General features: G+C 67.7%; 192 protein-coding genes, 5 tRNA genes, 1 other RNA gene and 2 pseudogenes. 81 read left to right on the top strand and 119 right to left on the bottom strand.

Annotated elements, in window-relative coordinates; translation table 11 throughout:
- Positions 1 to 68 precede the first annotated feature (68 nt).
- The 6 genes and pseudogenes from AXE84_RS03925 to AXE84_RS03950 all read right to left on the bottom strand — a co-directional run bounded on the left by AXE84_RS03925 (position 69) and on the right by AXE84_RS03950 (position 5,930).
- The gene (locus AXE84_RS03925) at positions 69 to 773 is read right to left on the bottom strand and encodes a hypothetical protein (RefSeq protein WP_060956920.1); all 705 of its coding nucleotides are present in this window, start codon (positions 771 to 773) and stop codon (positions 69 to 71) included.
- Between the two features lie 544 nt (positions 774 to 1,317).
- Entirely contained in the window at positions 1,318 to 1,710 is a 393-nt protein-coding gene (locus AXE84_RS03930; protein WP_060956921.1) for a type II toxin-antitoxin system VapC family toxin, read from the bottom strand.
- Positions 1,707 to 1,928: a type II toxin-antitoxin system Phd/YefM family antitoxin gene (locus AXE84_RS03935; protein WP_060958138.1), complete on the bottom strand. Its 222-nt coding sequence runs from the start codon at positions 1,926 to 1,928 to the stop codon at positions 1,707 to 1,709. The genes AXE84_RS03930 and AXE84_RS03935 overlap by 4 nt, the downstream gene beginning before the upstream one ends.
- A gap of 224 nt (positions 1,929 to 2,152) precedes the next feature.
- A pseudogene (gene hemQ / locus AXE84_RS13040) lies at positions 2,153 to 2,961 on the bottom strand (hydrogen peroxide-dependent heme synthase).
- A 40-nt stretch (positions 2,962 to 3,001) separates the two neighbouring features.
- On the bottom strand, positions 3,002 to 4,441 hold the full coding sequence (locus AXE84_RS13045; protein ID WP_208854573.1) for a ferrochelatase: 1,440 nt from the start codon (positions 4,439 to 4,441) through the stop codon (positions 3,002 to 3,004).
- On the bottom strand, positions 4,434 to 5,930 hold the full coding sequence (locus AXE84_RS03950; RefSeq protein WP_060956923.1) for a glutamyl-tRNA reductase: 1,497 nt from the start codon (positions 5,928 to 5,930) through the stop codon (positions 4,434 to 4,436). The genes AXE84_RS13045 and AXE84_RS03950 overlap by 8 nt, the downstream gene beginning before the upstream one ends.
- Before the next feature lie 292 nt (positions 5,931 to 6,222).
- On the opposite strand from AXE84_RS03950, the gene AXE84_RS03955 reads away from it, so the two are divergent.
- From AXE84_RS03955 to hemL, 6 genes are all read left to right on the top strand, one after another.
- Positions 6,223 to 7,488, top strand: coding sequence for a uroporphyrinogen decarboxylase (locus AXE84_RS03955; RefSeq protein ID WP_420480485.1), 1,266 nt, complete (start codon positions 6,223 to 6,225; stop codon positions 7,486 to 7,488).
- Positions 7,485 to 9,170, top strand: a complete 1,686-nt coding sequence (locus tag AXE84_RS03960; protein ID WP_060956924.1) for a protoporphyrinogen/coproporphyrinogen oxidase — start codon at positions 7,485 to 7,487, stop codon at positions 9,168 to 9,170. Before AXE84_RS03955 ends, AXE84_RS03960 begins: the two co-directional genes overlap by 4 nt.
- Positions 9,171 to 9,299: 129 nt before the next feature.
- On the top strand, positions 9,300 to 10,595 hold the full coding sequence (locus tag AXE84_RS03965; protein ID WP_060956925.1) for a hydroxymethylbilane synthase: 1,296 nt from the start codon (positions 9,300 to 9,302) through the stop codon (positions 10,593 to 10,595).
- A 4-nt stretch (positions 10,596 to 10,599) separates the two neighbouring features.
- Complete coding sequence (locus AXE84_RS03970) at positions 10,600 to 11,781, top strand: uroporphyrinogen-III synthase (protein WP_060956926.1); 1,182 nt, start codon at positions 10,600 to 10,602, stop codon at positions 11,779 to 11,781.
- A gap of 285 nt (positions 11,782 to 12,066) precedes the next feature.
- Positions 12,067 to 13,116 carry a porphobilinogen synthase gene (hemB, locus tag AXE84_RS03975; RefSeq protein WP_060956927.1) on the top strand — a complete coding sequence of 350 codons (1,050 nt, stop codon included), beginning with the start codon at positions 12,067 to 12,069 and terminating at the stop codon, positions 13,114 to 13,116.
- 171 nt (positions 13,117 to 13,287) lie between these two features.
- Positions 13,288 to 14,691: a glutamate-1-semialdehyde 2,1-aminomutase gene (gene hemL, locus AXE84_RS03980; RefSeq protein WP_420480492.1), complete on the top strand. Its 1,404-nt coding sequence runs from the start codon at positions 13,288 to 13,290 to the stop codon at positions 14,689 to 14,691.
- Between the two features lie 209 nt (positions 14,692 to 14,900).
- Here hemL and AXE84_RS03985 read toward each other — a convergent pair whose 3' ends face one another.
- Both AXE84_RS03985 and AXE84_RS03990 read right to left on the bottom strand, forming a co-directional pair.
- Positions 14,901 to 15,842, bottom strand: coding sequence for a macro domain-containing protein (locus AXE84_RS03985; protein WP_060956928.1), 942 nt, complete (start codon positions 15,840 to 15,842; stop codon positions 14,901 to 14,903).
- A 138-nt stretch (positions 15,843 to 15,980) separates the two neighbouring features.
- The gene (locus AXE84_RS03990) at positions 15,981 to 16,361 is read right to left on the bottom strand and encodes a thioredoxin family protein (RefSeq protein ID WP_060956929.1); all 381 of its coding nucleotides are present in this window, start codon (positions 16,359 to 16,361) and stop codon (positions 15,981 to 15,983) included.
- A gap of 451 nt (positions 16,362 to 16,812) precedes the next feature.
- Between AXE84_RS03990 and AXE84_RS03995 the strand changes: the two genes are divergently transcribed.
- The 8 genes from AXE84_RS03995 (at position 16,813) to AXE84_RS04025 (ending at position 26,299) form a co-directional block, all read left to right on the top strand.
- Entirely contained in the window at positions 16,813 to 17,799 is a 987-nt protein-coding gene (locus AXE84_RS03995; protein WP_060956930.1) for a hypothetical protein, read from the top strand.
- Positions 17,800 to 18,217: 418 nt separating this feature from the next.
- Positions 18,218 to 19,408: a Fic family protein gene (locus tag AXE84_RS04000; protein ID WP_081093053.1), complete on the top strand. Its 1,191-nt coding sequence runs from the start codon at positions 18,218 to 18,220 to the stop codon at positions 19,406 to 19,408.
- A 217-nt stretch (positions 19,409 to 19,625) separates the two neighbouring features.
- Positions 19,626 to 20,603: a hypothetical protein gene (locus AXE84_RS04005; RefSeq protein ID WP_060956931.1), complete on the top strand. Its 978-nt coding sequence runs from the start codon at positions 19,626 to 19,628 to the stop codon at positions 20,601 to 20,603.
- 385 nt (positions 20,604 to 20,988) lie between these two features.
- Positions 20,989 to 21,960 carry a hypothetical protein gene (locus tag AXE84_RS04010; RefSeq protein ID WP_060956932.1) on the top strand — a complete coding sequence of 324 codons (972 nt, stop codon included), beginning with the start codon at positions 20,989 to 20,991 and terminating at the stop codon, positions 21,958 to 21,960.
- Positions 21,961 to 22,405: 445 nt separating this feature from the next.
- Positions 22,406 to 23,329, top strand: a complete 924-nt coding sequence (locus AXE84_RS12800; RefSeq protein WP_150116243.1) for a hypothetical protein — start codon at positions 22,406 to 22,408, stop codon at positions 23,327 to 23,329.
- A gap of 106 nt (positions 23,330 to 23,435) precedes the next feature.
- Complete coding sequence (locus AXE84_RS04015; RefSeq protein ID WP_060956933.1) at positions 23,436 to 24,239, top strand: hypothetical protein; 804 nt, start codon at positions 23,436 to 23,438, stop codon at positions 24,237 to 24,239.
- 151 nt (positions 24,240 to 24,390) lie between these two features.
- Positions 24,391 to 25,146, top strand: a complete 756-nt coding sequence (locus tag AXE84_RS04020; protein WP_060956934.1) for a potassium channel family protein — start codon at positions 24,391 to 24,393, stop codon at positions 25,144 to 25,146.
- 400 nt (positions 25,147 to 25,546) lie between these two features.
- Positions 25,547 to 26,299, top strand: a complete 753-nt coding sequence (locus tag AXE84_RS04025) for a hypothetical protein (protein WP_060956935.1) — start codon at positions 25,547 to 25,549, stop codon at positions 26,297 to 26,299.
- Between the two features lie 116 nt (positions 26,300 to 26,415).
- Here AXE84_RS04025 and AXE84_RS04030 read toward each other — a convergent pair whose 3' ends face one another.
- From AXE84_RS04030 to AXE84_RS13395, 4 genes are all read right to left on the bottom strand, one after another.
- On the bottom strand, positions 26,416 to 27,495 hold the full coding sequence (locus tag AXE84_RS04030) for an aspartate-semialdehyde dehydrogenase (protein ID WP_060956936.1): 1,080 nt from the start codon (positions 27,493 to 27,495) through the stop codon (positions 26,416 to 26,418).
- The gene (locus AXE84_RS04035) at positions 27,492 to 28,994 is read right to left on the bottom strand and encodes an aspartate kinase (RefSeq protein WP_060956937.1); all 1,503 of its coding nucleotides are present in this window, start codon (positions 28,992 to 28,994) and stop codon (positions 27,492 to 27,494) included. The genes AXE84_RS04030 and AXE84_RS04035 overlap by 4 nt, the downstream gene beginning before the upstream one ends.
- A gap of 334 nt (positions 28,995 to 29,328) precedes the next feature.
- Positions 29,329 to 29,937, bottom strand: a complete 609-nt coding sequence (recR, locus tag AXE84_RS04040) for a recombination mediator RecR (protein ID WP_003788101.1) — start codon at positions 29,935 to 29,937, stop codon at positions 29,329 to 29,331.
- A gap of 1 nt (position 29,938) precedes the next feature.
- On the bottom strand, positions 29,939 to 33,715 hold the full coding sequence (locus AXE84_RS13395) for a DNA polymerase III subunit gamma and tau (RefSeq protein ID WP_060956938.1): 3,777 nt from the start codon (positions 33,713 to 33,715) through the stop codon (positions 29,939 to 29,941).
- 111 nt (positions 33,716 to 33,826) lie between these two features.
- Between AXE84_RS13395 and AXE84_RS04050 the strand changes: the two genes are divergently transcribed.
- Entirely contained in the window at positions 33,827 to 34,333 is a 507-nt protein-coding gene (locus AXE84_RS04050) for a beta-class carbonic anhydrase (protein WP_060956939.1), read from the top strand.
- Between the two features lie 18 nt (positions 34,334 to 34,351).
- Here the strand turns inward: AXE84_RS04050 and ffs are convergent.
- Positions 34,352 to 34,446: signal recognition particle sRNA small type (gene ffs, locus AXE84_RS04055), an RNA gene on the bottom strand.
- Between the two features lie 147 nt (positions 34,447 to 34,593).
- Between ffs and AXE84_RS04060 the strand changes: the two genes are divergently transcribed.
- The 4 genes from AXE84_RS04060 (at position 34,594) to AXE84_RS04075 (ending at position 37,060) form a co-directional block, all read left to right on the top strand.
- Positions 34,594 to 34,681, top strand: a tRNA-Ser gene (locus tag AXE84_RS04060).
- Between the two features lie 118 nt (positions 34,682 to 34,799).
- Positions 34,800 to 35,411, top strand: a complete 612-nt coding sequence (locus AXE84_RS04065) for a septum formation family protein (RefSeq protein WP_060956940.1) — start codon at positions 34,800 to 34,802, stop codon at positions 35,409 to 35,411.
- Between the two features lie 248 nt (positions 35,412 to 35,659).
- Positions 35,660 to 36,133: a septum formation family protein gene (locus tag AXE84_RS04070; protein WP_060956941.1), complete on the top strand. Its 474-nt coding sequence runs from the start codon at positions 35,660 to 35,662 to the stop codon at positions 36,131 to 36,133.
- Positions 36,134 to 36,352: 219 nt separating this feature from the next.
- A complete protein-coding gene (locus tag AXE84_RS04075; protein ID WP_060956942.1) occupies positions 36,353 to 37,060 on the top strand; it encodes a TetR/AcrR family transcriptional regulator in 708 nt (235 codons plus the stop codon).
- A 68-nt stretch (positions 37,061 to 37,128) separates the two neighbouring features.
- Here AXE84_RS04075 and AXE84_RS13205 read toward each other — a convergent pair whose 3' ends face one another.
- Positions 37,129 to 37,485, bottom strand: a complete 357-nt coding sequence (locus tag AXE84_RS13205; RefSeq protein ID WP_236750136.1) for a hypothetical protein — start codon at positions 37,483 to 37,485, stop codon at positions 37,129 to 37,131.
- A 1,158-nt stretch (positions 37,486 to 38,643) separates the two neighbouring features.
- On the opposite strand from AXE84_RS13205, the gene AXE84_RS04085 reads away from it, so the two are divergent.
- Both AXE84_RS04085 and AXE84_RS04090 read left to right on the top strand, forming a co-directional pair.
- Positions 38,644 to 38,982, top strand: coding sequence for a hypothetical protein (locus tag AXE84_RS04085; protein ID WP_003788121.1), 339 nt, complete (start codon positions 38,644 to 38,646; stop codon positions 38,980 to 38,982).
- Positions 38,983 to 39,150: 168 nt separating this feature from the next.
- On the top strand, positions 39,151 to 39,726 hold the full coding sequence (locus AXE84_RS04090) for a LytR C-terminal domain-containing protein (RefSeq protein WP_010613167.1): 576 nt from the start codon (positions 39,151 to 39,153) through the stop codon (positions 39,724 to 39,726).
- Between the two features lie 441 nt (positions 39,727 to 40,167).
- Here the strand turns inward: AXE84_RS04090 and AXE84_RS04095 are convergent, their stop codons facing one another.
- Positions 40,168 to 41,625, bottom strand: a complete 1,458-nt coding sequence (locus AXE84_RS04095) for a uracil-xanthine permease family protein (RefSeq protein WP_060956943.1) — start codon at positions 41,623 to 41,625, stop codon at positions 40,168 to 40,170.
- 274 nt (positions 41,626 to 41,899) lie between these two features.
- Between AXE84_RS04095 and AXE84_RS04100 the strand changes: the two genes are divergently transcribed.
- From AXE84_RS04100 to AXE84_RS04115, 5 genes are all read left to right on the top strand, one after another.
- Positions 41,900 to 42,283, top strand: a complete 384-nt coding sequence (locus AXE84_RS04100) for a DUF4190 domain-containing protein (protein WP_060956944.1) — start codon at positions 41,900 to 41,902, stop codon at positions 42,281 to 42,283.
- A gap of 46 nt (positions 42,284 to 42,329) precedes the next feature.
- The gene (locus AXE84_RS04105; protein WP_060956945.1) at positions 42,330 to 43,067 is read left to right on the top strand and encodes a glutamine amidotransferase-related protein; all 738 of its coding nucleotides are present in this window, start codon (positions 42,330 to 42,332) and stop codon (positions 43,065 to 43,067) included.
- 342 nt (positions 43,068 to 43,409) lie between these two features.
- Positions 43,410 to 44,597, top strand: coding sequence for a hypothetical protein (locus AXE84_RS04110; RefSeq protein WP_060956946.1), 1,188 nt, complete (start codon positions 43,410 to 43,412; stop codon positions 44,595 to 44,597).
- 586 nt (positions 44,598 to 45,183) lie between these two features.
- Positions 45,184 to 46,170 (top strand): hypothetical protein, encoded by a 987-nt coding sequence (locus AXE84_RS12810; protein ID WP_150116244.1) that lies wholly within the window; start codon positions 45,184 to 45,186, stop codon positions 46,168 to 46,170.
- A gap of 74 nt (positions 46,171 to 46,244) precedes the next feature.
- Entirely contained in the window at positions 46,245 to 46,547 is a 303-nt protein-coding gene (locus AXE84_RS04115; protein ID WP_060956947.1) for a hypothetical protein, read from the top strand.
- 91 nt (positions 46,548 to 46,638) lie between these two features.
- Here AXE84_RS04115 and AXE84_RS04120 read toward each other — a convergent pair whose 3' ends face one another.
- The 6 genes from AXE84_RS04120 to AXE84_RS04145 all read right to left on the bottom strand — a co-directional run bounded on the left by AXE84_RS04120 (position 46,639) and on the right by AXE84_RS04145 (position 50,491).
- Positions 46,639 to 47,325 carry an SDR family oxidoreductase gene (locus AXE84_RS04120; protein WP_060956948.1) on the bottom strand — a complete coding sequence of 229 codons (687 nt, stop codon included), beginning with the start codon at positions 47,323 to 47,325 and terminating at the stop codon, positions 46,639 to 46,641.
- 148 nt (positions 47,326 to 47,473) lie between these two features.
- Entirely contained in the window at positions 47,474 to 48,208 is a 735-nt protein-coding gene (locus tag AXE84_RS04125; RefSeq protein WP_060956949.1) for a glutamine amidotransferase, read from the bottom strand.
- Positions 48,209 to 48,275: 67 nt separating this feature from the next.
- Complete coding sequence (locus AXE84_RS04130) at positions 48,276 to 49,097, bottom strand: hypothetical protein (protein WP_060956950.1); 822 nt, start codon at positions 49,095 to 49,097, stop codon at positions 48,276 to 48,278.
- Between the two features lie 259 nt (positions 49,098 to 49,356).
- A complete protein-coding gene (locus tag AXE84_RS04135) occupies positions 49,357 to 49,869 on the bottom strand; it encodes a hypothetical protein (RefSeq protein ID WP_236750137.1) in 513 nt (170 codons plus the stop codon).
- On the bottom strand, positions 49,862 to 50,050 hold the full coding sequence (locus AXE84_RS04140; protein ID WP_060958143.1) for a helix-turn-helix transcriptional regulator: 189 nt from the start codon (positions 50,048 to 50,050) through the stop codon (positions 49,862 to 49,864). Before AXE84_RS04140 ends, AXE84_RS04135 begins: the two co-directional genes overlap by 8 nt.
- Positions 50,051 to 50,086: 36 nt before the next feature.
- Positions 50,087 to 50,491, bottom strand: coding sequence for a hypothetical protein (locus AXE84_RS04145; protein ID WP_060956952.1), 405 nt, complete (start codon positions 50,489 to 50,491; stop codon positions 50,087 to 50,089).
- Positions 50,492 to 50,833: 342 nt separating this feature from the next.
- Between AXE84_RS04145 and AXE84_RS04150 the strand changes: the two genes are divergently transcribed.
- Positions 50,834 to 51,202 (top strand): hypothetical protein, encoded by a 369-nt coding sequence (locus tag AXE84_RS04150; RefSeq protein ID WP_060956953.1) that lies wholly within the window; start codon positions 50,834 to 50,836, stop codon positions 51,200 to 51,202.
- Between the two features lie 143 nt (positions 51,203 to 51,345).
- Positions 51,346 to 54,270: an ATP-dependent RNA helicase gene (locus AXE84_RS04155; protein ID WP_081093055.1), complete on the top strand. Its 2,925-nt coding sequence runs from the start codon at positions 51,346 to 51,348 to the stop codon at positions 54,268 to 54,270.
- A 49-nt stretch (positions 54,271 to 54,319) separates the two neighbouring features.
- Here AXE84_RS04155 and AXE84_RS04160 read toward each other — a convergent pair whose 3' ends face one another.
- The 3 genes from AXE84_RS04160 to AXE84_RS04165 all read right to left on the bottom strand — a co-directional run bounded on the left by AXE84_RS04160 (position 54,320) and on the right by AXE84_RS04165 (position 55,910).
- A complete protein-coding gene (locus tag AXE84_RS04160) occupies positions 54,320 to 54,781 on the bottom strand; it encodes a nuclear transport factor 2 family protein (protein WP_060956954.1) in 462 nt (153 codons plus the stop codon).
- A 329-nt stretch (positions 54,782 to 55,110) separates the two neighbouring features.
- Positions 55,111 to 55,199, bottom strand: a tRNA-Ser gene (locus tag AXE84_RS12815).
- A 117-nt stretch (positions 55,200 to 55,316) separates the two neighbouring features.
- Positions 55,317 to 55,910, bottom strand: a complete 594-nt coding sequence (locus tag AXE84_RS04165; RefSeq protein ID WP_208854574.1) for a nucleoside deaminase — start codon at positions 55,908 to 55,910, stop codon at positions 55,317 to 55,319.
- A gap of 168 nt (positions 55,911 to 56,078) precedes the next feature.
- On the opposite strand from AXE84_RS04165, the gene betT reads away from it, so the two are divergent.
- Positions 56,079 to 58,301, top strand: a complete 2,223-nt coding sequence (gene betT, locus AXE84_RS04170; protein ID WP_060956955.1) for a choline BCCT transporter BetT — start codon at positions 56,079 to 56,081, stop codon at positions 58,299 to 58,301.
- Between the two features lie 385 nt (positions 58,302 to 58,686).
- On the opposite strand, the gene AXE84_RS04175 is transcribed toward betT, so the two are convergent.
- Positions 58,687 to 59,550, bottom strand: a complete 864-nt coding sequence (locus tag AXE84_RS04175) for an aldo/keto reductase (RefSeq protein ID WP_060956956.1) — start codon at positions 59,548 to 59,550, stop codon at positions 58,687 to 58,689.
- Positions 59,551 to 60,233: 683 nt separating this feature from the next.
- On the opposite strand from AXE84_RS04175, the gene upp reads away from it, so the two are divergent.
- Together upp and AXE84_RS04185 are read left to right on the top strand one after the other, a co-directional pair.
- On the top strand, positions 60,234 to 60,872 hold the full coding sequence (upp, locus tag AXE84_RS04180; RefSeq protein WP_003788190.1) for a uracil phosphoribosyltransferase: 639 nt from the start codon (positions 60,234 to 60,236) through the stop codon (positions 60,870 to 60,872).
- 100 nt (positions 60,873 to 60,972) lie between these two features.
- On the top strand, positions 60,973 to 63,015 hold the full coding sequence (locus AXE84_RS04185) for a hypothetical protein (protein WP_060956957.1): 2,043 nt from the start codon (positions 60,973 to 60,975) through the stop codon (positions 63,013 to 63,015).
- Between the two features lie 130 nt (positions 63,016 to 63,145).
- Here AXE84_RS04185 and AXE84_RS04190 read toward each other — a convergent pair whose 3' ends face one another.
- On the bottom strand, positions 63,146 to 63,916 hold the full coding sequence (locus AXE84_RS04190; protein WP_236750138.1) for an MT-A70 family methyltransferase: 771 nt from the start codon (positions 63,914 to 63,916) through the stop codon (positions 63,146 to 63,148).
- Between the two features lie 696 nt (positions 63,917 to 64,612).
- Here AXE84_RS04190 and AXE84_RS04195 point away from each other — a divergent pair.
- From AXE84_RS04195 to AXE84_RS12825, 6 genes are all read left to right on the top strand, one after another.
- Positions 64,613 to 66,172 carry a type I restriction-modification system subunit M gene (locus tag AXE84_RS04195; protein ID WP_060956959.1) on the top strand — a complete coding sequence of 520 codons (1,560 nt, stop codon included), beginning with the start codon at positions 64,613 to 64,615 and terminating at the stop codon, positions 66,170 to 66,172.
- Entirely contained in the window at positions 66,169 to 67,371 is a 1,203-nt protein-coding gene (locus AXE84_RS12480; RefSeq protein WP_081093056.1) for a restriction endonuclease subunit S, read from the top strand. The genes AXE84_RS04195 and AXE84_RS12480 overlap by 4 nt, the downstream gene beginning before the upstream one ends.
- A 4-nt stretch (positions 67,372 to 67,375) precedes the next feature.
- The gene (locus AXE84_RS04200) at positions 67,376 to 68,272 is read left to right on the top strand and encodes a GIY-YIG nuclease family protein (protein WP_060956960.1); all 897 of its coding nucleotides are present in this window, start codon (positions 67,376 to 67,378) and stop codon (positions 68,270 to 68,272) included.
- A gap of 56 nt (positions 68,273 to 68,328) precedes the next feature.
- Positions 68,329 to 71,382 (top strand): type I restriction endonuclease subunit R, encoded by a 3,054-nt coding sequence (locus AXE84_RS04205; RefSeq protein ID WP_060956961.1) that lies wholly within the window; start codon positions 68,329 to 68,331, stop codon positions 71,380 to 71,382.
- 397 nt (positions 71,383 to 71,779) lie between these two features.
- The gene (locus tag AXE84_RS12820; RefSeq protein WP_335339262.1) at positions 71,780 to 72,685 is read left to right on the top strand and encodes a DUF6731 family protein; all 906 of its coding nucleotides are present in this window, start codon (positions 71,780 to 71,782) and stop codon (positions 72,683 to 72,685) included.
- Positions 72,686 to 72,707: 22 nt separating this feature from the next.
- Positions 72,708 to 73,220, top strand: a complete 513-nt coding sequence (locus tag AXE84_RS12825; protein ID WP_144020829.1) for a hypothetical protein — start codon at positions 72,708 to 72,710, stop codon at positions 73,218 to 73,220.
- 192 nt (positions 73,221 to 73,412) lie between these two features.
- Here the strand turns inward: AXE84_RS12825 and AXE84_RS04210 are convergent, their stop codons facing one another.
- The 9 genes from AXE84_RS04210 to AXE84_RS04250 form a co-directional block, all read right to left on the bottom strand.
- Positions 73,413 to 74,105: a response regulator transcription factor gene (locus AXE84_RS04210; RefSeq protein WP_081093057.1), complete on the bottom strand. Its 693-nt coding sequence runs from the start codon at positions 74,103 to 74,105 to the stop codon at positions 73,413 to 73,415.
- Between the two features lie 3 nt (positions 74,106 to 74,108).
- Positions 74,109 to 75,413, bottom strand: coding sequence for a sensor histidine kinase (locus AXE84_RS04215; RefSeq protein WP_236750139.1), 1,305 nt, complete (start codon positions 75,411 to 75,413; stop codon positions 74,109 to 74,111).
- A 124-nt stretch (positions 75,414 to 75,537) separates the two neighbouring features.
- Complete coding sequence (locus AXE84_RS04220) at positions 75,538 to 76,125, bottom strand: PIN domain-containing protein (protein WP_060956962.1); 588 nt, start codon at positions 76,123 to 76,125, stop codon at positions 75,538 to 75,540.
- A gap of 3 nt (positions 76,126 to 76,128) precedes the next feature.
- The gene (locus AXE84_RS04225) at positions 76,129 to 76,614 is read right to left on the bottom strand and encodes a helix-turn-helix domain-containing protein (RefSeq protein WP_060956963.1); all 486 of its coding nucleotides are present in this window, start codon (positions 76,612 to 76,614) and stop codon (positions 76,129 to 76,131) included.
- A 168-nt stretch (positions 76,615 to 76,782) separates the two neighbouring features.
- Positions 76,783 to 78,174, bottom strand: coding sequence for an FtsX-like permease family protein (locus AXE84_RS04230; protein ID WP_060956964.1), 1,392 nt, complete (start codon positions 78,172 to 78,174; stop codon positions 76,783 to 76,785).
- Complete coding sequence (locus AXE84_RS04235) at positions 78,171 to 78,890, bottom strand: ABC transporter ATP-binding protein (protein ID WP_060956965.1); 720 nt, start codon at positions 78,888 to 78,890, stop codon at positions 78,171 to 78,173. The genes AXE84_RS04230 and AXE84_RS04235 overlap by 4 nt, the downstream gene beginning before the upstream one ends.
- A gap of 635 nt (positions 78,891 to 79,525) precedes the next feature.
- The gene (locus tag AXE84_RS04240; protein WP_060956966.1) at positions 79,526 to 80,386 is read right to left on the bottom strand and encodes a MetQ/NlpA family ABC transporter substrate-binding protein; all 861 of its coding nucleotides are present in this window, start codon (positions 80,384 to 80,386) and stop codon (positions 79,526 to 79,528) included.
- 127 nt (positions 80,387 to 80,513) lie between these two features.
- Positions 80,514 to 81,230: a methionine ABC transporter permease gene (locus AXE84_RS04245; protein WP_060956967.1), complete on the bottom strand. Its 717-nt coding sequence runs from the start codon at positions 81,228 to 81,230 to the stop codon at positions 80,514 to 80,516.
- Positions 81,227 to 82,390, bottom strand: coding sequence for a methionine ABC transporter ATP-binding protein (locus tag AXE84_RS04250; RefSeq protein WP_060956968.1), 1,164 nt, complete (start codon positions 82,388 to 82,390; stop codon positions 81,227 to 81,229). The genes AXE84_RS04245 and AXE84_RS04250 overlap by 4 nt, the downstream gene beginning before the upstream one ends.
- A gap of 210 nt (positions 82,391 to 82,600) precedes the next feature.
- Here AXE84_RS04250 and AXE84_RS04255 point away from each other — a divergent pair, with 210 nt between their 5' ends.
- The gene (locus AXE84_RS04255) at positions 82,601 to 83,596 is read left to right on the top strand and encodes an alpha/beta hydrolase (protein WP_060956969.1); all 996 of its coding nucleotides are present in this window, start codon (positions 82,601 to 82,603) and stop codon (positions 83,594 to 83,596) included.
- A 38-nt stretch (positions 83,597 to 83,634) separates the two neighbouring features.
- Here AXE84_RS04255 and AXE84_RS04260 read toward each other — a convergent pair whose 3' ends face one another.
- Complete coding sequence (locus AXE84_RS04260) at positions 83,635 to 84,192, bottom strand: low molecular weight protein-tyrosine-phosphatase (RefSeq protein ID WP_208854588.1); 558 nt, start codon at positions 84,190 to 84,192, stop codon at positions 83,635 to 83,637.
- Between the two features lie 562 nt (positions 84,193 to 84,754).
- Positions 84,755 to 85,699 (bottom strand): prephenate dehydratase, encoded by a 945-nt coding sequence (pheA, locus tag AXE84_RS04265; protein WP_060956970.1) that lies wholly within the window; start codon positions 85,697 to 85,699, stop codon positions 84,755 to 84,757.
- 209 nt (positions 85,700 to 85,908) lie between these two features.
- Here pheA and AXE84_RS04270 point away from each other — a divergent pair, with 209 nt between their 5' ends.
- Positions 85,909 to 86,829, top strand: coding sequence for a fructosamine kinase family protein (locus tag AXE84_RS04270; RefSeq protein ID WP_060956971.1), 921 nt, complete (start codon positions 85,909 to 85,911; stop codon positions 86,827 to 86,829).
- Between the two features lie 43 nt (positions 86,830 to 86,872).
- Here AXE84_RS04270 and AXE84_RS13210 read toward each other — a convergent pair whose 3' ends face one another.
- Positions 86,873 to 87,427, bottom strand: a complete 555-nt coding sequence (locus AXE84_RS13210; RefSeq protein ID WP_236750140.1) for a hypothetical protein — start codon at positions 87,425 to 87,427, stop codon at positions 86,873 to 86,875.
- 36 nt (positions 87,428 to 87,463) lie between these two features.
- Here AXE84_RS13210 and AXE84_RS04280 point away from each other — a divergent pair, with 36 nt between their 5' ends.
- Complete coding sequence (locus tag AXE84_RS04280; protein WP_060956973.1) at positions 87,464 to 89,188, top strand: hypothetical protein; 1,725 nt, start codon at positions 87,464 to 87,466, stop codon at positions 89,186 to 89,188.
- Positions 89,185 to 89,334: a hypothetical protein gene (locus tag AXE84_RS13215; RefSeq protein ID WP_236750141.1), complete on the top strand. Its 150-nt coding sequence runs from the start codon at positions 89,185 to 89,187 to the stop codon at positions 89,332 to 89,334. Before AXE84_RS04280 ends, AXE84_RS13215 begins: the two co-directional genes overlap by 4 nt.
- Here AXE84_RS13215 and AXE84_RS04285 read toward each other — a convergent pair.
- Positions 89,331 to 90,212 carry a glycosyltransferase family 2 protein gene (locus AXE84_RS04285; RefSeq protein ID WP_060956974.1) on the bottom strand — a complete coding sequence of 294 codons (882 nt, stop codon included), beginning with the start codon at positions 90,210 to 90,212 and terminating at the stop codon, positions 89,331 to 89,333. The two genes, AXE84_RS13215 and AXE84_RS04285, sit on opposite strands and share 4 nt — an antisense overlap.
- Before the next feature lie 483 nt (positions 90,213 to 90,695).
- Positions 90,696 to 92,720 carry a DUF885 domain-containing protein gene (locus AXE84_RS04290; RefSeq protein WP_060956975.1) on the bottom strand — a complete coding sequence of 675 codons (2,025 nt, stop codon included), beginning with the start codon at positions 92,718 to 92,720 and terminating at the stop codon, positions 90,696 to 90,698.
- 1,206 nt (positions 92,721 to 93,926) lie between these two features.
- On the opposite strand from AXE84_RS04290, the gene AXE84_RS04300 reads away from it, so the two are divergent.
- Positions 93,927 to 94,538: an NAD(P)H-dependent oxidoreductase gene (locus AXE84_RS04300; RefSeq protein ID WP_009406677.1), complete on the top strand. Its 612-nt coding sequence runs from the start codon at positions 93,927 to 93,929 to the stop codon at positions 94,536 to 94,538.
- Between the two features lie 3 nt (positions 94,539 to 94,541).
- Positions 94,542 to 95,288, top strand: coding sequence for a DNA alkylation repair protein (locus tag AXE84_RS04305; protein WP_029316034.1), 747 nt, complete (start codon positions 94,542 to 94,544; stop codon positions 95,286 to 95,288).
- 336 nt (positions 95,289 to 95,624) lie between these two features.
- On the opposite strand, the gene AXE84_RS04310 is transcribed toward AXE84_RS04305, so the two are convergent.
- Positions 95,625 to 96,515 carry a DUF5926 family protein gene (locus tag AXE84_RS04310; RefSeq protein ID WP_060956977.1) on the bottom strand — a complete coding sequence of 297 codons (891 nt, stop codon included), beginning with the start codon at positions 96,513 to 96,515 and terminating at the stop codon, positions 95,625 to 95,627.
- Positions 96,516 to 96,671: 156 nt separating this feature from the next.
- Between AXE84_RS04310 and AXE84_RS04315 the strand changes: the two genes are divergently transcribed.
- On the top strand, positions 96,672 to 98,066 hold the full coding sequence (locus AXE84_RS04315; RefSeq protein WP_060956978.1) for a hypothetical protein: 1,395 nt from the start codon (positions 96,672 to 96,674) through the stop codon (positions 98,064 to 98,066).
- An 8-nt stretch (positions 98,067 to 98,074) separates the two neighbouring features.
- Here AXE84_RS04315 and AXE84_RS04320 read toward each other — a convergent pair whose 3' ends face one another.
- The 7 genes from AXE84_RS04320 to AXE84_RS04350 form a co-directional block, all read right to left on the bottom strand.
- A complete protein-coding gene (locus AXE84_RS04320; RefSeq protein ID WP_236750142.1) occupies positions 98,075 to 99,271 on the bottom strand; it encodes a DUF5129 domain-containing protein in 1,197 nt (398 codons plus the stop codon).
- 80 nt (positions 99,272 to 99,351) lie between these two features.
- Positions 99,352 to 100,932 carry a DUF5129 domain-containing protein gene (locus AXE84_RS04325; RefSeq protein WP_236750143.1) on the bottom strand — a complete coding sequence of 527 codons (1,581 nt, stop codon included), beginning with the start codon at positions 100,930 to 100,932 and terminating at the stop codon, positions 99,352 to 99,354.
- Between the two features lie 74 nt (positions 100,933 to 101,006).
- Positions 101,007 to 101,987, bottom strand: a complete 981-nt coding sequence (locus AXE84_RS04330) for a DUF5129 domain-containing protein (RefSeq protein WP_060956980.1) — start codon at positions 101,985 to 101,987, stop codon at positions 101,007 to 101,009.
- 149 nt (positions 101,988 to 102,136) lie between these two features.
- Positions 102,137 to 103,732 (bottom strand): DUF5129 domain-containing protein, encoded by a 1,596-nt coding sequence (locus tag AXE84_RS04335; protein ID WP_060956981.1) that lies wholly within the window; start codon positions 103,730 to 103,732, stop codon positions 102,137 to 102,139.
- 122 nt (positions 103,733 to 103,854) lie between these two features.
- A complete protein-coding gene (locus tag AXE84_RS04340) occupies positions 103,855 to 105,498 on the bottom strand; it encodes a DUF5129 domain-containing protein (protein ID WP_060956982.1) in 1,644 nt (547 codons plus the stop codon).
- A 49-nt stretch (positions 105,499 to 105,547) separates the two neighbouring features.
- A complete protein-coding gene (locus AXE84_RS04345; RefSeq protein WP_060956983.1) occupies positions 105,548 to 106,516 on the bottom strand; it encodes a DUF5129 domain-containing protein in 969 nt (322 codons plus the stop codon).
- A gap of 338 nt (positions 106,517 to 106,854) precedes the next feature.
- On the bottom strand, positions 106,855 to 107,253 hold the full coding sequence (locus tag AXE84_RS04350; RefSeq protein ID WP_003788269.1) for a RidA family protein: 399 nt from the start codon (positions 107,251 to 107,253) through the stop codon (positions 106,855 to 106,857).
- A 401-nt stretch (positions 107,254 to 107,654) separates the two neighbouring features.
- Here AXE84_RS04350 and pgm point away from each other — a divergent pair, with 401 nt between their 5' ends.
- The 4 genes from pgm to AXE84_RS04375 all read left to right on the top strand — a co-directional run bounded on the left by pgm (position 107,655) and on the right by AXE84_RS04375 (position 112,937).
- Complete coding sequence (gene pgm, locus AXE84_RS04355) at positions 107,655 to 109,337, top strand: phosphoglucomutase (alpha-D-glucose-1,6-bisphosphate-dependent) (RefSeq protein WP_060956984.1); 1,683 nt, start codon at positions 107,655 to 107,657, stop codon at positions 109,335 to 109,337.
- 250 nt (positions 109,338 to 109,587) lie between these two features.
- Positions 109,588 to 110,118, top strand: a complete 531-nt coding sequence (locus AXE84_RS04360; RefSeq protein ID WP_236750144.1) for a GNAT family N-acetyltransferase — start codon at positions 109,588 to 109,590, stop codon at positions 110,116 to 110,118.
- Between the two features lie 467 nt (positions 110,119 to 110,585).
- Positions 110,586 to 111,545 carry an endonuclease domain-containing protein gene (locus AXE84_RS04365; RefSeq protein ID WP_236750145.1) on the top strand — a complete coding sequence of 320 codons (960 nt, stop codon included), beginning with the start codon at positions 110,586 to 110,588 and terminating at the stop codon, positions 111,543 to 111,545.
- 207 nt (positions 111,546 to 111,752) lie between these two features.
- The gene (locus AXE84_RS04375) at positions 111,753 to 112,937 is read left to right on the top strand and encodes a YwiC-like family protein (RefSeq protein WP_208854575.1); all 1,185 of its coding nucleotides are present in this window, start codon (positions 111,753 to 111,755) and stop codon (positions 112,935 to 112,937) included.
- A gap of 63 nt (positions 112,938 to 113,000) precedes the next feature.
- Here the strand turns inward: AXE84_RS04375 and hisC are convergent, their stop codons facing one another.
- On the bottom strand, positions 113,001 to 114,158 hold the full coding sequence (hisC, locus tag AXE84_RS04380; protein ID WP_060956988.1) for a histidinol-phosphate transaminase: 1,158 nt from the start codon (positions 114,156 to 114,158) through the stop codon (positions 113,001 to 113,003).
- Between the two features lie 47 nt (positions 114,159 to 114,205).
- Here hisC and AXE84_RS04385 point away from each other — a divergent pair, with 47 nt between their 5' ends.
- Positions 114,206 to 114,613, top strand: coding sequence for a phage holin family protein (locus AXE84_RS04385; RefSeq protein WP_060958151.1), 408 nt, complete (start codon positions 114,206 to 114,208; stop codon positions 114,611 to 114,613).
- Positions 114,614 to 114,768: 155 nt separating this feature from the next.
- Here the strand turns inward: AXE84_RS04385 and AXE84_RS04390 are convergent, their stop codons facing one another.
- The 3 genes from AXE84_RS04390 to AXE84_RS04400 form a co-directional block, all read right to left on the bottom strand.
- Positions 114,769 to 116,577 carry a hypothetical protein gene (locus tag AXE84_RS04390; protein WP_060956989.1) on the bottom strand — a complete coding sequence of 603 codons (1,809 nt, stop codon included), beginning with the start codon at positions 116,575 to 116,577 and terminating at the stop codon, positions 114,769 to 114,771.
- Positions 116,578 to 116,726: 149 nt separating this feature from the next.
- The gene (locus AXE84_RS04395) at positions 116,727 to 116,951 is read right to left on the bottom strand and encodes a hypothetical protein (RefSeq protein WP_060956990.1); all 225 of its coding nucleotides are present in this window, start codon (positions 116,949 to 116,951) and stop codon (positions 116,727 to 116,729) included.
- Positions 116,952 to 117,492: 541 nt separating this feature from the next.
- The gene (locus AXE84_RS04400) at positions 117,493 to 118,164 is read right to left on the bottom strand and encodes a class I SAM-dependent methyltransferase (RefSeq protein WP_060956991.1); all 672 of its coding nucleotides are present in this window, start codon (positions 118,162 to 118,164) and stop codon (positions 117,493 to 117,495) included.
- A gap of 102 nt (positions 118,165 to 118,266) precedes the next feature.
- On the opposite strand from AXE84_RS04400, the gene AXE84_RS04405 reads away from it, so the two are divergent.
- From AXE84_RS04405 to AXE84_RS04415, 3 genes are all read left to right on the top strand, one after another.
- Positions 118,267 to 119,571, top strand: a complete 1,305-nt coding sequence (locus tag AXE84_RS04405) for an aminopeptidase C (protein WP_060958152.1) — start codon at positions 118,267 to 118,269, stop codon at positions 119,569 to 119,571.
- Between the two features lie 239 nt (positions 119,572 to 119,810).
- Positions 119,811 to 120,569: a siderophore-interacting protein gene (locus AXE84_RS04410; protein ID WP_060956992.1), complete on the top strand. Its 759-nt coding sequence runs from the start codon at positions 119,811 to 119,813 to the stop codon at positions 120,567 to 120,569.
- Between the two features lie 147 nt (positions 120,570 to 120,716).
- Complete coding sequence (locus AXE84_RS04415; RefSeq protein ID WP_060956993.1) at positions 120,717 to 121,088, top strand: hypothetical protein; 372 nt, start codon at positions 120,717 to 120,719, stop codon at positions 121,086 to 121,088.
- Between the two features lie 6 nt (positions 121,089 to 121,094).
- Here AXE84_RS04415 and AXE84_RS13220 read toward each other — a convergent pair whose 3' ends face one another.
- From AXE84_RS13220 to AXE84_RS12485, 3 genes are all read right to left on the bottom strand, one after another.
- The gene (locus AXE84_RS13220; protein WP_060956994.1) at positions 121,095 to 121,484 is read right to left on the bottom strand and encodes a hypothetical protein; all 390 of its coding nucleotides are present in this window, start codon (positions 121,482 to 121,484) and stop codon (positions 121,095 to 121,097) included.
- Positions 121,481 to 121,855 (bottom strand): nucleotidyltransferase family protein, encoded by a 375-nt coding sequence (locus tag AXE84_RS04425; protein WP_236750147.1) that lies wholly within the window; start codon positions 121,853 to 121,855, stop codon positions 121,481 to 121,483. The genes AXE84_RS13220 and AXE84_RS04425 overlap by 4 nt, the downstream gene beginning before the upstream one ends.
- Positions 121,856 to 122,126: 271 nt before the next feature.
- Positions 122,127 to 122,345 carry a hypothetical protein gene (locus tag AXE84_RS12485; protein ID WP_081093059.1) on the bottom strand — a complete coding sequence of 73 codons (219 nt, stop codon included), beginning with the start codon at positions 122,343 to 122,345 and terminating at the stop codon, positions 122,127 to 122,129.
- 236 nt (positions 122,346 to 122,581) lie between these two features.
- On the opposite strand from AXE84_RS12485, the gene AXE84_RS04430 reads away from it, so the two are divergent.
- The 3 genes from AXE84_RS04430 (at position 122,582) to AXE84_RS04440 (ending at position 126,353) form a co-directional block, all read left to right on the top strand.
- Positions 122,582 to 122,992, top strand: coding sequence for a hypothetical protein (locus AXE84_RS04430; RefSeq protein ID WP_060956996.1), 411 nt, complete (start codon positions 122,582 to 122,584; stop codon positions 122,990 to 122,992).
- Between the two features lie 5 nt (positions 122,993 to 122,997).
- Positions 122,998 to 124,443 (top strand): adenylosuccinate lyase, encoded by a 1,446-nt coding sequence (gene purB, locus AXE84_RS04435; protein WP_060956997.1) that lies wholly within the window; start codon positions 122,998 to 123,000, stop codon positions 124,441 to 124,443.
- A 209-nt stretch (positions 124,444 to 124,652) separates the two neighbouring features.
- Positions 124,653 to 126,353, top strand: a complete 1,701-nt coding sequence (locus tag AXE84_RS04440) for an ATP-binding protein (protein ID WP_060956998.1) — start codon at positions 124,653 to 124,655, stop codon at positions 126,351 to 126,353.
- Between the two features lie 324 nt (positions 126,354 to 126,677).
- Here the strand turns inward: AXE84_RS04440 and AXE84_RS04445 are convergent, their stop codons facing one another.
- The 8 genes from AXE84_RS04445 to AXE84_RS13440 all read right to left on the bottom strand — a co-directional run bounded on the left by AXE84_RS04445 (position 126,678) and on the right by AXE84_RS13440 (position 136,630).
- Positions 126,678 to 126,959 (bottom strand): hypothetical protein, encoded by a 282-nt coding sequence (locus AXE84_RS04445; RefSeq protein WP_150116246.1) that lies wholly within the window; start codon positions 126,957 to 126,959, stop codon positions 126,678 to 126,680.
- A gap of 1,206 nt (positions 126,960 to 128,165) precedes the next feature.
- Positions 128,166 to 129,437 carry a thiopeptide-type bacteriocin biosynthesis protein gene (locus AXE84_RS04450; RefSeq protein WP_060957000.1) on the bottom strand — a complete coding sequence of 424 codons (1,272 nt, stop codon included), beginning with the start codon at positions 129,435 to 129,437 and terminating at the stop codon, positions 128,166 to 128,168.
- Positions 129,434 to 132,070, bottom strand: a complete 2,637-nt coding sequence (locus tag AXE84_RS04455; RefSeq protein ID WP_081093061.1) for a lantibiotic dehydratase — start codon at positions 132,068 to 132,070, stop codon at positions 129,434 to 129,436. Before AXE84_RS04455 ends, AXE84_RS04450 begins: the two co-directional genes overlap by 4 nt.
- The gene (locus AXE84_RS04460) at positions 132,067 to 133,293 is read right to left on the bottom strand and encodes a PqqD family protein (protein WP_060957001.1); all 1,227 of its coding nucleotides are present in this window, start codon (positions 133,291 to 133,293) and stop codon (positions 132,067 to 132,069) included. Before AXE84_RS04460 ends, AXE84_RS04455 begins: the two co-directional genes overlap by 4 nt.
- Positions 133,294 to 133,391: 98 nt before the next feature.
- Complete coding sequence (locus AXE84_RS04465; protein WP_020992058.1) at positions 133,392 to 133,595, bottom strand: thiocillin family RiPP; 204 nt, start codon at positions 133,593 to 133,595, stop codon at positions 133,392 to 133,394.
- 207 nt (positions 133,596 to 133,802) lie between these two features.
- Complete coding sequence (locus tag AXE84_RS04470; protein ID WP_060957002.1) at positions 133,803 to 134,540, bottom strand: hypothetical protein; 738 nt, start codon at positions 134,538 to 134,540, stop codon at positions 133,803 to 133,805.
- Entirely contained in the window at positions 134,530 to 136,362 is a 1,833-nt protein-coding gene (locus AXE84_RS04475; RefSeq protein ID WP_060957003.1) for a hypothetical protein, read from the bottom strand. The genes AXE84_RS04470 and AXE84_RS04475 overlap by 11 nt, the downstream gene beginning before the upstream one ends.
- 1 nt (position 136,363) lies before the next feature.
- A complete protein-coding gene (locus AXE84_RS13440) occupies positions 136,364 to 136,630 on the bottom strand; it encodes a hypothetical protein (protein WP_335339259.1) in 267 nt (88 codons plus the stop codon).
- A gap of 71 nt (positions 136,631 to 136,701) precedes the next feature.
- On the opposite strand from AXE84_RS13440, the gene AXE84_RS13445 reads away from it, so the two are divergent.
- Positions 136,702 to 137,115, top strand: a complete 414-nt coding sequence (locus tag AXE84_RS13445) for a hypothetical protein (protein WP_335339260.1) — start codon at positions 136,702 to 136,704, stop codon at positions 137,113 to 137,115.
- A gap of 26 nt (positions 137,116 to 137,141) precedes the next feature.
- Here AXE84_RS13445 and AXE84_RS04485 read toward each other — a convergent pair whose 3' ends face one another.
- Positions 137,142 to 138,542 carry a YcaO-like family protein gene (locus tag AXE84_RS04485; protein WP_060957004.1) on the bottom strand — a complete coding sequence of 467 codons (1,401 nt, stop codon included), beginning with the start codon at positions 138,540 to 138,542 and terminating at the stop codon, positions 137,142 to 137,144.
- Positions 138,543 to 138,806: 264 nt separating this feature from the next.
- On the opposite strand from AXE84_RS04485, the gene AXE84_RS04490 reads away from it, so the two are divergent.
- Positions 138,807 to 139,532: a response regulator transcription factor gene (locus AXE84_RS04490; RefSeq protein WP_060957005.1), complete on the top strand. Its 726-nt coding sequence runs from the start codon at positions 138,807 to 138,809 to the stop codon at positions 139,530 to 139,532.
- A 44-nt stretch (positions 139,533 to 139,576) separates the two neighbouring features.
- Here the strand turns inward: AXE84_RS04490 and AXE84_RS12830 are convergent, their stop codons facing one another.
- Positions 139,577 to 140,578, bottom strand: coding sequence for a hypothetical protein (locus AXE84_RS12830; protein ID WP_060957006.1), 1,002 nt, complete (start codon positions 140,576 to 140,578; stop codon positions 139,577 to 139,579).
- Between the two features lie 145 nt (positions 140,579 to 140,723).
- Between AXE84_RS12830 and AXE84_RS04500 the strand changes: the two genes are divergently transcribed.
- The 3 genes from AXE84_RS04500 to AXE84_RS04510 all read left to right on the top strand — a co-directional run bounded on the left by AXE84_RS04500 (position 140,724) and on the right by AXE84_RS04510 (position 144,194).
- Positions 140,724 to 141,005: a metal-sensitive transcriptional regulator gene (locus tag AXE84_RS04500; RefSeq protein ID WP_010612815.1), complete on the top strand. Its 282-nt coding sequence runs from the start codon at positions 140,724 to 140,726 to the stop codon at positions 141,003 to 141,005.
- Positions 141,006 to 141,089: 84 nt separating this feature from the next.
- Positions 141,090 to 141,359: a heavy-metal-associated domain-containing protein gene (locus AXE84_RS04505; protein WP_003788344.1), complete on the top strand. Its 270-nt coding sequence runs from the start codon at positions 141,090 to 141,092 to the stop codon at positions 141,357 to 141,359.
- A 99-nt stretch (positions 141,360 to 141,458) separates the two neighbouring features.
- Positions 141,459 to 144,194, top strand: a complete 2,736-nt coding sequence (locus AXE84_RS04510) for a heavy metal translocating P-type ATPase (RefSeq protein WP_060957007.1) — start codon at positions 141,459 to 141,461, stop codon at positions 144,192 to 144,194.
- Positions 144,195 to 144,357: 163 nt separating this feature from the next.
- Here AXE84_RS04510 and AXE84_RS04515 read toward each other — a convergent pair whose 3' ends face one another.
- The 11 genes from AXE84_RS04515 to AXE84_RS04550 form a co-directional block, all read right to left on the bottom strand.
- A complete protein-coding gene (locus AXE84_RS04515; RefSeq protein ID WP_236750148.1) occupies positions 144,358 to 146,274 on the bottom strand; it encodes a VirD4-like conjugal transfer protein, CD1115 family in 1,917 nt (638 codons plus the stop codon).
- 73 nt (positions 146,275 to 146,347) lie between these two features.
- The gene (locus tag AXE84_RS12835; RefSeq protein WP_167542037.1) at positions 146,348 to 146,947 is read right to left on the bottom strand and encodes a hypothetical protein; all 600 of its coding nucleotides are present in this window, start codon (positions 146,945 to 146,947) and stop codon (positions 146,348 to 146,350) included.
- Positions 146,948 to 147,155: 208 nt separating this feature from the next.
- Positions 147,156 to 149,339 carry a polymorphic toxin type 15 domain-containing protein gene (locus tag AXE84_RS13500; RefSeq protein ID WP_081093064.1) on the bottom strand — a complete coding sequence of 728 codons (2,184 nt, stop codon included), beginning with the start codon at positions 149,337 to 149,339 and terminating at the stop codon, positions 147,156 to 147,158.
- Between the two features lie 89 nt (positions 149,340 to 149,428).
- A complete protein-coding gene (locus AXE84_RS04520) occupies positions 149,429 to 150,316 on the bottom strand; it encodes a GAD-like domain-containing protein (protein WP_060957008.1) in 888 nt (295 codons plus the stop codon).
- A 72-nt stretch (positions 150,317 to 150,388) separates the two neighbouring features.
- Complete coding sequence (locus AXE84_RS04525) at positions 150,389 to 153,910, bottom strand: GAD-like domain-containing protein (protein WP_081093065.1); 3,522 nt, start codon at positions 153,908 to 153,910, stop codon at positions 150,389 to 150,391.
- 421 nt (positions 153,911 to 154,331) lie between these two features.
- Positions 154,332 to 155,129 (bottom strand): type IV secretion system protein, encoded by a 798-nt coding sequence (locus tag AXE84_RS04530; protein ID WP_167542039.1) that lies wholly within the window; start codon positions 155,127 to 155,129, stop codon positions 154,332 to 154,334.
- 1,363 nt (positions 155,130 to 156,492) lie between these two features.
- Positions 156,493 to 156,843 (bottom strand): hypothetical protein, encoded by a 351-nt coding sequence (locus AXE84_RS12840; RefSeq protein WP_150116248.1) that lies wholly within the window; start codon positions 156,841 to 156,843, stop codon positions 156,493 to 156,495.
- A gap of 266 nt (positions 156,844 to 157,109) precedes the next feature.
- Positions 157,110 to 158,843 (bottom strand): CHAP domain-containing protein, encoded by a 1,734-nt coding sequence (locus AXE84_RS13450; protein WP_081093066.1) that lies wholly within the window; start codon positions 158,841 to 158,843, stop codon positions 157,110 to 157,112.
- A 3-nt stretch (positions 158,844 to 158,846) separates the two neighbouring features.
- A complete protein-coding gene (locus tag AXE84_RS04545; protein ID WP_236750149.1) occupies positions 158,847 to 161,285 on the bottom strand; it encodes a VirB4-like conjugal transfer ATPase, CD1110 family in 2,439 nt (812 codons plus the stop codon).
- On the bottom strand, positions 161,215 to 161,622 hold the full coding sequence (locus AXE84_RS13505; protein WP_081093067.1) for a PrgI family protein: 408 nt from the start codon (positions 161,620 to 161,622) through the stop codon (positions 161,215 to 161,217). The genes AXE84_RS04545 and AXE84_RS13505 overlap by 71 nt, the downstream gene beginning before the upstream one ends.
- Positions 161,623 to 161,634: 12 nt before the next feature.
- Entirely contained in the window at positions 161,635 to 161,838 is a 204-nt protein-coding gene (locus tag AXE84_RS04550; RefSeq protein WP_060957013.1) for a hypothetical protein, read from the bottom strand.
- Between the two features lie 603 nt (positions 161,839 to 162,441).
- Between AXE84_RS04550 and AXE84_RS04555 the strand changes: the two genes are divergently transcribed.
- From AXE84_RS04555 to AXE84_RS04565, 3 genes are all read left to right on the top strand, one after another.
- A complete protein-coding gene (locus AXE84_RS04555; protein WP_060957014.1) occupies positions 162,442 to 163,809 on the top strand; it encodes a MalY/PatB family protein in 1,368 nt (455 codons plus the stop codon).
- A 129-nt stretch (positions 163,810 to 163,938) separates the two neighbouring features.
- On the top strand, positions 163,939 to 165,147 hold the full coding sequence (locus tag AXE84_RS04560; RefSeq protein ID WP_060957015.1) for a PLP-dependent transferase: 1,209 nt from the start codon (positions 163,939 to 163,941) through the stop codon (positions 165,145 to 165,147).
- 114 nt (positions 165,148 to 165,261) lie between these two features.
- The gene (locus AXE84_RS04565) at positions 165,262 to 167,106 is read left to right on the top strand and encodes an alpha/beta hydrolase (RefSeq protein WP_060957016.1); all 1,845 of its coding nucleotides are present in this window, start codon (positions 165,262 to 165,264) and stop codon (positions 167,104 to 167,106) included.
- A 103-nt stretch (positions 167,107 to 167,209) separates the two neighbouring features.
- Here the strand turns inward: AXE84_RS04565 and AXE84_RS04570 are convergent.
- The 3 genes from AXE84_RS04570 to AXE84_RS04580 all read right to left on the bottom strand — a co-directional run bounded on the left by AXE84_RS04570 (position 167,210) and on the right by AXE84_RS04580 (position 169,009).
- Positions 167,210 to 167,285: transfer RNA gene (locus tag AXE84_RS04570), tRNA-Arg, on the bottom strand.
- A 152-nt stretch (positions 167,286 to 167,437) separates the two neighbouring features.
- Complete coding sequence (locus AXE84_RS04575) at positions 167,438 to 168,709, bottom strand: hypothetical protein (RefSeq protein ID WP_236750151.1); 1,272 nt, start codon at positions 168,707 to 168,709, stop codon at positions 167,438 to 167,440.
- A gap of 210 nt (positions 168,710 to 168,919) precedes the next feature.
- Positions 168,920 to 169,009: transfer RNA gene (locus AXE84_RS04580), tRNA-Ser, on the bottom strand.
- A 253-nt stretch (positions 169,010 to 169,262) separates the two neighbouring features.
- Between AXE84_RS04580 and AXE84_RS04585 the strand changes: the two genes are divergently transcribed.
- Positions 169,263 to 169,973 (top strand): DNA alkylation repair protein, encoded by a 711-nt coding sequence (locus tag AXE84_RS04585; RefSeq protein ID WP_060957018.1) that lies wholly within the window; start codon positions 169,263 to 169,265, stop codon positions 169,971 to 169,973.
- Positions 169,974 to 170,074: 101 nt separating this feature from the next.
- Here the strand turns inward: AXE84_RS04585 and AXE84_RS04590 are convergent, their stop codons facing one another.
- Complete coding sequence (locus AXE84_RS04590) at positions 170,075 to 171,058, bottom strand: helix-turn-helix transcriptional regulator (protein WP_060957019.1); 984 nt, start codon at positions 171,056 to 171,058, stop codon at positions 170,075 to 170,077.
- Between the two features lie 104 nt (positions 171,059 to 171,162).
- On the opposite strand from AXE84_RS04590, the gene AXE84_RS04595 reads away from it, so the two are divergent.
- On the top strand, positions 171,163 to 171,549 hold the full coding sequence (locus AXE84_RS04595) for a VOC family protein (RefSeq protein ID WP_060957020.1): 387 nt from the start codon (positions 171,163 to 171,165) through the stop codon (positions 171,547 to 171,549).
- A 144-nt stretch (positions 171,550 to 171,693) separates the two neighbouring features.
- Here the strand turns inward: AXE84_RS04595 and AXE84_RS13235 are convergent, their stop codons facing one another.
- The 8 genes from AXE84_RS13235 to serS all read right to left on the bottom strand — a co-directional run bounded on the left by AXE84_RS13235 (position 171,694) and on the right by serS (position 179,990).
- Complete coding sequence (locus AXE84_RS13235; protein WP_236750154.1) at positions 171,694 to 171,903, bottom strand: hypothetical protein; 210 nt, start codon at positions 171,901 to 171,903, stop codon at positions 171,694 to 171,696.
- A 6-nt stretch (positions 171,904 to 171,909) separates the two neighbouring features.
- Entirely contained in the window at positions 171,910 to 172,128 is a 219-nt protein-coding gene (locus AXE84_RS13240) for a hypothetical protein (RefSeq protein ID WP_236750155.1), read from the bottom strand.
- 144 nt (positions 172,129 to 172,272) lie between these two features.
- Positions 172,273 to 173,688, bottom strand: a complete 1,416-nt coding sequence (locus tag AXE84_RS04605) for a DHA2 family efflux MFS transporter permease subunit (protein WP_060957021.1) — start codon at positions 173,686 to 173,688, stop codon at positions 172,273 to 172,275.
- 289 nt (positions 173,689 to 173,977) lie between these two features.
- Positions 173,978 to 174,063: transfer RNA gene (locus AXE84_RS04615), tRNA-Ser, on the bottom strand.
- Between the two features lie 228 nt (positions 174,064 to 174,291).
- The gene (locus AXE84_RS04620) at positions 174,292 to 175,641 is read right to left on the bottom strand and encodes an AGE family epimerase/isomerase (RefSeq protein ID WP_060957023.1); all 1,350 of its coding nucleotides are present in this window, start codon (positions 175,639 to 175,641) and stop codon (positions 174,292 to 174,294) included.
- A 287-nt stretch (positions 175,642 to 175,928) separates the two neighbouring features.
- Complete coding sequence (locus AXE84_RS04625; protein WP_060957024.1) at positions 175,929 to 177,566, bottom strand: ABC transporter substrate-binding protein; 1,638 nt, start codon at positions 177,564 to 177,566, stop codon at positions 175,929 to 175,931.
- On the bottom strand, positions 177,566 to 178,699 hold the full coding sequence (locus AXE84_RS04630; protein ID WP_060957025.1) for an HAD family hydrolase: 1,134 nt from the start codon (positions 178,697 to 178,699) through the stop codon (positions 177,566 to 177,568). Before AXE84_RS04630 ends, AXE84_RS04625 begins: the two co-directional genes overlap by 1 nt.
- A gap of 10 nt (positions 178,700 to 178,709) precedes the next feature.
- Positions 178,710 to 179,990: a serine--tRNA ligase gene (serS, locus tag AXE84_RS04635; RefSeq protein WP_060957026.1), complete on the bottom strand. Its 1,281-nt coding sequence runs from the start codon at positions 179,988 to 179,990 to the stop codon at positions 178,710 to 178,712.
- 559 nt (positions 179,991 to 180,549) lie between these two features.
- On the opposite strand from serS, the gene AXE84_RS04640 reads away from it, so the two are divergent.
- Together AXE84_RS04640 and AXE84_RS04645 are read left to right on the top strand one after the other, a co-directional pair.
- A complete protein-coding gene (locus AXE84_RS04640) occupies positions 180,550 to 181,494 on the top strand; it encodes a LysR substrate-binding domain-containing protein (protein ID WP_010612834.1) in 945 nt (314 codons plus the stop codon).
- A gap of 122 nt (positions 181,495 to 181,616) precedes the next feature.
- Positions 181,617 to 182,855: a diacylglycerol/lipid kinase family protein gene (locus AXE84_RS04645; RefSeq protein ID WP_060957027.1), complete on the top strand. Its 1,239-nt coding sequence runs from the start codon at positions 181,617 to 181,619 to the stop codon at positions 182,853 to 182,855.
- Positions 182,856 to 182,862: 7 nt separating this feature from the next.
- On the opposite strand, the gene AXE84_RS04650 is transcribed toward AXE84_RS04645, so the two are convergent.
- On the bottom strand, positions 182,863 to 184,266 hold the full coding sequence (locus AXE84_RS04650; RefSeq protein WP_060957028.1) for an amidohydrolase: 1,404 nt from the start codon (positions 184,264 to 184,266) through the stop codon (positions 182,863 to 182,865).
- Between the two features lie 33 nt (positions 184,267 to 184,299).
- Complete coding sequence (locus AXE84_RS04655; RefSeq protein ID WP_060957029.1) at positions 184,300 to 184,893, bottom strand: TetR family transcriptional regulator; 594 nt, start codon at positions 184,891 to 184,893, stop codon at positions 184,300 to 184,302.
- A 115-nt stretch (positions 184,894 to 185,008) separates the two neighbouring features.
- Here AXE84_RS04655 and AXE84_RS04660 point away from each other — a divergent pair, with 115 nt between their 5' ends.
- On the top strand, positions 185,009 to 186,259 hold the full coding sequence (locus tag AXE84_RS04660) for an MFS transporter (protein WP_060957030.1): 1,251 nt from the start codon (positions 185,009 to 185,011) through the stop codon (positions 186,257 to 186,259).
- Positions 186,260 to 186,448: 189 nt separating this feature from the next.
- Here the strand turns inward: AXE84_RS04660 and efeB are convergent, their stop codons facing one another.
- The 12 genes from efeB to nrdF form a co-directional block, all read right to left on the bottom strand.
- Positions 186,449 to 187,996 carry an iron uptake transporter deferrochelatase/peroxidase subunit gene (efeB, locus tag AXE84_RS04665; protein ID WP_081093069.1) on the bottom strand — a complete coding sequence of 516 codons (1,548 nt, stop codon included), beginning with the start codon at positions 187,994 to 187,996 and terminating at the stop codon, positions 186,449 to 186,451.
- Between the two features lie 45 nt (positions 187,997 to 188,041).
- On the bottom strand, positions 188,042 to 189,370 hold the full coding sequence (gene efeO, locus AXE84_RS04670; RefSeq protein WP_060957031.1) for an iron uptake system protein EfeO: 1,329 nt from the start codon (positions 189,368 to 189,370) through the stop codon (positions 188,042 to 188,044).
- Between the two features lie 47 nt (positions 189,371 to 189,417).
- Complete coding sequence (gene efeU, locus AXE84_RS04675) at positions 189,418 to 190,344, bottom strand: iron uptake transporter permease EfeU (RefSeq protein ID WP_060957032.1); 927 nt, start codon at positions 190,342 to 190,344, stop codon at positions 189,418 to 189,420.
- 124 nt (positions 190,345 to 190,468) lie between these two features.
- Positions 190,469 to 190,639: a hypothetical protein gene (locus tag AXE84_RS12980; protein WP_167542040.1), complete on the bottom strand. Its 171-nt coding sequence runs from the start codon at positions 190,637 to 190,639 to the stop codon at positions 190,469 to 190,471.
- Positions 190,640 to 190,965: 326 nt separating this feature from the next.
- Entirely contained in the window at positions 190,966 to 191,832 is an 867-nt protein-coding gene (locus AXE84_RS04680; RefSeq protein WP_236750156.1) for a hypothetical protein, read from the bottom strand.
- On the bottom strand, positions 191,829 to 193,244 hold the full coding sequence (locus AXE84_RS04685; RefSeq protein ID WP_236750157.1) for an LssY C-terminal domain-containing protein: 1,416 nt from the start codon (positions 193,242 to 193,244) through the stop codon (positions 191,829 to 191,831). The genes AXE84_RS04680 and AXE84_RS04685 overlap by 4 nt, the downstream gene beginning before the upstream one ends.
- Before the next feature lie 129 nt (positions 193,245 to 193,373).
- Complete coding sequence (locus AXE84_RS04690) at positions 193,374 to 194,153, bottom strand: hypothetical protein (RefSeq protein WP_060957033.1); 780 nt, start codon at positions 194,151 to 194,153, stop codon at positions 193,374 to 193,376.
- A gap of 149 nt (positions 194,154 to 194,302) precedes the next feature.
- Positions 194,303 to 195,043, bottom strand: coding sequence for a hypothetical protein (locus AXE84_RS04695; RefSeq protein ID WP_060957034.1), 741 nt, complete (start codon positions 195,041 to 195,043; stop codon positions 194,303 to 194,305).
- 229 nt (positions 195,044 to 195,272) lie between these two features.
- Positions 195,273 to 195,665: a hypothetical protein gene (locus AXE84_RS04700; RefSeq protein WP_060957035.1), complete on the bottom strand. Its 393-nt coding sequence runs from the start codon at positions 195,663 to 195,665 to the stop codon at positions 195,273 to 195,275.
- Positions 195,666 to 195,724: 59 nt separating this feature from the next.
- Positions 195,725 to 196,153, bottom strand: coding sequence for a helix-turn-helix domain-containing protein (locus AXE84_RS04705; RefSeq protein ID WP_060957036.1), 429 nt, complete (start codon positions 196,151 to 196,153; stop codon positions 195,725 to 195,727).
- A gap of 13 nt (positions 196,154 to 196,166) precedes the next feature.
- A complete protein-coding gene (locus tag AXE84_RS04710) occupies positions 196,167 to 196,694 on the bottom strand; it encodes a hypothetical protein (protein WP_150116249.1) in 528 nt (175 codons plus the stop codon).
- A 51-nt stretch (positions 196,695 to 196,745) separates the two neighbouring features.
- Positions 196,746 to 197,720 (bottom strand): class 1b ribonucleoside-diphosphate reductase subunit beta, encoded by a 975-nt coding sequence (gene nrdF / locus AXE84_RS04715; RefSeq protein ID WP_010612846.1) that lies wholly within the window; start codon positions 197,718 to 197,720, stop codon positions 196,746 to 196,748.
- Between the two features lie 271 nt (positions 197,721 to 197,991).
- Between nrdF and AXE84_RS04720 the strand changes: the two are divergent.
- Positions 197,992 to 199,308 (top strand): annotated as a pseudogene (locus AXE84_RS04720) (ISL3 family transposase).
- Positions 199,309 to 199,399: 91 nt separating this feature from the next.
- On the top strand, positions 199,400 to 200,002 hold the full coding sequence (locus tag AXE84_RS04725) for a DUF1269 domain-containing protein (RefSeq protein ID WP_060957038.1): 603 nt from the start codon (positions 199,400 to 199,402) through the stop codon (positions 200,000 to 200,002).
- 121 nt (positions 200,003 to 200,123) lie between these two features.
- On the opposite strand, the gene AXE84_RS04730 is transcribed toward AXE84_RS04725, so the two are convergent.
- The 4 genes from AXE84_RS04730 to AXE84_RS04740 form a co-directional block, all read right to left on the bottom strand.
- A complete protein-coding gene (locus tag AXE84_RS04730) occupies positions 200,124 to 200,960 on the bottom strand; it encodes a hypothetical protein (RefSeq protein ID WP_311372649.1) in 837 nt (278 codons plus the stop codon).
- A gap of 182 nt (positions 200,961 to 201,142) precedes the next feature.
- On the bottom strand, positions 201,143 to 202,009 hold the full coding sequence (locus AXE84_RS04735) for a hypothetical protein (protein WP_396136784.1): 867 nt from the start codon (positions 202,007 to 202,009) through the stop codon (positions 201,143 to 201,145).
- A gap of 162 nt (positions 202,010 to 202,171) precedes the next feature.
- Positions 202,172 to 202,972: a hypothetical protein gene (locus AXE84_RS12525; protein ID WP_236750159.1), complete on the bottom strand. Its 801-nt coding sequence runs from the start codon at positions 202,970 to 202,972 to the stop codon at positions 202,172 to 202,174.
- 383 nt (positions 202,973 to 203,355) lie between these two features.
- Positions 203,356 to 206,193: a DUF5979 domain-containing protein gene (locus AXE84_RS04740; protein ID WP_060957040.1), complete on the bottom strand. Its 2,838-nt coding sequence runs from the start codon at positions 206,191 to 206,193 to the stop codon at positions 203,356 to 203,358.
- 363 nt (positions 206,194 to 206,556) lie between these two features.
- Between AXE84_RS04740 and AXE84_RS04745 the strand changes: the two genes are divergently transcribed.
- Both AXE84_RS04745 and AXE84_RS04750 read left to right on the top strand, forming a co-directional pair.
- Complete coding sequence (locus AXE84_RS04745; protein WP_060957041.1) at positions 206,557 to 207,279, top strand: NB-ARC domain-containing protein; 723 nt, start codon at positions 206,557 to 206,559, stop codon at positions 207,277 to 207,279.
- Between the two features lie 196 nt (positions 207,280 to 207,475).
- Entirely contained in the window at positions 207,476 to 208,519 is a 1,044-nt protein-coding gene (locus AXE84_RS04750; protein ID WP_060957042.1) for a bile acid:sodium symporter family protein, read from the top strand.
- Positions 208,520 to 208,529: 10 nt separating this feature from the next.
- Here AXE84_RS04750 and AXE84_RS04755 read toward each other — a convergent pair whose 3' ends face one another.
- From AXE84_RS04755 to AXE84_RS12850, 4 genes are all read right to left on the bottom strand, one after another.
- The gene (locus AXE84_RS04755) at positions 208,530 to 208,910 is read right to left on the bottom strand and encodes a hypothetical protein (protein ID WP_003788402.1); all 381 of its coding nucleotides are present in this window, start codon (positions 208,908 to 208,910) and stop codon (positions 208,530 to 208,532) included.
- Positions 208,907 to 209,122: a type II toxin-antitoxin system HicA family toxin gene (locus AXE84_RS12530; RefSeq protein ID WP_003788403.1), complete on the bottom strand. Its 216-nt coding sequence runs from the start codon at positions 209,120 to 209,122 to the stop codon at positions 208,907 to 208,909. The genes AXE84_RS04755 and AXE84_RS12530 overlap by 4 nt, the downstream gene beginning before the upstream one ends.
- 250 nt (positions 209,123 to 209,372) lie before the next feature.
- A complete protein-coding gene (locus AXE84_RS13050; protein ID WP_081093073.1) occupies positions 209,373 to 209,630 on the bottom strand; it encodes a helix-turn-helix domain-containing protein in 258 nt (85 codons plus the stop codon).
- A gap of 168 nt (positions 209,631 to 209,798) precedes the next feature.
- The gene (locus tag AXE84_RS12850) at positions 209,799 to 210,188 is read right to left on the bottom strand and encodes a hypothetical protein (protein WP_150116250.1); all 390 of its coding nucleotides are present in this window, start codon (positions 210,186 to 210,188) and stop codon (positions 209,799 to 209,801) included.
- Positions 210,189 to 210,910: 722 nt separating this feature from the next.
- On the opposite strand from AXE84_RS12850, the gene AXE84_RS12855 reads away from it, so the two are divergent.
- Positions 210,911 to 211,054, top strand: coding sequence for a hypothetical protein (locus tag AXE84_RS12855; RefSeq protein WP_236750160.1), 144 nt, complete (start codon positions 210,911 to 210,913; stop codon positions 211,052 to 211,054).
- 384 nt (positions 211,055 to 211,438) lie between these two features.
- Here the strand turns inward: AXE84_RS12855 and nrdE are convergent, their stop codons facing one another.
- Genes nrdE through nrdH form a run of 3 tightly spaced genes read right to left on the bottom strand, consistent with a single transcriptional unit; the run spans position 211,439 to position 214,253 of the window.
- A complete protein-coding gene (gene nrdE / locus AXE84_RS04760; protein WP_060957043.1) occupies positions 211,439 to 213,595 on the bottom strand; it encodes a class 1b ribonucleoside-diphosphate reductase subunit alpha in 2,157 nt (718 codons plus the stop codon).
- A complete protein-coding gene (gene nrdI / locus AXE84_RS04765; RefSeq protein WP_003783687.1) occupies positions 213,580 to 213,990 on the bottom strand; it encodes a class Ib ribonucleoside-diphosphate reductase assembly flavoprotein NrdI in 411 nt (136 codons plus the stop codon). The genes nrdE and nrdI overlap by 16 nt, the downstream gene beginning before the upstream one ends.
- 17 nt (positions 213,991 to 214,007) lie before the next feature.
- A complete protein-coding gene (gene nrdH, locus AXE84_RS04770) occupies positions 214,008 to 214,253 on the bottom strand; it encodes a glutaredoxin-like protein NrdH (RefSeq protein WP_003788409.1) in 246 nt (81 codons plus the stop codon).
- A gap of 678 nt (positions 214,254 to 214,931) precedes the next feature.
- On the opposite strand from nrdH, the gene AXE84_RS04775 reads away from it, so the two are divergent.
- The 5 genes from AXE84_RS04775 to AXE84_RS04795 all read left to right on the top strand — a co-directional run bounded on the left by AXE84_RS04775 (position 214,932) and on the right by AXE84_RS04795 (position 220,848).
- Positions 214,932 to 215,819 (top strand): DUF4956 domain-containing protein, encoded by an 888-nt coding sequence (locus AXE84_RS04775; RefSeq protein ID WP_060957044.1) that lies wholly within the window; start codon positions 214,932 to 214,934, stop codon positions 215,817 to 215,819.
- A 186-nt stretch (positions 215,820 to 216,005) separates the two neighbouring features.
- Positions 216,006 to 216,827 carry a polyphosphate polymerase domain-containing protein gene (locus AXE84_RS04780; protein WP_060957045.1) on the top strand — a complete coding sequence of 274 codons (822 nt, stop codon included), beginning with the start codon at positions 216,006 to 216,008 and terminating at the stop codon, positions 216,825 to 216,827.
- A 277-nt stretch (positions 216,828 to 217,104) separates the two neighbouring features.
- Complete coding sequence (locus AXE84_RS04785) at positions 217,105 to 217,914, top strand: DUF4956 domain-containing protein (protein WP_060957046.1); 810 nt, start codon at positions 217,105 to 217,107, stop codon at positions 217,912 to 217,914.
- Positions 217,915 to 217,966: 52 nt separating this feature from the next.
- A complete protein-coding gene (locus AXE84_RS04790) occupies positions 217,967 to 218,983 on the top strand; it encodes a polyphosphate polymerase domain-containing protein (RefSeq protein WP_081093074.1) in 1,017 nt (338 codons plus the stop codon).
- A 71-nt stretch (positions 218,984 to 219,054) separates the two neighbouring features.
- Complete coding sequence (locus AXE84_RS04795) at positions 219,055 to 220,848, top strand: carbohydrate-binding domain-containing protein (RefSeq protein WP_060957047.1); 1,794 nt, start codon at positions 219,055 to 219,057, stop codon at positions 220,846 to 220,848.
- Positions 220,849 to 220,954: 106 nt separating this feature from the next.
- Here the strand turns inward: AXE84_RS04795 and AXE84_RS04800 are convergent, their stop codons facing one another.
- The gene (locus AXE84_RS04800; RefSeq protein WP_081093075.1) at positions 220,955 to 221,746 is read right to left on the bottom strand and encodes an MBL fold metallo-hydrolase; all 792 of its coding nucleotides are present in this window, start codon (positions 221,744 to 221,746) and stop codon (positions 220,955 to 220,957) included.
- Between AXE84_RS04800 and AXE84_RS12540 the strand changes: the two genes are divergently transcribed.
- A complete protein-coding gene (locus AXE84_RS12540; protein WP_167542041.1) occupies positions 221,735 to 222,127 on the top strand; it encodes a MerR family transcriptional regulator in 393 nt (130 codons plus the stop codon). The genes AXE84_RS04800 and AXE84_RS12540 overlap by 12 nt on opposite strands.
- 64 nt (positions 222,128 to 222,191) lie before the next feature.
- On the opposite strand, the gene AXE84_RS04810 is transcribed toward AXE84_RS12540, so the two are convergent.
- The 4 genes from AXE84_RS04810 to AXE84_RS04825 form a co-directional block, all read right to left on the bottom strand.
- A complete protein-coding gene (locus AXE84_RS04810; protein WP_150116251.1) occupies positions 222,192 to 222,761 on the bottom strand; it encodes a hypothetical protein in 570 nt (189 codons plus the stop codon).
- Positions 222,762 to 223,024: 263 nt separating this feature from the next.
- On the bottom strand, positions 223,025 to 224,686 hold the full coding sequence (locus AXE84_RS04815) for an L-serine ammonia-lyase (protein WP_081093077.1): 1,662 nt from the start codon (positions 224,684 to 224,686) through the stop codon (positions 223,025 to 223,027).
- Positions 224,687 to 224,747: 61 nt separating this feature from the next.
- Positions 224,748 to 226,751: an alpha-amylase family protein gene (locus AXE84_RS04820; RefSeq protein ID WP_060957052.1), complete on the bottom strand. Its 2,004-nt coding sequence runs from the start codon at positions 226,749 to 226,751 to the stop codon at positions 224,748 to 224,750.
- Between the two features lie 510 nt (positions 226,752 to 227,261).
- Positions 227,262 to 227,834: a winged helix-turn-helix transcriptional regulator gene (locus AXE84_RS04825; RefSeq protein ID WP_236750161.1), complete on the bottom strand. Its 573-nt coding sequence runs from the start codon at positions 227,832 to 227,834 to the stop codon at positions 227,262 to 227,264.
- 122 nt (positions 227,835 to 227,956) lie between these two features.
- On the opposite strand from AXE84_RS04825, the gene AXE84_RS04830 reads away from it, so the two are divergent.
- Positions 227,957 to 228,568, top strand: a complete 612-nt coding sequence (locus AXE84_RS04830) for an NAD(P)-dependent oxidoreductase (protein ID WP_060957053.1) — start codon at positions 227,957 to 227,959, stop codon at positions 228,566 to 228,568.
- 129 nt (positions 228,569 to 228,697) lie between these two features.
- On the opposite strand, the gene AXE84_RS04835 is transcribed toward AXE84_RS04830, so the two are convergent.
- Entirely contained in the window at positions 228,698 to 229,297 is a 600-nt protein-coding gene (locus AXE84_RS04835) for a DUF1269 domain-containing protein (RefSeq protein WP_060957054.1), read from the bottom strand.
- A gap of 330 nt (positions 229,298 to 229,627) precedes the next feature.
- On the opposite strand from AXE84_RS04835, the gene thiD reads away from it, so the two are divergent.
- Positions 229,628 to 230,446 (top strand): bifunctional hydroxymethylpyrimidine kinase/phosphomethylpyrimidine kinase, encoded by an 819-nt coding sequence (thiD, locus tag AXE84_RS04840; RefSeq protein ID WP_060957055.1) that lies wholly within the window; start codon positions 229,628 to 229,630, stop codon positions 230,444 to 230,446.
- Positions 230,447 to 230,686: the final 240 nt, after the last annotated feature.

The following is a 230,686-nucleotide window of genomic DNA, read 5'->3' on the forward strand; positions in this document are numbered from 1 at the left end:
CACAGGCAAGCCATGCCTCACCTGGAACCAAGGCTCACCTGCCCCGACGGGCTTCTTTGGTGATCCACTCAGCCGACCTTGCAGGTGTTCGGCTCGCCGGTCTCCTCCTCCTCGGAGGCGAGCCAGTGTCCGTTACTACCGGGCACCATGGTGTTCTTCGCCGGGATGCGCGCCTTGTTGGTGGGTTCGGTGACGTCCTTGCCCTGCGCGTCGACGTAGGTCACCTGCGTCATGTCCACACAGTAGGTGACGGTGGCGCTCTGGCCGTCGGAGCTCATGGCGACCTCGGAGATCGCCACCTTGACGGGGGTCTTGGCCTTCTGCCCCGCGTTTTTCAAGGTGGCGGCGTCATTGAGGAGCTGCTGCTGGAGGTTGCCGGTGGTGACAGTGGGTACCTTGCTCGTGTCCTGCCCGCCGCCGACCCACAGCTTCCAGGACATCTGATCGTAGGCCACGAAGTCCTGGAGGATCGCGACCCGCTTGACGTCGAGGCCGGCGGGGATCGCGGTGACGGCGTACCCGAGCTGGGCGTCGGACAGGGAGGCCGCCGTGACGGTGCCAGCAGTGCCCGACGCCGTAGCGGAAGCCGAGGGGGCCGACGTCGGCCTCCCCGTGGAACCAGCCCTGCTGGCGGGCGCCTTGGCGTCGGGCTTGGAGTCCTTGGAGGAGCAGCCGGTCAGGGCCAGTGAGCCGGCGAGCAGCAGGCAGCCCAGTGCGGCAGCTCGACGACGACCCCCAGCTCGACTCGCGGGGCGGTTCTCGGCATGTGCCACAGGGGCTCCTCACTGTCGGCCGGAATCAACCCGGCGGAAACCAACCCGTTGACAGTACCTCGAAGGTCACGAACATGTCTCGACCTTCGTCGACCTCCTTGCTACACCCCTGTTCTGGCGAGGGTACGTGCTGCCAACAGTCCTCAGAAGGAGGAACCAGACCTACTGCACAGGCTTGCCGGTCAGGCCATCCAGGATGATGGCCGATGTCAAGGGCTCGTCATCGACAGGGACACCCTGCGCACTGGGGACAGGATTTCCGTCCCCCGACGCACAAACAGCCCCTGCCTGGAACGGAGTGCCCCCAGCCACGGTGAAGCGTCCCAGACAGCGTCGAAGATCCCCGTGAGGGAGCGAGCCGACCGAGGTCTCCCCGCCCACCGCGACGAGACCGGACCAACTGACCAACAGCCCGGGACACCCGGCCCAGGCGTCGCGGTCACCTTGGCAACAGCTGGAGTCTCACCAGTGGCCCACACCCCGCCACCCGCACCCCGACACAGGTCGCCAACGTCATGAACTCATACATCTAGGCAAAGACCACTCACCACAGGATCGTCACACCGGACAGTTCCTCGAAGGCCGGATCGCGCGTCACCAACGCAAGCGACTCGCACATCGCTTGCGCCGCCAGCATCCGATCAAAGGGATCGCGATGCGACCACTCAAGCTGCCCGCTCAAACGCGCGTGCGACCACTCGATGGGCAAGAACTCCGCTCCGAGCCGTCGCACGTGCCCCTCGAGAGCATCCAGCCACGGCCCCGCACCAGGCAGTTTCCCAATGCGGTTCTTGGTATGCAGCTCCCATGCACTGGCGACGGAGACCACCACGAGATTCCCTCGGTCTCGCAGCACCTCGACAGCCCTCCCGCCCAGACGCGAGGGCTCATTGATCGCCCACATGAGCGCATGCGTATCGAGCAGGTAGCCCTTCATGCACCCTCCCAGGCACTCAGCTCCTCCTCCGGCAGCTCGTCGAAGAACGTGTCCGGCAGCCGGTATCCGCCGAAGCCCAGCTCCCGCTCGCCCCCGACCGGAACCAAGCGCGCCACTGTCTGACGCCCTCGGGCGATGTTGATGGTCGCCCCCTGCTCGACCTCCACCAACAGTGCCGACAGATGCGTCTTCGCCTCCTGAACCTTCACCGTCTTCATGCATTGATGGTCCCAGGAGAAAGCGACCTGGTCAACCAGGTTGGTCAGGTTGCGCCGCCGCCCACCCTCATGGCCGGGGACATTTCGCACCGACGGGGACTGTTTGCGCGTCCGGGGACAGGAATGCTGTCCCCGGGCGCGCAGGATGCCCCCGTCTGGAGTGGAGTGTCCCCGGCCGGAAGAGAGTGTCCCCGACGGCGTCGAATGTCCCCGCAGGCGGGGAGTCAGGCCCAGGGCTGGCGCTGAGCCCACTCCTGCGGGCTGACGCGGCGCCCGGTGTAGAAGGGCGTGTCCACGCGCACGTGCATGCGCGCGTCCGTGTAGCGCTGGTGGTGCAGGACCCCCTCGAGGCGGTCGAGGCTGTCGGCCTCGAAGCCGAGGATCCACTCGTAGTCGCTCAGGCCGAAGGTGGACAGGGTCGAGCCCTTGACGTCGGGGTACTTGGAGAAGCCGTGGCGCCCGTGCTGGGCCATCATGCGCGAGCGCTCCTCGGGCTCGAGCAGGTACCACTCGTAGGAGCGCACGAAGGGGTAGACCATGACCCAGTCGCGCGGTGCCACCCCGGCCAGGCAGGCCGGCACGTGACGGGGATTGAACTCGGCGGGCGTGTGCAGCCCCATGCAGGACCACACCGGCTCCAGATAGCGACCCAGCGCACTGCCGCGCAGACGGTGGTAGGCGTCCTGCAGGACCTCGGGGTCGTCGTCGAGCCACCACACGAGCAGGTCGGCGTCGGCGCGCAGGCCCCCGACGTCGTACCAGCCGCGCGTCGTCACGCCGCCGGCCTCGACGAAGTTGGCGCTCTCCCCCAGGAGCTGCTCGCGCTCGGGCTGGGAGGCGGGCAGCGGGCGAGCCAGGCGGAAGACGGCGTAGAGCGTGTAGTGGTACTGGTTGTTGATGGCCTCCAGGTCGACGTCGGTGGCGTCGCGTGGGTCGCGGTGGGGGCGGCGCTCCTCGTCCTCGAAGCGGTGCAGGCCCCCTCACCGGGGTGACCGCCGGGGTGTCCGTGCTGGCCGTGGGTGTCGGTGCTCATTCTCTTCTCCTGGTTCTTATCGGAGCTACTGGGATGGGGACTATCGAGAACCGTCGCCGTCGGTCCCGTGGTGAGCGGGCCGGCCGGGGTGGCTGGCCCCGTTCCGGCAGCACGAGTCCGGGCAGACCGTGTGGAAGGGGCCGACGCCGGTGGTCGAGTCGGGCCGGACGTCCTCACCGCGGGCGGCGGCGGCCCGCTCGAAGAGGATGTCGACGAGGGAGTCGATGAAGGCCGGGTGGGTGCCGACGGTGGCAGCGCGCGCATACGGCATCCCCAGGTCGCGGGCGGTCTGGGCGGCCTCGGTGTCGAGGTCGAAGACGACCTCCATGTGGTCGGAGATGAAGCCGAAGGGGGCCACGACGACGCCCTCGGGCCTGCTCACGGGGTGGCCGTCGGTCAGGTGCCCGGCGGCCAGTGCCTCGAGGTGGTCGTTGACGTCCGGTTCGAGCCAGCGGGCCTGCGGCGGGCCGGAGCGCGAGCAGTAGACGAGGTCGGCCTCCACCGTCTCCAGGCCGAGACGGCGGGCGACCTCGGGCACGAGGACGGCGGCCAGCGCCTCGTGCTGGGCGACGTAGGAGACCTCCGTGGACAGGTCGGCGGCCACGCCCGGCTCTCGCCTTCCGGTCTCAGTCGGGCCGGCGACGTCGGAGAGGCCGTGCTCGTCGTGGGTGCTCTCGGGGCCCGACTCCGGGGCGGAGCCGGCCTCCATGCCCAGGGGGATGGAGTGGGTGACGAGCACGAGTCGCGCGTCCGCGGCCGCCACTCCCTGCTCGGCCAGGGCGCCGTAGGCCTCGACGATGGCGTCAATGTTGGCCTGCAGCAGGCCGGGGGTGTTGTAGTAGGGGCGCGTCTTGTCCGCGGTGAGCTCCACGGGACCGCCCCCGTCCCCACCGACCCGGGCGGCGGCGTCGGCCTCGAATCCCTCACCGGTGGAGCCGTCCGCGCCGTCGGCGAGCAGGGCGACGGCGCCGGCCAGGTCCTCGCGGTACTGGCGGCACCCGGAGTAGGAGCCGAAGGCCGCGGTGGGCAGGGCCAGAACGCGGCGGGCCCCGGCGTCGGCCAGCTCGCGCAGGGCCTGGCTGACGAAGGGGTGCCAGTTGCGGTTGCCGACGATGATCGGCAGCGTTGAGCCGCGCTCGGCCAGGCGGGCCTGGAGGGCGTCGCGCAGCTCGGCGTTGCACGCGTTGATCGGGGAGGCGCCGCCGACGCTCTGGTAGTGGCCGGAGACCTCCACGAGGCGAGAGTCGGGCACGCCGCGGCCGGCGGTGGCGTTGCGCATGAAGGGCAGGACGTCCTCGGGGCGGCGGGGCCCGCCGTAGGACTGCAGAAGGATGGCGTCGTAGGGGGCCAGCGGGTCGAGGGCCGGGACAGTGGCCGGAGCTCCGGCGAGGTCAGCGCCCGGGAGGGCATCCGGGCGTGCGTCCAGGCACGCGGGAGCCTCCTGGGTGGGCCCGGGCACGGGCGCGGCGGTGTCAGTCATGGTTCTCTCCTGTACTTTCCAGGCCCCAGACGAGCTCGAGGGCCTGACGGTAGGCCTCCTCGCGGCCCTCCTGGCCGGCGCGGCGGGCCATGACGGTGGGCTGGTGGAGGAGGCGGGCGGCCAGGTGGTGCAGGGCCCGCTCGGCCTGCGCCAGGGGCACCATGGGCTCGCCGTCGATCTCGCTGGTGGCCTCGAAGCCGGGCTCGGCAGCGAGGTGATGGTGGGGGCAGGCCCCTGCGGCAGCGTCGGCGCTGTTGACACCGCTGACGCCGGTTCCGGCGCGCCCGTCGACGGCGGGAACGGCCAGGGCGAGCCGGCGGGCGGGCTGGGGACGCAGGCGAGCGGCCTCCTCGGCGACGACGCGACCCACCTGGGCGCGCAGGGCGGTGATGAGGGGGTCCATGGCCCGGCCGGCCAGGGTGCGCTCGAAGTCAGCGGCCTCGGCCTCGACGATGGCGCGAGCGGCGGTCACCTGCTGGGCCTCGGCCTCGGGAACGGCGTCGCGCACGCGGGCCAGGTCGAGGTGGACGACGCCGGGTAGGGCACCGACGGCCTCATCGACGTCGCGGGTCAGGGCCAGGTCGAGGATGACGAGCGGCCGGCCGGCTCCCCCGGCCGAGCCGGCTCGCTCGGCGGCGACGGGGGCGACGATGTCGGCGGTGAGGATCGGCCCACCGGTGCCGCGGCAGGTGACCACGAGGTCGGCACGGCTCATGGCCCCACTCAGGGCGCCGGTGGGGACGGCGCGCAGGCCGTGGCCGATGGCGAAGGCCTCGGCGCGGTTGGAGGCGGAGTAGACGGCAATGTCGCTCAGGCCTCGGGCGCGCAGGTCGGCGACGGTGGCGCCGGCGTAGGAGCCGGTGCCGACGATGAGGGCGCGGCAGTCCTCCAGCGGCGGCAGGTGCGCTGCGGCCTGATCCACGCCGACGGCGACGACGCTGCGCCCCTGACCGGACAGCTCGGTCTCGTGGGCCACCCGGCGGGCGGTGGCCGAGGCGCGCTCGACGACCCGCACGAGCTCGGGGCTGAGCGTGCCCTCGGCGGCGGCGGTCTCGGCGGCGCGGCGGACCTGGCCGACGATCTGGGCCTCGCCGACCACCATCGAGCTCAGGCCCGCGGCGATGGCGAGCATCTCCCTGCGGGCGGCCGCCCCGACCAGGTGGGTCAGCAGGAGTCCGCTCGCGGGGAGCCCGGCGCGCTCGGCCAGGAAGGCGGTGATGGTCTCCCCCAGGTCCGACGCCGCGGCCGACTGGCTCGCGTCCGCCGGAGAGAGGTCCGGGTGCAGGGCCGCCGGGCAGCCGGTGTCGGCCCAGGAGTCGGCATCGATGAGCAGGGTCAGGCGGTTGCAGGTAGACAGCACCAGGACCCCGCGTAGCGCGGGGACCGCTTCCAGGAGGTCCGGCCCCAGCCCCGGGGCGACCGCACCGAGCCGGGCAACGACGTCGAGGCCCGGCAGTCGATGGTCTGCGGAGAGAAGATGAGTAGTCACAACGTGGGCTATTGAAACATCACCGTGGGGAGCGGGCACAATAGCGGCGTGGCGACACACACCCGACGTCATGACAATGCGTCATCACCATATTTCTGACACCCTGTCAGGACCCGACGGACGTCTGGAACGCCGCACCATTACGCGCAATAAACCCCCTCTGACCACTGCTGACAGGAGGCAGTCGGATATGTCTCACATTCAGTTCCCTTATCGCAGGGAAAGCACGCGGCGTCAGCATTCTTCGCCCGATAACGGCGATTTCGTCACCGGCAGTTCACACAATGATTCAATGACTTCCGAGCCGGCGGCGCAGGCTGCCGAGGCGGCGGGGCCTGCCGGGACCAGGACGGGACCGGCTCCGTCGCCGGCGCTCCTGGAGGCGCTGGCGGGGCGGAGGCCCGCGCGCACACCGGTGTGGTTCATGCGTCAGGCGGGACGGTCGCTGCCGGAGTACCGGGCGCTGCGGGCGCGCGCCGGCGTGCCGATGCTGGATGCCTGCCTGGATCCTGCGCTGGCGGCGGAGGTGACGCTGCAGCCGGTGCGGCGCCACGGCGTCGACGCCGCCGTCTTCTTCTCCGACATCATGGTGCCGCTGCGCCTGGTGGGTGTCGGGGTGCGGATCGAGGAGGGCGTCGGGCCGGTCCTCGACGCCCCGGTGCGCAGCGGTCGCGAGGTGGGCGAGCTGGTGGCCCGCCGCTTCGGTGACGGTCCCGACGCCGAGGGGGTCGGGGCGATCGAGGAGGCGGTGCGGCGCGTCGTCGTCGAGCTGGGCAGTCCGCAGGCGCCGGGCGTGCGCGAGGGGCTGAGCGAGCGGGCGCGCGCCGGGCTGGAGCACAGTGCCGGGTCGGCGGGGTGGACGCCGGTGCTCGCCTTCGGCGGGGCGCCCTTCACGCTGGCGGCCTACCTGGTGGAGGGCCGGCCCAGTCGCGACCACCTGGCGGCGCGCACGCTCATGCGCGCCGACCCCGACTCCTGGGACCGGCTCATGACCTGGTGCGCGCGCCTGACCGGCGAGTTCATCGCCACCCAGGTGCGTGCCGGGGCGGCCGCGGCCCAGCTCTTCGACTCCTGGGCGGGCTCGCTGTCCCCGCGCGCCTACCGCGAGCGCGTGGCCCCCTACTCGGCGCTCGCGCTGGATGTCGCCCGCCAGGCCGTCTCCCCCACCACCGGTGAGAGCGCGCCGCTCATCCACTTCGGGACCGGGACCGCCCGACTGTTGGGGCTCATGCGGCAGGCGGGGGCCGACGCCGTCGGCGTAGACGAGCGCATCGAGCTGGGCGAGGCCATTGAGGCGCTGGCCGAGGCCGACCCGCAGGCGGGGGCCTGCCCGGTCCAGGGCAACCTCGACCCGGCGCTGCTGGCGGCGCCATGGCCGATCCTGGCTGAGGAGCTCGACGCGGTGCTGGCCGCCGGGCGCGCGGCGCCGGGGCACGTGGTCAACCTGGGGCACGGGGTCCCGCCGGCCACCGACGCGAATGTCCTCTCCCGGATCGTGGCGCGGGTGCACGGCTCGGCCGACTGGGAGTCCGTGGCCCTGGCCGGGTGGGAGGCATGAGCGGGGAGGCCGTCGAGGAGCGACGGTGGGATGCGCTCGTCATCGGCGGCGGGATCGCGGGACTGACAGCCGCCTGGGACCTGGTGCGGGCCGGGCTGCGGCCGCTGCTCATTGAGGCGCGCGGCTACACCGGCGGGCTCGTCGCGGCCGGGCCGATCGGCGGAGCGCGGATGGACCTGGGTGCCGAGGGCTTCGTCGTGCGCGGCCAGGCGGCCACCTCCATGCTCGCCGAGTTGGGGCTGCGCACCGCCGCCCCGCACGGCCGGCCCCGCCTCTTCCTGCCGCCCCTCGCGCCGGGCACCGGCGGCGAGCCGCCCCGGTGGGGGCTGCACCGATTTCCTGACCACGCCTACCTGGGGATCCCGGCGGACCCACTGGCTCCCGACGTCGTCGCCATCATCGGGCAGGAGGCCGCGCGCCGGGCCGCGCAGGACGCCGACCTGCCCGGCACCGTGGGCACCGGCCCTGAGGATCCGGCCGACCTGGCCTCCTTCATCACCGCGCGGATGGGGGCCGGAGTCCTGGAGCGCCTCGTGCGGCCCATCGTCGCGGGCATCCACTCGGCCGACCCGGCGGACCTGGCAGCCGATGTCGTCATGCCCGGGCTGCGGCGGGCCACGACGGAGCTGGGGTCGCTCAGTGCCGCTGTGGCGGCGGTGCTGGAGCGGCGTCGGGCCCGTCAGGACGGGGCTGGCGGACGGAGCGTGGACGCGGCCGTCGAGGGTGGGCTGTTCCAGCTCACCGACGCGCTGCGCGAGGCCATCGAGGCCGGCGGAGGGAGCGTGCGCACCCGCACCGGTGCCCAGTGGCTGCGGCCCGGCGGCGGCCAGGACTGCGCGGACGGGGAGGCGCCGGCCGCCTGGCGGGTGGGGATCGCCCCGACGCGCCGGGGCCCGACGCCGTCGGACGAGCCGGTGCCCGATGGTGCGCAGGAGGTCGTGGCCACCGACCACGTCATCCTGGCCTGCTCGGCGGGGGCCGCGCTGCGGCTGCTGCGGGGGATTCCCGGCCTGCCCGCGAGCGCGACAGAGCTGACCGTGCCGGTGGGGGCGCCGATCGCCCGCTTCACGCTGGTGGCCCGGGCTCCGGAGCTCAGTGATGAGCCGGTGGGCTCGGGGCTGCTCGTGGCTCCCGCCGGCGTTGCTGAACCCGCTGAACTCACCGGCCCGGCTGGGCCCGACGCTGCGGCGTCGTCGGCCGGCACCGGGGCCTCTGACCTGGTCTCTGACGGGATGGTTCCCAGTGGAGGGTCTGCGAGCCCGACGGCCTGCCCGGTGCAGGCCAAGGCGTTGTCGCACCTGAGTGCCAAGTGGCCGTGGGTCGGTGCCGAGCTGCGGGCGCTGCACGGCCCGGACGTCCACGCGCTGCGACTGTCGTACGGTCGGCCCGGGCAGCCGCGCCCGCAGGTAGATCTGCAGGTGGCGCTCGATGACGTGGCGGCCCTGACGGGGGTGCGGATCGAGCAGGAGGCGGTCATCGACCACATGCTGGTGCGCTGGGATGGGACGCTGCCGCCGGTGACGCCCGTCTACCGGGAGCGCACGAGGCGCCTGGAGGAGCAGCTGGCGCCGGTGACGGGACTGGAAGTCACCGGGGCATGGGTGGCGGGGACCGGGATCGCGGCCGTCGTCGAGCACGCCCGCGACGCGGTCGGGCGCCTGGCGGGCTCCCATGGCGGGTGAAGCGCCGCGCCAGGACGGGGGCGGGCGGCGCGTTCGTATATTAGGTCGCGAGTTCGTACTTCCAAGGTACGAAGGCGAGCCCTACGGTACGAACGCGACGATTGAGAACTGCGCACGAGGAGGGGATGCATGACCACGACGGGGACGGGCTCCCAGCGGCTTCGCCTGGGCACGCGCGGCTCGCGCCTGGCGCTGACCCAGTCCGGGCAGGTCGCTGAGGCACTGATGGCGGCCGGCGGGGGCGGTGCGGCCGCCGCGGCCGGCAAGGCCAGCGAGGGTTCCGGCGGCCTGGGCATCGACCTGGTCACCGTGCGCACGGATGGCGACGGCGACCGCACTCCCCTGCGGCAGCTCGGCGGGGTGGGGGTCTTCGCGGCCCGGCTGCGTCACGCGCTCCTGGACGGTGAGGTGGACCTGGTGGTCCACTCCTTCAAGGACCTGCCCACGCAGCCGGTCGAGGGTCTGGAAGTCATCTGCGTGCCGCCGCGCGAGGACCCGCGCGACGCCCTGTGCGCCCGCGACAGCCTGACCCTGGCCGACCTGCCCGAGGGGGCCCGCGTGGGCACCGGCTCACCCCGCAGGGCCGCCCAGCTGCTGGCGGCCCGCCCCGACCTGGAGGTGGTGGACCTGCGCGGCAACGTGCCCACGCGCCTGGCACGGGTGCGGGGGCTGGAGGTGGTCGGCGTCGGCACCGATGAGCCGGTGGCGCCGAGCCGAGCCGATGCCGCCGGCGACCTGGACGCGGTGGTCCTGGCCCTGTCGGGGCTACGGCGTCTGGGGCTGGAGCACTGTGCGAGCGAGGTGCTGGACCTGGAGACGATGCTGCCCGCACCGGCACAAGGGGCCCTGGCCGTGGAGGCGCGAACCGGCGAGGACTCCGTGGAGCTGGCCCGGGCGGTGGCGGCGCTCGACGACGAGCCCACGCGCCTGGCGGTGACGGCCGAGCGGGCGCTCATGGCCCGGCTCGGGGCCGGCTGCGCGGCGCCGGTGGGGGCCTGGGCGCACCTGCGGGGCGGCGATCAAGAGCAGCGGGAGGAGCACTCCGAACACGGAACCGGGTGGAACGAGGGCTTCCGCGACGATGACACCGCCGTGACCGGGGGTAAGCAAGGGGCTGGGGCCGCGAACGGCGATCCGCGGCCAGTCGGGGTCTCCGAGGTAGGACCGCACGATTCAGCGGCCTCGCGCCGCTCGCCGCGAGTGCTCGTGCTGCGAGCAGTGGTCACCTCGCTCGATGGCGGCCAGGAGGTCGGCTGCGAGCTAAGTACTGAGCTGCCCGAGGCCTCTGGGGTGCCAGGGGCCCCCGGGGACACGGCGGCGGTTCGGGCGGCCGAGGCACTGGGGGTCAGGGCGGCCGAGGTCCTTCTGGAGGACGGCGCCGACCAGATCGTCGACCTGCACGCCAACAAGCCCCGGCGGGACTGAGGCCATGGCGCAGTCCACCTCACGCAACGACTCGGCCGGGGGCCAGCCGGGCCTGCCCCGGGAGGGCAGCGAGGCGCCCCTGTCGGGGCGGGCGGTTCTGCTGCCGCGCCTCAAGGAGCGCGACCGTATCGCCTCGGCGCTGGAGCGGGCCGGGGCGAGGGTGCTGCGCGCCGCCGTGACACGGACGGTTCCGGGTGAGGCGGCGGCGCTGGAGGCGACGGCGCGCAGGATCGTGGCGGGCGAAGCGGCCTGGCTGGTGCTCACCTCGGCCCGAACCGTGGAGGCGCTGGCGCCGTACCTGCTTGCGGAAGCCGCCTCGGCGACCGGAGACCAGGCCTTCCATCAGGAAGCCGGCACGTCCGGCCCCCACGACGGCTCCGTGCCTCCCCACACCCCAATCACCCCACCGGGACAGCACCAACCACGCTCAAGCATCCCGCCGATGCGGGTGGCTGTCGTCGGTCCGGCAACAGCACATGCGTGGACCAAGTTCACCGGGACCGCCCCCGACCTGGTGGCCCGAGGATCGGCCGCCGCCCTCCTGAAGGAGCCCGCGTTCGCCGGAAGCCCAGCAACCGGAGACCACGCGCCCTACCAGGAACCCGACATTCCCAACACCCACCACGGCACCCCGCCACCCCACGCCCCAGCACGAATCCCGGAATCGAAGACGGCCCCTCGAGGCCTTCCCGGGGGTGTCACCGGCCCGCATGACTCCAGCTGGAGGGCTCATGCCTCGGACGATTCTCCCGCTCGGCTTCGAACCGCTCCGGAGGCGGCACGGCGCGTGCTGCTGCCGGCCTCGGCTCTGGCCGACCCGGCACTGGCGGACGGCCTGCGTCGAGCGGGCTGGGAGGTGGAGCAGGTGGCCGCCTACACGACCGTCACGGCTGACGCCTGCAACCTGCCCCCGGACCTGGAGCACAGGTGGGCCACTGGCGGTGTGGACGCGGTCGTGCTCACCGCCCCGTCCACGACGCGGGCCGTCCTGGAGCTGCTCGGCCCACCGCCGCAGGGAACCGGGCTGGTGGCCATTGGCGCCACCACGGCGGCGGCCACCCGCAAACTCGGTCTGACGGTTGCTGCCGTCGCCCCCTCCCCCACGCCCGAGGGGGTCCTCCAGGCCACCATCGACGCCATCCGGGCCACCGCGGGCCCCACCCCTCCCCCTCAGGAGCCACCGTGATGGCCTCGCACCGGCAAAAGTGTCACGATTGGCGACTTTTCATCGCCGCCACTGCCCCCAGCGCACCTACCTCTCAGGTATTCGCCCAGGTCAGAGCCGGATACTCCGATGAGTTCAGCAGCCGCCACCCCCGCTCGGCACACTAAAAGTCGCCAACCGTGACACAAAACCACCCCGCAGCCTCTGAACCCAACACGAGCGTCCCCCGTGTAAACCTCCTCAGACCCACCCGATCCACACAATCCCAGTCATTCCACCACTTTGGACGACCACCAGGAGCACCTCATGACTGACGCCCTCCGACCGGCCGCCGACTTCCTGTCGCGCCGCTCCGTCCCCGACCCACAGGCCCCCACGGTCCGCCCCCGGCGCCTGCGCACTACCCCGGCGATGCGGCGCCTGGCGCGCGAGCATGTCGTGGACCCGGCTGCCCTCATCCTGCCGGTGTTCGTACGCGAGGACATCGACACCCCCCGCCCCGTGGAGGCGATGCCGGGCGTCGTCCAGCACACGCTGGACTCACTGCGTCGCGAGGCCGCCGCCTGCGCCGAGGCCGGCATCGGCGCCATCGACCTGTTCGGTGTTCCCGCCACCCGCGACGAGGCCGGCACGGCGGCCTGGGCCGAGGACGGCATCCTCAACCGCGGGATCGCGGCCGTGCGCGCGGAGGTCGGGGACGAGGTCGTCGTGTGCGCGGACACCTGCCTGGACGAGTTCACCAGCCACGGCCACTGCGGCCTCATCCGCCCCGACGGCCCGCGCGCCGGCGAGGTCGACAACGACGCCACCCTGGCCACCTACCAAGCCATGGCCGTCTCCCAGGCGGAGGCCGGGGCGCACATGGTCTCACCCTCGGGAATGATGGACGGGCAGGTCGCCGCGATCCGCGCCGCCCTGGACGCCACCGGCCACGATGACGTCGCGATCCTGGCCTACTCGGCGAAGTACGCCTCGGCCTACTTCGGGCCGTTCCGGGAGGCCGTGGGCTCCACGCTCACCGGGGACCGGCGCGCCTACCAGCAGGATCCGGCCAACCGCCGCGAGGGCATGCGCGAGGTGATGCTCGACGTCGCCGAGGGGGCGGACATCGTTATGGTCAAGCCGGCCGGCCCCTACCTGGACGTGCTGGCCGACGTCGCCGCCGCCTCCCCGGTGCCGGTGGCCGCCTACCAGGTCAGCGGCGAGTACGCGATGGTGGAGGCGGCCGCGCAGCGCGGGTGGATCGACCGCGAGCGCGTCATCGCCGAGTCGGTGCTGGGCATCGTGCGGGCGGGCGCCGACATGGTTCTGACCTACTGGGCCCGGGAGATCGCCGAGAACTCGGCCCTGCACTGATACAAGAGCCACGGAGGGCAGGATCGTTCCGGTAGGTTGGGAATCAGTTCCGCCCGGTACGGCTCACCGGCCCGAACCGGCCCTGACCAGTTCATCGACAGGATCACCGTGACTCAGCAACCGCAGCCCGCCGGCCGGCCCTCCAGTGCCACCGCCTCCACCAACACCTCCCTGTTCGAGGCGGCTCGCGCCGTCATCCCCGGGGGCGTCGACTCCCCCGTGCGCGCCTTCGGCTCGGTGGGTGGCACGCCGCGGTTCATCGCCTCGACGAGCGGTGCCCACGTCACCGACGCCGAGGGCCGCAGCTACGTGGACCTGGTGGGCTCGTGGGGCCCGGCACTCCTGGGCCACGCCCATCCGGAGGTCGTCGCCACGGTCCAGGCCGCCGCCGCCCGCGGCCTGTCATTCGGTGCCCCCACCGCCACAGAGACGCTCCTGGCCGAGGAGGTGCGCCGCCGGGTGCCGGCCGCACAGAAGGTGCGCTTCGTGTCCACCGGCACCGAGGCGACGATGACGGCCGTGCGCCTGGCCCGCGGCGCCACGGGCCGCGACCTGGTGGTGAAGTTCGCCGGCTGCTACCACGGGCACAGTGACGGCCTGCTCGCGGCGGCCGGCTCGGGCCTGGCCACCGGCGGCCTGCCGGGCAGCGCCGGCGTACCCGCGGCGGTGGCCGCCCAGACCATCGTCCTGCCCTATAACGACGTCGCCGCCCTGGAGGCCTGCTTCGCCGAGCGCGGCGCCGAGATCGCCGCAGTCATCACCGAGGGCGCCCCGGCCAACATGGGGATCGTGCCACCGGCGCCCGGCTTCAACGCCGCGATCCGCCGCATCACCGCCGAGCACGGCGCGCTCATGATCCTCGATGAGGTCCTCACTGGCTTCCGCGTGGGCCCGGCCGGCTGGTGGGGCCTGGAGGCCGTCGACGGCTGGACCTCGGACCTGCCGGTCTTCGCCACCGCCGGCGCCGCTGCTTCTGAGCGCGCCGACGTCGCAGCCCCCTCCTGGCCGGGCGCCGAATGGCGCGAGCGCGCCACCTGGGTGCCGGACCTGGTGACCTTCGGGAAGGTCGTGGGCGGCGGGATGCCGCTGGCCGCCGTCGGCGGGCGCATGGAGGTCATGGACCTGCTGGCGCCGGACGGCCCCGTCTACCAGGCGGGCACGCTCTCGGGGAACCCGCTGGCCACGGCGGCCGGCCTGGCCACGCTCCAGCGGGCCGACGACGCCGTCTACGCCTCGGTGGCCGAGCATGCCCGGACCATCGGAGAGGTGGTCTCGGCGGCCCTGAACGAGCAGGGCGTGCCCCACCGCGTGCAGCGGGCGGGCTCGCTGTTCTCCTTCATGTTCGGGCAGCGGGCCGCCGAGCAGGGCGTGAGCGACTACGAGGCCGCTCGCGCCCAGGAGACCTGGCGCTACGGGCCCTTCTTCCACGCCTTCCTCGAGGCGGGGGTGGGCCTGCCGCCGTCGGTCTTCGAGGCCTGGTTCGTCTCGGCCGCGCACAGCGAGGCGGAGCTGGAGGCGATTGCGGCCGCGGCCCCGGCGGCCGCCCGCGCCGCCGCCCAGGCCCAGGCGAGCTGATCGCCCTCCGTGGATCTGGTCCGACGTCGGAGCCCAGAACTGCCCACACTGCACGAGGTTGGGGACCTACTGGCCAGGGGTTGTGCATACTGCACGAACCCCCGCACCGCGTGGAGTACACCCACCTGTCGGCCAGTGGAGCCCGACCCTCGTGCAGTGCGCCGCCTCAGGCGCACTGCGGACGGCGAGGCACGGCGGACCCCAGTCCCCTACGGCCGCCAGGGCGGCGGGGCGAGGGCGGCCTCGTAGGCGGCGACGTCGACGTCGGCGTTGAGGCTGATGACGATGCGCATCCGGGAGTCGGGGTGGGCCGCCAGCCAGCGGCCGATCGTCTCCAACGTCACCAGCGCGGCCTGCCGCTTGGGGTAGCCGAAGACGCCCGTGGACAGCGAGCACAGGCCGACGCTGCCCAGCCCCGCGGCGTGCGCGACGTTGAGGACGCTCGTGTAGCACGAGGACAGCAGGCGCCGATCATGCAGGGTCGGTTTGCGCCCGTCCTCGATGACGGGCCCCACCGAGTGGATGACGTGCTGGGCCGGCAGGTGGTAGCCGCCGGTGAAGACGGCTCGGCCGGCGGGCTCCCCGCCCTGGCGACGGGTGGGGTCGAAGGTCTCCGCCCAGGTCATGTAGCGGGCGCACTCGGCGCGCAGGGCCGGCCCGGCGACGGCGTGGATGATGTTGTCGATGCAGCGGTGCCCGGGGGCGAAGCAGCCGAGCATCCCGGAGTTCGCGGCATTGAGGACGGCGCCAGCGCGCAGCCGGGTGAGGTCGCCGCGCCAGAAGGCCACGTTGCGGCCCAGCAGGCCGGGAACGTGATCGGTGATGGCCAGGGGCGGGATCTCGGTGGCGTCGACCATGCCGCGCTCGGCGGCCTCGGCCTCCAGGAGGGTGTCGAGGTCGGCGGCAATGTCCTCGGGCAGGGGGGCCGGGGGGCGGGCAGTGAGGAGGAAGTCGAGCATGGTGCGCAGCTCGTCGGGGTCGGTGGGGACCGTCGAGTCGATCCAGTCCGTGGCCCCCTCGGGGTCGGAGCGCAGGAAGGCGTAGACGAGGTGGCGCACCAACGCGTCGCGGCCCGAGGCACCGACGGGGACTGCCCATCGGGCTCTGACAGCGTGGCTGACGTGGGACTCCAACTTCACGCGGGCCATCATAGGATATCAAAACGTAATGTTCTGCCCTTGGGCGGGCGAGCCGGGTAACAGACGACGACGTCGCCCGGAAACGGCAGGTTCCCGGGCGACGTCGACAAGCCTCAGGGGCCGGCAGGCGGCCCCGCGGTACCTGACAGATCAGGCCTGAGCGCCGGAGGCGGCCTCCTCCTCGGCGATCTTGGCCTTGAGCTCGTCCATGTCGAGCTCGCGCACCTGCGTGATGAGGGAGTCCAGCGCGGGGGCGGGCAGGGCGCCGGCCTCACGGTAGACCAGAACATTGTCACGGAAGACCATGAGCGTGGGGATCGAGGAGATGCCCAGGGCCCCGGCGAGGTCCTGCTCGGCCTCGGTGTCGACCTTGGCGAAGGTGATGTCCGGGTTGGCCTCGGAGGCCTTCTCGTAGATGGGGGCGAAGCGCATGCACGGACCGCACCAGGAGGCCCAGAAGTCGACGATGGTGATGCCCTCGCCGTGGATGGTGTCCTTGAACTCGGGGCCGGTGATGTTCTTGGTGGCCATGAGTGTTCCTTTCAAGACTGGAGACAGATGGGTTCCACTGCGGCCAACACAGCCCGGGCCCAACCTATTCCTGGGGCCGGCGATCCTTGTGTCGGGGCGCCCGGCCTCGCAGCTGCCTGCACCGCCGCCCACCTACCAGCACCACCCGCGCCATCACCTCCGGCCGATGCAGCACCCCTTCTGCCGATGCCAGTCGACCTCCTACCTCCTGCGGCCGGGGACATTCCACGCGACCGGGTGCGCGCCATCCCGGCCGGGGACACCCCACGCGTCCGGGGACAGGATTCCGGTCCCCGACGGCGTCGAACGCCCCCGACCGCACAGAAATGTCCCCGACGGCATCAAATGCCACCCGGGGAGAACGGTCCCCATGGGCGTGAGGCACCCGCCACCCCCAGACTTAACTCGCCAGCCACTACCGACCTGCCGACAGTTTTCAGGAGGGCACCCCATGGCGATCTACCTCCGCACCTGCCCCACTACGAAGACCAGGGTGCTCGGGTACCTGGGCGCCCTGGCCGCCGCCGGCATCGCACTCCTCTACCCGCTGATCCTGCTCATAACCGCCTTCGCCCTGGGCTCTCTGGACGAGGCCGTCGCCTACCCGGAGGACAACGAATCGATAGCCAATGCCGCAACTGCGGTAGGCGCGACACCACTCATTTTCAGCTTCGTGCTGACGGCCATCATCTTCGGTGCGACCTCCTGCTTCACAGGTACCGACCGGTGGCTCGCCAAAGATGCGATGGTCACCCATCGCGATATCGCATCGGCACGGTTCCTTCATATCGCCCGGGACCCCAACAGCCGCGCCGTGGGCATGCTGTGGGCGATGCTCGCGGGCATGCTGGTGACGGCCTCCCCCTTCACCATGATGTCTATCCCGCACTCCCTGATCTACAGCGATTCCACTCAAGATCTGGCCGTGGGGGCCACCTGGATTCTCGGACTGGCCCACATCGGGTTGTTCATGGCACTGAAACGCGCTGCCGCACACCGGCGGGCAAGCGCGGTACGCCTGAGAACGTACGGCATGGCGGTCGCGGACCCGAAGTCCTTCTCCCTCCCCCTACCTGCTGGGCGCAACAACTTCAGCATCCAGGAGGTCCCGGCGCGCTGGGGGCGCGTGAAAGTACAGGCCGTCTACGCCCCACCTACCGGAGGTGCCGAGTCGGGCAGACCGGTCATCATCCCACGACTCAGTCTGACAGTGAGACCCTCACGGCTCGACGACGCCCGCTCCCGGGTCGAGGCCCGGCTCGACGAGATCTGGCGGGCCACCCAGCTGGTGCGCACCCCACCCGAGCAGGAGGAGACAACCACCGCCCCGACGTCGGAGCATGAGCCGAATCCGACTCACCAGTCATCACCCGCACCACGGCACCACGATGCAGCCCCTGAGCACATCCAGTCCCAGGCAGGGAACCCCCTCCCATGAGTGGCGCATCCATCGCTTGATCCCACCGTCGACGCCCGACACAGACACTGACCACGACCAGCCCCGACAGACAACACCCCTCCCACGAATGGCGCCTCCACCACCTCACCCAGCCCTGCACAGTGCGGCCGGGGACATTCCACGCGGCCGGGTGCGCACCACTCCGGGCGGGGACAAGCTGCGCGTCCGGGGACAGGATTCCGGTCCCCGACGGCGTCGAACGCCCCCGACCGCGCAGAAATGTCCCCGCCGGCGTCAAATGCCACCCTGGGTGAACCGTCCCCCACGGCAGTGGCTCTCTGCATCCGTACACACATGGCGGTTTCCAGACACACACCCACCCGCGATACCCAACAATCCGACATTGTGTGCAATCCACCCTCTTTAGATGTCACACAACTACCCCTAAACTGACATCATGGACGTGAGCATGTTCGTTGACGACACCATGGGGGAACTGGTCGACATCACCGGCTCCGACCCGGTGACCGGCAGCTGGCAGCACAAGGCCTTCATCCCCACCCCACTCGGCTCCGATGAGCCATCCATCAGCGGAGGCACCTACCGGATGGTGGCAGCAGCCGGGCGCGCACTGGCCGCCCTCGACGCCACGGCCCAGCAGCTGCCGAACCCCTACCTGCTGCGAACCCCCTCTCTACGGCGCGAGGCTCAGTCGACGTCGGCCCTGGAGGGCACATACGCCCCCCTTCGCGAGGTGCTCACCGCCGACGACGACGCCCCCGCGACCGCCGAGATGACAGAGATCCTCAACTACGTCCGCATGGCCAACAGCGGTTTCCTGTGGGCGCAGGAGGGGCGTCCTATCACCCTGTCGCTGATCGAGGATCTTCAAGGCGAGCTCATGCGGGGCACTCCCCTTGAGTCCGCTTCAGGTCGCCTGCGCGACACCCAGGTCATGATCGGCCGCCGCACCGGTGCGCACAGCACGAACCCGATCCATGCGTCCCAGTTCGTTCCCGTACCGCCCGGGGATCCTCTTCGCGCCGGCATGCGAGCCCTCGTCGACTGGCTGCATCAGGACCACACGGGAGACATCGACCCGGTCATCGCCGCAGGCATGGCCCACTACCAGTTCGAGACGCTTCACCCCTTCCGGGACGGCAACGGGCGCCTGGGGCGGTTCCTCGTCGTGCTCACTCTCCTGAGCTCGGGTGTTCTCAGCGAACCCACGCTGACGGTCTCGCCGTGGTTCGAGGAGCGTCGCGCCGAGTACTACGACGCGTTGCTGCGAGTCAGCACCCACGGCGACTGGGACACCTTCCTGGCCTTCTTCTCGCAGGGACTGGCCGCGGCGGCCACCAGCACACGTCATCAGATGCTCGCCCTGTCCGCGGCGCACCAGAGCCTCAAGGAGACGGTGCGCGCCTCCAGCCTGCGGTCCGCGCACGCTCTTGACCTTGTCGACTTCGCGGTCGCGAATCCGAGCTTCACGGTGCGTAAGGTTGAGGCGGCCCTCGGCATCTCGTACGGGCGAGCCAATGGCCTGGTTGCCCAGCTGACTGACATCGGGGTGCTCGACGTCGTCGAGACCGGCTCGCAGCCTCGCCGCTTCGCCGCCCCTGCCGTCCTGAAGGTCCTGCTCGCCTGAGCCCGCCCGCCCCGCCTCTTGCGGCCGGGGACATTCCACGCGGCCGGATGCACGCCGCCCCGGGCGGGGACACCTTGCGCGTCCGGGGACAGGATTGCTGTCCCCGACGGCGTCGAACGCCCCCGGCCGTCCAGAAACGTCCCCAACGGCGTCGAACGCCCCCACCGATCCAACTATGCTGCAACTGACCTGCTATCAATTTTCAGGAGGGTGACTCGTGGCGATCTACATCCGCACCCGCCCCACCACCAAGACCAAGGTACTCGGGGGCCTGTGTGCCCTGGCCACCATCGGGGCTATATGCCTCTACATACTCGCCGCGTTTCCGCTCGGCTCTTCCCTGACCTCTCTTGAGACGGCTATCGCCAACAACGATAGGGATCTGGAACTGCAGTCATTATTCGTCCTCATCGGCATCCCGACCGTCTTCGGCGTCGCACTGACCGGTTTCTACTTCGGGATGAACTCCTGCCTCAAAGGCACGGACCGGCGGCTGCCCAAGGACACGACAGCGATCCACCGCGATATCACGTCGGCACAGTTCCTCCATATCGCCCAGAGTCCAAGCAGGCGCACCATGGGCATGCTGCAGTGGACACTCGCAAGCATACTGCTAGCGACCTCCCCAGTTGACGTACCATTCATCCCACTCCTCCTGACCCCCAACAATTCCACCCCGGAACTGGAGAAGAGCACCTTTTTGGGTGTGGCTGCCCTTGTCATGGTTCTAATCGTGGCATTGACATTGGCATGGGCTGGCACGCGCCGGCGGTTGGGTTCGGTGTGTATGACGCCACGGGGCATGGCGGTCGTCAAACCGTTTCCATCCGGCCTCCCCCTGCCTTCCAGCCGTAGCAACCTCAGCATCCAGGAGGTTCCAGCACTCTGGGGTCGCGTGACAGTCCGAGCCGTCTACGCCCCACCCGCCGGAAACGCCGAGCAAAGGTGGCCAGTCATCATCCCGCGGCTCGGCCTGACGGTAAAGCCCTCGCGGCTCGACGACGCCCGCTCCCAGGTCGAGGCCCGGCTCGACGAGGTCTGGCGGGCCGCCCAGCTGGTGCGCACCCCACCCGAGCAGGAGGAGACAACCACCGCCCCGACGTCGGAACCCGCACCAAATCCGACTCACCAGCCACCACATCAGGACGCGGACCCCGGTCACGACCAGCGTCAGGCAAAGACCTCTCTCCCATGAGTGGCGCATCCATCACTTGACCCTACCGTCGCCGCCCGACGCAGACGCCGACCACGACCAGCCCCGACAGACAACACCCTTCCCACGAACGGCGCATCCGCCACCCCACCCAGCCCTGCACAGTGCGGCCGGGGGCATTCCACGCGGCCGGGTGCACGCTGCCCCGGGCGGGGACATCCTGCGCGTCCGGGGACAGGATTTCGGTCCCCGACGGCGTCGAACGCCCCCGGCCGGAAGGACACGCCCCCGGCCGCGCAGAAATGCCCCCGACGGCGTCAAATGCCACCCGGGGAGAACGGTCCCCATGGGCGTGAGGCGCCCACCACCCCCAGACTGGACTCGCCAGCCACAACCGACCCGCCATCAGTTCTCAGGAAGGCACCCCATGGAGATCTACATCCGTTCACACCCGACCACTAAATCTAAGGCGCTCGGGAGCCTGTGTGCTCTCACTACCGTCGGTATGATATTCCTCTACCCGGCCGCCCTGCTCCTGACCCCCTCCATCCCGAACCCTCTGACCGAACTCGTCGCCAACGAAAACGGGAATCTGGAGTTGCAGTCCTTATCCGTTCTGATCGGCGTCATGACCGTCTACAATTTCATACTGTTCGCCACGATCTTCGGTGCACTCTCCGGATTCAGGGGCACGGACCAGCGCTTACCCAAGGACTCGACGGTCACCCATCGCGATATCGCATCGGCACGGTTCCTTCACATCTCCCAGAGCCCAAGCAGGCGCGTCGTGGGCATGCTGTTGGCGGTGCTTGCGGTCATGCTGGCCGAGGTATACCCAGCTATCGCAATAACCATCCCACACCTCCTGATCCCCGACGATTCAACCCCAGCGCTGGAGCAGGCTGCCGTCATAGGCACGGTCTGCCTTACCATCGGACTGTTTGCGGCATTGGTGTCGGCCTCCTCGCGTCGGGAGAAGATCGCGGTGTGCCTGACGCCGCAGTGCATGGCGGTTGTCAAATCATTTCCTCTCTTCCTCCCCCTGCCTTCCGGCCGCAACGACCTCAGCATCCAGGAGGTCCCGGCATACTGGGGTCGCGTGAAGGTCCAAGCCGTCTATGCCCCACCCACCGGCGCCGCCCAGCCGGCCAGACCAGTTCTCCTCTCGCAGCTCGGCCTGACGGTGAAGTCCTCACAGCTCAACGACGCCCGTTCCCGGGTCGAGGCCCGGATCGACGACGTCTGGCGGGCCGCACAGCTGATACGAGCCTCAGTCGAGCAGGAAGAGACGGCCGACGCCCCGACATCGGAGGCTGAGACGAATCCGACTCACCAACCACCACATCACGACACGGACCCCGGTCACGAGCAGTCCCAGACAGGGACCCCTCTCCCATGAGTGGCGCATCCACCACTTGGCCCCACCGTCGACGCCCGACGCAGACGCTGACCACGACCAGCCCCGGGAAGAGAACCCCCTCCCATGAGATGTACACCCATCACTTAACGCTGACGCCCGCATTTCTGCCGGCGCTGTCCGACCTCCCGCCCCTTGCGGCCAGGGACATTCCGCGCGGCCGGGTGCGCGCCGCTCCGGACGGGGACACCCGGCGCGTCCGGGGACAGGATTCCGGTCCCCGACCGCGTCGAACACCCCCGACCACAACGAAATGTCCCCGACGGCGTCGAAGGCCCCCAGTCGGGACGAGCAGCCCCCACGAGAGGGTGATATCCGCCGCCCCTGAGACGCCTGCCTCCGCATCACAGGCCCCTGCCCCTCGCGCGGCAACGGCAGTTGTCCCGACATCATCGCTTTCCATTATTCGGTAGACGCACACTCCGACGTGAAGGAGTTTCTTCACTACACTTTTCGACGACATCCCAGGGCGGTTGAACGCAACCGCACATGCGCTCCGATCCCCCACGGCCAGCACCTGCGCACCTTCATAAAAAAAGAGAGATACGACATGGGCGATAGCAATCCTCTTCAGTCACTTCGGGCGCCGATCACGGTAGTCCTCAGTATTTTTATCGTATTCGCCGTCACCAACTTACATGAGGCTGACGCCGACCCCAATAGGACAAACTTTAAGTTCTATGTTTTCTCCATCATTTTCTGGGCGCTATGCATCAGCGTCGCAGCCTGGAAATCTCCACAAGCTCAAGCAGCCTCAAGCATGACATTTACATTGACGGCTTTCCTAGCAACTAAACTGCAATCAGAACTCGCTTTAACGGCCTTCGAAGCAAGACGGATGCAACGAGAATCTGGATTTACTCCCGACATCGAGTACGGCGATTTCGGTTCGATCGGACCAACATTGTGGACTCTTTCTAGGATTATGTGCGGGGCAACATTTGCCACCGCTTGGACCTTATCCCATCACGCCGATCGAACCCCAGACGAGATCGACAGCATCTTCCACCTCGATAGAATCATCGGCGCCACACTGGCCTGCATCTTCCCACTCATAGGGATAATAGCTTCTAGCTCCTACTACTCAGGCGCCCACACAATCAATGCGGGAACTGTGATATTAATGTTCCTCTCGGGCTTCTCCCTGACTGCGCTCGCAGTCATCTCACCCATAGGCCCAGCCGCCTTCCTGGCAATCACACTGACATGGATTCACATCACACACAGCTCGGAGCAAAATCGAGATGTCAGCGTTGAAGTAATCTCTTTCCCGCTGATCGCGATAGCGGCTACCGTCGGCCTCTTCACCATGTACAGCCTCAGAAATCCATGGTCACGCAAGTCGAGCTGAGTCGCAGATCCTCACACTCGCCAGGCCATAAGGGCGCGGCGAGCAGTGAGGAATCTTTCAGACAGCACGCCAACCTCTCAAACTCTAGGAAGAGCAGCATCGCCACATGAATGAGATCCAACCGTTCCGGCCACTGCAGGCGCCGGTCGCAGTTGCGCTCAGCGCCTTCGCCATCATCGCACTCACGGAACTGCATAGCCTCGACCCCGACTCCACATCATTTTCAATCGACTCATTCAACGCATTGTCCGCCGTTGTTTTCTGGATAGTCTCCGCAGGGGTGGTCACCTACAATTCCCCGCAAGCACAAGGGGCGACAAGCGCAGTATTCACTGTCGCCGCCCTCGTGGGTGAGATCATGCCAGCAGACAGTGAACATAGACGGAGCACCCTCTCGGAGATCTCTCCCATCCTGTGGATCCTGGCTGGAATCATGTGCGGATCGGCCGCGGCAACATGCACCACCATCAGCCGCACGAGCAAGCATCACTCAACTCTCAGCATCACGGACCAGCTCCTTGGGAGAATCGCGGTCGCAGTACTTGCCAGCCTCCTGGCGTCCGCACCACTCGTGAGCACCTCACCCTCTCGCTTATGGGCGACACCCGGACAGACCAGCATGTCTATTATCACATTCCTCTGCGGTTTCGCAATGACCTCGCTTGCCGGCATGGTGCCCTTCATCTCGTGGATCTATCTGGCTATCACCCTCGGCCGCTACTACACCTTCGACAACGCAGAGGCGGCGGGTACCTACCTGGCCGACATTCTCCCCATCCCACTTCTCGCCATCTCCGCCACAGCCGGGCTGCTCACCATGTACCACTACAAGAAGCCACGACCGATCACGTCGAGCCAAGCCACAGGCTCTCAGATCTCCCCACAGGGAAAGGACACCCATGAAGAATGACATCTCTTTTCAGCATCTACGCACCACACATGAAGCCGAGGATTCCGCCACCGGGGCCGACAACGCCGGCGTCGACGGCCCGGGCCGCGCAAAAATGCCCCACCGGTGAGGCCTACACAGTTTTAACCGAGGCGCCGTCTACCATCGAAACATGCCGACTGACATCAGCCCGGACGCTCGGCTGCGGGCGTGGGAGCGGGCCGCGGAGTGGCCGCTGGCCGGCGCCGCCGTCGTCTTCCTGGGCGCCTACGCCTGGGAGGTACTCACCAACGCACAGGGCGGCGCCAAGGAGACGGCCGAGTTCGTGATCGGCGCCGTGTGGGCACTGTTCGGCCTCGACTATCTTGTCCGCCTGGTCCTGGCGCCGAGCCGGGGCCGCTGGTTCCTCCGCCACCTGCCCGACCTGGCGATCATTGTCCTGCCGATCCTGCGGCCGCTTAGGCTCCTGCGCCTGGTGACGCTCGTGAGCATCATGCAGCGCAGCGCCGGCACCGCGCTGCGGGGGCGCATCACCCTGTATACGGCCGGCAGCGCCGCCCTGCTCATCTTCACCTCGGCACTGGCCGTGCTGGATGCGGAGCGTCATGAGCCGGGCTCCTCGATCCAGTCCTTCGGCCAGGCCCTGTGGTGGGCGCTGACGACGATCACCACCGTCGGCTACGGCGACACCTTCCCGCTCTCCACGCAGGGTCGTTTCATCGCGGCGCTGCTCATGATCGGTGGGGTGGCACTCGCCGGCGTCGTCACGGCGACCCTGGCCTCGTGGATCGTCTCGCTGGTCGAGGAGGAGAACGCCGAGCAGGAGGCCGCCACGCAGGCGCAGGTGGCAGCCCTGCAGCAGCAGGTCAGCGAGCTGAGTGAGCGTATCGACCGTCTTCTGGCGGAACGCGACTCGGACCGTGGATAGCAGTCGACACTTCCGGTCCGACGTCGGTCTATCTCCTCGAGTCGGTGTCCAACCCGCTGAAAGGCCATAACCATCACCCTGGACGGTTTACGCTACTCATCGAGGAACCGACCGCGCCTGCACTGACGGCGGTACCTTGCAGACTGGACACATCCTCCGCAGCCGTCTGAGAAGAACGGCATCGCCATACGAACAACGAGGAAAAGCGCTCCACGCACTTCGCATACCAGCAGCCATCGTGGGCACTGTCATCACAGCCACCGTCTGACTCCTCACCGCATTCAGCCACAAGAAACTCAGGTCTGTCACACAGAAATTCCCCGAAGAACGCGAGCACATTCATGGCTCAGGCGCCACCGCACCGTCAACCACACCTCGAGGTAACGACGAAAGGAGATTCATGAAGAGCAACGAGTCACTTCAACAGGTGCGACCCCCATTCGCTATGGCGCTCACAGCAGTTTTCGCGTCGCTACTCGCCTCCACGACAAGCGCGGATCACCCCGGAAACCCATTGATCCTCATCCCTCTTCTGATGCTTCTCCCATGGGTCACCTGGAATCACCCACCCAGCCTGGCAACCTCTGGGGCGATGCTGTTGACAGTGAGCATCCTGGCACCCTATAGCAGCGACGGGCCGAGCGACCTTTATCTCGCTTACAGGACTCTATGGTTCTTCGCCGGCCTGCTCCTGGGAGCGGCGCTCGCTCTCATTATGGGAGAGCGCATACGCTCGTGGCACCCGCGCATACGTGGGTGGCGATACACTCTCCATCCTGCACGGATCGCCGCAGCCGCAACCGGAATCATCGTCGTTCTCGCCCTCTTTAAACCATCACCCCAGTCATCGCAGATCGAACAGACTCAGGCAGCCACGAACAACGACACAGTAATATTTTGGCTCGCAGCCGGCCTGTTCATCACTTTACTGGCGTCCATCTCCCCCACAGCGACCATGATCTGCTTGATCGCCTTCATCTCCATCCACGGTGTCACTACCCATGCACCTTTTCCGAACGCAAGCGCCGTCTTCGTTCTCATTCTCTTCACGCCAGCGATCATCGGCCCCCTATTCCTTCCTCGGGACCTCACCGCGCATGAGGCCGAGGAATCCGACACCAGCTCCGAGACCTCACCAAAGGAGGCATCGTGAACTTCAGATCGGACGCCTAGTCCGCAGGCACCGAGCCGGGCACGTCTCGCGCAGCCCGACCGTAGAACGGTCGCCTCACGCGAAAAGTGCCCGGCTCGGCGAAAGAGAGGACCCAGTCAGCCCCGCAGCTCGGCGGCCACCAGCTCAGCCAGCTCGACGGCGTTGAGGGCCGCGCCCTTGCGCAGGTTGTCCCCCACGGCGAAGAACTGCAGGCCGTGCCCCGGCGCGAAGGCCTGGTCGGCGCGCAGGCGCCCCACGAAGGTGCCGTCGCGGCCGGCGCCCTTGAGGGGGCTGGGCACGTCCTCGTAGGTGACGCCGGGAGCCGCTTCCAGCAGTTCGCGGGCACGCTCGACGCTGATCTCGCGCTCGAACTCGGCGTTGATGCTGAGCCCGTGGCCGGAGAACACCGGGATGCGCACGCAGGTGCCGGAGACCAGCAGGTCCGGGATCCCCAGGATCTTGCGGGACTCGTTGCGCAGCTTCTGCTCCTCGTCGGTCTCACCGGAGCCGTCACCGGCGTCATTCCCGGCCCAGGCCACGGCGTTGAAGGCGATGGTGTCGACGTAGACCTCCGGCGCGGGGAACTCGACGGCCCGCCCGTCCAGGGCCAGGCCCTCCATGTCCTCGTTCACGACGGCGCGCACCTGCCCGGCCAGCTCGGCCACCCCGGCCCGACCCGATCCGGAGACAGCCTGGTAGGTGGAGACGATGAGGCGGATGAGCCCGGCCTCCTCGTGCAGCACCTTGAGGGCCGGCATGGCCGCCATGGTGGTGCAGTTGGGGTTGGCGATGATGCCCTTGGGGCGCTCGCGCAGCGCGTGCGGGTTGACCTCGCTGACCACGAGCGGCACCTCGGGGTCCTTGCGCCAGGCCGAGGAGTTGTCGACGACGACGGCCCCCGCCTCGGCGAAACGCGGGGCGTGCTCGCGCGAGGCCGCGCCCCCGGCGGAGAAGATGGCGACGTCGATGCCGCTCAGGTCCGCGGTGGCGACGTCCTCGACCTCGACCTGGGCGCCGCGGAAGTCCACGACCGTCCCGGCGCTGCGGGCCGAGGAGAAGAAGCGCACCGAGCGGGCGGGGAAGTCGCGCTCGGCCAGCATGGCGCGCATGACGCGGCCGACCTGGCCGGTGGCCCCCACGACGGCGACGCAGACGCCGTCGGCCACTCCGGTGTAGGTGTTCACGGGATTGCTCATCGTCCGGTCCCTCCGTAGACGACCGCCTCGGCGGCCTGGGCGTCGAGGCCGAAGGCGGAGTGGACGGCGCGCACGGCCTCGTCGAGTACGGCGTCGTCGACCACCACCGAGATGCGGATCTCGGAGGTGGAGATCATGTGGATGTTGACCCCGGCCTCGCTCAGCGAGCCGAACAGGCGCGCCGAGACCCCCGGGTTGGAGCGCATGCCGGCCCCCACCAGGGACAGGATGCCGATGTCGGGGTTGAAGTGCAGGCTTCGGAAGCCCAGCTCCTCGCGGGCGGCCTCGAGGGCGTCGCGGGCGGCGGCGGAGTCGCCGTCGGGGCAGGTGAAGGAGATGTTGGTCAGGCCCGTCCCCTCGGCGGAGACGTCCTGGACGATCATGTCGATGTTGGCGTCGGTGCCGGCCACGATCGCGAAGATGCGGGCGGCGGCGCCGGGGACGTCGGGCACGCCCACGAGCGTGATCTTGTCCTGGCTGCGGTCGTGGGCGATTCCGGAGATGACGGGGGCTTCCACGTGGTCCTCCTTGGCGGACGGGCGGGGGCGGGCCTGGGCCCGCGCGGCGATGGCATTGCGGTGCGCGGTGTCAACGACGGAGGCCGAGGGCCCCTCGTCGAGCCCGGCGGGGTCTGAGGGTGAGGCGGAGGCGGCTCCCTCGGTCTGCGAGGCGGCCGGGCTCGCGGCGCTGGGCGCGCTGTCGGTGTCGGCGGCGACGACGTCGTCGAGCTGGGCGGCCACGACCGAGGGCACGAAGGCGCCCTCGCGGCGGCCGTCGTAGATCCAGGTCCCGGTCTTGTCGGAGAAGGAGGAGCGCACGTGCAGGGGCACCCCGAAGCGGCGGGCGTACTCCACGGCGCGCAGGTGGAGGATCTTGGCGCCGTGGGCGGCCAGCTCCAGGGTCTCCTCGCTGGAGAGGGACTCGATGCGCTTGGCGGTGGGGACGATGCGGGGGTCGGCGGTGAACAGGCCGTCGACGTCGGTGTAGATCTCGCAGACGTCGGCGTTGAGGGCGGCGGCCAGGGCGACGGCGGTCGTGTCGGAGCCGCCGCGGCCCAGGGTGGTGGTGTCCTCGACCTCGTTGATGCCCTGGAAGCCGGCGACGATGGCGACCGAGCCGGTCTGGATGGAGCGGGCCACGCGCTCGGGCAGCACGCCGACGATGGAGGCCTTGCCGTACTTGGAGTCGGTGAGGACGCCGGCCTGGGCGCCGGTGTAGGCGCGCGCCGGGACGCCGAGCTCGGAGACGGCCATGGCGAGCAGGGCCACGGAGATGCGCTCACCGGCGGACAGCAGGATGTCCATCTCGCGGGCGGGGGCGTCCGTGGTCAGGGCGGCGGCCTGGTCGAGGAGCTCGTCGGTCGTGTCCCCCATCGCGGAGACGACGACGACGACCGTGTTACCGGCCTGGCGGGTGGCGACGATGCGCCGGGCGACGCGCCGCATCGCGTCGACGTCGCTGACGGACGAGCCGCCGTACTTCTGGACGACCAGTGCCATGTGGCGCTCCTCGGGTCCTGGAATCAGTGCGTGTCTAGCATCAGGTGCTCCGCGCCGGTGCGGGCGTCCTGGCAGGGGCTTCCGGGGATGGAGCCGTCGCAGCGCGGCGCCCACGACGACGTGGCTGGGGCAATCATACGGCGTGCCGTGTTGCCTGCACATCACGCGGCACGCAGCGCCCAGTCCACGGACCGCCGCGCTGCCCCACACCCCACGACTCACACCCCGCGACTCACACTTCGACAGAATCTTCAAAATCGACCCGGAGCCGCGTCGTTTCTGAAGTTTTGGTCGAAGTGTGCCGGGCCTGGCCCTCCCGCCCTGACCGGGGCGGTCAGTCCTCGACGCGGCGTCGGCCCTCGAAGGCCCGCCCGAGGGTGACCTCGTCGGCGTACTCCAGGTCGGCGCCCACGGGCAGGCCGGAGGCGAGCCGGGAGACGGGCACGGCCATGGTGCGCAGCATGCGTGTGAGGTAGGCGGCGGTCGCCTCGCCGACGACGTCGGGGTCGGTGGCCAGGATGACCTCCTCGACCTCGCCGTCCCCCAGACGGCTGAAGAGCTCGCGCACGCGCAGGTCGTCGGGGCCGACGCCGTTGATGGGGTCGATGGCGCCGCCGAGCACGTGGTAAAGCCCCCGGTACTCGCGGGTGCGCTCGATGGCGACGACGTCCTTGGGCTCCTCGACGACGCAGATGACGCGCTGGTCGCGGCGGGGGTCGCGGCAGATGGCGCACTGGGGGGCCTCGGCGATGTTGCCGCAGGTCTCGCAGAAACGGACCTTGGCCTTGACGGCGCGCAGGGCCTCGATGAGGCGCTCGACGGCGGCCGCGTCGGCGGCAAGCACGTGGAAGGCCATGCGCTGGGCGGACTTGGGGCCGATACCGGGCAGCTCGCCGAACTCGTCGATGAGGTCCTGGACGGCGCCTTCGTAGACGGCGGGCATGTCAGCGTCCTTCCTGAGTCACGGTGACCTCTTCGATGATCTGGGCGCCGAGGATCCGTTTGACGACCTCGAGCCCGACGACGCCGGCGTCCTCGGCGTCGGGGTCGTCCTCACTGGGGGTGTCGTCGGCCAGGGAGTCGGTGTCGGCCTCCTGGGCGGCGGCGCGGGCGGCGGCCATGGCGGCGGCCAGTCGCGAGCCGGCGATACCCGACGGCGCCCAGGTGGACTCGTCCTCGGGTGGGGCGCTCGAGGCGCTGGGCTCCTCGGGAGGCGGGCCCGGGCTGAAGGGGCTCGACGCCGTCCCCTCCCAGGTGACGGGGGCCAGGCCGGGGGATCCGGCAGTGGTCTCCGAGGAGCCGGGGGCGCGTGGTGCGCTGCCGGCTCCGGGCGCCTGCGGGGACGGGGAGGAGGGCGTCTGCTGGAAGGACTGGGGGGCCGCCGGAGCGGACGCGGCCCCGCCGGGAATCTCCGGCAGGGCGCGCAGACGGTGGACGGTGGCCAGGGGCGCCTCGTCGGGCGCCTGCGCGGCGGGGGCGGAGCGGGACTGGGCGGGTGAGGCTGAGGCCGCCGGGGCCGAGGTGGGGGCCGGAGCGGACTGGGGGTCGGTGGGGGCGGGGGACGCAGGCAATCCTGAGCCTGCGCCTGAGGAGGGCCCGGGCGGCGGGGACGAGGGCGCGGAGGCGGATGCCGACTGGGCGGGCACGGTTCCGCCGCCGGGGACGGCGACCGGGCCCCAGCCGTCGTCCAGGTCGGCACCGCCCGCGGCGGCGGCGGGCGCGGAGACCGGGGCCGGGGCCGACCCGCCGCCGGGGATGGCGACGGGCCCCCAACCGTCGTCGGGATCGGTGGGGTTCGCGTGAGCGGGGGATGCCGGCGACGCCATGGGAGCAGCGGCGGGCGCCGGGGACTTGGAGGCGGTCGAGGATGCTGGGGAGACCGCCTGGAACTCGGTGGGGGCGGCGGGATCGACGCCGACCTGGGCCGGCTGCAACTCGGGCGAGGTCGCGGCCTCCTGGGCGACGACGGCCGGGGCTGGAGCGGCGGAGTACCCAGCAGAGCCGCTGGGCTCATCAACACTGAGAGCCCCACTGACGTACCCGAAGTCCTCGGCGTAGGGATCGGCACCCCAGTCGTCCTCGGGCGGGGGCGCGGGGATCGGGGAGCCGTCGTCCCAGGTGGTGGAGACGGGCCGGTGCGCGCCGGGGCGGTCGGCCGGCTCGACGTCGGTTGGCCGCGAAGGTGCTGCAGCGGGCGACTGCGCGGCCGGGCCCTGGGCGGGGCGGCCGGCGTCATGGACAGCGCTACTGGGGTCGTGGGTGGCAAGCGCCTGGGGGTCGGGAGCGGATGCGGCGACCGGCTCACCGGTGGAGCTGCGCGGCACCGCACCTGCCGCGCCGGAGCTGTCAGCGCCACTGCCGACGACCGGAGCCGCCACGTCGGCTTCGGCCGGGCCTTGGCCGCCGGAATGCGTCCCGGCGCCGTTGACGTCCTGCGCCACGCTGCTGGCGGCCGAGCCCGCCGAGTCGAAAGCGCCGGCCTGTGGTCCCGGTCCGCTCGGGCCTGCGCCCGGGGCGCCGCCACCGTCGAAGCCCTGCGGCCCGCCGTGACCGGCGTCGTGGCCGACGGCGGAGCTGACGCTGGGGCCGGGGTTGTGCGCCGCCTCCGCTCCGGAGGGGGCAGCGCCGGGGCCACCCATGCCTTGCGGTCCACGCGGGCCGCCTGAGCCGCCCGGGCCGCCAGGGCCTCCGGAACCGCCCGGCCCGTCGTCGCCGGCAACGATGGCATGCACCTCGAGACGCAGGCCGAGGGCCTGGTGGAGGGCCGCGGAGAAGATGGGGCCGTGTCCGCCGTTCTCGAAGGCGCCCACGAGGCCGGGGGCGGCGAACAGGAGCGTGAAGACGCCCCCGGAGACGGTGCCCGGTCGGGAGTTGGGGCCGACCAGCGCCCAGGTGGCGCGCCGCGAGCGCTTGGCCGCCTCGAGGACTTCCTCCCAGCGGGTGCGGATCATCTCCGCGTCAGCCGCCTCGCCCCCGCCCGAGCTGCCAGCAGCGGCGCCTCCCTGGGCGACGGGTGCTGAGGCCGCAGCAGAGGCTGCCCCCCAACCGGCGCCTGCCTGGGCAGCGGGTGCTGAGGGAGCGACGGGCGCGCTCGGGGCGGCTGGGGCGCTGGCCGGCTCGGCTGCGCGTGGCGGCTGCTCGACCGGTCGTGAGGCCGCCGCGGCCGAGGGTGCGGAGGGCCCCGGCGAGGCGACGGCGCCGTCAAGCGGGCCGTCCCAGCTGACGGCGGGGCCGGCCTGTGAGGCCGGTGCGGTCGACGTCGGGCCCACGGCGGGCGCTGAGGGCGCGGGAGGGGCCTCCCCCCAGCCGGCGTGGGACTGAGGCGCCTGAGGGGCGGTGGGCACCGCGCTCCCGACTCCCTCTGGTCCTCCAGCGTTCTCGGGCCGCTGGCCTCCACGCCGTCCGGCGGCCTCTGCGGAGGCCTGGCGGGCGATCCGGGCGGCCATCTCGCGTCCGGACCCGGCGGGCACGGCACCGGCGGTGCTGCCGGCCGCTCCCATGCCCGCGCCGGCGCCCGCACCACCGGGGGCGGGCGAGGCCATCGGTCCGGCGCTCCCGGCTGCTCCAGCCGGGCCTCCCACCGCAGCTGCGCCGACAGCACCCCCCGCTCTGGCGGCGCCGCCGGCGGGGATGAGCAGGCGGGCCACGAGCAGCTCGAGCTGGAGGCGCGGGGAGGTGGCGCCAACCATGGCGGTCAGGGCCTGAGCGGTGGTGTCGGCGGCCCGCGAGAGGGCGGCGGCCCCCATGGTGCGGGCCTGAAGGTCCATGCGCTCGAGCTCGTCGACCGGCAGGGAGCCGAGCGCCGCGCCGGCCTCGGATCCGGCCAGGGCGATGACGAGCAGGTCGCGCAGCCGAGCCAGCAGATCCTCCACGAAGCGGCGCGGGTCGTGCCCGGAGGAGACGACCCGGTCCACCACCCGGAAGACGCCGGCGCCGTCGCCCGCCGCGATGGCGTCAACGCACTGGTCGAGCATGGTGGTGTCGGTGTAGCCCAGCAGGGCGACGGCCCGCTGGTAGTCGACGCCGCCGTCGTGAGCCCCACCGATGAGCTGGTCCATGACCGAGAGGGTGTCGCGCACAGAGCCGCCGCCGGCGCGCACCACGAGGGGGAAGACGCCAGGGCCGATCTCGACGCCCTCGGCCTGGCACAGGTGGGCGAGGTAGCCCTCGAGGACGTCGGGCGGGACGAGACGGAAGGGGTAGTGGTGGGTGCGCGAGCGGATGGTGCCGATGACCTTCTCCGGCTCAGTGGTGGCGAAGATGAACTTCACGTGCGCCGGCGGCTCCTCGACGAGCTTGAGCAGCGCGTTGAAGCCCTGCGCGGTGACCATGTGGGCCTCGTCTAGGATGAAGATCTTGTAGCGGTCGCGGGCCGGGGCGAAGGCGGCGCGCTCACGCAGGTCGCGGGCGTCGTCGACACCGTTGTGGCTGGCGGCGTCGATCTCGACGACGTCGAGGCTGCCGGGGCCGCCGGTGGCGAGGTCCCGGCAGGAGGGGCAGGTGCCGCAGGGGGTGTCGGTGGGGGCCTGGGCGCAGTTGAGGCAGCGGGCCAGGATGCGCGCCGACGTCGTCTTGCCGCAGCCGCGCGGGCCGGAGAAGAGGTAGGCGTGGGTGACGCGGTCGGCCCGCAGCGCCGCCATGAGCGGAGCGGTGACATGGTCCTGCCCGATGACCTCCTGGAAGGTGTCGGGGCGGTAGCGGCGGTACAGAGCGGTGGTCACGACCCGAGCCTAATCGGCCGGGCCGACACCGTGCGAGGGACCGGGCGGGTCGGGTTCCGTCTGGCACGATGGGAGGGCCGGCGCGTCGCCGCCTGAAGGAACGGAGGAACCATGACCATCACCGAGGCTCTTGTCTCCCGCAACGCCGCCTACTCCGCCGACGTCCTCTCCCGCGGTGGCCTGGCGGCCAAGGGCACGCAGAAGGTCGCGGTCGTGGCCTGCATGGACTCGCGCGTGGACGTCTTCGCGGCGCTGGGACTCGCCCCGGGCGAGGCGCATGTCATCCGCAACGCCGGCGGCCTGGTCACCGAGGACACGATCCGCTCCCTGGCGATCAGCCAGCACCTGATGGGCACCGAGGAGATCCTCGTCATCCACCACACCGGCTGCGGCATGCTCTCCTTCACCGACGAGGAGCTGTGCTCCGTCCTGGAGGCTCAGACCGGCGCGCGGCCGACCTGGGCGCCGGGGGCCTTCACCGACCTGGCCGACAGCGTGCGCCAGTCGATCGCCCGCATCACGGCCTCGCCCTTCATCCCCCGCACCGACGCCGTGCGTGGCTTCGTCCTGGACCTGGCCACCGGCCGCCTGGCGGAGGTCGACGCCGCCCGAGCCTGACCCTCCGCCGCCCGGGCACGTGAGGACCCCTCGCGCACCCGCCAGAGCCTGCTTACCCTTGCTACCTTCCGGTCCTGGGGGATTCGCTGGATGACGCCGCACGAGGGGCCGAGCGAGAGACTACCCGATCCGGCCCCCGGTTGCGAACCGTCCCGACCGGCTTTGCGTGACAGATCCCACCGCCCCGGGCTGGCCCCGGGGATGGACGGTCCGATATATTCCTTTCTCGTTGCACGTGGCTGTCGCCGCGTGGAGCGCCTGGAGGATTCGCCTAGTGGCCTATGGCGCACGCTTGGAAAGCGTGTTGGGTGCAAGCCCTCGGGGGTTCGAATCCCCCATCCTCCGCCACCACCCCGGAATCCTTGTGATTCCGGGGTTTTTCAGTCGCCCCTCCGCAGCCCGCAGCAGGCACCTGGTCAGGCCTCTCCCCATCGACGCCACCTCCCGCCCCTGCCACGATGGCCCCATGCGCACGAAAGCCTCACCCCTCATCGCCCTGCCGACCGCGCTCCTTCTCGCCGTGAGCCTCAGCGCCTGCGACGAGGAGGCGGCAAGCGCCCCCTCCGCCCACCCCTCCTCCTCAGTCAAGGCCACTCCCACAGAATCCCCACAGGGCAAGGACGCCCGGGGCTCCGACGGCGATTCCTCAGCCACCCCTCGGGCCGACGCCTCCACCTCCTCCAGCGCCACAGCGAAAGGCGGGGCCACGACCGTGGACATCCAGGACCTCAAGACCGGCAACTGCATCTCCGAGATGGTCAACGGGACCGAGCAGGGCGGAACGCAGGCCACGGGCGCGAAGCTCGTAGACTGCGCTACTCCCCATCAGTACGAGGTGACTGGAACAGGGCAGTCCACAGCCTCCACCTACGCTGAGGCGACGACCTCCGATGAGGTCACCACCGTCTGCGCCCCGGTGCTGGAGAGCTACGTCGGCTCCCCCTCCAAGGCCAAGAAGTACCAGGCGGCGGCCCTGACCCCCTCGCAGTCCTCCTGGGACCAGGGGGACCACTCGTTGACCTGCTTCGCCCAGAACCGGGATAACACACCATTGAATAATTCCATCAAGAACTCCTAGTCTGTCCCCATCGAGCGGGACAGCCGCGTACGGGCGTGCCACCACTGGAGAAGGCCCACTTCTCCCTTCCAGCGCCTCGCGAATACCGTCCTGCCTCCCACTCCGGCCGGGTGGCGACTCTCCGTTTCTCCGTCTCATGTCGCCACCCGGTCCTTATCCCGGATTTTTTCAGAATCCTCTCCGGCCGTGGCCAGAATCCTGCAGAAAACCGGCACAATCCAGCCATTCCGGCTGTTACGGTTCGATCCATGCGCACCCGGACCACGCTCCTCACCCTTCCCGTCGCCGCCGCTGTCGCCCTGGGGCTGAGCTCCTGCAGCCTGTTCTCCTCAGGCACCACCACCGCCACCAAGGACCTCGAGGTCGGGCAGTGCTACAACACCGTGAGCAAGGACTCCGGCGGGGAGAACGCGATCGGCGAGGTCACCGTCGTCGACTGCTCCAAGGCGCACACCTACGAGGTCATCGCCCAGACCACCTTCGGCGACGACATCAAGAAGCTTCCCGAAGAGGGAGCACTCGCCTCCCTGGGCCAGGGATTCTGCCTGGGTGAGGACTTCACCAAGTACGTCGGGATCGAGTCCGGCAAGACCAGCTATCAGGTCGAGTACCTCACGCCGGGCGACGGCACCTGGGCCCAGGGCGACCGCAAGATCACCTGCGTCGTCACCCAGGGTGACAAGTCGCAGGTCAAGGGATCGGCCAAGAACTCCAAGAAGTAGCCCCACCCCCTCAGGAACCGCCACCCCGGGCGCCCGTGGCGCACTCCGGATTCCGTCACGATATTGAATATCGCGTCGATAGCCTTCCCTAAAATGAGGGCGGCCGTCACCCTCTCCCGGGACCACCGACCCCGCCCAAGCGCCACGTTCTTCCGGAACTACTCGAGTCGGTCCGGCAGCGGCCGTCACGTGCAGCCGAGGCGCCCGTAACCTCCTGGAGTGACCAGTGATGTTCTTCGTGCACCGCAGCCCGGCGCCCCGCTCGACGACGAGCCCCCTGAGCCCCGCCCTGGCCGTGCGCGCCGTCGAGGCCCTAGACGTCGCCCCGGCGACGGCGGTGGCCGACCGACCTCCACCCAGGAAGCGATTCTGACCGCCGCGCGCGAGTCCTTCCTGACCCGGGGCTATGAGGGCACCACCATTCGGGCGGTGGCCCGTACAGCCGGCGTGGACCCGGCACTCGTGTCCTATTACTTCGGCTCCAAGGGGGACCTGTTCGGCGCCGCGGTCAATCTGCGCACGCGGGCGAGCCAGGAGATCGCCACCGCCATCAACGGGGATCTCCTCTCAGCCGGCCCCCGCCTGGTACGTCTGTCTCTGACGGCCTGGGACGATGCCGACGACGGCGCGACCTTCCGCACCCTGTTGCAGTGGATGGCCGCCGATATCCGCAGTCCCGAGGCGATCCAGAACTACGCCACCGAGCAGATCGCAACCCCAATGGCCGAGGCCCTCGAGCAGTCGGGCCTGCCCATCGCCTCGGCACGCGAACGGGCCGCCCTGATCGGTTCCCAGCTGGTGGGGTTGGCCATGACCCGCTATGTACTGCGCCTGGAGCCCATCGCCGGCGCAAGCATCGACCACCTCGAGGAGGTCGTCGGACCGACGATCCAGCACTACCTCACCGGTCCGCTGCAGCCCGCATGAACCAGGTTCGCCCCGGCGACAGGTCACCGGGGCGAACGCAGGTGTTCCGAGGATGTCTCGGGTTCGACTCAGAAGGTCTCGTAGCGCCCAGAGCTGAGGAAGACGCCGTGACCGGTCTCGGTGTTGCGGCAGGTCATGCCGGTCTCCTCGGAGCTGCACACCCAGGCACCGAAGGTGACGGACTGGCCGTACTCCACCACCTGGGGCGAGGAGCCGCCACCGCGGAAGGCCTCGTCGAGCGAGAAGGCGCCCTCGCTACGGCCGGCGAGCTGCGGAGTCCCACCGGAGCTGAGGTCGAACCACCACTTGGGCGAGCCCGCCTCATCCTTGCCGTAGGTGCCGTTGGAGCGGTAGGACAGCACGCCACAGCCTGCGTGGTGGGCCGACAGGTCACAGCCGATGTTGCCCGACGGCGACACAATCATGGCGGTCTTCTCCGAGACGAGGTTGTCCGGGACGAAGGACGTGGCCTGGCCGGGCTGCTCGTCAGCGGGGGCAGCCGGCTCAGCGGGCGCCTGGGCATCGGCGGGCTTGTCTGCCGGCTTGTCAGCCTGGGCGTCAGCGGGCTTGTCAGCCCCCTTGTCGGCCTGCTTGTCAGCAGGCTTGTCGGCCTGGGCATCAGCGGGCTTGTCTGCCGGCTTGTCGGCCTGGGTGTCGGCCGGCTTCTTGGCCTGCTTCTCAGCCTGCGTCTGATCCGAGGGCTTCTGCTGAGCCTCAGGGGTCGCGGACCGCGGCGCCTGAGTGGCTCCGGCGTAGTTCTTGCCGCCGTCGTCGGCCTTCCCCTGACTCTGGGGGCCTTGGAGGCACCACCGTTCTGCCGGCCCGGAGCGTCCGTATTGCCGGAGGCCAACGCCTTGGGGGCGCCGTTTCCGCTGGCGGCGGGACGAGGCTCACTGGCCCGCGGGCTGGCGGGACGGGACTGGGAGCCGGAGGGCTGCGACGCGGAGGAGTCGGCGGGACCCTTACCGGTGGGACTGGGAATGCGAGGAGAGGCGTGCCCCGACTTCTGGCCGGAGGTCGCCTTGGCACTGGCCGTCGACTGCGCCTTCGCAGATGACGATGAACCCGTGGTGCCCTGCTGATTGGCATTGGAGGCACCACCGGACTGACAACCGGCCAGAAGCATGGCGGTCGAGGTGAGAACGACAAGGGACAGGGGAATGGTGAAGCCGCTTCGGCGGACCGCGATGGTCATGGCTGCGGCATCCTTTCGGTCGAGGTCGGTGCAGCGAACACGGTACTAGAGCCCGGAAGACGAGGGGAACAGTCTGAAGGTCAGGCATCCCGCCGATTTCCGGCATCAGACATCCCACCTTCCCAGTAAACCACCAGATATCACAGCGATAACGCCAATCACGGAGAGATGACGGAATCACCGTCCTGTTGGTTACATTCCAACTAGTGAGACAGATAACGGAAGGGTCTCCCCATTCCCGAGGGCCTGGACAGGGCGACCTCAGCAGTCCGGCACCCCGGCGGAGTCGGCACCGTCGACGCCGTCGACGCTGATCGATACCGTCGATGTTGGACGACCCGCGGCTCCCCCACGCACTTGTGGCCGCTTCATTCACTAGGATGTTGCCGTGATCTTCAAGGCAGTACGCGAGAGGCCCCCCTACCCCGACCACGGGGTCACCACTCAGCGCGATTGGGCCGTCATCGCACCTCGACAGATCCGCCTGGCCGATCTCACCACCACCCGCGCGACCCTCGATCTGCGCAGCCTCCTGGATGACGACTCCACCTTCTACGGCGACCTGTTCGCTCATGTCGTCTCCTTCAAGGGGGACCTCTACCTGGAGACCGGGCTGCACCGGGCACTGCGCGCCGCCCTGCAGGGGCGCACCGCGATCCACGCCCGCATCCTGGAGGTCACCGAGGAAGGAGTGCCGCGGCTCGCCCCGGCACCGCCGAGCGCCTGATCCTCACCGGAAGCACCCGGCAACCCGCTCGATAACCCACCTTGCACCCCGATCCACGGCTCGGTCCCATGTCACATCGAGCCCAGCACCACCCGATGAGCGCCGTCGTCCATTACCCTGGATCGCGTGAGTAGTCCCGCAGATCCGCGTGCCGAGTACCGGCGGCACATGCAGCACCGTCAGGCCACCGTCATCGGCGCCATCCTGGCCGTCATGGTGGTCGCGGTCGCCGTGAGCCTCCTGGTATCGCTGGGCATCCTGCCCGCCTACAACCCGGGCTTCTCGCAGCCCAAGAGCACGGCGACCTACGTGCCCCAGACCTGCCCGCCGAGCGGCGCCAAGACCGTCGACGTCACCACGATCGAGAAGATCAACGTCTACAACGGCTCGGAGACAGTGGGTCTGGCCGCCACGGTGCAGCAGGAGCTGGAGGAGGCGGGCCTGACCGTCACCTCGGCGAATGACTGGCCAGGGGGCATCTACAACGGCGAGGTCCAGATCATGGCCTCCAAGGGCGGCCTGACCAATGCCTACTCCCTGGCCCAGATCTTCCCCAAGTCCACAGTGCAGCTCGATAAAAGCCTGTCCGACGACGACACCACGGTCTCGGTGGTCCTGGGCAAGGAGTACCTGCAGAACGCCCTGAAGGCGGACGAGATCAAGCTCCTCGGCGCCGGCAAGCCCATCACCGCCCCCAGCGACTGCGTTCCGGCGGACAAGGCCGCCACGAAGAAGCCCAGCTGATCCGGGCTCGCCCAGTCCGGGCGGGGCATCCCGACGACGGCTCCCTGCCCCCATGACTTCCCGCCTCGATCGAGGACGTCCCTCTCCGACGAGGACTGCGCTGTCCCCCAGACGACTGGGGCCCGACCTCAGTCATCTGGAGGACAAGGACGTCCTGGGCGGGAAACGCAGTTCCCGATTCAGAGCGTCATAGCGTCTGAGACGCCGGCTTGCGTGCGGTTCCAGGATGGGGCCGGTCTCGCCTGGAGCGACAGCGAGCTCACGAAAGAACTGTGGCGCGCCAGCGGTGTCCACAGTGCTGACATTAACGGCACACCGGCGCCGCACGCCGAGAAGAAACCGCAGAATGACAACGACCTCCACTGGCTGCTTGGACGGCTGGTTGCTCGATGTCAGCGCTGTGGACACTGGACTGCTGGCGCAGCTGACTCCGCGGGGAGCTCAGGCGCGACTGTCACCGGCGCCCTCAGCGTCGTCGGTGCTCGACGACGTCGGAGCCTGGGCCGCCGAGGCGGCCGAGGGCGAGTGGGCGGCGCGGCTGGAGTAGGCCGGGCCCTCCAGCTCGGTCCCGGCGGGGGCCGAGGCCGGGGAGGCCTGCTCGAGGTTGGTGCCGCGCAGCTTCGAGATCCAGCGCATGGCGTGGTAGACGCCGATGGCGGCGGCCGACCCCAGGGCGATGCCCTTGAAGGTCATGTCGCCCCAGACCAGGGTGTAGTCGGCGATGGCCACCACCATGGACACGGCTGCCGTGTTGAGGTTGACCGGGTCGGAGAAGTCCACGCGGTTCTGCACCCAGATGCGCACCCCCAGCATGCCGATCATGCCGTAGAGGACCGTGGCGGCCCCGCCCAGGACGCCGGCCGGGATCGTGGCGATGATCTGGCCGAACTTCGGCAGGAGGGACAGTCCCAGGGCGCTGAGCGCCGCCACCACGTAGGCGGCGGTGGAGTAGACGCGGGTGGCGGCCATGACGCCGATGTTCTCCGCGTAGGTGGTGGTGCCCGAGCCGCCGCCGCTGCCGGCGAGCATGGTGGACAGACCGTCGGCGAACAGGGCGCGGCCGGTGATGTCGTCGAGGTCCTCCCCGGTCATGGCCGAGACGGACTTGACGTGGCCGATGTTCTCGGCGATGAGGACGAGCACCACGGGGATGAACAGGCCCAGGTAGCGCACATCGAAGGCCGGGGCGTGGAAGTCGGGAAGCCCCAGAACGGGGGCCTTGGCGACAGCGTCGAAGTCGACCTCCCCGCGCAGCACCGCGGTGGCGTAGCCGATGAGCACGCCGATGAGGATCGCCAGGCGCCCGATGATGCCCTTGAACAGCACCGTGATGACCAGGATCGAGACGATCGTGACGACCGCGGTCACGGGGCCCTTCGTGACATTGCCCCAGGCTGCGGGGGCCAGGTTGAAGCCGATGAGGGAGACGATCGCACCGGTGACGATCGGCGGCATGAGACGGTCGATCCAGGCCGAGCCGACCAGGTGGACGACGACGCCCACCACCAGCAGGCACAGTCCCACCGAGATGATCCCGCCCTGCGCCAGGGCCGCCTTGTGGGGGTCAAGGGCGGCGCCGCTGTCTCGCGTATAAGCGGTCACCGCCCCGATGGGGGCGAGGAGGGCGAAGGAGGAGCCCAGGTAGCTGGGCAGACGACCGGAGGTGATGCCCAGGAACAGCAGGGTGCCCACGCCGGTGAAGAACAGCGTCGTCGCCGGGTCAAAGCCGGTCAACAGCGGCACCAGGAAGGTGGCGCCGAACATGGCGACGACGTGCTGGACACCGATGCCGATGGTTCGCGGCCAGGTGAGGCGCTCACCGGGGGCGACGACCTCACCCGGAGCGATGGACCGGCCATCGCCGTGCAGGCGCCAGCCACGAGAGGGAGAAGAGGACACGAGTGATCTCCTGCCTAAGCAACGAGGGGATTGACTGTGTCCCGTGGGGGAATCCCCTCGCGGGAGATCCGCGGGACGCTTGGCAGGACCCGGCAGAGCCTGCCGGGACTTCAGCATAGCCCCTGCTCGGGAGGTGCGCGGACCGGGCTTCTCACAGGCACCGACGGGCACCGCGGGCACCGGAGGGGGCTCTTCGCGGACATCTGCCGGGCAGCGCCCAATTCGTCCGCGGGAAGGATGTCAGCGGCAGGTGCCGACAGTGCATGATGTGGGCATGAGCACCGTCGGAACCTCCCCTCCAGGACAGAGCGCACCGCGCTTCTCACCGGGCGCGGAGCAGTACGCCGACGGGCTCCCTGTCGGATTCGTCTTCCCCGGCACCGAGAACCTCGACCCAGCAGAAATCTTCTCCGGCCCCGGCTACACGGCACCCCGCCCCCGCAGCGACTCCGGGGCGACAGCCGCCCTGGTATGCGGACTGCTCAGCTTCATCCCCCTTGTCGGCGTCGCCGCGATCATCCTGGGCATCAACGCGCTGCGGCGCCTGCATCACAGCTATAACTCCGGCGAGGGGTTGGCCTGGCTGGGGCTCATTCTGGGAGCCGTCTTCGTCATCCTGTGGCTCTGCGCCCTCATCCTCGTACTGCTCGTGGGCTAGAGGCCACACGGCCACACCAGGCCAGCCGGTCCCCTACAGTGGTCCCGTGAAGCCTTTCATCATGGTGACCACGCGCCCCGAGCACGAGGCGGCGCAGGACGAGTACGAGTCCTTCCTGGCTCAGAGTGGCCTGTCGCGCGAGGACCTGCAGCACATCGCCCTGGAGGAGGTCGATTTCCTCGACTCCTTCACCGCAGCCGATGTCTCCGGGGTGCTCATCGGGGCCAGCCCCTACAACGCGGACACGCCGGCAGCCGAGAAGACCCGCAGTCAGCTCAACGTCGAGGAGCAGATCCGCGAGCTGCTCGGGGTGATCCTCAAGGAGGGCATCCCCCTTCTGGCCACCGGCGTCGCGCTCCAAGTCCTGGCTGCCTACCTCGGCACCGAGACGCATGAGGAGTTCGGTGAGGAACTGGGCGCCGTCGACCTGTTCCTGACGGCGGAGGGCCGCGAGGACCCGGTCCTGGAGGGACTCCCCCAGGTGGTCACGGTCTTCGCCGGCCACTACGAGGGCGTTGGGGAGGTGCCTGCGCATGCGACCCTACTGGCGAGCTCACCGGACTGCCCGGTCCAGATGCTGCGCGTGGGCAGGAACGTCTACGCCTGCCAGTTCAACCCCGAGCTCGACGCCCTCCGGTTCGAGCGCCGCGTCAGCATCTACGACGAGGCCGGTTACGGTGACCCGGACATGAGCGAGGACATCCTCACCCAGGCCCGCTCCTCCGAGGCGCACGACGCCGGACAGATCATCCGCAACTTCATCTCGCACTTCACCCGCAGCTGAGCTGCCGCTCCGTGGGGCCGCACGCCCCGAACGACTCAGGGGCCCAGGCGCTGCCCTGGAGCTGAGGGCCACGACCATCAGGACGTTGTCATGACTTACCCGCCCGCCTATCCGCCGCCACAGGGATACAGCGGCCCACCGAGCCCGCAGTACCCGCCGCAGGCCGCCTATGGTTCTCCCCCGGTGAGCGCCCCACAGGGAGGGGCGACCTACGGGCAGCCGCCGACGCCGGCCGGTCACGGCGCGTACATGCCCCCTGCCCAGAGCGCGATTCCGACACAGTCGGTGATGCGCCCTCCCGGGGCTCCCACTTTCCCGGGTCAGCCCTATCCGCCTCCGTCCGTGCAGGCCTCCGCGCCGCAGTACCAGCCGTACCAGTCGCATCAGCAGCAGTTCCAGCAGTTCCAACACGGCGCGGGCTCAGGCGCCGGTTCCGCGTACCTGAGCGGAGCGGTCACCGCACCGGGCTACGCCGCCTCCGCCAGACCGCCACAGGCGGCCGGCCTGCGCCCAGGAGCGGCCTCATCCCAGGCCTCGGGCGCACTGCAGCACGTGCCGTGGCGCGGTTTGAAAGCGGCGGCACTGGTCATGATGATCGTTGGCTGCGCCCTTGAGGTCGTCGTCTATGTCACCTACTTCCTCAGTTTGATGCGGGGCAACATATGGGTGTCAGGTGTCATCATCACGCTCTTATTCGTCGCCACGACACCAGTGATCTGGTGGCACTATTTTGGATTGCGCCACCTATTCCACGACCAGCCAGTCACTGAAATGTTGGGGCTCTCGCTGTGGTTCGGTTACGGGGTGCTCATGACACCTATTAGCAACACCGACGAGGCTCCATATGCAGGCGTGCAGAATGTCACCGAGATCCTCCTATTCATCGCCACCACAGTCGGCGCTATCCTCACTATACGCCTCAATCGACGCTTAAGGAATCCGCAGCCATGGCCGATCACTCTGGCCGTGGGTGCCTGTCATTTCGCGCTCATCAACAGCGCCGCACGCTTGTCACACTTTGGCCTCTTGATCTACTTACACCTATCGACGGGTAAGAGACTCGATCGGCTCACGACCAACGCCTGGTTCATACTATCAGATTCAGGTGGAATGGGCCTCCCCTTAGTGCCAGGACTATTTATTCTCGCTATTATCACTTCACTGGCAGTCGCAGGCCTGTTCCTGGGAGTGAGGCGCCCTTCCAGCACATCCTTCCGAATCGTGTCGACAAGTGCCGTCTCACTTTTGACGCTATATAACATCATCATCGTCCTCGCCTACGGTTTACCCACGAACGGTGAGTTCACCTACCAACCGTCCAGCACAGGAATCGCGATAGCGATCGTCATCGCTCACGGGGCCTTCCTCATCGGTTCAACATTGGCGGCCGGACACAAATCTGCAGCCGCTCCTCCCGGTGGCCGCCAGCAGCACCACTATGGCGTCGTGAGCACAGCAGGCCCCCACGGCATGCAGAACCGCTTCAGCCGGCAGCATCGCTCCCAGTCGCAGTGGGGGAGCGGGCACTGATCCCGCCCCTCCACCGCAGGGTTGGCACACGACACCACCTCGGTCATCGACACAGACCGGCAGCTCGAGCACAATGCCCACTATGCGGCAAGCACCTCATCCTCAGAGCAGCCCCACGCCGACGCCGTCGGACGCTGACGGACACAGGTCGGCCATGTCATACGGCGTGATACCACACGGACCGTACACCCCCGCGTCGTCGCCGCATGCGGCCCTCACGCCGGGCTACGGCCCCCAGAGCGGGCAGCAGGTCGACTACCCCTATCTTTTCCAGGCCCAGACCGCTCCTCCGACGCAACCGGTGGCACCGCACCTGTCCGGCATCGGTCAGCCCGCCCGGAGCATTGTCGCCAACGGGATTGATAGCGACCCCTACTCAGCCGGGCCCACCGCCAGCTTTCCCAGGTTTGCCCCCAGCCCACTCCCCACCCCTGCCCTCGCACCCCCGCAGCCGTTCGCGCCACCACCTCTGGTCAGCGCGCCGCTACTCGGCATCACCCGCAAGGCCACCTCGCCCTCACCGGCTCCCTGGGGACGCGACCGGCTGGCAGCCCTCGTACTGACACTGTTAGCGGTCGGGGTTCACGTGATTTGGACGATCAATGATACGTCCGCAAACACGAGTTTCCCTTCCTTGCATAATCCCACAACGCAAGACTACTACAATGCGCTGTATTACATTCCACACACGTTAGGCGCTTGGTGGCTCATTCTTGTCGCGATCCCCATCATCACCATCACCAGAAACCAGGCCAGCGCCATCACAACAGCAGCCTCACTTCAACTGTTCTTCATTGACATACTCATCTTCAACAACAGCCTCACCGGCAACCCCCTCCCTATCTTATGTCTTCTGGCCACTGGTGGAGCAGCAATCTTCACAACCCTGATGGGAAGAACTACTCAGCCCCCTCGACATTGGCTGGTAAGTCTCGGAATGGGAATGAATATATTCCTCCTCGTGTCCATGCTCCACCGGCTCATGAGAATAATCCTGAGCGCAAAACAGTTTCGATCAGGTCAGATCAACCAAACAGTCAACATATGGATGTCCCCCGCCATCGCATCGAACGATCGAGGAATTCCGCTCACTGTCGGAGTGGCCATCACGATCATCGTGGTCATCATCGCCTCGATCAGCCTCTATCTAGGACTCTCATCCCCCACCAGTCGCACATTCCCCTACACCGTTGGAGCCGCCCCCACAATCATAGCGCTGGTCAATATGTACATTCTCTCCGCGTTCGGTCTTTCCCGCGCCATCGTCGCCTCAGCTCTCGGCGTGACCAGCATCGGCACGGGCAAGCATCCGCACACGGAACTGCGAGCATGGTTGGCGTCCATCCTTCTCGCCCTTCTCGCCACGGGAGTGACAGCACTCCTGAGCCGCAGCTCCGCCGCCCAACGGCACATGCAGACGCCCCGGGGCACGGCGCAGCCCTTGGCCACCAGGGCACCCTGTTTCAGTGCTGCCGCCCCCGCATATCCAGGAGGACCTCAGGCACCCCAACAGGGAGTGACTGGCCTCACTAACTTCGCGCCATCCGCTGTCCCATCGGCTCCGAACTCCTGATGACGGTGCACTACGTCGGTGCGCCACCACTCACCTGGCCACGTCGCCAGCCCATGTCACCAAGGAGTTCTCCCATGCGTACTCGCAAGATCGTGTCAGCCGCCCTGATCGTTGCCGCCCTCGCCGTCGGCACCGCCGCCTGCGGCTCCATGAATGCCGACAAGGACAAGATGGAGCAGACCTCCACCCCGAACGGCACCATGAGCGACGGCAAGATGTCCGATGGAAAGATGAGCGACGGAAAGACCGAGGACGGGAAGATGTCGGATAACAAGATGTCCGACAGCCCCACCTCCGGCAGCATGTCGGACGGCAAGATGAGCGACGACAAGATGTCGGCCGCCCCCTCGGCCAGCGCTATGAGCGACGGCAAGTAGACCTCACCATGACCCGAACGGGCTCCGGTCCACATTCACTCAATGAGTGCGGACCGGAGCCTTTCTGATGCCTACCCCACGAAGGTGGCGATCATGACAGGTCGGCGTACTCCTGCGGTACGTCAGCAACAGCCTGGGCTATGGGGGTGTCGCCGTCGTAGAAGGGGATGACCTTACCGATACTGGCCGGCTCGGCGAGCACGGCGGTGATAACGCGGGCGACGTTCCCACGCGACGTCGGCGCCTTCGAGGTCGGGGTGCCCTTGGGGACGCGAGCCACGGTGATGGCACCGGTGGGTTCATCCAGGGTCAGCAGGCCCGGCCCCAAGATCGTCCAGGCCAGGTCGGTGGTCTGCAGGTGTCGGTCTGCCGCGATCTTGGCAATGGCGTAGGCGCGCAGCGGGTGGTCGTCGGGAACCTCGCCGTAGGCGGTGAGGAAGGAGACCATGACGTAGCGCGTGACCCCGGCTGCGGCGGCGGCCTCCATGGAGCGGATGGCGGCGGCGCGGTCGACGGCGTCGGTACGCTCCGGGCCTCCCTTGCCGCCGGCCCCGGCGGACCAGACGATCGCGTCAGCACCGGCGAAGACCCGGGTGAGCTCAGCGACGTCGGCTTCCTCGACGGACAGGACCAGCGGGGTGGCTCCGGTGGCGGCGACGTCGGCGGAGTGGTCAGGGTTGCGGATGAGGGAGACGACCTCGTGGCCGGCGTCCACGAGCAGCGGGGCGGCCAGCAGCGCGACCTTGCCGTGACCTCCGATCATGACGATGCGGGGCATAAGCGAGCCCTTTCTGTACGTTCCTGGAGCATTCGGGGCCGATCAGACACATCGCCCCGGGTGATGCCCCACTATCCACCCCACTTGCACCGTACGCATCCCCTTCCCGCGCTGCGCGAACTGGGGCATCGCGCCGACAGCGCGCCCGTCAGTCGCGGGCGTGGACGGCCACGAAGTTGGCCAGGAGCTTCCAGGAGTCGGAGACGTCGTCAAGGCGCACGCGGGCCTGAAGCTCGGCGAGCTCGTCGTCGGCGAAGTAGCCGTGACCGGAGTAGAAGCCGAGCCGGTGGGCGAGGTAGTCGCCGTCGAGCTCGGGATGGAACTGGGTGGCGTACAGGTTGGACCCGATCCGGAACATTTGGACCGGGCACGCCTCACCGGTTCCTAGGACGACGGCGTGGGGCGGCAGCGTCGTCACCGCCTCCTTGTGGGCGACGAAGGCCTGGAAGACCTTCGGGACGCCCGCGCAGATCGGGTCGGCCAGGCCGGCCTCGGTGAGAGTGACCTCGGGGGCGGTGACGGCCTCACCGTAGGTGGTATCGACGACGGCGCCCTGGTGGCAGGCGAGCGTACCGACGCCGTAGCAGGCGCCGAAGAAGGGGAAGTCGGCCTCGACGACGCGGTCGAGCAGGCCGGAGAGCTCGGCCTCGACGCGCTTCTGGGTGGCGGACTTCTTCTCCGGCGGGGTGGAGGCGTTGAAGGGGGAGCCGCCCACGAGGATGCCGGACCAGTCGTCCAGGTCGATCTGCGGCAGGGACTGGGACTCCAGGCGCAGGCGGCGGAGCGTGGACTCCTCCAGGCCGGTGCGCTTGAGGAACGCCTCGTACTCGGCGTCGGCAGGCTCGTCGTCGCTGCGGGTGGCCAGGAAGAGGAAGGGTTTCACGAGATGACCTTAACGGGGGCCGACAGCCTGGGCAGCATCCTTTTCCACGCCGTTCCCAGAATCACGTTCAGGAACCGGCCCGCAGGCCTCTGAGGATCTCCTCGACGGCGGCCAGGGTGACGCCGGAGGCCTGCCTCAGGGAGAGCTGCGCCCGCCCGAGGTTGCCGCCGGCGGCCGGGGCGTCGAGGTAGGTCAGGGCGGAGACCGCCACTCCCCTCGCGGCCAGGATCATGGCTTCGGCCACGGAGTCGGTGACGGCGGCGTCGGCCCCCAGGGAGACCAGGGCACGGGACTCGGCCGGGCTCGGACGCAGCGGCCCGGGCACGAGGGCGACCACGGAGCTACCGCTCACGCCGCGAAGGCTCCCCAGGCGCTCGGTGAGCGTTGCGTCCCAGCCAGCCGAGACCATGCCGGGGGCCGGGAAGAGAGAGCCACCGGAGAGGTTGAGGTGGTCGGCGACGACGCGCACCTGTCCTGGCGCCGAGCCGCCGGCCACGTCACCGGAGCCACGCAGCGGGGTGGCGCGGGTGACGAGCAGCGCGGCGCGCAGGCGGGCCCCGCTGGCGATCCGGGCCAGCGCCGTCGCACTACGGGCGGCCTCGCCCTCATACACGCTGGTGCGACCACGGGCGACGAGGACGCCGAGGCCACCGCGCTCATAGGACATGAGCGCGTCCTCGTGGCCCGGGGCACTGGGAGCCTCGACGCCGGGCAGGAAGGACAGGCGCACCCGGGCCGAGGGGCGCCCCCAGGCCTGGTCGAGATCGCGCAGGAAGACGGGCTCGGCGACGACGAGGAGGTCGTGGCGAGCGCGCCCGGTGGCCAGGAGGATGGAGGCGCCGTCGGGGTCCTCGTCCCAGATTCCTGGTGGGGCGGACTGCTGGACCATGGATTCTCCTCGAGTGCGCCCGGGGCGGGCGGTGGGACAGGGAACGACGACCGACGTGGGACGCCGGTCAGGGTGGAGCGAAGTCTACGCGAAGACGCCGACCGCCGCCGACCTGGGGCCCCATCCCTCACTCACCGACAAAATCTTCAGAATCGACGCGGCTCCGGGTCGATTCTGAAGTTTCGGTCGAAGTGTGTGCGGGGCGGCGGGCCGGGCAGGGCGGGCCGAGCGGCGGCAGGCTCGGACACACCTCCACGATCTACATGGTGCGGTTGAAGTAGATGTTCCCTCCGATGAAGCTGACCAGCTGGAGCCACAGGACGACCACCAGGGCCAGCTTCATCGACCCCCCGAAGGCACCCACGGCGCCGACGACAACGTTGCCGAACAACCCGACGACGCCGGCCAGAGCCCATGCCCGCTGCGAGGTGGCCCTGTCCCGCTCGTCCTTCCGCCTCTCGAGCCCACGGACGGCGAAGGTGTCGTGCCCACGTCTCTTCGCGATGATCAGGGCGATGTACACGAGCATCACGACTGACGCCCCGCTGGCGCCACCATAGAAGAAGTACAGAACGCCGTTGGACATCGGGATCGTCAACACAGCCGCCCACAGAAGGGTCACGACGGCGACAACGCAGGCCATGCCTCCAATGGCGGACCGCCGCCGCTTGGTGGCCTTCTGGCTTGCCCGAGCACTCGACGTCGAGCCCGGGGAGGACGAAGCGGCTGCCGCAGCGGAGGAAGGTGTAGGCGTGGGATCCGACTCAGACATGAAAGATCTCCTCAACAGCGGTCTCAAAGTAGCGGGCTATGGCGATGGCCAGAGGAAGGGAGGGGTCGTACTTGCCTTTTTCGATGGAGTTAACGCTCTGTCTGGAGACACCCAGGGCGGCTCCGAGCTGGGCCTGGGTGAGGCCTCGAGCCTCGCGCAGACTGCGCACGTCATTATCCATGAGCCTCACCACCCGCGGAGCGGCGAGACAACCCACTCATGCCGCAGCCGCGTTCCGGACGGCACGCAGTCTCGGGGACAGCCACGCGACACCGATGATGGACACGCTGACCATGGCGGCGCCTATGAGATGAACGACCAGCAGAAGTGGTCCGGTGGAGAGATGACTGGTCGCCGGGAACACGAAGCCCACCATGATGCCTGTGGGGAGGGAGCAGACGAGACCGGCTTGCTGCCCGCTGAGCTTCTTGAGGAGCTCGGACGCCTCCTCGGCACGGACCTCGGGCAGATGGCGAGCCGAGTACCGGTAGACGAGCAGGTAGAGGACGATCCCGGCGACGATGCCACCGACCACCCCGGCAACGAAGGTGACAGCGGAGGAGGTCGACGACGTGGCGGCCAGGACAGAAGGAGCGGAGACGGCGGAGAGCATGGCGATCATCCCTTGATTAGCCAACCACCCCGAGAGAGGGTGTCATGTTTGCTTGACATGTCTAGTGTGCTTGACAGAGCCGACCATGTCAAGCGTGCTTCACTCGAAGAGTCCGGGCCGCCAGCACCCACCTCAGACGAACTCTTCGACAGAATCTTCAGAATCGACGCGGCTCCGGGTCGATTCTGAAGATTCTGTCGATCTGAGTGCGGGCCAGGCCGGCGCGCCGCGTGCGTGCGGGCTGGCAGGCCGGCACACCGAGCACGTGCGGGCTGAGCGGCGCACCACCTTCACGCAAACGTTATTGCACATAATGTGCAAGAACAATGAGAAGTCATTTAGCATCCCACCATGACTGAGCGCTTGTACACCATTAATGCACCAATCGATCAAGTTCGATCAATCGTTACCGAGTTCTTCACTCAGGAGGGTTGGACCGTCGCGCCCTTCTCCGCCGACACCCTCCAGATCACCCGCGGCAAGAAGGGCATGTCCATCGCCTTCAGCGCCCTCATGGGCAGCAGCTTCTACCTTTCGCAGAACCTTCAGTTCGGGACCGGCCCGCACGGCGAGACCCTGGTGCGCTACCTCTCCTCAACGGGGTCGGCCATCATCGGCAGCGCCCTCGGCATGCGCAAGGCCGTCAAGACCCACGCCGAGTACGCCGAGAAGCTCGCCGACACCCTGCAGGCCCGAGACATCCTCATGAGCATCCGGTAGCCGCCGGCTCCTGCGCGTCTCCCCTCACCCCTATCCACCCACTGCGCCTCCGGTCCTCCACTGCCCGGAGGCCACCTGCTGCTCAGCTCCCGCTCCGGTCCGACGTCGGCCCCATCCACTCCCCCACCGGGCACAATCGGGGCATGACTCGCACCGGGCCGCAGGGCCGCACGCTGCCTCCGCAGACCGACCCCATCAGGGCGCTGCTCGCCTCGCCCCCGGACCTGCCGGTGGTCGAGGTGCTGACCGATCTGCGCGAGCTTCTCTCCGCCGCTCCCTCCGCCTCCGACGACGCAGGCGCCGGCGCCTGCCTGGTCCTCACCGCCCCGCCCGGCACCGGTAAGACGACGCTCGTCCCACCGCTCCTGGCCGACGTCCTTACCGACGTCCTGGCCGACGTCCTTGCCGACGCCCCACAGCGCGCCCAGGAACACCGGCCGGGCCGCGTCGTCGTCACCCAGCCGCGGCGCATCGCCGCCCGCGCGGCCGCCCGCCGCCTGGCCGACCTCCTGGGAGAGGAGGTCGGCGGCACCGTCGGATACGCGGTGCGCGGGGAGCGGCGCGCCGGCCCGGCGACGCGGATCGAGGTCGTCACCGCCGGGCTCCTCCTGCGCCGTCTCCAGCGGGACCCGGAGCTGAGCGGCGTCGACGCCGTCATCCTCGACGAGGTCCACGAGCGCTCCTTGGACAGCGACCTGCTCCTGGCCCTCCTGGCGGACGCACGCGCCGCCCTTCGCGAGGACCTCACCCTCGTGGCCATGTCCGCCACGCTCGACGCCGACCGCCTGCGCCGCATCCTGGGCGGCTCCTCGGGCGGAGCCTCGCACGGCACGTCGGACGAAGCCGCGCCGCTGGTGGAGGTGCCCGGTCGCCTCCATCCCCTTGAGGAGGTGTGGGCGCCGCCGGGGCGCACCGGTCGCCTGGGGCCGCGCGGGGTGCCGCGGGAGTTCCTCGCCCACGTCGCCGCCACCGTGGAGCGGGCCCTGGCCGAGCGCTCCGGCGACGTGCTGGTCTTCCTGCCCGGGGCCCGCGAGGTCGACGACGTCGTCTCCCGCCTGCGCGCCAGCGCGCCCGGGAACGTGGACGTCCTGCCGCTGCACGGTCGCCTGCCCGCGAGCGCTCAGGATGCGGCCCTGGCCCCGAGCCCGGCGGGGCGGCGGCGCGTCGTGGTGGCCACGAACGTGGCGGAGTCCTCGCTGACGGTGCCCGGGGTGCGGGTGGTGGTGGACTCCACGCTGGCGCGCGAGCCGCGCCTGGACGTGGCCCGCTCCATGAGTGGTCTGGTGACGGTGGGGGTCTCGCGGGCGGCCGGGGTGCAGCGGTCCGGGCGGGCGGGGCGCGAGGGTCCCGGCGTCGTCTACCGCTGCTGCTCGCCGACGGACTGGGCGCGTTCGCCGCTGGCTCCGACCCCGGAGATCCTCTCGGCCGACCTCACCGGTGCGGCCCTGGAGCTGGCCGTGTGGGGTGTGCCCGACGGCGCGGGGCTGGCCTGGGTCGATGAGCCGCCGGCCGCGGTGCTGGCAGCCGCGCGGGAGGCCTTGGAGCGCCTGGGCCTGGCCGGCGCCGATGGCGTGACGCCCCTGGGTCGGGCGGTGTCCGGGCTGCCTGCGGGCGTGCGGGAGGCGCGGGCCCTGCTGGCGACGGCACCGGTGCTGGGGGCGCGGCAGGCGGCGCGGGCGACGGCGCTGCTGACCGCCGACCTGCGCGCGCCCGGCGGGGACCTGACGGCCCTGGCCCGACAGGTACGCAGTGGTGGGGCCGGGTCGGGAGCCTGGAAGGCGGAGGCACGCCGACTGGAGCAGGCCTGTCGGCGCGCCGACGAGCAGTCGGGGGCCCCTGAGACCCCGGGTTCTGAGAGCGGTGGTCCTCAGGCGCCGGGCACCGGGCGCGGCCGAGAAGAGACTGGCAGCCCCGACGCCGTCGGCGAGGGCACCGGGGCGCATGACCTGGAGTCGGCGGTGGCACTGGTGGCCGGGACGGCGCAGCCGCAGTGGATCGCGCGTCGTCGGGGGCCGGCTCCGCAGGCGGGCAAGGAGGCGCACTACGCGAGCGTCGCCGGGACCGGGCTGCGCCTGCCGGCGGGTTCGGCGCTGGCGGAGTCCGAGTGGCTGGCGGTGGCCGGCGTGGACCTGACCAGTGGGCGCGGCGACGCACTCATCCGGGCCGCGGCGCCCCTCGCCGAGCAGGCGGCCCTGGAGCTGGCCGGGGCCTGGCTGACCGAGGAGGAGCGCACCGTCTGGGAGGGCGGACGCCTGCGCACGGAGCACCTGCGCCGTCTGGGGGCCATCACGCTCACCACCACCCCGGGTCCGCCGCCGGGTCCGACGGCGGTGGCGGAGGCCGTCGTCGCACGGGTGCGCGCCGAGGGTGCCGATGCCGGCCTGGCCGCGCTGCCGTGGGATGAGGAGGCGCTCGGCCTGCGCGCCCGACTGGCCCTGCTGCACGAGCACCTGGGTGAGCCCTGGCCGGATATGAGCGATGCGGCCCTGACCGAGCGGGCCGAGGAGTGGCTGGCACCGGCGGTGACGAGCCTGGCCGGACAGGCCGGCGGGGCCAACGGAGCAAACGGGCCGGGCGGCTCGGCGTCGGGCCAGGGGAGTCGGCGTTTCAACCTGGAGCGGCTGGACGTGGCCCAGGCGCTGCGGGCGCTGCTGCCGTGGCCGCAGGCGTCGCGCCTGGACGAGCTGGTGCCCGAACGCATCGAGGTCCCCTCCGGCTCACAGGTGCGGGTGGACTACACGGCGGCGGTCGGCGGGGCGGCCGGGGCAGCTGGCTCGGTGGACCCGGCCGAGGCCGGGCGGGCGGGTCGGCCGGTGCTGGCGGTACGGGTCCAGGAGTGCTTCGGCTGGGCGGCCACGCCGCGGATCGTCGAGGGCCGGGTGGCGGTGCTGCTGCACCTGCTCTCTCCGGCGCGCCGCCCGGTGGCGGTCACTGACGACCTGGCCTCCTTCTGGGAGCAGGGCTACCCGCAGGTGCGCGCCGAGATGCGGGGCCGCTACCCCAAGCACGCCTGGCCGGAGGACCCGTGGAACGCACCCGCCACGAAAGGGACCGGACGACGTCGGTAGGCGGGGCGAAGCTCACCCGGGCCACCCGGGGACGGTGGGCGACGGGGCCTCACCAGGTGGAGGCGTCCAGGCGGCTGAAGCGGAAGCCGGTGGGGTTGCGCTCGGTGTCGGGGTCGGCGTCGGGCACGACGTATCCGACGATCTGGAGGTTCCAGGTGCCGCGCCCTCCCCACAGGGTGGCTGTGGTGCGGGTGCGGCCGCGCACCACCGGGAATCCGGCGATGGTGTCGGGCTGGACGGAGACCACCTCGTGGGAGTGGTAGCGCATGGCGCCGTTGGCGATGTCGCCGAGCCACTCGACCTTGGGCTGGGGGTAGCCGGTCATATGGGTCAGGACACAGTAGTCGGTGAGCAGGGCGTCGATCGCCTTGGTGTCAGCGGCGACCATGGCGTCGCACAGGAGCGAGTAGAGGTCAGCGGCCGCGCGCGGCGCGATCTCGGAGGCGTGGGGGTGCGGGACCTGAGTGCGGGAACGGGACGGGGTTCGGGATTCGTGGGGACGGCGACTCATAGGCCAAGAGTACGGCCCGACGTCGAATATGTGAGGGACCAAGAGCTCCGGCGGCCGGGCCGGGGCACGGGGCCGCAGCGAGCGGCAACGGGCCGCATGAGGCGGCGACTCCACGAGGGTGAGGATCTACTGGCCGGGGGTTGTGCATACTGGACGAGCCCCCGACCCCCGTGGAGTACACCCGCCCCTCCCCCAGTGACCCCCGGCCCTCGTGCAGTACAGGCGTCTCACGACGTCGAGCAGCCACAGGCCATCAACACGGGCAACGCCGAAACGGGGAACGCGGAGGGCCCGCCGTACAGCTCCTGGCTGCTCGGCGGGCTCTCCCGTGGCGGTAGCGCTGGGATTCGAACCCAGGGTGGCTATGAACCACACAGACTTTCGAGATCTGCACCTTCGGCCGCTCGGACACGCTACCTCGCCCACGAGGTTACACGGACGTTGCCCCGCTCCCCAACGCAACGTCCTGCGGTATCAGTCACGACCGACGTCGTGCCCGGCAAGCCCCGGGGCTCACCGACCCCGGCGGGGCCCGTCAGCGGCGGTCGGCGAAGAAGGCGGTCAGGAGGTCCTGGGACTCCTGGGCGCGCAGGCCCGCGCGCACCTCGACCTGGTGGTTGGCGCGGGTGTCGCGCACGACGTCGCGCACCGAGCCGCAGGCCCCGGTCCTCGGCTCCCAGGCCCCCAGGACGAGTCGGGCCACCCGGGCCAGGACGATGGCGCCGGCGCACATGGTGCACGGCTCGAGGGTGACCACGAGGGTGCAGCCGTCCAGGTGGGAGTCGCCCAGAGCGGCTCCGGCGGCGCGCAGGGCGCGGATCTCGGCGTGCGCCGTCGGGTCGTGCTCGGCCTCGCGGGCGTTGGCGGCCTCGGCCAGGACCGCCCCCTCCGGCGAGAGCACGACGGCGCCCACCGGCACCTCCCCCGACTCGCCGGCCGCCCGGGCCAGTTCCAGAGCGCTCACCATGGCGGCGTCAATGACCGGACTGGCGGCCGGGCTGAGGGTCGGCTTGATGACCGTGCCGCCACCCCGCCCCGCGGCGACGCCCACCCACCCGCCGGGCGCGCCGGCGTCGGAGCCCGGGCTGAACGGGCTCGGCGGCTGCGCAGAAGAAGGTGAAGACGTCACGAGTTCATTATCTCGTTATAGGCTCCCGACGACATACCCGGGCTCGGACAGTCGCCTGCCCCCGCGGCCCCCGGCGGCCCCCGGCGCCGCACCCCGGGCCAGCACCCCAAGCCCCACGAAGACCCCAAGAAGCCCCCGCGAAGACCCCACGAAGAACGGAGCAGGTCGGTGAGCCGGTCCCCCGAATCGAGCGATGAGAGCGAGTCCGCGCCAGGCGGTTCCGTTCCGGGAGCCTCCCAGCCGGCCCCGTCCTCGGACCGCTTCTCAGTGCTGCGGCTCCCCGGCGGCTCCCTCCCCGGCACCCTGCTCGGCAAGGAGCCCCTCAACCCGGTGGTGTTCTTCGTGTCGGCCACCATCATCGCGATCGTCGCCCTGGCCGCGCTCATCGCCCCCGACCTCGTCAAGAGCGCCTTCGAGGCGGCCGTGACCTGGACGAGCCGATGGTTCGGCTCCTTCTACATCCTGCTCATCACGGCCGCACTGGTCTTCATCCTGGGGCTGGCCTTCTCCCGCTTCGGGCGCATCCGCCTGGGCCCGGACAACTCGACGCCGGACTTCTCCACCTTCGCCTGGACGGCCATGCTCTTCGCCGCCGGCATCGGCACCGAGATCCTGTTCTTCGCCGTCGCCGAGCCGGTCGACCAGTACGTGCACCCGCCCACCGGCGACGCCCAGGCCATCCCCCCGGCCGCCCGCGCCCGCGAGGCCATCGTCCTGTCCCTGTTCCACTACGGCATCTCCGGCTGGGGCCTGTACGCCCTGGTGGGCCTGGCCATGGCCTACTTCGCCTACCGACGCCGCGACACCCTCACGCTGCGCTCCACCCTGCGCCCACTGCTGGGGCGGCACACCGAGGGCGTCATCGGCGACATCGTCGACGCCGCAGCCCTGGTCGGCGGGGTCTTCGGCATCGCGGCCTCGCTGGGGGTCGGCGTCGTCCAGCTGAACGTGGCCCTCAACATCCTGTTCGGGCTGCCGCAGGGCTTCCCCACCCAGATCGGGCTGACCGCCCTGGCCGTCATCATGGCCACCGTCTCGGCCGTCTCCGGCGTCGACCGGGGCGTGCGCGTCCTGTCCACCATCAACGTGCTGCTGGCCATCGGCCTGGCCCTGTGGGTGCTCGTCACCGGTGACGCCGCCTTCCTCATCGACGCGCTCATCGGCTCCATCGGCGACTTCTTCACCCGCTTCCCGCAGCTGACGCTGGAGACCTACGCCTACAACCGCCCCGAGGACTGGCTCAACGCCTGGACCCTGTTCTTCTGGGCCTGGTGGATCGCCTGGGCGGCCTTCGTGGGCATGTTCCTGGCCCGCATCTCACGCGGGCGCACCATCCGGCAGTTCGTGCTTGGCAGCCTCCTGCTGCCCTTCTGCTACATCCTCATGTGGGTGGCCATCTTCGGCAACCACGCCCTGGACCTGGTCATCCGCGGTAACGGCGAGTTCCGGAACATCACCCTGGAGCGGCCCGAGCAGGGGCTGTACTGGATCCTGGAGCACCTGCCGGGCCAGAAGATCCTCATCGCCCTGGCCCTGTTCGTGGGGATCCTCTTCTACGTCACCAGCGCCGACTCCGGCGCCCTGGTCATGGCCAACCTCTCCAGCCGCATCCGCTCGGCGCGTCAGGACGCCGCCGCCTGGCTGCGGATCTTCTGGGCCGCCCTGACCGGGATTCTCACCATCGCGATGCTCGTGGCCGGCGGCATCCCCATCCTGCAGCAGGCCACGATCGTCATGGCACTGCCCTTCTCCGGGGTCCTCATCCTCATCATGTACACCCTGTGGCGCTCCCTGAGCACCGAGGACACCTACAACCAGGCCCTGAGCCAGGCCGACCGCAACCGGGCCCTAGGCTTCAACGGCTCGGCCGCGGGGCTGGAGCAGACGCCCTGGCGCGAGCGCCTGACGCACACCCTCAACTCGGTGTCCCCCGACGAGGCCGGCAACGCCATGGAGCGGCGCATCGTGCCGGCCCTGGAGGCGGTGGCCACCGAGCTGCGCAAGGAGAACGTCTCCGCCGAGGTCTTCGTCGAGGGCCCCGAGGCCCAGGATCCCGACGACGAGCGCACCTTCCTGGGGCGCGCCAGCCTGGTGGTCTCCTCCCACCCGGCCACCGACAGCGGCGAGGAGCAGTCCAGCTCCATCGACTCCTTCCGCTACGTGGTGCGCATGGTGGTCACACCGGTGCCCGCCTACGGTTTCGCCGTCCACGAGGCCGACGACCTCACAGTGCGCCTCGAGGTGCGCCCGCACAGCGGCGGCCAGGGCTACGACGTCGTCGACTGGAACTCCGACCAGGTGGCCCACGACGTCCTCGACCACTACGAGCGCTGGCTGGAGTACGTGGGCACCTCCGAGAAGAGCGAGTCCCGGTTCTCCCGCCGGCTCTGAGGCGCGCGCGCCGGCACCCGCTGTCGGGCCTGCCCCGGGCCACCGTCTCCTCACCACTCCTTCCCGCCGTCGACCGGTCTACCCCGGCCCCGCTCGCCGTCGCCTCCCGGGCAGTCCCCCGGTCTCCTCCCGGGCTGCCCCGGCCCACCGCCTCCTCCCCACTCCTTCCCGCCGTCTCGCGCTCCGCCCCCAACGCCGACGGGGACATCCTGCACGCCCGGGGACTTTTCCTCACAGCCGGGGGCATCCAGCGCGTGCGGGGACGGGATTCCTGTCCCCGACGGCGTCGAAGGTCCCCGGCCGGAGTAGACCGCACCCGGCCGCGTCGAATGTCCCCGCCGGATGCGGCCGCCGGTAGCCGGATACGACCGCAGACGTCCGAGAGTCAGTCCGCCTCGACCGTGTAGGAGGCGAGACGCTCCTGGAAGGCGGGGTCGTAGTGGTTGACGACGCCCTGCCCCTCGTCGAGGGCGGCGATGGCCCGCATGTCGGCGTCGTCGAGCTGGAAGTCGGTGACGTCGAGGTTGGTGACCATGCGCTCGCGGTGGACCGTCTTGGGGATGACGATGATGTCGAGCTGGATGAGGTAGCGCAGGGCCACCTGGGCGGCGGTCTTGCCGTGCTTCTCGCCGACAGAGGTGAGCACCGGGTGGGTGAAGATGTTGTTGCGGCCCTGGGCAAGCGGCCCCCAGGACTCCAGGGCGGTGTCGTACTTGGTGTACCAGGCGCGGTTGTCGGCCTGCTGGTTGAAGACGTGGGTCTCCATCTGGTTGACGGCCGGCGGCACCTCGACGTGCTGCGCCAGGTCCACGAACCGGTCGGGGAAGAAGTTGGAGACGCCGATGGCGCGGACCTTGCCTGCGGCCAGGGCCTTCTCCATGGCGCGGTAGGTGCCGTAGTAGTCGCCGAAGGGCTGGTGGACGAGCAGCAGGTCGATGTAGTCGGCGCCCAGGCGGCGCAGGGAGCCGTCGATGGAGCGGGCGGCGCGCTCCTCCCCGGCGTTGGAGATCCACACCTTAGTAGTCAGGAAGATGTCCTCGCGGGGCAGTCCACTGGCGGCGACGGCCGCGCCCACGCCCTCCTCGTTGCGGTAGGCCTGGGCGGTGTCGATGTGGCGGTAGCCGACCTCGAAGGCCTCGAGCACGGCGCGCTCGGTCTCCTCCGGCGGGGTCAGGAAGACGCCGTAGCCGATCTGCGGGATGTCGACGCCATTGTTCAGAGTGATGGTGGGGGAGGAGCCGTTGGCCATGAATTCTCCTTCGATGCGGTCCGTCTCAGCAACCTAGCCCCGCAGGCGGGCGCGATGTCGTCCCTTTCGCGCCGGGCCCAACTGGCGTGCGGGCCGCCCGACGTGCGCGTGGCGCCCTGGCCCGGCCGCCGACGGGGACATCCTGCGCGGCCGGTGACTTTTCCTTCCAGCCGGGGGCATCTCACGCGTGCGGGGACCGGACTCCTGTCCCCGGCGGCGTCGAATGCCCCCGCCCGGTGCGGACTGCACCCAGCCGCGCGGAATGTCCCCGACCGTGCAACGCGGGACGGGGCCTGCGGGCGGACCCGCCACCCATGAGAGAGACGTTGGGTGTCTGGGACCGGTTGGGGCGGGGTTGTGCATCGGGATGCGGCGGCGCGCGGTGGCCGAAACGGCCTCTACAGCGGACCCGATGTCCAAATTGGATACAAAGGGCTTTGCCGGACTGAAACAGGCGAAATGAAACCGCATGATTCCGGGGGTCTGTTGCAGGCCTGAAGAACGCGAAGCGTCCTTTGTGTCCGATTTGGACATAACACAGTCAGCACCGCGAGATCTCAGCGGCGCCTCCGACGCCAGCGACACATCCAGTCCACCGGAGCGACGTGCCGACGCCGTGGGCGCGCACGAGGCCGGCACGCGTTGCGACGGTGCGAACCGGGCTACGGCATTAGGCTGTCCCCATGCGCCTCCACGTTGCCGACCACCCCCTCATCGACCACAAGCTCTCCGTCCTGCGTGACGAGAGGACACCGTCGGCGGTCTTCCGCCAGCTGGTGGACGAGCTCGTCACCCTGCTCGCCTACGAGGCCACCCGCGAGGTGCGCACCGAGGAGGTCGAGATCCGCACCCCCGTGGCGCTGGCCCAGTGCCGCCGCCTGGCCGACCCGCGGCCGATCGTGGTGCCGATCCTGCGCGCGGGCCTGGGGATGCTGGAGGGCATGACCCGCCTGCTGCCCACGGCGGAGGTCGGCTTCCTGGGGATGAAGCGCGACGAGGACACCCTGGAGGTGGAGACCTACGCCAACCGCCTGCCCGATGACCTCTCGGGCCGCCAGTGCTTCGTCGTCGACCCCATGCTCGCCACCGGTCACACCCTCGTGGCCGCCATCGACTACCTGCTGGAGCGCGGGGCGCGCGACGTCACCGCGCTGTGCCTCATCGCCGCGCCCGAGGGGGTCAAGACGCTGGAGGATGCGGTCGGCGAGCGCGCGAACGTCACGGTGGTGACCGCCGGGGTCGACGAGCGCCTCAACGAGCACGCCTACATCGTGCCCGGTCTGGGCGACGCCGGCGACCGCCTCTACGGCATCGTCGACTGACGCACCGGCCCGCCGGCCGCGTCATTTCGCCGGTTTGGGCGGGAGGCTGATGTGCTCATTCTGTGACCTCGAGCCATAGATTTCGTTAGGCTCGGGAGACATGACGACGGGGCACTCACCTTCTGCTGGCGACTACGACGCGACGACGGCGCTCAGCAGGTTCGCTTCGCCGCGGGACCTCGAGCGGATCGCCGAGACTCGTCCCGATCTGCACTCGATCCTGGCGACCAACCCGTCGATCCCGCCTCGGGTCCGCGAGATGCTGGAGCAGTCCGACGACGCTGTCGTCCAGGAGGTGCTGGCGCGCCAGGCCGGTCGTGGCGCTCAGCCGGCGCCACCGACGCAGTCTCCTGTCCCGGGCGAGATCGGCCCGATGGCTCCGACGATGGCGGTGGGAACAGCTGCTGGGACGATGGGGGCGCCGCCCCAGCAGGCGGCGCCCACCAGCTCCGGGTACGCACAGGTTCCCCAGGAGTATGGCGGCAACCAGCAGGGGGCGCCCGGAGAGGCACCGCAGGGAGGGTCGCTTCATGGGTCCTCCGCTCAAGGGTATGGGGCCGTGGAGCCTCAGGGTCCGCAGGGCTCGCCCCCGCAGGTGCCTCAGGAGGCGCCGGCCTCTGCGGCGTCGCAGGCCGTCGCGCCACAGCCGGATGCCCAAGGGTATTCGGCGTCCTCGATGCAGGCAGCGGCTCAGCCCTTGGACCAGCAGACCGCGATGCCGCCCGGGGTGCCGAGCCGGGTGCCGTCAGAATACGTACTGGGTCACGGCCAGGCTTATGACTCAGGGCAGGCATACGGTCCGGGGCAGCTGGTCGCACCGGCCTATGGGACACCGATGTATGCACCACCGGCGCAGGCGCCGAAGAAACGCCGTCTGCTCAAAGTGGTCGCCGTCGTTCTGCCGATCATTCTCGTTCTGGGCGCTGGAGGGGCGGCCGCCTGGTACTTCCTGGGGCGCAGCGAGGTCTACTTGGGTTCAACGTACGTGACTCCGTCGAATGCCTGGACCAAAGGTGCGGACAAGGCCTGGAGCATCGACGTCGCATCCTTTGAGGATCCTTTTGTTTTCGGGGATCATCTCCTGACAGTCAACAAGAACACTGGAGAGATCACCGCTTACGGCCCGCTGGGCGATAACATCAAGGAAGCATGGAAGACCACCATTGACGACGAGGACTTCACGTCATCATACGATGACTCACTCGCTCTCATGCAATGGGGCAACAACACACTGGTCTACAAGTCCACCCTCATTGACCTGAAAACCGGAAAGACCTCAAAGGCACCCTGGGGTAGCAGCAACTCCGCATTAATCGTCGGCGATACCGCCATTTTCTGCAAGGAGAGCGACAAGTGTACCGCCTGGGGTGCGGACAAGAAACAGAAGTGGTCGCGCACGATCGCCGGGGCGGGAAGACCCTTTGACTCACTGACCACATACAGTACGACCTTTCTGGTCAGAGACAATCAGCGTTATCTGGCACTGTTGAACGCCATCATCGACATCGATAGCGGAGAGACCCGGTTCCTCGGCGGAGGCTCGAAGGCCGACTCAGACTTCATAACCTGGTACTTCCAGGACGGTTGGGGAACTCTGGAGGCAGAGGACAAATCTGATTCCGATTCGAGTTCGTCAGCCGACCAGGAGTACAAAGTGACAGTTTATGATTTCAAGGGGAAGAAACAGGGCAGCTATCGACAGACCCTGCCTTCAAAGGAGACTGTTGTCGAGGAAGATAAAAAGCTCCTCACAGCCGAGGAGCATCGCACCTACTTCAAGGACCAGGACTTCAGTGACGCCAGCCTGACTGCAAGATCAAACAGCGACGGCTGCGTCACTCGGATCAAGCCCAAGCAAGGCAGTTCCTTCAGTGTTCCGGAGGCGGACACAAACACCATATCCTCCGGATGCCCGTCTGTAGCGAAGAGTTCTCAAGATGGCAGCATCGTCAAGCTGATGATACTGGGCAAAGGGGACGTCAACCGGATCAGTGCGCTCATGAACGTTAAGACCGGGAAGGAAATTAAGTTCAGCGGAATCGACTTGGAGAATGAGGATACGCTCATCATCGCCAAGCCCGACCTCGTCATCGGCTACAACAAGTTTGACGGCAAGGTCATCGGTTTCAAGCCAGCCTCCTAGGGCGGTGCCGCAGCGGCACTGATGCGGCGCTTCCAGTGACGTTCCGTGTGGCCGGGCACGGTCTACTCCAGCCTGGGATGCCTCGCGCGCAGAGTGAGTGGCTTCCCGTCCCTGACGGCGTCGAACGCCCTCACTCTCGCAGCTCCACGCCGGCCCTGGTCAGGAGACTCCGTACCCAAGTGATGGAGTAGCCCGATTGAGTCGAGATCTGCTGAACTGACGCTCCCTTCGCGTACTCATCAGCCAGGATCCGGGCGACACGATCCGAGAGCCAGTCGCTCATCTGCTCGTTGAGCTCCAAGTCCGGCAGAGGATCGATATTGCCGCCGGCGTATCCCCGCTGAGCCTTCCCCTGCGGCGTGATCTCTTCATCCGACTCATTGCCCCACACGGACCAGCCCGGTCGCGCGTAGCGGGCGAACATCTCCAGGTACGGACCCGGCGAGCAGGACTCAATGAGGTCATACTGCTCGTCGGGCTTGCGGCTGTGCTCACGCTTGCGCGTCTCGATCATATTGACCGTTGAGCGCCCCGGCGCCAGCGTTCTCATCGAGCCTTTGACACCGAACAGGATCGGCTCCGTGACATTGCGGAAGTAGAAGCCGACACCGCGGCCGTCTGGCCCACCGTCTTTGCGGCGCTTGGCCCAGATGATATTCGAGACGTAGCGGAATCCCCACGCCTGCATGACCTCCAGGCCCTCCGGAAGCAAGGCGTTGGGAACCCACAGGTACAGGTGGGCGTTCGCTGCGGTCACATCACCGACCGGGAGCTCCTTGATCTCCTCGAGAGACATCGTCCCGTACCTGCCCAGACGACGGTGCTCGGGAGCGACCTTGCCGGTTCGATTGGTGAACCGCCACGGAGGGTCGGCCAGAACGGTCTGGAATCCTCCTTCCACTGTAGGAAGTGGAGCGATTTCCGCAGAGGATCCCAGAGCCTTGGACACTCCTTAGATGTACCAGAAATAGATCTGGTTTGTCACCCATGGGTCTTTTATGCAGATGGGTACCGCTCGCGTCCCACATCTTCCAGCCGGACTCCCGACCGTTCCGTGCTGGGGGCCGGCGGGACTGGCGCGGATCGCGCGCTACCGCGGCGGTCTCAGACGACCGTGTCTTCGACGCCGACGGGGACATTCCGCGTGGCCGGGTGCGATCTGCTCCAGACGGGGACAGTCCGCGCGTTCGGGGACCGGATTCCCGTCCCCGACGGCGTCGAAGGTCCCCGGCCGCGCAGGATGTCCCCACCCGCGCAGGATGTCCCCGGACGCGCGGCGTACGCCTGCCCGTGCCGTAGGCCCCGACCATGAGGGGGGGGCACTCACACAGACCGTCCCTTCGCCGTACCTCCGGCGGCCGGCACGCCGCCCTTCCCAACCACCACGGGCCGGCCAGCGACACAAACAAGCGGGCCCCGCACCTCAGGTGCGGAGCCGCCGGAGTATGCGCACCGGTCCAAGCCCGATGCTCGCTGTCTGGCGAAGACTGTAGCCGCCATCCCCCAACACCCCAACCTCAGCGCGTGGTCATCGGACGTCCTCGGTTGGTGGGATACTTCTGCCCGATCCCCCATCCTGACGACGAAGAGGCCGACTGTGAGTAAAGAGACTGAGCGCGCTGCGCTTCACCGTGCGATCTGGCAGGTTGCCAACGACCTGCGCGGGAGCGTGGACGGATGGGACTTCAAGGCCTACGTCCTGGGCTTTCTTTTCTACCGGTTCATCTCCGAGAACCTCACCGAGTACATCAACGCCGGCGAGCGCGAGGCCGGGGACCCGGACTTCGACTACCGCTTCCTGTCTCATGCCGACGCCGAGGGCGCCCGCGAGGGCATCATTGAGGAGAAGGGCTTCTTCATCGCCCCTGGGGACCTCTTCGACAACGTGCGCGAGCGGGCACCGCGCGACGAGAACCTCAACGAGACCCTCTCGCGCATCTTCAAGAGCATCGAGGCCTCCGCGACCGGCACGGGCTCGGAGTCGGATCTTCGGGGCCTGTTCGACGACGTGGACGTCAACTCCACGAAACTGGGCCGCACGGTGGCCCAGCGCAATGACAAGCTCACGCGGCTCATGCAGGCGATCGGGGACCTGGACCTGTCCTACGGAGAGTCCTCGATCGACACCTTCGGCGACGCCTACGAGTACCTCATGACGATGTACGCCTCGAACGCGGGCAAGTCGGGCGGCGAGTTCTTCACCCCGCAGGAGGTCAGCGAGGTACTGGCCCGTATCACGGTCATGGGCAAGACGAGCGTCAACCGCGTCTACGACCCGGCCTGCGGCTCGGGCTCCCTGCTGCTGAAGTTCGCAAAGGTCCTCGGTAAGGAGAACGTGCGCGGCGGGTTCTTCGGCCAGGAGATCAACCTGACGACCTACAACCTGTGCCGGATCAACATGTTCCTGCACGACATCAACTTCGCCGACTTCAGCATCGCCCACGGGGACACGCTCACGGACCCGGCGCACTGGGATGACGAGCCCTTCGAGGCGATCGTCTCCAACCCGCCGTACTCGACAAAGTGGATCGGCAAGGACGATCCGGCTCTCATCAACGACCCACGCTTCTCCCCGGCGGGCGTGCTGGCCCCGAAGTCGAGAGCAGACCTGGCCTTCACCATGCACATGCTGTCCTGGCTGGCGGTGGATGGCACAGCGGCAATCGTCGAATTCCCAGGCGTGCTCTCCCGCGGCGGTACTGAGGCCAAGATCCGCCAGTGCCTGGTGGAGAACAACTATGTTGACGCCGTCATCCAACTTCCGCCGGACCTGTTCTTCGGGACGACGATCGGCACGTGCATCATCGTTCTCAAGAAGTCGAAGCAGGACAACAGTGTCCTGTTCGTGGACGCCTCGAAGCAGTTCGTACGGGAGGGCAACAAAAACAAACTCTCGGCGGAGAACCAGGAGATGATCCTGGAGACGCTCGCCAAGCGCGCCGACGTCGGTCACGTGGCCGCGCTGGTGAGTGCGGAGACGATCAGGGAGAACGGTTTCAACTTGTCGGTGTCCTCCTACGTGGAGGCGGAGGACACTCGCGAGGAGGTCGACATCGTGGAGCTCAATGCCCGGATCAAGGAGATCGTGGAGCGGCAGGCGGTGCTGCGCGCCAGCATCGATGAGATCGTCGCCGACCTCGAAGGTGGTGCCCGGTGAGCCGCATTGACGACCTCATCCGTGACCTCTGCCCCGACGGCGTGGAGTTCCGGACACTGGAGGAAATTTTCGAGACTCGAAACGGTTACACCCCCTCGAAAAGTGATCCTGAAGCATGGGCGGGAAACGATGTCCCCTGGTTCAGAATGGATGACATTCGCTCTCGCGGACGAATCCTACGGGATTCAACTCAACGAATTTCCGCATCTGCAGTCAAGGGCAATAAAACCTTCCCAGCAGACTCGATTCTCGTCGCCACATCCGCCACTATTGGTGAGCATGCACTCGTTCGAGTGCCACACCTTTCAAACCAGAGGTTTACAAATCTTGCAATCAAGGACAACTTCAAGGATTCCTTTGACGTAAAGTTCCTCTTTTACTACTGCTTCAAATTGGATGAGTGGTGCATCAAAAACACAACCACCTCCAGCTTCTCTTCAGTCGACATGAAAGGGTTCAAAAAATTCAAGTTCCCAATCCCTCCTCTCGAAGTGCAGCACGAGGTCGCGAAGACGCTAGACCAGTTCACTCAGCTGGAGGCGGAGCTGGAGGCAGAGCTGGAGGCCCGCCGACAGCAGTATTCGCACTTCGCCAATTCCGCAACGCACTCAGAACACACAATCACTCTTGGGAGCGTAGCCACTTTCGATTACGGACTCACAGCTAAAGCAAAAAACACAGGAACGCACAGATTCATACGAATCACCGACATCTCCCCGAACGGCCACCTACTACCAAACAACGCAAAATATGTCGACATAACCCCAGACAGCAATCGCTTCATAGTAAATGACCGAGACATTCTTGTTGCCAGAACCGGGGCTTCCTATGGAAAAACCCTCCTTGTCCGTTCCGAGATTCCAATGTCGTTTGCATCCTACCTCATTCGCATCAATCTCAACCCTTTTCAAGTAGACCCAGAGTTCTACTGGCATTTCACACATAGTCGAGACTATTGGAAGCAGGCGGAATCTCTCGTCAGCAAAGGTGGGCAGCAACAGTTTAACTCCAATGCCCTAAAACGTATCAAAATACCCATCCCGCCACTCACTCAACAACGAGAAATAGCCGAATCACTTAATCATCTAAGCTCTCTTGCACATGATCTAACCTCTGGCCTCCCCGCGGAGATCGAGGCTCGTCGCAAGCAGTACGAGTACTACCGTGACCGCCTCCTCAGCTTCCCCGAGAAGAAGTGACCTCATGAGCGGAAAACACATCGAGCTCTTCCTCGTTGATGGGGAGCCCGGAGGCATCACGACCGCAAACGTCTCGGGGTGGACCGGCCATATCCTCTCAGGCCCTCGCACAGCCCTCACTCGCATCCTCGCTCGAGACGAGGCTCACCGCAACGGCGTCTATCTCCTCCTTGGTGACGACCCTGATGCGATCGATAATGTCGCCTGTTATATCGGCAGAACTGAAGACTTCTCTGCTCGATTCCGTCAGCACGACCGTCAAAAAGACTGGTGGAACCGGGCCATCCTCGTCAGCAGCCGTGACGACTCCTTCAACGAAGGACACTGGGGCTACCTCGAGGCCCGGCTTGTTGAAATCGCCAACACCACCAAGCGCTGCTCGCTACCAGACAACACCCAGACACCGCTGCCCCGGAAACTCTCGGAGGCCCAGCAGTCCGATGCTGAGGTGTTTCTCGAGCAGATCCGCGGCGTTCTTCCGGTCCTCGGAGTCAACATTCTCCGTGGCACTCACAGGGCTCCTGAACGGCAAACACCTCCACCTGATATCGACTCTCCGATTTTCACACTCACTGCCCCTAAGCGCGGAGTTAAAGCTCGGGCTCGCGTAGTCGGGGACGAGTTCATCATGCTAGAAGGATCCCGCGTCGTCGGCGAATGGACCAACGCCGGGCGCACGTCAAGCACCCGCAGATCCTACGAATCCCTCTGCGCTCAACACACCAAACTCGTCGATGACGGAAGTATCGCTGTCGAGGGAGAAATCGGCACTCTCACACGGGACGTCCCCTTCCCCTCACCATCCGCCGCCGGCTCTATTGCTGTCGGCTACTCCTGCAACGGCCGTATCGCCTGGACCTGGGAGGGCGGCACCTACAAGGACTGGGAGAACGGGACCTGACCGCTGGTTCCACCACCCCAGAAGATTCTCTCCACCCCTGACGAAAGCGTCCTCCCATGACCATTCGTGAAGCCTCCGCCGTCGGAGTCGAACCGGTTGTTCTCACCAGTGAGAGCACCGTCGTCGGACTCTATGAGCCTGAGGAGACCGACCGCGCCGGCTACCAGTCAGAGGCCGAGCTGGAGGCGGCCTTCATCCGCCAGCTGCAGGCTCAGGCCTACGAGTACGTCACCTTCGCCAGCGAGGACGAGCTCGTCGCCAACCTGCGCACCCAGCTCGGAGCCCTCAACGACTACACCTTCACCGATGAGGAGTGGGAGCGCTTCTTCGCCCAGTCGATCCGTACCCGCTCAGGCGGCGGGGACGAGATCGCGGAGAAGACGCGTCGCATCCAGGAGGACCACGTCCAGACCCTCATCCGGGACAACGGCGAGTCCAAGAACATCCGGCTCATCGACAAGCAGCACATCCACAACAACCGCCTGCAGGTCACCAATCAGTACGTCGTCGATACCGGCGCCCACCACACCCGCTATGACGTCACCGTTCTCGTCAACGGCCTACCGCTGGTGCACATCGAGCTCAAGCGCCGCGGCGTGCCCATCCGCGAAGCCTTCAACCAGATCAACCGCTACCAGCGTGACTCCTTCTGGGCGGGCGCCGGCCTGTTCGGCTACGTCCAGATCTTCGTCATCTCCAACGGCACCCAGACCAAGTACTACTCGAACACCACCCGCTTCGACCACGTCACCGAGTCCACGCGGGGCAAGCGCGAGTCCAAGGCCGCTAACTCCGACTCCTTCGAGTTCACCTCCTGGTGGTCCGACGCCGCCAACAAGCCGATCACGGACCTGGTCGACTTCACCCGGACCTTCTTCGCCAAGCACACGCTGCTGGCCCTGCTGACCCGCTACTGCGTTTTCACCACCGCGCAGAAGCTGCTGGTCATGCGGCCCTACCAGATCGCCGCAACCGAGGCGATCCTCCAGAGGATCCTCACGGCGTCGGCCAACAAACAGACTGGCACCGTGGCCGGCGGCGGCTACATCTGGCACACCACCGGCTCGGGCAAGACCCTCACCTCCTTCAAGACCGCCAAGCTGGCCGCCGGGATGGAGGGGATCGACAAGGTCATCTTCGTCGTCGACCGCAAGGACCTGGACCACCAGACCATCAAGGAGTACAACCGCTTCGCCGAGGGCACGGTCTCCGCGAACCAGTCCACCAACCAGCTGAGCCGGCAGATCAACGACCCGGATACGAGCATCATCGTCACCACGATCCAGAAGCTCTCCAACTTCGTGGGGCACAACCGCAAGCACGCCATCTACACCGGGCACGTGGTCCTCATCTTCGACGAGTGTCACCGCAGCCAGTTCGGGGACATGCACACGGCCATCACCAAGGCCTTCCGCAACTACCACCTCTTCGGGTTCACGGGAACGCCGATCTTCGCGGCGAACTCCGGCTCCAGCGGGAACGTCCAGCTGCGCACCACCGCGCAGGCCTTCGGTGACCAGCTGCACACGTACACGATTGTGGACGCGATCCGGGACAAGAACGTGCTGCCGTTCCGCATCGACTACATCGACACGATCAAGATGCCCGACGTCGTGCGTGACGCGGAGATCAGTGGCATCGACACCGAACGGGCGCTGCTGGCGCCTGAGCGGCTGGCCCAGGTGGTGGGCTACATCCGTGAGCACTTCGACCAGAAGACGCGGCGCAACTCCTCCTACACGCTGGGGCAGAAGCGGGTGCTGGGTTTCAACTCGCTGTTCGCGACGGCATCGATCCGGGCGGCGCGCGCCTACTACATGGAGTTCAAGCGGCAGCAAGAGGGACTGGTCCCGGACCGACGCTTGAGCGTCGGCATCGTCTACTCCTACGCACCCAACACCGATTCGCCCGGGGAGACGCTGGCCGATGAGGCCGTGGACCCCTCGCAGCTGACCGCCGACGACCGTGCCTTCCTCGATGAGGCGATCCGCGACTACAACGCGCAGTTCGGCACCGCCTACGACACGAGCGCGCAGGGCTTCGAGGGCTACTACGAGGACATCTCACGGCGGCTGGCGGAGCGGACCATCGACCTGGTCATCGTGGTCAACATGTTCCTCACCGGGTTCGACTCCAAGACCCTCAACACCCTGTGGGTAGACAAGTCGCTGCGCACGCACGGGCTCATCCAGGCGTTCTCGCGCACGAACCGGATCCTCAACTCAGTCAAGACCTACGGCAACGTGGTCTGCTTCCGGGACCTGCAGGAGGACACCGATGAGGCCATCGCCCTGTTCGGCAACAAGGCCGCCGGTGGGCTGGTGCTCCTCAAGCCGTACAAGGAGTACCTGGAGGAGTATCTGGAGAAGATTGGCGAACTGCGGGCCAGGTTCGAGCCGGGGCAGATGATCGCCTCGGAGGCCGAGCAGAAGGAGTTCATCCGGCAGTTCGGGAAGATCCTGCGGCTGCGCAATATCCTGGCGAGCTTTGACAACTTCGGAGACGACGACGTCATCGGCGAGGCCGAGTTCCAGGACTACCGCAGCGTGTACGTGGACCTGTACACCGAGATGCGGCGAGGGGCCGACGTGGAGAAGGAAGTCGTCAACGACGATCTTGTCTTCGAGATTGAGCTGGTCAAGCAGGTTGAGGTGGGAGTCGACTACGTCCTCATGCTGGTGGAAAAGCACCGCGAGGAGGCGGGCGACGGCGAGGACAAGGAGATCCCGGTGGAGATTCGCCGGGCAGTGATGTCCAGTCCCAGCCTGCACAACAAGCGGGACCTCATTGAGGAGTTCGTGCACGCGGTGTCCGCCTTCGGGGACGTGGACGAGCAGTGGCGGGCATTCATTGAGCAGCGGCGCAGTGAGGAGCTGGCGGCGATCATCCGCGACGAAAGGCTGCGCGAGGGGCCGGCGAAGGCACTGGTGGAGGCCGCCATGAGGAACGGGTACGTGCCCACTGAGGGGACCGCGATCACAAGGATCCTGCCACCCACCCCCAGATTCCGCAGCTCGGCCAACGACAGCCACGACGAGAAGAAGCGCCGCGTCCAAGCCGCCCTCGCCGCCTACGTCGAGAGGTTCCGGGGATTGGGAGCGACGGAATAGAGGCATATGGGCCCATATGGGACACTCCCCAATAGGGCAGCGAGAAGGTATGTCAGAGACGACCAAATACCACAACAACTCACCAACATTATGAACTATAAGTATCCACAATGAAGAAATATGGGGATGCGCTAAGTTCTCAACTAATTTTATGGTGAGTACGTTTCTATATCGACACCTCCAGAGTCACTACCGCCTGCCCGGATTGATGGTAGACTGAATCCGAGAGCGTAGTTCTTAAACATTTCCAAAACTTCAATGTCGCACTTATTAAAAATTACATTACTATCAATTTTATTGACACTAATCGATAACTTAGGTGCACATCCTCTTTAACGTCACTCCCCTGCAACACTTAGGGAATTACAGCAGCAATCCTAGAAAGGCTACTTTGACCATGGTTAAATCTAAACTCAATCGCACAATTAAGTTTTTTGAACTTCAGGCTGTCGATAACGACGGCAAAGAGGTCATCAATGTGGCTGACAGAGTATTTAGCCACGTACATCATTCATGTCAGCAAGTTACTTTAGGCTATCAGGATATTCGCCGCAATGGAATTGACTATCGAGGATGGTCAGGCTCCACTCAAGTAACCCAAGAAGATTTTCTTCTCATAGGCAAACGTCGCCTACCGGTAGATAATCCAGGAGTAGATCGCGGCGACAAGCTTCCATCACCGCTCGAGTTAGAGGCTGGCGGCCAGTTGGTTGAACCCGCTTATGTAGTCCCCGTTCTCGGAACTCCTTATATTGCTGTTCTCGGCACCTCTAACTGCCCCAGAAGCGGCGCCTTAGCGGAGTGGATGACAGTTGTCGGCGGCTACAGAGATAAAGATCTAGAAATTCACCTAGCCCCGGTTCTGCGACAGGATGCACGAGAGAAACTACGCCATGCTAAGGGTGCACTTGGCTTTACTGTCAAGATTCCCGTCAACGCATCTAAATCTATTCACGGCCGTCTCGGCGACGCATTTCGTGCTGCAGAAGGGTTTGCCGGAGGAGATGGGTCTCTCCTCTTTGAGTTCAGCCTCGGGCGCCACAAGAAAGGGCGAGATAGCGAAACACTTCTCCTGAACGAAATCTCAAAGGTCGCAGATATCCCTGAAACAGAACAGGCCAAAGCTCGTCTTCGCATCGACGACCACAATGGAACTACAACCCACATCGTGGACTTCATTCAGGACAAACTCACCGCTCGCACCACAATTGTGTGCGATAATGAGGTTCCACTTTCTCACGATACCGCCGTGAGCGAGCTGAAGAGTGCGATCTCTCAGAATAGAGAGCATCTGCGAAACTAAGTCAGCGCGAGGAGGACGTGTCATGCCTAGGCAGTTCAGTCTGTTCGACCACCCACATGTTATCGCCTTTGGAAGCCTGCTTACTCCTAGCATACACGGCCTTCTTGCATCATTTAAATGGATTTCCCTAAAGCAACCTCAAAATGGTTTTGCCGATCTAGTCAACGCTACGCTAACTGCCTCAGGATTCCTAGCATCCATGGCAGGTATCGTTGTCGTTTTCTTACTCTCAGAACGGGGGCAGGTGTTTCGGAAAGTTCGAGAAACACTCGGCACTACGTTCCGACCGCAGATGGTCGGACTATTTGCACTACCCGCCACAGGCATGGTGTTATCTATCTCAGCACTCCTACCCCTCCCCGGAGCTTTGACCGTACTGCTATTAGAAACTGCCGCCGGTCTTCTCGTTATCAGCCTTGTATATGAATTCTGTTTCCTCTCACTAAGCATCACTGCCAGCGCGACTCAAGACCGAGACGACAAGAACCAGCTAAAAGTCGCCGACCTTCACCGGAAAAATATGAATTCGACCTGATTAATTATTCATTTGCCTAACTACGACTTGCACATAAATGAGCGTTAATTAAACTGCAACTCATCGAAGGTAGCCAACTTTTCCGCAAACTAAGTGCGGACCTATAGTGCCATATTTTCACGTCACCTAATCTAAAACCTCTACAGAAAGTTTTAATTACAATTCACGTCTCTTGAGGCTTCATGTATCGGATCAATTACAGCCTTTGTACCAGGCGACGGCGATTTGGACGCGGTCGCGCAGGTGGAGCTTGGCCAGGATGCGGCTGACGTTGCGGCGCACGGAGGCGGGCTGCAGCACGAGCCGCTCGGCGATCTCCTCGTTCGACACCCCCTCCGCAATGAGCCGAGCCACGTCGAGCTCCCTGGGCGTGAGCACCCCGAACCTCTCCCGCAGCCCTTCGCGCTGCGCCCCAGACAGCGCTCGTGGAACCCCACGCGAGATGAGCTCCTTGGTGACGCGCGGCGTGAGTACGGCATCGCCCTGCGCCACCGCCCGCACCGCCTGAGCCAGTTGCGCCGCGCGCACATCCTTGAGCAGGAACCCCGATGCCCCCACCTCCAGCGCCCCGAAGGCGTAGTCATCCTCGTCATAGGTGGTCAGCACCAGGACCTTCACCGTCGGGAACCGCCGCGCCATCGCCCGGGTCGCGCTGATCCCGTCCATCCCCGGCATGCGCACATCCATGAGCACGACGTCGGGCAGCCCCGTTGACCGGTTCAGCCGCTCCAGGATCTCCAGCGCCTCCTGCCCGTCACCGGCCTCCGCCACTACGTGCAGGTCCGGCGCCTTGCGGATCATGAGCGCCAGCCCCAGGCGCGCGTAGCGCTGGTCGTCCACGATCATGACCGATGTCGGCCTCAGCCCCTCCGACTCCACGCCCACACCTCAACCCTCACCGCGAGTTCTCGGCACCGTCGCAGCCACCCGCCAGCCGCCGTCGGCCTCCGACCCCCAGTCCAGCGAGCCTCCCGCCGCCTCGATCCGGTCCCGCAGCCGCGGCAGGCCGGTCCCCTCCGCAGCCCCACCACAGCAACCGTTGTCTTCCCCGCCACGGTCACCCGAGGCGCCATCGTTGCGAACCGTCACCGTCACCGCCGACTCACCGTGGTCCCAGGACACCTGCACCTGCGACAGCGCGGGCGCGTGCCGCACTGCGTTGGTGAGCGCCTCCCGGGTGAGCGCGAAGCACAGCTCGGCCTGCCCGGCGTCGTCGGCCCGCTGCCCGGTCTCGGTGAAGACGACCGTGACGCCCAGCGACCGGACCCTGCCGACGACGCTCCTGATCTCATCCCAAGACCGGTGCCCGGCATCGTCCCGGTCCGGTAAGTCCGCCGGCTCATCCTCGCCGTCGGCCAGGGCCCTCACCGCCCGGCGCGTCTGCTCCAGGCACTCCCGCGCCACCTCGTTGATGCCGCCGAGCGCCTCATCGATCTCCGGGTCGGCCCCACCAGCCAGCCCCTCGGACAGGGCGATGATCGTGGTCAGGCCGTGCCCCACGGAGTCGTGCAGCTCGGCGGCGATACCGGCCCGGCTCACCGCGCGGTCGCGCTCGGCCCGAAGCACCCGGAAGCGCTCCCGCTCGGCTCTGGCCCCGGCTTGCGCCGCCCGCCAGTTCGCAACGCTGCGCGCCAGCATCGCGACGATGACCGTCAGCAGGACGGCGACCACCTGGCTGAGCCACTCCTCCATCAGGACCCCGGGCGGGGCCACCAGGACCGCACTGGCCGTCGCCATGAGGCAGGCCGCGCCGATCACCGCGAGGTGCTGCCACAGTGGGAGCCGGCTCACCGCACTCCCCAACGCCACCAGCATCGGGACGAGGAAGAAGTTGTTGAGCCCCAGCGCCGAAGCCGCCACGTACACGGCACCCTCGACCAGGAAGACCGCCAGCGGGTGCCTGCGTCGTGCAGTGAGGAGTGCCGTCGACCCAACGGCCGCCAGGATGAGAATCGCGAAGCCGATTCTGGTCGGGGCGATCCCCGCAACCAGGCCGCCGTCACCGACGCGGCCGGTCAGCACCGCACTGCCGATCATGTCGCCCTGGTAGGTGGCGCACAGGATGAGGAGCAGCGTGGACAGGATGCCGGGGCCGGCCTGCGCGGGCGCCGGCTGGCGCACCCACTCCCCCAGCGTCCGCCAGTCGACCCGAATCCTCATCACCGACGACGAGCCGCGCTCTGCACCGAACACCAGCACCCCTCCTCCCCGTTGCGTCCGTACCCTACGCCCCGAGATCTGAACCCCGACCACAGTCAGCGGGCCGCCAAGCACGGTTGCGGCGGGAACCGAATGACGCGAGACAACTTCCGACGCCTTAGAGTGTCAGCTCCTGACGGCAGGCGGCGACGAAGTCGTTCAGTTTCTCTTTCTCGAGGCGGGTGAGCAGGTCATCGACAGTCCAGCGAGGCCCTTTACGGCCGGTCCGGGACACCACTGTTGTGAACACGTTTTGAACCGCTTCGGGATACAGCCCCAGCACATCGAGAAGAAACTCATCTGGAGATTGGGCGAACAACTCACCAGGAAGAGCTGCGTCGTCGAAGTCCTTGAGATTGAACGTCACGATGACGTCCGCGCGTCCCATGAGAGCCGCTGCGACGACGTGCCGGTCTCCTGGATCCGGGAGACCGGGGACCGAAGGGAGAAGAGTCTCCCAGTCCTGCACCTGGGCATCTGGCAGCGCCAGGTTCATCTGCCGCCGAAGTCGTTTGACGTAGCCACGGGACTCCCCTTCGTCCTTGCCACGCAGTGCATGCAGCCGAAGTATCGTTCTCTCAACCTCCTCCTCAATCTTCTCGCTCCACAAAGGCCTGTAGACCTTCCGGACGGCAATCTCAAGAAGAACGTCTCGCAGCGCGCTGGGGACCAGCACGCAGGCATCGAGTACTGCGCAGAACGCCATCGGTCAGTCCTGGGAGCGGAGGTCCTTGAGGACTTGGCGCACCTCGGCAGGGTCGTCATCGTAGGCGCCCATCGCCTGAGCGTCGGCCACCATGTCCGACAGGGCCTCATTCGCTGCCCGACGCTGACGCTCACGGAACTCCAGCACGTCAGTGAGGAACAAGCGACGATGCCGTCTGACCTTCTCAAACGGGATCTCGCCGGCCTCCAACATCCTGACCAGCGTCGGCCGCGAGATACCCAGCATATCAGCAGCCTCCTGCGTCGTCAGACGCTGGTCCTGCGGCGCCACCGTGACCGCCAGACCTCGACGCATCGCATCCACGACCTGAAGAAGGGCCTCAGCCACGGCGGGTGGGAGGTCAATCGTCTCGCCATTGATGGTCAGCGCCGCACCGGAGGACGCCTCAAGCTCCGTCACCAGCTCGGTGAAGCGCCCGGCGACATCCTCCTCGGGAAGGTAGGTCTTGCTCTCAATCGTCACGGTCATGGCGCACTCCTACACTGCTGTTCGTTCGCTGTTTTCGAGTTGATCGTTTTGAGCGATTTGAGTGTAGGGCTCGGTGGGCGTTGACACAAGACGGGGCGCTATCACTTCTGCCAGCCTCCTCGAGCCCCAGGCAACCAGAGGCCTCTGCTCGACCTGCTCCGGCCCGTCTCACTCGGCCGCCAGGACGGCGCCGATCGGGGCCCGGGTGGCACCCCGGATCGGAGCGAGTAGCACCGCGACCAGGGCCAGGAAGGACAGGAGGGCCACGAGCAGCACTGGCCCGATGCCGGGGCGCACTACCAGCGGCATCCCCGCTCTGGCGTAGAAGAGGGACTCGCCGGCTGTTGTCACCACTAGCGGTAGGAGCGAGATCAGCAGCGCCGTCCCCACGTACAGCGCCGCCTCGATGACCACCTGTCGGCGCACGCCGCGCACCGTGCTCCCGGCGCAGCGCAGCACCGCGAGCTCACGCTGCCGGGACCGGGAGGACATGCCGACGACGGCCACGGCCCCCAGTAGCGCCTCCACCCCGAGGATCGTCGCCAGCACCAGTGAGTCCACCTGGTTGATGGTTACGTTCAGGTGCGCCGCCTCCACCACTGCCTGCCCCGTGGCGAGACTGGTCGTGAGTGCCGCGGTGAAGGAGATCGCCAGGGCCAGCAGGCCGATGGCACTTGCCGACGACTCGCTGCGCCACAGCGCCGAACGGCGCGCGATGAGCCACGGCCCACCCAGCCGCGCCAGCGGCGCCGACCACAGCCGCAGCAGTCCCGGGATGAGCGCGGGTGCGAGCAGCACCACGAGGACCGCGAGCAGGAGGGACGCCAGGATTGCCTGGCCCCCACCGGTCGGCCATCCGTCGATCTTCTTCCCGGGCGGGGCCAGGAAGGCGACGAGCAGCTGCCCCGCGGATGCGAGCGCCCACAGTCCGGCCAGGATCCGTCGCCCCACACCCATGCGCCGTCGCCCGCCCGGGGCTGCGTCGCGAACCGCCTCCACGGCGGGCGTCCTCACCGCGGCGCGCGCCGGGCCCACGGCCCCCAGGACCGCGACAGCGACCACAACCACCACGGTGAGCAGGAGCGTCGTCGGGGTCTGGGCGACCTCGATGCGCCCCATGCGCGCGGCTGCCAGGCGGGTGAGCACCGAGGCGAAGGGCTGGGCCGCGACCATCCCCAGCAAGATCCCGGGCACACAGGCCACCAGGCCCAGCACCGCCACGGTGGCGAGGACGGCGGCGAGCACCTGGCGGGGCAGGGCGCCGGCCAGTCTCCACAGGGCCCAGCTCGTGCGCAGTGCCTGCACGCAGGACTGCCCGACGACGGCCACCACCGGAACCGTCACCATCGCCGTGTAGAAGGCGACCGAGACGCCCGGAACCGTGAGCTCGGCCGGGTCCACGCCCGCCGCCCGCGCCGCGGCAACGACGTCGGGCCGGGTGACGGTCATGCGGTGCACCAGGCAGACGTTGATGAGCCCTGCGGCGAGGGCCAGTACCGCCACCGTTCCCGACCAGGCCCGCCACTGGGTAGCCAGGGCGCGCAGTGTGTAGCGGGTCATGCCGCAGCTCCCGTCTGGTTGACGGCGGCCAGCAGCTCGTCGGGGGTGGCGCCGCAGCGGCGATCGACGATGCGGCCGTCGCGCATGATGAGCACGCTCTCCGCCAGGGCCGCGGCCCCCAGGTCATGCGTCACGAGGATGACGGCGGCCCCGTCGTCGGCCAGGCGCCGCAGCTCGGCCAGGACGAAGGCGGCCGAACGGGTGTCCAGGGCCCCGGTCGGTTCGTCGGCGAAGACGACCGGTGGACGGCGGTAGAGGACCCGCCCCAGGGCGACACGCTGCTGCTCGCCGCCCGAGAGCGTGGTCGCGACCGCGTCGGCGCGCGACTCCAGTCCCAGTCCGGCCAGGACCTCCCGCACCCGTGCCGAGTCGGGGCGCCGGCCGGCCAAGGTGTCGGAGATCGTGATGTTCTCCTGCACCGTCAGGTAGGGCACGAGGTTGTAGGCCTGGAAGACGAAGCCCACCCGGTCGCGGTAGAGCTCGGCCACTCGCGCCGCCGGGAGCCCGCCGAGGTCGCGCCCCATGAGCGAGACACGCCCCGACGTCGCCGGCTCCAGCCCGGCCAGGCACAGCAGCGCCGTCGACTTGCCCGACCCGCTGGGGCCGACCAGCGCCGTCATCCGCCCCGGCATCATGGCGCAGGAGATGCCGTGCAGGATCTCGATCGGTTCCCCGCCAGGGGTCGGGAAGGACTTGTGCAGATCGTGCGCCTCCACAGCGGCCGGGCCACCTTCTCCCCCGACGCCAACGACGCCTCCCTCCCCAGCCGTACCGCCCGGGTCCTCGAGAACCCCGGGCGTGCGTCCCCACACCGGTTGAGCCGACCGGTCCGACTGTGTCCGTTCACGTCGAGCTGCCATGACCCTTGCGCCGTCCTCTCCCCTGTGAATCCGCCGGTATCGCTGGACGCCGTCGGACGCCCGCGGTTCAACCTAGGCGGCCGCCTCGGCTCCCGGGCCCGCAGACCGAGAACTGTCCACAGATGATGACAACCGGCCCCACGGGCAGTGTGGCGGGGGACATTCCGCGCGGCCGGGTGCGGTCCGCTCCAGCCGGGGACAGTCCGCGCGTTCGGGGACCGGATTCCCGTCCCCGACGGCGTCGAAGGTCCCCGGCCGCACGAAAATGTCCCCGGACGCGCGAAGTGCACCCGACAGCACCGCATGCCCTCGCCTCACCACGCCGCGCGCACTCAGCCGCCACACCCGCCCGAGCCGCACATCTGCCCGCACGCCACACACCGCCGCGCTTCCGACAACAACACGAGGGCCGGTCGCAGTCGGCCTTTCGACCAACCACAACCGGCCCCGCGCACGGACCTCAACCGGCCCTCAGCCGCAGCTTTCCGACGTCAGAACGCCGCGACGACCGCCCCGTCGGGCCAGGTCTTGTTGATGTAGTCACGCAGCTTTTCGTCGTTGAGGAGCTTGGCGAGCTTCTTGAGGTGCTCGTTGTCCTTGTCGTCCTTGCGCACGACGAGCTGGTTGGGGTACTCGGAGTCCTTGCCGCCCTTCTCCAGGACGAGCGCGTCCTTCTTGGGGTTCAGCCCGGCGTCGATGGCGTAGTTGCCGTTGATGACCGCGGCCTCGGCGTCGGGCATCGACTTGTAGACCTGGGCGCCGTCAACCGTGGTGAACTTCAGCTTCTTGGGGTTGGAGGTCACGTCGGTGTCGCTGGGCAGCTCGGCGGACTTGTCCAGCTCGATGAGCCCGGCCTGGGCCAGGAGCTTGAGCCCACGCGCCGTGTTGGCCGGGTCGTTGTTGAGGACGATCGTGCCGCCCTCCTTGATCTCCTTGACGTCCTTGTAGCCCTTGGAGGTGTAGATACCCATGGGCTCGATGTGGACGTCGGCGATGGAGACGAAGTCGTAGCCCTTCTCCTTGTTCTGCTGAGCCAGGAAGTTGGGGGTCTGGTAGAAGTTGGCGGCCAGCGAGCCGTCCTCCAGCGAGGAGTTGGGCGTCTGGTAGTCGTTGATCTCCTTGATGTCCAGCTTGATGCCGGAGCCCTTGGTGAGGTTGTCCTGAACCCACTTGAGGATCTCAACGTGGGGCTTGGGGGTGGCACCGATGGTGATCGTGGCGGTGTCGCCGTCGACCTTGATGCCCTTGACCTCGCCCTTACCGGACTTGGAGCCGCAGGCGGCCAGGGTGAGGGCGGCGGCGGTGGCCAGGCCACCGGCGATGACGGTGCGCCGGGAGATGAAGGAGGACATGGTGGTTCCTTTCGCGGGGCCGGGCGGCCCCCAGTGACGGGAGAGAGGAAAGTCTTGAAAGTGCTGGGGCCGACGGCGCGGCCGCCCGGTTCCAGGCGGCTGCGCGCCTACCCGGCTGGTGATCGCCTCAGCGGTGGTTCACCAGCCGGCTGAGCATGTCGCCGACCAGCTGGATGACGCCGACGATGCCGACAATGACAACCACGGTGATGACCATGACGTCCACCTGGTTGCGCTGGTAGCCGTACTGGATGGCGAGGTCACCCACGCCACCGCCGCCCACGGCGCCGGCCATGGCGGAGTAGCCCAGGAGGGTGATGATGGTGACGGTGGCCGACTGGATGAGGATCGGCAGGGCCTCACGTACGAGGACCCCCCAGGTGATCTGCCGCCCGGAGGCCCCCATCATGAGAGCGGCCTCGACCTTGCCGCGGTCGACGTCGTTGATGGCCGTCTCCACCAGGCGCGCGTAGAACGGGATCGCGCCGATGGTCAGCGGCACGCAGGCCGCCTGCCACCCCAGGGAGGTGCCCACGAGCAACCGGGTGAGCGGGATGAGCGCCACCATGAGGATGATGAAGGGCATGGAGCGCCCGATGTTGACGATCTGGGAGAGCACCCAGTACAGGGTCGGGTTGCGGAACTGGCCCCGCTTACCGGTGGAGACCAGGGCGAGCCCCAGCAGAAGCCCGAGGATGACTGTGATGGCCCCGGAGACGAAGGTCATCGCCAGGGTCTCAACGAGGGCGTAGCCGAGCTTGTTCTGGATGGCCGGGTTGTCAAACCAGGTGCGGCTGCTCGGCACGGCGACGGCCTGGCTCAGCGGAAGGAGGATCGAGTTCATGAGCGGACCTCCGCAGCAATACCGGCCTTGCGCAGGGTGCTCACGGCCTGTTCGGTGTCGGACGCGGGGACGGTGACGGCCAGGCGCCCGATCTGGGCCTGCCCGATCGTCTCGAAGACGCCGGCGGCGATGTCCCCACCGAGCTCGGCCACCATCGACATGAGGGCGACGGCGGCCGGCTGGCCCGGGTGGGCGGTGATGGAGACGTCGATGACACTCTCCCCGTGGGCGACGGCGGCCTCGGGCACCTTCGGGAAGGGCACGATCTCGCGCGAGAGCCGGGAGTCGACGTCGAGCACGATGTCCTCCAGGCGGCCGCTCTCCACGATCTTGCCGGCCTCAAGCAGGCTGACGGAGTCGCAGACCTGGCGGACCACGCTCATCTCATGGGTGATGATGATGACGGTCAGGCCCAGGGTGTCGCGGACATTCTTGATGAGGTCGAGGATGGAGCGGGTGGTCTCCGGGTCCAGGGCGGAGGTGGGCTCGTCGCACAGCAGGACGGCCGGGTCATCGGCCAACGCCCGGGCGATGCCGACGCGCTGCTTCTGGCCGCCGGAGAGCTGGGAAGGATAGGAGCCGCCGCGGTCGGCCAGCCCCACGAGGTCGAGCATGCGCTTGACGACCGGGTGGCGCCTACCGCCGGGGACACCCGCGAGCGCCAGCGGGTAGGCGATGTTCTGCGCCGTGGTGCGCTGGTCCAGGAGGTTGGCGTGCTGGAAGACCATGCCGATGCGACGTCGGGCCTCACGCAGCTGGCTGGGCGACAGGGCGGTCATGTCCTGGCCGGCGACGCTCACATGGCCGCTGGTGGGGCGCTCCAGGGAGGTCAGGCAGCGCACGAGCGTGGACTTGCCGGCCCCGGAGGTGCCGACGATGCCGTGGATGGAGCCGGCGGCGACGTCGAGGCTGAGCCCGTCCAGGGCGCGCACCTCCTTGCCGCTGCGCAGGCGGTAGACCTTGTGGACGTCGCGCAAGGAGATCATGGGCTCGCTTGGAGAGCCGGGCACGTCACCGTCTTCGGACCGGCCGGGCTCGGCGGTCGACTGTTCACTGATTGTCACGTATTCCTCCATCGTTCCTGGCGGAAGCACCCGCACCATGAAGGGGGTTGCTGCAATGTCGTCGAGCCAGGTCTCTCGGTTGCTCTGGATGGCCACGAGTAACTTACGCAGCGCCACCTTGGCGACGCAAGCGAGGCCACCTTCAAGGGACCGAGGTCACGCCCACCACTCGCCGCCCCTCGGCCCGGCCGTCAGTCCACCCTCAGTCTGTCCGCGACCGGCGCTCCCGCAACATCCTGGCTATTCCCAGGTCACGTGTCGGCGCCGCTACTCGCGCCGCACAGGGCAACGTGTTTGGATCTGCTCATGAGTGCGACCGTAGAGCCGACCGCCCCCGACATCCTGGGAGAGCCGTGGGTGGCCCGCCGTATCCCGGTGACCGAGTCACCCACGAAGGCGCCCGGCGCCGACCACGCCGTGCTCGTCTTCCAGCGTGAGGCGGCGGGCCGGGCCAGCCGGCCCCGGCACTCGCGCGCGGTCCTCTACCTGCACGGCCGCAGCGACTACTTCTTCCAGACCCACCTGGCCCAGGCCTACCTCGACGCCGGCTTCGAGTTCTACGCGCTGGACCTGCGGGCCTGCGGACGGGCCGGCGTCGGGCACGCCTCCCCGCACGACGTGCGCGACCTGCGCGTCCATGACGAGGAGATCGCCGAGGCCCTGCGCATCATCCGCTCCGAGCACGGGCACGACGTCGTCGTCCTCAACGGGCACTCGACCGGCGGGCTGCAGGCGGTCATCTGGGCGGCCGACCACCCCGGTACCGTGGACGCGCTCGTCCTCAACTCCCCGTGGTTGGACCTGCGCGGCTCGGCGCTGGTGCGCTCCTACGGCTCGGCCTTCGTGGACCTCCTCTCGCGGCGGGCCCCCGAGCGCGTCATCGGTGAGCCGGGCAGCAGCGATGAGGACAACTACGTCGCGGCCCTGCACCGGCGCTGGCGCGGCGAGTGGGACTGGGACCTGGCGCTCAAGCCGGCGCCGTCCTTCCCGGTGCGGGCCGGGTTCCTGGCGGGGATCCGGCGTCTGCAGCGCGAGGTCCACCACGGGCTGGGGATCCGGGTGCCGATCCTCGTGTGCTGCTCAACGGCCAGTGGCGGCGTCAAGGCGAGCCTGGAGGAGGCGCAGCGCTCCGACGTCGTCCTCGACGTGGAGCAGATCATCGACCGCTCCCAGTACCTGGGCGACGACGTGACCGTCCGCCAGATCCCCGAGGGCGTCCACGACCTGGCCCTGTCCGGGCCGCTGGCGCGCGCCGAGTACCTTCAGGCCGTCATGCGCTGGCTGGACAACCGCCTGCACTGAGCGCCTGCGCCGAGTCGCTGAGCCTCAGTCGCGGCGCCCTAGTCGCGGAGCGCGGTGAGCTGCTCGGCGAGCTCGTCGCTGACTCGTTCGACGACCTCGAGGGTGTCGAGGAAGTCGGCCATGGTGCCGTACCAGGGGTCGGGCACGTTGAGGACGCTGCGGGAGGACCCGCCTGCGGCGACCGCCTCGACCTGCTGGGTGGAGGCCGGGTCGAGCTCGCGGTACATGCGGATGCGGTCGGGCTCGGCCCCCAGGCCCCCGGCGCGGCGCTGCAGGACGTTCCAGTGGGAGTCGGTCATGGCCAGCAGGAGGTCGGCCTCGGTGATCTCGGCGTCAGTGACGCGGTGGGCGGTGTGGGAGGCGATGGCGATGCCCGTGGCGCGCGAGACGTCGTCGGCGCCGACGCCGTAGCCGGCCTCGGTCAGGACGCGGCGGGCCCGGGAGTCGATGGGGTTGCCACGTTCCTCGTCGGAGACGCCGGCGGAGGTGACGGTCACGCCGCCCGGCCCGGAGTCCGGGATGCCGGCGGCGGCGAGGCGATCGCGCAGGACGACCTCGGCCATGGCGGAGCGACAGATGTTGCCGGTACACACCATGACGACCCGGTAGGGGCCGGCGCCGCGACGGCCGGGCAGCACGGCAGGCGCCGGGGCGGCTGAACCGGCGGGCGCAGTGGAGGAGGCTGAGGTGGAGGAGGCAGCGGCGGTCGTCTCGGTGCTGGCGTCGGAGGAGCTCACATCCCGAGCCTTACGCACGCCGCAGTCGCCTGTCCACTGACCTGTCCACTGACGCAGTCTCCCGGCGTCAGGAACGGGCGCTCGCCGACGGGGACATCTCACGCGGCCGGGGAAATTTGCTCGCGGCCGGGGACACCCTGCGCGTTCGGGGACGGGATTGCTGTCCCCGACGGCGTCGAATGCCCCCGTCCGGAACGACACGCACCCGGCCGCGCAGATTGTCCCCGCCGGCAAGGGAACTCGACGGCGGCAAGAGGCCACTGCGACGCCGGCACGAGGTGAAGCGTCCGCGCGGTCGTAGGGTAGGTCGCGCAGTCGTGCCTTTAACCCTCGACTGCGCCGCATACGGTACGACCGCGACGGCGGCAAGAGGCCGCTGCGGCTAGGTGACTGCGCGGCCGAGCGGCTGCTCGGGCCCCGGCTAGAGCGCGCGGCCGTCGAGGACGTCGGCGACCCAGGACCGGGCCACGACGAAGTCCTTGTCGCTGGTGCCGGCCAGGACCGCCGTCGGGCGGGCGTCCAGCCGCGGGTAGGAGCCCAGGAACCGCACCACCGGGCAGGTGCGGTGCAGCCCGATGAGGGCGGCCTGGACCCGCTCCTCGCGCACGTGCCCCTCGACGTCGATGGAGAAGCGGTAGCGCCCCAGGGAGTCGCCCACGGGCCGGGACTCGATGCGCGAGAGGTTGACGCCGCGGGCGCTGAACTGCTCGAGCATGTCCAGCAGGGCGCCGGAGCGGTCGTGCGGGAGGTGGACGAGCAGGGTGGTCTTGTCGGCGCCGGTGGGCTCGCCCACGCGGCCGGGCCGGGTCACCTTGACGAAGCGGGTGACGGCGTCGGGGTTGTCCGCCACGCCCCCGGCGATGACCTCCAACCCGTACTGCTTGGCGGCCAGCGGGTTGCACAGGACGGCCTGGAATCCGGTGTCCCCCTCGGTGGTGGCCAGCGCGCGGGCGGGCGCCGAGGTGGAGGTCCCGGCGACGTACACGGCCCCGGGCAGGTTCTGGTGAACCCAGCCGCGGCACTGGGCCCAGGCGTGCGGGTGGGTGGAGATGGCGCGCACGTCCTCCAGGCGAGTGCCGGGGCGGCCGGCCAGGACGAAGGTGATCGGCACGGCCATCTCGGCGGCGATGACCAGGGGCGTGGAGGCCACGAGGTTGTCCAGCGTGGCATTGACCCCGCCCTCGACGGAGTTCTCAATGGGCACGACGGCGGCCTCCACCGTGCGCTCGCGCAGGTGGTCCAGGGCGGTGGGCACGTCCGGGCAGGGGTCGAGCTCGACGTCGACGGGGGCGACCTGGCGCAGCGCCATCTCGGTGAAGGTGCCGGCCGGCCCCAGGAAGGACCAGAGCGGTGCGGGAGCAGTCATGGGCACAGGGTAGCCAGTCCGGGCGGTCGGGCCGACGGCGGCTTGCTCCGTGGAACGCAGGGGCCCTCCCGCGGAGGCGACGGGCCGGTCCCTCCGCCGGGCCTGGTCAGGAGGGAACGGCCCAGGTCCAGCCAGAGCCGGACTCCCCCACCGGGATGCCGCCTCCTGACACCCTCCCGTGACGCCGCCAGGCCTGGCAGGCTGGAGCCATGAGTGTCTTCCGCAAGCACGACGACGGCCCGGTCTCCACCACCCTGGAGGCTCAGGGGCTGACCTGGCTCGCCGAGGCGATGGCCGACGGCGGGGCACACGTGGTGCCGGTGACCAGCGGCCCGGGCTGGCTGGAGGAACCGCGGCTGACGACGACCGGCGTGACGCCGGCCGGGGCGGAGGCCTTCGGTCGGGCACTGGCCGTTACCCACGCCGCGGGTGCCCCGGCCTTCGGGGCGGCGCCTCCCGGCTGGGACGGCCGGGCGCAGATGGGCCGCTCGGACATCCGGCTGCGGCCGCACGCCGTCGAGGAGGGCGAGCCGCGCCGCTGGGGCGAGTTCTACGCCGAGGACCGGATCCTGCCCTACCTGCAGCCCAGTCGGGACAACGGCTCGATCAGCGCCGGCGGGGCCGGAGTCGTCGAGCGGCTGTGCGAGCGTCTGCGCGACGGCGACTTCGACACCGACCAGCCGGCCCTCGTGCGCGCCGGCGCCCGTGAACGCGGCGCGCGGGTCGCGGTGGCCCGCACGCACGGGGATCTGTGGTGCGGCAATGTCCTGTGGACCCCGGCCGATGAGGCCGCCCAGTGGGCGCCGCCGCGGGCCGGCCTCGGGCCGCAGGAGCCCGACCCCGGGCAGACACCCGTGGGCGGGCCGGCCGGCGGGTCGACGGTGGTCGGCGTGCTCATTGACCCGATGGCACAGGGCGCGCACGCCGAGACCGACCTGGCGGCCCTGGGCGTGTTCGGGCAGCGCTACCTGGATCGCATCTACGCGGCCTACCACGAGGTCTCGCCGCTGGCGGAGGGCTGGCGCGAGCGGGTGGGCCTGCACTCCTGGCACATCCTCATGATTCACGCCTTCCTCTTCGGCGGGGGCTATGGCGGGGAGGCGGTCGCCGTGGCCCGCCAGTACCTGTGAGCGGTCAGGGCCCGTAGGCTGGTTGGGTGAGACCTCGACGACGTCAACAGCGCCTGGTGCGCGGGGTCGTGTACGTCCTCGTGCTGCTGGTGGTCATCGGCATGATCCTGGCGGTGGTAGGGCCGGCCCTCGCCACCGCGGCCCCGACGGCGCCGAAATCCGAGACAGCGCCGGCGTCCCAGGCGGCGTCGGCGCCGGCCTCCGATGTCGCCTCGGCCTCGCACTCATCTTCGCGGCCGGCGCCGGTGGTCGTCCTGGCGACGAACAATCTCACCTGGGCGGACCTGCAAGCACAGGCCTCCCGCGAGGGCGCCGCTGAGGACTCCGCTTCTTCCGGTACCAGCTCGGCGGCCGACCGCCTGCTGGCCTTCGCCTGGCGGGGCGAGCCGATGAACCTGTCCGTGCGCACCCCGGCGGACCGCACCTGCCCGGCCGATGCCTGGCTCACCCTGGGCCGGGGCAGGCGCGCGAGCGCCGTCGAGGCGGCCGCTTCCTGCGCCGGCCCCACTGCCGCGATCCCCCGCAGCACCCCCCTGGTCGGGGCGCTCGGGCAGGACGTCTCGGTCCAGGCCGTCGGCCCGGGTACGCAGCTGGCCACAGGGGCACCGGGGGCTCAGCGAACAGGCCCGCCCCCGTGGCTCCGTCGGTGGCCGATGCCCTGGTCGCCGACGCGGACCTCACCATCGTCGACACTGCGAGCGCCGCCTCCACTGACACCGAGCGGATCGCCGCCCTCGACGAGGCCCTGCGCATGGTCCAGGAGCAGTCGCGCCCTGGCACTCGCATCATCGTCGCCTCCCTGGCCGACGACGAGGCCCCCGGCCCCCAGGTGGCGGTCCTGCCCGCGGGCACGAGGAGCGCGCGCGGCGCCTCCGGGGGTCTTGTCGTCGGCGACTCCACGCACCAGGCGGGCCTGGCCCAGCTGACCGACCTCACCCCGACTCTCGTCTCCGCCCTGGGCGGCCGCCGCGACCCAGCCTTCGACGGCCACGCGCTCACGCTGCCCGAGACCGGCCGCGCGGGCGTGGCAACGACCAACACAAGCGCCGCCACCGGGGACGCCCGCATCTCGCGGCTCGCCGACGACGCCCTGCACGCCCGTGCCTCCCAGGCCACGGTCATGCGGGCCGGCGCCCTGCTCATGGGCCTGGCCGTGGCGCTCCTGGTCTGGGCGGCCGTCGCGCTGCGTAGCCCGAAGGCGAGTCGGCGCGAGGCTCTCCGCCGCCGGGTCACGTGGGTGGCCGTCTACCTCAGCGGCCTGCCGACGGCGTTGCTGCTGGTCAATGCCGCCCCGTGGTGGCGGGTGGGGGCCCGGGCCGGCTCCCCCTCGGGATGGGCCTCACTCGTCGCCGTGGTCGCGGCCGTGCCGGTCGCAGCCGGGATCGTGGGACTGGCCGCCGGGATCGCGGCGCTGGTACGACGGCGCAAGCGGCCCCACCCTGCCGTCTCACCGAGCCCGTCGCCCTCAGCGCTTGGTGCCGCAGCCGCTGAAACGGCCGGATCCCCCAACACCCCCTCCGCCCGAGGGGAGGCCGCGGCCGATCCGCCACCGGGCGAGGCCGGCGTCCCCGCGCCCGCCTTGCCGTCTCCACCCCGCAACGGAGCGAGCCTGACGGCCCTGCTGGTGGCGGCGGCGATCCCGCTGGCCTGGCTGCTCGACGCCGCCGCGGGCGCACCCCTGGCCTTCAACAACCCTCTGGGCATGAACGCGGTGGTGGCGGGCCGTTTCTACGGGGTGTCGAATACGGCTTTCGCGCTGGTGGCCGGCGCGCTCATCGTCGTCATCGCCGGCGTCTGGGAGGTTCTGGGCGGCGGCCGGCGGAGCGCGCTGCTGGTGACAGCCCTGCTGGGCGGGGCGGCGCTGCTCGTCGATGGGGCCCCGCAGCTGGGCGCGGACGTGGGTGGTGCGCTGACACTGGTGCCGACGCTGGCCTTCCTCACTGCGGGCCTGGCGAATCTGCGCCTGAGCTGGCGGCGCTGGCTGGCCATCGGGGCCATAACAGTCCTGGTGGTGGGCGGCTTCGCCGTCGTCGACCTCCTCCGACCCGGTGAGCCCACGCACCTGGGGCGCTTCGCCCGTCAGGTGGCCGACGGCTCGGCCGCCGGCGTGCTGGGGCGCAAGGCCTACGCGCTGGTCGGTCCCTTCGTCACGAAGCCGGTCATGGCGGCAGCCCTGGCCTGCGCCGTGGTCGTCGTGGCAGCGGCCCTGTGGTGGGGACGCCGGCAGGTGCGGGCCTGGCGCAATGGCACGAGCCCCTACGCCTGGCTCGCCCCCACCGCCCACGGGGACAATCCACGCGTGGGGGACAGGAATCCGGTTCCCCAACGCGTGGAATGTCCCCCTCCGCGCGATGGGTGACAACGGCGCTGAAGTCCCTGGGGGTACTGACGCTCGTGGCCGTCCTGGTCAACGACTCCGGTGTCACGATGGCCGGCTTCATCCTGGCGGCAGCGGCTCCCGCCCTGCTGGCGCTGACGCTGGCCGGCAGTGAGTCGGCGCGCTAGCTCTCGGCCGTCTCCGAGGCGGCCTGCGAGCCCTCACCGTGGTGCGGCTTCTCGGCGGGCTCGACGTCGTCGTCGGCCTTGGGGGGCTGCGGCACGGCGCGGTAGGCGAAGAAGTGGTCCTGCTCGGCGGCCGCCCTGTCGAAGGAGGCGCGCGGCACACGGTGGCGACGCAGCTTACGCCGGGTCACGGCCCTCAGGACGTCCTTGTACTGGGAGGCGCGGTGCATCGTGCCGGCCCGGTCGTTACCGGTGACGCGGTGGGTGATGTCGCAGGGGACCTCGATGACGGCGAGCCCGGCCACGAGGACGTCGATGGTCAGGCCGACCTCCACCCCCCAGCCGTCGGCCAGGGGCACCGCCTTCTCATAGGCCTCGCGGCTCAGACATCGCTGACCGGACAGCGGCGCCACAGGCAGCCACCCGGTGGACAGCGAGATGGCCCGCCTGGCGGCGCGCACGACCCGGCCGCGGCCGCCGGCCCCGGACTGCTTGGGGGGCACCGCGATGGACATGTCGGCCACGCCGTCGACGACCGGAGGCACCAACTCGGCGCAGGAGGCGGCCGAGTCCCCCAGGTCGGCGTCGATGAACAGCAGCAGCCGGGCGGGACCGTCGGAGTAGTCGCGCATGGCGACGACGGAGGCCCCGGTCTCCATGGCGGAGGCCTTCCCGCGTGAGACGGAGTGGCGGACGGTCACGGCGCCGGCGGCGCGGGCGTGGTCCTGGGTTCCGTCGGTCGAGCCGTCGTCGACGACGATGACGAGGTCCACTCGCGGGATGGAGCGGCAGGCCCGGACAGTGGTGGCGATGCGCTCAGCCTCATCCTTGGCAGGGATGACCACGGCAACGCGCTGGTCGGGCCGCTTGGTGGAACTCACTCCCCCAGGGTATCCAGACTCCCGGCCTCCAGCCGATACCTGAGCGCCTCGTTATCGCACGCCTTTTTTGTGAGGCCCGTCAAGTTCTGCGATCTCATGCCATGCGGCGCGGAATCCTCGGGCTCCGCGCGCAGCACAGGCACGTCGCGCCGACCGCTGCGACACGCCGATGCGCCACGAGGAGAGCACCCCTCGCCACTTTCAGACTTTCCTGGGTGATCTTGTGTCAAACCTTCAGCATGGGACCACGGTCCCCGGAGAAACTGAGAAATCTTGCAGCAATGAATCAGGATTCCTCATTCGGGAGCTAGAGTCACGTATTTCGGCATGTCACACCCGGTTCTCGTGGCACAGTGGAGACAAGGAGCCCGTCAACGGAGCCGGGTTCCGCCGGCGCATTTCGCGTCCTTCCGTGTGCCGGGGCGACTCCCCTGCCGCCCCGGCACGCCTTGGCCCTCATCAGCCCTGCATCCTTCATGCAGGTCAGTGCAAGGCGCTTGCGAGCAGATCGAGCCCCACGCTGCCCAGGTCGATGCCCCGGTTGTGGAAGGCGCGCAAATCCAGCTCACCGCCCTCGGTGCGGGCCTGAGCCCGGGCACTGCGCCGACCGGCCTGCCAGACCCGCTCCCCCACCGCGTAGGCCAGCGGCTGGGACGGCCACCCCAGGTGCCGGGAGACCTCGAAGCGCAGGCGCCCCTCGGAGATCACGGTGTGGTGGCGCAGCACGGCGGTGACGGTCGCCCGGTTCCACTCGCGGCAGGCCCCCGGGAGCGCGGCGACGTCGTCGGGCACGGGGAGCCGGGAGTGGACGCCCAGGTCCACGAGGACCCGGGCCAGGCGCCAGCGGCGTGCCGCCAGGCAGCCGAAACGGTCCTCGGGCGTAGGCATGAGCCCGAGCTCGTCGGCGAGGGACTCGGCATACAGGCCCCAGCCCTCATCGCAGCCGGGCACGGAGCCCAAGTAGCGCTGCCAGGCGGTCAGGCGCGTACTGGTGGCATGCGCGCCGACGTGGACGTGGTGGCCCGGAACCGACTCATGCAGGACCGTGGTCCGCTCCATCCACGGCCACACCAGCTGCTCGCCGGCAGCCAGGGAGCGCATGACGACGCCGGGCCGACGCTCCCCGCCGGTACCGCGCGGCTCCTCGTAGTGGACGGCGCCGTCGCCGGGCTCCCCGAGGCGCACCCGGGGGCGGCCCAGGCCGTCGGGCGGGTCGAGGATCCGGCCGACGACGGCGTCCCAGGCCTCGTCGGCGACCTCCTGCGCCCAGATCGTGTAGTCCTGCGCGCGCACAGCGCGGGTCGGGTCGGCGCGCAGGTGCCGGTTGAGGCTGCCGGCATCGGCGCCGGGCCCCAGGATGTCGACGGCGATGGCGTCCTGCTCGGCGATGACCCGCCCCAGCTCCTCCGTGGCCCAGGCGTAGGTCTCCTCGGGGTCCACCCGGGTGCCCAGGACGCGGCGCATCCACAGGGCGTGGCGCTGCGGGCCGACCCCCTCGGCCTGGGGCGCCCGCGGCGAGAGCGTCGTACGCAGGTGGGAGGCGAAGTCCAGCGCGGCGCGGCGGGCGACGATGTCCGCCTCCTGCAGCTGGACGTGCAGAGTGGCCGGCAGGTCCTCAGGCAGCGCCTGGGTCCGGCGTCGGGCGAGGTCACGTGCCTGCCCGGCGACGACGTCGACCTGACTGAGCGGGGCGATCGCACCGGCCTCGGCGGAGGCGGACAGGGAGGCGGCCAGCCCCTCCAGGGCGGCGGGCAGCGCCTCCAGACGGGTGCGGTGCAGGTTCCAGGCGTCCTCCCACTTGGCCTCGGCCTCGGCGAGGTCCGCCTCCTCGGAGCCGGCACGGTCGGGCGCCTCGGGGGGCCGGTGCAGCTGGCGGGCGATCTGCTGGAACGGCGAGGAGAGGAAACCGAGGTTTCCACCCTCCTCCCCGGCGGAGATGAACTGGATGGAGGTCTCCAGGCGCTCCAGGAGGTGGCGGCGCAGGAGCTCGTCGGAGCCGGTCGAGTGCTCGACGGCGGCCACGCGGTGACGCAGGGAGCGCTCGGCACTGAGACGCTCGGCCAGTCCCGCGGGCGAGTAGTCGGGCAGGATGGTCCCGCCGGGCAGTCCGGTGCGGGCGGCCGCCTCGGGATCGTGGGCACACAGGAGTTGGGCGTACTCGTCGGCAAGGTCGCGCAGGACGACGCCGGCGGCCGCGGTCTCCGAGGGGGAGCGGACCGAGGAGCGGGTGGCGGCCTGGGCGGAGGTGTGAGCGGCGGGCGCCGCGGAGGATGCCGCCTCGACCTCGCGCACGCTCAAGGGGGCGCCGGCCGTGCGGACGGCCCGCCAGGTTCCTGAGCTCGGGTGCTGCGGGTGGACCGGCGGCCGCTCGGGCGGCCCGGTGCTCACCGGGCTGGTGGCGGGGGCGGGTGCGACGTCCGCCGTGTCGGCGCGGGCGTCCTGCGCATGGGAGCCGGTCGCGGATGCAGCGGGTCCGACTGGAGAGTGCTTCGAGGAGTGATCGGACATAACAAGCAGGCCTTTCGCTTCACTCGCCGCATGGCGTGCGGGCCCGGCGGCGACATTGCCGTCTCACCAGGGTGCCAGGAAGCGGAACAAAGGTCCATAGGCATCGCAGATCTGACGGCGAAGACAATTGGATGAATTGGCGGGCGCCCCACCCTGCTCGAAGACGGCGTGCGCAGGTGGGGACTGATGGTGAACGACGTGGGAACTGGCACTGGTGCTGATCCAGCCCCGGGGCACGTGACTCAACGATGAGCCCCGGCCGGGACCTCGGTAGCGGGCGAGGGAGCGGGACTCCCTATCCCCTCCTGCCGGCGCGGAGGCCCGAAAGGGGCTGGCCGGCGATCAGCAGGGGCTATCGGATAGCGGTCGAGGGGCATCGATGGCGACCGGCCGATGAGCAGGGGCGCAGCAGACTGACGCGCATGGCCGTCGACCGCGGCGCGCAGCCGCAAACAGGGCGGGTCATCAGTGCTCCTCTCATCTCGACGGGCCGGGACGCCCCGGTGCGGGGCGCTCGTCGTGCCGTTGTTGTGCTGTGATGGACGTGGCACGATTCAAGGACGCTGGGCCGGCAGTGTCAAGGATCTGCGGCCACGGTTCACCCATACCGATATTCGCGCAGGTCAGAGGCATCTTGGCGATCTGGGCGCATCGCTGCGCTGCCGCCATTGGGAGCGCTCACAGGCGAGCGCCGTGCCGTCGTCAGTCCGTACCCTCCGGCCCGGACCGACCGCATGGTGGTCACTCGTCATTGACAGCACGTGCCAGGTGTGCGCAACACGGCCCCACCTCAGCCTCCTCACCAAATCCCGCCGCACCCCAACTGTCCATATACCCCGCCACACCCCAACCGACCGCGCCTGCCCACCGATTCCCGGACCGCCACCGACACGGCCGGGGACATTCCGCGCGGCCAGGCGCGTCTCTCTGCGGCCAGGGGCATTCGACGCCGTCGGGGACAGCAATCCCGTCCCCGGGCGCGCGAGACGTCCCCGGCCGGAAGATAGTGTCCCCGCACACGCAGAATGTCCCCCGGCATGCCAGCGAGCTCTCGGTGACACGGCGTACGTTGGTCGCACCCAATGCCGCGCGCCTTCCGCTGAGTCGGGGGCACCGGTGCCCGCGGATGGCGACCGACAGCACCACCGCCGACACCACCTTCATCCGCGCAGCCCTGCGCGCCATCGTCACGATTGGAGACAGCTGATGACCGCTAAGAAGACTCTCAAGAAGACGGGCGACCGCACTCTCATCATCTACGCCCACCCCTACGACGGCTCCTTCAACCACGCCGTGCTCGAGGCCGCCACCTCCGCCCTGGACAAGGCGGGCCGGCCCTACGACGTCGTCGACCTCTACGCCGACGGCTTCGACCCGCGCATGCCCGCTGAGGAGCTGGCCCTGTTCACGGAGGGCGGCACGCTGGACCCGCTGGTGAGCCACTACCAGAAGCTCATCGAGGGGGCCTCGCGCATCATTGTCATCTGCCCGATCTGGTGGAGCGAGGTGCCCTCCATCGTCAAGGGATTCGTCGACAAAGTCATGAAACAGAACTGGGCCTACCACCCGACGGCCTCCGGGGTGAAGGGGCACCTCACCCACATCCAGCAGGTGCTGGTGCTCACCACCTCAACCGCCCCGACCTGGTTCCTGCGCCGGTTCTGCGGCAACTACGTCGGCTCGGTGTTCCTGGGAGCCGTCCTCAAGCAGCTGGGCATGGGCGGGCGAAGCTGGGTCAACTTCGGCAAGGTCGGCAAGACCGGCCGACGCCAGCACAAGAAGCACCTCAAGCGCGTGGCCCGGCTCGTGGTGAAGTGACGCATGAGCCCCGGTGTGACCGCGGCGCGCCAAGCCGAGCTGAACTCGGGACGAGACGAGTCCCGAACACTGGCGGAGATCCTGGCCATCACCCATTCCGCACTTCTGACGCAGGTGGTGCCGGAGGCGCCCGAGGGGCTGGTTGAAGCGGCCAAGCGCGCCGACTCGCTCGGCATCCTGGCCCGTATGCAGACCATGGGCGAAGCGCTGTCTACGCACCTGGGTCACTCCGCCTGCCTGGATCTCGCTGACCACCCGGTCGACACGGTCCGGGGCTGGGCAGTCTTCGCCCTGGTCTCCCAGGAGAAGGACGCCGACGTCGACATGCTGCTGGCCCTGGTGCGACCGGCCGCGGATGACCCGCACTTCGGAGTGCGCGAGTGGGCATGGATGGCGGTGCGACCGCACTTGGTGCCCCGGCTCGACGAGGCGATCCGCGCGCTGCGGCCATGGACCTCGGAACCCTCGGAGCGCATCCGGCGCTTCGCCAGCGAGTCGCTGCGTCCACGCGGCGTGTGGGCGCGGCACATCCCCGCGCTCAAGAAGGAGCCCGAGCGGGGCCTTCCGCTGCTCGAGCCGCTGCGTGCCGACTCCTCCCGCTACGTGCAGGACTCTGTGGCGAACTGGATCAATGACGCCGCCAAGACCCAGCCCGCCTGGGCCAGGGAGCTCTGCGAGCGCTGGCAGGAGGAGTCGCCCACCCCGGCCACTGAACGGATCATCAAGCGAGCGCTGCGCTCGATCCGGTGATGGTGTCGGCCAGCTGGTGGCCGAACCCGGACGGGCTGTCCTCTCAGTACTCACGCACCCCTCGATGGGGGCATTCCGCGCGGCCGGGTGCGCATCCTTCCGGGCGGGGGCATTCGACGCCGTCGGGGACAGCGAACCCGTCCCCCAACGCGCGAGACGTCCCCGGCCGGAAGAAAGTGTCCCCGCACGCGTGAGACGTCCCCGTCAGCGGGGGACGGTCAGGCCAGCAGGGGGAGTCGCCCGCCCCGGTCGCCATCGAGCCGGGCATTCTTCGCGGTGCCCCACAGAAATTCCGGAGGGCGACGCGAAAGATGCCCGGCTCGACGAGAGAAAGAGTCAGAGATTGACCTGGCGGGAGATGATGCCGGCCTTGGCGCGGCGGACCTCGGGGCTCAGGGGGCTGGTGTCGGCCAGTGCGGCCTCCAGGCGCTTGCCCATGGCCTGCAGCGGCTTGGTGAGCTCCTCGGCCTCAGTGCCGGGGACGAGCTCCCACACCGGGATGGCCAGGCCGTTGGCCCGGAAGGCGCCGACGAAGCGCGCTCCCTCCTCCAGGTCGGACTCGCGCGCGGCGTAGATGCGGGCGAAGGCGTTGAAGAACTCGTCCTCATCCTCCCCACGCGCCCAGCGCACGAACTCCTTGGCGCCCAGTCGGCACCAGTAGGCGTGCTCGACGCCGGGAACGGGCCGGGTCGGGGCGATCTCCTCCTTGGCGCGCTCGATGGCCTCCTCAATGACCTGGCGGGTCTGCTCGTCACCGGCCCCGGCCTGCGGGTCGATCCAGAAGTCGAAGGTCTCGCGCACGGAGACGACCGGCGGCTCAGTGGTGTCGAGGATGTCCTGAAGGCGCGGGCCGGGCTCGGGCAGGCCGTCGGTGCGCAGGGCCTGGCCCTCGGGCAGCTCGAGGGTGGCCAGGACGGCGGCGGCGACGTCGCGGGAGGCGTCCCCGGAGTGCATGGAGGTCTGCATGGCCACGAGGACCTCGCCGTCGGAGCGTTTGAGCCCCTGGACGAACTCGGGAAGGAGCGTGACGAGCTGGATCTGCTTGCCCCCGTACTCCTTGGTCAGGCGCACGGTGGCCGTGGCGGCCGGGATGATCTGGGCCATCGCCACGAGGTCCTCCTCGGCCGGCAGACCGGCGAAGGGACGGGCGACGAACTCGATGCTCTGCTTGCGGGGCTTGGCCGACGCGGCGGCCGGACGGCGCCCGTGGCGCTTCTTCTTCGACATGCCCGTCAGCCTACCGGCCACGCGGCGCCCCACCCAGGCCGACGGCGAGCCGTCGCCGGCCCATGACGCGCCTCACGGCAGTTCTCCCCACCGGTTTCCCTCGACGTCACAGGGGGAACAGTCCCGCCGCCGCATGGAGTGGGGAATGCTAGTCCCATGCGATTCAGTGCGGTGGGCCTTCGGCACCTGGGGATCCGTGTTGCTCGAATGGCCTGGAGCAGCCGGCTGCTCAAGACTGCACTGGTGCTCGTCGTCATCAGCGTGTTCCTCACGCTCGCACAAACGTGGGCTCAGCAGCGACCAGTCATGGCGTCCTCACTCACTCAACCGGAGGCGCCGGCGTACTCGACCTGGCAGGCCTCGGCCGAGGCGAAGGAGACGACGTCATGCGACACCTCCACCGGCACGAGCCCCGCACCGGGAACCCAGTGGACTGAGGCCTGGCGCTTCGACAGCGGAACCGACCCATCCGCGACTCTGAGCTCCCCCGTGATCCACCGATGCGGGAACTACCTCGTTGTGGAGTCCCGTGAAAAGAAGTCCACTCTGCGCGGTTACCTCCTTGACAAGGCAGGCCCAAGGATACTGTGGGAGCTGCCGGACAAGAACATCCACGTATGGGGATCCCCTTGGTGGGGCGGGCACTTGGTTCTCAATCACGAGATTCTCGATCCGGCCACCGGGCGCACAGAAGCCGCCCCGTGGTCCTCACACGACTGGCCGTACGTCATCTCCCCTCATCTCATCATCACCTGCGACACCTACAGCAGCACCAACCGGTGCAGCGCCTGGGACTGGAGCGGCGGGCGCCCCACTCGGCGCTGGGAGCGCAGGTACGACGCCCAAACCACCCCTCTGCCGTCAGGAATCGCAGGAGATGACGCCACTGGAAGCATCCTGGTGTCGGCCGTCTCGGTTAACAACAACTATGCGGCACGGACTGGTCTCATGAACCTCGCTGACGGGAGCGTCCGCAACGACTGGGCGGGCGAGGATCTGGGGAGGGAATCGACATACATCCCCGCGCACGACGGGTGGATCCACATCCCCCGGGACTCCGAGACCGCTGAGGCCTACTCCCTTCAAGGAGAGCCGAGGGGGACATTCCCCCTCTCCGGGAGCAATGCGGCGCTGCTCCTGTCGGAATCGGGAACCCCCACCGTGGAGCAGTTCCAGCGGGCCTACGAATCGGGGGACCTCTCCTGGGCCACGTACACCGTCGAGTGCGCCTCCCCCAGCGCCTGCACATTCAACGGCACCCCCGTGACACTGCCCCTCGAGAAGGGCCTCGACCGGACTCCGGGGCGAGGCACGCTGCAGCTCGGCTGGCATCTCACCAGCGACCGACACATCCTGGCGGCCCCGTTCGCATTCCACCGCCAGTGGAGCCAGTCGACAAACGATGAAACATCCCTCGTCATCGACACCCGCACGTCGCAGGTCATCGCCCCTCCGGGGACGTCGGCGCACATTCAGGCCAATCTCACCGACCCGCATCTGATGATCGGTATCCACGGCACCGAGATCGTCGGCTACACGCCCACCTCGTGACGGCCCGCCTACACCCGCGCCGCGGTTGCCGTCGACGTCGCGGCAGCGGCATTGGCAACCACATCGCGACGTCGTGCCACCGCTGTTTCCACGGTGGCCACGAGACGAGAGATCCGATCCAGCTCGGCCAGCGCCGCAGCCGGAGCGATCTCGCCTTGATCCAGGCTGTTGGTCAACTCTCCCAGCCTCCGATTCTGGTGGCCGACCCAGTTCTGCACAGCCTCGACATGGAGCCCGGACCGACGGCGACTTGCGGATCGCACCATCCGAGTCACCGATCTCAGGTTCTCAAGAACCGGTTCCTGCAGCTTGCCCCAGACCTGCTCCCAGGTCGGGGACATCGTCAGCATGGACACGGTGTCCACGATGACGTCGTCGCCGTCATCAAGGGCTGCGGAGCGCCGCTCGAGCTCGAGGGCCTCATGTTGAACGCTCTTGCTGAACCAGTCGATGCCTCGAGGTTCACCGAATCTGTTCCAGGCTCGTGCGACGTCGTCATACTCGGCCTCGAAGCGCTGGTAGCGCTGTGCGAGCTGACGAGACTCCGGTGAACCGGGCTCGAGCGTCCCCACGCGTAGGGCCGTTGAGTCGTAGTCGTAGGTCACCTGTGCGTAGGAGCGGGCAGCTGCTCGTGCCCGACGACGGGCGCTGAGCCCTCTCCGACAGTAGATGACGAGTCTGACCACGCCTGCCACGCACAGCACCCCTGCACCGACGACGCCGATACCCGAGACCGTCATGCCGTAGGGACCCAGGTAGGTCTCAGCTTGACGTCCCATCGCCACGACGCCGCCGTTCCAGTCCTGAGCGGCGAAACGAGAGGCCGCCGCGTCCTGGATGGCGACCTGCTCGGATCGCTCCAGTGACACGTCTGCGCCGGGGTAGAAGGCCATCTGGTGCGCGTGAGGGGCAACCGCGATGACAACCACTCCTTCTTTCCAGCGACCTCCGCCCGAGGCTCGAAAGTCCTGTTGGTAGTCGAAGATGTTCTCGGCGTAGTTCGCGGTGGCGGCATCCAGGTTGTTGATGCCCCACCCCGTCAGCGAGACGACTTCGAAACGAATATCCTGCCGGAATCTCAGACTCTGCAGATCACGCTGAAGAGCCTGGGCATCGAAAATGCCGGCCTCATCGCGAACATTGACAGTGGGGACATGACCTTGCCGAAAAGGCCCAAGAATCGCGAGTGGAAGCGCAGAGATCATCAGCGCACATAGCACAATATTTGCAACAAACGTGATGACATCGGAGATGCTGCGTCGCCGATGCCCCTGAGCACCTCTCCCTAAGACCATCGTATTGCCCACTTCCGCTTCTTGCTGGGTTCACGCTTCCACCAGGGATCCCTGTATAACATGGCGTACCGGTAGGCGTTATATACATCCATCACTGGGGTACTCACAGACAGTGCACCCACACCCTCACCCGTCACCGCGACCTCATCAACCGCGGGCGACCTCGTGAGCATGCGCACGGTGCTTGACATTCTCGGCACGCCTCCCCAGCGGTCATTGGGCTTCAGTCCCTCGTCACCAGGAGCCTCCTGCCCGCCAGGCCCGATTTGAGCACCACCCAGCATCATGGAGATCTTCCAGCTCGGGTTGCTGCTACGCGAGTTCATGTACTTCTTATACCGGCGACGACACCTCCTCCTCTCACCCTTCGACATTCCAGCAAATACGCCATCAACAAAGCGTTCCGCGATCTGCCTCAGTTCCAACACAACGCGCCCCAGAACATCGAGCCCCTCTACAGGTCTTAACTGACCTTGAGACAGCCTGCCTTCAAGACCGTCAACCATCGAGCGCAGGGAGGCCACTTGCTGCATCGCGCTCGTGAGCTGCAAGTCATACGCGCGCCCACCTGACGTGGCGAACCGCTTGACTGCCTGCATATCTGCGAACACTGCATCGCACTCGTTCTGCCACGCGTCCCGCCAGAACTCTGTCAGGGACAACAGTCGAGCACAGTTGATCACCGCCTGCTGAACGGCATTCAACTGCATTGAGTAGGCTTTGACATAGGCGGATTGCCGCCCCACTCTCAGTCCGTACCACTGCAGTCCCACAGGGTTCCCCAACGCACCCCATGATCGCTCAAGTCGACGATAGTGCTTCTGAAGCACCATATACCTGGCAACAACCTGAACCCCATAAGGCTCGTCAACAGGAATGAGCGACGTGAACGTACTCATATCGGCACGCCGACCAACCACCCGCTCGTATGCCTGACGAGCCTCCTCGATGCCCGCACGAGCCTTTTTACCCCGAGCCACATAGTATCGAAACCAAAGTGACGCCAACCCCATGAAAATCAGGAATAATGTCACCCTATTGAGGAAGCGGATAAGATGAAACTGCTGGCCAATGTTGCTGGAAGCGGCATTCACAGCAGTGACCACGAGCGCATCCTCGTCACGGTGGCTCTGGCTCAGATACTTTTGAATCGAGTACCACACCGCACTTTGGCCGTCCGAGTCAATCTCCAGATTCGGCCCGTAAAAGAAGTTCCTCCCCTGTCCTGCCAGCACATCATCATAGTCGGTATGTGGCGCTTGAGCGACGATCATCACGTTATCGGCCCAGCGCCCTGAGTCCTCCCACGAGATCCATGGGACATCCGTGGGGTGGGTGCGAGCGTAGTTCCGCACTTCCTCCTGAAGGCTTTCGACTTTAGAATTCGGGAGATTCACGACCACCACATGGGTCGCCTGCCGGAAGGTGAGCTTCTCAAGCTCCGACTTGACCTGGTCCCGATGAAGAATTCCGGCCTCATCATGGATCTCCACCGTCGGGTGAAATTGTTTCGCAGGATAGAAGGGCGATTTCCCACCGTTGATAATGAATGGCGCCATCACAAGGGCCACACCAATGAGGAGATTACCTACATACCCGAGGATCGCTCGTATCCCACCGAGCTCAGAGACTGTTGGCGGCTTCTTCACAGAGCAGTACCCCCAGGATTTTGGATCGTGTCCACCCGAGTCGCGGCGCCGGCGTTCACAGCGGCGTCAAGCTCGACCAAACTGGCCGTCCTCTCAGCGAGACGAGCGGCCTGAGCACGAACACCGCGACCGAACCATTGAGCACCCCGCGGCTCTCCGAAGTCCTTCCATGCTCGACTGACGGTGTCATACTCGTCCTGGAATCGTCGGTAGTCGGAACCAACATCCCGACTCTGACGGGACCCCTCCGGCAGGGTTCCTGCCTGCAGCTCGGTGAGATCGTAGGTGTAGACGACCTGCATCATCTTCTTGTGGGCAGCTCTGCCAAGGCGCCGGGCGGTGACGCCCCGCCATATGTAGAAGGCGAGCCATCCAGTTCCCGCCATGAAGGCGAGGACCGCACCGGCGACCCGCATCATCGCGCTGTTCCCACCGCCTGAACCGATGTATGCCGCCAGCTGCTGCCCCATCGCCACGGCTCCGCCATCCCAGTCGTCCTGGGCGTAGTGGCTTCCCGCGGCGTTCTCGATCGCCTCCCGCTTGTCGGCAGACAGCTGCACGTCCTTCGCCGCATAACAACGCACCCAATGGGACTCGGGCGCCACCACGAAGAGGATCGTTCCATTCACCGGACTATCGACTCCGGTTCCCTGGAACCAGGGGGAGCCCTGCGTACTGTCGCCAGCGTACTTGACGGTCTCCTCGTCAATGTTGCCGATACCGGCTCCGGGGACCGAGAGCACAACGATACGAACCTCACGATCGTAGTGCTGCGCCTCCAGGCCGCGGCGAAGAGTCTGCTCGTGATAGATGCCGGCCTCATCGCGGACGACCACATCGGGACGATGCCCAGATGCGGAGGGGTAGATGAGCACCGCCGGCAGAAGCAGGATCGCGATCAATGCTCCGGCAATATTCATCACGAACATTGCGACCGCTCGAAGACCTCCAAGGCGGATGATCGCAGATTGCTTCATGTGACATTCCTTGTTAATAACCGAGCCAACCTCGAACGACGTACCACCTCCGCTCTCGGCAGGTTGAGGTTAGCAGCATCAATCGACCGCTCTAGACCAAATGTATTCAGTTCGTCGTTGCGGGCCAGTGGACCAGCGCAGAACCCGGCTCAGAAGCTCGAGGAGGAGCCCGCCCCGGAGAATCCGCCGCCGCCCCCGGAGAAGCCGCCTCCTCCCGAGGTTCCGCCGCCCGGGGTGAAGGTTGACGCCGCGCTGTAGCCCATCACCAGGGACGAGACCGGAACGAAGGAACGGAAGGCCGCGTTGTCGAAGCCAGTGAGGCCGGCGATCGCCGGCGACGCCGAGTTGACGCGGATCGTGGCATGGGGGTCGTAGTTGCCGTAGGCACCGCCCAGGGACCAGGCGCCGCCGTAGGCCGCGTATCGACCGGAGCCGCGGTAGCTCTCGAAACGGCGACGGCGCTCGTCGGCGTACCGCGAGGTGTCGACGTCGATGGCGTAGCATGCCAGGCCGTCGGCCTCCCTGTGGGTGGCGTCGGCGATCAGGTCGAGCTCGTCGAGGGCCTGAGACGGCTGGAGCCTGCCCGCCGAGAGGTCCATCGTCATGCGGCCGAGGCGCTCATGAAACCAGCGAACCTTCTCCCGCGTGCCCATCGTGTTGACCGGCAGCCTCCCGGAGGAGTCGATCTTCTGGCACAGGGTGAGCAGCGCCTGGAGGTCCTCCAGCAATGGGCCCTGCTCGTTGTACCAGGCCTGCTCCCAGCCACGGTCCTGATTGAGGAAGGTCGCGGTGTTGGCCACGACGTCGTCGAGCGTGTCCAGCGCGGCCGATCGTCTTCGTAAGTCGGTCGCCCTGCGGAGCATGGAGAGTCCGAACCACTGGGTGCCCCGGGGGCTCCCGAAGTCCTGCCAGGACCGGGCCAGGTTCGCGTACTCGTCGCGGAACCAGTGGTAGCGGGCCATGACCTGCGCCCCGTGGGGTTCCTCGGTGGGGATTCGCAGGGCGTGCCGTTCAGTGGCCCGGTAGTCATGGGCGACCTGCGTGTAGTGGCGCTGCGCCTCGCCGGCCCGACGGCGGGCCGTGAGTCCTCGCCACAGGTAGACACCGATACCGGCGGCACCGATCCCGGCGACTGGGAAGGACACCTGCAGGAAGAAGGCTCTCAGGTCGCTGCGAGGCTTACCGACGTACTTCGTGGACTTCTTCCCCATGGAGACCAGACCCCCGTCCCAGTCCTTCTCCCGGAACTGGGACTTAGCGGCGTCCTGGATGGTGCCCTCCTGGCTGCTCATCACCTTGACGTCCTCACCGAAGTAGCAGCCCACCTTGCGCGAGTCGGGGGCGACCGCCAGGATCACCAGGCCGTCACTCCAGTACTTGGGGTTCGACGTCGAGATCCACGGGACATCAGTGTCGCTCGCATGCGAACGGGCATACTCCAGCACAGCGTCGTCGAGGTTGTCGATGTCCTCACCCGGCACCGTGAGGACAGCCAGGTGGACCTGCTTGCGGAACTCCAGATTCTTGAGCGTGGCGCTCAGCGCTGCGCTGTCAAGCACGCCGGCCTCGTCCTGGACCTCGACCGTGGGCCGGTAGGTGGGCACCGTCTCCTTCTTCGATGGCCAGAGCCACACGATCAGCGGCGAGAGGACCAGGGTCAGGCCCAAGACCATGACGGCGGTAAAGGCCACCACTGAACGGGCTCCACCCGAGCGTGTGGCGGGGTTCTGCCCCAGCTGCTCCATCCGAGCCTCACTTCCCTCCTGAATCCCTACTGCCTGGACGTTTTCGGTGCCGATACTAGCGAGGGCCGGGCGGCCCCGGAGGCGGGCAGAGCCAGCACCGACAGGAGCCCGCCCGCACCGGCTCAGAAGCTCGAGGAGGAGCCCGACCCGGAGAAGCCACCACCACCGCTGTAGCCGCCGGAGAAGCTGCTTCCCGAGAAGCTGGACCCGGAGCTGGAGCTGCTCGACGGCGTGTAGGAGGAGGCCGAGCTGTATCCCACCACCAGGTCGGAGACCGGGGTGAAGGAACTGAAGGACCCGCCGGCGCCGACGCCCGAGCTGGACGAGCCGGATGAGCCGATAGCAGAGATGGCCGGAGACGAGGGGTTGAGGCGGATCGTCGAGTGCGGGTTGTAGCTGCCGTGTCCCCCGCCCAGATACCAGTAGCCGGCGTAAGCGGCATCCGTGGACGAGCTCGAGTCGTCGTAGCGTCGACGGCGCTCGTCGGCGTACCTGGAGGTGTCGGCGTCAATGGCCTCGCGTGCGAGCCGAGAGGCCTTCGTCTTCGTCTCACTGGCGATCTCGTCGAGCTCGTCCAGCGCAGCCGAGGGCTGGAGCAAACCGTCCTCCAGTCCGGCGGTCATGTCGTCCAAGCGTTGCTTACGGGAGCGGACCCAGTCCCGCTCCTCCTTGGCGCGCTCGGCGATCGCAACGTTCTCGGCGGCGTCGGAACTGTCGACCTGGTGGCACAGTCTCCGCAGCGACTGCAGGTCCTCCAGGACCGGCCCCTGCTCGTTGCTCCAGACACGGTCCCAGCCGGGCGACAGACTCAGGAAGGTGGCGGTGTTGGCGATGACGTCGTCGAGGGAGTCCAGGAGCTCAGAACGCTTTTCCAGCTCGGTGGCCCGTCTCAGCACCGACATGCCGAACCACTGGGTGCAGTGGGGGTTGCCGAAGTCCTGCCAGGAGCGGGCGACCTTCTCATACTCCTCACGGAACCACCGGTAGCGGGCCATGACCTGGGCGCCGTGCGGCTCATCCTCGGGAATCGTGCCGGCCAGGAGCTCGGTGGTCTCGTAGTCGTGAGTGACCTGCGAGTAGTGGCGCAGCGCCTCGCGCGCCCGGCGTCGCGCCGCGAAACCGCGCCACAGATACCACGAGAGCCAGACGAGGCCCACAAGTGCCGAGATTCCGGGCAGGACGTAGGTCGTGCCCACATCACCGCCTCCGGGCCGACCGATGACGTCGGCGGTCTTGGCCGCCATGGAGAGAGTGCCCCCGTACCAGTCGGCCCGGCGGTACTGGTTCTTGGCGGCGTTCTGGATGGCGGCCTGCTGCTCCAGGGGGACCGCGACGTCCTCACCGAAGTAGCAGCCGACCTTGCGCGCCTCCGGGGCGACCGCCAGGATCACCAGGCCGTCGCTCCAGTAGTTGGGATTCGACGTCGAGATCCACGGGACATCAGTGTCGCCCTGGTGCGAGCGGGCGTACTCCAGCACAGCGTCGTTGAGGTTGTCGACGTCCCAGCCCGGGACTGTGAGCACGGCGACGTGGACGTCCTGACGGAAGCCCATCGCCCGAATCTCCTTGGCCAGTGGCTCGCTCTGGAGCACCCCGGCCTCATCGTGGACCTCCACGCTGGGGTGATGGCTCTCCCCGAAGGGCCAGATGACCATGATCGGCAGCACGGCGATGAGGGCCAGGCTCACCACCACATTGGCGACGAAGGCCGTCACCGACCAGATTCCACCGAGCCCGACGATGCCGGACTGTTTCATGTGCTTCATCAGAACTTCCTTCCTCTGACGTGAGCCTGGCGTGTGAGGTGTGCCGACGTCAGCATCCCGGGAAGGTCCCGTCCCCGAGATATCCCGCACCGGCATTCAGGAACCGTCGTGGTCCGGCGTTCCTTCCGGGTCCGACGACGTCCAGCAGGGCGTGGGGACCCGGGCGGGCGGAGGCTTCGCCGTCGAGAGAACCGAGAGAGCTGCTGAGGGGAGGCTCCGCACCGGCCGCACTGAGCGACAGGCCATGCCCCGCCCGACGAGCATCGGCCGCCATCCAGGCAAGCTCGTCAAGCGCCGCCGAGGGCTGCAGCAAGCCGGCCGACAGCTCCGCGGTCATCTCGCTGAGGCGCTGGTGGTAGGCCCGCACCAGCTCGCGCACCTCCACCGTGCCCCGGGGAGTGAACGCGCAGGAGTCGATCCACTGGCACTGGCCCAGGAGCAGGTCGAGCTCATGAAGAACCGGCTGCTGCTCCTGGCGCCAGAGCCTCTCCCAGTTGGAAGACAGGCTCAGGAACGCGGCGTTGCTGGCGATGATGTCGTCGGTTGACTCCAGCGCGGCCGAGCGCCGCTTGATCTCACGGGCCCGCTGGAACACTCCCGGTTCGAACCACTGGGCGCCCCGGGGGCTGCCGAGGTCCTGCCAGGAGCGGGTCAGGCTCTCGTACTCGTCACGGAACCAGCGGTAGTGGGCCATGACGTGGGCGCCGCGGGTCTCGCCTTCAGGGATGAGACGGGCATGGAGCTCGGTGACCTCGTAGTCGTCGGTGACCTGCGCGTAGTGCCGCAGCGCCTGCTCGAACATGCGCCGTGCGGACAGACCGCGCCACAGGTAGTAGCCGACGCCGCCGGCGCCCAGCAGGGCCGGCAGGAGCGTGAGGGCGGCGAGCGAGGGCGCCCACACCGCTACGGCCACCGGTGAGAGCGCCGCCGCCAGGCCCGCCGTCATGATGGCGCAGAAGGACAGCAGCGAGCGGATCCCTCCGAGGCGGATGACGAGGGGAAGGCGCGTGGGCGGCATCGTCTTCCTCTCATGAAACCTCGACGTGGGTCCTGGCCGGCTGGTGACTCTGCGGCCGCCAGCCGTGCCTCATCCTTACCCGCGGTTACGCCGTCTGCCATGGGGAGAGCAACACGGGGCGCCCTCGATAAGAGGACACCCCGTGGACGTGGAACCGGGAAAGAGCCTAGTGAACGGGTCGCCCCACCGGCAGGATCAGACACCCTGTGCCGGTGGGGCGGCGCCCCACCGGATGCAGCCGGCCCCGGTTCGCACCCGTACGACCGGCGCTGGTCTGGCACGTGGCGGAGTGGCTTCAGTGACTGCTCTTGATCGGACCGGTTCAGGACCGGACCGGCTCAGGACCGGGCGGCGATGGCCTCGATCTCAACGCCGGCCCCCAGCGGCAGGGCCGCCACCCCGAAGGCGGCCCGGGCCGGGAGGGTCTCACCGGTGAAGTAGCGGGCGTAGACCTCGTTGACGGCGGCGAAGTCGGCGATGTCGGCGAGCAGGACCGTGGTCTTGACGACGTCGTCGTACCCGAGCCCGGCCTCGGCCAGGATGGCACCCACGTTCTTGAGGACCTGCTCGGCCTGGGCCTGGATGTCGCCCTCGACGAGCGCACCGGTGGCCGGGTCGAGCGGCACCTGCCCGGAGACGAAGACGAGCGAGCCGGCCCCCTGACCGGTGGAGACGCCCTGGGAGTAGGGGCCGACGGCGGCGGGGGCGTTGGTCGTGGCGATACGGCTGACGGTCATGGGTTCCTCGTTCCTGCTGGACGCTGGGGTTCGGCCGCGTCCCCGGCGAGCGGAGCGGCGGCCCGGGTGACAGCGCAGTGGCGCCGACGCCCGGGCCAGACTACCCATGCCTCCGGATTCACCCGCTTCCTAGACTCGGGGTGGCCACCCGCCTCCAACCCGCCACCTCCACCCCGCCGGCCGGCGGTACGGACAGCGGGCATGGCCCCGACTGGCCGCGCCCGCCCCACCGCCCGGGACCTACGGCACTTCCACGACGGCCCTCGCGGCGAGCCCTCGCACAACTCCACCATCGTTGGACTTAGCGCCTCGCCGACCACCGCGTCCCGGCCTCGGAACAGCCAGTGTTTCGCACAGCGAAACGGGCTGATGCGGCCAGTGGCACGTGACACACTGTGCCCATGCACGCACGCGCAGGACAGCCAGCACAGCCCGAAGACCTCATCGACGTCGACGAGGTCGTCTCCGCCTACTACGACCTCGTCCCCGACCCCGCCGTCCCGGCCCAGAAGGTCGTCTTCGGTACCTCCGGGCACCGCGGCTCCTCTCTGGACACCGCCTTCAACGAGGCCCACATCGTGGCCACGACCGCCGCCATCGTGGAGTACCGCCGCTCCCAGGGCACCGACGGCACCCTCTACCTGGGGCGCGACACGCACGCCCTGTCCGAGCCGGCCTGGCGCACCGCCGTCGAGGTGCTCGCCGGTGCCGGGGTGACCACCGCCGTCGACTCCCGTGGCGCCTACACGCCCACCCCGGCGGTCTCGCACTCCATCCTCCTGGCCAACGGTGCCGGGACCGAGGCGGGGGTGCGCACGAGCGGGCCCGGCCTGGCCGACGGCATCGTGGTGACCCCCTCCCACAACCCGCCGCGCGACGGCGGTTTCAAGTACAACCCGCCCACCGGCGGCCCGGCCGGCTCGGAGGCCACCACGTGGATCGCCAATCGCGCCAACGAGCTGCTCACCTCCGGGTGGCAGGACGTCCCGCGTATCCCGGTCCCCGAGGCCCTCGACGGCCCCCACATCATCAAGCACGACTACCTGGAGACCTACGTCAACGACCTGGAGAGCGTCATCGACCTCGAGGCGATCCGCAAGGCCGGCGTGCGCATCGGGGCCGACCCGCTGGGCGGCGCCTCGGTGGACTACTGGGGTGCGATCGGTGAGCGCTACGGCCTGGAGCTCACGGTGGTCAACCCCGAGGTGGACCCGGCCTGGCACTTCATGACCCTGGACTGGGACGGCAAGATCCGCATGGACTGCTCCTCCCCCAACGCCATGGCCTCGCTGCGCTCGACGATGACGCCCGACGCCGAGGGCAAGACCCCCTACGACGTCGCCACCGGGAACGACGCCGACTCCGACCGCCACGGCATCGTCACCCCCGACGGCGGGCTGATGAACCCCAACCACTTCCTGGCCGTGGCCATCGAGTACCTCTTCACCCACCGGCCCGGCTGGCCCGCCGACGCAGCCGTCGGCAAGACCCTGGTCTCCTCCAGCCTCATCGACCGGGTGGCGGCCGCGATCGGGCGCACTCTCATCGAGGTGCCGGTGGGCTTCAAGCACTTCGTGCCCGGGCTGCTCGACGGCTCGATCGGCTTCGGCGGCGAGGAGAGCGCGGGGGCCTCCTTCCTGCGCAAGGACGGCACCGTGTGGACCACGGACAAGGACGGCATCATCCTGGCCCTGCTGGCCAGTGAGATCATCGCCGTCACCGGCAAGTCCCCCTCCCAGTTGCACGAGGAGCAGGTGGAGCGCTTCGGCGCCAGCGCCTACGCACGCATCGACGCCGCCGCCTCCAAGGAGGAGAAGGCCAAGCTCGCCGCCCTGGCCGCCGAGGACGTGACCGCCACCGAGCTGGCCGGCGAGGAGATCACCGCCCGCCTGGTCGACGCGCCCGGCAACGGGGCCCCCATCGGCGGGCTCAAGGTCACCACCGAGGACGCCTGGTTCGCCGCGCGTCCCTCGGGCACGGAGGACGTCTACAAGATCTACGCCGAGTCCTTCAAGGGCGCCGACCACCTGGCGCAGGTGCAGGAGGAGGCCAAAAAGGTGGTCGCCGCGGCCCTGGGCGGCTGACGACGCAGGCGCCTTCCTGTCTCGCGCCACCCTGCCCACGGGGACATCCTGCGCGTACGGGTGCGTGTCGTTACGGCCGGGGGCATTCGACGCCGTCGGGGACAGCAATCCTGTCCCCGGGCGCGCAGGATGCCCCCGGCCGGAAGAAAATGTCCCCACACGCGCAAGACGTCCCCGACCGTGACGGCGGGACGCGCGGAGACGGTGGTGCATGCTCGACGTCGGTCTACCGACTGGTGAAAATATGGCCATGGGTACCAACGACTCCCCCGTCCTCCACATCCGCACGGCCCGGACAGCCCGGGCGGAGCAGGCGCAGGACGCGGCCATGGCCGCCGCCCTGGAGGCCATCTGCTTCCCACCCGAGCAGGCCGCCAGCCCGACGACGATCGCCGAGCGGATGGCTACCTACGCCGACCACTTCTGGCTCATCGAGGACGAGGGCGGCATGCTGCTGGCGCTGGTCAACGGCCTGTGCACCCACGCGCGCGATCTGAGCGACGAGATGTACGAGGCCCCCACGATGCACGACCCCGACGGGGCCTGGCAGATGATCCTCGGCGTCGCCACGGCTCCCGCCGCCCAGGGGCAGGGGCTGGCCACCCGACTGCTGCGCACTGTCATCGAGACAACGCGCGCCCACGGCCGCCAGGGTCTGGTGCTCACCTGCCTCGACGACCTCGTGGGCTTCTACGCGCGCCTGGGTTTCGTCGACGAGGGCCTGTCCGCCTCCCACCACGGCGGCGTGCCCTGGCACCAGATGCGGCTCACCCTGCCCTGAGTACCCCGCAGCATTCGGACGTCACCGCGGCGGCATCTTCCTCCCGCCTCCCTACCTAGCACCGCCCTGCCCTGCCCACGGGGACATTTCACGCGGCCGGGCGCGTCTCGTTCCAGCCGGGGGCATTCGACGCCGTCGGGGACAGCAATCCCGTTCCCGTACGCGCAGGACGTCCCCGGCCGGAAGAAAATGTCCCCGCACGCGCAGGATGCCCCCGGCCGGAAGAGAATGTCCCCGAACGCGTGAGACGCCCCCGGGCTGGAGTGGAACGTCCCCGGGCGCGCCGGATGTCCCCAGCCACCGTCACCGCTACCTGACCCCGCCCCGGCCCCCACCGTCCCCACACGCGCGGAAAGTCCCCGCAGACGGCGACCCTCCGGGTGCCACAGGTCGCCGGGTGCAAGCCCCCTCCACAGGGCCGACGACGTCGGGCGCCTCCTCCCGCGCATCGCCCCACGATGGGAGGCATGAGTATCACCACCCTCGAACGCACCGGCCCAGCGCACAGTCTCAGCCCAGCACCATCGCTGCCGCTGCTCCTCACCTCCGATCCGGTCATGACCGGGGCATCCCGCCTGTTCGCGGGCCCGGGACTCACCCGCATCGCCCCGGGGACCTACGTGCCCTCCCAGGAGTGGGCGGAGGCCAGGCCGGACCTGAGGCACATGACCCTCATCCGGGCCGCGATGGCCAAGACCCGCGGCGACGTCGTCCTGCTCGGCCCATCGGCGGCCGTGTGGCTCGGGCTGCCCCTGGTGGGCCGCCTCCCCGGGCGAGTGCAGTGCCTCCGTCTCAGCGAGGCCCGGGCGCGCACGGCACTGCTTCAACGCCACCGCCGCCCCGGCCTGGGCGACCTGCTCAACGCATCCGGCGCCCATACCTCATCCGTCGCCGACACGGTCGTTGACCTGGCCCGGTGGGGCGGGCTCACCCAGGGCGTCTGCGCCATGGACGCCGCCCTGGCCGCCCACCTGTGCACCCGCGCCGAGCTGAACGACGCCGTCGACCACCTGGGCACCGGCGCCCGCGGCATTCGCAGTGCCCGCACCGCCATCCACCTGACCGACGCCCGCTCCGAATCTCCCGGCGAGTCCCTCTCCCGCGTGCGCATGTGGCAGGCCACCCTGCCCCACCCCGACCTCCAGCACGAGGTCCACATCGACGACCACACCTACCGCCTCGACTTCCTGTGGCCCCGCACCAAGGTGGTCGGCGAGTTCGACGGCCGCATCAAGTACCGCAAGAACAGCTTCGGCAAGGACGCCGAGGACACCGTCCTCAACGAGCGCCGCCGCGAGCTCGCCCTGACCCGCACCGGCTACGACGTCGCCCGCTGGACCTGGGAGGAGGCCTGGCCAACCGACGCCTCCGCCATGCTGCGCGAGCTCGCCCGCCACGGCATCCACCCCACCGGCGTGCGCTGGTAAGACGCCACCGAGCCGGGCACCGCCCCCTGCCCACGGGGACATTCCACACGGCCGGGTGCGTCTCGCTGCGGCCGGGGGCATTCGACGCCGTCGGGGACAGCAATCCCGTCCCCGCACGCGCAGGATGCCCCCGGCTAGGAGAAAGTGTCCCCGGCCGGAAGAGAACGTCCCCAGCCAGCGCTGGGGGCAAGCGATTAGGGTGAGGGCGTGAGTCAGTCCCGCCCGTCGAGGCCGTCCAAGCACCACGTCGAGCACCCCTCCGCGCACACCGATCCCCCGCGCCCGACGCCGGCCGCCGGATCGGCGGACTCCCCCGTGCCTTCCGCGTCCTCCGCGCCTGCCGGCTCCCCGACGAGCCCCGCGGCCGCGTCAGCTGACCAGGCCCTGACGCCGCTGGGAACCACCTCGGCACCATCGGGCGTCACCGCGCCGCGCCGCGCCCCCTCTCAGCAGTCCCGCCCCGGCCCGCAGGACGACATCATGCTGGCCACCGGAAAGCCCCGGCAGACCGAGCGCCCCAAGCCACCCACCCAGGAGCAGATCCGCCGCCAGCCCGGCCGCAAGGCCTGGGTGCCCAACCAGCACGGGGCCTGGTCGATGCTGGTGCTGCCGCCGATCGTCGGCTGGATCGTGGGCGGCTTCAGCTGGGTGAACCTCCTGTTCCTTCCCGCCTGGTGGGGCGGCTACCTCACCTACTGGTCCTGGTCGCAGTGGCTGCGCACCCGCTCGGCCCGCAAGCGCGCCCTCATCATGCTGCCGCTCCTGGTCTACACCGGCTGGACGGCATCCCTGGCCCTCATCACTTTGCTGGTGGCGCCCTACCTCATCCAGTGGGCGGTGCCTCTGGCACCACTGTTCGCCATCGCGTTGCACCAGGTGTGGCGCGGTCACGAACGCTCACTGCTCTCGGGGCTGTCGACGACGACGGCCGCCTCCCTCATGGCGGCCGTCACCTACAGCCTGGCGGTGCGCGGCGACGGCGGCTTCCTGGGCCTGGGGACACCGAGCTCCCCCCTGCCGGGGGCCTCCCCCAGCGGCGCTCTGACGGGCTGGTCCTGGATGTGGCTGGTCACGGCGCTGACGGCCGCCTACTTCGGCGGGACGGTCCCCTACATCAAGTCGATGATCCGCGAGCGCTTCAACTACACGCTGCTGGCCGGCACGGTGGTAGCGCACACGCTGGTGGCGGCGGCGACGTGGTGGCTGGCGTCGTCGGGCATGCTGCCGTGGGGGCACGCCGTCCTGTGGGTGGTGCTGACGGTGCGGTCGCTGGTCATGCCGCTGTGGCAGTGGCAGCTGGTGCGCACCCGCCACCGCCCGCTGCGCCCGGGGACGATGGGCATCGTCGAGGTCGTCATGTGCGTGGCCTTCCTGGTGACCATCTCCGTATGACCAGGCCTACGACGACGCCGTAGCCCGCCGCGCCCTGTCCGGCGGCACCCGCTCCGGCGGGCCTCAGTGCTCGGCGCGCCAGGCGGCTGCGGCGGCCAGGACCCTCTCGTTGTCCGACGTCGTCCCCACCGAGATCCGCACGCCCTCACCGGCGAAGGGCCGCACGAGGATGCCGGCGCCGCGGAAGTGCTCGGCCAGCGTCGTCGTCTGCTCGTCCACGCCGAGCCAGAAGAAGTTGCCCTGAGCCTCGGGGACCTGCCAGCCCTGGGTGCGCAGTGCCTCCACGACCCGGTCCCGCTCGGCGGCGACGGCGGCCGAGCGCTGGGCGGTTCGGGCCAGTTCTCCCTCCCCCAGGGCCGCGGTGGCGGCGGCCTGCGCGGGCAGGTTGACCCCGAAGGGTGTGGTCACCGAGCGGATGGCGGCGGCCAGGCCCGGCTCGCACACGAGGTAGCCCACGCGCATCCCGGCCAGGGCGTGGGCCTTGGAGAAGGTCCGTGAGACCACGAGGTTGGGGGCTCCGGCCAGGAGGGTGAGGGCGTCACCGGCCCGCGGGTCGGTGACGAAGTCGAGGTAGGCCTCGTCGATGAGGACGACGACGTCGCGCGGCACCCCGGCCACGAGCTCGGCCAGCTCCTCAGCGGTCAGGATTGTCCCGGTGGGGTTGTTGGGGGTGCAGGCCATGACCACACGGGTGCGAGGGGTGATGGCCGCCAGCATGGCGGGCACGTCGTGGCGGGCGTCGGGGGTCAGCGGGACGCGCACGGCCCGGGCGCCCGCGACGGCCACGCAGATCGGGTAGGCCTCGAAGGAGCGCCAGGGGATGACGACCTCGTCGCCGGGCTCGCAGACGGCGTCGAGCAGGTGCTGGATGAGGGCGACCGAGCCGTTGCCGACAACGACCTGCTCGGCCTCCACGCCCCAGCGGCGGGCGAGGGCCTGCGTGAGGCTCTCCCCGGTCATCTCCGGGTAGCGGTTGACCCCGGTGGCGGCGCGGGTGATGGCCTCGACGACCGCGTCCTGCGGCGGGTAGGGCAGCTCGTTGGAGGAGAGCTTGGCGATCTGCGCCGCGGCGTCGTCGGGGCGGGCCCCGGGCACGTAGGCGGGCAGGGCGGCGACGTCGGGGCGGATGCGCACCGTCGTCGAGGGGCCCTCGTCCTCCGAGCCGTGGGCGGGGGTCGCCGGCTTGGGTCCGCCGGGCACTGGGGTCGCTGCAGGAGTCATACCTCCATCTTGGCACCGGCACAGGTTGCCCGGGCACAATGGGCCCCATGGAGATCGTGGCACGAACTGTCGGAAATGCGGCCGGCCTGTGGCTGGCCACGCGCCTGCTGTCCGGGCTGAGTGTGCCCGAGGGGTCGGGGGCCGGCCCGATGTGGCTGAACCTGCTGGTCCTGGGCCTGGTGCTGGCGCTGGTGAACTCGCTCATCAAGCCGGTGGCGAAGTTCCTGACCTTTCCGCTCTACATTGTCACCTTCGGACTGTTCGCCCTGGTGGTCAACGGTGCGATGCTCTCGCTGACAGGCCTGCTCACCGACCACATTGCGGCGCTGGGCGCCGGCGGGTCGGTGCCGCTGGGGCTGGAGGTGGCCTCCTTCGGCTCGGCGGTGGTCGGCTCGATCATCATCTCGGTGATCTCCTCGATCATCGCCGCGATGCTCGTGCGCCGCGAGGACTGAGGCCGACGACGCCGGAGGTGCGCCGGACGGCGCCGCTGATACCGGCCGGCGGGGGCCCGGCGTCGCCCAGCATCATCCGGCGTCGACCTCTGCCTCCCGGAGCAGGCCGGCACCCGCATGCCAGAACACGTCACCACCGTCATGACCTCATGCTCCTAGTGCTCGCCCGTCGTCTGCGGGCTCGGGGTGGGCCGGGGGTAGGAGGGTTGTGCCGAGGGCACTTTGCCCTGGTAGGTGGTGCCGCCCTTGTAGATCCCGTTGGGGTCGGTGTTGCGCTGGATCGCGAAGGTATACTCGGTGGTGGTCGTCCCCTGCTCGCCGGCGCCCGAGGCGTGTGAGAAGGACTTGTTCCATTCGGCCAGCTCGGGAGCCTTGTCCTCCAGCCCTTCGGTGGCCTGGGCGTAGACACTGGAGGAGTGGGGGTAGCCGTTCGTGCTCATCTGGTGGGTGTCGAGCATGGCGACCTGCCGGTTGGGGCCGGTGGGCGTGGGGGCAGCGTCGAGCCCGGGGACGGCGTCGCCGGTGTTCTCCAGGTGGAGGGCGTGGACGTCGTCGGGGATGTCGGCTCCCGCGGTGGGGGAGCCGGCGGTGAGGACCGTGGTGATGTTGTAACGCTCCTGGATGGCGGGGTCGGCGGCAATGTTGGAGACCGTGATTCCGCCCTGGGAGTGGCCGTAGAGGGCGACCTCCTCACCTGGCTGGATGCCGGCCTGGCGCATGGCGGTGACGACGCCGCTTTCCATGTCCGTGGGCGTGCCGCCCACGGCCTCGAGGTTGGTGAGCAGGTCCTGCGGTTCGCCGTCGCCGACGGTCCAGTCGGTGGTGCCGGGGACGTAGACGACCCAGGAGACTCGCCCGTCGGCGTGCTCGACCCGCTGGATGGAGATGACCCCGGCCTCCTCGTAGCCCTGCCCCAGGGAGTTCTTCGAGGACTGCACCTCCTGGCAGTGGGTGATGGTCTCGGAGATGCTCTGCGGGGACTTGGCCTCCTTGCCCTTGCCGGTCATACCGGGATTCACGGCACTGGCGAGCCCGAAGGGATCCTTGGCCGCGGGCGGGAGCACGGTGGCCCCGTTGCCGCCGACGGGGGTGACCGTGACGCCGCTCTGGGTCCCGTAGACCCCCGCCCCTATCGCGGCGGCGTTCGCACCCAGGACCATGGCGACGCGCTGCATGGACGTGAGGCTCGTGGTGTCGACGGTCTGTGTCCCGACGGCGACCTGCCCGGGCAGGCGCTGCTTCGCCCAGGGGTCGAGGCGCTGGGAGACCTGCTGGAGGTAGGTCTGGACCGTGGCGGCCTCCCGCCCGGTCTTGGCGTTCTTGAGCCAGCGCGTCAGCAGGACGATCCTGACGAGGTCCTCCTTGACCCACTGCTCGGTGGTCGGGTCACTGAGCAGGAGCTGGAGGACCTCGACGGCGGCCTGCCCGTCCTCGTTGTCCTTCACCAGCTCATAGAGCAGCCAGCTCGTCGCCGGTGAGGACGCCAGCAGAGTTGCGATCGTGGGGAACTGAGAGGCGATTGCGACGGACCCCAGCGCCATCTTGAGGAGACCGGAGTCGAAGGCCCGCACGTCCACGGGTCCCACCAGACCGTTGACGGGAGTGGCCTTCCCGTCGGCCAGGGTGTGGGCCTGGGAGCAGGCGGTGACGTCGGAGGCAATGCCGCGCAGCGTACCGGCGACGTCCTGGAGCGAACCCGGCCCCATGCTCAACGCATCCAGGGCCTGAAGAGCGACGGACTTCTCCAGATCGAATCCACCCAGGATCGGGTATGGGACGCTGGGTGGGGATACCGGCGGAGCCGGCGCCTCATTCACTTCAGTGACCACGTTGGCAATAAGGGTTCGCGCGTCATCCAGAGTGCCTGCCGCCGAGGTGAGGCTGCTGGCCAGGGAGTCGAGATCACTCGTGTTGACGGAGACGGTTCCGCCCGACACCACCACCGCAGGGCCCCCACCCCACATGGTCCAGGTGTGGCCGCTATCTTGTGGGGCGGTCGAGGCGGGAGGAGTCGTGGGCTTCGGGGGCGCCGATGAAGAGGCCGGTGATTTCGTCGCGTGGGGATCCTGCTTCCAGACGGGGTACGGACTGTCCCCGTCCATGGCAACCGGGCTCATGACGAGCTTCCATCCGGTGAGTTGCGTAGCTCGATGACACCAACCTTGGACGAGGCCGTGTCATAGCGCGTCGCCAGCGCAGTCAGGAGACCGGAGACATTCGTGAGCATCGTCTGGCAGGCGGCGGAGTCCGCCCCCACCCAGCTGGCGGGGACTGACGTGGGGAACTGAGTAACGGCGGCGTCGTAGTCCGCCCTGGAGCGTGACAGTGAGAATGACATGACTCGACGGTAGGGCGCCCCGAAAGCGGCCGCAGCGCCGGCTTGCAGCCCTGTGGATCAGACCTGCACTCCGGCGCCTGTGGCCCCCGGTGAACCGCACGTCCTTGCGCCACGTACCGGGAAAAGGCTCGACGAGTTGACGGTGGCCGGGCCTCAGGCTCGCCTCCTCAATAAAGGACTCGGCCCGCGGTCCGGCCTCCCGGACCGCGGGCCCAAGCCTCGCGAGGTCCTCCTGCTACCCGGCTTCCCATAAGGCCGAGGAGGCAGGACCTCCTTCACCAGAACGTCCGGTCCGGGCTCCCTAAGACCCGTTCCAGACTCGGAGACCTGCCAGTCATCGGGCTCCCCAACCCTCGTGACCGGTTCCGTCCGGCGGCAGTAACTATGTAACCCACCGATCCTGAGCAGACCCCCCGAATTCCCCTATGAACACGCTGAGAAATAGGCGCCATTCCGCCGATTCGGCGTTGCCCGCGCCACACTCCGGCGATTACCCAGAATATTCCGGCACTTCTTCAGGGCCGTTCCCACGACTTGTCCATCAAACCGAGGCCGGCGGCCTGCGCAGGCACACGACGGCGTCGGCCCGGTGCCCCTCCTGGCCGTCGGGCCCCGTGACCTGCCGGTCTCGCTCCTCGCCGACGACGACCTCCCAGCCGTCCGTCGCCTCGGCCAGACCCTCGAGGAGCTCGGCGGCCGTGTAGGTGCGGGCGTGGTGGGTGTGCCAGGGCGGGTTGACGGCGTGCACCGCGGCGAGCAAGTGCCCGCCGGGAGCGACGCGGGTAGCGGCGTCGGACAGGAGGGCCACGAGGTCCAGGGAGCCCGGCTCGCGCCCGCCGTGGACGTAGAAGCTCGTCACCAGGTCGAAGGGTCCGGCCGGCAGGCCGTCTCCGGCGTCGTGCACGCGGCCGGTCACGCGCGAGGCGACCCCGAGCCGCTCGGCCTGCCCGGTCAGGCGCCCGATGGCGGTGGCGGACAGATCCAGCCCGACCACCTGCCAGCCGCGCTCGGCCAGCCACAGGACGTCGGCGCCCTCGCCGCAGCCGATCTCCAGGGCGGTCCCGGGGCTCCAGTCGGTGGCGAGCTCCGGCAGCCAGTCGTTGGGGCGCCCCGACCAGAGCTGCTCGACCGAGGCGTAACGCTCCTCCCAGCGGGAGGCGGAGTGAGCGGCGTCGGACTGCTGATCGGAGTGCTGCTGGCGGGGCTGCGTCATGACTGGATCCTACCGACGCCGGGTCACCCGGCAGGCGGTTCGGTGACGGCGCCCGGCGGCCCGGTGGGGACGCGAGCGCTCCGCCCGATCTATCCTCTGCCCATGACAATCGACACCTCCTGGGTCGCCCAGCGCAATGCCGCCTTCCTCGCCGACCCCGCCGCCCGCCTGGCCGGCAACGCCGTCGCCACCACGGACGTGGAGCAGGTCTCCCTGGACCGGACCACGGTGACCGCCATCGACACCTCCGTGTCCGACCTCGTCCCGGACGCCTCGATCACCGACCAGAAGCAGTCGGGGCGCTGCTGGGCCTTCGCCGGCCTCAACGTGCTGCGCGCCTCCATGCTCAAGGAGCTCGAGCTCGACTCCCTGGAGCTGAGCCAGGCCTTCCCCTTCTTCTACGACAAGCTGGAGAAGGCCAACGCCTTCCTCACGCGCGTCATCGCCGAGGCGGACCGCCCCCTGGATGACCGCGAGGTCGTCGACTCCCTGTACTCCCCCATTCCCGACGGCGGCTGGTGGCCGGAGTTCGCGCGTTTGGTGGCCAAGTACGGGATCGTCCCGGCCTACGCCATGCCGGACACGGTCTCGGCCGGTAACTCTGAGGCGATGAACGAGCACCTGGCCACGCTGCTGCGGCGCACGGCCCTGCGGCTGCGGGCCGCGGTGGCCGACGGCGTCGACCCTGAGCCGCTGCGGCGCACGGCCCTGGAGCAGGTTCACCGGATGCTGTGCATCCATCTGGGGACCCCGCCCGAGGAGTTCGTATGGCAGTACCGCGATAAGAACAAGGAATTCCACCGGGTCGGGACGCTCACGCCGCGACAGTTCGCGCAGCGCTATGTCACCGGGGTGGAGGAGTTCGTGGTCGTGGCCCACGACCCGCGCCCGGAGATCGCGGTCAACACGCGCTACGGCATGGGCCGCAGCGACGTCATGGTGGGCGAACCGGTCCAGGATCACGTCACCGCCGAGCTCGAGGTGCTCAAGGCCGCCGCGATCGCCGCGATCCAGGACGGCGAGCCGGTGTGGTTCGCCTGCGACGTCGCCAAGCAGCGGGACAAGAAGGCCGGAATCTGGGACGCCACCCTGCACGACTACGAGGGCCTGTACGGGGTGGACCTGTCGATGACCAAGGCCGAGCGGCTGGTGGCGCGCGAGTCGGCGCTCACCCACGCCATGTGCCTGACCGGCGTCGACCTGGTCGACGGCGCCCCGCGGCGCTGGCGGGTGGAGAACTCCTGGGGCGACAAGTTCGGGGACAAGGGCTTCCACACGATGAGCGACTCCTGGTTCGACGAGTACGTCTTCGAGATCGTGGTGCGTGCGAGCCGCCTGCCGGAGGAGGTCCGCGCCGCCCTGGAGACCGAGCCCGTCATGCTGCCCAGCTGGGACCCAATGGCCTGAGGCGGCGGGGCAGGCCCTGGCCGGCGCAGGCAGCTCGACGACGCCCCGCTCCCGGCCGTCCCGGCCACCGCGGCCGCCCGGGCCCGCCAGGCACTACCCCGTCCAGCACCCACCCATCGCCGGAATTCTTTCGGCATTTTCTCCTGTGTTCTCAGCAGCAGGTCCTAAGCAAGCCTTCAATCATTCCGGTTATGGTTCGCCTGAGCACGAGATCAGACGACCGGGAGGCGGACACGCAGATGGCACGTGGTGGGAGGGGATTCCAAGGCACAGTGCTCAAGGCGCTGCGGGCGCCTGAGCACAAGCTCACGATCACTGCAGTGCGCGAGCTGGCGCCCTACACGGAGCTGACTGTTCACTGTCCGAGCCTGCTGGGCACCGGCGCCGCCATGCTGCCGCCCACCGCCTGGGTGCGCATGTGGATCCCGCAGGGCGGCCGCCAGCACCAGCGCGCCTACACCATCACCCGTGTCAACCGCGAGCAGGCCACCGCCATCATCCTGGTCCTGCACCATGAGCCCGCAGGCCCGGCGTCGCGCTGGTCGAAGCGGGTCAAGCCGGGAGCCACCGTGTCCGTCCAGGTCATGGGCGGCACCAGCTACCGCCTGCCCTCCCCCGGCGACAAGATGCTGCTAGTGGGCGACCAGGCCTCCGCGCCAGCACTCGCCGACGCCGTCGCCGCCGCCCCGCCGAGCAGCCTGGCCACCGTCGTCATGATGGCGCCCGAGGCCGGCTTCCTGCCCTTGGCCGCGCGCGACCATCGGCTCATCCGCGTCAATCCCGGGATCTCCGAGGAGAAGCTGCTGGCCGCCGTCGACCGCACCCTGTGGGCGGACACCGGGGACCTGGCCCTGGACTGGGTGTTCATCGCCTTGGAGACCAGCGCCACCAAGGCGGTGCGGCGCCACCTGATCGCCTCCGGTCTGAGCCGGCGCAGCATCCAGCACCAGGGCTACTGGACCCGCGGCCGCGCCATGGGCACCACCCCCGAGGACTGAGGTCTGAGCCCTGCCCCACGACCCGGGCCCTGAACCCTGAGCCCGGCCGGCGTCGACTCCCCCCTCACCACCGGCCAGGCTCCGACCAGGGCACCGGCTTAGACTGGGGACGTTCGCGACCGCAACCCGTTCGCCGAGGTGCTCGACATGCGACTCATCAAGCCCGCCATTGTTGTCCTTGCCCTGACCGTCCTGGTCAACTCGATCGGGAGCCTGCTGCTCGGGTGGCAGCTCAACAGCCTCACCTCATCGCTGTGCATGCTCCTGCTCGGCCTCATCCTGCTGCAAGCCCAGAACTCGGGTCCGGGCGAGCGCAGCCTGCCGCCGTCGGGCGTTCGGCTGCTGGGGGCTGTCGGAGTCATCCTCTCCGGGCTCATGGTCGCGCGCGGCCTGTACCGGTCCGACGTCGACGTGCTCCTCGCCCTGCCCGCGCTCGGCCTGCTGGGCTACGTCCTGGCGCGCAGTCTGAGGGACCGGCGGACCCGCGTGGTCACCGCGCGCAAGACCTCGGCCCGATAGGGCCCGTCACCCACCGGCGTGGATCCGGTCCAAGATCTCGGGAACACGCCGAGTGATTGCCATCCAGAAAAGACTGTCATCCATCGAGCGATAGCCTGCGTGTGCCGCAATGTTGCGTGTGGTTCGAATGGCCCGGCGTTCGTCCTCGGAGATCGCCACCAGGTAAGGCATGAACTCAGGTCGCTCCAGCAGAGCGGCAAGTCGGATGATCACCATGCAGGCAACGTCATAGGCTTGAGCACCGTCGTAAAACTCTTCTCGTCCGTGCGCGATGACGACGTCGATCCGGTCACGAATCAGCGCAAGCTCGGCGTCCAGATTCTCACGATCATGGCGCCTTGCCCCATCCTGCCTGGTACGCGGAGTAAAGCGAGCCCGTTGACGCTCCTCGTTCACAGCGGCACCGCCTCTCGTGCGGCGTCAGTCAGCTGAACAGGTAGGGGGGAGTCGGAAACGACGTCGGTCGGGAACCCAGTGAGTCTCTCAACGTCATCGACGAACAGGGCAAGGTCGAACAGGTCGGTACTGGTCGACGGCGTGACCAGAAGGTCGATGTCAGAGTCGAAGTCATCCTCCCCGCGGACTGACGACCCGAAAACGCGGAGGTTGCTGAGGCCATGGGACTCGGCGCAGGCGAGAATCTTGTCGGCCTGCATGGCAAGCGGGAGTGACGGTCGGTAACCGGCTGCACGCAGCACCACCTCGAGCAGCTCGTCGGACACCGCACGCGCCCCGGACTCCACCTGCGTCAAGACCGACTCGTTCAAGCCAGCACGCTGGGCCAACTGAACCCGTGAGAGCCCTGCATCCAGACGCGCAGCACTAATGAGTGCTGGTGCGTCATCAGTACGGAAGCGACCCATGAGGTCAGCATATGGCACAACCAGCCGCCCGGGACCTTCGACGACGTCGATCGAGGACGTACTTTCGCGCCGAGGACTGCGCTGTCCCCCAGATGACTGGGGGCCCAGCCGCGTCGTTTGGAGGAGAAGTACGTCCTCGGCGCGAAACGCAGTCCTCGACATGCGCCGTTCGGAATCAGGACCGCCGCACGCATCGGTAGCGGCGGCGCCCCGGCCAGCGCGGGTCCGACGGCGCAGGGTCGATGTCGAAGTCGAGCGCCCGGTAGAAGCCGACGGCATCGGCGTCGGGCAGTCCCGCGGCCTCGCGCATGAGAGCCAGCATCTGCTCACTGGCCAGGTCCTGCTCCACCAGAACTCTGACTGCCGCTCTGTGCTGGACCCGGTCCGTCGTCATAACCGCATTATCCACTGACCCGCACAGCACCCAAGGCATCACAGAGGCATCACATTCTCCCTGGTCGGAACTTACTTCCCGGCTCCGGGGCCGGCGGGCCGTATAGGCTGGTGGCGACCGGGGAGTGCTCCCCGCCAACGACGACGGACCACTTGTTGAAAATGCCACAAGGATCCGGCAGGATTTTGCCCGGTCATACCATTCCCCACCATGTCCGCCCTAGAAGGTCATCTGCCATGCGACTCCTCCCACCAGTCGTCTTCACGCTTGCCACGACCGTCCTGGCCCTGACGGTCGGCGGCGGCCTGTTCGGCTGGGAAACCTCCCTCCTGACGCCTCTGAGCCTGCTGACAGTCAGTCTCATCCTCCTCCAAGCCCAGCACGTTCAGCGCGCCGAGCCCTCCCAGCGGATCCCGGGTCCCTCGATCCTCGCGCTGGCCGTCATCGGCCTGGGGCTGGCGGCCGCGCTGCTCGGCCACGGCCTCTACAGCCATGAGCCCGCCGCTGCCATCAACCTGCCGTCGGCCGGCATCCTGCTGTTCGTCGTCGTGACCGCCTACCGCCGACGCCGCCCCGAGGCCCAGCCCGTCCTCATCTCGACCCAGGAGGCCCCACTCGCAGAGATCGGTGCCAACCTGCCACAATGAGCGGCATGGTCGATCTCTCCGCAGTCTCCCCCGCCATCGCCCTGGGCCCCCTGGACGGCCGCTACCGCGCCGTCGCCGCCCCGCTGGTCAACCACCTCTCCGAGGCCGCGCTCAACCGGGCCCGCCTGCAGGTCGAGGTCGAGTGGCTCATCCACCTCACCGACGGCGGCGTCCTGCCCGGCGCCCCCCGCCTGAGCGAGACGGAGAAGGCCTACTTGCGCGGCGTCGTCGAGGACTTCGGGGCCGAGGAGATCGCCGAGCTCGGCGCCATCGAGGCCGAGACCCGCCACGACGTCAAGGCCGTCGAGTACCTCCTCAAGCGGCGCCTGGTCGCGGCCGCCCAGGCCCGCGGCGTCGTCGGCGCCGACGGCGGCCCCACCGTGCTGCCCACGGTCGGCGAGATCGTCCACATCTTCTGCACCAGCGAGGACATCAACAACCTCTCTTACGCCCTGACGATCCGGGGCGCCGTCGAGCAGGTGTGGCTGCCGGCCGCCCGCGGGCTGGTCGAGGACCTGGCCGCCATGGCCCACGAGCACGCCGACGCCGCCATGCTGGCGCGCACGCACGGCCAGCCGGCCACCCCCACGACGCTCGGCAAGGAACTGGCGGTCCTGGCCCACCGGCTGCGCCGCCAGGTGCGCCGCGTCGAGGCCACCGAGTACCTGGGCAAGATCAACGGCGCCACCGGCACCTTCGGCGCGCACGTCATCTCCGTGCCCGGCGCCGACTGGCAGGCCGTGGGGCGCGGATTCGTGGAGCACCTGGGCCTGACCTGGAACCCGCTGACCACGCAGATCGAGTCCCACGACTGGCAGGCCGAGCTCTACTCCGACGTCGCCCGCTTCAACCGGATTGCCCACAACCTGGCCACCGACGTGTGGACCTACATCTCGCTGGGCTACTTCCACCAGCGCCTGAGCGCGCAGGGCTCCACCGGCTCGTCGACCATGCCGCACAAGGTCAATCCGATCCGCTTCGAGAACGGCGAGGCCAACCTGGAGATCTCCTGCTCGCTGCTGGACACGCTGGCCGCCACTCTCGTCACCTCCCGCCTCCAGCGCGACCTCACCGACTCCACCACGCAGCGCAACGTGGGCGTGGCCCTGGGGCACTCGCTGCTGGCCGTGGACAACATCCGCCAGGGCCTGGCCGGGCTCGACGTCGACCGCGCCCGCCTGGAGGAGGACCTCGAGGCGACCTGGGAGGTGCTCGGCGAGCCCGTCCAGCAGGCGATGCGGGCGGCCGCCGTCGCCGGGGCAACCGGCATGGCCGACCCCTACGAGCGCCTCAAGGAGCTCACCCGCGGCAAGAAGGTCACGCCCGAGGGCATGCGCGAGTTCATCTCCGGGCTCGGCATGCCCGACGACGTCGAGGCGCGGCTGCTGGCCCTGACGCCCGCCACCTACACGGGTCTGGCCGCCGAGCTCGTCTCCCACCTGGACGACTGAGGGCCCGCGGGCAGGTTCGCACTGCCTCCGGAGCCGTCGGCTGGGCGTCGGCTCCTTCATGGACACATGACGCCCTTCATCGACACTCATGGTCGCTCATCGACACTTTCGGGCCCTTCATCAACACTCTACGGCCCTTCATGAACATCTCATCGACACTTCATGGACACTCTGGGACCCTTCATCGACACTTCATGTACAATTGACATGTGATTGTCGATCTGACTGACCTCACGGAAGCCCTCGCTCGTTTGGCACTGGAGGGCGGCGACTGCCTTGAGATCGAGGCGAAGACATTCTCCGAGTACTCCCGCAACGCCCTCGGTCCCACGCTGTCGGCCTTCGCGAATCTTCCTGGAGGCGGCACCATCCTCCTGGGCGTCGGCGAGGATCCGGTTGCCGTCGTCGGGGTCCAGGACCCGCACGAGCTCCAGCAGGCCCTCATCTCCCAGGCTCGTCAGGGCTTCTCCACCGAGATTGCTGTCGATACGCACGCCATCACCGTTGAGGGCAAGACCGTCGTCGCCGCCAACGTGCAGGAAGTTCCCGTCAACAGCAAGCCATGCCGGTGGAGGGAGACGGGGGCGGCGTACCTCCGCCAGTACGACGGCGACTACCGCATGTCGCAGCAGGAGGAGCAGCAGCTCCTTCTGCGCCACCAACGTCCTCGGCAGGACTCCGTTGCCGTTCCCGGCACCTCCATCGACAGCCTCGACAACGATCTGGTTCAGCGCTTTCTCCGAGCGGTTCGTGCCGGCTCCACCGCACTCAGCGGACAATCCGATACCGAGGTCCTCCTCAACCTGAACATCCTCACCGAGGACGGAGAGGCTACCCGGGCAGGGCTGTACGCGCTGGGCCGTTATCCCCAAAGGCAGTTCCCCGGCCTGTCCATCACAGCCGCCGTCACCGACACGAATGACGCGGTCAGGGCAACAGATCGGCTCACGATCGCGGGCCCCCTGCCTCAGATGCTCGCCGACGCCGTCGACTGGGTCGCACGCACCACGCAGACACGCATCCAGTTCGGGGATGACGGACATGGCCGCGATGTCCACGAGTTCCCGCTCGTCGCGGTTCGTGAGCTCATCGCCAACGCTCTCGTCCACCGAGACCTCTCCGAGCCAGCGCTGTCGAAGGGGATTGAGATTCGTCTGCTGCACGACCGCCTCGTCATCTCCAGCCCAGGTGGCCTGTGGGGGCTGAGCGTGGATCAGCTCGGCACACGCGACGGGAAGTCTGCGGTCAACGAGCACCTCTACACCATCTGCACCTTCGCCACGGACCACGAGGGACGGCGCGTGATCGAAGGCTTGGGCTCCGGTATTCGGGAGGTCCGTCGCGCCCTGCGAGAGGCAGACATGGAACCCGTCCGCTTTCAGGACACCGGCGTGCGCTTCACGGCTCTGCTTCCCCGAAGCGCGCTCCTCTCACCTGAGGATCTCACCTGGTTGTCCGGCCTTGAAGCCCAGGGCCTCGGCATCGAGCAGCGCCACGCACTGGTCGAGATGCGGCACGGAAAGTCGTGGACGAACTCCTCCTATCGCCGTCGCTTCGGCTGCGACTCCCAGCAGGCCCGTCGTCAGCTCCAGGAGCTGGTGAACCGGGGCTACGCCGAGGCCCAAGGACAACGCGGCTCCACCTCCTACGTCCTGGCCGCCAACCGCACTCGACCGACTTCCGGCACCACAGACATCACTGTTCCCACCGAGATCTCCGCCCTGTCCACCAACACGCCCGCCGTCTGGGCCAGCCTCGAGGACGGGCCGCGCACGCGCCAGCAGATCGTCGAGGCCACAGGCCTGTCACCGCGCCAGGTGACGTACGCGCTCAAACATCTCGAGGAGGCCGGATTCGTTGAGAAAGATGGCCGTCGAGGTGACACCACCACCACGTACCGCCGCGCCTGATGGGCGGGCCCGCCAAAGTCATCTCCCACCTGGACGACTGAGGGCCCGCGGGCAGGTCCAACACTGACCCAGTGTCCACAGCGCTGACATTAGCGCGCCAGCCGTCGAAGCGCCTGGCACAGACAGCACAGAAGATCCCCGGCTCATGGAGTACGCCCGAACCGTAAGGCAGCGATCCCTCCGATCATCGCCGTCTCCACCACACCCAGCGCGATTCGACTTCCCCACGATGCACAAAGCTAACCAGAGGAAATTCTTGCATGAGCGAATGTCCTGTCTCTATAGATTGAGAACGCGCGAGGCATCGCATCCAGAATAATTCACTCAACTCCAGGTCAAACCGTAGACCGTCGACGATGCCACAAACAGGAGAACGGACACTATCGCGAACATCGCCTTAGCCCCCGTCCCGGAAGATCGAATTGAGCCGACGGCACCAAGCAACGCAGCAACCATTCCGACGGCAGCCAACATCCGGGCGGCCAGCACATGCCCGTCATCGACAGCGACAAGAATACCGGCCGCAGCTGTAGCGGTAGCACCGACGACAAGCCCAACGATTGTCCTCACACGAACAGAATTCCCAGAACCGGCAGATTCATTCATAGAAAATACTCCTGTCTAGAAGGGCGCTAGACACCTCTGTACCGAAGGATCATCGCAGAAACTCAACTTCCATCGATTATCCATGCGACTGACGACCATTGCGAGCATGACGCTGACATGAGAGGGAGAGCCGCTCGACATCAACTCTAGGCCAGCATCAGAGGGAAGCGCCGATGAGACATCACTTATCAGAATAGCACAGATCACGTCGAACTGAGACCCAAAAGCCGATCAAGATCGCCCCGGCAAATCAGGAAGTCGGGGACCGGAGGAAGTGGCCGACAAGACTCATCTGGAGTGCCCGCGAAGGGGATTCATTACCTCACTGAAAAATGCCCGCAAAACTCGTGGGCCGTGGTGCGCACGATAAGTGGGTTGCCCGGTGCTGGCCGGGGCCGTGATCTCCCCAACCTGTTGGGGACGGCCTGTTGCATCAGGTACTTTCCCAAGCCCGGGCAGTCAGCCCCGTAGGTCTGGATCAGGCGCTGGTAGACGCCCCCGGAGGCCTGGACCGGAGTGTGGTGCTCACCGGCGAGCAGAACCTCGAGACGCCTGGCCTGGGTGTCGACGAGCAGGCTGGCTCGGGTGTGCAGGGTGCGCCTGGGCGAGAGGCAGGCTCGATCAGAGCCTCAGCCCGACTATCAGACCTGACACCACCCGAACTGCACGAGGGTCGGGATCCACTGGCAGAGGGTCGGGTGTACTCCACAGGGTCCGGGGATTCGTGCAGTACGCACAACCCCCGACCAATACACCCCCACCCTCGTGCAGTAGGCCGCTCTAAAGTGGACCCTGCCCAGGTCATCGTCGAACCATAACTTCTGGGGCCCCTGCGCGAGCACCTGAAGGGGCCAGGCAGGGACCAGTGGGATTGCCCCCGAGGTGAAAGAACCTGGATGCGCCGCCAAGACCCTGGCGGACCCACTCCCCACACAGCCACGTGTCCACAGCACTGACATTAGCGCGCCAGCCCTCGAAGCGCCCGACACAGATCGTTGAAATCCCGCGGTTTCTTCTCGGCGAGCGGCGCCGGTACGGGGTTAATGTCAGCACCGTGGACACTTCCGGTCCTTCATCGACACTCCACGGCCTTTCATGAACACTTCATCGACACTTCATGGACACTTTCGGGCCCTTCATCGACAATCGGGGCCTTCTCGTGGACACTTCGGCGCGTTCCAGGTTCCGGGGCCAGGCGGCGCCCGGCTACCCGACGGCGGCTGAGGGCTGGGCCGGGGGTACGGCGCCCCCGGTCAGGAGCTGGCGGGCGCACAGCCCGGCGATGCACTCCTCGGCCGGGTTGAGGCCGAGCCGGTTGACGTCGATGTGCAGCAGGTCCAGGGCCCGGCGCCCGCCGGTGCCCGCCCCCATGACGCCGATGGCGCGCCCGGCGTCGTCGGCCAGCTCACCCACGGCAGCCGCCGCCTGGCTCCAGGACGGGATCTCATCGAACTGGAACTCGATGACCTCCAGCAACTGCTGAACGATCGGCCCCAGGGCGCTGCCGTCGCGCAGGTGCGCGGGGAGCCGAGAGCCCCACATCCGCAAGTGGGCGGAGAGCAGCTCGGCCTCGGGCAGCGGCGCGCTGCGGGCCGCCAGCGCCAGGAACCGCGCCGCCAGGGCCGCCCGCGGCACCGGCCTCGGGATCTGCCAGACCTGGTGGTCCAGGCACCATCGGCTCGAGACGTAGAAGTGCCGCTCGGCCTCCTCGACACCGGCCACACCCCCGTACTTGTCGTACTCGGGGCCGTAGACGCCGAAGGTGATGCCGGGCCGGCTGGCGCCGATCCCCCCGGTCATCGGATCGGAGACGAGGCGCTCGACCGTGCGCGCCTCGGTCCGCTGAGCCACGGCCCCCAGCTCGCGCATGCTCGCGTAGGCCTCATCCAGGACGCCCTCAACGGCCTTGAGCCGCAGCCGGATGTGGTGGCCGCGCAGGTCGACGAAGCGCAGGAAGTGCGCCGAGCGGATGTCCCACTGGCCGCGGGCCCGATCCAGCCACTGGGCGACCTCGGGCAGCAGGGCGTCGGTGTCGTCCCCGCCGGCGCAGTAGATCCGCGCATACAGCCAGCCGACGCCCTCACGCTGACCGGCCATCGCCGCGCCCCGCTGACGCGTCGCGCTGTGCTGGGCGCGCAGGTTGCCGAAGTCGGCGGCCGCCATCTCCAGGGGCTGGATCCCTGGGATCGAGCCGCCATCCTGCGACGTCGCGCCCCCCAGGCCAACCATTCCGGCCTGACCGCCCTGACCGCCCTGACTGGGCTGGCCACCCTGGCCCACCTGGCCCACTTGGCCCACCTGATCCATCTGGCCCACCTGGCTCGCCTGGCCCACCTGGCTCGCCGGCCCGGTGCGCTCCGCCTGCTCACTGGCCCGCGAGCGCCCCCCGAGCCAGCGCAGCCTGCGGGAGCGGATGAGCCGGCTGGGCTGGTTGCGCTGCTCGCGCCGGCTGGACTGGACGTCGTCGTGCGTGCTCATGCCATGCCTCCCAGGTTCTTGGGCCACTGGAGTCCCACCAGGTACTCGGCCACCGTCGGCTCACCATCCTGGGTGAGCCCCAGGGCCTCGCCGCGGGCCGGCAGGGCCTCGACGAAGCTGATGTGGGCGGCGCCGGGGTCGATCCAGCCGCGCAGCGCCAGCAGCGACACCGGTGAGGTGAGGTCCACGTAGCGGGGCTTGTGCTGGTCGAAGGTGGCGCCCTGGGAGGGCATGTGCTGGTGGACGAACACCTCCGTGGGTATGCCCCACTGCTTGCGCAGGTCGTCCATGTGCAGCAGGGTCGTGGTCAGGTCGCGGTCCATGAGCGGGGCGATCTGGTGGGCCGGGAAGGTCCAGGACTCGCGGCGGGTCACCAGACGGCCGGCCACGGTCCGCTCGGAGTGCATCACCTCGTCGGGCAGGGGCCCGTTCAGGTCCCGACGGCGGCTGGTCCAGTGGTCCGCGAAGGGGGGCAGCCGGGACCAGGGGTCGCTCAGCAGCACCAGCCAGGACAGGTAGCCGCCCAGGAGGTACTGGGGGGTCAGGCCCAGGTAGGCCAGCCCAACGGGCCCGGCGTCATCGGCCAGGAACAGGGTGCTCGTGGCCGGGTCGTGGACGAGCCGCAGGGAGCTGAGGGGGACCGCCTCCGGCGCCCCCGGCTCACCGGGCAGCCCCAGCGGCGGCAGGAGCCCGCAGGAGACGGCCTGACCGGTGTTGCACTCGGTGCTGGCCTGGATCTCCAGGACCCGCTCGGTGCCCCAGGAGGTGCGAATCCGTGTGGCCAGGCGCTCCCGGAAACCGGAGCCCAGGAGCCGGTGGAAGCGGGCCTGGAGGGAGCCGTTGGCGTTGGTGAAGGCGTTGACGACGGTCAGGCCCCCGCCGGCGGCGTAGGTCCGGGCGCTGGGGGCCACCGGCTGGAGGAAGGCGCCCAGGTGCCTGGGAGAGCCGGAGAGCCCACCGGACAGGGCGGCCCGCTCCTCGTCGGGGCCGGCGGCGTAGTCGAGCCCGGCGGCGCGCAGCATCTCCTGGTCGCCGTCGGGGGCGTGGGCGATGGTCATGAAGAAGGCCAGCGGGTCCTTGCACACCCCGCCGTTGCCGAACAGGGAGACGAAGCGGGCCACCATGAGGTCGTAGATGTGGGAGCGGGCCACCCAGGGGTCGGCAAGCTCACCCAGGGTCTTGACGTCCTGCTCGAAGGGGGCGTCCTCGAGAGGGTCGACCCAGCTGCGGGGCGACTCGCGGTCCTCGTAGAGGAAGCCGCTGGGCCTCTCGCCGAGCTCGCCGTCGGGGAAGACCCGCTCGGCCAGGCGCACCGTGCGGTTGAGGAGCTCGGCGCGGCCGGGCCCGTCGGCGGCGCCGACGGCGTCGTCGAGCCGGGCCAGCCAGGCCAGGTCCTTGCCCCACTGGCGCTGCTGCTCCGGTGAGAGCGAGGCGGCCAGCAGCGGGAAGGGGTTCTCCCCGCGGTACCAGGGCACGTGCGGCACGATGGCGCCGGAGGCCAGCAGCCGCTCCAGGCGCAGGCGCGGGTCGGCGCCGCCCACGCGCTCGCAGGCGTCGCGCACGCTGAGCACGGCGTGCATGCCGCCGCCGGTGAGGGCGTCGTGGGTCTCCTGGAGCCAACGGGCGGGCTGGATGGTCTCCTGGCGGAAGACCATGCCGTTGCCGTACTCGTGCTCGCCGACGACGGTCAGCGCCTCCGCCTCGACCTCCCGGGAGGGGTACTGGCCGTAGGCGCCGGCCGCGTCCGGGCCGGGAGCGGCGCTGTAGGACCGGCGCACGGGGGCGGGCTCGAGGTAGAGGGCGCCGTCGGCGGCCAGGTCCTGGGCGGTGGCGCTCAGGATGCGGTAGGCCAGGTGGGTGGCCACCATGCGGTGGCTGCGCCCGGTGGAGGGCTGGCCCGCCTCGTTGACGGTGGTCAGTCCTGAGAAGGGGCTGGTCTTGAGGGCGGCCCGGGTGGCCAGGGTGTAGAGGGTGCGCAGGACGCGGGGGTCCTCGAGCCGACGGCCGCGGGCGGCCAGGGTGGAGACCAGGGCCGGGGCGGCGATCGCCAGGGCCTCCTGGTAGCCGGGCTCGTCGAGGCCGGCCGCCAGCAGCTCGCGGCTGCGGTCCAGGTCGACGTCGACCAGGACGGCCAGGCGGGCGCGGGTCTCCTCCTTACGGGCCACCAGGGCGTCCCAGCGCTCCAGCAGCGCGCGCAGCTCGGCGGGCAGGGCCGCCAGGACCTCCTCGGACAGGTCGGTGGCGCGCCCCTGGAAGACGCAGCGCTTGGCGCGCAGGACCGGGCGGCGCTCGGCCTTGTCCAGGGTGGGGACGATCTCGTAGAGCGGGTCGAGCAGCTGGTCGGCGGCGCCGTCGAGCACCTCGTCGAGCCGACGCAGGTAGTCCAGGGTGCCGATGACGGCGGCGCTGGTCTCGGGGACGGCCCGCACCGGCAGCCCGCCCAGGCGCACGAGGGTCGGCAGGGCCACGGCGGGCTGGGCCAGGGCCGGGGGCTCCGGTGCCGGTACCGGCGCTGGTACGGCGGAGGTCGGAGCGGATGGGATGGGCTCCCCGGGGGTCACGGCGGATACGGGCTGCGGCTGTGGCTGTTGGGAGGGGGAGGCACCGGCACGAGAGAGAACCGGCTGCGTCATAGGAGGAAACCTTTCAAGAGGGCGTACAGCCAGTAGCCTATCCATACAACGCTCATGACGAAGGCCACCAGTCCGAGAAGAGAGCACGCCAGCCCGTAGATGAAGTAGCCCCAGCGCACCGCGGGCCGCATGACGGCCAGGGCCGGCGGCAGCGGCTGGCGCCTCAGGACGCAGCGCAGCACGAACATGGAGCGCCCGCGCAGGTTGACCGAGCCGGTGGCCGCCTCGACCGCGGCGACGCCGTCGGACTGGGTGAGGGGGTTGAGGTTGGTGACGAGCATCGTGAGCTGGAAGGCGCACAGGGTCAGGGCCACCTGGCGCACCGTTCCCGTCGAGGCCCAGGCGACGGCCGCCTCCAGTCCGCAGACGACGCCGTCGGAGAAGATGCCCGCCAGGGCCAGCATGGTCAGCCCGCGCCGGGAGCGCACCCGGTAGGAGTCGGTGCGGTCGACGTAGGCGATGGGGATCGCCCAGAACATGAGCGCCACCCCCAATCCGCGGATGGGGGTGCCCAGGTATCCGGCGACGATGGCGTGCCAGGACTCGTGCAGCAGGATGCTCACCAGCTGGATCGCCACCGCCGTGACGAGGACCAGGAGGCCCGGGCGGGGTCCCCCGGCCAGGGAGCTGAGCGCCATGGCCCCGGCCGCGTACCCGCAGGCGGCCAGGGCCAGGAAGACCCAGCTGAGCGCGGGGGCCGGCAGGCGCTGGAGCAGGGTGACGATCGGAGCGACGATCCGGTGGTACTTGCGGGCGATGATGATGCGGGGCAACCACCAGCCCCCGCTGCGGCGGGGCCTCTCGACCTTGAGGTGGCGGGCCCGGCGGGGCTGGGCGGTGTGGCGTCCGCGGCTGCGCCTGGTGCGCGCCGGGGCCGCCGAAGCGTCGGGGGCGGCGGAGGCGGGGTCGCCGCCCGCCAGGAGGCCCTTGTCGCGCAGGTTGTCGACCAGGCCCGTGATGCGCTTGGCACCCGCCTCGTCGATGTCCTGGGGGAGCTCCTCAATGATGGTCGGCAGAGGGCGCACCCCGTCGAACTGGCCCACGATGAAGGCGGCGGCCGCGCCGAGCCGGTGGTACTTGCCCGAGTCGGAGTCGAACAGCATCGGCTGGTTGTCCATCCCGACGATGAGGCTCACCCCGCGGCGCAGGCGCGGGATCGGGCTCGTCGGGCGGCTACCAGGGATCGTCGGCGTTGTCCTCGCCGTACTCATCACCGTGCTCATCGTGGGCTCGTGGCTCCCTCCGGTCGGTTCGCGGGCATCCGGGGTACCGCCAGTGGCGGGCAGGGGACCCCGGTCCCCTGCCCGCCACCATGGGGTCGTCAGCAGGACGTCGTCGACGCGCTGGCGGCGCAGGCCGGGCACGAGGCCGAGGCCGCGCTGGCCGGGCACGAGGCCGAGGCGGCGCTGGCCGGACAGGACGCGCTGGCGCTGCTGAAGGCACAACCCAGGGCGTTGCCCTCGGGCAGCTCCTCGACGCCGAAGTCACTGTCGGCGAGGGTGAGATCAATCGAGCTGTTCGTCATATGCTGTTCACCTCCTTCTCTCAGATGTCTGGTGGGCAGGAGCGGGGCCCGTTCGGGCCCCGGGGGTCCGGTCTGCCGGGACCGGGCCCCAACCCCGCGAACGGGGTGGTCTGTGGAACTCTGTGACGCGGTATGCAGTTCTGGGTCCGTCTGGCCGGTGGTGGACCAGCAGGTGGGCCGACGGCGCTCGCTGCGGGCAGGCCGGGACTAGCCGGCCGCCTGACCTGGCGGTTCTGTCTGCGGACTGGCGATGGTGACGGCGAACATCTGGTGGCGGCTGACGCCGTCGGAGTCCAGCAGGTGGCGCACCGCCGAGGTGGCGAAGCCGGCGAAGACCGTCCCCACCAGTCCCCGAGCGGCGGCGCGCAGGTGCAGCGAGTAGATGAGGGCGGCGCTGCGGCTCATGGTGAAGCGGTAGCCGGCGGCCCCGCCCCAGGCGTCGGCCTCATCGAGGTTGGCGGCCACCGAGACGATGGCCCCGGCGCGGGCGAACTCCTTCTGCACCGCCATGCCCTCGATCTCCTCGGCCGGTGGCAGGGGGCGGACGAGGTCGACGCCGTCGAGCCGTACCCGGTGGATGCCGGGCTCGGCGCCGCGCGGGCGCAGCAGGAGCACGAAGGGCTCCAGGGGGCAGGCCGCCGCGTCCGCCCCCCAGGTGCGCGCGTCGTCGGCCAGGGCGTCACGGACCATGCCCAGGAGGGCCTCGGCCTCGAGCGGCTCGGTGCCGTAGCTGGTCGACGACGAGCGGCGCTCGAAGGTCTCGTGCAGGCTGTGGGGGTAGGGGGCCTGGGGGCCGGGAACGAGCGCGTCCGGCACCCGGCAGTCCAGCGGCGGACGCGGGCGGCGCGCGGCCAGGCCGTCGGAGGTCGGCTCGGCGGGGCGAGTGTCCGATCCGGCGGAGAAGCCGGAGATGAGCTCGCGCAGCGTCTCGAAGTCAGTGCGCACGGCGGCCTCCCAGGTCGACGACGATGCAGGCCGGTTCCCGGGCCGGGTCGGTGCCCAGCGCCCGGGCGATGCGCTGCTCGTCCCAGCGGGCCCGGGCGCGCAGCGGCACCCCCAGGGCCTCGGCGACCAGGCGGAGCACCTCGAAGGAGCAGCCGCAGTCCTGGACCGCGATGCGCAGAGCGAAGGAGAAGTACTTGCGGGCCACCTTGTCCACGTTCCCGGTCAGGACGATCCGGGCGCCGACGCCGTCGGGTGGGAGATCCGACCCGGCCTCCGTCGCTGCATCCGTCCCTGCGTCCGTCCCGGTGTCAGCCGCCGAGGGGGCGGGGCCGATGAGGGCCAGGGCGTGGTCGCGCTCGATGTAGACGTAGGTGCCGGGGGCGAGCCGCTGCCCGGCCGCCACCGTGACCTCCTGGCCGCTCTGCTCGTGCTCGGGCACGAGGACGTAGGCGGTCACCGAGCCGATGTTGCCGCCGGCGGCCGTCCAGCGGCGCAGCTTGGCGCTCAGCGGGGCCTGAGGGGCCTCGGCCGACTCCGGACCGGTGGGTTCGGCGCCGAGCGGCTCGCGCACACCAACCGACAGCGCCAGGATCGTGGCGAGCTCGCTCAGGGTGGGGCGGGCGAGGACGTCGGGCTCGGCGCCGTCGTCGGTGAGCGGGTGCGCAATCGGCCAGGGCTGGTCGAGGCGCTCGAGGTCGGCCGGCGGCAGGGGCGTGCGCGGGCAGACCGGCCAGTCGCGGAACTCGCGCTGGAGGCGCAGGTTGGAGGGCTTGTAGTGCTGCTGGTGGCCCTTGGAGTCGACGAAGGCGGCCGGCGGGATGGCCACGGACTGCTCGTAGCGGGCCCCTACGGGGGCCGAGGGCGCCACCGGCACCGGCTCCTCGCCGGCCCCGGCCACCGAGCAGACGGGGCAGCCGGGGCGGGAGACGACCGGGCGGTCGGAGTAGGTGAAGGTGGCCAGCTCGGTGCGCCGCGCGTCCCCGGGCAGGTGGGTGACGGTGGCGCGGGCGAGGAGGGCGGCCACGGCCCGGGCGGCCAGGCCGACGATGATGTCGTGGCGGGCTGCCTCGGGGCGAGGGCCGATCTCGGGCTCGTCGGCGCAGGCGCAGGCCAGGCAGGGCGAGAAGGACTCATCGACATAGGGGCCGACCGTCACCGCCTCCTGCTCGGCACGCACCCGCAGCAGCGCGATGCCCTCCTCCCGGCAGCGGCGCGCCACCTCCTGGGAGCGGGCCGTGGAGTCGGCGGTCTCGACCAGGACGGTGAGGGTGTCCCCGCGGCGGGGGGCGCTGTCGAGCCGCACCTCAGGCAGGGTGGGCTCCAGGGCCGCGACCATCTCCCCGGCCAGCTCGGCGTCCCCCACGACGGCGACCCGGGCGGCGGCCAGGCGGCGGGCGGCGTCCTGCCAGGAGTCGTTGACGCCGGTGGAGTCGCCCAGGCGGGAGAGCAGACGGGCCAGCTCGGGCGGCGGGTCAACGGGGGCGGGCTCGGTGTCGCCCTCCTCGACGATGCCGCCGGTCCACAGCAGGGAAACGGCCTCGAAGGCGGCCTGGGGGCCGACGCCGGTGACCTCGCCGATCTCCTCGAGGGTGCGGGTGCCGTCGCAGGCCTGGAGCAGGGCGCCCATGTGCTCGCGGGCGAAGGCCCCACCCAGGACCTGGCTCTTGCGGGCACCGTCGATGATCCAGCCGGTCTCCTCGGGCCGGGCGCGCAGGCCCAGGCGTACCACGGGCTTGCGGGGGATACGGAACTGCAGGTCGCGGCGGGCGGCGCGGCCGACGTCGCCGGCGCGCATGACGGAGCCTGTGGCGTCCCCGGCCATCTCAGGCCACCTCCCCACGCCGCTCGGGCAGGAGGGCCGCGAGCGCGGGCAGGCCGTCGCGGCGGCCCTCGTAGCGGCCCGAGCAGGTCTCGCAGCGGTCCACGGCCACGGTCGGCGAGCAGGTGGTGATGCCGGAGACGAGGTCGATGGTCCACACCCGGCCGCCGATCGGGGCGACGTCGTCGGAGTCTGTCGTGGCCGGGTCCTGGGGGCCGGGGGCGTCGAGGGTCTGCAGGGCCAGGGAGATGAGGCCGGCGCCCAGGAGCACATGGTGGTGGGCGTAGGCCTGCTCCAGCGGGCCGTGTTCGGAGGCGACCTCGGGGGCAGGGGGCGGTAGCCATGCTGGCGGCGACGCCGGTCGTAGCAGCGGTAGCAGGCGCTGCGGCCGGGGACCACGAGCGGCCCGCAGCGCAGCTCGGTGGGGAAGAGCTCCAGGCCCAGGGAGGGCATCCCCCGGGTGAAGGACAGGGTGTCGAGGTCCTCGCGCAGGCCGGTCTGGTCGGGGTCGGCGATGAGGACCGCGCGGTCGGCGTAGGGGATGTAGGCGCTGACCAGCCCCTGGTCGACCGGGATGACGACGTCGCCGGGCCCGGCCAGGCGCGTGGCGACGGCGCGCGCGAACCCGCCCTGGGGCAGGTAGGCCGTCACCGGCCCCGTGGGGGCCTGCGGCGCCGGGTGCTGTGCCGGCAGTGCGGCCGGTGCGGGCGGCGTCGTGCTCATGTCGGGTCGGGGCTCCTGGGTGTCGGTCAGTGAGGTGGACGGGTATGCGGACATCGGGCTCAGGCGAAGGGCTGGCGGACGGGGTTGATCCCCGCCTCGTCGTGGACGGTCAGGCCCATGGCTCGGGGCGCCTGATAGAGGCGGGGCGTGGCCAGGTAGCGGGCGCGGTGGCTGAAGGACAGGGGCATGGCCTCGGGGATGAGGGCCTTGATGACATGCATGCCGACCTGGCGGGCCTCGTCGGTGGTGATGTCGACGACGATGGCCTCGGCGCCGGCCCGCTCCAGGTTGGTGACGACCTGCTCGAGCGGGTCGGGGCCGGCACTGCCGCCGGCGCCGTCGGGGCTGTCACCGCTGCCAGCGCCGGGCCTGGACTCCGGGAGGGTGCCGATGTCATCGAGGGCGTGGACGGGCCGCTCCCCCTCCAGGAGGAAGTCGAAGACGTGGCGCATGGACAGCTCGGCGTCGGCCAGGGCGCCACCAACCACGGTGAGGTCCTGCCCCTTGATCTCCTGGGCGCGCGGGCCACGGGCGTGGCTGCGCAGGGCGATGCGCAGGGAGGCGAGCTCGCGGTAGATCTTGGCCAGCGCCCGCTGCGGGTCGATGTCGCAGGTGGCGGCCACCACCTGGGCCAGCTCGGGGTCGACCTGGGAGGTCTGGACGGCGTAGAGAGTGGGGACGCCGTAATCGGTGGTGGCGTCGAACAGGTGGGTCTCCAGCTCGGTGGAGGTGCCGACCCGGTGGTACTCGGCGACCTCCTCCCCCAGGGTGGTGGGGTCGACGGCGACCGCGGGCAGGCGTAGGCGCTGGAGCCAGGTCAGGGCGATGGAGTCGCGCTCGATGACCTCGAGCAGGCCACCCAGGACCGCCTCGCGCAGGTCGGAGTGCGCGGCGGTGCCGGTGGAGATGGGGTTGACGAACTGCTCGGAGGGGGTGCGCACCGGGAAGTTGAGGTATGTCAGCACCGCTGGGACGAAGACCTCACGGCCTCGGGTCAGGGACCAGCCGCGCACCCATCGCAGGGGGACGCGGGGGTCGGAGGCGATGAGCCCGCAGTCGGGGTCGGCCAGCTCGGTGGCCGAGCACGCCGGCCAGCGCTCCGGTCCGATCGCGGCCTCGCCGAGACCGGCGGGGGTGTCCCACACCAGCTCCTCCTCCGTCCATGAGCAGCTGGAGTAGCGCTCCATCGTCTCCACAATCGCGATGTGTCTGGCGCGATCGGCGTCGATGGCCCCGCCGGCCCCGTCGAAGTTGCCCGCCTCGGCACGGTGATTCCAGGTGCGCTGTGACCTCAGCGCCTCAGAGGGATCACCCAGAAGACCGGTCCAGATCGCGAAGACCGGCTCTCCGGCCGCTTGGGGCAGCTCGGTGGAACGGGAAACCAGGCCGAAGGGAGACTCGAGTGACGCAGCACGAGCCAGTGATGGCGCGACGCCCTCAATGAGCGCAGAGCGATACACGGACCCTCCTTCCTGGGAACGACAGAGGAGGCACACTTGGGGAAGTGCCGTTGGACATGAGCCTGCCGGAATCCGACGGGGCCTCGCATCGCCCTTTGATCTATTGCTTTCCTCGCCGTTTGGATGGCTCCCTCCACCTTTCGTCGGGGCGCGTCTGAGGGTGTTTACACGGCGATCATCTTTTTTCAGGTAGTTTGTTCACTGTTCCCAGCAGACCGCGCCCCCCACTGATCGCGGACTGCACACATCTGCCCAAGGAGACTCATGTCTTCCCAGATTTCTCCCGATTGTGTCGGCCTGGCCCTGGTCGACGACGACGCGATGGCCCTGGCCCACCTGGAGTCCTATTTCTCCGACGTCGAGGACTTCACGATCCTCACCGCAACGCGCTCACCTCGCGCCGTCCTGCGATTTGTGCAGTCCCATCAGGTCGACGTCCTCATCACCGATGTCCACATGGAGCACATGGACGGCGTGGAGATGACCCGGGAGGTGCTCCGCCTCTCGCCGTCGACCCGGGTCATCCTGCTGACCACGGTGGACACCGACGAGGACCTCCTGCAGGGCCTAGGAGCCGGGGCCAGCGGCTTCCTGCTCAAGAGCGCACCGGCCGAGGAGATCATCGCGGCGGTGCGCACGGTCCACTCCGGGGCGAAGGTCGTGGCCCCGACGCCGACGACGCGCCTGATCGACTACGCCCTGGCCTCCGTGCGCGGCGCGGACGGCAGCGTCCACCTCTCTCAACGGGAGCGCGACGTGCTCCGCCTCCTGTGCGAGGGGGCCTCGAACCGCAAGATCGCCTCCCTGCTGGCCATCGCCGAGGCAACGGTCAAGTCCCACATCACCGGCCTGTTCCATAAGACGGGGACGGTCTCGCGCCTGGAGATCGTGGTGTGGGCCTTCAAACACGGCTACGCCTCCAACAGCCCCATCACCATCCCGGCCACCAGCGCCCCGAGCGGCTCGACCCCGGGCTCCGCCGCACCCTGAGGCGCGACCACTCCCTGGGGCCGCACCCTCGCGCCCCTCGCGTCTCAGCCGTTGAGGGCCCGGATGACGATGAACAGCAGGACGAAGAGGATCCAGCCGATGACCTTGGCCGGGCTCGTGCTGGACCGCGAGGACGACGCCGGCCTCCTGGCGCTGCGCGAGGAGGTCGGGGCGTTGTAGCGCCCCATCCCGAAGGAGGCGCCGGGGGCGCCTGCGAGGCCGGAGGGCGGCGGAGGTGCGGTCGGCAGGCCACCACCGGCCGGCGCTCCTCTCACGGCCCAGGGGTCGGCCTCTACGCGACCCGGGGCGGCCCCGACCGGCCCGGCGATCCCCGGCACCGGGTAGGGCGCCGCGGGCGCGAAGCGTCCGGGCAGCATCGGAGCCGGCAGCTCAGGCCTCGTCACTGCCTGCCGCTGCGGGGGCGGGGCGGGGGTCCGCGAGCCCCGGGCCGCGGCTGTGCGCGAGGCGGTGCGGGCGGAGGCGGTATGGGCGGAGGCGGTGTGCGGCCTGGCCGTACGCCGGCTCGACGACAAATGCCGCCCGCCCCTGTCGTCGCGACCGGTCGCACCGGCAGGCTCGGTGGCCTCGGCGTCGGCGGGCTCGCGGCCCGGGCCGTTGTCGTCGTCGAACAGCGGTGAGCCCATGAGCGGGTCGCCCAGGACGGAGCCGAAGGGGTCCTCACCCAGGCCGATGTCGGAGGGCTCCCAGCCCGTGGGCGCCAGCGACACCGCATCATCCGCGTCGTCGACGCCTCCAGAGCCGCCCGTCCGAGCCACCGCGGCCTCAGGTCCGCCACGCCCACCGTGACCGCCACCAGGGCCGGCGGAGGCTCCCCCCATGCGGCTCACCCAGGCACGCAGCTCCGGGGAGCAGCCCGGGTTGTCCACAATGACACCGCGCAGGTCGGGTCGGTTGCCGGCCAGCACCATGAGGCGCCCGGCGCCCGCCCTGGGGTCCCGGGCGACCTGGAGATCGGGGTCATCTGGCATCTGGGGCGCCGCGTCGGAGTCGGCGGGGCCGGGGGAGGCATGGGCAACAGCGGTCATGGCACGAGCATCCCACGTCCCCTGACGCCATGTCCCGGATCCGCGCCCATCCGGCCGAGCACCAACAACCACATACCCCTCAGGGGTATTTGACACCCCTACCCCTAGGGGTATGGTTCATACCGACCGAGACAACGGAGGAGATATGGCCGGCTACACCGGATCCAAGGAGGACTACCTCAAGCGCCTGCGCCGCATCGAGGGGCAGGTTCGGGGCATCTCCCGCATGGTTGAGGAGGACATCTACTGCATCGACGTCCTCACCCAGATCTCCGCCGCCACCAAGGCCCTCCAGGCCGTCAGCCTCGGCCTGCTGGAGGACCACATGAGCCACTGCGTCCTGCACGCCGCCCAGGCCGGCGACGAGGAGGGCACCGCCAAGATCCGCGAGGCCTCCGACGCCATCGCCCGGCTCGTGCGGTCCTGAGCGTCACGGCCCGCTTCGCGGCGAACCACCTGGTTCCCGTTCCGATCCAACCGTTTTCCGCACACACTTCCCAAGGAGTGAGAGATGACTGAGTTCACCGCCGACGGTATCGACCGCACCACCACCCTCAAGGTCTCCGGACTCACCTGCGGCCACTGCGTCGCCCACGTCACCGAGGAGCTCGAGGCGCTCGACGGCGTCAAGGACGTCTCCGTCCTGCTCAACAAGGGCGGGCAGTCCACCGTCACCGTGCTCTCCGACATCCACCTCGACGACGCCGCCCTGGCCGAGGCCATCGACGAGGCCGGGGACTACACGCTCGACGCCGTCGAGCGCGACGACCGCGAGCGCTGAGCCCGGACATGCCCCGTCGGCGCCCGAAGCCCGGGTGCCGACGGGCGGCAGCGGACGCCAGCAGACAGCACCAGACGACAACGGACACAGAAGGCTCCCATGAGTACGACCAGCCAGGAATCCAGCGGGCAGCTGCGCACCGTCAACCTCTCCATCGGAGGCATGACCTGCGCCAGCTGCGTGGCCCGGGTGGAGAAGAAGCTGAACAAGCTCGACGGCGTGAGCGCCTCGGTCAACCTCGCCACCGAGTCGGCCCGAGTCACCGCCCCAAGCGCAGTGAGCGTCGATGACCTCCTGGCCACGGTCGCCCGCGCCGGCTACACCGGCACCCTGCTGGACTCCGCCTCACCAGATGAGTCGGCGCAATCGGAGGCGTCACCGGCCGGGGAGCCCGCGTCGGCGGCGTCGACAGCGCCGGCGTCGGGACCGTCCACGCCCGGTTCGGCCGAGGGTGGACGCGGCACCAAGGGCACAGGCGGCCGCGCGACACTGTCCATGGCTGCGGCGCCGGCCACGCGCCCGGGCGCCCCCGCCGGCACCAACAGCACGAACGGCCCCGCCGGCACCTCCCCCCGCTCCGCCTCCGGGAGCGGGGCAAAGTCCCTGGGCGCCTCGCATATGGAGCGGGCCGCCGACCTGCGCCTGCGGCTCATCTACTGCCTCATCCTGTCGGTGCCGATCATGGCGATCTCCATGGTGCCGGCCCTCCAGCTGCCGGGCTGGCAGTGGGCGGTGGCGCTCATGGCGCTGCCGGTGGCGGTCTGGGGGGCCTGGCCCTTCCACAAGGCGGCCTTCCGGGCGCTGCGCCACGGGGCCTTCACGATGGACACGCTCGTGTCCCTCGGGGTGATCGCCGCGACCGGCTGGAGCCTATGGGCGCTGGTGCTCGGCGGGGCCGGGCACATCGGCATGCGGATGAGCATGGAGCTGCTGCCCCGCTCCCAGGGGCATGCCGCCCACATGTACTTCGAGTCGGCCGCCTGGGTGACCACCTTCCTCCTGGCGGGCCGCTACGCGGAGGCGCGCGCCAAGTACCGTTCCGGCGACGCCCTGCGCGCCCTGCTGGAGCTGGGCGCCAAGGAGGTGACCCGAGTCGTCCTCACCTCGCCGTCGGGCAGCCGCGACGCCGTCGACGTCCTGGACGAGGACGGCTCGCCGCGCGCGGAGGCCACCCGCACCGAGGAGCGCATCAGTGTTGAGGACCTGGCGGCCGGGGACCTGTTCCTCGTGCGGCCCGGCGAGAAGGTGGCCGCCGACGGCGTCGTCGTCGAGGGCCGCTCGGCCGTGGACGCCTCGCTGCTCACCGGGGAGTCCGTGCCCACCGAGGTCGAGGCGGGACAGACCGTCACCGGGGCGACCGTCAACACCTCCGGCGTCCTGCTGGTGCGGGCCACGGCCGTGGGCGAGGGCACGACGCTGGCGCGGATCGGCCGGATGGTGACGGCTGCGCAGGCGGGTAAGGCCCCCGTCCAGCGCCTGGCGGACCGGATTTCGGGGGTGTTCGTGCCCATCGTCCTGGTGCTGTCGGCCGCGACCCTGGCGGGGTGGCTGCTCACCGGGCACAGCCCGCAGGCGGCCTTCACCGCGGCGGTGGCCGTGCTCGTCATCGCCTGCCCCTGCGCGCTGGGGCTGGCCACGCCGACGGCGTTGCTGGTCGGTTCGGGCCGGGCCGCCCAGTTGGGCGTGGTCATCAAGGGCCCCGAGGTGCTGGAGTCGACGCGGGCTCTGGACACGATGGTCATGGACAAGACCGGCACCGTCACCCAGGGGCGCATGAGCCTGGAGGTTGAGGCCTGCCAGGAGGTGGGCGCCGGCGCTGGTACCGGCGCAGATACCAGTGCAGACTCCGCCGCGGGCCTGAGCCCGCTCGGGGATGAGGCGCTGCGCCTGGCCGGGGCGGTCGAGTCCGCCTCGGAGCACCCGGTGGCCACCGCCATCACGGCGGCCGCCCGCGAGCGACTGGGCGACCTGCCGACGCCGGCCGACTTCTCCAACCACGAGGGCCGGGGCGTCTCCGCCACGGTGGAGGGGCGCCGGGTCGCGGTGGGCCGGCCGGACTGGCTCGCCGGCGAGATGGGCGCTGAGGTTCCCGAGGCGGTGCGCTCCGCGGTGGAGGAGGCCCAGGACTCCGGGGCCACCGCCGTCGTCCTGGCCGTGGGCGGGGCCGGTGAGGCCGCGAGCACCGACGCCGAGGCGCCGGACGAGGCCGCCGCGGACAGCACCGACGACGCCGGCACTGCGGCCCCCGATACGCAGCCACTAAAGGCGGTAGCCGTTCTCGTGGTGCGGGACACGGTGCGGCCCTCCTCGCGGGCGGCGGTGGCGGCGCTGCGCGAGCTGGGGATCCGGCCGGTGCTGCTGACCGGGGACAATGCCCGGGCCGCTGAGCATGTGGCGGCGCAGGTGGGGATCGAGGCCGCCGACGTGCGCGCCGAGGTGCTGCCCGCCGACAAGCGCGACGTCGTCGCCGACCTGCAGGCCCAGGGCGCGGTGGTCGGCATGGTGGGTGACGGGGTCAACGACGCCGCCGCCCTGGCCCAGGCCGGCACGCAGGGGCTGGGATTCGCCATGGGCTCGGGGGCGGACGTGGCCATCGAGGCCGCCGACATCACCCTGGTGCGCACGGACCTGGATGCGGCGGTGGCGGCGGTGCGGGTGTCGCGGGCGACCCTGCGGATCATCCGTCAGAACCTGTTCTGGGCCTTTGCCTACAACGTGGCCGCGATCCCGCTGGCGGCCGCCGGGCTGCTCAACCCGATGATCGCGGGGGCCGCCATGGCCGCCTCCAGCGTCATCGTGGTCACCAACTCCCTGCGGCTGCGCCGGGCCGGCTGACCGCAGGTCAGGGTGCGGGATGGGCGTCGGGGACCGCATCCCGCCCCTGCCTGGTCTCATACAGTCAGGCGCCCCTGTCCAGGGGCCTGCGCCAGGGAGAACGAAGAACGGCAACCACGAGGTGCCGGGACGTGGGCCGCCTCAGGGAGCCATTCACGTGAGGTCAGAAGACGTCAAGATCCTTGAAGTGAATGACCTGCCGATCCTGCCGTCCGTCACTCAGAACGACGGTGATCTCGACGTCACCTTCGCCGCCGAACTCATCAAGATCCGACGGACTCATGGCAGCGAGCTCGGCAAGCTCGGGATCGTCTACTACGTCCGCGAACTCACCGTCATGACTGTCGATCTCGTTGTGCTCAGGCCGGCTCTCCCAAGGGGCCAAAAGGAGGTTCTCCTCCGGAGACAGGGCTTGCGGAACCTCTGCTGGCATGTATTCGAAGTAACCCTCGGGCGGAGCCGCCAACTTCCGCGAGCGGAACGGAGGAACGCCTCGCAGGAAGTAAAGACATTCGTTGCCCGGCAGACGAGAGATCTCATCTGCCGTCATGAGCTCGCGACCTGACGAGCGATATGATCGGGACCAGGATCCCTGAGCTCCTCGCTGATCCGAGTTGTCTTCCTGGGTGATAGTCTCCTTACCCAGCCTCTTGGAGATGAACTCGGTTGTGGACCCCTCATTTCCTCCTAAGAAGAGCAGGGAGTCACAGTTCCCGACAATAGTCTCCCAGTCATCCTTATAGAGAGCTTTTCCCTGAGAGTAGTTCTGCAGGATGACAGAGGTGGAGATACCACGAGAGCGCATCACGGCAATTTTACGCTCAAAGCTGGGCATTTTTCCGATATTGGCGAACTCATCCATGTAGCACTGCACTGGAACCGGGAGTCGGCCACCAGAATGATCCGCAATATAAATGTTCTTCTCAAAGAACGTCTCATAGAAGATGGACGCCAGGAAGTTGAATGCCTGATGGGTATCGGGGATCACAAGGAACAGTGCCGTCGGGCGCATTCCAATCTGATCCGCCTTGATCGTATCTGATCCCAGTATTCTCCGCATGGGCGCCATGTGGAGGGGTGCCATTCTCACTCCCAGAGAGATGATCACTGACTTCTTGGTCTCTCCAGCGCCCTGCGTGTACACATTGTACTGAGAGCATGCGAACCGAAGACCTTCGATTATCTTGTTGCCGTCCGGGTCGGAGTCTGGATTATTGTCACAATCGGCAATGTACTCCTTCGTGGCAAGGAACAGCTCGTCGACTGGGCTAAGTGCTTCCTCATTTTGCTCAGAAGCTGTCATCATCGACAAAAGCTCGACAACATCAAGAAGTGTCCCCTTCTCACCCTTGGTGAAGTACACCATCGCAACGAGGGCGGTGAGCAGGGCCCTTTCCGCCTTCTCCCAGAAATCGCCACCATCGGAAGGCTTCTTTCCTGTCGTGTTCGTGATGAAGTTCTCTGTCAGAATGGCGCAGTCGACTTCCGCCTGGTCAGGGTTGAAGTACGCAAGAGGATTGAAAGTGTCAGATCGAGCGAAGTCAACAAGGTTGAGGCACCGTATTTCATACCCGAGCTCAAGGAGTTTGTTTCCCGTTGCCGCGAGAACTTCACCTTTGGGGTCCGTCACAACGTAGGAGGTGTTTCCCTGATGAAGATTAGGCATGACGAAGTAGCGCGACTTACCCGAACCGGAGCTACCAATGACAAGGACATTAAGGTTTCGCTGTGTCTTCCGAGAATCGAGACTCAAAGATTCAGTACGAGTGAATAGAATATCATTCGACCGATTCCCAACGTAAGGACGAATGTCTCTGGGGCTCGCCCATTTGGCTGACCCGTGCTCCTCCCCTGGGCGCGTGGCTTTTCTGGCACCCACATGATAGGCCCACATCATGAGGATCGCCGCAGCGAATCCCGCTCCGACGAGCATATCGGTCGTATTCCAGGAGATGTGAAAAGGACTCTGGAGGTCGAACCAGAATCTGTCCATCACGTCACTGAGAGTGCGCCCGGCGGAACGGTCAGTTCGTATCTGCCAGGATATCTTGTCTCCAACCCACCAGGAAATCAGGGTCACTGACGCGAGAATGACATATCGAATTCTACTCATTATTGTTCCTCCGAAATTTAGTTGCCGTAGAACGCGATTGTCAGCGCGACCCTAATGACGGCGGCTTCATCGGTGCGCCCTGAGGAGCGCCCAGACCAGGCGTCGATCTTCTCCCTTTATTTCCAGGCACATTATTGCGGTTCACATTCTGGCGAGCCTGAGGAATACCATCAACGTGCTTCAGCGGCCCGGAAAGTGCCGGCTTCGGCATGCCGGGATTCATGCCACGAGGAGTTCTGGGGTTCAAATTTGGGCCGCCAATCTTTTGGCTGCGACCACGGAGGATATCGCCGAGACTTGATAGCCCCTTCATTAAGGAACTAGGATTATTCGCGCTGATACTTACTTGGACGCTGCCATCTCCTCCGATATTGGCAGCAATATTCAGTCCCTGCTGAAGAAGGCCTGCCTGAATTTTTGTGAACAGCGATCTGCTCATCCCTTTGGCGCCCATGCCGCGCCCGAGCGGAGCTTGCTTCCGGGAAAGCGAAATTGTTCCGTTACTGATGGAGTTTGCGTTCGCCAGCATCGCCCCTTTATGTCCGAGTCCGGCAATGTTGTGAAGGCTTGAAGGAGTCAACTGGCCAATACGGGCGAGCAGCTGGGGCGCCCCTCTGACCATCCTGATGGTGACATCCACGGATGCTTTGGCTGTGTCATCTGCGAGCATAACAACCTCTACTAATGGTGACGGAACAGAATGTGCTGGTATTGGTAGGCCGTTATTTTAATATTTTCTGGTCGCCTTTCGTAATTCTTGGGCTCAGTTCAGTTATGTTACTTCACTCGTTGACACCGGGGCTGTGAATTGACCTAGGTGAACGCTGTCGTCGATCCGGAGAATAGGCTTATCGGCGTGGGTGGTGGGTGCGGGTGGGGGCTTGGGTGGGTTGGCGTTGCTGGTTGTTCTGGCGGAGCTTGTCGAGCTTGGAGGAGATGCCGGCTATGGCACCGTCTCGTTGGGAGTCGCCGGTGGGGGCCTTGCGGGCCTTGATCGGGTCCTGGGACGCCGCGCGTGCGCCAGAGGCGGTGGCACCGGCCGAGCGCGACGCCGAACGAGACGCGGACCGAGACCCGGAACGGGACGCGGAGCCGGGCGTTGTCCTGGGCGTGGTGTTGGTGCCGCGCCCACCAGCACGACGACTGGGGGTGTCCCCCGCGGTGGGCCCACCAACGCGGCCACTGGTGCTACGGCCGGGGGTGCTGTCTCCTGCGGTGCGAGCGGTGGTGCTGCGCTGGGGCGCCGGCTGTGCCGGCCCGGCTGGGGTCTGGGGCCCGGCTTGGGGTCCTGGCCGGGCCGGGGCAGGAGGTGTGCCTGTTCCCTGGCCGGCCCGCATACGCGAGGGGGCCTCAGGCCAGGCGTTGGCCCCCGGGGCACCTGAGGTGCCCGCCCCAGCAGCACCCCGACCCGGCACACCCGACCGACCAGACCGGCTCGGCTGAACCGGTCGGCCCGGCTGGCCCGGCTGAACCGGTCGGCTCGGCTGAACCGGCTGCCCTGACCGTGCTGGCCGGCCCGGTTGGCCTGGCTGGTTCTGCTGGGCCGACCTACCCGGCTGACCACTCGGCCGGCCTGGTTGGCTATGCCGACCTGGCTGTCCCGGCTGGCCTGGCTGAACTGGCCTGCCCGGCTGACCTGGTTGGGTTGGTTGCTTGGGGGTTGTGGGCGAGGCAGCCCGCTGCGAGCGGGCCGGCGGTTCCGCAGACACCGGCGGCGCAGAAGGCGGCGTGGTCCGCCCGGCCCCAGGCGCCTGCGCCTGGGTAGGCCCGCTCGGTGTGCCCCCATCGGGTGCACCCGCGTTCGGGGCACTGCGACCAGGCCCGCCCGGCGCGCGCCCGTCTGGGGTGCCCTTGTCTGGCCGGTTCTGCTCGGGGGCGCTCTGCTCAGGAGCGCTCACCTCTGGGGCTGCCCTGTCTGGGGCGTTCTGCTCAGGGGCGCTCCTGTCAGGGGCCGCCTTGTCTAAGGGGTTCCTGTCTGGGGCGTTGAGGTCGGGGGTTGGAGCCGACATGGAGGGCGAGGTGTCCGTGGGCCGGGCAACCGGCTCCACCGGAGCCGGCGCCTGCGGAGTCGAAACCGGCACCCCCGGGGCACCCCGATCGGGTACGCCCGTCTCCGGGGCATCCGTACCCAGTCCGTCTGGGGTTGGTGTGTCCAGCCCGTCTGGAGCGGGTGCATCTGGGGTGGGGGTGTCTGGGTGGTCTGGGGTGGGTCCTGGTGGTTGGGTCAGGGCCTGCCGCAGCTCATCACGGGTGAGGTCCTCCAGCCCACCATCACCGCCCAGGGCCTGGGCCAGACGATCAGACAGCACCTGAGGGGTCAGTGGGGGCCCGCGAGGGGAGACCGCCTCCCACTGCTCAGCCAGGCTCCGCGGCTCCAACGCCTCCAACCTCTCGTTCAGGTCCCTAGACAGCTTCGGGGAGTCAGTCAGCACCACCCGCATCTGCAGCAACCGGTCCCCCTGACCCGCGTCCACCGCCGCCTGAGCCGCATCACGAATCAGCTCCCTAGGACCCTGAGCCGTCTGCGCCCCCACCGCCGAGTTCGTCGCCCGGTCCCCCAGAGCCACCACACCCCCCACCAAGGAAGGCCCCTGCGGACCAGACAACAGCTGATCAGGATTGTGCAGCACCGCCAGCTCCTTCATCGCCAGAGAAGCCCACGACCCCGCCACATCCTCAGGAAACCCATGACGGTCTTTCAGATCCTTGGCGAGCTTCTTCTGGAACTTCTGGCGGATGGCGGTGTGGCTGGCTGGGGAGCGCTTGCGCTCGTCGAAGGTGGCCATACCAGCCAGGATCTCCTTGGCACTCATCAGGCTCAGAGCCGTGAACTGCCCATCAAGCTGACGCGTCATCTCCTGCGGCAACCCACTCGAGGACCGATTCTTCCCACCCGTGTGGTACGACACCACCACCGGGTCCACCTTGTCACACCACTGGTCGGCCCCCACCTGGGCACCAGCCGTCCTCAAGGCGGCAGGCCCCTCCCACACCAGCACCGACTGGCCCCCAGCAGACCACGGGGTAAACATGTTCCCAGCCACCAGACCACCACCAGCACCCCGACCAGAACCCCGACCAGAGTCCCGGCCGGGAGCAGGCCGACGCGAGCCACCGCCGCTCACAACCCACCCCCAAAACCACCAGGACCAGCAGGACCACCCGGGCCACCAGGACCATCCTGGCTGTCGGGGCCACTGTGGGGGTCAGAGTCGCCGGGGGTGCTTGCGCCACCACCGGACGTGTCTGTGTTTGTGCTGTTGGGTATGGCGCCTTGGTCGATGAGGAACTGGGTGGCGGCCCCTCCCCAGGCAGCCATGAGATCCACGCCCAGGTACCTGGGCGTGGACTGCGCCAGCCCCACCAGGTAGGGCACAGCCTTCTGCACACTCAACCGATCCCCACGGATCTGGCCACCAAAGCTCAACGGCGGCACAAACCCGAATACCTCGTCAGCACCCGGCACCCCCAGACGCTCAATCCCCTCCACAGCCAAAGGCCGCCCCGACACCTCATCGTCATACACATCCTCAAGCGGGCTGGTGAAAACAGTGCAGCCGCTGCGCTCCCTGACAACCGGATCAGTCATGTTCTCCGCCTCATTGGCATTCGGGGAGATCTCACCATTGATGACGTCGATGTCCACGGCCGGCCCGGAGATCTCCCCCCACAGAAGCATGTACCCCAGGGCGGTACGTGCCACGCAGTGCCAGCGCTGGGGTGGGAACGGCAGCTCGATCCCCTCCAGCCAGGCGTCCACCACCGGCGCCCACTCAACAGGATCCGTGATCCAGGAGCGTCCCTGCCCAAAACCATCAAACCCGAAACGCCTCCAGATATACAGAACCGACTCAGGAAACACGCCCCCAAACCGCTCAAAGTACTCCTCCGGCACCACCCGACCCACACCCAAAGGAGGCATATTGTGGTAGCCCAGCAGCCCTTCCCGGATACGCTCCTCAATCCACTCCGGACCCCACTCAAGATTCTCAGCCCTGGCAAAACCCATGACCTACATCCTTTCCCTAGTCAGCAAACCATCTAGAATATTCATCGCAACACACACCACAGCCACCGCCGCTCACAACCCACCCCCAAAACCACCAGCACCAGCAGGACCACCCGGGCCACCAGGGCCATCCTGGCCGTCGGGGTCACCGGAGGTGTCTGTGCTTGTGCTGTTGGGTATGGCTCCTTGGTCGATGAGGAACTGGGTGGCGGCCCCGCCCCAGGCAGCCATGAGATCCACGCCCAGGTACCTGGGCGTGGACTGCGCCAGCCCCACCAGATAGGGCACAGCCTTCTGCACACTCAACCGATCCGCACTGATCTGGCCACCAAAGCTCAACGGCGGAACGAACCCCAGCACCTCGTCAGCCCCAGGCACCCCCAGACGCTCAATCCCCTCCACAGCCAAAGGCCGACCCGTCACCTCATCCTCATCCAGGTCCTCAGTCGGGCTGGTGAAGGTAGTGCAGCCGCTGCGCTCCCTGACCACCGGATCAGTCATCTTCTGCGCCTCAGAGGCATTGGGGTAGATGGCCCCGTCAATGACGTCGACCTTCAGCGCAGGCCCGGAGATCTCCCCCCACAGACGCATGGTGCCCAGGGTCGTGCGTGCCACGCAGTGCCAGCGCTGAGGAGGGAAAGGCAGCTCGATCCCCTCCAGCCAGGCGTCCACCACCGGCGCCCACTGAACCGGATCGGTGATCCAGGAGCGGCCCTGCCCAAAACCATCAAACCCGAAACGCCTCCAGATATACAAAACAGACTCAGGAAACACACCCCCAAACCGCTCAAAGTACTCCTCCGGCACCACCCGACCCACACCCAAAGGAGGCATGCCCTGATAGTCAAGCAGATCCTCCTGAATCTGCTGCTCAATCCACTCCGGACCCCACTCAAGATCCTCATCCCTCACAAAACCAACAGAATTACCCTGGCCACCAAGCCCATTGAGACCATCCTGGCCACGGAGGTCGCCAGAGGCGTCTGTGCTGTTGGGTATGGTTTCTTGGTCGGCGAAAAACTGGGTGGCCGCCCCAGCCCAGAAAGTGATGAGATCGACCCCCAGGTACCTGGGCGTGGACTGCGCCAGCCCCACCAGGTAAGGCACAGCCTTGTGCACACTCAACCGATCCGCGCTGACCTGGTCGCCGGAATTCAACGGCGGCACGAACCCGAACACCTCGTCAGCCCCAGGCACCCCCAGACGCTCAATCCCCTCCACAACCAAAGGCCGACCCGTCACCCCATCCATTCCATGATCCATAAGCGGACGGGTGAAAATATTACAGCCCATGCTCTGCCTGAGAACCGAATCAGCCATGTCCCTAGAAGCCAACGAGTCCGGGCAGATCTCCCCGGAGATGACGTCAACATGCAGTGCGGGGCCGGAAATCTCACCCCACAGAAGCATGCACCCCAGGGTGGTACGTGCTACGCAGTGCCAGCGCTGAGGCGGGAACGGCAGCTCAACACCCTCCAACCAGGCCTCCACCACCGGAGCCCACTCAACCGGATCCGTGATCCACGATCTCCCCTGCCCAAAACCATCAAACCCGAAACGCCTCCAGATATACAAAACCGACTCAGGAAACACACCCCCAAACCGCTCAAAGTATTCCTCCGGCATCACCCGACCCACACCCAAAGGAGGCATGTTATGAAAGTCGAGTAACTCCTCCTGGATCTGCTGCTCGATCCACTCCGGACCCCACTCAAAATCGTCATCTTTAGCAAAACCAACAGCACCATCCTGGCCACCAAGCCCAGTGGAACCACCATGGCCACCAGGACTTCCAAGGTCTTCGAGGTCGCCGGGGGTGTTGGGAGTGCTTGCACCACCGGACGTGTCTGTGTTTGTGCTGTTGGCAGGTATGGCTCCTTGGTCGATGAGGAACTGCGTGGCCGCCCCGCCCCAGGCAGCCATGAGATCGACCCCCAGGTACCTGGGTGTGGACTGCGCCAGGCCCAGCAGGTAGGGCACAGCCTTCTGCACACTCAACCGATCGGCGCTCACCTGGCCACCAAAGCTCAACGCAGGCACAAACCCCAGCACCTCGTCAGCCCCAGGCACCCCCAGACGCTCAATCCCCTCCACAGCCAAAGACCGACCCGTCACCTCATCCTCATCAAAATCAACGAGCGGATCGGTGAAGGTGATGCAGCCGCTACGCTCCCTGACCACCGGATCCGTCATATCCTCAGCAGCAGAGGCGTTGGGATAGATGGCCCCGTCGATGACGTCGACCTTCAGTGCCGGCCCGGAGATCTCACCCCACAGACGCATGGTGCCCAAGGCAGTGCGCGTCAGGCAGTGCCAGCGCTGAGCCGGGAAGGGCAGCTCGATCCCCTCCAGCCAGGCATCCACCACCGGGGCCCACTCAACCGGATCCGTGATCCACGAGCGCCCCTGCCCAAAACCATCAAACCCGAAACGCCTCCAGATATACAAAACCGACTCAGGAAACACACCCCCAAACCGCTCAAAGTACCCCTCCGGCACCACCCGACCCACACCCAAAGGAGGCATCGGATCCACCGACTCAATCATGTCCTCCCGGATACGCTCCTCGATCCACTCCGGACCCCACTCAAGATCCTCATCCCTCACAAAACCGGAAAGTTCCGCACGTTGCCCCGACGAGGAAATGGAAGGTACTTCAACATCATCGTATGCCACAAAGGCATCGGGGAAACTACTCTGTGCGTCATCGTGCCCCACGGTATTCTCTCCCATTCCTGGCAAACCAAACACTGAAAGGTCCATCCGGAATGCAGAGCCCGGGACACCCTCTCCCACATTACTCGGATCAGCCTCACTGTCAGCTCCAGCAGCACCAGGGTCAATGTCAGAATCATTACTCTTGTGGCCATCGACACCCAGCAGGGAAGAGTAGTCGATAATGCTAGACGGAGTCGACTTGGACGTGGGCTCACTCGGAACAGAGGTATGGGATAGGCGACCCGGATCTTCATATAGTCGCTCATCGCCATCAGGCGATACGGATTGTGGAGACAAAACCCGATACGGTGACGAGGCGCTTTGAGCTACGCGAGTTCGCTTCGGATAGATTCGTGGAGGCTGCGAATCCATCTCATAGGCGCCGTCGTTATGTGAAAATTCGGGACCACCTTCACCTTCGTCAATATTCGACACTCGCGAGTTGAACGGACTGTCCCCCTCAAGCTCTGCCACGAACGGAGATTGACGTGAGTAAGCGACCGAATCGACAGAGCCACCGATCTCTGACACCAACGAATTCTCACTCGTTGAAGCACCTTCCTCTGGCTGCAGGGCTGGAGGCTCAACATCTCCCGCCACTGTCAGATCTGAGGCGAACAGCTCATTATACTCTTGGACAACCAACGTTTCATCAAGTAGCGTCACTGCGCCGAAGGCGTCGACAGAAATGTACTGCGTTCCGTTCTCGTCGACGGCCGCTACAGTGACGCTGCTCCCCTTCTTTGCGGCAATCGACGCAACGAGACGCAGAAGCTCTTCACGTGCTTGGAATACGCTCCCGGCATTGACACGCTGTTCTCCCCCTTCACCGGAAAGTTGGCCACTTCCGTCGGGATTCACCGTGATCGTAATCATGAGGACTCACCTTTCACCGCACCGCGCTAGTCACTCCAACCCTAACGCATTTCAGAGGGGGATTGCCGCGGCAAGAAAACGCAGATCGCCTTCCAACCTCATTATTATTCTTCCCGAACCGACCGCTGCATACGCGCACTGATTTTTTTTACTTGTCTTGGTCTGCATCATCAGACACCTCAGGACCCTTTGACGCCACGATCTTTACAAACGGAGCCATCCCTAAAACTCCAACTCCTCCAACCAGAAACCGCGGCCAGTCTCCAGCCGCTCTCCCCACAACATACGTAGCAAGTAGGTAGACAACCAAATAGGCCAGCAACCATCGGAAGCACCGAGATGCAGGTTGGTGAGATGTCAGTAGAGTTGCATAGAAATCAATTTTGCTTCTGAAAGAACTCATTGCATACATTCACTGTTCTCACTGACCAACCAGCGCTTTGGCCACCTTACCGCTGCTCATCACAAGCATTATCAAGAGCACTGGCGCCAAAAGGAACGTCGCATAATTCTGAACGATCCACCCACTCAGAGAATCGTCAGGCTCACCGACATTAATCGCATTTACCACAGGTAGGTACGAATAGATTTTAGTCGCCAGCATTAATGTGGCAGCTTGCATCGAGACGGCGGCATACTTTTGAAGGTATCCGATACCCATCGACTTCGTGTCCGGGTGCCCCAGGAACGCAATCGGCAATGATGCGAATGCGGTCATAATGTATAGCTCAATAAAGCGCAGCACCACCATGAGCTTAACAACTAGGACGGCAGCCATTGCGACAATGAATGGAATAATGAGCAGCATCACCATTCCCGCCTTGTCCATCATCTCTGCATTGGACACTTTATCGGAAATGTCAGGAAGCTGCGGTAACGACTTTTGAGCCGCTTCTATATTTTTAGCGACACTCTGAACGACCTGATTAATTGCATCAAGAAACATCATGGCGTTCTGGGCAGCCCACACAAGGAGCACTGACTTAAACATCGTGGCCGCAATAATTTTAACGCCGAGCTGCTGGTCCGCTTCGATTCGGCTGGCATTCCTCGCCAACTCTAGCACCAGTAGCATCGAAATGATCACAGACGCTACCGGCTTGATGCCTGTGTTGTGCAATGACGTGACAACATTGTATGTTTCATTGCTGTACTCCGATAGCGTCTGTTTAAGTCCTGTTGCCTCACTTGTGTCGAACTCAAACAGCTTTTTAAACATGTAGATTATCATGTCATCCATGGAAACTCTACCTCAACTTCATTTCGACGAACCTGACTTCCATTTGCATTATTGACTAATGACCCCACACCACAACCAACAACAGAGCCAGTACAGTGAGCACCTGCAGTGCGGCAAGCGCCGCAACAACACCATAGGGTGCTGGTTTAGCTGCCCAACCCGTATGCTTATGCCCATTCTCGACTGGCGGGTGAGTGGGCTGAGGCCGATCCCTAGGAGCCGACGGGGTTAAAGGAGTTCCTGGAGGGGGAGATGAACTCCATGTCGCAGGAAGGTTACGCACATCATGAGAATCCATCCGTCTTTGCGGCTCAGTTGGCTCCGGAGATCGCACACTCTGACTCAGTCGCTCACCGGCACTGACCCAATCCGAGATGCCAGATCGCGATGGAACACCGCTACCGCCTTGGAGAGTAGTGCTATCTGGGGAAAACGGTGCTTGACCCACGTGGGCAGTATGACTCTCGGAGGCCTGAGAAATTTCAGGCGATCGCAGATGGGAGAAGTTGGCCGAGGAATCCGAGTCCTGTGACAAGCTGCGGGGTGGTTCACCTGTGCGAGACCGATGCTCTTGACGTCGGCGATACTCACTCTGAACATCAATGGGCACCGTCTGAGGATCAGAGTCCCCAGTTGTCACCTGCCGGTTCGCCGTCTTACGTGACGGCGCAGATCCGTACGGCGTGCGACTCATCGCTTGGGACGGACCAGGCCCGGTGTGTGCTGCCTGCGTCGAGGTCGGCGCTATCCGGCCTGGCCCCATCACACCCGGACCTGACACGGCTGGCTCCACCCGGCCTGGCCCCATCACACCCGGACCCGACAGGGCCGGCTCCACGCGACCAGGCCCCATCACACCCGGACCCGACAGGCCCGGCTCCACGCGACCAGGCCCCATCACACCCGGACCCGACACACCCGAACCCGTCGCAGCCGCCTCTACCCGGCCAGGTCCCGATACACCCGGACCCGGCCCGGCCGGACCCACGCGACCAGGCCCCATCACACCCGGACCCGTCGCAGGCGGTGAGAACGACGTTGGTGCTGCGTCTCCGGACTGGCTGCCACCGCCACGCATTTTCGCTTTGAGACCCGGAAAGCGTCGCTTTCGTTTCTGCACCGGCTCCACAGCATCCGGCTGAGGCGGAACATCCAGCGACCTAGGATCCTCGACAGCCAAACCGGCTAACGCCCAGTCGCTGAGCGCGCGGTAGGAGTTGGGGTGGCTGACGAGCTCGTCGAGAACATCTCGATCCCGATGCTCACTGTCCGCCGCAATAGTCCACAACTGCTGCGGAGTAAGATCGCTGTTGAGTCTCATAGTGAATGTCCTGTTCCGACTTCAGAGCTTGGGCTCTTCCAAGCCCGTTACTTTTCCATCACCCGATAGGGGGAGCTCGGCTACCCACAAGCGAGTTCCTGACGACACCACTTCACTGCCATTGCCATGAGGAATGTGTACCGTATAGGTGACCATCACTCCCAGCTTCATGGTCTTGCCGTCATGCGAAGTGACGCTGGCATCGCCAGTGGAGTCTACGGTGACACGCGCTTTATCGACGCTGCCGTATAATTTCTCCCAAGCAGACTCCTGCTTCGCGACGTCATCAGAAAACTCACTTGACAATCGCTTGAACCGCTCTTGTTCCGTCTCCGACTGTGACCACTGGGCTGCAGCCTTCACGGCTCTCACTGCGCGCTCCTTCTGAGCGGACGTCGGCCGAAACTCTGAGGCATAGCCATCCACCTGAGACGGTAAGGATGTCGCAGAATGCGACGGGATTGCCTCCGATGACGGCACTGGGGATGTCGCAGCCGAGCTTGCCTTCGCCTCAGACTCACCTCGATGGGATGCCGACCATACGATTACCCCAGCGAAGGCACCAACCAGCGACAACGACACCGCAATGATTGTTGCCACAAGACGCTTCTGTCGCCGATCCATGATGAATCACCTTCTCAGTACCAGTGAGGATCCCGCTGCTGCCACAGCGTCCACGCCGCACACGGAGAGCCATAGTCAGGTCTCTCTTTAATATACTTCAATCCCCATCTGATCTGGGTTTGAGGGTTAGTGGCCCAGTCGGCACCCTCGGACGCCATCTTCTCTCCGGGTAGAGACTGTGGGATACCATAGGCGTCAGACGTCGGGTTGTCCGCAGTGTAGTTCCATCCCGACTCGTGGTTCCACAGCTCTACCAGACAGGCGAACTGCTTATCATCCCAGCCATAGGCTTTCATTTGCGTCTTGGCGTACGCCTGAGCGTCACCAGCGCTTGTACCAGCCGCCGCATACTGTGCATTATCGACCGTCGTCACACCGTTCTCAGTCTTAACCTTTAATTTGGAGTGAGGGTTGTGCTTGATGACCGCCTGCCCGGACGACACCAGTTGCTTCACCATATCAGGTGTGTAGTTCTCCAGAAAGTATTCCGCATCTCCATAGTTCTCCGTCACCATACTGCCGTCGGCACCGACCTGAGCCACGTAGGCGACGTGTCCGAAACTTGCGTTCCAGCGTCCCCCCTGAGCGCCGGGCTGGAAGGAAATAATGTCACCTGGAGTAGGTTTACTCACTTTTTCCCAACCTGGCAGAGCAGAGTCATTTCCCCACTGATATCCATGACCCCCAGCAGGAGTCGTATTGGCATTCACATACTTCCACGGTTTTTTTGTCACGCCTTCATCGCGATTGACTCGCCAGATCGCAAAGTCTGTACAGTTTCCATAGAAGTATCCTGTATCCGGGTTGGCTGACGACGAACCCATCCCCTTGTATGGATAGTCATCGCCCATACCAGCCGCAACAACTCCTGCCGCGCCCCCCTTTGACTTCTGCTCCTCCTCATAGCCTCCGAGCCATGAAGGAAGAAAGGACAGAACGATGGCTACCACGACAATGACGGCGATGATGGGTAACATGAAAATGAGCAAAGCACTCACTTTCACGGCTATGATTGCGACGATCCTTGCAATCAGATGTGCGACCGCTCGCGACGCCGCTGCCGCAGCCCTGTTGGCAGCCCTTGCGGCAACCTTGCCATTAACCTTGGCAATCTTGTTCCTGGCCGCTTTGGCCGAGTTCTTGAGTCCAGCCTTTCGAACCCGCGACGTAAGCCGTGCTGCCTTCTGGACCTGCTTCGATGTGATCCGAGCGACTCTCGGAGTAACTTCGATGGACTTCTTTACGGCACGTTTTCCAATGCGATAACTAGTAAGCGCAGTCCTCGGCGTTTTAGCTGCCGCGCTCATCATTTTCTGCTTGGCGATCTTTCCGCCAACATCCGCCATTGACGCATCGCTACCGAATGGAGAGGTAACACTATCAACCTGATCAAAGGCCTTCTTGGCTACGATCGAGGTCTTGGTCGCAATCCTGGTACCATTACGTATAGAACTACGAACTTCGTCGCTGAACTTCTTAGGGGCGTGTTTAGAGGAAGGCTTTTTTACGTCCTTCTTCTGAGGGGTTTCCTTCTTCTTACTGCCTGAAGCCTTGCCATCGCCTCCGCTACCGGGAGCACCATCCTTGGGGGTCTTCCCTGTGCCTCCATCGATGGAGGTGGCCCTGGCCTCCCTCGGCGCCGACGTGAGAGCACTAGAACCACGGGACTCAACATTGACGCTTGAGAACTTGTCTTCCGTCAGTGACTGAGCGTCTCGATTACGAAGGTCGACTCGAACGTTAGCCATGACCTACACTCCTTCACCGAACTTAGTTGTGTACAGCTGGTACAACTTGGAGCTTGTTGGCATCCTCGAATCGAAAGGCACCATCGCCGGCCCCATTTTCAAGAGCCCACACCCTGGTGGGATGTTCTGGAAATAGGAGCGGTGCTTATCAGACCAGTTGAAGAGCTCCTGCAGAGTCTGGGCATCCGTAGGGGTCTGGTTCAGGAGCACAAGAATGTCCGAGTTGGCGAGCATCAGACGAGCACGCTCACTGATGAGCAGCTCTTCAATGTTCTGCGTCAGGCCGGTCGGCAAAAGGCCGTACTTACGGGCACGCTTGTAGATCATCTGACAGTACGCGCCAGCGTAGTCGTTACTGAAAAGAAGGTGGAACTCATCCAGGTACAGCCAGGTCCGCTTGCCCTTGGCGCGGTTGACCTGAGCCTGTGCCCAAATCTGCTCCAGCACCACGAGCATACCGAACGTCTTCATGTCGGATCCGAGCTTAGAGATGTCATAGATCATCGCACGGTTCGACGTGTCCACATTCGTCTGCTGCGAGAAGCCCGAGAACGATCCCGCCGCATAAAGCTCAAGAGCAGTTGCAACCGCCCTGGCCTCCTCCTCAGGCTGGCGCCGCAGTTCGTCGAACAGGTTGAACAGAGTTGGCGGAGCCATTCTCTTGTCCTGGAAAAACTGCCCGTATATACGCGTCACACAGCGGTCAATGATTGAGCGCTGAGGCGCACTCAGCCCATTAACTCCTCCAATAAGCACTTCACAGAGAGAAAGGATGAACTCCGCCTTCAGCTTGACGGGACTCCCATCATCCGCCGGCGCGTCTCTGTCGATATGCAGTGGATTGATGCATGCTCGTGATCCTGCGCTGATCTCGACAGTCGTGGCTCCGATGGCCTGCCCGAGGGGCGCATACTCATGCTCAGCGTCAACAATAATAAGATCGTCGTTAGGACGTCCAAGGAAGACCTGCATGATCTCGCCTTTTCCGAACTGCGACTTTCCTGCACCACTCGTACCGAGAATGAAGGAGTTTCCATTCATCGTGGATGTGCGTGATCCCACCACAAGGTTCTGACTAATTGCGTTCACCCCGTAGAAGAGGCCGCCCTTGTGCAGCAGCTCCTGCGTTGTAAACGGAACGATCACAGCCACTGCCGCCGTTGTCAGAGTTCGGTAAATCGGTAGACGAGACACGCCGAGCGGAAGAACGGCATTCAAACCATCCTCCTGCATCCACTTCAACGTCTCAAAGGGGCATGAGTGCTTACGTCCAGCGACCCGCACTTTTTCAACGGCCTCCGCAAGCGCGTCCTTCGTCGCACCAGCGACCCCTACGACAATGGTGGTCGTGAACAACTTCTCGTTACTCGACTCGAGCTGATCACGCAGATCGACTGCCTCTTGATGCGAAGCCACCAGCTCGTGAGGAATCGACTCCTCACCATTTCCTTGCTTCCGGGCCTTTCGCAGCTCGTTGGAGCGCTGCATGTCCATTTCCGCGATCTGCCGCTTGACCAGATCCAGACCTTCTGCGTGATCGAGAGGCCGGAAATGCACCGAGATCGCCAGCTCCGAGTTGATCTCAGAGAGCTCCTTCATGAGACGATCAGAGAGCCACGAGGGCAGGTCGCGCAGACACAGTACCTGGTAGTACGAGTCCTTCTCACCAGTGAAACAGATCGAGTTCCCGTCACCTGAGAAATCGATTGCCCACGGCGAGACGATATCCTTCGTGGTGAGGTTGGTTCCGATCAGGTCGGTATACTCGAAACGAAACGGCTCTCCCGGCCTCAGAATGTCATGCAGAATCCGGATCCGGTCTTCACCAGAGACTCTTTCTGCACGACACCCACCAACAGCTCGCAGCTGCGCGATCGCATCTGATGATATCTGAGCCAGCTTGTTGGTGGCGTGCTCAAAATCATCGGCTTCAACCGTGATGGTGACATACTTTTCCGTCACAGTGTTGTTGCGGCCGGATGCCAGCCTCGCGTTAATCAGGTCATTGTATTCCCACCGATAGGCATCCAGCCCATCACCGCGAGGAGCGAACTCGACACTCTGCGCCAGCTCAGCTTTATTAAGCTGACGATTCATAACCGTCAACTGAATGCTCTGCCCAGCATCAAAGGAGTTGACGAACTGTGCATACGACTCCACCAAGGAGGCTTGCTCTTCTTCCGGAGCCAGCTGATAGTCGATATCCGCCAGCTTCAGCGTCACGGAGTACTGGTTCCCCCCAAGCGAGCACACGCCGTTCTCGACCATCGCCTCATACTGGATGACAGCCTGAGCGGTGTTCCTTTTACGGCGAGGAACATCATTCTTCTCGCGGCGCTTTTTACTCTGCTTGCGAGCCTTCCGATCAGGCTTACTGCCATCCTCCGCATTCGAGTTCTCGGATGACTCGCTGCTTTGGCGCTTTCGAGTTGCGAACAGCATTAGCTGACCTTTCTGCGGCTATTTCTGTCGACAACACCGAGTCCTGCGCATACAGTCGCTTCTGGGGGTCCCACTTGTACCTCCAGAAATAACGCGCATACTTCTCAAAAGGCAGACCTTTTGGCCTCACCCAACCGACCGCCACAAAAGGCATGGTCAGAAGTGCGGCCATCCAGGATCCCAGATCGGACTGCCCCGCCCAGAAGCACAGGGCATATGTTCCGCCGACAACAATAATTCCTATTGCTGAGCACGCCATTTGTCGCCATGACATGCCCATCATAACTTTCGCTTGGTAGGCAGTGATCTCCCGATATACCTTGATTTCAAGCGCCATTGTATTTTGACGCTACAGGGCGATATTCGAGAAGAGCTGCGCCGCAGCCACAATCAGGCCGCCACCAACAGCCTGCCAAACACCAGACTGAATCTGCGGACCCTGGTGGTCACGCAGGCCTCCCGCCAGCGTGATAACCCCCCAAACGGTCCACAAGCCACCTCCAATGGTCGCGAACTTCACGAAAAGCTGGAGGGCCTGACTCATCATATCCATGGGATGCTCCTATATATCCATGATGAAAGGGGTAGGGATGTTCTCGTGGACGCATTCGTCCGATGTCCCGTCTAAACGAACTACTGGCACATGTATGCCGGCCCGTTATCTGACGGCGATGAGATTGTTGCAGACCTGAGACATCGTGTCCACCGAATCCAGGGGTAGAGGTATCCACCTCTAAATCCGCGCTCACCATTGCGCATCCTCAATATTCTGCTATGTGGTAGGAACGCGTCCACGTACTTGACACGGTGTACCATAAGGCGTGCTTGCGCTCCGCTCCAACGGATCGTTAGAATCTCGGCTGTGATGACTTCTCTGCCGCAGGCCCGCGCGATGATGGTGCGCACCCTTGGCGAGGGTCGAATGTGCATGCGCTGACAGCGCCAGCCGTCGCTGTCTGATCACGTAACGGTGAGAGTCCGAGCCGTCCAACACCGGCTCGTTGCACTCCGCGGAGGCACTACCGCCCCGTGTTCATCCCTCCAGCAACCCGCCACCTCGGCCGGCCCGCCGCTGGCCACCCCTGAGCTCGACGCCACAGCTGCGCCTTGCGCTCGCGCGTCACCCCCGCCAGGGCACCCGAGAGGACCCCTTGCCATGCATACCCGCCTCACCTCCGTCTCCAGCTCCGCCGACTCCGCATGTCCGGCCCGCCCTGACCTTGAGGCCCCCCACGCGCTCACCGCCTCCTCCCCCGCGGCCGCCCTCACCTCGGCGGACCGCTCCGCCTTCTTCACCGCCCCCGCCGTTGACCCGGCCGTCTTCGACGCGGTCCCCGACCGCCGCGGCACGGCCAGCCTCAAGTGGGACTCCGCCGTCAAGCGCGGCCGCCCCGAGGACGTCCTGCCCCTGTGGGTGGCGGACATGGACCATGCCACCGCACCGGCGGTCATCAGCGCCCTGCTGTGGCGCACCCGCCACGGCATCTTCGGCTACTCCGAGCCCGACGACGCCTACAACGCCGCCCTGACCGGCTGGTTCTCCCGCCGCTACGGCTGGCAGGTGGAGGCCGAGTGGAACACCGTGACCCCCGGCGTCGTTCCGGCCCTGGCCCTGGCGGTACGGGCCCTGACCGCGCCGGGCGAGGCGGTCCTCATCGAGGAGCCCGTCTACTACCCCTTCCGCGACGTCGTCGAGGTCAACGAGCGCACCGTGGCCGCCGTCCCCCTCGTGCGTGACGCCGACGGCGTCTACCGCCGCGACCTGGACGCCCTGGAGGCGACCATTGAGGCGACCGGCGCGCGCCTGCTGCTCCTGTGCAATCCGCACAACCCGGTCGGCCGGGTCTGGAGCCGCGAGGAGCTCGCCGCACTGGAGGAGGTCACGGCCCGCCATGGCGTCGTCGTCGTGGCCGATGAGATTCACGCGGACCTGGCCCTGCCGGGTTTCACGACGACGCCCTTCGCCTCCCTGAGCGAGGCGGCCGCCGCCCACACGATCACCTGCACCTCGCCGTCGAAGTCCTTCAACCTCGCCGGTCTACAGGTCGCCAACATCCTCATCTCCGATGCCCGCCTGCGCAGGACCTTCCGCCGCGAGCTGGCCACCACCGGCTACTCCCAGCCCAATACCCTGGGCCTGACGGCCTGCCGGGCCGCCTACGAGAGCGGGGACGCCTGGCTCAATGCCCTGCGCGAGCACATCTCGGCCGCCCGCGCCCATGTCGAGGCGCGCCTGGAGCGGATCGAGGGGATCGAGGCCGTCCCCTGCGAGGGCACCTACCTGCTGTGGCTGGACTGCTCGGGATTCCTGAAGGCTGCCGGGCTCGAGCCCGAGCAGCTCGACGAGGTCATGCTCAACGAGGCCGGGCTCTGGCTCGACGACGGCCGGATCTTCGGGGCCGGTGGCGAGGGCTTCACCCGCATCAACGTCGCCTGCCCCCGCGCCACCCTCGATGCCGCCCTGGACCGGTTGGAGGCGGCCGTGGTCGCCGTGACCGCCCGCTCCACCACCCTGTCCGCCTGAACCGGCTCGCCCGGGCCGCACCGAACAGGCAGGCCCGCCGGCGTCCGGTCACCGGTCACCGACTGCGCCGCCGTCGCCCGTCAGTCATCATGTCTTCCCGCCGCCCCCGCCCATGAGGAGAAACCACTCATGACCAGTCCATCCGCACCCCAGCCCACCGCTCAGACCGAGTGTTCCCAGCCGCCGGCCGCCCGCACCTTCCCCGTCCACCACCACCCGACGTCGTCGGTCCCGGACCCACAGCTCCGCCTGGAGACGCTGCTGGTGCGCTCGGGCACCGGGACCGACCCGGCCACGGGGGCGATCACGACGCCGATCCACCTGTCGACCGCCTACGGCCACCCGGGCCTGGGCGAGTCGACGGGCTACGACTACACGCGCACGGCCAGCCCCACCCGCGACGTCCTGCAGGACGCCCTGGCCCGCCTGGAGGGCGGGACGGCGGCCTTCGCCCTGTCCTCGGGGATGGCGGCCCTGGAGCTGGTGACCCGTACACTGGCGCCGCACGGCAGCCGGATCGTGGCGCTGCGGGACCTGTACGGCGGCTCCTTCCGCTTCCTGGAGGTCCTGGCCGAGGAGGGGGCGGCGCGCGTCGACTTCGTCCTGGGCCTGGAGGGGCTGCGCGGCGCCCTGGCCGACCCGGCCGATCTGGTCATCATCGAGACCCCCACGAACCCGATGATGGAGGAGATCTCCATCCCCGAGGCGGCCGAGCTGGCCCACACCGCCGGGGCGAGGCTGGTCGTGGACAACACCTTCTACACCCCGGTGGTGCAGCGGCCCCTGGAACTGGGGGCCGACGTCGTCGTCCACTCGGGCACGAAGTACCTGGGCGGGCACAACGACGTCATGGCGGGCGTGGCCGTGGTGGCCGACGACGCCCTGGCGGAGCGACTGAACTACCGGCTCAACACGACCGGGGCGACGCTGGGTCCCTTCGACTGCTTTCTGCTGCTGCGCGGGCTGAAGACCCTGGCGCTGCGCATGGAGCGCCACGAGGCCAACGCCACCGCGATCGCGCAGTTCCTGCGCTCGAGCCCCTACGTGACGCGGGTGCTCTATCCGGGGCACTCGGGCATGGTGAGCTTCGATCTGGCCGAGTCTGTGGACGTGGCCCGCTTCCTGGCCTCGGTGCGGGTGTTCACCTTCGCCGAGTCCCTGGGCGGCGTGGAGTCGCTGGTGACGTGCCCGTCGGTGCAGACGCACGCGGACGTGCCCGTCGAGGTGCGCGCCTCCTACGGGCTGACCGACCGGCTCATGCGCCTGAGCGTCGGCATCGAGCACGTCGACGACCTCATCGCGGACCTGGCCCAGGCCTTCGAGGCCGCCACGGTCTGAACGGGCGTGCTGCCCCGTCTGGGGGTGGGGATGACGCCGGGTCGGGCTACCCCGACATCATCCGTCCAGTCAACCGCATGGTCTATTCTTCCTGGAGGCGGGAGAATCGTGGCCATGAAACACCTACAAACATCCTCACCACCCCAGACCACCTCACGACTGACCCTCCTCACCCTGCTCGGTGCGCTCACCGCCTGCAGCATGCTCGGCACGAGCGCCACAGCCGTCGCCACCCCACCCGCGCAAGGAGCCCAGCACGCCGTCGTGCTGGACAACAGCACCAACACCGGCAGTGCCGCCGGTACCTCCCGGCCGACCGGCAGCAACAGCTCCAACAGTTCTTCGAACGGTTCCGGCGGTTCCAGCGGTTCCCATGGATCCAACGGGTCCACGGGGGCCACGATCCCCAAGGGGCTGGAGTCCTTCTACCGTCAGAATCTCACCTGGACCGACTGCCCCGACGGCGCCACCGGCACCGCCTTCAAGTGCGCCACCGTGACCGTGCCCCTGGACTACGACCACCCGCAGGGCAAGACCATCACGGTGGCCCTCAAGAAGCTGCCCTCGACGAGCTCCTCCCCTCGGGGCTCGGTCTTCCTCAACCCCGGAGGCCCCGGGGGAAGCGGTATCTCCCTCATCAATGCCCAGGCCGGGCTCTACACGAGCGGCGGCCTGTCGGGGGTCCTGGAGAACTACGACGTCATCGGCTTCGACCCGCGCGGCATCGGCCAGTCCACCCCCATCACCTGCTGGTCCCCCGACGACGTTCAGGCGATTATGGCCGGGCGGGCCGAGGCGCCCTCCCAGCTGACGCCGGGCAGCGCCGCCGACATCGTTGCGAAGGGATCGCGCGAGGCCACGGCCTGCCAGAAGTACACGGAGGTCCCCGAGATCCTCGACCACATGGACACCCGTTCGGTGGCCCGCGACATGGATGTCATGCGGGCCCTGGTGAAGGACCAGGACCTCAACTTCTTCGGGTACTCCTACGGCACCTACCTGGGGGCCGTGTACACCGAGCTCTTCCCCGACAACGTCGGGCGCGTCGTCCTGGACAGCGCCATGGACCCCACCCTGTCCCGGCAGCAGGCCTTCGAAGGCGATGCGGCGGCCGGGGAGCAGACGCTGCGCACCTATATCGAGTCTCAGCACGGCCAGGCCGGGTTCCCCCTGAGCGGCACAACGGATGAGGCCGTCTCCCGGCTCGCGACCTTCCTCAACGGCCTGGACGCCCATCCGCTGACCGTCTCCGACGGCGGAGACCCCGTGGACCGGGACACGGCCACTACGGCGATCAGAACGCTCGTCGTCGCCTCACCTGACAACTGGCCGCTGCTCACCGAGGGACTGACTCGGGCCATGAACGCCCACGACGGCACCACCCTGATGAAGAATGCTGAGTCCCTCTCGGGTGGTGAGGAGTCTCCTGGGACCGAGGAGCAGACCGTCGAGCTGCTCCAATCCGTGTACGCCTTCTCGGCCAACCGGTGCCTCGACTTCCCAGACACCGGGAACCAGGCGAGCTGGGATGCGGCACTGACCTCCTACCGCCGTGACTACCCGGTCTTCCACCCCCTGCTGCCCCAGCACGACGCCTACTGCCACGGCTGGGGGCACACCAGTAAGACCAAGCCCGTCGATGTCGACGTCGACGCCACGAACCCGGTGCTCGTCATCGGCATCCTGCACGACCCGACCACCCCCTACCCGTGGTCCAAGGCGCTGGTGTCGAGGCTCCGTAACAGTCACCTGCTGAGCGTCGACATGTACGGCCATGGCGCGACCGGCCCCAATTCCTGCACAACCGCGAAGGTGAACGACTACTTCGTCAAGGGAGCGCTTCCCTCCGACGGCGAGGTCTGCGCGGCGAACCCGAAGCCCCAGGCCGGTCAGGAGACTCCGGCCGGAGTTGCACATCCAGCTGGACGTGAGCGTCCGTCCGGCTTTGAGGCCGGCTGACACAGCAGGTCAGCAGCGGCTCAGGTGGCCGCGCCGTCGGAGCCGGGGAGTCCCAGACATGGAAAACACCCCGGCTCCGACTGTTCAGCCGATGACGGGGTGTTGGTGCGCCCGAAGGGATTCGAACCCCCAACCTTCTGATCCGTAGTCAGATGCTCTATCCGTTGAGCTACAGGCGCATGTCGTTGCCGACGGGAAGAACATTACTCAGCGTCCACCCAGGGGACAAATCCAATCCCCGTGAGGATGGGCACAGGGCCGCAGTCCCCGCCGAGGACGGGGCTGCGGCCCTGAGCGCTGTGACGGCAGCGCACCTGCGAACTACTGGGCGCTATCCGACGCTGGCGCTCTGGTTGATAGCGAAGAGCGAGTAACCGAGCATGCTGAGCACAAAGAAGAAGGCGATGCTCAGGACGGCACTGATCACCATCCAGATGAGAGAGGCCTTAGCCCAGTTCCTCTTGCTGGCGGAGTGGCCGCTGCCGAAGACGAGCATGAGCAGCCAGACGAGGTTGACGACGGGGATGGCCATGAGGAACAGCGTCAGCATCCAGCTGCCCACGGAGTCCGCGGTCTCGACCTCCTCGGAGCGGGCTGCTGCCAGGGCTCCGCCTCCTGCCGGCCGATCGAAGGGCGAGCCGGCTGCGGTAGGAACCATGTCGGAGAAGGACGGGGCCTGCCCGGCTGCGGCGTCGGAGGAGGGGGCCGAGCCCCACTGGGGGGCCGAGCTCTGCGACGGGAAGGCTGAGGACGACGGCGCGGACGAGGCGACCGCCTGAGTCGCGTCGGGGACGAAGGCCTCCGTGGCCTGCTCGGTCTCAGCGCGTGCGGTCGCCGTGGGGAAGACCGAGGACATGCCGACCTCGCCGTCCTGACGGCCCCCGCTGAAGGGGTGCGAGTGCTGGGCGGGCTGCTGACCGGGCCACTGCGAGGCCCCCCGACTCGCCTCGCCGCCTGGAGCCGCACCGGCGGCGGAGGCCGAGGAGGTGCCCGGGGCCGAGGGGATCCCGGGGGCGGACTGGGCGAAGGGCGACGACGCGGCTGCGGCGCCGTCGTCGGCGGGTGCCCCACCCCAGGCGGGCTGCGCCGGCGGGTTGTAGGGCGCCGGCTGGGCGGCCCCGCTCTGCTGAGCGAAGGGGCTGGCCTGCGCGTAGGGGTCAGCCGACGCCGCACCGGGCTGAGCAGTACCGAGGCCGCCGCTGCCGGTCGAGTCGGACTGGCCGAACTGGGTCGGCGGGTTGTAGGGCGCCGGTTGGGTGGCCCCGCTCTGCTGAGCGAAGGGGCTGGCCTGAATGTAGGGGTCGGCGGGTGCCGCACCGGGCTGGGCGGCCGCCTGCGCGGCACCTGCGGAGAAGGCGCGCGTCTGCTCCTCAGGGGGCGGCCCAGCGGGCAGGTCGGGCTGTGCTGGGCGCCACGATCCGGCCTGGGCGCCGGGAGCCGCACCAGGGACGGCGCCGGGAGCCTGCCCCGGGGTCTGCTGCTCGGCGCGAGCGGCGTCGAGCATGTCCTGGTTGATGAGGACGGTCCGGGCGTTGAACTCATCGCCCTGGTTGGGGCGGGGCGAGCCGGAGGTCGGCGGCTGGGTTGCGTCGTGGTCAGACATGAGGTCCCTCTCAGTCGAGTACAGCATCACGCTATCCCGGATCTGCGCCGGAAGACACACAGGCACCCCGATCGGCCAGAGGCGAACGCTGCGACCGCAGGGCCGATTCGCGGTCTCGGCCGGCCGTTGGGAGGTCTCCGGGGCCGCCGCGACGGGTGCTCCGGCAACGACGAAGCCCCGGCACGCTGCTGCGCACCGGGGCTATCGCGGTGGCGGAGATGGGGAGATTCGAACTCCCGAGGGGCTTCCACCCCAACCTCCTTAGCAGGGAGGCGCACTAGGCCACTATGCGACATCTCCATCGCCTTCCCACGGCTCCGCCGCGGGACGCACGGGCAGCCTACCGGGAGGATGCCGCGTGAGCAAACCGCCGAAGACACGGTGCGGGCGCTTCAAGACGAGGCAACGAGGCCGCCGGCTGCGTAGGTGTCATGGGGCCCTCGTTCACGACCCGGGGCCTAGGGGTTCCAGGCCTCGCGTGCCGGCACCACGTGGGGCCATCATGTCAGTGATAGGTCTGTGGAAGCGCGTTGCGAGGCGAGGAGGAGCGAGGATGGCGGAGAACGGACAGGCGGATGCGCGGGTCGCAGAGTTCATCACCGATGTGCGTCGGGCCCTGGAGGAGGCGGGCGACCCTGCCCGCGCCGAGCAGCAGCGGGCGTACCTGAAGTCCGAGATGGCGATGTACGGCGTCGGGGTCCCGGACACGCGGCGCCTCGCGCAACGGATCGCCGCCGCCCACAGCGATGTGTGGGCTGAGGCCGCCACCTGGGAGGTGGCGCTGCGGCGCCTGTGGGATGGAGCTGCTCGCCGCGAGGAGCGCTATGCGGCGCTGGCCGTCATCCGCGCCAAGCTCTCCGCGTCGCATGCCGGACGCATGGAGTCTCTGGCGCTCTACGAGCACTTTCTGCGCACGGGGCAGTGGTGGGATCTGGTCGATGAGACCTCCCACGCCGTCGGGCTGGTGGTGCGTGAGCATCCGGCTGCGGTGGCCCGCATGCGTGTGTGGGCCACCGACCCGGATATGTGGGTGCGGCGCAGCGCCATCCTCTGTCAGCTCCAGCACAAGGCCGACACGGACCTCGACCTGCTCACCAATGTCATCGAGGTCAACCAGGAGGACCCGGAGTTCTTCATCCGCAAGGCCATCGGCTGGGCGCTGCGCGACTACGCACGCACGGACGGCGACTGGGTGCGCGCCTTCGTCCAGGCGCATCCGGGCCTGTCCCCACTCAGCCGACGCGAGGCCCTCAAGCGCCTGTGAGGCCGGGGCGACCTCCGGCGGGGCATGCGGCGGGCCGCGCAGTGCTCTGCCGCTCCTCGCCGTCGGGGCACGTGCGAGCGTGCTGCCTCAGCCGCATGCCATCAGTTCCCATCGGCACGGTACCGCTCACGCATGCGGTCCACGTAGTCGAGGAGGTCCTGTCGCAGGCGCTTGGGGGTGACGACGCAGGCATCCGGACCGAGCCGAAGCAGAATCGTCATGGCATGCAGGTGGTCCATGAACTCCAGCTGGAGACAGGTCCATCCGTCATCTCCGGGAGGTTCACCCTCTGCCTCGGTCGTCGTTGCGCGCAACGTCCACTCCTGCACATCACTCCAACGCTCGTCCCGCACCCAGACAGTGGCTGTGATCGCCTCGAACCTTTCAAGAAACTCCTCACGCTGTTTCCGCCATGCCGCGGCCATATCGAAGCCGGAGTCGTCAGCACACTCCTCAGCGAGTACATCAGCCTCTTCGATCCGAGAGAGCTTGGTGAATCGAACCTCGGTGCCGTGTGAGGCGCACAGGTACCAGCTGCGACCAGCGGCAACTATTCCGTGCGGATCGACGACGTCCTGCGTCGTCGTCCTCGACTTGTGACGGAAGACCATACGCAGTCGATGGCGCGTCAAGACCGCTTCCTGAACAGCTTGGAAGACGGCGTCGGCCCGCTCGCTCTCGGGAAGGGGAAGCCATCCTTGAGGATCGACCACGACGCGCGAGGCAATGCCAATGGACCGGCTTCGATGGCTGTCGGGCACGGCGGCGAGCAGTTTGCGAGACGCGGAGGCGAGGGCGTCACCAAGGCCCAGTGGCGCAGCACCCCAGCTGGTGAGACCGGCGAAGAGGGCTCGGCTCTCCTCACGGTTCAGTCCTGTCACGTCAATGCGAAAGCCGGGGTCGATTCTCACTCCCCCATGAGGTCCTCGCTCGCACCATACGGGCACGCCCGCAGCCGACAGCGCCTCAACGTCCCGCAGCACGGTGCGCCGTGAGACCTCCAGCCGCTGAGCCAGATCCGAGGCGGACAGACGACCATGGGTACGCAGCAGCCAGATCATGGACAGCAAGCGGTCAGCACGCACCGGCTCATCCTCGCACGTACGTGACACAAGGTGGCACCAATGGTCTCTAACCTCGACGCCGTCCGCCCACCTCGTATACCCGTGAGAGTCTCAGGAGCATCACCATGACGACCTTCGTTCCCAACAGCGTCATCCTCTACGTCTCCGACGTCGAGGCGAGTACCACCTTCTACAGCCAGATTCTCGGTCATGAACCGATCAAGACCTATCCAGGATTCAGCGTCTTCGCATTGTCCGACGACGTCACTCTCGGCCTGCAGGCAGCCGACGAGATTGAACCCACTGCCGAGCCATACGTAGGCGGGACCGAACTGAGTCTCAGCAACGTCGAGCGTGCCGACGTCGATCGTCTTCACGCGCAATGGAAGAAGCTGGGCATTCCGATGGTTCTGGAGCCGACCGTCCTCGAATTCGGCTACACCTTTGTGGCAACAGACCCCGATGGGCACCGCCTGCGTGTGTGCGCCACTGATACCTCGAGCTTCGTCTGACTCGAGACCCTCGGCACCCTGCCCGTCACCAGGTGCAGGCCCCGACGCTCCGCAAGCTGTGCGTTCCTCAAGACGGCTGCTGTCGCCTGAGTGCGAGTGAGAACCGCCAACATTGACAGACCCCGCCCACAGTGCGGAGGTCGGTCAACGAGAGAGCGCTCGGTGGCCTTCCAGCCCCAAGCCACGGGCGCGATGCGCCTCCAGCGCCTGCCTGCCGAGATGCTCACTACCCAGCAGCTCACCGACGATACGGACAGCCTCGTCCCAGTCGATCGCCTCCGGCGCATACGCCTTGGCCAGGGCTGGATAGTCTTCCCGGAGTTCTTCACGAACCCTTGAGCTGAGCGGGCGCACATGTCCCTACGCTCGAGACAGCACTCCGTTGATGGCCGCATTCAGAGCAATCCTTCGCCGCCCGGCGATACCGTGCTCGGCCTGGAAGGCCAGGTAAGGCTCTTCCTTCCGAAACTGGACCGCTATAGACAAGGCGTGCAAGGCATCCTGCGACCCTTCGATGCGTTGAGACTGCTCATCAATGCGGCGACGTAATTCGTCTAACTCTGCACTGGACTCAGACATTAACTGCGACCTCCTCTCACTCCGTGCGGCAGAAACCTAGAGTAGCGCCGGACATCGGTCAGACCTCAATCTGTGTAACCTCCACGAGATATACCCTCCCATACTATGCCAGAATGCACGGAAGAACTCTGAGGCGAAACCACCTCAGTCCATTGCCGACACCAGCGACCTCGGAACGAACGAATACACAAAGAGACCGATAAAAAACAGCAGCAATGGAACACTCAACACCCAGGCAACGGTCGACCTCGATAGCCCCAGCGGGTCGACATCAGTAGGCGCGGCAGCGAGCACCTGTATCAAGAGCCCGACAACAGCTCCCCCTAGCACGGGACCGGCTTGGCGAAGGACGTTGAGAAGGGAGGATGCAGCACCGAACTCGTCACTCCTCAGTGCGGCCATACCTACTGTTGTCAGTGGCGCCATCAAGAAGCCATTTCCGACACCGAAAACGATAGTCGCCCCCAGGAACCACATCCAAGAAACCCCAGTAGCGGCAATCAGCATGCTCAGGGCGGTTCCCATCGCGGACGCCCCGAAGCCGATCTGTAGCACGAGGCGGGCCTTTCCTTCATCAACCCAGTAACCCGCGATAGGTGCTGTGACCACAGAAGCAATCGACGCCGGCGCAAGAGCAGCCCCCGCCCAGACTGCCGCTTGCCCCATCACGGACTGAATGTAGTTCGATACGAGAAATGTCAAGGTGAATACACCAAGGGCCACAATTAGACCGAATACGGCAGCAGTGAGGAACCGCGGATTCTTGCGAAGAGACTGCGGAAAAACTGCGTACGCCGGATCCGCACGGCGTTCATACCGGAAGAAAGCAAACAGGCAGAGCACAGCGAACGGCAGGCAAGCAATGGTCAGCGGGTCCCAGCCCGCATGGGGGCCTTGCAGGCTTCCATAGAGAAGTGCCACAAGGCCGATGCCCGCAAGAAAGGTTCCCACGAAATCAACCCTCACGGACCGGACCACCTCGATCGGAAGACTTCTCATGCCCAGAATCACGACAAGAACAGCAATCGGAAGGTTGACGAGGAAGACCCAGCGCCAGCTGAGCCCATCAATCAATACTCCGCCAGCAAGGGGGCCGACGACGGACGCAGTTCCTGCAATTGACCCCCAGATGCCGACTGCGCGCCCACGGATATTTTCAGGGAAGGTGACGCCGATGAGCGTGAGAGTCTGCGGTACCAGCATGCCGGCACCGAGCCCCTGAAGGAACCGGCTGGCGATCAAGACGAACGGAGAGGTCGCGGCACCGCAGGCGAGGCTGGCAACTGCCAAGACGATCGTTCCCAGGAGGAAGAGGCGTCGGTGCCCGAATCGGTCACCTAAACGACCTGACGGGATGATCGCCAGTGCGAGGACGAGACCGTAGCTGTTGACCGCCCAGAAAACCTGTGCTGTGGACGCGCCCAGGTCCCGTGTCAGCGAGGGAACTGCGAGGTTAATAATTGTCAGATCGAGGAGAGCGATGAAGTACCCACCAGCCAACGCGCACAACCCGATCCACTGCCGAGCGCTGACTGTTATGTCTAGAGAATCTTCCGTCATATCCCCCCCCGTTCGTCAGTTCGGTATCGCAGAAGGTGTCTCTCTTGGTCATCACAGTGTCGTCACCACATTAAGGTCGAGGCCTCTCCCCAGCTCTCCCACTATTGACGTAGATGCCATTGCTGAGATGGCTGACCGCTGCGTCAGACCGATGCGGGACTGGCTCTCGAGTTGGAGAATCATCAGGTTGCACTCGATGGCCGCCGAGCTCACCGGCAACGAAAACGCCGCCACACTCACCCAACTCATAACACCTCGGTGAGTTTTAGTTGGTATTGCGGTACTTGAGCGGAGAGGGAGGGATTCGAACCCCCGGTGCGCCAGGCGCACAGCGGTTTTCAAGACCGCCACATTCGGCCGCTCTGTCACCTCTCCAGGCCGCACCCACCGGGCGCGACAGGCATAGACCCTACCATCCCGGCGGGCCCGCGGTCACTGCGAGCCCACCGGTCCGAGCCCACCGGTCGCCGACGGCGCGGTCGTACCCTATGCCTCGCGTTCGAGGGGTAAGGGTACGAACGCGCGACCTACCCTACGAACGCGCGGCCCGGCCGCACCGCTGACCCGCGGCCCCGCGGCCCGGCCCCACCTCCGCACCGGCCCCTAGGCCCGCCCGAAGAACCCGCGCCGGTGCGGTTTGCTGGCGCGCGCCGGCAGCAGGGAGTTCGGCTCGTCGAGCCGCCCCTCGGCCAGGGCCTGCCCGATCGCCGGCCATACCGGCAGGCGCGCCATGAGGGTGGCCTGCAGGGCGTGGTAGATGTCCGGGTGCCCGGCCCAGGTGCGGGTCGAGGGCTGGTTGTCGCGGTCGAGCTCATGGGTCCACACGCCGGGCGCCTCGATGAGGAACTCCTCGGCGTAGTCGATCCAGGCCCGATAGCAGTGCTCGTAGTGCTCGACGTCGATCTCCCCACGCCCGTCGTCGAGCAGGGCCTGGCGGATGGCGGCCGACGCCGAGATGCCCTCGCAGACCACCCAGTGCATGCGCTCATGCACCACGGGCTTGCCGTCGAAGTCCGTGGTGTAGACGAAGCCGGGGGCGCCGTCGACCCGCCAGCCATCGGTGCGGGCCTGATCGAAGATGTGCTCGGCGGCCTCCAGCATCCACTCCGGCGCGCTCATGGAGCGGTTGATGAGCGCCCCGCGCAGCTGCACCGTCAGGCGCGCCCACTCCAGCCCGTGGCCCGGCGTGACGCCGTAGGGCCGGAAGGGGTGGGCGGGCTCGTCGCGGTTGTAGTCCAGGCGCGGTTCCCAGGAGGCGGAGTAGTGCTCGGGCAGGCGCCAGCCGTGTTCGCGGGCCTGGACGTTGACGGCGAAGTCGGTGATCTTCAGGGCCCGCTCCAGCCAACGCACCTCACCGGTGACGTCGGCGGTGGCCAGGTAGGCCTCCACCGTGTGCATGGCGGCGTTGATGCCCCGGTAGTCCTCGGAGTCGGTGAAGTCGGCGGCGTAGGACTCCACCGGCATCTGCTGGCCCTCATCCCACCAGTAGCGGTCCTGGATCTCGATGGCGTCGCGCAGCAGCTCGTGGCCACCGGGCCGGTCGGCGGCCGTCGCGGTGGCGGCGGCCAGGAGCACGAAGGCGTGCTGGTAGCACTCCTTGCGGGCGTCGCGGTCCACCGGGAGGCCCCGCCCCTCGGCGTCGGGCTCAGGGCCGATCGCCGAGTACCAGCCGCCGTTGACCGGGTCGCGCAAGGGTCCGTTGAGGGCGCGCACGCCGTGGTCGGCATAGCGGCGGCAGCCGGGGATCCCCATGAGCGCCCCCAGGGAGAAGGCGAAGGTCATGCGGCCAGTGATCCACAGCTCGACGGGATGGGCGGGGTCCACCTCGCCGTCCTGACCGATCCACCCGAATCCTGTAGGCACCTGCGCGGCGCGCGCGTAGTGCAGCAGCGCGTGCGTCTCGTAGGCCAGCCAACGCTTGTGCTCGGGGGCGCCGAACCATCCCAGTCCCATGAGTCCTCCTTGAATCGCTGGGGATCCAAGGCTATCCACCCACCTGATGCGGATCAATGCTCCAGGCTGCTCCCGGCTGCCCGAGTGGCGCCCATTCTCGCCGGCACGCAATGCACGAGGGTGGGGTGATACTGGAGGAGGGTTGGGTGTACTGCAGGTAAGTGGGGCCTTCGTGCAGTACGCACAACCCTCGACCAGTAGATCCCGACCTTCGTGGAGGAGGTCGGCTCAGGGCGGAAGCCTCAGAGCCGACGTCGTACCCATGGCCTGCGGGTCCCGCCCGGGGGCTACTTCTGCTTGGGCCAGGCGGCCTCGGCCTGCTTGAGCGCCTCCTTGGGGGTCACCGTCCCGGTCGCCCACCGGCTCAGCCCGACCCACAGGGCGCTGCTGCCCACGCCCACCGGCATGGAGTCCGAGGCGTCCATCTCAACGGTCGTCTGGCGCGACTGGAGCATCCTGGTGGCGCGCCGGCCGACGTCGCTGGGCGCCAGGTCCGGGTCAACACCCTGGTTGGCGGTCGCCACCCCACCCAGTGCCATCCGCGTGCGGGCCCACTCCTGGGAGGTCAGGTACTCCATGACCGCGCTGACCGCGTCCGAGCGGGTGAAGGCCACGAGGTAGTCGGTGCCCACCAGCACCGAGTCCGAGCCGCGGTCCGCCGCCGGAGTGACGAAGGCCGAGACCTTCGTTCCAGCCGAACCCGCCTGAGTCGTCGCACCCGCCGTGCCCTTGGCCGACGCCGTCGCCCCGGTCGCCCCGCTGGCGGTGGCACTCGCGGTCGGGTGGGGGGCCTGGACCGTCACCGGGTTGGCGCCGTCGGCGTCGGTGATGACAGTGCCCTCGGGGAAGCGGCTCTCGAAGGAGGAGGAGGCGTGCAGCATGAGGCAGCTGCCCTTGACCAGCTCGGCCCCGGCCTGCACGGGGGTGCGGGAGATGACCGAGCCGCGCCCACCGGCGACGCGCCCATTGTCCAGAACCAGGGAGTTGACGGCGCCAAGGGCCTCCACCGCGTTCGGGGAGTCGACGGGCGACCGGTGCGAGGCCCAGGTCTCGTAGACGCCGGGCCCCTGGGTGGCCAGCAGGGCGTCCTCGAGCCAGTCGGTGAGAACCCAGCCAGTGGACTCGCCATCGGCGGCGCCCACGCACCAGGGCGTTACGGAGCCGTCGGGGTGGTCGGAGCGGATCTTGCTGGTGAGGGCCTCCAGCTCGGCCCACGTGTCGGGCACCTCGTAGCCGGCCTTGGCGAAGGCGTCCGGCGAGTACCACACGAGGGACTTCAGCGAGACCATGAGCGGGGCGCCGTAGGGCACGGAGGCGTGGATGCCGACCTGGATCCAGTGCCGGTCCCAGCCGGCCTCCACGTTGCTGTTGACCTTGTTGGGCAGCGGGTGGACGACGCCGGTGTCGACGAGCTCGGCCACCATGGCGGGTTGAGGCACGATAGCCAGGTCGGGCAGGTTCTCGGGGTTGTCCTGGCTCGACGGCGAGGCCCCCGAGCTGGTGGACAGGTTGGCTCCCGAGCCGTTGAGCAGCTGGGAGCGCAGCTCGGTGGTGCCGGTGTGCTCGATGTTGATGCCCGTGCAGCTCTCGAACTCGGCCACGGAGGCCTCGAAACGCTCGGCCTCGGTACCGGTCAGGCTGCTGGAGATGGTGACGGTGGCGCCCTTGTGGCCCTGATAGGCCTGGTAGGCGGCGCAGCCGGTGGCCGCGGCCGAGCCCGTCCCACCGGCGGAGCAGGCGGCGGTGGCGGCGGCCGCCAGGGTCAGGGTGCTGGCCGCAGCCAGGAGGCGGACGCTCCGGCGCAGCCGACGGCTCGCACGCCCTCGGCCGGGGACGCCCGCCCCACCGGACGGGCCGGCGGCGCGAGCGGCGCGCTCCTCAGGGATGGAGTTGTGCTGGGAGACAGGGAGGGGGGACTGTCGCATCAGGGGTGCCTTACTCGTTCGATGAGGGCGTCCAGGACGGCCGCGCAGCCGTCCCGCCACACGGGCTCGGTCAGGATATCGCCGCGGTCGCGCACCCACTGCGGCGCACTACCCATGACGACGCCGGCTCCGGCCCACTCGATCATCTCGACGTCGTTGGAGCCGTCCCCGACCGCCAGGACGTGGGCGGAGTCGGTGCCCAGGCGGGCGATGAGCGCCTCAAGGGCGGAGGCCTTGGTGACGCCCTCGGGGGCGACGTCGAGCCAGGCCGTCCAGCCGATGGCGTACTCCACCGAGTGCAGCCCGGAGTCGGCCACGATCTGGGAGAAGCGCTCCACCGGCATGCCCGGGGCCCGCAGGACCACGCGGGTGACCGGCTGGGAGACGAGCTCGTCGAAGGTGACGACCCGCTGGTCCTCAATGAGCTCGCCGTCGGGGAAGAGCCGGGAGACCTTGAAGCCGACACCGGGGTCCTCCACGGCGAGGATCCCGTCGGGCACGGCGGCGTGGAGGGTCTCGATGGCGGCGCGCGGGTCGAAGGTGCGCGAGTCGACGACCTCGTAGCCGCCGGGGGCGTCAGGGTCGAGCCGCAGGGTCATGGCGCCATTGGCGCACACCATCCAGCCGGCGGACAGCCCCAGGTGGCGCACCACCGGCATGGCGGCGGCGATCCCGCGGCCGGTGGAGATGACCACGGGGACCTTGTGGGCGCGCAGGCGGGCGACGGAGGCCAAGACCCGCTCCGAGACGTGCCCGTCCATGTCCAGGATGGTGCCATCGACGTCGAGGGCGACGACGAGCCCGTGGCCGGGCGCGAGCCTGGCGCCGCCGGCGGCCTCCAGGGCGTCGAGGTCCCGCATCCGGTCCTGGACGAGGGCGTGGTACTCCTCGTGGTCCAGGGGCCGACGGCGCAAGGCGCGCTCGCCGGTGCCCTCGGCCTGTCCGGAGCCGTCCTCGAGGTGCCCGACGTACTCCGTGGAGCCGCCCAGCTGGGTCAGGGGCTGGCCGGCCGGGGCGATGCCGGTGGCGGGGTTGACGGCCGGGCCGTTGCCGGTGGGCGCGGAGCCGGCGGGCTCGCCGACGGCGTCGGTCTCGCGGCCGGCACCCGGGCTGGAGGTGGGCGCGGGGTTCACGGGGCGGCCCTCAGGCGGTGGCCTCAGCGGGCTCGATGACCTCCAGGCCGCCCAGGTAGGGGCGCAGGCCCGCGGGCACGCGCACCGAGCCGTCGGCCTGCTGGTGGTTCTCCAGGATGGCGACCATCCAGCGGGTGGTAGCCAGGGTCCCGTTGAGGGTGGCTACGGGGCTCGTGCCGCCCTCGCGGCGCTCGCGCACGGCCAGGCGGCGGGCCTGGTAGGTGGTGCAGTTGGAGGTGGAGGTGACCTCCATCCAGCGCTGCTGGGTGGGCAGCCAGGCCTCGCAGTCGAACTTGCGGGCGGCGGAGGAGCCAAGGTCCCCGGCGGCGGTGTCGATGACCCGGTAGGGCAGCTCGACCAGGGCCAGCATCTCCTCCTCCATGGCCAGGAGCCGGGCGTGCTCGGCCTCGGCGTCCTCGGGGCGGCAGTAGGAGAACATCTCCGCCTTGTTGAACTGGTGGACGCGGATGATGCCGCGGGTGTCCTTGCCGGCGGCCCCGGCCTCGCGCCGGTAGCAGGTGGACCAGCCCATGTAGCGCTTGGGGCCGGCGGACAGGTCGAGGATCTCGTCGGCGTGGTAGCCGGCCAGGGCCACCTCGGAGGTGCCGGTGAGGTAGAGGTCGTCGGCGGGCAGGTAGTAGATCTCGTCGCTGTGGGCGCCCAGGAAGCCGGTGCCACCCATGACCTGCGGGGTGACGAGGGTGGGGGTAGTCATCGGGGTGAAGCCGTGGGCGACGGCGGCGTCCAGGGCAGCCGTCATGAGCGCCAGCTCCAGGCGCATGCCCCAGCCCTTGAGGTAGTAGAAGCGGGCGCCGGAGACCTTGGCGCCGCGGCGGGTGTCAATGATGTCCAGGCCCTCGCCGATCGCCAGGTGGTCGGCGGGCTCGAAGCCCTCGGCTGCGAAGTCGCGGGGCTCGCCGCCCTCGTGGCGCAGGACGACGTAGTCCTCCTCGCCTCCCGAGGGCGCCCCCTCGATGAGGTTGGCGAACTGGCGGGCCAGGTCGTCGAGCTCGGCGGCGGCGGCCGAGGAGGCGGCCTCGGCGGCCTTGACCTGCTCGGCCAGCTCCTTGGCGTTGGCCAGGATCGCCGGGCGCTCCTCCGGGGATGCCTTCCCCACGGACCGGGAGACCTGCTTCTGCTCGGCGCGGAGGTTCTCGAAGGCGGCCAGTGCCTGACGGCGGGTCTCGTCGGCGGCGATGACGCGGTCGACGAGATCGACGTCGGCTCCACGGGCTCGCTGGCTGGCGCGGAAGGGCTCGGGGTTCTCACGAAGCGCACGCAGGTCGATCATGGTCCCGAGTGTAGTCAGGACCGCGCCCCGGACAGCATTCGGGCAGCGCCCCGGTCCGATCCGGGCCGCGAGCGCGGCGGGCTGCGGAGGCGGAGCGAGTCGGGGACGACCAAAGTCACGGGTACGTGGCCGAGCCGACACTGGAGGGCGCAACGGGCGGGATTCGACGTCGATCCCCCGACGGCCGGTCCGTCGTCGGGGCCACCCGGGGGCCCTGAATCCCAGGAATGATCCGGGAGATCAGACGGTCGCGGGGTGGGGCCGGCGAGGCCGCGCCCCATACACGCTCACCCCCACCCGCACTACCGCCCGACGGCGAACGTGACCCACACCCCTCTTACCAACGCAATCCACCTGTGAATAGAATCCATTTCAATCGGTGCACCCTATCGTTCCCGACGGTGTTTCCGAGCCGCCACGTTGGAGGCTCGTCCACACCCCACCGCATCGTCCTCCCCACTCCTCCCGGCTAGTCGTCTGTCCCCGATTTTCTGTCACTCCGTCATATCAGGCTCGCCGACCGCCACGCATGCGGGCCCCGACCACAGGACCACCACTCATGCCGACCACATCATCTCCGTCCTTCTCCCAGCTGAGGGCCTTCGTAGCGCTGTGCGACCACCAGCACTTCGGCGAGGCCGCCGCGGCGCTCGGAGTCAGCCAGCCCAGCCTGTCCCAGGCCATCACCGCACTGGAGAAGCGCGTCGGCGGCGAGCTGGTGGAGCGCACCACCCGTCGTGTCCTGGTCACCTCCCTGGGCGAGGCCCTACTGCCCTACGCCCGGGACGCCGTCCTGGCCGCCGAGGCCTTCAACGAGGCCGCCTCCAGCCAGGGCGCCGCCCTGAGCGGCACGATGCGCCTGGGCGTCATCCCCACCATCGCGCCCTACCTGGCCCCCGTTCTCATCGATGGTCTGCGCGAGGCCCTGCCCCAGATGGACCTGGACCTGCGCGAGATGGTCACCGGCGACAACCTCGACCAGCTCGCCCAGGGGCGCCTCGACGCCGCCATCATCGCCCTGGAGGACGACCTCCAGCGCACCACCGCGATCCCGATGTTCGACGAGCGGCTCGTCGTCCTCACCGCCGCCGACCACCCCTGGGCCGGCCGCACGGACGTGAGCCCCGCCGAGCTCGACGACCAGCCCCTCCTCCTGCTCGACGAGGGCAACTGCCTGCGCGACCAGACCCTGGCCCTGTGCCAGCGCTACGGCTCCCAGCCCCCGGTCGCGGTGGCCACCACGCTGTCCACGGTCACCCGCATGGTCGCCCACGGCTCCGGCGTGACGATCATCCCCGAGGGGGCGCTCCAGCTGCTGACCCCCTCCTCGGAGTACGGCGTCGCCCGTTTCGGCGACGAGGCGCCGATGCGCCGCATGGGCCTGGTGCACCGGGTCTCCTCCTCCCGCGGCGCCGACTTCGCCCAGCTGGCCGAGCTCATCTCGCACCTGGTGCGAGAGGCCGATCTGCCCGTGGCCCCCGTCACGGCTCTGGCTGTGGCCTGAACCCTCCTCCGGGGTCTCACTCGCCGGCGGCCTAAGCTCTACGGGTCCGCTCCTGCCTGCCGGTCCCCACCGGTCCCCGCCGGGCCGTGACCTGGGGCCGCCGGGGCGACTAGCCTGCCCCTATGACGTGCGGCACCGACGGCGGCACCCGGGCGACGACGCGCACCGGGCGGCCACTGGCCTGCGTCGTCGTCAACCCCTCCAAGCCGCGCGTCACTGCCGCGGTGCGCGCCCTGCTGGAGGGCGAGCTGCGCGAGGCCGGATACGCCGGGCCCGTGTGGCTGGAGACGAGCGTCTCCGAGCCCGGCATGATGCAGGCGCGCCTGGCCCTGGCGGCCGGGGCGAAGCTGGTGGTGGCCGCCGGCGGTGACGGAACGGTGCGCTCGGTGGCGGCCGGCCTGGCCGGCACCGGCGCCCAGATGGGCATCGTCCCGCTGGGCACGGCGAACCTGGCGGCCCGCAACCTCGGGGTGCCGGTCGGGGACGCCCGGGCCGCGGCCCGGGTGGTGGCCCACGGCGTCGATCTTGCCGCCGATCTGGCCTGGGTGCGCACCGAGCCCTGGACCGATCCCAACATCCTCTCCGACCCGGCGTCATCGGGCGCCCCCCGCGGACGGACCGGCTCCACACCCTCCACACCCCTGACGAGCCCAGCCGCAGCAGCGCCGCCGGACTCCCCGCCCACTCCTGCCGACCCGGCCAACCCGGCCAACCCAGCCGACTCCCGGCAGCTGTCGGCTGAGGCGGTCCGGGCCGTGCGCACGATCCAGAGGGCGACCCGCCGGCCGCATCAGTGGACCCGGCCCACACTCGGCGACGAGCACGCCTGCATGGTGGTGGCCGGGATCGGTTTCGACGCCGGACTGGTGGCCTCCACGCGCCCGGCCCTCAAGGCGCGGGTCGGTTGGGGCGCCTACGCGCTGGCGGCCATGGAGAACCTGGGCTCGCCGCGCATGGACCTGGTGCTCAGCCTCCTGGACGAGGCCGGCGCACGGCGCGTGGAGCGCCTGCGGGCCCGCAACCTGCTGGTGGCCAACGGCGGCCGGCTCCCGGCCGGAATCACCCTGCTGCCGCAGGCCCGCACCGATGACGGCCTGCTCGACGTCGCCGCCATCGACACGGTGGCGGGCCTGGCGGGCTGGAGCTCACTGGCGCGCCAGGTGCTGCCGCCCTACGCGGCGCACTACTCCGAGTCCGGCCGCTCGCTGGGGCGGGTGGTGATGCGCCGCGGCGGGGAGGTGGCCGTCCAGCTCTCGGCGCCGGCCCTGGTGGAGGTCGACGGCGACCTGCTGGCGCCCACGCAGGGCATGCGGGTGCGCATCGACCCCGGGGCGCTGCTCATCCGCCGCCCGGCGGCCTAAGCCCGCCTCACTCCTCCCAGAAGTCGGCGACGTCGATCGCCCCACCGGTGGCCTCGAAGTCGGCGCGCACGGCCCGGCGCAGCTCGGCGTCGTGCAGCCAGTCCAGGGCGACGGCGGCCAGCCCGTAGGCGCCGTCGAGCGCGGCCGCGTCCCCGGTGGGGGCGCCGGCGGCCTCGGTCATGGCGGGGGTGTGGAGGGCGATGTCGGGCCGGTCGGTGACCTTGATGAGCGGGTGGATGCCGGGCACGCGCTGGGACACGTTGCCGAAGTCGGTGCCGGCGGCGATGGTCTCGGGCAGGACCCCGGCGGCCAGGGGGTCACGGCCGCGCTCGCGCTGGGAGCGCACCCAGGAGGTCAGCAGGGGGCCGTTGTCGCGGACGGGGACCTCGTTGCAGTACTCGGAGGTGAGGATCTCAACGCCTGTGCCGGTCATGAGGGCGGCGCCGTGGAGGACCTCCTCGACCCGCTCGGCGATCTCCTTGAGGGTCTCGAGGTACTTCGAGCGCACCATGATGGACAGCTCGGTGCGCTCGGGGATGATGTTGGGGACCTGGCCGCCGTCGGTGATGATGGCGTGGAGGCGGTCCATGGGGAGCATCTGCTGGCGCAGCAGGCCGATGCCGGTCAGGGCCAGGGTCGCGGCATCCAGGGCGTTGCGGCCCATGAAGGGCTGGGAGGCGGCGTGGGCCGGCACGCCGTGGAAGATGACGCGCAGGCGGCGCACGCCCAGCCAGGTCTGGTGGGTGACGTCGTGGGCGTAGGAGTGGGTCTGGATGGCCGCGTCGACGCCGTCGAGCATGCCGCGCACGGCCAGGATCTCCTTGGCGGTCGAGTTCTCCTCGGCGGGCGTGGTCTGCAGGACGACGCGGCCGGGCAGGGCGCCTGGGCGGGTGCGGGCCAGGGCGGCCAGGGCGAGGAAGGCTCCCACGGAGTTGGCGCACATGACGTTGTGCCCGCAGCCGTGGCCGATGCCGGGCAGGGCGTCGTACTCGGCGAGGATGGCGATGGTGCCGGCCGACTCACCGGAGCCTCCGGCCGCCGCGTCTGCACCGCCGGTGCTGCCGGCCGCGGGGATCTCGGCGCGCAGGGCGGTGTCCATGCCGTAGACGCCGACCTCGGGCTCGATGCCGTGGCGGCGCAGGAGCTCGGCGACCGTGGCCACGGCGTGGTGCTCCTCGTAGCCGGTCTCGGGGTGGTCGTGGATGTCGTGGGAGAGCTCGACGATCTGCGGGGCCAGCTCGGCGACGGCCTGCCCCAGGGCGGCGCGCAGGGCGGTGGAGGCTCCGGCGTCGTCGGGCAGGGCCGGTGCAGGGCCGACGACGCCGCGGCGCTCCTCGGTCTCAGCGAGCATGCGCTCCTGGATGGCGCCGGAGGGGACGGTGGGGCGGGTCAAGTCGTTCAGGTCGCGCATGGCCCTATCTTGGCCCAGCCGGCCTCCCCGCGCTCAGTCGCGAGGTGCGGCGAGCCGACGGGCCGCGTCGACGACGACGGCGCGCTGACGTTCGTGCGCCTCCTCATCCTCGAGGGGCCCGCACAGCATCCGGGCCACCTGAGGCACGGTGGACCACCAGCCGGTCAGCGACATGAGCATGACCATGAGCGCCCCGGGGTCGATGTCCCGGGTCAGGACGCCGGAGTCCTGGCCACTGCGCACCCCGGCGATCTTGCGCTGGTAGTGCTCGCGCCGCAGCTCCTCCTCGGGTACCTCGTCGTCGAAGGTGAGGGCCTCCCAGCACAGGAGCCGGATGAGCTCGGGGCGTTGCCGGTGGTAGTCGTAGAGGCGCCCGGCGTAGTCCCCCACGTCCTCCCCCGCGTCGAAGGCGGGCGGCACAGCCTCGGCCACCCTGGTCAGCTCGTCGCGCAGGACTGCGGAGAACAAGCGGTCCTTGGAGCCGAAGTAGTTGTAGATGCGCTCCTTATTGACCCCCGCCCGCTTGGCAATCCGCTCGACGGTGGTCCCAGCGGGCCCACGGCGGGTGAACTCGGCGGTGGCGGCGTCCTTGATCTTGCGCTTGGTTCCCTCGGTGTCCCAGGCCATGACACTCCGTCTTCCCTGTCCGCGAGCGCCGGCGACAAACTCCAACGCTACCGTTGCACTTCCCCTTCCAGTCTACTAGGGTCACTTCCAACGCTTTCGTTGGAAAGGGGTTCTCATGTCTCCCGAACACCGACCCGATCAGCATCCCGACGTCACTCACTTCCCCGAGCTATCAGGCCAGTCGGCGACTCGGTCACCCTCCCCCACCTACCCCGCCGACAGCGGAGCTACCGCGGCCCTCGTGGTCACCGCACTGCTCGTCCTGACCCAGCTGTACGCCGCCATCCCCCTGCTCACCCCGATCTCGACCGACCTCCATGGCAGTGCCACCGTCGCCCTGTCGACGGCCTTCAGCCTCACCTACGCCGCAGGCTTCCTCATCTGGGGGCCAGTCTCTGACCACTACGGCAGGAGGAGAACCATGGCGCTCGCGCTGGGTACCCTCACCATCTCCACCGTCTGCTGCGCCCTGGCCCCGTCCCTACCGGCACTCGCGGCCCTGCGCGCGATCCAGGGTCTGAGCGCCTCCGGTTTCGCACCCGTGGCCCTGGCCTACTTGTCCGAGGCGCTGGCACCATCCAGGCGGGCCGGGGCGATCGGGGCAATGTCGACGTCGTTCCTCGTGGCGGGCATCTTTGGCCAGGTCCTGGCCTCGCTGGTCGCGCTGCACCTGGGGTGGCGGTGGTTCTTCCCCCTGTGTGGCGGACTGCTGGCCGTGGCCCTGGCGGCCGTCCTCGCCGTCGTGCACGACGCCGCTTCCACCTCCGGCCCCTCGGGCTCCTCCCTGCGGGGGCAGTTCGCATCCCTGGGGCGCCTCGCGCTCAGGCCTGCGGTTGTGGCGCTGAGCCTGGCGCATGTCACGCTGCTCATGGTGTTCGTCGCCATGTACACAGGGATCGGCGGGCACCTGGAGTCGCAGGGCATGCGGCCGTCGACGATCGTTCTCATTCGCCTGGCAGCCCTGCCGGTCATGTTCCTCAGCCTCGTTGCGGGCCGGATCGCGGCTAGGTGGTCCTGGGCGCAGACGGCCCGACTGGGCTTCGGGGTGTCGGCGCTGGGCATGCTCGGCGAGGCACTGCTGGCGCAGAGCCTGGCGGGCCTGGTGGCCGGCAGCATCGTGTACGTCGCAGGGGTCGCGCTGGCTGTGCCGGCGATGATCAGCCTCTACGGGCAGGTGTCCGCCCCCAACCGCGGCAGCGGCATGGCACTCAACGGATTCATCCTGTTCGTCGGCACGAGCGCCGGCCCGCTCCTGGCGACGTCGTCGCCCACCTTCCGGACGCTGGCTCTCACCCTGAGCAGCATCCTGGCCGTGGCACTGGCCGCGATCACCGGTTTCAAGGCTCTGGCCGACGTCGACCGCTGAGCACCGCCCGGCTCGCCCGAGCCCCCGGCCCATCGAGGACGTACTTTTGCAACGAGGACTGCGTTCTCCCCCAGATGGCGACGGGGAGATCCCAGTGGCCTGGAGGAAAGCGCAGTCCTCGATCGGAAAGTACGTTCCGGGCGGGCCGCAGCCACCACTGCGGCCCGCCCGGACCGCCCCTCCCCGTCCTCAGCTGAAGAGCGAGGCGGCCACCATGGTGTCGCCCTCCTTGATGCCTGGGGGGATCGCGAACAGCGCCGAGGCCTCGTGCTTGAGGTACTCCTGGAGGGCGTCGCTCTTGGTCATGCGGTCCAGGATCGGGTAGAAGTTCGTGCGCGGGTCACGCACGAAGGCGATGAAGAACAGGCCGGTCTGCAGCTGCCCCAGGGAGTCGGAGCCGTCGGTGTAGTTGTAGCCGCGGCGCAGCATCCGGCGCCCCTGGTTCTGCTCCGGTGAGACGACGGCGATGTGCGCGTCGGCCGGCACGAGCGTCTCGCCCTTGTCGTCCTTTGCCTTGTAGTCCACGGCCGTGAACTCCTCGGAGGACTTCGTGGGGTTGGTGATGCTCAGCGGCGCCCCGTAGCGCTTGTCGCGCCCCATGGTCTGCTCCTGCTCGATGAGCCGCAGCCGGTCCCAGATCTCGGCGAGCATGCGGATGCGCCGGGCCACGTAGTAGGTGCCGCCCGTCATCCACGCGGCTGCGGCGTCGTCGCCCTTCTGGACCCACAGGTGCTTATTGAGCTGGTCGGTGGAGTCCTCGGCCTTGATGTTGTTGGTGCCGTCCTTGAAGCCGAAGAGGTTGCGCGGCGTCTCCTGGTCCACGGAGGTCGACGACGTGCGACCGTAGCCGACCTGGCTCCACCGCAGTGTGGCGGTCCCGAAGGCGATGCGGGTGAGGTTGCGGATCGCGTGGACGCACACCTGGGCGTCGTTGGAGCAGGCCTGGATGAGCAGGTCGCCGTCGGACTGGGCGGCGTGGAGCTGGTCTCCGGCGAAGGAGGGCATGCCCTCCTTGAGGACGGCGGGCATCTTGGCGGCCAGGCCGAAGCGGTCCTTGCCGTCGGCGTCGACGAACAGGCCCTTGCCCACGCCGAAGGTGATGGTCAGGCCGTTGGGCTTGTAGCCCCATGCCTCGCCGGTGTCCTTGGGCGGCAGCTGCTTGTTGGAGCTGGGCTGGCCGCCGATGAGCTCGCCGGCGGTCATCTGCTCGGCGGCCACGGCCCATTCGGACAGGAGGGTCTTGAGCTCCTCGACGTCGGTGGCAGAGACGTCGAAGGCCGCGGTGAACATGTTGTCCTGGGCGGGGGTGGTGATCCCCGCCTGGTGGTCACCCCGGAAGGGGTAGGTCGTGAGGATGGCCTCCTCGGGACGGCGGGAGGCCTCCCAGGCGCGGCCCCCGGCCACACCGGCCAGGCCCGCGAGCGCGGCGCCCAGTCCCGCACCGGTGAACATGGCGCGGCGGCTGGTGCCCTTGGCGCCGGGCGTCCCGGCTGATCCGGGCGTCCCGGTCGCATCCGGCTTCTCCGGCTGGTCAGCCCCGTCGGGGGTGCTCGCCCCCTCGGACTGCTCGGCCGCGTCGGAGGCCGAGGAGCTGTCACCCGGGCCCTCCGACGTCGGTGCCTGCGACTCCTGCTGCGCCCGCGCGGTCTTGTCCTGAGGCTCGTCCAGGGTCTCGTCCTGGGCCGCGTCGTCGGCGACCGGGGAGGTGCCCGACTCGTGGGCCGGCTTGCCACTCACTGCTGTCTCCTTCCGGGGTGTCCGGGTTGCTCTGGCGCCGCCGCCTCAGAGGACGGTTCCGGCGACCTTGGACAGCGACTCGCTCAGGGCGTTGACGGCGTCGGAGAACTTGCGCTGGGTGTCGGTGTAGGCGTTCTTGTCCGGGGTCTCACCGGCGTCCTTCTGGACCGAGGCGATGGTGGAGTAGTCCACGTAGGTGGGCTGGCCGTTGGAGGCCTTCCCGGAGACGTGGTTCGCGATGAGCTTCTCAACCGCCGTGAACTGGCCGGTGATCTTCTCGGCGAGCTTGGAGTCCTTCTTCTTCATGAGGTCCTCGACGTTGCCGTAGGCGACCTTGGCACCCTCGACGTTGGCCTGGAAGTCGTAGAGGTCGGTGTGGGAGAAGGTCTCCTCCTCGCCGACGATCTTGGAGCTGGCGACCTCCTCAAGGAGGCCGGAGGCGCCCTTGGCGACATCCTCGAGCCCGAGCTCGAACTTCTTGCCGCTGGCGCCGGTGATGTTCCCGTAGACGAGGTCGTAGAGCGACTTGGTGTCGGCGTTGAGCTGGTCGGCGACCTTCTTGCGGGAGGCGTCGTCGGCGAATTTGAAGGGGCTGGAGGAGTCCTGGGCCCACAGGTCGGCCTCGATACGGTGCCAGCCGGTCCATCCGGCGAGGACGTCCTTGTCGGTGACGGCCTTGCCGGCGCCGGCGGCGAGGTCCTGGACGCGGGTGTCCAGGGCGGCGTCGAGGTCGCCGGCCTCCTTGAGGCCGAAGGACTCGGCGGTGGGCTCGATGCGCTCGTAGTACTGGCGCGCCAGCGGGTAGAGGCTCTTGGCGGTGTCGGTGTCGCCGGAGGTGTAAGCGGTGACGAAGCCCTGGGTGGCGGTGAGCAGCTGGCCGGTCTGGTCGCGCACGTAGGCGGTGTAGTTGGTGACGGCGGCCTCGCGCGCCTTGGCCTCGTCGGCACTGATGTCGACGGCGGCGCCCTTGGTGATCTTCAGCTCGGTGACGCCCTTGAGCTCGCCGACCATGTTGGGCTTGCAGGCGGCGTAGTAGGTGCCCTCCTTGAGGGAGGTGGTGAGCTTCGTGGTGGTGCCGGGGCCGATGTTCTCCTGCTCGGAGACGATCTGGAGCTTGTCCTCGGTGAGGATCTCCAGCTCGTTGGGGGCCGAGCCGGAGTTGGTGATGGTGAAGGTGACCACGCCCGAGGGGAAGGAGGTCGAGGAGAGCTTGCAGGCGTCGTCGGTGAGGGTCACCGTGATCTCCTGGGGCGACCCGGAGCCGGAGGCGCCGCCCTTGGCGTTCTTGGGGTTGTCGGCGCAGGCGGCCAGGCCCAGGCCCATGGCGGTCAGGGGGAGCAGGGTGAGGACATTGCGTCGCTTGATGGTGGGCATGGTCTTTCCTTTGCGAGGAGTGGCGTGGACAGGGGTGGGGAGGGAGGTCAGGGGGTCGCGACGGCGTCGGCGGGCTCCTCGACGTCGGACTCCTCGGCGCTCGCGGCCGCCGGGGTGGCCTCGACTGCGCGCGCGGGCGAGGACCATCGGCCCGTAATCTGAAGGGTGAGGAGAACCAGGGTCGGGACGATGTAGACCCACCAGCCCACGACCTGCAGGACGGTGGGCTGGAGGTTGAACTGGAACATGGCCTGGAGCAGCACGTAGAGCCAGTGGAAGGGCGAGGCGCCGTCGGGCAGGTAGCGGGACAGGTCCCAGGCGTGGTTCGTGAAGCCGGGAAGAACATTCGCCTCCTGCAGGTCACCGACGCCGTAGGCGACGATGCCGGCGGCGACGACGACGAGGAAGTAGCCGGTCACGGCGAAGAAGACGCGCAGGTTGATGCGCACGGCGCCCTGGTAGATGAGGACACCCAGCACGATGGCCAGGACGAGGCCGGTAATGACGCCCGCCGTCGTCTGCATGGTGGAGCTCTCGATGCTGGAGCGCACGGTGGCCCACACGAACAGGGCGGTCTCGACTCCCTCGCGCCCGACGGCGACGACGGCGATCCAGACGACGCCCCAGCCGGAGCTGCCTGCGGACAGGGACTTGGACAGCGACCCCTCCAGCTCGCCCTTGAGCTCACGGGCGTTCTTCCCCATCCAGAAGATCATCCAGGTCACCATGCCGACGGCGACGAAGGACAGGGTGCCGCCGAGGATCTCCTGGGCCTGGAAGGTGAGGGTCTTGGGGCCCCAGGTCATGATGGCGCCGGCGACCAGCGGGATCAGCGCCGCCAGCCCGACCCCGAGCCACAGCTTGGGCAGGGCATCGCGGCGGTCGGCCTTGACGAGGTAGGCGACGATGATGCTGACAACGAGCGCCGCCTCCAGGCCCTCCCTCAGGGCGATGAGCAGGTTGGCGAGAAACACTCGACCTCCAAGTCACGAATCAATCTCAGGTCACGACGGTCAAGGTAAGCCTAGCCTTAGACGATCTCACCGCCAAAGAGTCCTGTTGATCGCGCTCCTGTGGGATGAAGCCCGGTTTCGCCGGTCACACCGGCCCGGGGCAGTTCTGGCCGACGACGTCGCGGCGCTCCTCGGGCTTGGCGAGCATGCGCTCCTGGATGGCGCCGGAGGGGGCAGTGGGGCGGGGCAGATCGTTCAGGCCGCGCGAGAGTCCATCACGGCCCAGCCACCCGCGCTGCGGGAGCCACCGCCCCATCGAGGACTTACTTTTGGCACCAGGACTGCGCTCTCCCCCAGATGACTGCGGGGAAAACGCAGTAGCCTGGAGGACAACGCAGTCCTCGATCGGAAAGTACGTCCTCGGCGCGAACCGCAGCCGCCACTTCGACCCACAACCGGCCGAGTCTGCCTACTCCACGAGGGTGGGGATCTACTGGCCAAGGCTTGTACGTACTGCACGAAGACCCCACCTACCCGGAGTGCACCCAACCCTCCTCCAGTGGCACCCGACCCTCGTGCTCTACAGGCAGGTCAGCACTCGACGTCGGCCCGGCCAGCCCGGCCCGCGGGCCCGCCCTCGGCTCAGCCGGCCTGCGGCAGGAGGATGGAGGCCCCCAGGGCGAAGGGGTAGCCGGGTTTGAGGATGCACTGGACGACCGGCTGCGCCATCTCCAGGACGCTGTCGGCGTCGAGCCCCTCCTCACCGTTGGGTCCGGCCTCGGCCACGAGGTCGGAGTAGGGGATGGTGAGGTCGAGCAGGGCCATGCCGTCCTGGTGGGTGGCGGAGTCCCAGGCGCCGCCCTCCATCTCCTGGAGCGTCCCCAGGTGGAAGCTCATGACGCCGCGGTCGTCGACCTGCGCGGGCACGGACAGGATGTGGTGCGGCTCGGGGTCGCGCGGCGCACGCAAAGTGAACACGATGATGCCGCCGTCGCGGGCGGCACGCAGCATGATGCGGCCGATGTGGATGCCGAAGCCGACGATGTCGAAGACCCCCTCCATGGCCTCCGCGTAGCTCAGCGGCGCCTGCAGGGGGATGGGGGCTCCCTCGCCGGGGTCGTTGATGGCGCGGCGGCCCGACGGCGTGGCGGCCTTGAGCAGCAGGAGCCGGCCGGAGTCGGTCAGGACACCGGTCTCGACGCGCTCCTGCCACCCGGCCGGGGCCTGGGCGGGGCCGGGCTCGGACTCCACCAGCCCCATGCCCAGGACGGTGGACAGGTCGGTGTCGTCAGCGGGCCGGTGCCAGGTAATGGTGGCGTCGTCGTGCCAGATGGGCAGGACCCCATTGAAGGGGATGCCGAAGCGCACGTGCTCGCGGTCGCCATCGACGGGCCGGGACTCGTCGACGTGACTGACGTGGCTGACGTGGCTGGTGTGCCGGCCGGACCGTGCCGCCGGCCCTGCGTCGCCGGCGCCATTGTCCTGCGGTCCTGCCAGGTACTCGCTCATGAGCCCAGCCTAACTGCCGCCCGGTCGCCCCGTGCGTTCGCACGGTCGGCAAGCCGCTCCTCCTTGCGGGCGTGCTCCCACTCGCGGACCTGCCGGGCCGAGAGCGCCAGCAGGGCCAGGACCTGGAGCGCGCTGGTGACGACCAGGCCGAGAGTCGCCTGCCGAACCCCGAGGCTGGAGACCTGAACCATGTCAGTGGCGACACCCAGGACGAGGGTCGCCATGAGGGCGATGCGGCTGCGCGGGTGCCCGCGCCAGGCTGCGACCCCCAGGGCGGCGGTGAGGAGCATCAGGCCGGCAGAGACCGTGGCGATGAGAGCGACGACGGCGGTAACCGCCCCCGGGTCCTCCTCCGGGAACGGAGCGGCCTCCAGCACCTGGGTGATGTCGATGCGGGCCACGCGCAGGATCTCGACCGTCATCGCGAGCCCGATGAGCGCCAGGGCGATGACGAGCTGGCTGGGGCGACGGCGGCGGGCCTGGTGGTCGGCCAGGCGGGCCTGCCGCAGGGAGAGCCCGGCGTCGGATCCGGGAACCACCTCGTTAAGGTCGAGCACGTGAAGGGCGCCGTCGGTGACCACCCGGTCCCCTCCCCCGTTCTTGTCGTGGTAGGAGGCGAAGAAGTCCGGCCAGATCTCCAGGTCGGCGGCCTCGTTGGCCCAGCGGACGTCGTCGACGACGTAGTTGCGCTCGATGTCGATATCGGCGTCGATCTTGTGGGTGACCTGGAGGGTGAGGGCGCTCAGGCCGACGGCGCGGTCGTAGGTGGCGGCGGCCAGCCAGTCCACGTGTCCGCCGCCGGGCAGCGACCAGCCCGGCGGGCAGTACCAGAAGCGGATGTGGTGGCGCTGGGCGGGGTTGCCCTCGACCTCCTTCTGGTAGGCAAAGCTCTGCTTGCGCCCGAAGAGCATGAGGCTGGAGACCGGGGCGGCCGGGTAGGAGCGGCGCAGCAGCGAGGAGACGATGATGCGCCAGGAGGTGCGCAGGGTGATGGGGTCGGCGCGCACCCAGCCGGCCGCGATCATCGCCTCGTGAATGTCCTCCTCGTCGCCCTTGACGGCGAGGTTGACGGGGTCGCCCAGGAGCCCGTCGGGGGTGCGGGTGCGGCCGATGAAGTAGTCGGGGACGTAGAGCCAGGTGAGGACCTGGTGGAGGCGTGGCAGGGCGAGGTAGGCCAGGACCGCCCAGAACAGCAGGGAGTTGACCACGAGGACCGGATCGAGGTGCCAGCCTGAGCCGATGAGCAACCAGGCCAGCCACAGCGTGGCGACGGCGGCGATGGCGAAGAAGACGGCGTCCAGGACGTCATCGATGCTCCAGGAGCGGGCATCGACCTCCGACATCTTGGACGGGCCGTCCCGGTAGACGGGCGGCGCCGTCGGACGGGGGCGAGTCACCTCGGATGACGTCATGACAGCACGTTACCGAAGTCGAGGCGCGCCGGAAGCCGACTGCGCGTCGTGGACCGCCGCCGGTGACGGACGGTCCACGACGACGCAGAACAACGGCGTCGCCCTGGAGTGGCCGGACGTGCGGAAGAGCTACTTGATGACGATGTCGTGCCGGTCGGAGTAGGCCTCGTAGGTCTTCCCGGTACCGTCGAAGGTCGTTGCGGGGCGGTTATAGACGAACACCATGTTGTCCCGCGTCAGGTAGTCGTTCTTGCCCCGCACCGGCTGGGCCACGAAGGGGACCCATCCGTCAACGCTCTTGGAGCCCGTGGATGCCGTGCCGGCCCCCACCGGCTCGAGGCCGGCGTCCTTGAGGTCCTGCTCAACCAGGGACACCGCCACTCCAGCGTTGAGGTAGTCCTTCTCCTTGGACTGGATTTCCTGGTAGGCGGTGACCTTGCCGCTGAAGGAGACCTCACCGCTGAACTCCATCTTGCAGTGAAGCAGGAAGATCTTGTCCTGGCTGCCCTTCTCCGTCCCCTTGAAGGCGGGGGCCGAGTAGTCGTAGACGATCTTGTCGCAGGTCTGGGTCAGCCCGATCGCCTGGTCCTTGATGACGATGGGATCAATGCTCTCCACCTTCTCACCGGTGGGCAGCGTCTCACCACCCTGAGGCGAGGAGGCCTTCGCACTGCTCGAGCTCGACGCCGAGCCGGTGGGTGCAGACGATTCCTTGCTCGATGCCTTACTCGAGGCTGACTCCGACGCGTCGGATTCGGCCTCGGAGGACTTGTCATCGCTCGCCTGCGAGGCCGTTGCCCGGCTTGATTTCTCCGAGTCCGTCCCGGCTTCCTGGTCTCCGCAGGCGGACAGGCCAAGAGACAGGGCCAGGGCGGCCACCGCTGCAACAGCCTTGATCGTGGATTTCATGACAGTACCTTTCGTTCCTTCGACACGGAGCAAGGGGCCGTAGCGCCGCGAAAAGCACCATAGCCCCTTACCCTCAACTCCGTCAGAGAAATGAGACGACAACAGTCCTCAGAAGGCCCGAGGTCGCTGGGAAGAGAATCGGATCCGCCCTACTTGAGCACGAGGTCCTGGGTGTCGGAGTAGGCCGCGTACTGCTTGCCGGACTGGATGCCCTTTCCGGCTGCGCGGTCGTAGACGATGCTGGTGGTGCCCTCGGAGAAGGGCTTCAGCTTGGTCGACTCCGTGACGGTAGCCATGGAGACCCAGCCCTCAACATGCGTGGATCCGGAGTCCTCGGAGTCGAACACCTCAAGACCGTCATCCTTCAGGTCGTCGGCCAGCAGCGCCCCGTACTCATCCGCCTTGTGCCTGGATTCCGTTTTGTCCTGGAGCGAGGTGGAGTCCACGATCGTGTTGCTGAAAGCAATATCTCCACTGAAGTCGAGCGTGCAGTGAAGCAGGTAGACCGTGTCTGAATCACGACTTGCCTTGTACTTCGGTGCGGCGTAGTCCTCGATCACCTTGTCGCAGGTCTGGGTGAGGCCGATCTCCTCGTCCTTGAAGGTCACCGGCTGGATGTTCTGAATGGTGGAGCCGGACTTGGTGGTCTCACCACTCTTGCCCTTGGCGTCCTGAGATTTCTTGTCATCCTTGGAGCCCTTGGAGTCCTTGTCCTCCTGAGAGTCATCAGAGGGGGATGCATCCGACTCGTCCGAGTCCGCCTTGGCGGAGCTGGACGCGGAGGCACCACCGGAGGAGGGCTGAGAGACCTCCTCCTCATCACAGGCGGACAGTCCGACGGCCATGGCGAGGGCGGCGACGACGGAGAGAGCTTTAACGGAGGAGCGCATGGGGATTCCTTTCTGGCACGCTGGGGACAACGAAAGTGTGCGCCAGGCGCGAACCCTCAGCCATGGGGAGGCTACCCGGGGGAGCGCTCCCCGTCTCCGCCCGGTCGCCTGCGGCACACGGCGACCCTCATAGGAGGTATCCAGAAGAAATCGAAAGTCGTGACGCGACGCTATCGAGCCCAGTCCGCAGAACTCGACGTCGACCGTGAGATGGGAGCCCCTGATTCAGTCAATTCTGAACGTCAGCGCTCGAGCCGGCGTCGCCGTCGGCACGCAGCCGGAACTCACCTTGACGCACCATCCCAAGGAGGGGCGGCTGCACACCCAGACGCATGGCAGTCGTATGGACTGACTCCCTGAGGTAGGGAACGAGTGCCATGAAAGCCACCTTCTCAGCGAACTCGACCTGAGCCTCCTCCGAGATCCGACCACCTGGCTCACTGAACCGGTACTCCGCTTCGAAGTCAGCGGCAATCTCAGCCTCACTGGTCTTCACCCGCTGCCGCACCCTGAAGACGAAGGACTTCCCCTCCTCTCCACCAATCATCGACTCCATCGAACTGGTTATCTCGGTGACCTCGGGGGCGGAAACGCGCCTACCCGCAACCTCGTAGGGCGTCACACGATTCAGCTCGAGAACTGGGAGCAGGTCTCGAGCAGTCTCGTAACGCCGATCAGCACTCATGCAGCCACAGAAAAGTCGTCGACAAGCGGAACTGTACGCCCGGCTTGGATCAGACGCGGATCGCCAGCGCTCGCCTCTACCGCCATAGGCCACCCTCCACCAAGTGTCTGAATGGGCGTCCAGCTCTCCGACTCGAAGGTCGTACGACCCCAGGTTGTGACACGATGCTCCACGCTCGCTCCAACAGCAAGCGCGTAGCGACGCAGGGTGGAGAGCCGAGGATCGTTATCTTGACTCTCGAAGGCGGCAACCGTCGGCTGCTTGACGCCCATCATCTCGGCAACGTCGCGCTGCGAGAGACCGGCCTCCTTGCGAGCCTGGATGAGGGCCCATCGCATCTCGTCATCGGCCTGAGCGAGTCGCGCCGAGTGCTCAACCAGCTCATCGAAGCCCCGCTCCTGGAGGGATACCTGAATCGAAGTCATAGACTATAACCTATCACAGATTGAGGCAGTGGAGGCAAGCCCTGGTATGGCCCCAGTTGCACTGCTCTCCCACGGTGAAACGTCGCTGGCCCTCCTCCATCACCTCGTTCTGCAGCTCACGTTGCCTGGCAACCGGCACATCCGTCTCCTTGCGGTGGATACGCACGACGACGACGTCTGGGTCGCCAGGCTCACCGTGATAGGCCCGCACCGCTGCATTCTTCTCCTTAGCGAACTTCCAGCGAAGCTCGAAGAGATCGGGCTGGGAAACGACCGGCGACAGGGCGGGAGGATTCTCCTCTGGCAACTTCCCTCGCGCCATCGCTCGCATACGCCCGAGGATCGCACCGACAATGTCCGCCTCTCGCTGCATTCTGGCCGGTCTCGACAGCCCCAGTGGCGCCACGACCTGCTGCGCGACGGAAGCAATCTCCGCCTGAACATCAACAGACTCAGCGTCGATGAAGCAGAAATGGATGCGAGCAGGAGCACCTTTTCGAGGACTGGCGCACACAGACCTCCGCTCAACAGAACGAGCCATCCGAGCTACTATCAGAACGTGTCGGCCAGTTGATCCACTCTCTTCATGCGCTCAGAAGTCCCAGTCCTCGTCCTGGGTGGCCTCGGCCGTGCCCATGACGTAGGAGGAACCCGAGCCGGAGAAGAAGTCGTGGTTCTCGTCGGCGTTGGGGGACAGGGAGGCGAGGATCGCCGGGTTGACGTCGACGGCGTCGGCCGGGAACAGCGCCTCGTAGCCCAGGTTCATGAGGGCCTTGTTGGCGTTGTAGCGCAGGAACTTCTTGACGTCCTCGGTCAGGCCGAGCTCGTCGTAGAGGTCCTCGGTGTACTGCTCCTCGTTGTCGTAGAGCTCCATGAGCAGCTCGAAGGTGTAGTCCTTGAGCTCGGCCTGACGCTCGGGCGAGGACTCGCGCACGGCCAGCTGGTACTTGTAGCCGATGTAGTAGCCGTGGACGGCCTCGTCACGGATGATGAGGCGGATGAGGTCAGCGGTGTTGGTCAGCTTGGCGTGGCTGGACCAGTACATGGGGGCGTAGAAGCCGGAGTAGAAGAGGAAGGACTCCAGCATGGTGGAGGCGACCTTGCGCTTCTCGGGGTCGTCGCCGCGGTAGTAGTCCAGGATGATGCGGGCCTTGCGCTGGAGGTTCGCGTTCTCCTCGCTCCAGCGGAAGGCCTCGTCGATCTCCGCCGTCGAGATGAGGGTGGAGAAGATCGAGGAGTAGGAGCGGGCGTGGACCGACTCCATGAAGGCGATGTTGGTGAGCACCGCCTCCTCGTGAGGGGTGCGGGCGTCCGGGATGAGGGAGACCGCGCCGACCGTGCCCTGGATCGTATCCAGGAGGGTCAGGCCGGTGAAGACGCGGGTGGTCATGTTCTTCTCGGCCTCGTTAAGGGTGGCCCAGGACTGCACGTCGTTGGACAGCGGCACCTTCTCGGGCAGCCAGAAGTTGCCGGTGAGGCGGTCCCAGACCTCGAGGTCCTTGTCGTCGGTCAGGCGATTCCAGTTGATGGCCTGGACGCGGTCGACCAGCTTGATGGGCTCGTGCATCAGTTCCTCCCGAGGTTTGGGTGATCCGGCCTCATGCTACCGATGAGACCGCCGGCCGGCAGTGACGCCCGCCCGAAGAGGGCTGTGGTGCCCGCCGCGCCGGGGCCATCAAGATTCAAACCACTTGGATGATACGGGCTCTTCGTGTTTGAGGGTGTTGTAGGCGGGGTCTATTGAAGTGCGTAGGCGGGGGGCGCGTCGTTACGCCGGGTAGGGGTCGAGGTCCCCCGATGATGGGAGCTGCTACACAACCGTCACGAGAGACCTCGACGTGCCTGAGACTACCTTCACCGGCCCTGATCTGACGACCTTCCTGGGGCTGGACGCCCTGGGGCTGACCGCGGTGGGCCAGCACCTCACGGCGGAGCGCGCGGTGATCGAGTGCCGTATGCCGATCGGGTTTGAGGACCCGTTCTGCAAGGCCTGCGGCGCCCAGGGGCAGGCTCGTGGGACAGTGGCCCGGCGCCTGGCCCACGTACCGGTGGGATGGAGACCCACGCAGCTGCTGGTACGCCTGCGGCGCTTCGCCTGCACCCACTGCCGCCGGGTGTGGAGACAGGACACCTCCAGCTTGGCTGAGCCCAGGGCGCGGCTGACCCGCTCGGCGGTGGAGTGGGGGCTGCGGGCCCTTGCCCTGGAGTGCATGTCGGTCTCCCGGGTGGCAGCCGCCCTGGGGATCTCTCCTGGCACACCGCCAACAACGCGATCCTGACAAGCGCTCAGGCCACGCTGTTAGACGATCCTCACCGCTTCGATGGCGTGGAGGTTCTCGGCGTCGACGAGCACGTATGGCGCCACACCAGGCGAGGCGACCGGTACGTCACCGTCATCATCGACCTGACCCCCGTACGCGACCGCAGTGGTCCGGCCCGGCTTGTGGACGTGGTCCCGGGCCGGTCCAAGAAGGTCCTCAAGACCTGGCTCTCCCAGCGCGACCAGGACTGGCGTGGGCGGGTCGAGGTGGTAGCCACGGGGCGGTTTCACCGGGTTCAAGAGCGCCGCCGGCGAGGAGCTCCCACAGGCCCGGGCGGTCATGGACCCCTTTCACGTCGTGTCCCTAGCAGGAGACAAGCTCGACCAGTGCCGCCGTCGCATCCAACGGGCGATCACGGGCCGGCGGGGCCGAGCGGGTGACCGGCTCTACCGGGCCCGGCGCACTCCGCTGACCGGGGCCGGCCTGCTCACCGACGCCCAGACCGAGCGTCTCGAGACCCTCTTCGCTGATGATCGCCACGCTGCGGTCCAGGCCTCCTGGGGCGTCTACCAGCGCCTCATCCAGGCCTACCGCACCGAGGAGGCGGGCCTGGGAAAGTACCTGACGCAACAGCTCATCGACTCCCTGAGGCAGGCCATCCCCGACGGGCTTGAGGAGATCCAGACACTGGCCAGAACCCTGATCAGCCGCAGCCAGAACGTCCTGGCCTACTTCGCCCACCCCGTACCTCCAACGACCCCACGTCAGGCGATCAACGGACGCCTGGAGCACCTACGCGGCATCGCCCTGGACTTCCGCAACCTCACCAGCTACACCATCCGCAGCCTCATCCACACCGGACGCCTCAAAGACCACCTGACAGCAACCACCTAAACCAGCCGACAAGCCCCACCTACAACACCCTCAAACACGAAGAGCCATGATACGATGGCGACATCAGGCTGCACCACAAAAGGCGAGCATTTTGACTGACCAGAGCGTAGTCGTCATTACCTTCACCGAGTCCTCCAAGGCGTACGAAGTTCTCAGTGACCTCCGCCAAGCCTCCGCGGAAGGGAGGATCGACATCGTCTCAGCACTCATCGCGGAACGCGAGGAGGACGGACACCTGCACATGGCGGAGGGATCGGACGCGACGATCGGCGAGGACACGGCAACTGGGGGCCTCATCGGCCTGATTGTCGGTCTGCTCGGCGGCCCACTCGGCATGCTCCTGGGATGGGGTGCAGGTTCCGTTATCGGAAGCCTGAGCGACATCGACCATGCTGACAAGCGTGAGACCATCCTCGGCGACCTCAGCGCCCGCGTCGCTCCCGGAACAACGGCCATCCTCGCCCAGGTATCTGAGGTGACGCCCGAGGTGCTTGACAACATCTCAACGAAGTTGGGTGGAACTGTGGCCCGCCGCCCCGTCTCCGAGGTGCTGGCCGAACTCGAGGCCGCCGAAGCAGCTGCAGAAGCAGCGGATCGCGAGGCACGCCGTACCATTCGCGACAAACGCCGCGAAGAGCGCAAAGAAGCATGGGACAAGCGAGTCGCTGATCTCAAGGAGCACTTCAAGCGCTGAGCACAACACTTTAAAGCGGGCTGCACGCATCGATGTCTCGATGCGTGCAGCCCGTCGTCATTGGCACTGGTGGGGAGAACGGTCGGCACGCCCCAAGGATGCAAGCCCTCTCGCAGATACCTTACGACGAAGCGTCCGGCTGCTGAGCGGCGGCAAGGATGGGCGCCCCCTTCTCAGGCGGGTCACCCTGACCGGCCACGGCACCGCCGTTCATGTCGAAGGCGACGACCTCAGAGTCGTAGTCGTCGTTCGGCGCGGTGGCCAGCTCAACCCTCTGAAGAGTCCGATTTCCCAGGACGGCCGCCAGAACCGGCGCTGCGGCGTCAACCTCCACACCCTTTCCGTACTCACCGAGTCCCCACACTCTCAACTGGGTCACCTGGTTGATATCATCATGCGCATCCAGGTCCACCGTCGCATCGACTCGCTTATCTGCCGGGATGGCATCAAGGACGCTCTTGATCGGCACGGAGGTGAGGTCAACGCCTTTGGAGTGAGTGACGTGACAATAGGATGAGCCCACATGAATACTCTGCTCGGTCTTGAGCGAACCCACACCGACAACCGGAGATGTTAGCGGAAGAATGAAGTTATCCGGAAGGGTTTTCACGCCTTGGTAGCGTAGCCGGATTTCATTCCAGGAGATCTCCACGCTCTCCACCTCCGAGGAGACCACCTTCATGGCAGCCGGCACGGCCCTCTCGGAGTCATCCATCGGCAGATGACAGGACATCGACGTCGCGCCCTGGGTCCATGTGACGTCAAGTTCCACCTTGTCGGAGTCAGCCAGATTCACTACTTCGTTTCGAGCATTGCGAATGATGGCGAGGACTGAATCCTGTCCGGGATCACCCTTGAGGTTGACGATCACATCCCAGCGATCATCGGTCACGAGCCCCGGATCCACATCAACCTCAACGGACGTGACACCATCAAGACCGGACAAATACTTGCGCACCTTCCTCTTCTTCTTACTGAGAGCCAGAGCGAAAGGTGAGCACCCGCCCACTCCGAAAGCAAGAGACACTGCACCCAGTGCCAGCACCTCACGACGTCGAATACTCATCAACCTCACTCCCCTTCCCTTCATCATGCTTGCATGTGCACGTCAGGCAGAGACGCTTTGGAGTCCGCTCCCCATCAGGACGCAGAGGCAACCACCTGTTGGGCGGCGGCAAGGATGGGCGCCCCCTTCTCGGGCGGGTCCCCCTGGCCGACCACAGCGCCGGACTTCATGTCAAAGCCAACCACCCTGGGCTGGACTTTGCTTTCCACCGAGGTAAGCAGCTCCACCCTCTGGAGTACCTGGTTTCCGAGTACTGTGGCGAGAACCGCAGCGTCGGGCTGAACATCCTCATCCTGCCAGTCCTTCACCCATTTCTTGAATATGAGACGGGCCTGGTGATTGTTGTAATCCTCCGCCTCCAGGCTCAGGACCGCTCCGTACCGCTTGTCGGTGGGGATGGCTTCCAGTGCACGCTTGATCGGCACGGATGTGAGGTCCTTGCCCTTGGCGTGGGAGATGAAGCAGTGAGACCGTCCAATGAGAATGCTCTGCTCGACTCTCAAGGAGGCGAGGCTCAGCACCGGGGAAGTGGGCGGCAGGATGAAATGATCCGGGAGGGTTTCAGTGGTGCGGTACTCGAAGGATATTCTCTCCTCCTCGATCTGGACTCGCTCCATGCCGGGCGATAACGCCTCCACCGTGGCGGATGCAGCCTTGTCGGCGTCCTTCATCGGCAAGTAGCAGAACACGGAGGTCTTTCCCTTGACCCAGGTGACAACCATCCTCACCTCATTGGCTCCGGTCAGGTTCAGCACCTTGGCGTAGGCGTCCCGCACAACTGTTACCACTGACCCCTTGGACGGATCATCTTTGAGCCGCACATCCACGGTCCAACGATCCGGCTCTGAGAACTCCGGGTGCACCTCTACCCGCGCGGACGCCACGGCATCGAGTCCAGAGAGGTACTGCTGCACCTTCCGCTCCCGCCTCTTGCGCGCCATGGCCATAGGCGAGCACCCAGCCACTGCGAGAGCAAGGGATGCGGCCGTTACGGCCAGGACCCGACGACGTCGCACGCTCATCAGACGTCACTCCGTCGCGTCGATAACACCTGGCGCAGTCTCCTGTCACAGGGAACCATCAGATTCATGCTCCCCTCACAACTAAGAGCCAGACTCCCGTGCTGCCGCCAGAACCTCCCTACCCTTTTCAGGTGGATATCCGGCATCGAAGTCACCCGATTCCATCTCGAAGCGCACCCCTTCTGTTCCACCAGAACTCCGGTCCGACACGGTTGAGACGTAAAGCGACTGAAGTGCCTGATTCCCTGAGACGATATTAAGGACCTTAGCGGCAGCAGTGACATCAAGACCATCCGACACCGTCCCAAAAGCAGAGACATCGAGCGTTGGCTTCTCATACACGTGATGATCGTCCGTTAACTCAACGGTGGCCTCATCCCGATATTTAGAATCGACAACATCCACAACCTCACGGAGAGGAACGGAGGTGAAGTCAACAGTGTCCGTACGCACCTTAATGGTCATACCATCGAGATCAAAACTGTCATCTACACCCACCCCAGATCGTGGCACCATGATGACATCAGTCGGGAACTCCTTGACGTCACCTCGACGCACCGAGATGTGATGACCTCCAACATTCATAGACTTCAAACTGGGCTTCGCGAGATCCCGAAGATAATCGAGCGTCGCTTCATCCTCCCCTTTCTCCGAAAGAGACCACGACACCGAGACGCCATTCTGCTTCCACGACACCGACAGCGAGAAGTATGTCTTCCCCACGGCCCCCTTGACCCGACGATAGGCGTCTTTGAGGACGGCGAGAGTCTCTTCTCTTCCGGGATCATCGTTGAGACTGATCAGCACCGTCCAAGAATCACCTATCTCGAAATTGGATTTTACCTGCGCGTTCACTGACTTGACGGCATCGAAGCTCTTCAAGGACTGCGTAATCCGACGGCGAGCCCGAATATTTCCCGGAGCCAGCGACCCGCAGCCCGACATCGCCAGCAGCGTCAACGACCCGACACCCGTCAGAATCGTGCGTCTCGGGAGGCTCCGTCCGCCCGCCAGCCCCATCACAGCGGTACCGATTCACTCGAACGCGACAGGAAGAGCGCAATGAACAGGAACCGGATGATGCTGCGTCGACGATGAGCCATGGCGCCACCGTAGGGCCTCACCCCCGGCGCACGGGATGGGGATCATTCCCCTGTCCGGCCGCGGGGCTGCTGGGGCGCACGAAGCCCCGGGCCCACCTGAGTGCAGAACTCAGGTGGGCCCGGGGACCTATCCCTGTGAGGGGTGGGAACTAGCGACCGGCGTCAGGCGCGGCGGCGGCTCACCAGCAGAGCCCCTCCCATCACGGCGACCACGGCGATGCCCAGAGGCAGACCGATCCTGGCACCGGTGCTGGCCAGCGGACCGCCCGCGGAACCGCCGGGCGCTCCCGGAGCCGCATTCGGCGCCGCCGAGCTGGTGGACGTCCCCGGCGCAGGCGCACCGGCCGACGACGAGTCACCCGCAGCGGTGGAGCTGCTCGCGTCAGCGCTGGGCTTGGCGTTCGGGTCCCCGTTCACGTCAGCATTCGGGTCCCCGTTCACGTCAGAGCCAGCACTGGCGCTCGGCGTAGCGGTCGGCTCGGCGCTCGGCGTAGCAGTCGCGTCCGCGGTCGGCTTGGCGCTCGGCTCCCCGTTCGCGTCGGCGGTCGGCTTGGCGTTCGGGTCCCCGTTCGCGTCAGCACTGGGCTTGGCGTTCGGGTCCGCACTAGCGTCAGCGGCCGGCTTGTCCGCCGGAGCGGCAGTGGCCTCGGCGCTGGGCTTGGCGTTCGGGTCCGCACTAGCGTCAGCAGCGGGCTTGTCCGCCGGGACAGCGCTCGCCTCAGCACTCGGCTTGGCGCTCGCCTCAGCACTGGGCTTCACGTTCGGGTCTGCGCTGGCGTCAGCGGCCGGCTTCTCAGTCGGAGCGGCACTCGGCGCAGCACTCGGCTCGGCGGAAGGCTTCGCAGTCGCGTCAGCGCTCGGCGTCGGCGACGGCACGGTGAGAGAGGCGTAGGAGCCGAGGAACTTCAGGTCCAGCACCTTCTCGCCAATAGTCACCTTCTGAGACGCGGGGGCCTTGAGGGTGTACCCGTCGACCTGAGCCTTGTCCACGTCCTGCTCAATGGTGCACTCAGTGCCCACGGGCAGCTCCGGACCGTTCACTGCCGTGCCATCGGCCTTGACCTTGAGGTCGCCCTTCTGCCCGTTGTCGCAGGTGTAGGTGAAGGTGAACTCCTTGTCCCCGACCTCGGCGCCCTTGACTGTGTTGGTCACCGAGAACGAGCCCTTGGCCTTCGTGTAGGTGTTGGTCATCGTCACCTCAGCCGTCTGATCCTTGATGATGGCGACGGTCTGCGGCTCCGGGGCGGTCAGCGTGTATCCCGCACGGAAGGCGGAGTCGGTGATCTCGGTGACGGTGCAGGTCGAGCCCGCCTGGACCTCCTCGGAGTGCTCCGAGGTCTTCCCGCCCTTCACCATCAGGAAGCCCGTGGTGTTGTCAGTGCAGCTGTAGGTGAACAGGAAGGTGGAGTTGCTGAAGTCGCCCTCGCCGGCCAGGGCCTTCGTGATCGTGAAGTCACCGTGATCCACGGGCACGGCGTCAGCGGAGTTGCTCAGTGTCACGGGTGTGAGCTCCTGGTCCGCGATGGTCGCGGTGCTGGCGCTCTGACCGTTCACCATGAAGGCCGGCTTGCCCCAAACGACACCTTCGGGAGTAGCCGAGGCATTCGTGGGGTCCTCGTTGAATGTGAGGACCGTTCCAACGGGGAAGATGTCCTTGAACACGGTCTTCGCACCGATGCCGAGGGTCATCTCGAGGTCACCACCAGTACCCTCCTGGTTGAGAGTGCCCGGGGCCTTCCAGTCCGGGTAGGCGCTGGCCTTCGCACCGCCGGGCAGGTCGTAGTGGACACTGACCTTGAAGGTGGTGTCCGCCGGCACCTTGCCGGTCTGCGTTCCGGTGAGGAGCTTGGTGATCTCGAATCCACCGAATCCGGGCTTCATCTCGACGTTGATGGAGAAGGACGAGGCGTAGTGCACCGCGTAGGAGCCCCGCAAGCTGGTTCCCAGCGCGGTGGCGTCATTCTTGTACCGCACACCGGGCTGCACCTTGCCGTTGCCGGTCTCAGGAGTCGACTCGTAGCGGACGATGTAGTTGCTACGCGGCGCGAAGGGACCGGTCACCTTGATGAAGGCGACGTCGCCGTTGAAGGTGACATCGAGGTCGAAGTCGCCCGCGCTGGTGTTCTGGTCCGTTCCGGCAGCGTCCGTGAGCTGGACGGAACTGGCGTTCTTACCCTCAGCGGTGCCGGTCTCCAGCCTCCACTTCGCCTTGTCGGCAACGTACTTCTGCCCGGGGCCGAGCTCGTCGGTGAACATGATGGTCGAACGTGTCTTGCCGTCCACGCTCAGAGACTGGCCGTTCTCCTCCAGCGCCGCCTTGATCTGGTCGGGGCCGAAGATCAGCTGCCAGGCAATCTTGTCGGAGTCGACATTCAGGTCGCTGGCCCACTTGGTGACCTTCTCCGGCTTGTAGGGGCCCTCGACGTAGGGGGCAATCTTCCCGCCGGGAACGGCCACAGTAGTGTCCGCACCGTTGGCCTTGACCGGCAGGTTGGGCAGATCTGAGGCCCCGTTAGCCACCACCAGCGACGCCCCGTTTCCACGCAGGTCCTTGAAGCCCTGGGCGACGATCTTGTCGAGCTCACTGTTGAAGGTGCAGGTGATCGTGCGCTCAGCCACCGAGCACTCACCCACCTTCGTGCTGACGCCATCGTGGTTGAGCATCATCGGCTCGGTGAGCTTGTCCTTGCTGCGGACCTGCTCGGGCAGTGCGATCTCGAAGGAGTCCCCACTCTTGGCCTTGGCCTTGCTGGCATCCCAGCTGAACTTCAGCTTGAGGTAGTCACCGCTCTGGATCGCGGTCTTGCTCGGGTCCTCCTCGCCGATGGCGTTGGAGGGGGTCAGTGACAGGTCGGAGACAGTGATCTTCGGGTTGATGGCGGCTCGGGCCTGCATGGGCAGGACCGTCAGCATCGCAGCAACCATCACCACGAGCAGGAGGAGAGCACCTGTGGCACGCACAGGCGCTCTGAGCGCTCTGGGGGCAGGGATCTTTGACACGGCAAACCTTTCGGGAGAAGTCCGGCACTCAATTGATGCGGTGCCGAACTTAAGTTCTATATTTACTGGTATCAATGGCGAAAATCTCAGGAGACGGTCACGAATCGGCTGCCGTTTTGCCTCGGAATGATGACGATGATGACGACTTCATCGCTAACCGCTCAGGTGGGAGAAATCCATTTTCGACGGCGCCCACCTTGCTCATCCCTCAGGCGGCCCCGGGGTTGCAGCCAACAACCGATCGTCAGCAGTATCGGCCGCAATTCCACCATCCATCCGGCATCCACTCCGCTCCGGACATCACCACGGACACAGACATCGCACCGGCCCCTCAGGCACGTAGTTGACTGAGATAATAGATTCATGAGTCCCACGGTTCGGGTGGGCGAGACCTCCGCCCTTGTCAGCAACCTCGTCAACCAGCTCGTACAGCGGTTGGCGGCCGACGACGCGCCTGAACGCCTCGTCGTCGGGTTCGCAGGTGCTCCCGGTTCGGGAAAATCAACGATTGCCGAGCAGCTGGTGACCGAGCTCAAAGCGGCGGACATCTTCGCCGGGCTGGTCGCCATGGACGGCTTCCACCTGTCCAACGCCGTCCTGGACGAGCTGGGGCGCCGCAACCGCAAGGGTGCGCCGGACACCTTCGATGTCGAGGGCTACCTGACGATCCTGGACCGAGTGCGGGCCGACGGCGCCCCTCGGGTCCTCGCCCCGGTGTACCGGCGCGATCTGCACGAGGCCGTGGCAGCCGGGAGCATCGTCAGCGGCACCGGCGTCGTCGTGACCGAGGGCAACTACCTCGCACTGGAGACGCGCGGTTGGGGTGCGGCGCGTGAGCGGATCGACCTGCTCATCCACATCGACGTGCCCGAGGAGGTGCTCGTGCCGCGGCTCATCAACCGGCACGAAGACTTCGGTAAGAACCCAATCGCGGCCGGCCACTGGGTGCGCACCGTGGACCTGCCCAATGCTCGCCTCATCGCCACAAGCGTCCACCGCTGCGACGAGGTCTGGCGTGACCCCGAGGACGACGACGAGTCCGACGTCGTCAACTGTGCCGACGACGCCGACGACGACCTCGAGTAGAGCCCCGGCCTGCACTGGCCTCACCAAGCCCGCGGGGCCACCGACGCGGGTCACGGCCGGCGGCCCATTCCGAGCCCTCAGTACTCGACGCTCAGATGCGTCCGCACGGTGGACTGAGACGGCATCGTTTCACTCCTCGGACTATCGTCACCGCGCGTATCCCCGCTGACGCTCCACCGTTGATCCGAGGCATCCCATGACACCCCCGACAAACACTGACGCAGTCACCGATGCAGCCGCCGAGAAGAGACAGGACCGCAGCGCCCGCATTGCGGTGACGGTCTTCCCGCTCATCATGTTCGGCGCCTTCCTCGCCGCCTTCTTCTCACCCTCCACCTTCGTGCCGCTGGCCGGCTACATGACGCCGTTGCTGGCCGTCACGATGCTTGGAATGGGGATGACCCTGTCCATCCCGGACTTCACGATGATCGCTCGTCACCCGAAGCCGGTCATTCTGGGTGTGCTCAGCCAGTACGCGGTCATGCCGCTGGTGGGTTGGAGTGTGGCGAACCTGCTGCCGCTGTCCCCCGAGCTCAAGGTGGGCATCATCCTCATCGGCTGCGTGCCCGGAGGGACGACGTCGAACGTGGTGAGCTACCTGGCCAAGGGCAACACGGCGCTTTCGGTGTCGATGACCGCCTTTTCCACGATGCTTGCCCCGATCGTCACCCCGTTGCTGACCCTGTGGCTGGCCGGGACCTACATGCAGGTACCGGCCGGGTCGATGGCGCTGTCGATTGTGCAGATCGTGCTGCTGCCGGTGGGCGCGGGTCTGGCCTGCAACGTCTTCTTCCACCGGCAGGTGGCACGGATCCAGCCGGCGATGCCGTGGGTCTCGGTCGTGGCGATCGCCGCGGTGGTGGCGGCCGTGGCCTCCAAGAGCCAGCCGCTCATCGCCACCGCGGGGCCGCTCATGTTCGCCGCGATCGCCTTGGAGAATGCGACCGGCTACGCCCTGGGTTACGCCGTGGCGCGGGCCTTCGGCGTCTCGCGGGCCGACCGACGCACGATCGGTATCGAGGTGGGCCTGCAGAACGCGGGGCTCGGTTCGACGCTTGCCCTGCAGTACCTGAGCGCGGCGGTGGCCGCACCCTGCGCGGTGGCGACCTTCTGGCACACGATCACCGGTTCCCTGCTGGCCATGTATTGGCGCCTGCGCGGGTTCCCGGCCGGAGAGGATCCGCATGCCACCGTGCGCGAACTGCGCCGTCGTGCCAAGGAGTCCTCGGCTGCGAGGTGAGCCACTGCTGTTAGGCGGAGAGCTGCGCGATCCGCCCCGGAGTGAGCGCCACGGCGCCGGCGACATCGCGCACACTATGCCCTTGAGCCAGCATGGCGTGCACTGACTCCTCCGTCGCGCTTCGCAAGGCCGCCTCGGCGGAGCGAAGAGCCATTCGGTCGTTACCGACCTTGAGTGCCCGCACGATGTACTCCGGCAGACCATCATCCGGAAGAAGACGGACGTCGATGACAGCCCCCTCCGGCAGATCCGCTGCAAGGATGATGGCATCGACAATCTCAGCGCGCACCGCTGCGAGAGTAGGAGCCCAGGTATGCGCCGTGGGTTCCTGAACGCACTGCGCCAGCCAGTTGTCCGCCTCGCGACTCACCGTCACGTCATACGTCGTCATCGTCTTGTCCACCCTTTCCCGAGGACCGGCGCAAGGTCGCGATCGATCGCAGCCAGCGTTCCCACCGGCACCTCTCCAGCATGTTGAGGAACAACAGTGAAGGCCCGAACCCCCTCGGCCGACACCACCTCGTACCGTCGATGCGAACCACGTTGACGAGTCATGACACCACCCAGCGCCTCGATCCGTCGGTTGAGCTCACGCACCTTCACGACAGCATTTTATTCACTAAACAACTCATGTGTACAGCCGCTTCACACCGCGCGGTAGATGATGGAAAGAGCGGGCACCAACAGGAGCTCGCTCATCCACCACGAGGGTTGGGGCCAAGAGGAGTCATATCCTCTTGGCCCCAACGACGGTCATGGGCAGGCAGCCGGCTCAGTCTAGCCATCGAGTCACTGTGCGTACCGACATCACCACCCGGCGTATAACCAGCTCGTGGCTGATGCGGCAAGCAGATCACTCGCAGGTAAGGCGCCAGTGCTCGATGAGGTCCACCATCTCGGCGCTGGTGCGGGCGGGGCAGTGGAACGGGGCACTGGAACGGCCCTCAAGCTCCGAGATTCCTCCTTGGCGGTAACGAGCGACCCACTTCGACAGCGTGGCACGAGCGATACCGGCTTCAGCCGCTACATGAGCGATGGGGCGACCGGCCTGGACACGCATCACGAACCGGTAGCGGCCCTGAGGCGTCAAAGGAGCGTTACGGTGGGGCATGGCAGCGGGGCTTTCTACTGTCGGAAGGATGATTCAGCACCACCCATCCTGACGGCCCACTGCCCCCCAACACCCCATATCTACAACCTCATGACCCACAACAGCTAGCCTATCTAGGCCGACAACAGTCTGGGCAAGGCGTTACAACTTCGGAAATAGGCGCACTTCTCAGTATTCATCAGTCCCAAGAATGTCAGCCTCGAGCCTATCCGCAATACTAACAACCCCCTCGATCGAATCTGTTATCTCATTTGCATCAATGTTTTGAAGAGGCACTGACGTAGTCACATATGCCATATCATCAATCATGGTGACACCCCCCAAAAGAGTGTCACCCAATCGTTGTGCAGCATAGATCACCTCGGGTGCATCAAGTTTACCGATCGGGGAACTCATCCTGCACCACTCAGTTCGAGACTCATTGAAGGCATGCTCAACAAGAACAATCTGACTTCTCAGGTCAGATACATTGAACACCAGCTTCAGTATGCTCTCACTCAACATTTCATACTTGTAAGTGCGATCTATGAATCGCACGAGATCGCTCCAGGTAGCCACAACAACACCTCCCTCGCCGCGCATCACCCCTATTCATTAGCCCTGTTTGCTGTCACAATGGGGGCAACGATAATTTTGAGCACCCGACACAATATAGAACGTGCCGCCACAGTTTCCACACACTCGACGGACATTTACATTTCCATGCGGACTCGCATCAGCTGTGTATGTGAACATATTCAACCTCCATGATGTCGCCCCATAAAGCCACCGCCATCCATCAGGATGTCGCAGCCCTACATTCCATGCCAACCCTTTTGGATTGACAACAGGAGGTTGGCAGCAAGAACAGCAAGAAAACAGTATAAAATTTTGTGCTTGATTTTTTGAGGCATGATGATAAAGTCACCCAGCCCTAGAATGTAATGAGAATCATTATTCTGTTATCATGCTTCTGACGTTGTCATAAAACTCGCTTCATAAGTATTCGGGGAAACAGACTCGTCCTGGTCGAACGGCGCTTGCCCGACATCCCGACCCGACGTGTCTATTCCACGAACCTCGGGGCCTACTGGTCGGGAGTTGACCGCACTCCACGGGCCCCCGAACCACGTGGAGTACACCCATGTTCTGGCCAGTAGAGCCCAGACCTCGTGCAGTACGGCCAAGCATCATCAGCACAGCCACGCGGCCACTCGCCGAGCCTGCATCACCTGGAAGTAACCTGCGGGATCGATCCTGCCCCTGCAGTACCTGAGCGCGGCGGTGGCCGCACCCTCGCGGTGGCGACCTTCTGGCACACGATCAACGGTTCCCTGCTGGCCATGTACTGGCGCCTGCGCGGGTTCCCGGCCGGAGAGGATCCGCATGCCACCGTGCGCGAACTGCGCCGTCGTGCCGAGGATTCGTCACCTGCAGGCGACTGACGGCGCGGGAGAGGGCGGACTCAACGACCGTGTAAGCCACACAGCACCACCGGCGTTGCCGGCAACGATGGCGTACAGTTGACGTGCCACCGCGTTACGGCGCGGAGAGGAAGTAAGTGCCGGTGCACCCGTGTCGTCATGTGGGCCCGGCGCTTGCGCTGTAACCGTTACTACTCCGGTCACCGGGTACACTCAAGCCGCTCAGGACAGTAGCCCTGCGAAGTGGACCCGGCAGCCTTCCGGACGGTGGGCGAGCCGGGTTTCGCGCACCAACGGGGCGGCTCGCGCAACTAGTTCTCCGTCCAGCACGACGTTGGGGTCGAGAGGAGCCACATCCTCTCGACCCCAACGTCGATCAAGGGCCTGCAGCCGACGGTCGCAGGCTCACAGCATGCAGGAGACGCAGCCCTCGACCTCGGTTCCGGTCAGGGCGGCCTGACGCAGGCGGATGTAGTAGAGGGTCTTGATGCCCTTGCGCCAGGCGTAGATCTGGGCGCGGTTGACGTCACGGGTGGTGGCCGTGTCCGGGAAGAACAGCGTGAGGCTCAGCCCCTGATCCACGTGCTGGGTGGCCACGGCGTAGGTGTCGATGATCTTCTCCGGGCCGATCTCGTAGGCGTCCCGGTAGTACTCGAGGTTGTCATTCGTCATGAAGGGCGCCGGGTAGTAGACGCGGCCGATCTTGCCCTCCTTGCGGATCTCCACCTTGGCCACGATCGGGTGAATCGAGGAGGTGGAGTTGTTGATGTAGGAGATCGAGCCGGTGGGCGGCACGGCCTGCAGGTTGCGGTTGTACAGACCGCCCTTCTTGACCCTCTCAGCCAGCGCGGCCCAGTCCTCACGCGTGGGCACGTGCACGCTGGAGGCCGCGAAGATCTCCTTGACGCGCTCGGTGACCGGCACGAAGTCCTGGGTCACGTACTTCTCGAAGAACTCGCCGCTGGCGTAGGTCGAGTCCTCGAAGCCCACGAAGCTCTCCCCGCGCTCCACGGCCATCTCGTTCGACGCCGTCAGGGCGGCGAACAGGACGCTGGCGAAGTAGACGTTGGTGAAGTCCAGGCCCTCCTCGGAGCCGTAGTGGATGCGCTCGCGCGCCAGGAAACCATGGAGGTTCATCTGCCCCAGGCCGATGGCGTGCGACTCGTGGTTGCCCCGGTCGATGGAGGGCACGCTGGGCAGGTGGGTCTGGTCGCTGACGGCGGTCAGGCCGCGCACGGCGGTGCGGATCGTGCGGGCGAAGTCCGGGGAGTCCATCGTCTTGGCGATGTTGAGGCTGCCCAGGTTGCAGGAGATGTCCTTACCCACGTGGGCGTAGGTGAGGTCCTCGTTGAGCTCGCTGGGCTCGGAGACCTGCAGGATCTCGGAGCACAGGTTGGACATGACGACCTTGCCCTTGATGGGGTTGGCCTTGTTGACCGTGTCCTCGAACATGACGTACGGGTAGCCGGACTCGAACTGGATCTCGGCCAGAGTCTGGAAGAAGGTGCGGGCGTTGATCTTCTTCTTCTTGATGCGCCCGTCGTCCACCATCTCGCGGTACTTCTCGGTGACGTTGATGTCCGCGAAGGGCATGCCGTAGACGCGCTCGACGTCGTAGGGGCTGAAGAGGTACATGTCCTCGTTGTTGCGGGCCAGCTCGAAGGTGATGTCCGGGATGACGACGCCCAGCGAGAGGGTCTTGATGCGGATCTTCTCGTCGGCGTTCTCACGCTTGGTGTCCAGGAAGCGCATGATGTCGGGGTGGTGGGCGTGCAGGTACACGGCCCCCGCACCCTGGCGGGCACCGAGCTGGTTGGCGTAGGAGAAGGAGTCCTCCAGCAGCTTCATGACGGGGATGACGCCGCTGGACTGGTTCTCGATGCGCTTGATGGGGGCGCCCATCTCCCGCAGGTTGCTCAGCAGGAGGGCCACTCCCCCGCCGCGCTTGGACAGCTGGAGGGCGGAGTTGATGCCGCGGGCGATCGACTCCATGTTGTCCTCGATGCGCACGAGGAAACAGGAGACGGGCTCCCCGCGCTGGGCCTTGCCCTCATTGAGGAAGGTGGGGGTGGCCGGCTGGAAGCGGCCGGACATCATCTCGTCGACGAGGTCGAGGGCCAGCCGCTCAACGCCGTTGGCCAGGGTGAGGGCCACCATGGTGACGCGGTCCTCGAAGCGCTCCAGGTAGCGCTTCCCGTCGAAGGTCTTGAGCGTGTAGGACGTGTAGTACTTGAAGGCGCCCAGGAAGGTCTCGAAGCGGAACTTGTGGGCGTAGGCGGCCTTGAAGGCGGACTTGACGAACTCCGGGGAGTACTTGTCCAGGATGTGGCCCTCGTAGTAGCCCTCCTCGACCAGGTACTCGAGCTTCTCCTCCAGGTCGTGGAAGAAGACCGTGTTCTGGTTGACGTGCTGGAGGAAGTACTGCCGAGCCGCCTCATGGTCGGCGTCGAACTGGATTCTGCCCTCCGCGTCGTAGAGGTTCAGCTTCGCGTTAAGCGCGTGGTAGTCCAGCTCCGGGGAGGACACGGTCTCAGAGCCGGTGTCCGTCAGCGTGTCTGCCAAAAGTCTTCCAATCCTTCTTTGACGCGTGCGACGTCCGTGGGGGTGCCGAGCAGCTCATAGCGGTACAGGAACGGCACCCCCAGCTTGCTGGCGATGATGTCACCCGCCAGGCAGTAGGCCTGGCCGAAGTTGGTGTTGCCCGAGGCGATGACGCCCCGGCACAGGGCCCGGTTGTCCGGGTTGTTGAGGAAGGCGATGACCTGCTTGGGCACCGCTCCCTTGACGGAGCCGCCACCGTAGGTGGGCACGACTAGGACGTACTCCTCATCCACGGTCAGCGGCGGGTCCGTGCGCCTCAGGGGGATGCGCGCCGTCGGGAAGCCGAGCTTGCCCACGAATCGGTGCGTGTTCTCCGAGGTGGAGGAGAAGTAGACCAGCAGAGGCCCGCTACTCACGGCGCGCCCCCGCGGCCTCAGACCGCGACGGACTCGACGGCCAGGGCGAGGGTCTTGATCTTGTCCGGACGGAAGCCGGACCAGTGGTCCTCTCCGGCGACGACGACGGGGGCCTGGGCGTACCCCAGGGACTTGACCTGCTCGAGGGCCTGGGCGTCCAGGGAGATGTCCACCGTCTCGTAGGACAGGCCGGCCTTGTCCATGGCGCGGTAGGTGGCCGTGCACTGGACGCAGTTGGGCTTGCTGTAGATGGTGATCGCCATGTCCGTCTCTTCCTCAGGGTCGGGTGGCGGTGACTGCGGCCCGTCCCCTGACAGGGACTGCGCCGGCTGCACCACACGCTTGTCATTCACGGGAGGCCAGAACGGCCCCGCGGAGCAAGACACTACCCCTTGGGGTGATCCGGGTCCATCACCCCTAGATAGTGTGTTCAACGTGGGCCTGTGCACACCACCCCTCCCCTCTGTGGAAAACCTTGATCTCACTGTGGACGGCTGGTGGAGACAGTCCGTGGACGCCTCGCCGGAGGCCCTCGACCCCACCTCCACAATCCGCACAACGATGGTCCTGCACGGGTACGACATCTATTCGCGTCCCTTAACCACAGGCAGGACCGGCCGTCGTCGGCTCTCTGCCCCCAGCCCTGGGGATGAAGCCGCAGAATTCACCCTCTCAGACGCACCCGTTCGGCGTGTCGCCACATCCAGCGAACACCCAGCAAACAGTCGAGACCGCAGGTAGTTGAAGGAGATTGTTCCGACCGGCACCCCATGCCCACAACACGAAGTCCCGAGACGACGCGAGACGCGAGGGGTACCTCGGAGTATGCAGCCTCACACCGAACCAGAAGCCAACGCCCTAGCGTGATTTATATAGACGGACATATCGTTATGTTATCGTAATAATACGGTTCCCAACCCACCTCCCCCAAGGACATCCTCATGCAGCAGGTGTTGAACGATCTACCACTGACACTGGCCTACATCGGTGCCGACCTGGTGGCGCTCGCCATCCTGGTCGGGGCCCTCTACATTCCGCGCCACGGACGCCGAGACCTCGTGGCCGCCTATATCGGCGTCAACGTCGGCGTCCTGGCTGTCACCCTGCTGCTGTCAACGAGCGACAACGTCGGGGCCGGACTGGGCCTGGGACTCTTCGGCGTCCTGTCCATCATCCGCCTGCGCTCCTCCTCCCTGGCCCAGGGGGAGGTGGCCTACTTCTTCGCGGCCCTGGCCCTTGGCCTGCTCGGCGGCATCAAGACCCACCTCATCATCGTCACCATCCTCATGGCTCTCATCCTCGCCTCCCTGTGGGTGGGTGACCACCCGGCACTCATGCGCCGCAACCGCAACCAGGTCGTCACCCTTGACCGAGCCATCAGCGATGAGAACGAGCTCATCACCGAGCTCGAGGACCTACTCGGCGCCCAGGTGCGCAGCGTCGACCTCAAGAGCCTGGACCTGGTCAATGACACCACCATCGTCGAGGTCCACTATCGACTGTCTCCTCGCTCCCGTGCAGCGAGGCCCGCTCAGCCACCGGCCCCCCAGGTGCAGCAGGAGAAGGCGGCGCAGGGTCCCCACCTGGTCCAGGAGGCTCCGCCTCAGGCCCCTGTTCAGGTCGCTGCTCAGGCCGCCAGCCAGGCCCAGCCCGCCAGTCAGCAGCTCTGGCCCGAGGCCCCCGTGGCCGACAGCGCCGCGAGAGCCGCCACCGCACCACCCCGGTACGACTGGATCACCGGTCACCGCCAGCAGCGCATCTCCCAGCACTCCCAGCAGCACGCCCAGGTGAGCAACCCTCCATCCTTGGTGCAGCCCCGCTACAACTGACCACACTGCCCACCTCACCGCCGGCACCACCGGCGGCAGGGGCAGCACCACATCAGCGCCGCGCATCCAGGACGTGGTGCACCCGCCGCGTTCTCGCCAAGCAGCCACCGCATCCCCGCACCACCGCTGCCGCCCAGCAGCACCGGCCCCCACCTCGCGATTCCCGTTCCCGAAAAGGACTGCACCGTGCTGAACACCGACGGCATCAACACGATCACCCTCGCCGAGCTCAACTCCGAGGCGAGCCTCCTGACTCGCATGGACCGCAAGTACCTGGTGCCCCCGGGAGACACCCAGCACGTCATCAACCACCTGGCCCCGCGGGCACAGGTCCTCCAGATCGACGGCCTGCGTCGCTTCCGCTACGCCTCGACCTACTTCGACACCCCCGGCCTGGACGCCTTCTTCCTGGCGGCCCGCAAGCGCCGTCGGCGTTACAAGATCCGCACCCGCACCTACCTGGACTCCGGCCTGTGCTTCCTGGAGGTCAAGACCAACGGGTCGCGCGAGGCCACGGTCAAGGACCGTTTCAAGTACGACCCCGACAACGCCGACCGCGTCACACCCGACGGTCGCCTGTTCGTCATTGAGCGCCTCGTGGAGTCCGGCACCTGCTCCTCGGACGAGGCGCGCACGATCGCCGATGCCCTCGTCCCGGTCATGGACTCCACCTACAGCCGTACCACCCTGCACCTGCCCCACGACGAGGCCCGCGCCACCTTCGACACCCAGCTCACCTGGGACCTGTTCGGCCCCGACGGGAAGCGCCTGGGGCAGGGCGTCTCAGTGGATCACCTCAACGTCGTCGAGACGAAGAACCCCTCCACGGCCTCCCCCACGGACCGTCTCCTGTGGAATCAGGGGCACCGACCGGCCCGGATCTCGAAGTACGCCACCGGGTTGGCCCTGTTGGACGCGAGCCTGCCCACCAACCGGTGGAACCGCACCATCAAGCGGGACCTGGGGCGCTACTGGCGTCAGGTCCGGTCGCGCCAGCTCGCGGCCTGAGCAGCACCGTCACGCCTCCACCTCACCCCTCATCAGCGCCTCCGCCAGTCACGGGCCTCGCCCGTATGCGGGGGCGCTGTTGGCCGTCTCATGCCGCGGCACGGCAAGTCATGCCTCCCCCATGCCCTGTTCACAGCGCGCTCATGGAATGCACCCGTTGACTGTTTCTCACCGGACGGAGCCGCACAACGCCGCGGCGCGCTGAGGGCGCAGCCCTGTTGCCCACCCCGCGGCCAGGCCCCGTCACCGGTCCGATTGACCCGACAGGAGCCTCCCGATGAGCCTGACCACCCTGACCTACATCGCCGCCGACCTGATCGCCCTCGCCGTCCTGGTCGGAGCCCTCTACGCCCCGCGCCACTCGCGCAAGGACCTCATGGCCGCCTATATCGGCGTCAACGTGGGCGTCCTGGCCGTCACCCTGCTGCTGTCGACGGCGAGCGTCGCGGCCGGCCTGGGGCTGGGGCTCTTCGGCGTCCTGTCCATCATCCGCCTGCGCTCCACCGAGCTGGCCCAGCACGAGGTCGCCTACTTCTTCGCGGCCCTCGCCCTGGGGCTGCTCGGCGGCATCCAGACCGCACCCATCGGGATGGTGGCGGCCCTCATGGGCACCGTCGTCGCCGCCCTGTGGGTCGGCGACCACCCCGCGCTCATGCGCCGCAACCGTCACCAGGTGATCGTCCTCGACCACGCCATCACCAACGAGACCGCGCTCATCGCCCACCTGGAGCGCACCCTGGGCGGGCAGGTCCGCTCGGTGGAGATCCAGCGCCTCGACCTGGTCGACGACACCACCACCGTTGACGTCCGCTTCCGGGTGCCGCGCCACACTCCCGCTGAGCTTGAGATCGCTACGGCCTTCGACGACGTCGCCCCTGCCGCGCAGCCTGCCACCGAGCCGACCGCTGCCGTCGCCCGCGAGGCGCAGACCGCCCAGCCCTGGAGCGGCACGCGCCTGAACGCCGCGCAAGCCGGCTCCCGCCCCGAGCCCGTCGAGGCCCAGCCCCTCACCGTGGCGCCGGCCGCCCAGTACGTCACCCGCTCCAGCAGTCAGGTGGCCTCGCCCGCCGCCGTGGCCTCGCGCTGACCGCTGACCCGGACGAAGCCGACAGGCCAGACCAGGCCAGACCAGGACCCCGATGATGACCACGACGACAACCTCAACGACGATCTCAACGGCAACCGTGAGCACCTCCCGGGCAGTCTCCTCCGCGGGGCCTCAGGCTCCGACGTCGGGCTCCCTGAACGCCGACCACCTGGCCACAACCAGTCTCGCCGAGCTCAACGGCGCCGCGGGCCTGCTCACCCGAGTGGACCGCAAGTACCTGGTGCCGCTGGAGCGTGCGCAGGAGCTCGTGGGCGGTCTCACCTCCAAGGCCCGGGTCCTGGACATCGACGGGAGGCGCCGCTTCTCCTACGCCTCGACCTACTTCGACACCCCGGGGCTGGAGGCCTTCATGCTCACGGCCCGCAAGCGGCGTCGGCGCTTCAAGGTGCGCACCCGCACCTACCTGGATTCCGGCCTGTGCTTCCTGGAGGTCAAGACCCGCGGCGCGCGCGGCACCACCGTCAAGCGACGCATGGGCTACCACCCCGACGACGCCTCCCGCCTGACCGGCTCGGGCCGCGCCTTCGTGGCCGCCTGCCTGGCGAGCACGGGGGTCACCGGCCCGGCTGCTGCCCGGGATGTCGCCGCCGCGCTGCGGCCGATGCTGGCCACCACCTATGAGCGCACCACCTTGCACCTGCCTGAGGCTGAGGCCCGGGCCACCATCGACACGTCCCTGACCTGGCGGCGCCTGACTCCGGCGGCACGCGAGAGGACTGCCATCGTTGCTGGTGCCCCGCAGGCCCTGCGCCCGGCCCACCTGACCGCGGCCATCGACGACGGCGAGCCGGTGGCGGTGACGGGCCTCGCCGTCGTCGAGACGAAGAATCCGGCCACGCCCTCGCCCGCGGACCGGGCCCTGTGGGATGCCGGGCATCGCCCCGCCCGCATTTCGAAGTACGCCACCGGCATGGCGCTGCTTCACCCCGAGCTCCCCGCCAACCGGTGGTACCGGACCCTGACCCACGAGCTCGCCGACCTGTTCGGCACCGACCGCTCCAGCCTGGAGAGCATCGGCGCCACGAGCCCCACCGTGAGCGCCGCCTGAGCGCCGCACCCAGACCACCCACGATCCGACATCGGACCCGAGAAGAACCCGAGAAGAAGAGGCCAGAAACCATGAAGACCATCAAGACGACGCCCACGCCCATCCACCGACTCCGCCGTCGTGCGACCGGAGCCGTCGCGTTCCTGGCCGCGATCGCCCTGGCGGCCGGTTGCTCGACCTCCTCGGCCTCCGGCAACGCCAGCGCCTCGAGCTCAAGTGATTCGGACACGACGTGGACGACGATCTCCTCATCGGTGGCCACGGCGTCGACCGGTGCGAGCATCTCCGACATCCTGGGGGCGAACGCCTCGGTGGAGGACGCCTCGAGCCCGGCGGACGACGCCGGGACCCCTGACACGTCGTCGGCCGCCACGATCACGCTGTCGGGATCATCGGCCTCAGCCAGCGGGTCGGCGTCGAGCAACGTGAAGGTCGATGGGGGCACCGTCACCATCAGCGGCGGCGGCACCTACATCATCAGCGGCGAGCTCAGCAACGGGCGGATCGTCGTCAACGCCCCCAAGGCGGACGTGCGCCTGGTCCTTAAGGGAGCAAGCATCACGAGCTCGGACGGGCCGGCCATCGACATCCAGGACGCCGGCAACGCGATCGTGGTCCTGGCCAAGGACTCCAAGAACACGCTGACCGACGGCGTGAGCTACGCCTCAGGGCAGGAGGCCACCGCCGCCCTGTTCTCCTCCGACACCCTCACCGTCACCGGGACCGGCCAGCTGGACGTGACCGGCTCCTACAAGGACGGCATCTCCTCCAAGAACGGCCTCATCATCACCGGGAACGCCACCATCACGGTCAAGGCCGCCGACGACGGACTGCGCGGCAAGGACTACCTGGTGGTGGAGTCCGGGACGCTGACGGTGGAGTCCGGGGGCGACGCCCTGAAGTCCAGTGAGGGCGACGATGAGACGAAGGGCTTCATCTCCCTGGGCAAGGCGAGCATCACGCTGACCTCCACCGACGACGCGATCTCGGCGACCACGGACGTCACTGTCAAGGGCACAACCCTGACAATCACTGCCGGCGGCGGCCAGGCCAACGCCACTGTTGAGGAGCAGGCCCCGCCCGGGCAGGAGTCGACGGCGGACTCCTCGACACCCTCACCCAAGGGCATCAACGCCGGGGTGAGCTACACGCAGGACTCCGGGAAGGTCACTGTCAATGCGGCCGATGAGGGGCTGCAGGCGCCGTTCATCAACGTGGCCGGCGGGGAGCTGTCCATCGCAGCGGGCGACGACGGCATCAACGCCTCCAACGGCGACCACGTCATCGAGGGGCACGAGAACGCCGACTCCGAGTCCGACGACGGCTCGGTGCTGACGATCAGCGGCGGCGAGGTGGAGGTCTCCTACGCCTCCTCCGACGGTATCGACTCCAACGGCTCCGCCTACGTCAAGGGCGGGATCGTCGTGGTCTCGGGACAGGCCGGTGCGATGGACGGCTCGGTGGACGCCAATGGCGAGAGCCAGCTCGTGGGGGTGACGGGCTCGCCGTCTGTGAGCGCGGGGGACACGCTGACCGTCACAGATGCTTCCGGGTCTCAGGTGGCCTCGCTCAAGGTGGACTTCACGGCTGAGGCGATCACGGTGCTGGGGCTCACGGAGGGCCAGCAGTACACGGTGGCGACGTCGTCGGGCGGCTCGGCCACGGGGACGGCCTCAGCGCTGTCGGCCGGGACGGGCGGCCCCATGGGTGGTGGCGCCGGTGGTCAGGGAGGCCAGGGCGGTCAGCCTGGTGACGGGCAGGGCCAGCAGCCCGGCGGGGGCCAGGGCCAGCAGCCCGGTGGCGGGCAGCAGTCCGGCAACCAGAGCAACCAGAACAGCCAGTCCAGCACCGCCCAGAGCAGCTGACTCGAGCTGGACACTGAGGTGGGGGGCCGCAGCGCAACGCTGCGGCCCCACCAGCACATCATTGCAAGGCTCTGTCACGAAGCATCGGTAGCCGGCTTCGGCGGGCTCAGGAAAGAAGAGGGTGCGGCTCGTGAGCACAGATGATGTCGATCCCGTCCTCCACACATTCCTTGAGCCAGGCCCTTGATTCTCGCCATGCTTGCGCATCGGTCCGTGTCATGTGCTGAAATACCCTGAGCCCCAGGGGAGCACGTCCACCGAAGAGCTCGGTCTTGACATCCATCACCGCATCGCCGGCGTGAATAAGAGTGGGCTTGTTCTCCCGGTCAATGACAACCGCACAGTGCCCTTCAATGTGCCCATCAAGCGCCACCAGGCTCAGGTTGTCATTGATCCTGAAAGAGGGGCGTGAACGCCACGTCTCCGACAAGGTGACAGGCTGCAACTGCGGTGTATGCGACCACTGAACGGGATGAAGCCTGTGCACCATATCCTTGCGCAGCGCGGGAATGATGAGGTCGATCTGAGCGCGTGACACGTAGACGTGCGCCCACGGGAAGTCCGCAATACCTCCCACATGATCGACATCGTGATGGGTAAGGACGATGCTTCTCACGTCGTGCGGATCGATACCGAGTGCCTGAACCTGCATGATCGCGGGCTCTGTAGGGTTGAGGGCGGGGCGAACCCTGCGCAAGAAGGTATCGCCTAAGCGATCGCGGGGATTACGCAGGTCGGCTGATCCCAGTCCGGCATCGACGAGCGTCCAGTACTTTCCTGTCTGCACGACAAGGCAGTGACATACGAGTGTCGCGGGAGCGGTCAGACGTCCTCGACCGTTCACAAGGAGTTGGCTCGGCGGATGAAGTGTGCCACAGTTGAGATGATGAATCGTCATGACAACCAGGCTCCCCCTTCAGGCCGACCTCAAGGCAAGCGGATCGGCGACGTGGCCCGTGAGACCGGAATCGCAGCACACGTTCTACGGCACTGGGAGGACGAGGGGATCCTGAAGCCTGCGAGAGACTCCCTCGGGCACCGTCGGTATCGCCCTGAAGAACTCAGCCGTGCCGCAGCGGTGCGACGTGCGCAGGAGGCGGGGTTCACCCTGGAACAAATCAGACGCTTCATCCGAGCAAACGCACAGGAGCGCAAGGCCCTGCTGAACGATCACCGGTCGGCGCTCTCCGACCAGCGCGAGCGGCTCACTCGCGCCATCGGTCTCGTCGACGGCGCCATGCGCACATCCCCCAACACCTCCTGCCCATACAGTGTGTGAAGGGGATGCAGGTCAGAAACATGCGCACCACCCCAAGATGGCGCCAGTCAATCCCGGCGCGACGCTAGGAGCCGCATGACACGCTCAGATCATCATCGCGCGGATGCGCTTTGATATAGCGCCTTGCTGTCCCGTCAGAAGCTATCTGAACAAGTCGCTGATGAACGGCTTCATCAGTCGGATCGAACCAGCGACCGTTAGCTTTTCGAATTGAGATGGCGGCCATCACATAATCGCCACGATAATAGTCGACCTCAAACGAAATCTCGCGACCGTCCACCGCACCAATCGTCAACACACCTCCCTCGGAATCCACATCGTAATCGTACGATGAAATTTCTTGAAAGAATATCCGAGTGACCTTACCGAGCCGTCCGCGCTTCTCAACGTAATCAATTCCAGTCTCGACATACTCATTTTTCAGAGACATGATCATGAGATACGATAACGACGACAGAAAGATGCCGCCAGCGAGGGACATCAGAGCCAACAAGAAGACCCAGGCAGTGTCTTCATATGAGAACAGAGAGGTATCCTGCGAATACATCCAGGCTTGAATAGAAAACCATAGGCAGAACACCCCGACGACATTTAAAGCGATCCCTACGGGCGCCAGGATGATAACGGCAATCAATGGGAACCTCGGGGCTCGCACCCTCACAGCGCCCTCAGTGGAGACCGAGTATCGTTTCGAGTTTCTGCGCCCTAAAAATACTCTCACTGCGGGGCCGACAGCAACAGCAACGGCTATAAGAATGTAGTTGAAATTTCCCATCGCTTACATTTCAGTTGTTTAGGTTTTGGTTTCGTACCGCACGCCGGAATAGTTGAGTCACGCTCAAGGACCCACCTGAATGGCCACGTCAATCCGCGTTGTCAAACATGGAGATGCACTCCTCAGCACTCCACGACGTTGACGGCCAGGCCGCCGCGGGAGGTCTCCTTGTACTTGGCGAGCATGTCCTCGCCGGTCTGGCGCATCGTCTCGATGACGGTGTCGAGGCTGACGGCGTGCCGGCCCTCGCCCCACAGGGCCATGCGGGCGGCGTTGATGGCCTTGACGGCGGCTACCGCGTTGCGCTCGATGCAGGGGATCTGGACGAGTCCGCCCACCGGGTCGCAGGTCAGCCCCAGGTTGTGCTCCATGGCGATCTCGGCGGCGTTCTCGACCTGGGCGGGCGTCCCGCCCAGGGCCTCGGCCAGGCCGGCGGCCGCCATCGAGGAGGCCGATCCGACCTCACCCTGGCAGCCCACCTCGGCCCCCGCGATCGAGGCATTGGTCTTGATGAGCCCGCCCACGGCCGTCGCCGCCAACAGGAAGCGGCGGGCGCCGTCGTCGTCGGCCCCGGGGATGAAGCGCTCGTAGTAGGCCAGGACCGCCGGCACGATACCGGCCGCGCCGTTGGTGGGGGCGGTGACCACGCGGCGCCCGGCGGCATTCTCCTCGTTGACCGCGAGCGCGAACAGGTCCACCCAGTCCATGCCGCGCAGGGGGTCGGCCATGGTGAAGGCGGCACCCGGACCGGTCGACTGGGCGCACAGCCGCTCATGGAGGGCCTTGGCACGCCGACGCACCCCGAGTCCGCCGGGCAGGATGCCCTCAGCGTTCATACCGGCCTCGATGCAGGCGCGCATCGTGGCACGCAGCCGGTCCAGGTAGGACATGACCTCCTCGCGGCTGCGGGCGGAGAGCTCGTTGGCCAGGACGACGTCGGAGACGCTCAGGCCCTCGCGCTCGCAGATCGCCAGCATCGCGGCCGACGTGGTGAAGGGGAAGGGCGCGGGGGTGGCGTGGGCCTGGGAGGCGGAGGCGGTCGCCAGGGCCTGAATCGACGGCGCCCCGGGGGTGCCGACGTCCTCCATGACGAAGCCGCCGCCCACGGAGTAGTAGGTGCGGCGCAGGATTTCGGCGCCGCTGGCGCAGTAGGCGGTCAGGGTCATGCCGTTGACGTGGTAGGGCAGGACCCGCCCGGGCAGGAAGTGGATGTCGACGCTCGGGCTGAAGGGGATGGGACCGACGCCGTCGACCACCAGCTCGCCGGCGGCCTCGACCTCCTCCATGAGGGACTCGCACACGACGGCGGGGACCGTCTCGGGCTCGTAGCCGGCCAGACCCATGACGGCGGCGCGGTCAGTGGCGTGCCCGCGGCCGGTGGCACCCAGCGATCCGTAGAGCTCGACGGTGACGCGGCTGGGCTGCGGCAGGCCGGCGCCGGGGGCCGATGAGGCACACTCGGCGTCGGAGTCCCCCGCGCCGCCTGGGCGGACCGCCTCGGCCAGCTCCCGGCTGAAGGCGCGGCCGGCCCGCATAGGCCCCACGGTGTGGGAGGAGGAGGGACCGATGCCGATGCGCATGAGGTCGAAGACGCTCAGCGGGCGGGGCGCCTGCTCGACGTCGATGGCCCCAGCCAGGAGGGCCGCGGGCGTGGCCGAGTCCAGTGCCGCGGAGACGAGCGCGGTCTCCCGGGCGACGTCGGATGGCTCAGTGACCGCCATGGCCGCAGAAGCGGCTGCGGAATCGGGGGCGTCTGACGAGGTGAAGAGGCTGCGGCGGGTCACGCCCTTAATGATGCACGCCCGCCGCCCGGGGCCCAACTCCGTGTCGGGACCTTGGTCCGTCTCAGTCCGTGGGGCGCACCAGCCACCAGGCGGCGTAGGGCGGCACGGGCACGCGCCCGTCCCCCGCCCCGTCCAGCGTGGTGGAGCCGAAGGGGACCGTGTCAGTCAGGGCGTCGGTGGCCCCCATGACCCCGAGCCGGGCGAGCTGGTAGGCGGCCACCGAACGCCACTGCGGCGTCACGTTGTACACGCCCACGAAGCTGCCGCGCGGGTGGTCGCGGTAGGTCACCAGCACCCCGGGGTCGTCGACGTCCTGGACCTGGGTGCGCACGGCGGCGTCGAGCTGGGGCAGGCCGGCGCGCACCTGCGCCATGTGCGCCAGGTCGGTGAAGACGCGTCCTTCGACGGTGGAGCGGTCGCGGCGGTTGGCCAGCCGGGCCTCGTCGAGTCGGGGGCGACCGGCCCAGCGTGAGTCGGCCTCGTGGCCGGGCTCAGTGTCCCAGTTGGGGTCGTTGGGCTGGGCGAGCTCGTCCCCGCTCCACAGGACGGGGATGCCGCCCCAGCCGTAGACGATGGCGTGGGCCATGCGCAGGGCATGGATCCGCTCCTCGCGCCAGGTCCACAGCGCCTCGGCCTCGTGCTCGGGGGTCTCGTCGGTGACGCCCTCCCAGGCCTGGTCGGCGGCCTCGATCCCGATGAGTGAGGCGGCCGTCCCGGCGATGCGCCGGTCCCCGGTGGCCGGGTTGTGCTGGAAGACCAGGCCCGCGGCGTCGGAGGTGGGGTACTCGCCGCTGTACCAGTCGGCCAGGAAGGACCGGTGGTCGTAGCCGCTCAGGCCGACGGCGGCCGCGTCGTCGTCGTCAATGGCCCAGCCGATGTCGTCGTGGCAGCGCAGGTAGGTGATCCAGGTGGCGGTGGAGGGCTCGACCGGCAGGTTCTGGAGGGCCTCAACGGCCAGCGTCGTGTCGCGCGCGGCGAGCATGGACCAGATCTGGACCATGAGGGAGTTGTGGTAGGCCAGGTCGGAGACCTTGCCGGTGTACTTGCCCTGGCCCAGGTACTGGAGGAGCTCAGTGGGGGCGACGATCGCCTCGGCCTTGAGGTCGACGGCGGGGCAGACGATGCGAGTCAGGGCGCGCAGGACCTCGGTGATGGCGTGGACCTCGGGCTGGCCCTGGCAGTCGGTGCCCTTGCGCTTGATGGTGAAGGCGATGGCGTCCAGGCGCAGCACCTCGACGCCGCGGTTGGCCAAGTCCAGAACGATGCCGGCGAACTCGGCCATGACGTGGGGGTTGCGCCAGTTGAGGTCCCACTGAAAGGAGTTGAAGGTGGTCCACACCCAGCCGCCCACACCGTCGTCCCAGGTGAAGTTGCCGGGGGCGAAGTCCGGGAAGACCTCCGGCAGGGTGCGCTCGTAGGCGTCGGGCTCGGTGCGGTCAGGGAAGATGAGGAAGTAGTCGCGGTAGCGCTGCTCGCCGGCACGGGCCCGCGCCGCCCACTCGTGCTCGGCGGCGACGTGGTTGAGGACGAGGTCCACCACCAGGGAGATGCCCTCGGCGCGCAGTTCGCCGGCCAGGTGCTCAAGGTCCTCCATGGAGCCCAGGTCCGGGCGCACGGTGCGGTAGTCGGCGACCGCGTAGCCGCCGTCGGAGTCGCCAGGGCGCGGGGTGAGCAGGGGCATGAGGTGGAGGTAGGTGACGCCCAGCTCGCGCAGGTAGTCGATGCGGTCCTCCACGCCGCGCAGGGTGCCGGCGAAGCGCTCGGTATAGGCGGCGTATCCGACACGGCCCGGGTGCTGGGCCCAGGCGGGGTCGAGGGTACGGGCCAGATCCAGGCGGCGCAGCTCGTAGTCGCGCTCCGCGTAGGCCCGGGCGGCCAGGGCCAGCAGGTTGAGGACCTCCTCCTCGGCGGCGTCGCCGTAGAGGGTGGTGAGCCCGTCGAGAAGGTCGGGGTACCAGGCCTCGGCGCGCGTGAGGAAGATGTCCCGCTCCACGGCCTCAAGCGGGTCCAGGACGTGGAAGACGATGTCGTTGAGGGATGGCGGGAGGGAAGTGGCGGCGCTCATAGATCTATAGTCCCCGATTCGGAGTCGCCGCGGTACTCATTTCCTCATCGTCGCGTCAGCCGGGGCGCCCAACGGCAAGGCGACGGCGCGGTCGGGTGCGCGATCGGCCGCACAGTCGGTCGCCGACGGCATCCTCGGCGAGGCCGCGCCTCAGACGGTCACGCAGTCGGCCATACAGTCGGCCCCCGACGGCCACCAACAACCACCAGCAGGCTCCGCCCCGCTTCCTGGCCCGCGGTGCCAGACTCCGGAACCCGCGGTGCCAGACTCCGGAACCCGCAGTGCCGGCCGCCTGAACCCGCGGCCCCACCTCCGACGGGGACATGGCACGCGGCCGGGGGCGTGTCATTCCGGGCGGGAGCATTCGACGCCGTCGGGGACAGGAATCCTGTCCCCAGACGCGCGGCACGTCCCCGGCCGACCGGGACGGCGCCCGGCCGCGCAGAATGTCCCCGGCGGCAGAAACAGCCGCGGAAACAAGCGCGCTCACGTCCCGAGCGCGCTGAGGCCTCAGGATTCGACGGCGTCGTAGGACTCGCGGTGGGCCAGGATCTGGGCTGAGTGGGTGTGGATCCAGGTGCGCAGCGCGTCGATAGGCGCCTGGAGGCTGCGGCCCAGGTCGGTCAGCTCGTAGTCGACCCGCGGCGGCACACCCGGCAGCTGGGTGCGCGTCACCAGGCCGTCGCGCTCCATGGATCGCAGCGTCTGGGTGAGGACTTTGGGCGTCACCCCGCCGACCCTCGCGCGCAGCTCCCCGAAGCGGCTCGGCCCGTCGGCCAGGACCGTGACCACCAGCGGGGTCCAGCGGTCAACGACGTGACGCAGCACCGTGCGCGACGGGCAGGCGGGCGAGAGGATGTCGAAGTCGAAGACCGGCGCCTGAGTTCCCTCCGCGGCTGGAACCTCGCAGCATGGGGCGCTCTCCTGAGGAACAGTGTCTCCTGACTCGCCTGAGAACAGCTCCATCGCGCCCTCCACACTCGAGGTGTCGGCACCGCGAGCGGCGGCAACGCTCCTCGCACTGCTGACGCCGCCTCGTGCCGCCTCCCGCCGCTCAGCCATCAGCCCCTCAGCTCGTGACACAACACACTCCCTTAGTTACTTTAAGGTACTCAGTATCTAAAGCATACCATCGAGTCATCGGGAGGTCGCCGGTACCCGGCACACCCACCTCGGACCAGCACACCACCTACCTGGAGGAAGTCATGAAGATCGCCGTCATCGGAGGAACCGGCATGGTTGGCTCGGCCACCGTCACCGAGGCCGCCGGCCGCGGCCACGAGGTCGTCTCCGCTTCGCGCTCGGGCCGTCACGCCGAGGGAGCCGCGCAGGACGTCACTCTCACCCTGGCCGACACGCAGGCCGTCGTCGACCTCATCAACAACTCCGACGCCACCGTCATCACCGTCTCCGCCGGCCGCGGGGAGTCCGCCCAGCCCGTCATCGACGCCCACCGCGCCCTTATCGCGGCGGCCCCCACCGGCCGGACCATCGTCGTCGGCGGCGCCGGCTCCCTGCTCACCCCCGACGGCACCCGCCTGGTGGACACCCCCGGATTCCCCGAGGAGTACAAGCCCGAGGCCCAGGCCTTCACCGAGATCCTCGACCTCTACCGCGAGGCCGGCAGCACCCTGACCTGGACCTTCCTCTCCCCCGCCCCGGAGTTCACCGACAAGCCGCGCACCGGCACCTACACCGAGGGCACCGACCAGCCCGCGGGCAGTGAGATCTCCGTGGCCGACTTCGCCGTCGCCCTGGTGGACGAGGCCGAGAAGGACGCACACCGCGGCCACCGCTGGACCATCGCCAACGCCTGAGACCGCGGGGACGCGCCTCCCCACAGGAGCGCCGGGCTCGGTCAAACCACGTCGGTTCGACCGAGCCCGGTCGCTCGTCGCTTCAGACGACGACGCCGGCACGGGTTTGTGCCGGCGTCGCGCCCATTCTCAGTGGCGGCTGAACTTCTCGCGAAGCGCCTCGATACGGCGCTCCCGGTTCTCCTTGCGCTCCTGACGCTTCTCCTCACGCATCGCCCGACGCGCCGCCTCAGCGGCCTCCTCGGCGGCAGCGTTCTGCGCCTCGAGCTCAGCAAGGACCTCATCGAGGGGACGACGCACGATCGAGCCCCCGAGCTCAGCCACGGCCGCGTCCAGGGGAGCGGTGCTGCCGTCCTCATCGGTCTGGGCGATGATGGCGTTGGATCCCGGCGTCATCAGGTTGGCGAAAGTGCTCACGGCGAGATCCCCGACCTCCGCCCGAGAGACGTCAACCGCAGCGCCGGTGGCCGCACCGACTCCCAGCCCCAGCAGCATCCCGATCGGACCTCCCAGGGCCCCGACAAGAACACCGATGAGCGAGCCGGTCCCCAGTCCCAGACCGGCGTGACCGTCCTCCCCCTCGGGGATCGTCAGCCGACCATCGGCGTCGCACTCGACCAGGACGGCGCTGACAACTCCCAGACGCTCGGAACCGGCACTGATCTTGCTGAAGGCCTCGTAGGTCTTGGACTTCTCCGGATAGACGATGGCGGCGATGTACTCAGTCATGTGATGAGTCCCCCTTCATAGGTAATGCGATCTGTCGAACCCACATTCGGGCTGCGGAGCACGGTAGTACTGTCTCCAACCTGCACGCGTGCAAACTCGATGAAGTGATTGTCACCATAAGAGACTGGGTGTCAGATAGCAGGCACCTGTCAGGTTTCTGGCACGTTCACCGGCAGACGTTGATGGCTGGTGCAACACCCACGGCGCCACGGCATCAGACAGTATCAGACGGGTACCGAAGGTGCCGGGAACCGCTGCACGCTCACCGCTGCTCAAACACGCGGTGCGCCCAGATGGCCACCGGCCCCGATCAGGACGCAGGCTAGGACCATGACAGCAGCACCCCCTCCCATCGCCCTGACCATCGCCGGCTCCGAGGCCTCGGGCGGCGCCGGCGCCCAGACCGACCTCAAGACCTTCCACACCCTCGGCGTCTACGGTTGCACGGCCCTGACCTGCATCGTGTCCATGGACCCCAAGGACGGGTGGAACCACCGCTTCGTCCCCGTGGACCCCGGCGTCATCGCCGACCAGATCGAGACCTGCGCCGCCGTCCACTCGCGCATCGACGCCGTCAAGATCGGAATGCTGGGGACGGCACCCACCATCGACGTCGTTGAGCAGGCCCTGGAGACCTACGACTTCCCCACCGTGGTGCTCGACCCGGTCCTCATCTGCAAGGGCCAGGAGTTCGGGGGCGCCCTCGAGGTGGACAACGCCCTGCGCACCAAGATCCTGCCGCGGGCCACGATGACCACCCCGAACCTCTTCGAGGCCGCCACGCTGGCGGGCATGGAGGAGATCACCTCCGTCGAGCAGCTTAAGGACGCCGCCAAGCGCATCCACGACCAGGGCGTCCCCAATGTCCTGGCCAAGGCCGGCCCATCGCTGGGCACCGGCACCGCGCTGGACGTCTTCTACGACGGCACCACCCTGGAGGTCCTCGAGGTTGAGGCCGTCGGCACCGAGCGCGTCCACGGCGCCGGCTGCACCCTGGCCGCCGCGGTGACCGCCGAGCTCGCCAAGGGTGCCTCCCCGCTTGAGGCCGCCGTCACCGCCAAGGAGGTCGTCTCCTCCTCCATCCGGCACGGCCTGCGCGGCAACATGCCCTTCCTCTACGTCTACCAGGGCGAGTACCGGCAGGACTGAGCCGCACCGCTGAGGCGCCCCTCGGTTCCTCATCGATCTTCCCGCTTCACCATCCGCCGCCGACGGTTGTCAGCCCGTCGACGGCGGATGTGCGTCATCTACGCCCAGATCTGTCACGGATGGCGACTTTTCAGGCGGACCGCCGCGGCCACCAACCCATCCGCACCGGCCTGACCTGCGCAGATGCCCCTGGCCCACCGACGCGACGCAGCACCGACGCACCTAAAAGTCGCCATCCGT

The organism is Actinomyces oris (assembly GCF_001553935.1).
GTDB lineage: Bacteria > Actinomycetota > Actinomycetes > Actinomycetales > Actinomycetaceae > Actinomyces > Actinomyces oris_A.

Excerpts from the sequence above, each read along its gene's own strand:
- AXE84_RS03930 (WP_060956921.1), bottom strand. The coding sequence starts at position 1,710 with ATGAAGGGCTACCTGCTCGATACGCATGCGCTCATGTGGGCGATCAAT.
- AXE84_RS03935 (WP_060958138.1), bottom strand. The coding sequence starts at position 1,928 with ATGAAGACGGTGAAGGTTCAGGAGGCGAAGACGCATCTGTCGGCACTG.
- AXE84_RS13045 (WP_208854573.1), bottom strand. The coding sequence starts at position 4,441 with ATGACTGACACCGCCGCGCCCGTGCCCGGGCCCACCCAGGAGGCTCCC.
- AXE84_RS03955 (WP_420480485.1), top strand. The coding sequence starts at position 6,223 with ATGACTTCCGAGCCGGCGGCGCAGGCTGCCGAGGCGGCGGGGCCTGCC.
- AXE84_RS03960 (WP_060956924.1), top strand. The coding sequence starts at position 7,485 with ATGAGCGGGGAGGCCGTCGAGGAGCGACGGTGGGATGCGCTCGTCATC.
- AXE84_RS03965 (WP_060956925.1), top strand. The coding sequence starts at position 9,300 with ATGACCACGACGGGGACGGGCTCCCAGCGGCTTCGCCTGGGCACGCGC.
- AXE84_RS03970 (WP_060956926.1), top strand. The coding sequence starts at position 10,600 with ATGGCGCAGTCCACCTCACGCAACGACTCGGCCGGGGGCCAGCCGGGC.
- hemB (WP_060956927.1), top strand. The coding sequence starts at position 12,067 with ATGACTGACGCCCTCCGACCGGCCGCCGACTTCCTGTCGCGCCGCTCC.
- AXE84_RS03985 (WP_060956928.1), bottom strand. The coding sequence starts at position 15,842 with ATGATGGCCCGCGTGAAGTTGGAGTCCCACGTCAGCCACGCTGTCAGA.
- AXE84_RS03990 (WP_060956929.1), bottom strand. The coding sequence starts at position 16,361 with ATGGCCACCAAGAACATCACCGGCCCCGAGTTCAAGGACACCATCCAC.
- AXE84_RS03995 (WP_060956930.1), top strand. The coding sequence starts at position 16,813 with ATGGCGATCTACCTCCGCACCTGCCCCACTACGAAGACCAGGGTGCTC.
- AXE84_RS04000 (WP_081093053.1), top strand. The coding sequence starts at position 18,218 with ATGGACGTGAGCATGTTCGTTGACGACACCATGGGGGAACTGGTCGAC.
- AXE84_RS04010 (WP_060956932.1), top strand. The coding sequence starts at position 20,989 with ATGGAGATCTACATCCGTTCACACCCGACCACTAAATCTAAGGCGCTC.
- AXE84_RS04015 (WP_060956933.1), top strand. The coding sequence starts at position 23,436 with ATGAATGAGATCCAACCGTTCCGGCCACTGCAGGCGCCGGTCGCAGTT.
- AXE84_RS04020 (WP_060956934.1), top strand. The coding sequence starts at position 24,391 with ATGCCGACTGACATCAGCCCGGACGCTCGGCTGCGGGCGTGGGAGCGG.
- AXE84_RS04025 (WP_060956935.1), top strand. The coding sequence starts at position 25,547 with ATGAAGAGCAACGAGTCACTTCAACAGGTGCGACCCCCATTCGCTATG.
- AXE84_RS04030 (WP_060956936.1), bottom strand. The coding sequence starts at position 27,495 with ATGAGCAATCCCGTGAACACCTACACCGGAGTGGCCGACGGCGTCTGC.
- AXE84_RS04035 (WP_060956937.1), bottom strand. The coding sequence starts at position 28,994 with ATGGCACTGGTCGTCCAGAAGTACGGCGGCTCGTCCGTCAGCGACGTC.
- recR (WP_003788101.1), bottom strand. The coding sequence starts at position 29,937 with ATGCCCGCCGTCTACGAAGGCGCCGTCCAGGACCTCATCGACGAGTTC.
- AXE84_RS04050 (WP_060956939.1), top strand. The coding sequence starts at position 33,827 with ATGACCATCACCGAGGCTCTTGTCTCCCGCAACGCCGCCTACTCCGCC.
- AXE84_RS04065 (WP_060956940.1), top strand. The coding sequence starts at position 34,800 with ATGCGCACGAAAGCCTCACCCCTCATCGCCCTGCCGACCGCGCTCCTT.
- AXE84_RS04070 (WP_060956941.1), top strand. The coding sequence starts at position 35,660 with ATGCGCACCCGGACCACGCTCCTCACCCTTCCCGTCGCCGCCGCTGTC.
- AXE84_RS13205 (WP_236750136.1), bottom strand. The coding sequence starts at position 37,485 with ATGATTGTGTCGCCGTCGGGCAACATCGGCTGTGACCTGTCGGCCCAC.
- AXE84_RS04090 (WP_010613167.1), top strand. The coding sequence starts at position 39,151 with ATGCAGCACCGTCAGGCCACCGTCATCGGCGCCATCCTGGCCGTCATG.
- AXE84_RS04100 (WP_060956944.1), top strand. The coding sequence starts at position 41,900 with ATGAGCACCGTCGGAACCTCCCCTCCAGGACAGAGCGCACCGCGCTTC.
- AXE84_RS04115 (WP_060956947.1), top strand. The coding sequence starts at position 46,245 with ATGCGTACTCGCAAGATCGTGTCAGCCGCCCTGATCGTTGCCGCCCTC.
- AXE84_RS04120 (WP_060956948.1), bottom strand. The coding sequence starts at position 47,325 with ATGCCCCGCATCGTCATGATCGGAGGTCACGGCAAGGTCGCGCTGCTG.
- AXE84_RS04130 (WP_060956950.1), bottom strand. The coding sequence starts at position 49,097 with ATGGTCCAGCAGTCCGCCCCACCAGGAATCTGGGACGAGGACCCCGAC.
- AXE84_RS04135 (WP_236750137.1), bottom strand. The coding sequence starts at position 49,869 with ATGTCTGAGTCGGATCCCACGCCTACACCTTCCTCCGCTGCGGCAGCC.
- AXE84_RS04140 (WP_060958143.1), bottom strand. The coding sequence starts at position 50,050 with ATGGATAATGACGTGCGCAGTCTGCGCGAGGCTCGAGGCCTCACCCAG.
- AXE84_RS04145 (WP_060956952.1), bottom strand. The coding sequence starts at position 50,491 with ATGATCGCCATGCTCTCCGCCGTCTCCGCTCCTTCTGTCCTGGCCGCC.
- AXE84_RS04150 (WP_060956953.1), top strand. The coding sequence starts at position 50,834 with ATGACTGAGCGCTTGTACACCATTAATGCACCAATCGATCAAGTTCGA.
- AXE84_RS04155 (WP_081093055.1), top strand. The coding sequence starts at position 51,346 with ATGACTCGCACCGGGCCGCAGGGCCGCACGCTGCCTCCGCAGACCGAC.
- AXE84_RS04160 (WP_060956954.1), bottom strand. The coding sequence starts at position 54,781 with ATGAGTCGCCGTCCCCACGAATCCCGAACCCCGTCCCGTTCCCGCACT.
- AXE84_RS04175 (WP_060956956.1), bottom strand. The coding sequence starts at position 59,550 with ATGGCCAACGGCTCCTCCCCCACCATCACTCTGAACAATGGCGTCGAC.
- upp (WP_003788190.1), top strand. The coding sequence starts at position 60,234 with ATGCGCCTCCACGTTGCCGACCACCCCCTCATCGACCACAAGCTCTCC.
- AXE84_RS04185 (WP_060956957.1), top strand. The coding sequence starts at position 60,973 with ATGACGACGGGGCACTCACCTTCTGCTGGCGACTACGACGCGACGACG.
- AXE84_RS04200 (WP_060956960.1), top strand. The coding sequence starts at position 67,376 with ATGAGCGGAAAACACATCGAGCTCTTCCTCGTTGATGGGGAGCCCGGA.
- AXE84_RS04205 (WP_060956961.1), top strand. The coding sequence starts at position 68,329 with ATGACCATTCGTGAAGCCTCCGCCGTCGGAGTCGAACCGGTTGTTCTC.
- AXE84_RS12820 (WP_335339262.1), top strand. The coding sequence starts at position 71,780 with ATGGTTAAATCTAAACTCAATCGCACAATTAAGTTTTTTGAACTTCAG.
- AXE84_RS12825 (WP_144020829.1), top strand. The coding sequence starts at position 72,708 with ATGCCTAGGCAGTTCAGTCTGTTCGACCACCCACATGTTATCGCCTTT.
- AXE84_RS04220 (WP_060956962.1), bottom strand. The coding sequence starts at position 76,125 with ATGGCGTTCTGCGCAGTACTCGATGCCTGCGTGCTGGTCCCCAGCGCG.
- AXE84_RS04225 (WP_060956963.1), bottom strand. The coding sequence starts at position 76,614 with ATGACCGTGACGATTGAGAGCAAGACCTACCTTCCCGAGGAGGATGTC.
- AXE84_RS04230 (WP_060956964.1), bottom strand. The coding sequence starts at position 78,174 with ATGACCCGCTACACACTGCGCGCCCTGGCTACCCAGTGGCGGGCCTGG.
- AXE84_RS04240 (WP_060956966.1), bottom strand. The coding sequence starts at position 80,386 with ATGTCCTCCTTCATCTCCCGGCGCACCGTCATCGCCGGTGGCCTGGCC.
- AXE84_RS04245 (WP_060956967.1), bottom strand. The coding sequence starts at position 81,230 with ATGAACTCGATCCTCCTTCCGCTGAGCCAGGCCGTCGCCGTGCCGAGC.
- AXE84_RS04255 (WP_060956969.1), top strand. The coding sequence starts at position 82,601 with ATGAGTGCGACCGTAGAGCCGACCGCCCCCGACATCCTGGGAGAGCCG.
- AXE84_RS04260 (WP_208854588.1), bottom strand. The coding sequence starts at position 84,192 with ATGGTGTGTACCGGCAACATCTGTCGCTCCGCCATGGCCGAGGTCGTC.
- pheA (WP_060956970.1), bottom strand. The coding sequence starts at position 85,699 with ATGACTGCTCCCGCACCGCTCTGGTCCTTCCTGGGGCCGGCCGGCACC.
- AXE84_RS04270 (WP_060956971.1), top strand. The coding sequence starts at position 85,909 with ATGAGTGTCTTCCGCAAGCACGACGACGGCCCGGTCTCCACCACCCTG.
- AXE84_RS04290 (WP_060956975.1), bottom strand. The coding sequence starts at position 92,720 with ATGTCCGATCACTCCTCGAAGCACTCTCCAGTCGGACCCGCTGCATCC.
- AXE84_RS04300 (WP_009406677.1), top strand. The coding sequence starts at position 93,927 with ATGACCGCTAAGAAGACTCTCAAGAAGACGGGCGACCGCACTCTCATC.
- AXE84_RS04305 (WP_029316034.1), top strand. The coding sequence starts at position 94,542 with ATGAGCCCCGGTGTGACCGCGGCGCGCCAAGCCGAGCTGAACTCGGGA.
- AXE84_RS04310 (WP_060956977.1), bottom strand. The coding sequence starts at position 96,515 with ATGTCGAAGAAGAAGCGCCACGGGCGCCGTCCGGCCGCCGCGTCGGCC.
- AXE84_RS04315 (WP_060956978.1), top strand. The coding sequence starts at position 96,672 with ATGCGATTCAGTGCGGTGGGCCTTCGGCACCTGGGGATCCGTGTTGCT.
- AXE84_RS04320 (WP_236750142.1), bottom strand. The coding sequence starts at position 99,271 with ATGATCTCTGCGCTTCCACTCGCGATTCTTGGGCCTTTTCGGCAAGGT.
- AXE84_RS04330 (WP_060956980.1), bottom strand. The coding sequence starts at position 101,987 with ATGAAGCAATCTGCGATCATCCGCCTTGGAGGTCTTCGAGCGGTCGCA.
- AXE84_RS04335 (WP_060956981.1), bottom strand. The coding sequence starts at position 103,732 with ATGGAGCAGCTGGGGCAGAACCCCGCCACACGCTCGGGTGGAGCCCGT.
- AXE84_RS04340 (WP_060956982.1), bottom strand. The coding sequence starts at position 105,498 with ATGAAGCACATGAAACAGTCCGGCATCGTCGGGCTCGGTGGAATCTGG.
- AXE84_RS04345 (WP_060956983.1), bottom strand. The coding sequence starts at position 106,516 with ATGCCGCCCACGCGCCTTCCCCTCGTCATCCGCCTCGGAGGGATCCGC.
- AXE84_RS04350 (WP_003788269.1), bottom strand. The coding sequence starts at position 107,253 with ATGACCGTCAGCCGTATCGCCACGACCAACGCCCCCGCCGCCGTCGGC.
- pgm (WP_060956984.1), top strand. The coding sequence starts at position 107,655 with ATGCACGCACGCGCAGGACAGCCAGCACAGCCCGAAGACCTCATCGAC.
- AXE84_RS04360 (WP_236750144.1), top strand. The coding sequence starts at position 109,588 with ATGGGTACCAACGACTCCCCCGTCCTCCACATCCGCACGGCCCGGACA.
- AXE84_RS04365 (WP_236750145.1), top strand. The coding sequence starts at position 110,586 with ATGAGTATCACCACCCTCGAACGCACCGGCCCAGCGCACAGTCTCAGC.
- hisC (WP_060956988.1), bottom strand. The coding sequence starts at position 114,158 with ATGACTCCTGCAGCGACCCCAGTGCCCGGCGGACCCAAGCCGGCGACC.
- AXE84_RS04385 (WP_060958151.1), top strand. The coding sequence starts at position 114,206 with ATGGAGATCGTGGCACGAACTGTCGGAAATGCGGCCGGCCTGTGGCTG.
- AXE84_RS04390 (WP_060956989.1), bottom strand. The coding sequence starts at position 116,577 with ATGTGGGGTGGGGGCCCTGCGGTGGTGGTGTCGGGCGGAACCGTCTCC.
- AXE84_RS04395 (WP_060956990.1), bottom strand. The coding sequence starts at position 116,951 with ATGTCATTCTCACTGTCACGCTCCAGGGCGGACTACGACGCCGCCGTT.
- AXE84_RS04400 (WP_060956991.1), bottom strand. The coding sequence starts at position 118,164 with ATGACGCAGCCCCGCCAGCAGCACTCCGATCAGCAGTCCGACGCCGCT.
- AXE84_RS04405 (WP_060958152.1), top strand. The coding sequence starts at position 118,267 with ATGACAATCGACACCTCCTGGGTCGCCCAGCGCAATGCCGCCTTCCTC.
- AXE84_RS04410 (WP_060956992.1), top strand. The coding sequence starts at position 119,811 with ATGGCACGTGGTGGGAGGGGATTCCAAGGCACAGTGCTCAAGGCGCTG.
- AXE84_RS04415 (WP_060956993.1), top strand. The coding sequence starts at position 120,717 with ATGCGACTCATCAAGCCCGCCATTGTTGTCCTTGCCCTGACCGTCCTG.
- AXE84_RS12485 (WP_081093059.1), bottom strand. The coding sequence starts at position 122,345 with ATGACGACGGACCGGGTCCAGCACAGAGCGGCAGTCAGAGTTCTGGTG.
- AXE84_RS04430 (WP_060956996.1), top strand. The coding sequence starts at position 122,582 with ATGCGACTCCTCCCACCAGTCGTCTTCACGCTTGCCACGACCGTCCTG.
- purB (WP_060956997.1), top strand. The coding sequence starts at position 122,998 with ATGGTCGATCTCTCCGCAGTCTCCCCCGCCATCGCCCTGGGCCCCCTG.
- AXE84_RS04445 (WP_150116246.1), bottom strand. The coding sequence starts at position 126,959 with ATGAATGAATCTGCCGGTTCTGGGAATTCTGTTCGTGTGAGGACAATC.
- AXE84_RS04450 (WP_060957000.1), bottom strand. The coding sequence starts at position 129,437 with ATGAGCACGCACGACGACGTCCAGTCCAGCCGGCGCGAGCAGCGCAAC.
- AXE84_RS04455 (WP_081093061.1), bottom strand. The coding sequence starts at position 132,070 with ATGACGCAGCCGGTTCTCTCTCGTGCCGGTGCCTCCCCCTCCCAACAG.
- AXE84_RS04460 (WP_060957001.1), bottom strand. The coding sequence starts at position 133,293 with ATGAGCACGGTGATGAGTACGGCGAGGACAACGCCGACGATCCCTGGT.
- AXE84_RS04465 (WP_020992058.1), bottom strand. The coding sequence starts at position 133,595 with ATGACGAACAGCTCGATTGATCTCACCCTCGCCGACAGTGACTTCGGC.
- AXE84_RS04475 (WP_060957003.1), bottom strand. The coding sequence starts at position 136,362 with ATGGCCGGGGACGCCACAGGCTCCGTCATGCGCGCCGGCGACGTCGGC.
- AXE84_RS13445 (WP_335339260.1), top strand. The coding sequence starts at position 136,702 with ATGCTGGCGGCGACGCCGGTCGTAGCAGCGGTAGCAGGCGCTGCGGCC.
- AXE84_RS04490 (WP_060957005.1), top strand. The coding sequence starts at position 138,807 with ATGTCTTCCCAGATTTCTCCCGATTGTGTCGGCCTGGCCCTGGTCGAC.
- AXE84_RS12830 (WP_060957006.1), bottom strand. The coding sequence starts at position 140,578 with ATGACCGCTGTTGCCCATGCCTCCCCCGGCCCCGCCGACTCCGACGCG.
- AXE84_RS04500 (WP_010612815.1), top strand. The coding sequence starts at position 140,724 with ATGGCCGGCTACACCGGATCCAAGGAGGACTACCTCAAGCGCCTGCGC.
- AXE84_RS04505 (WP_003788344.1), top strand. The coding sequence starts at position 141,090 with ATGACTGAGTTCACCGCCGACGGTATCGACCGCACCACCACCCTCAAG.
- AXE84_RS04510 (WP_060957007.1), top strand. The coding sequence starts at position 141,459 with ATGAGTACGACCAGCCAGGAATCCAGCGGGCAGCTGCGCACCGTCAAC.
- AXE84_RS13500 (WP_081093064.1), bottom strand. The coding sequence starts at position 149,339 with ATGTTTACCCCGTGGTCTGCTGGGGGCCAGTCGGTGCTGGTGTGGGAG.
- AXE84_RS04520 (WP_060957008.1), bottom strand. The coding sequence starts at position 150,316 with ATGGGTTTTGCCAGGGCTGAGAATCTTGAGTGGGGTCCGGAGTGGATT.
- AXE84_RS04525 (WP_081093065.1), bottom strand. The coding sequence starts at position 153,910 with ATGATTACGATCACGGTGAATCCCGACGGAAGTGGCCAACTTTCCGGT.
- AXE84_RS04530 (WP_167542039.1), bottom strand. The coding sequence starts at position 155,129 with ATGTTTAAAAAGCTGTTTGAGTTCGACACAAGTGAGGCAACAGGACTT.
- AXE84_RS13450 (WP_081093066.1), bottom strand. The coding sequence starts at position 158,843 with ATGGCTAACGTTCGAGTCGACCTTCGTAATCGAGACGCTCAGTCACTG.
- AXE84_RS04545 (WP_236750149.1), bottom strand. The coding sequence starts at position 161,285 with ATGCTGTTCGCAACTCGAAAGCGCCAAAGCAGCGAGTCATCCGAGAAC.
- AXE84_RS13505 (WP_081093067.1), bottom strand. The coding sequence starts at position 161,622 with ATGGCGCTTGAAATCAAGGTATATCGGGAGATCACTGCCTACCAAGCG.
- AXE84_RS04550 (WP_060957013.1), bottom strand. The coding sequence starts at position 161,838 with ATGGATATGATGAGTCAGGCCCTCCAGCTTTTCGTGAAGTTCGCGACC.
- AXE84_RS04555 (WP_060957014.1), top strand. The coding sequence starts at position 162,442 with ATGCATACCCGCCTCACCTCCGTCTCCAGCTCCGCCGACTCCGCATGT.
- AXE84_RS04560 (WP_060957015.1), top strand. The coding sequence starts at position 163,939 with ATGACCAGTCCATCCGCACCCCAGCCCACCGCTCAGACCGAGTGTTCC.
- AXE84_RS04565 (WP_060957016.1), top strand. The coding sequence starts at position 165,262 with ATGAAACACCTACAAACATCCTCACCACCCCAGACCACCTCACGACTG.
- AXE84_RS04575 (WP_236750151.1), bottom strand. The coding sequence starts at position 168,709 with ATGTCTGACCACGACGCAACCCAGCCGCCGACCTCCGGCTCGCCCCGC.
- AXE84_RS04585 (WP_060957018.1), top strand. The coding sequence starts at position 169,263 with ATGGCGGAGAACGGACAGGCGGATGCGCGGGTCGCAGAGTTCATCACC.
- AXE84_RS04595 (WP_060957020.1), top strand. The coding sequence starts at position 171,163 with ATGACGACCTTCGTTCCCAACAGCGTCATCCTCTACGTCTCCGACGTC.
- AXE84_RS13240 (WP_236750155.1), bottom strand. The coding sequence starts at position 172,128 with ATGTCTGAGTCCAGTGCAGAGTTAGACGAATTACGTCGCCGCATTGAT.
- AXE84_RS04605 (WP_060957021.1), bottom strand. The coding sequence starts at position 173,688 with ATGACGGAAGATTCTCTAGACATAACAGTCAGCGCTCGGCAGTGGATC.
- AXE84_RS04620 (WP_060957023.1), bottom strand. The coding sequence starts at position 175,641 with ATGGGACTGGGATGGTTCGGCGCCCCCGAGCACAAGCGTTGGCTGGCC.
- AXE84_RS04625 (WP_060957024.1), bottom strand. The coding sequence starts at position 177,566 with ATGCGACAGTCCCCCCTCCCTGTCTCCCAGCACAACTCCATCCCTGAG.
- serS (WP_060957026.1), bottom strand. The coding sequence starts at position 179,990 with ATGATCGACCTGCGTGCGCTTCGTGAGAACCCCGAGCCCTTCCGCGCC.
- AXE84_RS04640 (WP_010612834.1), top strand. The coding sequence starts at position 180,550 with ATGCCGACCACATCATCTCCGTCCTTCTCCCAGCTGAGGGCCTTCGTA.
- AXE84_RS04645 (WP_060957027.1), top strand. The coding sequence starts at position 181,617 with ATGACGTGCGGCACCGACGGCGGCACCCGGGCGACGACGCGCACCGGG.
- AXE84_RS04650 (WP_060957028.1), bottom strand. The coding sequence starts at position 184,266 with ATGCGCGACCTGAACGACTTGACCCGCCCCACCGTCCCCTCCGGCGCC.
- AXE84_RS04655 (WP_060957029.1), bottom strand. The coding sequence starts at position 184,893 with ATGGCCTGGGACACCGAGGGAACCAAGCGCAAGATCAAGGACGCCGCC.
- AXE84_RS04660 (WP_060957030.1), top strand. The coding sequence starts at position 185,009 with ATGTCTCCCGAACACCGACCCGATCAGCATCCCGACGTCACTCACTTC.
- efeO (WP_060957031.1), bottom strand. The coding sequence starts at position 189,370 with ATGCCCACCATCAAGCGACGCAATGTCCTCACCCTGCTCCCCCTGACC.
- AXE84_RS12980 (WP_167542040.1), bottom strand. The coding sequence starts at position 190,639 with ATGGGGCGGTGGCTCCCGCAGCGCGGGTGGCTGGGCCGTGATGGACTC.
- AXE84_RS04680 (WP_236750156.1), bottom strand. The coding sequence starts at position 191,832 with ATGAGCGAGTACCTGGCAGGACCGCAGGACAATGGCGCCGGCGACGCA.
- AXE84_RS04685 (WP_236750157.1), bottom strand. The coding sequence starts at position 193,244 with ATGACGTCATCCGAGGTGACTCGCCCCCGTCCGACGGCGCCGCCCGTC.
- AXE84_RS04690 (WP_060957033.1), bottom strand. The coding sequence starts at position 194,153 with ATGAAATCCACGATCAAGGCTGTTGCAGCGGTGGCCGCCCTGGCCCTG.
- AXE84_RS04695 (WP_060957034.1), bottom strand. The coding sequence starts at position 195,043 with ATGCGCTCCTCCGTTAAAGCTCTCTCCGTCGTCGCCGCCCTCGCCATG.
- AXE84_RS04705 (WP_060957036.1), bottom strand. The coding sequence starts at position 196,153 with ATGACTTCGATTCAGGTATCCCTCCAGGAGCGGGGCTTCGATGAGCTG.
- AXE84_RS04710 (WP_150116249.1), bottom strand. The coding sequence starts at position 196,694 with ATGGCTCGTTCTGTTGAGCGGAGGTCTGTGTGCGCCAGTCCTCGAAAA.
- nrdF (WP_010612846.1), bottom strand. The coding sequence starts at position 197,720 with ATGCACGAGCCCATCAAGCTGGTCGACCGCGTCCAGGCCATCAACTGG.
- AXE84_RS04735 (WP_396136784.1), bottom strand. The coding sequence starts at position 202,009 with ATGGCGCGCAAGAGGCGGGAGCGGAAGGTGCAGCAGTACCTCTCTGGA.
- AXE84_RS04745 (WP_060957041.1), top strand. The coding sequence starts at position 206,557 with ATGAGTCCCACGGTTCGGGTGGGCGAGACCTCCGCCCTTGTCAGCAAC.
- AXE84_RS04750 (WP_060957042.1), top strand. The coding sequence starts at position 207,476 with ATGACACCCCCGACAAACACTGACGCAGTCACCGATGCAGCCGCCGAG.
- AXE84_RS04755 (WP_003788402.1), bottom strand. The coding sequence starts at position 208,910 with ATGACGACGTATGACGTGACGGTGAGTCGCGAGGCGGACAACTGGCTG.
- AXE84_RS13050 (WP_081093073.1), bottom strand. The coding sequence starts at position 209,630 with ATGCCCCACCGTAACGCTCCTTTGACGCCTCAGGGCCGCTACCGGTTC.
- nrdH (WP_003788409.1), bottom strand. The coding sequence starts at position 214,253 with ATGGCGATCACCATCTACAGCAAGCCCAACTGCGTCCAGTGCACGGCC.
- AXE84_RS04775 (WP_060957044.1), top strand. The coding sequence starts at position 214,932 with ATGCAGCAGGTGTTGAACGATCTACCACTGACACTGGCCTACATCGGT.
- AXE84_RS04785 (WP_060957046.1), top strand. The coding sequence starts at position 217,105 with ATGAGCCTGACCACCCTGACCTACATCGCCGCCGACCTGATCGCCCTC.
- AXE84_RS04790 (WP_081093074.1), top strand. The coding sequence starts at position 217,967 with ATGATGACCACGACGACAACCTCAACGACGATCTCAACGGCAACCGTG.
- AXE84_RS04795 (WP_060957047.1), top strand. The coding sequence starts at position 219,055 with ATGAAGACCATCAAGACGACGCCCACGCCCATCCACCGACTCCGCCGT.
- AXE84_RS12540 (WP_167542041.1), top strand. The coding sequence starts at position 221,735 with ATGAATCGTCATGACAACCAGGCTCCCCCTTCAGGCCGACCTCAAGGC.
- AXE84_RS04800 (WP_081093075.1), bottom strand. The coding sequence starts at position 221,746 with ATGACGATTCATCATCTCAACTGTGGCACACTTCATCCGCCGAGCCAA.
- AXE84_RS04820 (WP_060957052.1), bottom strand. The coding sequence starts at position 226,751 with ATGAGCGCCGCCACTTCCCTCCCGCCATCCCTCAACGACATCGTCTTC.
- AXE84_RS04830 (WP_060957053.1), top strand. The coding sequence starts at position 227,957 with ATGAAGATCGCCGTCATCGGAGGAACCGGCATGGTTGGCTCGGCCACC.
- AXE84_RS04835 (WP_060957054.1), bottom strand. The coding sequence starts at position 229,297 with ATGACTGAGTACATCGCCGCCATCGTCTATCCGGAGAAGTCCAAGACC.
- thiD (WP_060957055.1), top strand. The coding sequence starts at position 229,628 with ATGACAGCAGCACCCCCTCCCATCGCCCTGACCATCGCCGGCTCCGAG.